This is a genomic window from Streptomyces calvus (assembly GCF_006782915.1).
Taxonomy (GTDB): Bacteria; Actinomycetota; Actinomycetes; order Streptomycetales; family Streptomycetaceae; genus Streptomyces; species Streptomyces calvus.
The window spans coordinates 1-230,686 of the sequence record NZ_VCNP01000040.1; the positions used below are offsets into that span (position 1 = coordinate 1).

Annotated in this window: 197 protein-coding genes and 7 tRNA genes (1 of these 204 cut by a window edge); 95 read left to right on the forward strand and 109 right to left on the reverse strand. The window is 71.4% G+C overall.

Features of this window, described 5'->3' with window-relative positions; genetic code table 11:
* Positions 1-68 precede the first annotated feature (68 nt).
* From FGW31_RS16710 to FGW31_RS16720, 3 genes are all read left to right on the forward strand, one after another.
* Positions 69-509, forward strand: coding sequence for a hypothetical protein (locus FGW31_RS16710; protein WP_142194234.1), 441 nt, complete (start codon positions 69-71; stop codon positions 507-509).
* A 111-nt stretch (positions 510-620) separates the two neighbouring features.
* The gene (locus FGW31_RS16715; RefSeq protein ID WP_233452505.1) at positions 621-1,583 is read left to right on the forward strand and encodes a hypothetical protein; all 963 of its coding nucleotides are present in this window, start codon (positions 621-623) and stop codon (positions 1,581-1,583) included.
* A gap of 127 nt (positions 1,584-1,710) precedes the next feature.
* The gene (locus FGW31_RS16720; protein WP_142194235.1) at positions 1,711-2,712 is read left to right on the forward strand and encodes an endonuclease/exonuclease/phosphatase family protein; all 1,002 of its coding nucleotides are present in this window, start codon (positions 1,711-1,713) and stop codon (positions 2,710-2,712) included.
* Between the two features lie 543 nt (positions 2,713-3,255).
* On the opposite strand, the gene snpA is transcribed toward FGW31_RS16720, so the two are convergent.
* A complete protein-coding gene (snpA, locus tag FGW31_RS16725) occupies positions 3,256-3,933 on the reverse strand; it encodes a snapalysin (RefSeq protein WP_142194236.1) in 678 nt (225 codons plus the stop codon).
* Between the two features lie 210 nt (positions 3,934-4,143).
* Here snpA and FGW31_RS16730 point away from each other — a divergent pair, with 210 nt between their 5' ends.
* Complete coding sequence (locus FGW31_RS16730; protein WP_142194237.1) at positions 4,144-5,085, forward strand: LysR family transcriptional regulator; 942 nt, start codon at positions 4,144-4,146, stop codon at positions 5,083-5,085.
* Between the two features lie 21 nt (positions 5,086-5,106).
* Here the strand turns inward: FGW31_RS16730 and FGW31_RS16735 are convergent, their stop codons facing one another.
* Positions 5,107-7,176 carry a PhoX family protein gene (locus tag FGW31_RS16735; RefSeq protein WP_142194238.1) on the reverse strand — a complete coding sequence of 690 codons (2,070 nt, stop codon included), beginning with the start codon at positions 7,174-7,176 and terminating at the stop codon, positions 5,107-5,109.
* A gap of 278 nt (positions 7,177-7,454) precedes the next feature.
* Between FGW31_RS16735 and FGW31_RS16740 the strand changes: the two genes are divergently transcribed.
* The 3 genes from FGW31_RS16740 (at position 7,455) to FGW31_RS16750 (ending at position 11,763) form a co-directional block, all read left to right on the forward strand.
* Positions 7,455-9,527, forward strand: a complete 2,073-nt coding sequence (locus FGW31_RS16740) for a VWA domain-containing protein (RefSeq protein ID WP_142194239.1) — start codon at positions 7,455-7,457, stop codon at positions 9,525-9,527.
* A gap of 137 nt (positions 9,528-9,664) precedes the next feature.
* Positions 9,665-11,281, forward strand: a complete 1,617-nt coding sequence (metG, locus tag FGW31_RS16745; RefSeq protein WP_142194240.1) for a methionine--tRNA ligase — start codon at positions 9,665-9,667, stop codon at positions 11,279-11,281.
* Between the two features lie 116 nt (positions 11,282-11,397).
* A complete protein-coding gene (locus tag FGW31_RS16750) occupies positions 11,398-11,763 on the forward strand; it encodes a PH domain-containing protein (protein WP_142194241.1) in 366 nt (121 codons plus the stop codon).
* A gap of 123 nt (positions 11,764-11,886) precedes the next feature.
* Here FGW31_RS16750 and FGW31_RS16755 read toward each other — a convergent pair whose 3' ends face one another.
* The gene (locus tag FGW31_RS16755; protein ID WP_142194242.1) at positions 11,887-12,435 is read right to left on the reverse strand and encodes an AAA family ATPase; all 549 of its coding nucleotides are present in this window, start codon (positions 12,433-12,435) and stop codon (positions 11,887-11,889) included.
* A 95-nt stretch (positions 12,436-12,530) separates the two neighbouring features.
* Entirely contained in the window at positions 12,531-14,294 is a 1,764-nt protein-coding gene (gene aspS / locus FGW31_RS16760) for an aspartate--tRNA ligase (RefSeq protein WP_142194243.1), read from the reverse strand.
* Between the two features lie 200 nt (positions 14,295-14,494).
* Between aspS and FGW31_RS16765 the strand changes: the two genes are divergently transcribed.
* On the forward strand, positions 14,495-16,639 hold the full coding sequence (locus FGW31_RS16765; RefSeq protein WP_142194244.1) for a SpoIIE family protein phosphatase: 2,145 nt from the start codon (positions 14,495-14,497) through the stop codon (positions 16,637-16,639).
* A 94-nt stretch (positions 16,640-16,733) separates the two neighbouring features.
* On the opposite strand, the gene FGW31_RS16770 is transcribed toward FGW31_RS16765, so the two are convergent.
* On the reverse strand, positions 16,734-17,717 hold the full coding sequence (locus FGW31_RS16770) for a pirin family protein (RefSeq protein WP_142194245.1): 984 nt from the start codon (positions 17,715-17,717) through the stop codon (positions 16,734-16,736).
* A 322-nt stretch (positions 17,718-18,039) separates the two neighbouring features.
* Positions 18,040-18,504: an SseB family protein gene (locus tag FGW31_RS16775; protein WP_142194246.1), complete on the reverse strand. Its 465-nt coding sequence runs from the start codon at positions 18,502-18,504 to the stop codon at positions 18,040-18,042.
* Positions 18,505-18,667: 163 nt separating this feature from the next.
* Here FGW31_RS16775 and FGW31_RS16780 point away from each other — a divergent pair, with 163 nt between their 5' ends.
* The 4 genes from FGW31_RS16780 to FGW31_RS16795 all read left to right on the forward strand — a co-directional run bounded on the left by FGW31_RS16780 (position 18,668) and on the right by FGW31_RS16795 (position 22,899).
* Positions 18,668-20,494, forward strand: a complete 1,827-nt coding sequence (locus FGW31_RS16780) for an acyl-CoA dehydrogenase (RefSeq protein ID WP_142194247.1) — start codon at positions 18,668-18,670, stop codon at positions 20,492-20,494.
* Between the two features lie 129 nt (positions 20,495-20,623).
* Positions 20,624-21,973, forward strand: coding sequence for a M18 family aminopeptidase (locus FGW31_RS16785; RefSeq protein WP_259396452.1), 1,350 nt, complete (start codon positions 20,624-20,626; stop codon positions 21,971-21,973).
* Positions 21,974-22,053: 80 nt separating this feature from the next.
* Entirely contained in the window at positions 22,054-22,308 is a 255-nt protein-coding gene (locus FGW31_RS16790) for a DUF6458 family protein (RefSeq protein WP_142194248.1), read from the forward strand.
* Positions 22,309-22,521: 213 nt separating this feature from the next.
* The gene (locus tag FGW31_RS16795; RefSeq protein ID WP_142194249.1) at positions 22,522-22,899 is read left to right on the forward strand and encodes an SH3 domain-containing protein; all 378 of its coding nucleotides are present in this window, start codon (positions 22,522-22,524) and stop codon (positions 22,897-22,899) included.
* 77 nt (positions 22,900-22,976) lie between these two features.
* Here the strand turns inward: FGW31_RS16795 and FGW31_RS16800 are convergent, their stop codons facing one another.
* Positions 22,977-23,918, reverse strand: a complete 942-nt coding sequence (locus FGW31_RS16800) for an RICIN domain-containing protein (protein ID WP_142194250.1) — start codon at positions 23,916-23,918, stop codon at positions 22,977-22,979.
* Between the two features lie 134 nt (positions 23,919-24,052).
* On the opposite strand from FGW31_RS16800, the gene FGW31_RS16805 reads away from it, so the two are divergent.
* Positions 24,053-24,550 carry an LURP-one-related/scramblase family protein gene (locus FGW31_RS16805; RefSeq protein ID WP_142194251.1) on the forward strand — a complete coding sequence of 166 codons (498 nt, stop codon included), beginning with the start codon at positions 24,053-24,055 and terminating at the stop codon, positions 24,548-24,550.
* A 330-nt stretch (positions 24,551-24,880) separates the two neighbouring features.
* Here the strand turns inward: FGW31_RS16805 and FGW31_RS16810 are convergent, their stop codons facing one another.
* On the reverse strand, positions 24,881-25,681 hold the full coding sequence (locus FGW31_RS16810; protein ID WP_142194252.1) for a carbon-nitrogen family hydrolase: 801 nt from the start codon (positions 25,679-25,681) through the stop codon (positions 24,881-24,883).
* A gap of 182 nt (positions 25,682-25,863) precedes the next feature.
* Between FGW31_RS16810 and FGW31_RS16815 the strand changes: the two genes are divergently transcribed.
* A complete protein-coding gene (locus tag FGW31_RS16815) occupies positions 25,864-26,688 on the forward strand; it encodes a maleylpyruvate isomerase family mycothiol-dependent enzyme (RefSeq protein ID WP_142194253.1) in 825 nt (274 codons plus the stop codon).
* A gap of 316 nt (positions 26,689-27,004) precedes the next feature.
* Here FGW31_RS16815 and FGW31_RS16820 read toward each other — a convergent pair whose 3' ends face one another.
* Together FGW31_RS16820 and FGW31_RS16825 are read right to left on the reverse strand one after the other, a co-directional pair.
* The gene (locus tag FGW31_RS16820; protein ID WP_142194254.1) at positions 27,005-28,315 is read right to left on the reverse strand and encodes an MFS transporter; all 1,311 of its coding nucleotides are present in this window, start codon (positions 28,313-28,315) and stop codon (positions 27,005-27,007) included.
* The gene (locus tag FGW31_RS16825) at positions 28,312-28,965 is read right to left on the reverse strand and encodes a GntR family transcriptional regulator (RefSeq protein WP_142194255.1); all 654 of its coding nucleotides are present in this window, start codon (positions 28,963-28,965) and stop codon (positions 28,312-28,314) included. The genes FGW31_RS16820 and FGW31_RS16825 overlap by 4 nt, the downstream gene beginning before the upstream one ends.
* Before the next feature lie 230 nt (positions 28,966-29,195).
* On the opposite strand from FGW31_RS16825, the gene FGW31_RS16830 reads away from it, so the two are divergent.
* Positions 29,196-30,095, forward strand: coding sequence for a D-alanyl-D-alanine carboxypeptidase family protein (locus FGW31_RS16830; RefSeq protein ID WP_142194256.1), 900 nt, complete (start codon positions 29,196-29,198; stop codon positions 30,093-30,095).
* Between the two features lie 253 nt (positions 30,096-30,348).
* On the opposite strand, the gene FGW31_RS35960 is transcribed toward FGW31_RS16830, so the two are convergent.
* The 4 genes from FGW31_RS35960 to FGW31_RS16850 form a co-directional block, all read right to left on the reverse strand.
* Entirely contained in the window at positions 30,349-31,764 is a 1,416-nt protein-coding gene (locus tag FGW31_RS35960; RefSeq protein ID WP_142194257.1) for a dihydrolipoamide acetyltransferase family protein, read from the reverse strand.
* A 10-nt stretch (positions 31,765-31,774) separates the two neighbouring features.
* Positions 31,775-32,767 carry an alpha-ketoacid dehydrogenase subunit beta gene (locus FGW31_RS16840; RefSeq protein WP_142194258.1) on the reverse strand — a complete coding sequence of 331 codons (993 nt, stop codon included), beginning with the start codon at positions 32,765-32,767 and terminating at the stop codon, positions 31,775-31,777.
* Position 32,768: 1 nt separating this feature from the next.
* Entirely contained in the window at positions 32,769-33,986 is a 1,218-nt protein-coding gene (gene pdhA / locus FGW31_RS16845) for a pyruvate dehydrogenase (acetyl-transferring) E1 component subunit alpha (RefSeq protein WP_142194259.1), read from the reverse strand.
* A gap of 560 nt (positions 33,987-34,546) precedes the next feature.
* Positions 34,547-36,199, reverse strand: a complete 1,653-nt coding sequence (locus FGW31_RS16850) for a protein kinase domain-containing protein (protein WP_142194260.1) — start codon at positions 36,197-36,199, stop codon at positions 34,547-34,549.
* 358 nt (positions 36,200-36,557) lie between these two features.
* On the opposite strand from FGW31_RS16850, the gene FGW31_RS16855 reads away from it, so the two are divergent.
* Positions 36,558-38,192: a protein kinase domain-containing protein gene (locus tag FGW31_RS16855; protein WP_142194261.1), complete on the forward strand. Its 1,635-nt coding sequence runs from the start codon at positions 36,558-36,560 to the stop codon at positions 38,190-38,192.
* 81 nt (positions 38,193-38,273) lie between these two features.
* Here the strand turns inward: FGW31_RS16855 and FGW31_RS16860 are convergent, their stop codons facing one another.
* Positions 38,274-38,813 carry a bacterial proteasome activator family protein gene (locus FGW31_RS16860; RefSeq protein ID WP_142194262.1) on the reverse strand — a complete coding sequence of 180 codons (540 nt, stop codon included), beginning with the start codon at positions 38,811-38,813 and terminating at the stop codon, positions 38,274-38,276.
* A 223-nt stretch (positions 38,814-39,036) separates the two neighbouring features.
* Here FGW31_RS16860 and FGW31_RS16865 point away from each other — a divergent pair, with 223 nt between their 5' ends.
* Complete coding sequence (locus tag FGW31_RS16865) at positions 39,037-39,705, forward strand: hypothetical protein (protein WP_142194263.1); 669 nt, start codon at positions 39,037-39,039, stop codon at positions 39,703-39,705.
* Between the two features lie 486 nt (positions 39,706-40,191).
* Here FGW31_RS16865 and FGW31_RS16870 read toward each other — a convergent pair whose 3' ends face one another.
* Positions 40,192-41,175 carry an NAD(P)H-quinone oxidoreductase gene (locus FGW31_RS16870; protein WP_142194264.1) on the reverse strand — a complete coding sequence of 328 codons (984 nt, stop codon included), beginning with the start codon at positions 41,173-41,175 and terminating at the stop codon, positions 40,192-40,194.
* Positions 41,176-41,303: 128 nt separating this feature from the next.
* Between FGW31_RS16870 and FGW31_RS16875 the strand changes: the two genes are divergently transcribed.
* Together FGW31_RS16875 and FGW31_RS16880 are read left to right on the forward strand one after the other, a co-directional pair.
* A complete protein-coding gene (locus FGW31_RS16875) occupies positions 41,304-42,332 on the forward strand; it encodes an ATP-binding cassette domain-containing protein (RefSeq protein WP_142194265.1) in 1,029 nt (342 codons plus the stop codon).
* The gene (locus FGW31_RS16880) at positions 42,329-43,177 is read left to right on the forward strand and encodes an ABC transporter permease (protein ID WP_142194266.1); all 849 of its coding nucleotides are present in this window, start codon (positions 42,329-42,331) and stop codon (positions 43,175-43,177) included. Before FGW31_RS16875 ends, FGW31_RS16880 begins: the two co-directional genes overlap by 4 nt.
* 52 nt (positions 43,178-43,229) lie before the next feature.
* Here FGW31_RS16880 and FGW31_RS16885 read toward each other — a convergent pair whose 3' ends face one another.
* From FGW31_RS16885 to pdhA (FGW31_RS16910), 6 genes are all read right to left on the reverse strand, one after another.
* Positions 43,230-44,327: a potassium channel family protein gene (locus FGW31_RS16885; RefSeq protein ID WP_142194267.1), complete on the reverse strand. Its 1,098-nt coding sequence runs from the start codon at positions 44,325-44,327 to the stop codon at positions 43,230-43,232.
* Entirely contained in the window at positions 44,324-45,733 is a 1,410-nt protein-coding gene (locus FGW31_RS16890) for a molybdopterin molybdotransferase MoeA (protein ID WP_142194268.1), read from the reverse strand. The genes FGW31_RS16885 and FGW31_RS16890 overlap by 4 nt, the downstream gene beginning before the upstream one ends.
* Complete coding sequence (locus FGW31_RS16895) at positions 45,730-46,842, reverse strand: NTP transferase domain-containing protein (protein ID WP_142194269.1); 1,113 nt, start codon at positions 46,840-46,842, stop codon at positions 45,730-45,732. The genes FGW31_RS16890 and FGW31_RS16895 overlap by 4 nt, the downstream gene beginning before the upstream one ends.
* A 295-nt stretch (positions 46,843-47,137) precedes the next feature.
* Positions 47,138-48,634, reverse strand: coding sequence for a dihydrolipoamide acetyltransferase family protein (locus FGW31_RS16900; RefSeq protein ID WP_142194270.1), 1,497 nt, complete (start codon positions 48,632-48,634; stop codon positions 47,138-47,140).
* Positions 48,634-49,638, reverse strand: a complete 1,005-nt coding sequence (locus FGW31_RS16905) for an alpha-ketoacid dehydrogenase subunit beta (protein WP_142194271.1) — start codon at positions 49,636-49,638, stop codon at positions 48,634-48,636. Before FGW31_RS16905 ends, FGW31_RS16900 begins: the two co-directional genes overlap by 1 nt.
* Positions 49,635-50,777: a pyruvate dehydrogenase (acetyl-transferring) E1 component subunit alpha gene (pdhA, locus tag FGW31_RS16910; RefSeq protein ID WP_142194272.1), complete on the reverse strand. Its 1,143-nt coding sequence runs from the start codon at positions 50,775-50,777 to the stop codon at positions 49,635-49,637. The genes FGW31_RS16905 and pdhA (FGW31_RS16910) overlap by 4 nt, the downstream gene beginning before the upstream one ends.
* Positions 50,778-50,962: 185 nt before the next feature.
* Between pdhA (FGW31_RS16910) and FGW31_RS16915 the strand changes: the two genes are divergently transcribed.
* Complete coding sequence (locus tag FGW31_RS16915; protein WP_142194435.1) at positions 50,963-51,448, forward strand: Lrp/AsnC family transcriptional regulator; 486 nt, start codon at positions 50,963-50,965, stop codon at positions 51,446-51,448.
* A gap of 89 nt (positions 51,449-51,537) precedes the next feature.
* On the opposite strand, the gene FGW31_RS16920 is transcribed toward FGW31_RS16915, so the two are convergent.
* Together FGW31_RS16920 and FGW31_RS16925 are read right to left on the reverse strand one after the other, a co-directional pair.
* Positions 51,538-52,128, reverse strand: a complete 591-nt coding sequence (locus tag FGW31_RS16920) for a TetR/AcrR family transcriptional regulator (protein WP_142194273.1) — start codon at positions 52,126-52,128, stop codon at positions 51,538-51,540.
* Positions 52,125-53,639: a 3-hydroxyacyl-CoA dehydrogenase gene (locus tag FGW31_RS16925; protein ID WP_142194274.1), complete on the reverse strand. Its 1,515-nt coding sequence runs from the start codon at positions 53,637-53,639 to the stop codon at positions 52,125-52,127. The genes FGW31_RS16920 and FGW31_RS16925 overlap by 4 nt, the downstream gene beginning before the upstream one ends.
* 161 nt (positions 53,640-53,800) lie before the next feature.
* Between FGW31_RS16925 and paaN the strand changes: the two genes are divergently transcribed.
* A complete protein-coding gene (paaN, locus tag FGW31_RS16930) occupies positions 53,801-55,492 on the forward strand; it encodes a phenylacetic acid degradation protein PaaN (protein WP_142194275.1) in 1,692 nt (563 codons plus the stop codon).
* Between the two features lie 41 nt (positions 55,493-55,533).
* Here paaN and FGW31_RS16935 read toward each other — a convergent pair whose 3' ends face one another.
* The 3 genes from FGW31_RS16935 to FGW31_RS16945 all read right to left on the reverse strand — a co-directional run bounded on the left by FGW31_RS16935 (position 55,534) and on the right by FGW31_RS16945 (position 59,035).
* On the reverse strand, positions 55,534-56,388 hold the full coding sequence (locus FGW31_RS16935) for a TrmH family RNA methyltransferase (protein WP_142194276.1): 855 nt from the start codon (positions 56,386-56,388) through the stop codon (positions 55,534-55,536).
* 299 nt (positions 56,389-56,687) lie between these two features.
* Complete coding sequence (locus FGW31_RS16940; RefSeq protein WP_267905344.1) at positions 56,688-57,959, reverse strand: HTTM domain-containing protein; 1,272 nt, start codon at positions 57,957-57,959, stop codon at positions 56,688-56,690.
* The gene (locus FGW31_RS16945; RefSeq protein ID WP_142194277.1) at positions 57,956-59,035 is read right to left on the reverse strand and encodes a DUF5819 family protein; all 1,080 of its coding nucleotides are present in this window, start codon (positions 59,033-59,035) and stop codon (positions 57,956-57,958) included. The genes FGW31_RS16940 and FGW31_RS16945 overlap by 4 nt, the downstream gene beginning before the upstream one ends.
* A gap of 309 nt (positions 59,036-59,344) precedes the next feature.
* Here FGW31_RS16945 and paaA point away from each other — a divergent pair, with 309 nt between their 5' ends.
* The 5 genes from paaA to FGW31_RS16970 are packed head-to-tail and all read left to right on the forward strand — an operon-like array spanning position 59,345 to position 62,973.
* Positions 59,345-60,367 (forward strand): 1,2-phenylacetyl-CoA epoxidase subunit PaaA, encoded by a 1,023-nt coding sequence (paaA, locus tag FGW31_RS16950; protein ID WP_142194278.1) that lies wholly within the window; start codon positions 59,345-59,347, stop codon positions 60,365-60,367.
* Positions 60,364-60,651, forward strand: a complete 288-nt coding sequence (gene paaB / locus FGW31_RS16955) for a 1,2-phenylacetyl-CoA epoxidase subunit PaaB (protein ID WP_031018095.1) — start codon at positions 60,364-60,366, stop codon at positions 60,649-60,651. The genes paaA and paaB overlap by 4 nt, the downstream gene beginning before the upstream one ends.
* Positions 60,648-61,382: a 1,2-phenylacetyl-CoA epoxidase subunit PaaC gene (gene paaC / locus FGW31_RS16960; protein WP_142194279.1), complete on the forward strand. Its 735-nt coding sequence runs from the start codon at positions 60,648-60,650 to the stop codon at positions 61,380-61,382. Before paaB ends, paaC begins: the two co-directional genes overlap by 4 nt.
* A complete protein-coding gene (gene paaD / locus FGW31_RS16965; protein ID WP_142194280.1) occupies positions 61,376-61,915 on the forward strand; it encodes a 1,2-phenylacetyl-CoA epoxidase subunit PaaD in 540 nt (179 codons plus the stop codon). Before paaC ends, paaD begins: the two co-directional genes overlap by 7 nt.
* Positions 61,915-62,973: a 2Fe-2S iron-sulfur cluster-binding protein gene (locus tag FGW31_RS16970; RefSeq protein ID WP_142194281.1), complete on the forward strand. Its 1,059-nt coding sequence runs from the start codon at positions 61,915-61,917 to the stop codon at positions 62,971-62,973. Before paaD ends, FGW31_RS16970 begins: the two co-directional genes overlap by 1 nt.
* Before the next feature lie 277 nt (positions 62,974-63,250).
* On the opposite strand, the gene FGW31_RS16975 is transcribed toward FGW31_RS16970, so the two are convergent.
* The 4 genes from FGW31_RS16975 to FGW31_RS16990 form a co-directional block, all read right to left on the reverse strand.
* A complete protein-coding gene (locus tag FGW31_RS16975; protein WP_142194437.1) occupies positions 63,251-63,580 on the reverse strand; it encodes a rhodanese-like domain-containing protein in 330 nt (109 codons plus the stop codon).
* Positions 63,581-63,633: 53 nt separating this feature from the next.
* Positions 63,634-64,473 (reverse strand): J domain-containing protein, encoded by an 840-nt coding sequence (locus FGW31_RS16980; RefSeq protein WP_182674676.1) that lies wholly within the window; start codon positions 64,471-64,473, stop codon positions 63,634-63,636.
* Between the two features lie 382 nt (positions 64,474-64,855).
* The gene (locus tag FGW31_RS16985) at positions 64,856-66,358 is read right to left on the reverse strand and encodes a DUF2252 domain-containing protein (RefSeq protein ID WP_373303351.1); all 1,503 of its coding nucleotides are present in this window, start codon (positions 66,356-66,358) and stop codon (positions 64,856-64,858) included.
* Positions 66,359-66,603: 245 nt separating this feature from the next.
* Positions 66,604-67,269: a ScbR family autoregulator-binding transcription factor gene (locus tag FGW31_RS16990; protein ID WP_142194282.1), complete on the reverse strand. Its 666-nt coding sequence runs from the start codon at positions 67,267-67,269 to the stop codon at positions 66,604-66,606.
* Positions 67,270-67,512: 243 nt separating this feature from the next.
* Here FGW31_RS16990 and FGW31_RS16995 point away from each other — a divergent pair, with 243 nt between their 5' ends.
* Positions 67,513-68,475 (forward strand): ScbA/BarX family gamma-butyrolactone biosynthesis protein, encoded by a 963-nt coding sequence (locus FGW31_RS16995; RefSeq protein ID WP_233452506.1) that lies wholly within the window; start codon positions 67,513-67,515, stop codon positions 68,473-68,475.
* Positions 68,472-69,401 carry an NAD-dependent epimerase/dehydratase family protein gene (locus FGW31_RS17000; protein WP_142194284.1) on the forward strand — a complete coding sequence of 310 codons (930 nt, stop codon included), beginning with the start codon at positions 68,472-68,474 and terminating at the stop codon, positions 69,399-69,401. Before FGW31_RS16995 ends, FGW31_RS17000 begins: the two co-directional genes overlap by 4 nt.
* A 218-nt stretch (positions 69,402-69,619) precedes the next feature.
* Here FGW31_RS17000 and FGW31_RS17005 read toward each other — a convergent pair.
* Positions 69,620-69,703 (reverse strand) — tRNA-Leu (locus FGW31_RS17005).
* A 521-nt stretch (positions 69,704-70,224) separates the two neighbouring features.
* Here FGW31_RS17005 and FGW31_RS17010 point away from each other — a divergent pair.
* The 6 genes from FGW31_RS17010 (at position 70,225) to pknB (ending at position 78,373) form a co-directional block, all read left to right on the forward strand.
* A complete protein-coding gene (locus FGW31_RS17010) occupies positions 70,225-71,061 on the forward strand; it encodes an FhaA domain-containing protein (protein ID WP_142194285.1) in 837 nt (278 codons plus the stop codon).
* A 10-nt stretch (positions 71,062-71,071) separates the two neighbouring features.
* Positions 71,072-71,581 carry an FHA domain-containing protein FhaB/FipA gene (locus FGW31_RS17015; protein ID WP_142194286.1) on the forward strand — a complete coding sequence of 170 codons (510 nt, stop codon included), beginning with the start codon at positions 71,072-71,074 and terminating at the stop codon, positions 71,579-71,581.
* 93 nt (positions 71,582-71,674) lie between these two features.
* Positions 71,675-73,267, forward strand: a complete 1,593-nt coding sequence (locus tag FGW31_RS17020; RefSeq protein ID WP_182674678.1) for a Stp1/IreP family PP2C-type Ser/Thr phosphatase — start codon at positions 71,675-71,677, stop codon at positions 73,265-73,267.
* A gap of 27 nt (positions 73,268-73,294) precedes the next feature.
* Complete coding sequence (locus FGW31_RS17025) at positions 73,295-74,731, forward strand: FtsW/RodA/SpoVE family cell cycle protein (RefSeq protein ID WP_142194287.1); 1,437 nt, start codon at positions 73,295-73,297, stop codon at positions 74,729-74,731.
* The gene (locus tag FGW31_RS17030) at positions 74,728-76,200 is read left to right on the forward strand and encodes a peptidoglycan D,D-transpeptidase FtsI family protein (RefSeq protein WP_142194288.1); all 1,473 of its coding nucleotides are present in this window, start codon (positions 74,728-74,730) and stop codon (positions 76,198-76,200) included. The genes FGW31_RS17025 and FGW31_RS17030 overlap by 4 nt, the downstream gene beginning before the upstream one ends.
* Positions 76,201-76,369: 169 nt before the next feature.
* Complete coding sequence (pknB, locus tag FGW31_RS17040) at positions 76,370-78,373, forward strand: Stk1 family PASTA domain-containing Ser/Thr kinase (RefSeq protein WP_142194289.1); 2,004 nt, start codon at positions 76,370-76,372, stop codon at positions 78,371-78,373.
* Positions 78,374-78,461: 88 nt separating this feature from the next.
* On the opposite strand, the gene FGW31_RS17045 is transcribed toward pknB, so the two are convergent.
* The 5 genes from FGW31_RS17045 to FGW31_RS17065 form a co-directional block, all read right to left on the reverse strand.
* A complete protein-coding gene (locus tag FGW31_RS17045) occupies positions 78,462-79,217 on the reverse strand; it encodes a class E sortase (RefSeq protein ID WP_161175064.1) in 756 nt (251 codons plus the stop codon).
* A 13-nt stretch (positions 79,218-79,230) separates the two neighbouring features.
* On the reverse strand, positions 79,231-80,394 hold the full coding sequence (locus tag FGW31_RS17050) for a class E sortase (protein ID WP_142194291.1): 1,164 nt from the start codon (positions 80,392-80,394) through the stop codon (positions 79,231-79,233).
* Positions 80,391-81,029 (reverse strand): aminodeoxychorismate/anthranilate synthase component II, encoded by a 639-nt coding sequence (locus FGW31_RS17055; protein ID WP_142194292.1) that lies wholly within the window; start codon positions 81,027-81,029, stop codon positions 80,391-80,393. The genes FGW31_RS17050 and FGW31_RS17055 overlap by 4 nt, the downstream gene beginning before the upstream one ends.
* Complete coding sequence (locus FGW31_RS17060; RefSeq protein ID WP_182674680.1) at positions 81,026-81,187, reverse strand: hypothetical protein; 162 nt, start codon at positions 81,185-81,187, stop codon at positions 81,026-81,028. The genes FGW31_RS17055 and FGW31_RS17060 overlap by 4 nt, the downstream gene beginning before the upstream one ends.
* Positions 81,188-81,426: 239 nt before the next feature.
* On the reverse strand, positions 81,427-82,206 hold the full coding sequence (locus FGW31_RS17065) for a DUF881 domain-containing protein (protein WP_142194294.1): 780 nt from the start codon (positions 82,204-82,206) through the stop codon (positions 81,427-81,429).
* A gap of 141 nt (positions 82,207-82,347) precedes the next feature.
* Here FGW31_RS17065 and crgA point away from each other — a divergent pair, with 141 nt between their 5' ends.
* Complete coding sequence (crgA, locus tag FGW31_RS17070) at positions 82,348-82,602, forward strand: cell division protein CrgA (RefSeq protein ID WP_142194295.1); 255 nt, start codon at positions 82,348-82,350, stop codon at positions 82,600-82,602.
* 280 nt (positions 82,603-82,882) lie between these two features.
* Here crgA and FGW31_RS17075 read toward each other — a convergent pair whose 3' ends face one another.
* Positions 82,883-83,770: a rhomboid family intramembrane serine protease gene (locus tag FGW31_RS17075; RefSeq protein WP_142194296.1), complete on the reverse strand. Its 888-nt coding sequence runs from the start codon at positions 83,768-83,770 to the stop codon at positions 82,883-82,885.
* Positions 83,771-83,873: 103 nt separating this feature from the next.
* Positions 83,874-84,401: a peptidylprolyl isomerase gene (locus FGW31_RS17080; protein WP_142194297.1), complete on the reverse strand. Its 528-nt coding sequence runs from the start codon at positions 84,399-84,401 to the stop codon at positions 83,874-83,876.
* Positions 84,402-84,740: 339 nt separating this feature from the next.
* Between FGW31_RS17080 and FGW31_RS17085 the strand changes: the two genes are divergently transcribed.
* Entirely contained in the window at positions 84,741-85,442 is a 702-nt protein-coding gene (locus FGW31_RS17085) for a DUF5324 family protein (RefSeq protein ID WP_142194298.1), read from the forward strand.
* Positions 85,443-85,570: 128 nt separating this feature from the next.
* Here FGW31_RS17085 and FGW31_RS17090 read toward each other — a convergent pair.
* Positions 85,571-85,643: transfer RNA gene (locus tag FGW31_RS17090), tRNA-Ala, on the reverse strand.
* Between the two features lie 180 nt (positions 85,644-85,823).
* Between FGW31_RS17090 and FGW31_RS17095 the strand changes: the two genes are divergently transcribed.
* Positions 85,824-86,372, forward strand: coding sequence for a helix-turn-helix domain-containing protein (locus FGW31_RS17095; RefSeq protein ID WP_142194299.1), 549 nt, complete (start codon positions 85,824-85,826; stop codon positions 86,370-86,372).
* A gap of 141 nt (positions 86,373-86,513) precedes the next feature.
* On the forward strand, positions 86,514-88,130 hold the full coding sequence (locus FGW31_RS17100) for a serine/threonine-protein kinase (protein ID WP_142194300.1): 1,617 nt from the start codon (positions 86,514-86,516) through the stop codon (positions 88,128-88,130).
* 76 nt (positions 88,131-88,206) lie between these two features.
* Here the strand turns inward: FGW31_RS17100 and FGW31_RS17105 are convergent, their stop codons facing one another.
* Together FGW31_RS17105 and FGW31_RS35270 are read right to left on the reverse strand one after the other, a co-directional pair.
* Positions 88,207-89,592 (reverse strand): hypothetical protein, encoded by a 1,386-nt coding sequence (locus tag FGW31_RS17105; protein WP_142194301.1) that lies wholly within the window; start codon positions 89,590-89,592, stop codon positions 88,207-88,209.
* Between the two features lie 145 nt (positions 89,593-89,737).
* Positions 89,738-89,866, reverse strand: coding sequence for a DLW-39 family protein (locus tag FGW31_RS35270; RefSeq protein WP_003999697.1), 129 nt, complete (start codon positions 89,864-89,866; stop codon positions 89,738-89,740).
* A gap of 340 nt (positions 89,867-90,206) precedes the next feature.
* Between FGW31_RS35270 and FGW31_RS17115 the strand changes: the two genes are divergently transcribed.
* Positions 90,207-90,569 carry a DUF6344 domain-containing protein gene (locus FGW31_RS17115; protein ID WP_142194302.1) on the forward strand — a complete coding sequence of 121 codons (363 nt, stop codon included), beginning with the start codon at positions 90,207-90,209 and terminating at the stop codon, positions 90,567-90,569.
* Positions 90,570-90,991: 422 nt separating this feature from the next.
* On the opposite strand, the gene FGW31_RS17120 is transcribed toward FGW31_RS17115, so the two are convergent.
* From FGW31_RS17120 to dnaA, 9 genes are all read right to left on the reverse strand, one after another.
* Positions 90,992-91,068: transfer RNA gene (locus FGW31_RS17120), tRNA-Ile, on the reverse strand.
* A gap of 121 nt (positions 91,069-91,189) precedes the next feature.
* Positions 91,190-91,936 (reverse strand): DUF3566 domain-containing protein, encoded by a 747-nt coding sequence (locus FGW31_RS17125; RefSeq protein ID WP_142194303.1) that lies wholly within the window; start codon positions 91,934-91,936, stop codon positions 91,190-91,192.
* 18 nt (positions 91,937-91,954) lie between these two features.
* Positions 91,955-94,552 carry a DNA gyrase subunit A gene (gyrA, locus tag FGW31_RS17130; RefSeq protein ID WP_142194304.1) on the reverse strand — a complete coding sequence of 866 codons (2,598 nt, stop codon included), beginning with the start codon at positions 94,550-94,552 and terminating at the stop codon, positions 91,955-91,957.
* 42 nt (positions 94,553-94,594) lie between these two features.
* Entirely contained in the window at positions 94,595-96,655 is a 2,061-nt protein-coding gene (gene gyrB, locus FGW31_RS17135; protein ID WP_182674684.1) for a DNA topoisomerase (ATP-hydrolyzing) subunit B, read from the reverse strand.
* Between the two features lie 432 nt (positions 96,656-97,087).
* A complete protein-coding gene (locus tag FGW31_RS17140) occupies positions 97,088-97,630 on the reverse strand; it encodes a DciA family protein (protein WP_142194306.1) in 543 nt (180 codons plus the stop codon).
* Positions 97,627-98,748, reverse strand: a complete 1,122-nt coding sequence (recF, locus tag FGW31_RS17145; protein ID WP_142194307.1) for a DNA replication/repair protein RecF — start codon at positions 98,746-98,748, stop codon at positions 97,627-97,629. Before recF ends, FGW31_RS17140 begins: the two co-directional genes overlap by 4 nt.
* Positions 98,749-98,821: 73 nt before the next feature.
* Positions 98,822-99,697 (reverse strand): phosphogluconate dehydrogenase (NAD(+)-dependent, decarboxylating), encoded by an 876-nt coding sequence (gene gnd / locus FGW31_RS17150; RefSeq protein WP_142194308.1) that lies wholly within the window; start codon positions 99,695-99,697, stop codon positions 98,822-98,824.
* 142 nt (positions 99,698-99,839) lie between these two features.
* On the reverse strand, positions 99,840-100,970 hold the full coding sequence (dnaN, locus tag FGW31_RS17155; protein WP_030820091.1) for a DNA polymerase III subunit beta: 1,131 nt from the start codon (positions 100,968-100,970) through the stop codon (positions 99,840-99,842).
* Between the two features lie 1,304 nt (positions 100,971-102,274).
* A complete protein-coding gene (gene dnaA / locus FGW31_RS17165; RefSeq protein ID WP_142194309.1) occupies positions 102,275-104,296 on the reverse strand; it encodes a chromosomal replication initiator protein DnaA in 2,022 nt (673 codons plus the stop codon).
* A 375-nt stretch (positions 104,297-104,671) separates the two neighbouring features.
* Here dnaA and rpmH point away from each other — a divergent pair, with 375 nt between their 5' ends.
* The 9 genes from rpmH (at position 104,672) to FGW31_RS17215 (ending at position 111,656) form a co-directional block, all read left to right on the forward strand.
* Positions 104,672-104,809 carry a 50S ribosomal protein L34 gene (gene rpmH / locus FGW31_RS17175; RefSeq protein WP_003956500.1) on the forward strand — a complete coding sequence of 46 codons (138 nt, stop codon included), beginning with the start codon at positions 104,672-104,674 and terminating at the stop codon, positions 104,807-104,809.
* 21 nt (positions 104,810-104,830) lie between these two features.
* Positions 104,831-105,202: a ribonuclease P protein component gene (rnpA, locus tag FGW31_RS17180; RefSeq protein ID WP_142194310.1), complete on the forward strand. Its 372-nt coding sequence runs from the start codon at positions 104,831-104,833 to the stop codon at positions 105,200-105,202.
* Positions 105,199-105,573 carry a membrane protein insertion efficiency factor YidD gene (yidD, locus tag FGW31_RS17185; RefSeq protein WP_142194311.1) on the forward strand — a complete coding sequence of 125 codons (375 nt, stop codon included), beginning with the start codon at positions 105,199-105,201 and terminating at the stop codon, positions 105,571-105,573. The genes rnpA and yidD overlap by 4 nt, the downstream gene beginning before the upstream one ends.
* Positions 105,574-105,576: 3 nt before the next feature.
* Positions 105,577-106,842 carry a membrane protein insertase YidC gene (gene yidC, locus FGW31_RS17190; protein WP_142194312.1) on the forward strand — a complete coding sequence of 422 codons (1,266 nt, stop codon included), beginning with the start codon at positions 105,577-105,579 and terminating at the stop codon, positions 106,840-106,842.
* Between the two features lie 15 nt (positions 106,843-106,857).
* Entirely contained in the window at positions 106,858-107,370 is a 513-nt protein-coding gene (locus FGW31_RS17195; protein WP_142194313.1) for a Jag family protein, read from the forward strand.
* 120 nt (positions 107,371-107,490) lie between these two features.
* The gene (gene rsmG / locus FGW31_RS17200; RefSeq protein WP_142194315.1) at positions 107,491-108,210 is read left to right on the forward strand and encodes a 16S rRNA (guanine(527)-N(7))-methyltransferase RsmG; all 720 of its coding nucleotides are present in this window, start codon (positions 107,491-107,493) and stop codon (positions 108,208-108,210) included.
* Between the two features lie 344 nt (positions 108,211-108,554).
* A complete protein-coding gene (locus FGW31_RS17205; RefSeq protein WP_142194442.1) occupies positions 108,555-109,631 on the forward strand; it encodes a ParA family protein in 1,077 nt (358 codons plus the stop codon).
* Positions 109,628-110,728: a ParB/RepB/Spo0J family partition protein gene (locus FGW31_RS17210; protein ID WP_142194316.1), complete on the forward strand. Its 1,101-nt coding sequence runs from the start codon at positions 109,628-109,630 to the stop codon at positions 110,726-110,728. The genes FGW31_RS17205 and FGW31_RS17210 overlap by 4 nt, the downstream gene beginning before the upstream one ends.
* Before the next feature lie 310 nt (positions 110,729-111,038).
* A complete protein-coding gene (locus FGW31_RS17215) occupies positions 111,039-111,656 on the forward strand; it encodes a GNAT family N-acetyltransferase (protein WP_142194317.1) in 618 nt (205 codons plus the stop codon).
* An 87-nt stretch (positions 111,657-111,743) separates the two neighbouring features.
* Here FGW31_RS17215 and trxA read toward each other — a convergent pair whose 3' ends face one another.
* The 7 genes from trxA to FGW31_RS17250 all read right to left on the reverse strand — a co-directional run bounded on the left by trxA (position 111,744) and on the right by FGW31_RS17250 (position 121,549).
* The gene (gene trxA, locus FGW31_RS17220) at positions 111,744-112,076 is read right to left on the reverse strand and encodes a thioredoxin (RefSeq protein WP_103545205.1); all 333 of its coding nucleotides are present in this window, start codon (positions 112,074-112,076) and stop codon (positions 111,744-111,746) included.
* Between the two features lie 44 nt (positions 112,077-112,120).
* Positions 112,121-113,089, reverse strand: a complete 969-nt coding sequence (gene trxB, locus FGW31_RS17225; RefSeq protein WP_142194318.1) for a thioredoxin-disulfide reductase — start codon at positions 113,087-113,089, stop codon at positions 112,121-112,123.
* A gap of 196 nt (positions 113,090-113,285) precedes the next feature.
* Positions 113,286-114,200 (reverse strand): anti-sigma factor family protein, encoded by a 915-nt coding sequence (locus FGW31_RS17230; RefSeq protein WP_142194319.1) that lies wholly within the window; start codon positions 114,198-114,200, stop codon positions 113,286-113,288.
* On the reverse strand, positions 114,197-114,922 hold the full coding sequence (gene sigM, locus FGW31_RS17235) for an RNA polymerase sigma factor SigM (RefSeq protein WP_142194320.1): 726 nt from the start codon (positions 114,920-114,922) through the stop codon (positions 114,197-114,199). The genes FGW31_RS17230 and sigM overlap by 4 nt, the downstream gene beginning before the upstream one ends.
* A gap of 28 nt (positions 114,923-114,950) precedes the next feature.
* Positions 114,951-116,651, reverse strand: coding sequence for a protein kinase family protein (locus FGW31_RS17240; protein ID WP_142194321.1), 1,701 nt, complete (start codon positions 116,649-116,651; stop codon positions 114,951-114,953).
* A 141-nt stretch (positions 116,652-116,792) separates the two neighbouring features.
* Positions 116,793-119,117 carry a murein biosynthesis integral membrane protein MurJ gene (murJ, locus tag FGW31_RS17245; RefSeq protein ID WP_142194322.1) on the reverse strand — a complete coding sequence of 775 codons (2,325 nt, stop codon included), beginning with the start codon at positions 119,115-119,117 and terminating at the stop codon, positions 116,793-116,795.
* 44 nt (positions 119,118-119,161) lie between these two features.
* Positions 119,162-121,549, reverse strand: coding sequence for a DUF6049 family protein (locus tag FGW31_RS17250; protein ID WP_142194323.1), 2,388 nt, complete (start codon positions 121,547-121,549; stop codon positions 119,162-119,164).
* Positions 121,550-121,747: 198 nt separating this feature from the next.
* Between FGW31_RS17250 and FGW31_RS17255 the strand changes: the two genes are divergently transcribed.
* Positions 121,748-123,214, forward strand: a complete 1,467-nt coding sequence (locus FGW31_RS17255) for a CCA tRNA nucleotidyltransferase (protein WP_182674686.1) — start codon at positions 121,748-121,750, stop codon at positions 123,212-123,214.
* A gap of 110 nt (positions 123,215-123,324) precedes the next feature.
* On the opposite strand, the gene FGW31_RS17260 is transcribed toward FGW31_RS17255, so the two are convergent.
* From FGW31_RS17260 to FGW31_RS17275, 4 genes are all read right to left on the reverse strand, one after another.
* Entirely contained in the window at positions 123,325-123,834 is a 510-nt protein-coding gene (locus FGW31_RS17260) for an LppU/SCO3897 family protein (RefSeq protein WP_142194324.1), read from the reverse strand.
* Between the two features lie 123 nt (positions 123,835-123,957).
* Positions 123,958-125,220, reverse strand: a complete 1,263-nt coding sequence (locus FGW31_RS17265; RefSeq protein WP_142194325.1) for an MFS transporter — start codon at positions 125,218-125,220, stop codon at positions 123,958-123,960.
* Positions 125,221-125,298: 78 nt separating this feature from the next.
* Complete coding sequence (locus FGW31_RS17270) at positions 125,299-126,381, reverse strand: inositol-3-phosphate synthase (RefSeq protein WP_142194326.1); 1,083 nt, start codon at positions 126,379-126,381, stop codon at positions 125,299-125,301.
* A 47-nt stretch (positions 126,382-126,428) separates the two neighbouring features.
* Complete coding sequence (locus FGW31_RS17275; protein ID WP_142194327.1) at positions 126,429-127,112, reverse strand: PadR family transcriptional regulator; 684 nt, start codon at positions 127,110-127,112, stop codon at positions 126,429-126,431.
* Between the two features lie 396 nt (positions 127,113-127,508).
* On the opposite strand from FGW31_RS17275, the gene FGW31_RS17280 reads away from it, so the two are divergent.
* Positions 127,509-130,115, forward strand: a complete 2,607-nt coding sequence (locus FGW31_RS17280; protein WP_233452507.1) for a transglycosylase domain-containing protein — start codon at positions 127,509-127,511, stop codon at positions 130,113-130,115.
* 98 nt (positions 130,116-130,213) lie between these two features.
* Positions 130,214-131,722, forward strand: coding sequence for a glycosyltransferase family 87 protein (locus tag FGW31_RS17285; RefSeq protein WP_142194444.1), 1,509 nt, complete (start codon positions 130,214-130,216; stop codon positions 131,720-131,722).
* Positions 131,723-131,883: 161 nt separating this feature from the next.
* Here FGW31_RS17285 and FGW31_RS17290 read toward each other — a convergent pair whose 3' ends face one another.
* The 3 genes from FGW31_RS17290 to FGW31_RS17300 all read right to left on the reverse strand — a co-directional run bounded on the left by FGW31_RS17290 (position 131,884) and on the right by FGW31_RS17300 (position 134,612).
* Positions 131,884-132,915 carry an alanine racemase gene (locus tag FGW31_RS17290; RefSeq protein ID WP_142194328.1) on the reverse strand — a complete coding sequence of 344 codons (1,032 nt, stop codon included), beginning with the start codon at positions 132,913-132,915 and terminating at the stop codon, positions 131,884-131,886.
* 84 nt (positions 132,916-132,999) lie between these two features.
* Positions 133,000-134,121 (reverse strand): peptidoglycan bridge formation glycyltransferase FemX, encoded by a 1,122-nt coding sequence (gene femX / locus FGW31_RS17295; RefSeq protein ID WP_142194329.1) that lies wholly within the window; start codon positions 134,119-134,121, stop codon positions 133,000-133,002.
* A 176-nt stretch (positions 134,122-134,297) separates the two neighbouring features.
* Entirely contained in the window at positions 134,298-134,612 is a 315-nt protein-coding gene (locus FGW31_RS17300; protein WP_142194330.1) for a hypothetical protein, read from the reverse strand.
* A 314-nt stretch (positions 134,613-134,926) separates the two neighbouring features.
* Between FGW31_RS17300 and rpsF the strand changes: the two genes are divergently transcribed.
* The 4 genes from rpsF to rplI all read left to right on the forward strand — a co-directional run bounded on the left by rpsF (position 134,927) and on the right by rplI (position 136,621).
* Complete coding sequence (gene rpsF / locus FGW31_RS17305; protein ID WP_142194331.1) at positions 134,927-135,217, forward strand: 30S ribosomal protein S6; 291 nt, start codon at positions 134,927-134,929, stop codon at positions 135,215-135,217.
* A gap of 77 nt (positions 135,218-135,294) precedes the next feature.
* Entirely contained in the window at positions 135,295-135,876 is a 582-nt protein-coding gene (locus FGW31_RS17310) for a single-stranded DNA-binding protein (protein ID WP_142194332.1), read from the forward strand.
* A gap of 43 nt (positions 135,877-135,919) precedes the next feature.
* Positions 135,920-136,156 (forward strand): 30S ribosomal protein S18, encoded by a 237-nt coding sequence (rpsR, locus tag FGW31_RS17315; RefSeq protein WP_003949403.1) that lies wholly within the window; start codon positions 135,920-135,922, stop codon positions 136,154-136,156.
* Between the two features lie 18 nt (positions 136,157-136,174).
* Positions 136,175-136,621: a 50S ribosomal protein L9 gene (gene rplI, locus FGW31_RS17320; RefSeq protein ID WP_142194333.1), complete on the forward strand. Its 447-nt coding sequence runs from the start codon at positions 136,175-136,177 to the stop codon at positions 136,619-136,621.
* 82 nt (positions 136,622-136,703) lie between these two features.
* Here the strand turns inward: rplI and FGW31_RS17325 are convergent, their stop codons facing one another.
* Complete coding sequence (locus FGW31_RS17325; protein WP_142194334.1) at positions 136,704-138,041, reverse strand: MATE family efflux transporter; 1,338 nt, start codon at positions 138,039-138,041, stop codon at positions 136,704-136,706.
* A gap of 460 nt (positions 138,042-138,501) precedes the next feature.
* Between FGW31_RS17325 and dnaB the strand changes: the two genes are divergently transcribed.
* Entirely contained in the window at positions 138,502-139,980 is a 1,479-nt protein-coding gene (dnaB, locus tag FGW31_RS17330) for a replicative DNA helicase (RefSeq protein WP_142194335.1), read from the forward strand.
* Here the strand turns inward: dnaB and FGW31_RS17335 are convergent.
* A complete protein-coding gene (locus FGW31_RS17335) occupies positions 139,951-140,508 on the reverse strand; it encodes a GNAT family N-acetyltransferase (protein ID WP_233452512.1) in 558 nt (185 codons plus the stop codon). The two genes, dnaB and FGW31_RS17335, sit on opposite strands and share 30 nt — an antisense overlap.
* A 244-nt stretch (positions 140,509-140,752) precedes the next feature.
* Between FGW31_RS17335 and FGW31_RS17340 the strand changes: the two genes are divergently transcribed.
* Positions 140,753-142,138, forward strand: a complete 1,386-nt coding sequence (locus tag FGW31_RS17340; protein ID WP_142194337.1) for a serine hydrolase domain-containing protein — start codon at positions 140,753-140,755, stop codon at positions 142,136-142,138.
* Positions 142,139-142,200: 62 nt separating this feature from the next.
* Here FGW31_RS17340 and FGW31_RS17345 read toward each other — a convergent pair whose 3' ends face one another.
* Both FGW31_RS17345 and FGW31_RS17350 read right to left on the reverse strand, forming a co-directional pair.
* Positions 142,201-142,653: a GNAT family N-acetyltransferase gene (locus FGW31_RS17345; protein WP_142194338.1), complete on the reverse strand. Its 453-nt coding sequence runs from the start codon at positions 142,651-142,653 to the stop codon at positions 142,201-142,203.
* A gap of 58 nt (positions 142,654-142,711) precedes the next feature.
* Entirely contained in the window at positions 142,712-143,176 is a 465-nt protein-coding gene (locus FGW31_RS17350; RefSeq protein WP_142194339.1) for a MarR family winged helix-turn-helix transcriptional regulator, read from the reverse strand.
* Between the two features lie 141 nt (positions 143,177-143,317).
* On the opposite strand from FGW31_RS17350, the gene FGW31_RS17355 reads away from it, so the two are divergent.
* Complete coding sequence (locus FGW31_RS17355) at positions 143,318-144,526, forward strand: MFS transporter (RefSeq protein WP_142194340.1); 1,209 nt, start codon at positions 143,318-143,320, stop codon at positions 144,524-144,526.
* 113 nt (positions 144,527-144,639) lie between these two features.
* The gene (locus FGW31_RS17360; protein ID WP_142194341.1) at positions 144,640-145,059 is read left to right on the forward strand and encodes a GlcG/HbpS family heme-binding protein; all 420 of its coding nucleotides are present in this window, start codon (positions 144,640-144,642) and stop codon (positions 145,057-145,059) included.
* A gap of 86 nt (positions 145,060-145,145) precedes the next feature.
* Here the strand turns inward: FGW31_RS17360 and FGW31_RS17365 are convergent, their stop codons facing one another.
* From FGW31_RS17365 to FGW31_RS17390, 6 genes are all read right to left on the reverse strand, one after another.
* Positions 145,146-146,012 carry a GNAT family N-acetyltransferase gene (locus FGW31_RS17365; protein WP_142194342.1) on the reverse strand — a complete coding sequence of 289 codons (867 nt, stop codon included), beginning with the start codon at positions 146,010-146,012 and terminating at the stop codon, positions 145,146-145,148.
* A 109-nt stretch (positions 146,013-146,121) separates the two neighbouring features.
* The gene (locus tag FGW31_RS17370; RefSeq protein WP_142194343.1) at positions 146,122-146,604 is read right to left on the reverse strand and encodes an NUDIX domain-containing protein; all 483 of its coding nucleotides are present in this window, start codon (positions 146,602-146,604) and stop codon (positions 146,122-146,124) included.
* Positions 146,605-146,690: 86 nt separating this feature from the next.
* Entirely contained in the window at positions 146,691-147,596 is a 906-nt protein-coding gene (locus tag FGW31_RS17375; RefSeq protein WP_142194344.1) for a LysR family transcriptional regulator, read from the reverse strand.
* 259 nt (positions 147,597-147,855) lie between these two features.
* Positions 147,856-149,025 (reverse strand): cystathionine gamma-lyase, encoded by a 1,170-nt coding sequence (locus tag FGW31_RS17380; protein ID WP_142194345.1) that lies wholly within the window; start codon positions 149,023-149,025, stop codon positions 147,856-147,858.
* On the reverse strand, positions 149,022-149,513 hold the full coding sequence (locus tag FGW31_RS17385) for a low molecular weight protein-tyrosine-phosphatase (protein WP_142194346.1): 492 nt from the start codon (positions 149,511-149,513) through the stop codon (positions 149,022-149,024). The genes FGW31_RS17380 and FGW31_RS17385 overlap by 4 nt, the downstream gene beginning before the upstream one ends.
* A gap of 5 nt (positions 149,514-149,518) precedes the next feature.
* Positions 149,519-149,896 carry a phage holin family protein gene (locus FGW31_RS17390; protein ID WP_142194347.1) on the reverse strand — a complete coding sequence of 126 codons (378 nt, stop codon included), beginning with the start codon at positions 149,894-149,896 and terminating at the stop codon, positions 149,519-149,521.
* A gap of 60 nt (positions 149,897-149,956) precedes the next feature.
* Here FGW31_RS17390 and FGW31_RS17395 point away from each other — a divergent pair, with 60 nt between their 5' ends.
* The 4 genes from FGW31_RS17395 to FGW31_RS17410 all read left to right on the forward strand — a co-directional run bounded on the left by FGW31_RS17395 (position 149,957) and on the right by FGW31_RS17410 (position 152,193).
* On the forward strand, positions 149,957-150,274 hold the full coding sequence (locus tag FGW31_RS17395) for a cupin domain-containing protein (protein WP_142194348.1): 318 nt from the start codon (positions 149,957-149,959) through the stop codon (positions 150,272-150,274).
* 150 nt (positions 150,275-150,424) lie between these two features.
* Positions 150,425-150,637, forward strand: coding sequence for a DUF5326 family protein (locus FGW31_RS17400; protein WP_142194349.1), 213 nt, complete (start codon positions 150,425-150,427; stop codon positions 150,635-150,637).
* A 297-nt stretch (positions 150,638-150,934) separates the two neighbouring features.
* Positions 150,935-151,660: an IclR family transcriptional regulator gene (locus tag FGW31_RS17405; RefSeq protein WP_142194350.1), complete on the forward strand. Its 726-nt coding sequence runs from the start codon at positions 150,935-150,937 to the stop codon at positions 151,658-151,660.
* A 98-nt stretch (positions 151,661-151,758) separates the two neighbouring features.
* On the forward strand, positions 151,759-152,193 hold the full coding sequence (locus tag FGW31_RS17410; RefSeq protein WP_142194351.1) for an SsgA family sporulation/cell division regulator: 435 nt from the start codon (positions 151,759-151,761) through the stop codon (positions 152,191-152,193).
* A 64-nt stretch (positions 152,194-152,257) separates the two neighbouring features.
* Here FGW31_RS17410 and FGW31_RS17415 read toward each other — a convergent pair whose 3' ends face one another.
* On the reverse strand, positions 152,258-153,676 hold the full coding sequence (locus FGW31_RS17415) for a YibE/F family protein (RefSeq protein WP_142194352.1): 1,419 nt from the start codon (positions 153,674-153,676) through the stop codon (positions 152,258-152,260).
* A gap of 254 nt (positions 153,677-153,930) precedes the next feature.
* On the opposite strand from FGW31_RS17415, the gene thiC reads away from it, so the two are divergent.
* Positions 153,931-155,727: a phosphomethylpyrimidine synthase ThiC gene (thiC, locus tag FGW31_RS17420; RefSeq protein WP_142194353.1), complete on the forward strand. Its 1,797-nt coding sequence runs from the start codon at positions 153,931-153,933 to the stop codon at positions 155,725-155,727.
* 154 nt (positions 155,728-155,881) lie between these two features.
* Positions 155,882-157,303: a VWA domain-containing protein gene (locus FGW31_RS17425; RefSeq protein WP_142194354.1), complete on the forward strand. Its 1,422-nt coding sequence runs from the start codon at positions 155,882-155,884 to the stop codon at positions 157,301-157,303.
* A gap of 282 nt (positions 157,304-157,585) precedes the next feature.
* Here the strand turns inward: FGW31_RS17425 and FGW31_RS17430 are convergent, their stop codons facing one another.
* The 3 genes from FGW31_RS17430 to FGW31_RS17440 form a co-directional block, all read right to left on the reverse strand.
* Positions 157,586-158,455 (reverse strand): hypothetical protein, encoded by an 870-nt coding sequence (locus FGW31_RS17430; protein WP_142194355.1) that lies wholly within the window; start codon positions 158,453-158,455, stop codon positions 157,586-157,588.
* Positions 158,456-158,638: 183 nt separating this feature from the next.
* Positions 158,639-159,730, reverse strand: a complete 1,092-nt coding sequence (locus FGW31_RS17435) for a metallophosphoesterase (protein ID WP_142194356.1) — start codon at positions 159,728-159,730, stop codon at positions 158,639-158,641.
* Between the two features lie 341 nt (positions 159,731-160,071).
* Positions 160,072-161,184 carry a LacI family DNA-binding transcriptional regulator gene (locus FGW31_RS17440; protein WP_142194357.1) on the reverse strand — a complete coding sequence of 371 codons (1,113 nt, stop codon included), beginning with the start codon at positions 161,182-161,184 and terminating at the stop codon, positions 160,072-160,074.
* A gap of 438 nt (positions 161,185-161,622) precedes the next feature.
* Between FGW31_RS17440 and hisC the strand changes: the two genes are divergently transcribed.
* From hisC to FGW31_RS17465, 5 genes are all read left to right on the forward strand, one after another.
* Complete coding sequence (gene hisC / locus FGW31_RS17445) at positions 161,623-162,702, forward strand: histidinol-phosphate transaminase (RefSeq protein ID WP_142194358.1); 1,080 nt, start codon at positions 161,623-161,625, stop codon at positions 162,700-162,702.
* 239 nt (positions 162,703-162,941) lie between these two features.
* Positions 162,942-164,447 (forward strand): cytochrome ubiquinol oxidase subunit I, encoded by a 1,506-nt coding sequence (locus FGW31_RS17450; RefSeq protein WP_142194359.1) that lies wholly within the window; start codon positions 162,942-162,944, stop codon positions 164,445-164,447.
* A 20-nt stretch (positions 164,448-164,467) separates the two neighbouring features.
* Entirely contained in the window at positions 164,468-165,472 is a 1,005-nt protein-coding gene (gene cydB, locus FGW31_RS17455; RefSeq protein ID WP_142194360.1) for a cytochrome d ubiquinol oxidase subunit II, read from the forward strand.
* Positions 165,473-165,485: 13 nt separating this feature from the next.
* The gene (gene cydD, locus FGW31_RS17460) at positions 165,486-168,977 is read left to right on the forward strand and encodes a thiol reductant ABC exporter subunit CydD (protein ID WP_142194361.1); all 3,492 of its coding nucleotides are present in this window, start codon (positions 165,486-165,488) and stop codon (positions 168,975-168,977) included.
* Between the two features lie 156 nt (positions 168,978-169,133).
* Positions 169,134-170,189, forward strand: coding sequence for a M23 family metallopeptidase (locus FGW31_RS17465; RefSeq protein WP_142194362.1), 1,056 nt, complete (start codon positions 169,134-169,136; stop codon positions 170,187-170,189).
* A gap of 28 nt (positions 170,190-170,217) precedes the next feature.
* On the opposite strand, the gene FGW31_RS17470 is transcribed toward FGW31_RS17465, so the two are convergent.
* From FGW31_RS17470 to FGW31_RS17490, 5 genes are all read right to left on the reverse strand, one after another.
* Positions 170,218-171,105 carry an HAD hydrolase family protein gene (locus tag FGW31_RS17470; protein WP_161176094.1) on the reverse strand — a complete coding sequence of 296 codons (888 nt, stop codon included), beginning with the start codon at positions 171,103-171,105 and terminating at the stop codon, positions 170,218-170,220.
* A 93-nt stretch (positions 171,106-171,198) separates the two neighbouring features.
* Positions 171,199-172,101 (reverse strand): LLM class flavin-dependent oxidoreductase, encoded by a 903-nt coding sequence (locus FGW31_RS17475; RefSeq protein WP_142194364.1) that lies wholly within the window; start codon positions 172,099-172,101, stop codon positions 171,199-171,201.
* Positions 172,102-172,252: 151 nt separating this feature from the next.
* Positions 172,253-172,711 (reverse strand): hypothetical protein, encoded by a 459-nt coding sequence (locus tag FGW31_RS17480; protein WP_142194365.1) that lies wholly within the window; start codon positions 172,709-172,711, stop codon positions 172,253-172,255.
* 7 nt (positions 172,712-172,718) lie between these two features.
* Complete coding sequence (locus tag FGW31_RS17485) at positions 172,719-173,267, reverse strand: RNA 2'-phosphotransferase (RefSeq protein WP_142194366.1); 549 nt, start codon at positions 173,265-173,267, stop codon at positions 172,719-172,721.
* A 131-nt stretch (positions 173,268-173,398) separates the two neighbouring features.
* The gene (locus FGW31_RS17490; RefSeq protein WP_142194367.1) at positions 173,399-175,156 is read right to left on the reverse strand and encodes an SDR family oxidoreductase; all 1,758 of its coding nucleotides are present in this window, start codon (positions 175,154-175,156) and stop codon (positions 173,399-173,401) included.
* A 223-nt stretch (positions 175,157-175,379) separates the two neighbouring features.
* On the opposite strand from FGW31_RS17490, the gene FGW31_RS17495 reads away from it, so the two are divergent.
* The 5 genes from FGW31_RS17495 to FGW31_RS17515 all read left to right on the forward strand — a co-directional run bounded on the left by FGW31_RS17495 (position 175,380) and on the right by FGW31_RS17515 (position 179,413).
* Complete coding sequence (locus FGW31_RS17495; protein WP_142194446.1) at positions 175,380-176,351, forward strand: ABC transporter ATP-binding protein; 972 nt, start codon at positions 175,380-175,382, stop codon at positions 176,349-176,351.
* Positions 176,341-177,255, forward strand: coding sequence for an ABC-2 transporter permease (locus tag FGW31_RS17500; protein WP_142194368.1), 915 nt, complete (start codon positions 176,341-176,343; stop codon positions 177,253-177,255). The genes FGW31_RS17495 and FGW31_RS17500 overlap by 11 nt, the downstream gene beginning before the upstream one ends.
* 51 nt (positions 177,256-177,306) lie before the next feature.
* Positions 177,307-178,218 carry an ABC transporter ATP-binding protein gene (locus FGW31_RS17505; RefSeq protein ID WP_142194369.1) on the forward strand — a complete coding sequence of 304 codons (912 nt, stop codon included), beginning with the start codon at positions 177,307-177,309 and terminating at the stop codon, positions 178,216-178,218.
* Positions 178,219-178,227: 9 nt separating this feature from the next.
* Complete coding sequence (locus FGW31_RS17510) at positions 178,228-178,947, forward strand: ABC transporter permease subunit (protein WP_142194370.1); 720 nt, start codon at positions 178,228-178,230, stop codon at positions 178,945-178,947.
* A gap of 373 nt (positions 178,948-179,320) precedes the next feature.
* A tRNA-Ala gene (locus tag FGW31_RS17515) sits at positions 179,321-179,413 on the forward strand.
* Between the two features lie 10 nt (positions 179,414-179,423).
* On the opposite strand, the gene FGW31_RS17520 is transcribed toward FGW31_RS17515, so the two are convergent.
* The 9 genes from FGW31_RS17520 to FGW31_RS17560 all read right to left on the reverse strand — a co-directional run bounded on the left by FGW31_RS17520 (position 179,424) and on the right by FGW31_RS17560 (position 189,624).
* A complete protein-coding gene (locus tag FGW31_RS17520; RefSeq protein ID WP_142194371.1) occupies positions 179,424-180,227 on the reverse strand; it encodes an HAD family hydrolase in 804 nt (267 codons plus the stop codon).
* A complete protein-coding gene (gene serS / locus FGW31_RS17525) occupies positions 180,224-181,501 on the reverse strand; it encodes a serine--tRNA ligase (protein ID WP_142194372.1) in 1,278 nt (425 codons plus the stop codon). The genes FGW31_RS17520 and serS overlap by 4 nt, the downstream gene beginning before the upstream one ends.
* A 575-nt stretch (positions 181,502-182,076) precedes the next feature.
* Positions 182,077-183,009 (reverse strand): prephenate dehydratase, encoded by a 933-nt coding sequence (gene pheA / locus FGW31_RS17530; RefSeq protein WP_142194373.1) that lies wholly within the window; start codon positions 183,007-183,009, stop codon positions 182,077-182,079.
* Positions 183,010-183,080: 71 nt separating this feature from the next.
* A complete protein-coding gene (gene efeB / locus FGW31_RS17535) occupies positions 183,081-184,367 on the reverse strand; it encodes an iron uptake transporter deferrochelatase/peroxidase subunit (protein ID WP_142194374.1) in 1,287 nt (428 codons plus the stop codon).
* A 6-nt stretch (positions 184,368-184,373) separates the two neighbouring features.
* Entirely contained in the window at positions 184,374-186,650 is a 2,277-nt protein-coding gene (locus FGW31_RS17540) for a copper resistance CopC/CopD family protein (RefSeq protein ID WP_142194375.1), read from the reverse strand.
* A gap of 13 nt (positions 186,651-186,663) precedes the next feature.
* Positions 186,664-187,122 carry a copper chaperone PCu(A)C gene (locus FGW31_RS17545; protein WP_142194376.1) on the reverse strand — a complete coding sequence of 153 codons (459 nt, stop codon included), beginning with the start codon at positions 187,120-187,122 and terminating at the stop codon, positions 186,664-186,666.
* Positions 187,119-187,772 carry an SCO family protein gene (locus FGW31_RS17550; protein WP_142194377.1) on the reverse strand — a complete coding sequence of 218 codons (654 nt, stop codon included), beginning with the start codon at positions 187,770-187,772 and terminating at the stop codon, positions 187,119-187,121. The genes FGW31_RS17545 and FGW31_RS17550 overlap by 4 nt, the downstream gene beginning before the upstream one ends.
* Before the next feature lie 90 nt (positions 187,773-187,862).
* Positions 187,863-188,624 carry a YcnI family copper-binding membrane protein gene (locus tag FGW31_RS17555; RefSeq protein ID WP_142194378.1) on the reverse strand — a complete coding sequence of 254 codons (762 nt, stop codon included), beginning with the start codon at positions 188,622-188,624 and terminating at the stop codon, positions 187,863-187,865.
* A gap of 196 nt (positions 188,625-188,820) precedes the next feature.
* Entirely contained in the window at positions 188,821-189,624 is an 804-nt protein-coding gene (locus FGW31_RS17560; RefSeq protein ID WP_142194379.1) for a hypothetical protein, read from the reverse strand.
* A 220-nt stretch (positions 189,625-189,844) separates the two neighbouring features.
* On the opposite strand from FGW31_RS17560, the gene FGW31_RS17565 reads away from it, so the two are divergent.
* Positions 189,845-190,306, forward strand: coding sequence for an ATP-binding protein (locus tag FGW31_RS17565; RefSeq protein ID WP_142194380.1), 462 nt, complete (start codon positions 189,845-189,847; stop codon positions 190,304-190,306).
* Between the two features lie 84 nt (positions 190,307-190,390).
* On the opposite strand, the gene FGW31_RS17570 is transcribed toward FGW31_RS17565, so the two are convergent.
* Together FGW31_RS17570 and FGW31_RS17575 are read right to left on the reverse strand one after the other, a co-directional pair.
* Entirely contained in the window at positions 190,391-191,863 is a 1,473-nt protein-coding gene (locus FGW31_RS17570; protein WP_142194381.1) for an aminopeptidase P family protein, read from the reverse strand.
* A gap of 123 nt (positions 191,864-191,986) precedes the next feature.
* The gene (locus FGW31_RS17575) at positions 191,987-193,492 is read right to left on the reverse strand and encodes a PP2C family protein-serine/threonine phosphatase (RefSeq protein WP_142194382.1); all 1,506 of its coding nucleotides are present in this window, start codon (positions 193,490-193,492) and stop codon (positions 191,987-191,989) included.
* A 503-nt stretch (positions 193,493-193,995) separates the two neighbouring features.
* Between FGW31_RS17575 and FGW31_RS17580 the strand changes: the two genes are divergently transcribed.
* On the forward strand, positions 193,996-194,661 hold the full coding sequence (locus FGW31_RS17580; protein ID WP_142194383.1) for a bifunctional DNA primase/polymerase: 666 nt from the start codon (positions 193,996-193,998) through the stop codon (positions 194,659-194,661).
* A 518-nt stretch (positions 194,662-195,179) separates the two neighbouring features.
* Here the strand turns inward: FGW31_RS17580 and FGW31_RS17585 are convergent.
* The 3 genes from FGW31_RS17585 to FGW31_RS17600 all read right to left on the reverse strand — a co-directional run bounded on the left by FGW31_RS17585 (position 195,180) and on the right by FGW31_RS17600 (position 198,067).
* A complete protein-coding gene (locus FGW31_RS17585; protein ID WP_142194384.1) occupies positions 195,180-196,169 on the reverse strand; it encodes a DUF5926 family protein in 990 nt (329 codons plus the stop codon).
* Positions 196,170-196,272: 103 nt separating this feature from the next.
* The gene (locus FGW31_RS17590; RefSeq protein ID WP_202431445.1) at positions 196,273-196,788 is read right to left on the reverse strand and encodes an ATP-binding protein; all 516 of its coding nucleotides are present in this window, start codon (positions 196,786-196,788) and stop codon (positions 196,273-196,275) included.
* A 448-nt stretch (positions 196,789-197,236) separates the two neighbouring features.
* Positions 197,237-198,067, reverse strand: a complete 831-nt coding sequence (locus FGW31_RS17600) for a glycerophosphodiester phosphodiesterase (protein WP_142194386.1) — start codon at positions 198,065-198,067, stop codon at positions 197,237-197,239.
* Between the two features lie 288 nt (positions 198,068-198,355).
* Between FGW31_RS17600 and FGW31_RS17605 the strand changes: the two genes are divergently transcribed.
* Both FGW31_RS17605 and FGW31_RS17610 read left to right on the forward strand, forming a co-directional pair.
* The gene (locus FGW31_RS17605) at positions 198,356-199,930 is read left to right on the forward strand and encodes a S1C family serine protease (protein ID WP_142194387.1); all 1,575 of its coding nucleotides are present in this window, start codon (positions 198,356-198,358) and stop codon (positions 199,928-199,930) included.
* A 65-nt stretch (positions 199,931-199,995) separates the two neighbouring features.
* A tRNA-Ser gene (locus FGW31_RS17610) sits at positions 199,996-200,082 on the forward strand.
* A 380-nt stretch (positions 200,083-200,462) separates the two neighbouring features.
* On the opposite strand, the gene FGW31_RS17615 is transcribed toward FGW31_RS17610, so the two are convergent.
* From FGW31_RS17615 to FGW31_RS17630, 4 genes are all read right to left on the reverse strand, one after another.
* Entirely contained in the window at positions 200,463-200,861 is a 399-nt protein-coding gene (locus tag FGW31_RS17615; protein WP_142194388.1) for a YunG family protein, read from the reverse strand.
* Positions 200,862-200,893: 32 nt separating this feature from the next.
* On the reverse strand, positions 200,894-201,424 hold the full coding sequence (locus FGW31_RS17620; RefSeq protein WP_142194389.1) for a DinB family protein: 531 nt from the start codon (positions 201,422-201,424) through the stop codon (positions 200,894-200,896).
* 30 nt (positions 201,425-201,454) lie between these two features.
* Positions 201,455-201,886: a hypothetical protein gene (locus FGW31_RS17625; protein WP_142194390.1), complete on the reverse strand. Its 432-nt coding sequence runs from the start codon at positions 201,884-201,886 to the stop codon at positions 201,455-201,457.
* Positions 201,887-202,046: 160 nt separating this feature from the next.
* The gene (locus FGW31_RS17630) at positions 202,047-202,913 is read right to left on the reverse strand and encodes a bifunctional DNA primase/polymerase (RefSeq protein WP_142194391.1); all 867 of its coding nucleotides are present in this window, start codon (positions 202,911-202,913) and stop codon (positions 202,047-202,049) included.
* A 389-nt stretch (positions 202,914-203,302) separates the two neighbouring features.
* On the opposite strand from FGW31_RS17630, the gene FGW31_RS17635 reads away from it, so the two are divergent.
* The 3 genes from FGW31_RS17635 to FGW31_RS17645 all read left to right on the forward strand — a co-directional run bounded on the left by FGW31_RS17635 (position 203,303) and on the right by FGW31_RS17645 (position 206,652).
* Positions 203,303-203,620 (forward strand): hypothetical protein, encoded by a 318-nt coding sequence (locus tag FGW31_RS17635; protein WP_142194392.1) that lies wholly within the window; start codon positions 203,303-203,305, stop codon positions 203,618-203,620.
* Between the two features lie 376 nt (positions 203,621-203,996).
* A complete protein-coding gene (locus tag FGW31_RS17640) occupies positions 203,997-204,557 on the forward strand; it encodes a SigE family RNA polymerase sigma factor (RefSeq protein ID WP_142194393.1) in 561 nt (186 codons plus the stop codon).
* Positions 204,558-205,008: 451 nt separating this feature from the next.
* On the forward strand, positions 205,009-206,652 hold the full coding sequence (locus FGW31_RS17645; RefSeq protein ID WP_142194447.1) for a long-chain fatty acid--CoA ligase: 1,644 nt from the start codon (positions 205,009-205,011) through the stop codon (positions 206,650-206,652).
* 285 nt (positions 206,653-206,937) lie between these two features.
* Here the strand turns inward: FGW31_RS17645 and FGW31_RS17650 are convergent, their stop codons facing one another.
* Positions 206,938-208,173: an MFS transporter gene (locus FGW31_RS17650; protein WP_182674692.1), complete on the reverse strand. Its 1,236-nt coding sequence runs from the start codon at positions 208,171-208,173 to the stop codon at positions 206,938-206,940.
* Between the two features lie 139 nt (positions 208,174-208,312).
* Here FGW31_RS17650 and FGW31_RS17655 point away from each other — a divergent pair, with 139 nt between their 5' ends.
* Positions 208,313-208,891 (forward strand): TetR family transcriptional regulator, encoded by a 579-nt coding sequence (locus tag FGW31_RS17655; RefSeq protein WP_142194394.1) that lies wholly within the window; start codon positions 208,313-208,315, stop codon positions 208,889-208,891.
* Positions 208,892-209,071: 180 nt separating this feature from the next.
* Here the strand turns inward: FGW31_RS17655 and FGW31_RS17660 are convergent, their stop codons facing one another.
* Together FGW31_RS17660 and FGW31_RS17665 are read right to left on the reverse strand one after the other, a co-directional pair.
* Positions 209,072-213,898 carry a PAS domain-containing protein gene (locus tag FGW31_RS17660; protein WP_142194395.1) on the reverse strand — a complete coding sequence of 1,609 codons (4,827 nt, stop codon included), beginning with the start codon at positions 213,896-213,898 and terminating at the stop codon, positions 209,072-209,074.
* 273 nt (positions 213,899-214,171) lie between these two features.
* Positions 214,172-214,717 carry an SSI family serine proteinase inhibitor gene (locus FGW31_RS17665; RefSeq protein ID WP_142194396.1) on the reverse strand — a complete coding sequence of 182 codons (546 nt, stop codon included), beginning with the start codon at positions 214,715-214,717 and terminating at the stop codon, positions 214,172-214,174.
* Positions 214,718-214,894: 177 nt separating this feature from the next.
* Here FGW31_RS17665 and FGW31_RS17670 point away from each other — a divergent pair.
* The 11 genes from FGW31_RS17670 (at position 214,895) to FGW31_RS17720 (ending at position 227,233) form a co-directional block, all read left to right on the forward strand.
* A tRNA-Ser gene (locus FGW31_RS17670) sits at positions 214,895-214,985 on the forward strand.
* 307 nt (positions 214,986-215,292) lie between these two features.
* Positions 215,293-215,365, forward strand: a tRNA-Arg gene (locus FGW31_RS17675).
* A gap of 318 nt (positions 215,366-215,683) precedes the next feature.
* On the forward strand, positions 215,684-216,196 hold the full coding sequence (locus FGW31_RS17680; RefSeq protein ID WP_142194397.1) for a hypothetical protein: 513 nt from the start codon (positions 215,684-215,686) through the stop codon (positions 216,194-216,196).
* A gap of 617 nt (positions 216,197-216,813) precedes the next feature.
* The gene (locus FGW31_RS17685) at positions 216,814-217,695 is read left to right on the forward strand and encodes a DUF2797 domain-containing protein (RefSeq protein WP_142194398.1); all 882 of its coding nucleotides are present in this window, start codon (positions 216,814-216,816) and stop codon (positions 217,693-217,695) included.
* Positions 217,696-217,857: 162 nt separating this feature from the next.
* On the forward strand, positions 217,858-218,760 hold the full coding sequence (locus FGW31_RS17690) for an amidohydrolase family protein (RefSeq protein ID WP_233452508.1): 903 nt from the start codon (positions 217,858-217,860) through the stop codon (positions 218,758-218,760).
* 107 nt (positions 218,761-218,867) lie between these two features.
* Positions 218,868-219,608, forward strand: coding sequence for a response regulator transcription factor (locus tag FGW31_RS17695; protein WP_182674694.1), 741 nt, complete (start codon positions 218,868-218,870; stop codon positions 219,606-219,608).
* On the forward strand, positions 219,605-221,155 hold the full coding sequence (locus FGW31_RS17700) for a HAMP domain-containing sensor histidine kinase (RefSeq protein WP_142194400.1): 1,551 nt from the start codon (positions 219,605-219,607) through the stop codon (positions 221,153-221,155). Before FGW31_RS17695 ends, FGW31_RS17700 begins: the two co-directional genes overlap by 4 nt.
* A gap of 14 nt (positions 221,156-221,169) precedes the next feature.
* Entirely contained in the window at positions 221,170-222,447 is a 1,278-nt protein-coding gene (locus FGW31_RS17705; RefSeq protein WP_142194401.1) for a bifunctional glycosyltransferase family 2/GtrA family protein, read from the forward strand.
* Positions 222,444-224,708, forward strand: a complete 2,265-nt coding sequence (locus FGW31_RS17710; RefSeq protein WP_182674696.1) for a glycosyltransferase family 39 protein — start codon at positions 222,444-222,446, stop codon at positions 224,706-224,708. The genes FGW31_RS17705 and FGW31_RS17710 overlap by 4 nt, the downstream gene beginning before the upstream one ends.
* A gap of 124 nt (positions 224,709-224,832) precedes the next feature.
* A complete protein-coding gene (locus FGW31_RS17715; RefSeq protein ID WP_142194402.1) occupies positions 224,833-226,356 on the forward strand; it encodes an MFS transporter in 1,524 nt (507 codons plus the stop codon).
* Between the two features lie 94 nt (positions 226,357-226,450).
* Positions 226,451-227,233, forward strand: coding sequence for a TetR/AcrR family transcriptional regulator (locus FGW31_RS17720; RefSeq protein ID WP_142194403.1), 783 nt, complete (start codon positions 226,451-226,453; stop codon positions 227,231-227,233).
* Between the two features lie 287 nt (positions 227,234-227,520).
* On the opposite strand, the gene FGW31_RS17725 is transcribed toward FGW31_RS17720, so the two are convergent.
* Positions 227,521-227,991 (reverse strand): PPOX class F420-dependent oxidoreductase, encoded by a 471-nt coding sequence (locus tag FGW31_RS17725; protein ID WP_142194404.1) that lies wholly within the window; start codon positions 227,989-227,991, stop codon positions 227,521-227,523.
* Positions 227,992-228,094: 103 nt separating this feature from the next.
* Positions 228,095-228,451: an STAS domain-containing protein gene (locus tag FGW31_RS17730; protein ID WP_373303347.1), complete on the reverse strand. Its 357-nt coding sequence runs from the start codon at positions 228,449-228,451 to the stop codon at positions 228,095-228,097.
* Between the two features lie 173 nt (positions 228,452-228,624).
* Here FGW31_RS17730 and FGW31_RS17735 point away from each other — a divergent pair, with 173 nt between their 5' ends.
* Positions 228,625-229,347: an ANTAR domain-containing protein gene (locus tag FGW31_RS17735; protein WP_167530048.1), complete on the forward strand. Its 723-nt coding sequence runs from the start codon at positions 228,625-228,627 to the stop codon at positions 229,345-229,347.
* 40 nt (positions 229,348-229,387) lie between these two features.
* Here FGW31_RS17735 and FGW31_RS17740 read toward each other — a convergent pair whose 3' ends face one another.
* Together FGW31_RS17740 and FGW31_RS17745 are read right to left on the reverse strand one after the other, a co-directional pair.
* Positions 229,388-230,209, reverse strand: a complete 822-nt coding sequence (locus FGW31_RS17740) for a YceI family protein (protein WP_142194406.1) — start codon at positions 230,207-230,209, stop codon at positions 229,388-229,390.
* Between the two features lie 117 nt (positions 230,210-230,326).
* On the reverse strand, positions 230,327-230,686 hold the 3' end of the coding sequence (locus FGW31_RS17745; RefSeq protein WP_459179163.1) for an MFS transporter. It continues 2,100 nt past the right edge of the window; 360 of the gene's 2,460 nt are visible here — the last part of the coding sequence; the start codon falls outside the window, past its right edge; its stop codon occupies positions 230,327-230,329.

Below are 230,686 nucleotides of genomic sequence, written 5' to 3' on the forward strand. Positions count from 1 at the left end.
GCCGACTTGCCGCCGGGCCGCGACAGGTGTGCGCTGGTAGGCGGGGGCCAGGAGAGAGGAGTGCTCCCATGGCGCATGCGGCCCCCCGGTCCGGGCGCACGGCCGAGCGGGCCGGCCCGGCCGACCTCTTCGGTCCGCGGGCCCACCGGGCGGCGAAACTGGCGGTCCCCGTCCTCGTCGGACTGGTGTTCGGCTACTGGGCGGCGGCCAACCGGCGCGACGCGGGGCCGGTCACCGGCTGGAACCTGCTGTTCGGCTTCCTCACCGCGCTGGTGTTCGCCCTGGTCTTCATGGCGCTGCTCGCCCTGGCCCCGAAGCTGCGGCGCGAGATGCACGCGGTGGCCTGGGCCGCCTTCAGCGGCACCGCGGTCGGTTTCCTGTTCAACCAGGCCGACGGGAGCGTGCTCCGGTCCACGGCCCTGGGGCTGGCCGTCGCGGCGGGCGTCTTCGCCGTGATGTTCTACCGCTTCTACACGCACGAGGACGCGGCGGGCCCCCGCACCGGATGACGCCTCCCGACCGTCCGGGCCGGGCGGTCGTACCGCCCGTTCGGCCCCGCACCGCACCCGTACGCACGCCCAGCGCTGGCGCGCCCGCCGCCCGGCGCCTTGCCTGGAAGCGTGCCCCCGACCGACCTCCCCCGCCGCGCCCGCCTGCGCAACGCCCTGTCAGCGACGCTGGTCGCCCTCGCCTGCCTGCTCGCGCCCTGCGGCGCCCTCGCCGCCTGGGCGGCGTTCGGGCTGGCCGACACCGGGCGGTACGTCAGCACGATGGCGCCGCTGGCCGCCGACCCGGACGTGCGGGACGCGGTCGCCGACACCGTCGGGGACGAGGCCGTACGGGAGCTGGCCCCCGGTGCGGCGCACACCACGGTCGCCCCGTTCGTCCGGGACGCGGTGCGGTCGTTCACCCGGACCGAGGCGTTCCGCACGGCGTGGGAGGCGGGCAACCGGGCCGTCCACGACGCGGTCCTGCGCGCGCTGCGCGACGACGCGGCCGCCCACGGCCCGGTCACCGTCGACCTCGCCCCCGTCGCCGCGCAGGTGCGGCAGCGGCTCACCGCCGACCACGTGCCGTTCGCCGACCGCATCCCCGTCGCGCACACCCGGGTCGCGGTGCTGCCCGCCGACGAGGTGCCCGCGCTCCGGAAGGGCTACCACGTGCTGGACGCCGCCGCGTTCTGGCTGCCGCTCGGGACCGTCGTGCTCGCCGCCGCCGGGATCGCCGTCGCCGCATGCCGCCGCCGCGCGCTGACCGCCACCGGGCTGGGGACGGCGCTGGGCGGCGCGCTGCTCGCCGTCGCGGTCGCCGTCGGACGCCACCTCACCCTCGCCGACCTGTCCGACCGTCTGCACCGCCCGGCGGCGGCAGCCGTCTACGACGCCCTCACCGCCACGCTGCGCACGGCGTCCTGGCTGCTCCTGGCGCTGGGCCTGGCCGTGGCCCTGGCCTCCTGGCTGACCGGCCGCCGCCCGCTCCGCCTCCACCGCACCCCCTCCCCCACGGCCCCCGCGCCCGCCGCGGTCGCCGCGACCCCCGGATCCGGCACCCCCGCACCCGCCCCGCCCGGCACCCGCGCCTGACCCGCACCCCTCCCGACCCGCGGCCCGCGGCCCGCGACCGTCGCAACCCGCCGTCGCCCGGGCTCGTCTTCACCAGCGTGCCCGGGGGAGGATCCGGGCATCACGACGACGAGCGGAGGGCCGCACGGTGGACACCGCCACTGCCGATCCGACGGCCGGCGACGACCGGGCCGGGCGGTCCGGCCGGGGCCGGCGGTCCGGCGTCTGGTGCGCGGCGCTGCTGTTCGCCGGGGTCAGCGCGGTCGTCGGCTGCCGGATCGCCGACACCGACGGCATCACGCCCGTACCGCAGCTGCTGGCCTTCCTGCCCTGGCTGCTGGTGCCCACCGCCGCCGGGCTGCTGTGCACCGTGCTCGCCCGGTGGTGGACCGGCGCCGTGTGGGGCGTGGCCCTGCTCGGCCTGCTGGCCTGGTACATCGAGCCGTACGGCAGGACGGGCGAGCCGGCCGGGCCGCCCGTCGCCGACCTGCGGGTCCTGACCGCCAACGTGGAGTTCGGCCAGGGCACCGGCGCGCTGGTCGACGCCGTCCGCCGCGAGGAACCGGACCTCGTGTTCGTCCAGGAATGCGAGTACAGGTGCGCCGCCACGCTGCGGCGGGAGCTGGCCGGCACCCATCCGCACCGGCAGGCGGTCGAGGGCGGCGGCTCCGCGGGCTCCGTCATCCTCAGCCGCTTCCCGCTCACGGCCCGGGACGCGGTGCCCGGCACCATGGGCATGCCCGGTGCCGTCGCCGACGTCGACGGCCACCCCGTACGGCTCCAGCTCGCCCACCCCATGCCGCCGCTCCCCGACCAGGTGGGCCTGTGGCAGCGGGAACTCGGCCGGCTGCGCGAGGCGGCCGCCGCCGACCGGGACACCCCGACCGTGCTCGCCGGGGACTTCAACGCCTCCCAGGACCACGCCGCCTTCCGCCGCATCCTCGACACCGGGCTGCGCGACGCGGCCCGGCTGGACGGCGCGGACCGGACGCCGACCTGGCCCTCGCGGACCGCCCCGGCGTTCGGCACGCAGATCGACCACGTCCTGGTCAGCGAGGAGTTCGCCGCGCAACGCGCCCGCTTCCTCGACCTGCCCGACACCGACCACCGCGCCCTGGTCGTCGACCTCACCCTGCACGCCGGCGGGTGAGACCGGCACACCCGGACCGGCGACAACAGCCCACCCCGGCAGGCGAGCCGAAACCGGCGTGCGCCGGCCGGACGACGGGCGCGCGGAAGCCGGGACGGCACACGCAACGCCCGGGACGCGACGCATACGTGACGCACGGAAGCCGCGACAGACGTGCGGCAGCCGCTGCACGCCCGACGAACGGCGCCGGAACCGGCGTGCGGCGGCCGACGACGGGCGCGCGGCAGCCGGGACGGCACACGCAACGCCCGGGACGCGACACATACGTGACGCACGGCGGCCGGCACAGGAAGCCGGAAGCCGCGACAGACGTGCGGCAGCCGGTGCACGCCCGACGAACGGCGCCGAGACCGGCGTGCGCCGACCGGACGACAGACGAGCGGCAGCCGGGACGGCACACGCAACGCCCGGGACGCGACACATACGTGACGCACGGCGGCCGGCAGTGCACGGTGGCCGGGACGGGCGGGCGAGGGCCGGGGCAGACGTGCGGGCCGCCACCGGACGGTGGCGGCCCGTTGGGTCGGCGCGTGGGACCGGCGGTCAGCGCCCGGACTTCTCCAGCGCCTTCTCCGCCTTGTCCAGCGCGGCGGCGAAGCCGTTCGCCCACAGCTGGTTCACCCGGGACCGCTCGGTGGCGTTCGGGTAGGCGTTGGTGCAGGACGGGCCGGGGCCGCCACCGGACATCAGCTCGCTGCACGGACCCGAGTAGTTGTCCGGCAGGCCGAGCACGTGGCCGGTCTCGTGCGCGGTCACGCGCGTGGAGTCGTAGGTCTGGTTCTGCTGGTAGTCGAGGAATATGTAGCCGTTGCCGTGCCCGTCGGTGGAGGCGTACGAGCCGCGCGAGTCGTTGCCCTCGTAGTACGCGAAGTCGGCGCCCGAGGTGCCCGACTGGAGTCTGACGTTCGACACCGAGCTGTTCCAGATCTGGGTGCTGCGGGCTATCTGCGTGGCGAACGAGGGCGCCCGGGAGGCGTCGTAGACGACGGTGACGGCGGCCGTGCCGGTCGGGTTCGCGGCGCGCTTCTCGGCCGCCGACTTCAGCACCGCCTCGAAGAAGGCGCGGTTGGCCGCGGCCTCCTCCGCGGAACCGGCGTACGCGGCGACCGGGGCCGCCGCGTCGGGGGCGGTCGCCGCGGAGGCGGGAGCGGTGCCGAGGCCGAGGGCCGTCAGGCCGAGACCGGTGGCGGCGAGCACGGACAGGGGTGTGCGCATGCGCATGGATGACTCCTGGTGGTGGGGGTGAGTCATGTCATCGGTGAGTGTCCGCGCCCGTACGGCGGCTGTGATGATGGCAACCGGCGATAGGACCGGCCTATCGCCCCGCTCCGGCCACCCGCTCCGCACGGGCACCGGACGCCCGACTCGGCCCGAACGGGCGGGATTTGTGTCTCTGGTGAAAGCGGAACTTCCGCTTTACGCTCCCAGTGCATGGAACTGGAGGTCAGGCACCTCAGAGCGCTCTGCGCGATCGCCGACACCGGCAGCCTGCACCGGGCCGCGCGCCAACTCGGAGTGGCGCAGCCCTCGTTGAGCACGCAGCTGCGGCGCATCGAACAGGAGCTGGGCGGCACGCTGTTCGTCCGCGCGCGCACCGGCTGCCGCCCCACCCCCCTGGGCCGGCTGGTGCTCAGCCGCGCCCGGCCGCTGGTGACCGAACTGCGCTCCCTGGTCACCGAGGCCCGCGCCGCCGCGGCCGGCGGCCGGCAGCTGCGCATCGGCTCCACCGCCAGCCGCGCCCTGGCGGGCTGGCTGCGGCGGCTGCGCCGGCACTGCCAGGAGCCCACCCTGCACATGGACGTCTCCGCCAACGCCCTGCTGCGGATGGTCGCCGACGGCCAGCTCGACGTGGCCTTCGTGCACGAGGTCGAGGGCTGCCCGCTGCGCGTCCCCGAGGGCCTGAGCATCCGGGTCCTGGTCGAGCGCGAACCGCAGTTCGTCTCCCTGCCGGCCGACCACCCGGCCGCCGCGCACCCGGTCGTCCACCTGTCCGACCTGGCCGGCGACCGCTGGATGATCGACCCCGCGGTCGACGGCGAATGGGACGCCGTACGGCGGGTCCTGCGCGCCGCCGGCATCAACCCGCGCGTGCTGCACGGCGACTACCACACCGCCGCGTCCCTGGTCGCCATCGGCGAGGTCGTCACCGTCTGCCAGCCGACCTCGCTGCCCCGCCCCGAGACCGCGGTGCGCCGGCTGTACGGCGACCCGCTCGGCGTGCGGCTGCTGCTGGCGGCCCGTACGGACACCGAACTGGAGGGCGTCTATCCGGACCTGGTCGAGGCGTACCGGGAGGTGGTGGGCCAGGCTCCGGCGTACCGGGAGTGGCTGGAAAGCGGAGGGCCGGGACTTCCCGTCCCGGCCCTCCCGTGACACCGCTGCGGAAGCGACGCGTCAGACGCCGATGTCCCGGCCGTCCTCGCGCCACACCGCCACCACGGCCGGCCGGACGTAGGTGCCCGGCCCGTCGGGCCAGGTGCTGGCCGGCTGGTCCACCGTCGCGCCGTCCACCTCGCCCGGGTGCTGCACGGCGACGAGCACCCGCCGGTCCTGGATGATCGGACCGCAGGTCTCCGCGCCGTTCGGCACGGTCAGGAACTGCTTCAGCTCACCGCGCCGGTCGCCGCGCGTGGCGACTCCGAAGAGGCCGTCGTGGGAGCCGAGAGCGGCACCGTCGGTGGAGATCCACAGGTTGCCGTGGGCGTCGAAGGCGACGTTGTCCGGGCAGGAGATCGGGCTGACGGACTCCTTCGGGAAACCGGCGAAGTACGTCGCCGGGTCCTCCGGGTCGCCCGCGACCAGGAACAGCGACCAGGCGAACGTGGTGCTCTCCGGCCGGTTCCAGCGCTCGGTCAGCTCCAGCACGTGGCCGTGCTTGTTGAGGTTGCGCGGGTTGGCCTCGTCGGCGGCGGCGTAACCGGCCTTGCCGCGGTTGGAGTTGTTGGTGAGGGCGACGTAGACCTTGCCGGTGACCGGGTTGGGCTCGATGTCCTCGGGGCGGTCCATCTTGGTGGCGCCCACCTTGTCGCCGGCCAGGCGCGTGAAGACGAACACCTCCTCGGCGGTCATGCCCTCGACGTGCGAGACGGCGCCGTCGGCGGTGGCGGTGGCCAGCGGGATCCACTGGCCGCTGCCGTCGAACTCGCCGTCCTTCGGCAGCTTGCCGGTGCCGTCGATCTCGATGGCCGGGGAGTCACCGGTGAGCTTGGCGACGTACAGCGTGCCCTCGTCGAGCAGCGACAGGTTGTGCTCGCGCGCCGAGCGGCTGTTGCCGTGCCGCATCCGCTTGCTGCTGACGAACTTGTAGAAGTAGTCGAAGCGCTCGTCGTCACCGGAGTACACGACCGGACGCCCGTCGTGCGTCAGCCGCACGGTCGCGGCCTCGTGCTTGAACCGGCCGAGCGCGGTGTGCTTGCGCGGCACCGAGTCGGGGTCGTACGGGTCGAGCTCGACGACGTACCCGAACCGGTGCACCTCGTTCGGCTCCTGGGCGACGTCGAACCGCTTGTCGAAACGCTCCCACTTGCGCTCGGTGGCGCCGGTGCCGATGCCGTACCGCTTGTCGGTGGCGCGGCTGCTGTTCGCGAAGTACTGGTTGAAGTTCTCCTCGCCGTGCAGCGTGGTGCCCCACGGGGTGGTGCCGCCGGAGCAGTTGTTGAGCGTGCCGAGGACCTTGGTGCCGCTCGGGTCGGCGGAGGTCTTCACCAGGTCGGAGCCGGCGACCGGCCCGGTGAGCCGGAACTCGGAGGTGGCGGTCAGGCGCCGGTTGAGCTGGTGCCGCGGGACGGGCGTCAGCCTGCCGCTCCTGCGGTCCTCGTCCACCGCGACCACCGAGAAGCCGTGCGCGGCCCAGGCGATCTCCACCTGCTCACGGGTGGGGTTCTCCGGGTCGTAGTCCCGGAACATCAGGACCTCGTCCGTGTACTCGTGGTTGGCGACCAGCAGCTGGCGGCCGCGCTCGCCGCGCAGCGGCAGCAGCGACAGGAAGTCGCAGTTGTAGCCGAACTGGCCGGCCTGCGCCTCGGCGCTCTGCTTCTCCGGGTCGAAGGCCGGCGCACCGCGCAGGATGGGCTCGCCCCAGCGGATCACGACGTCCTGCCGGTAGCCCTCCGGCACGGTCACGGCGTCGGCGGTGTTCGGCGCAACGGGCGTGAACCGCAGGCCGCGGGCGCCCTGCGGCTTGCGCGAGCCGCCCTTGGCGGCGGGCGCGGCCTGCGCCTCGGGCGCGGCGGCGACACCGGCCGCACCGGCGCCGGCCGCGGCGACGGTCACGACGGCGGCGGCGCGCATCATGGAACGGCGGCTGAGGGCACCGGCGATGACGTCACCGACGTACTCGTTGGAGCTGGTGTTGGGCACCTCGTGGAAGCAGGCGTCACCACACCGGAAACGACAGGTCATGGCGGACCGGCCGCCGGGGTGAGAACCGGACGGCGTTCCGATCAACGGCAGCAGCTTTCGCACGTTTTTCTCTCCTTGGGTGCCCGTGGTGTCAGCGCGACCGTAGGGGCACATATGTGCGGTAGCCGGGCGCCCGGGTGAACGGAGAGTGAACCTGCGGCAGCGTTCGGGAAGTTGCGCATGAGAACGGCGGTACGAGCCTCGCCGACCGGTTCGCCCTCTTGACATCTTCGGTCCCGCAAACCCAACCCTGCCCAAGATCACCTTTGCGGGCCGCTAACCTTACGTGTCCGTCCTGGCCAGGGATTGACGGGCATCAACTCACGCGAAGGGTTGCGCACATGGGCATTCTCACTCTCCTGCGGAACGCGTTCGGACGGTCACGCAAAGCGAGGGGCGCCGAAGCGGAGGGTGCGGCGGAGGCCGCCGGGACGACGCGCACGTCCTCGGCATCCTCCGGCCCGGACACCACGCCGTCGCCCGAACCGGCCGCGAAGCCCGCCACGGACTCGGCACCGGCGACCGCGACGGAGACGTCCGCAGCGGCGTCCACGGAGACGGCGGCAGCGACGTCCGCGGCCCCGAAGGTGCCGGCCCCGTCCAGCGAGCCCACCCCGCCGTCCCGCACGGCCTCCGTGCCGGAGCCCCGCGAGGAGCACGACCTCGTCTCCGCGGCCTTCGACAACGTCACGGTCCCGAGGCCCACCACCCCGTCGGACAAGCCCACAGAGCCGACGGCCGAGGCGCCGGAGCCGACGGCAGTGGAGCCGACCGTCGAGGCCGCGGAGCCGACGGCAGTGGAGCCCGCGAAGCCGGAGACGGCACCGGTGGAGGCGGAGGCCGCGGACGCGGAGCCCGCCCAGACCGAGACCCCGCAGGCGGAGGCCGAGGCAACGGAGCCGGAGGCGGCCCCTGAGGCGGAGGCGAAGCCCGAGGCGGAGGCGGAGGCGGAGGCTAAGGCCGAGCCCGAGGCCGAGGTGAAGCCCGAGCCGGAGACAGCCCCGGAGGCGGAGGCCAAGCCCGAGGCCGAAGCCGAGGCGGAGGCCGAGCCGGAGACCAAGCCCGAGCCGGAGCCGGAGCCGGAGGCTGCCCCCGAGCCCGAGCCCGAGCCCGAACCGCAAGCGACGGCTGCCGTGGAGCCCGAGGCGACGCCCGAAGCCGAGCCGACCCCGGAGCCCGAGCCGAGCCCGGCCCCCGAGGCGGAGACGAAGGCGGAGCCCGAGGCGACTCCCGACACCGAAGCCTCGGTGGAAGAGCCCGAGGCGACTCCCGACACCGAAGCTTCCGTGGAAGAGCCCGCGGCGGAGCCGGAAGCGGAGGCGAAGCCCGAAGCCGACACCACGCCGAAGGCCGAGCCGCAGCCCGCAGCCGCTCCCGAGCCGGAGCCGGAGCCCGAGCCCGCAACCGCTCCGGAGCCCGAGCCCGAGCCGGAATCCAAGCCGGAGCCCGAGGCCGCCGCCGAGGAGCCTGCGGCCACCGCCCAGGAGCCCGAGGCCACCCCCGAGGCACCCGAGCTCACCGCCCAGGAGCCCGAGGCGGCCACCACCGCCGCACCCGAGCCCGAGCCCGCCACCAAGGCCACCGAGGCCCGCGAGGCCGCCGAGGCACCCGAGGCACCCGAGGCACCCGAGGCCGCCGACGGCGAGGCCGCCCCACAGGCGGCACCCGCACCCGACGACGCAACCGGCACGGGTGGTGCGGGTGGGAACGACGCCCCGGCCGAAGGCGAAGCCGAGGCCGACAACGCGACCGAGCCCGAGCGCGACCCCGCCCCCACCGCCGACGTCCCGCCCACCCTCACCACCGCCCACCACGCCGCCACCGCCGCCCTCGCCAAGAACGGCCTCACCGGCACCCGCGCCAAGGTCTACCTCGTACTCGACCGCTCCGCCTCCATGCGCCCGTACTACAAGGACGGCTCCGCGCAGGCCCTCGGCGAGCAGACCCTCGCCCTCGCCGCCGCCCTCGACACGGACGCGACCGTCCACGTCGTCTTCTTCTCCACCGAACTCGACGGCACCGGCGAGCTGACCCTCACCGACCACGAGAACAGGATCGACGAGCTGCACGCCGGCCTCGGCCGCATGGGCCGTACCAGCTACCACGCCGCCGTGGAGGCCGTCCTCGCGCGCCACGCGGACGAGCCGGCCGGCACCCCCGCCCTGGTGGTCTTCCAGACCGACGGCGCCCCCGACGCCAAGACCCCCGCCACCCAGGCGCTGAACGACGCGGCGAAGAACCACCCGGCCGTGTTCTTCTCCTTCGTCGCCTTCGGTGAGCACGACAACAAGGCGTTCGACTACCTCCGCAAGCTGAAGACCGGCAACGCGTCGTTCTTCCACGCGGGCCCCACCCCGCGCGAGCTCACCGACCAGGAGCTGTACGAGGGCATCCTCGCCACCTGGCGGCCCTGACCCCGGGCCCGGCCCGGGCCGGCCCGACCCACCGGGGCGGGCGGTGCGCACGTACGGACGGACCGTCCCGTACGCACGCACCGCCCGCCCCGAAACGCGTGTGAGTCGATCTCCACGGGGCCAGTAGGATTTCGACCATGGCGGCCACTGGATCCGAGAAGCAGGGGGCGAAGGCGTACTACGTCTCGACCCCCATCTACTACGTCAACGACGCTCCTCACCTGGGCCACGCCTACACGACCGTCGCAGGGGACGTGCTCACGCGCTGGCACCGTCAGCGCGGCGAGAAGGTGTGGTACCTCACCGGCACGGACGAGCACGGTCAGAAGATCATGCGCACGGCCGAGGCGAACGGGGTCACCCCGCAGGCCTGGGCCGACAAGCTCGTCACCGAGGCCTGGAAGCCCCTGTGGGAGCACCTCGACATCGCGAACGACGACTTCATCCGCACCACGCAGAAGCGGCACACCGACCGCGTCCAGGAGTTCGTCCAGGATCTCTACGACAAGGGCGAGATCTACAAGGGCGGCTACGAGGGCCCGTACTGCGTCGGCTGCGAGGAGTACAAGCTCCCCGGTGAGCTGCTCGACGGCGAGGGCGAGTACGCGGGCCAGAAGCTGTGCCCGATCCACAAGAAGCCGGTGGAGATCCTCAGCGAGGAGAACTACTTCTTCAAGCTGAGCGAGTACGGCGAGAAGCTGCTCGCCCACTACGAAGCCAACCCGGGCTTCATCCAGCCCGAGTCGGCGCGCAACGAGGTCGTGAACTTCGTCCGCCAGGGCCTGCAGGACCTGTCGATCTCCCGCTCGACGTTCGACTGGGGCGTGCCCGTCCCGTGGGACGACAAGCACGTGATCTACGTGTGGGTCGACGCGCTGCTGAACTACGCCACCGCGGTCGGCTACAACGAGAACCCGGAGAAGTTCGAGGCGACGTTCCCCGCCGACGTCCACCTGGTCGGCAAGGACATCCTCCGCTTCCACGCGATCATCTGGCCGGCCATGCTGATGGCGCAGGGCCTGCCGCTGCCCGGGAAGATCGCCGCGAACGGCTGGCTGATGGTCGGCGGCGAGAAGATGAGCAAGTCCAACCTGACCGGCATCAAGCCGCAGGACCTCACCTCGCACTTCGGTGTGGACGCGTACCGCTGGTACTTCCTGCGGGCCATCGCCTTCGGCCAGGACGGCTCCTTCTCCTGGGAGGACTTCTCCGCCCGCTACACCAGCGAGCTGGCGAACGACTACGGCAACCTCGCCTCCCGCGTGGCGGCGATGGTCGGCAAGTACTTCGGCGGCGAGCTGCCGGCGTCGACGGCCGACGGCGACGCGGAGCGGGCGGTCCACGACGGCCTGGCGAAGGCCGTCGCGGAGGCCGACCGGAAGATCGGCGACGAGCTGGACTTCCAGGGCGGCATCCTGGCCGTGTTCGACTTCGTGAAGCAGGTCAACGGCTACATCACCGAGCAGGAGCCCTGGAAGGTCGCCAAGGACACCTCCGACGAGGGCAAGGCCCGCCTGGCGACGATCCTCTACACGGCCGCGGAGTCCCTGCGCGCGGTCGCGGTCCTGCTGAACCCGGTCATGCCGGAGACCTCGCAGAAGCTGTGGGACTCCCTCGGCGCGGAGGCCTCCCTCGGCGCCCTCGCGGACCAGAAGGTCCAGGAGGCCGGCACCTGGGGCCTGCTGCCCGCCGGCTCGACGGTCACCAAGGGCGCGGTCCTCTTCCCGCGTCTCGAGGAGAAGCCGAGCGCGTAACGCACGTGCTACAGCCGGGCCCGGGAGACGATCCGACCTTCTCCCGGGCCCGGTGTTTTGCGAAGATCACGTGAAGGCGTCCGTCCGGCCGCCGGCACTCACGTGGGGGATCTTCCATGGCACTCTTCGGCAACGCGCACACCGTCGACCCGGTGCAGGCCCAGCAGGACTACGCCCGGCTGCTCGGCCACGGCGAGCAGGTGCACGCCGCGTTCCTGCTGATCCGCGACACCATCCTGTTCACCGACCGCCGCCTCATCCTGGTCGACAAGCAGGGCATCACCGGGAAGAAGACGGAGTACCACTCGATTCCCTACCGCAGCATCACGCACTTCGCGGTCGAGACCGCCGGTCACTTCGACCTGGACGCGGAGCTGAAGATCTGGCTCTCGGGAGCCCAGACCCCCATCCAGAAGACCTTCACCAAGGGCGTCGACATCTACGAAGTCCAGGCCATCCTCACCCAGTTCGTCGCCCGCTGACCCGCACGCGCGAAGGCGTCGCAAAAGCGTCGCACGGGCCGGACGCACCGACCGCGAACGCACCGACCGTGAGCGCACCGGTCGTCGTTCACGGTCACCGCACCGCACACCCGGTGCATCGCGTCATCGCTTCACGAAGGTGGTGACGAACCGGGCGCGTTCGGCGACGGGGGCGAGCGGCAGGTGGGTCAGTTCGTAGCCGTAGGCGGTGTAGGCGGCGACCATCGCCTCGTAGGTGCGCTCGGCCTCGGCGAACGACTGCTTGCGCTCACTGTCCTGTTCGTAGATCTCCGGCCAGGGAGGTGCGATGAGTACGCGCCGGTGGTAACGGAACGTTCGCGCGGCGGTGTGGACGTGGTCCGGGACGGGCAGTCCCTCCAGCCGCAGGTATCCCACGATGTCCGGGATGCCGCGGTCGAAGAAGACCGGCCCCGCCTCTTCGGCCGCCATACGGAAGGAGCGCATCTCCCAGCCGAGCATCAGCTCGGCGAAGCGCGCGCGATCGGCCCACGGCAGCGCGGAGCCGCCGATCGCCGTCTGGTCCTGGATGACACCGCGTCCCGCCTCGACGGACCGCACGAAGCCCATCCCCTGCAACTGGTCGATCAGGGTGCTCTTCCCGGACCCCGGCCCTCCCGTGATGACGACGAACCGCTCCGATCCCGCTGTCACGCGGCCGACCTCCAGAATCTGCACGACTGGTCGTTCTCCGACGGCGAAGGGCCCGGAACCATGATGTCGGTTCCGGGCCCTTCCACGCTGCCGGGTTACTTCGGCTGCGGCTTGCGCACCGTCAGGTGCAGTTCCTTCAGGCGGGCCTCGTCCAGCTCCGTCGGGGCGCCCATCATGAGGTCCTGGGCGTTGCCGTTGAGCGGGAAGGCGATGGTCTCGCGGATGTTGGGCTCGTCGGCGAGGAGCATCACGATGCGGTCGACGCCCGGAGCGATGCCGCCGTGCGGCGGGGCGCCGAAGCGGAACGCGCGGAGCATGCCGGCGAACTTCTCCTCGACCGTCTCCCGGTCGTAGCCCGCGATCTCGAACGCCTTCAGCATGATCTCCGGCTCGTGGTTCCGGATCGCGCCGGAGGACAGCTCGACACCGTTGCAGACGATGTCGTACTGCCAGCCCAGGATGTCCAGCGGGTCCTGGGTCTCCAGGGCCTCCAGACCGCCCTGCGGCATCGAGAACGGGTTGTGCGAGAAGTCGATCGCGCCGGTCTCCTCGTCCTTCTCGTACATCGGGAAGTCGACGATCCAGCAGAAGCGGAAGACGTTCTCCTCGAAGTGGCCGGCGCGCTTGGCGGCCTCGACCCGCACCGCGCCCATGATCTTCGAGACCTCGTCGAACTCGCCCGCGCCGAAGAACACCGCGTGGCCCGGGGCCAGCGAGAGCCGCTTGGTCAGCTCGGCGACGTTCTCCTCGGTGAGGAACTTGGCGATCGGGCCGGACAGCGAGCCGTCCTCGGCCACCCGCACCCACGCCAGGCCCTTCGCGCCCTGCGCGACCGCGAAGTCACCGAGCTGGTCGAAGAACTTGCGGGGCTGGCCGGAGACGTCCGGCACCGGCAGCGCCCGCACGTGCTTGCCGGCGAACGCCTTGAACTCCGAGCCCTCGAAGACGTCGGTGATGTCGACGAGCTCCAGCTTGGCGCGCAGGTCCGGCTTGTCCGAGCCGTACTTCAGCATCGCCTCGCGGAACGGGATGCGCGGGAACGGGGACGTCACGTGACGCCCGTTGCCGAACTCCTCGAACAGCTCGGTCATCAGTTTCTCGATCGGCTGGAAGACGTCCTCCTGCTCGACGAAGCTCATCTCCACGTCGAGCTGGTAGAACTCGCCCGGCGAGCGGTCCGCGCGGGCGTCCTCGTCACGGAAGCAGGGCGCGATCTGGAAGTAGCGGTCAAAGCCGGAGATCATCAGCAGCTGCTTGAACTGCTGCGGCGCCTGAGGGAGGGCGTAGAACTTGCCCGGGTTCAGACGGGAGGGGACGACGAAGTCGCGGGCGCCCTCGGGGGAGGTCGCGGACAGGATCGGCGTCGCCATCTCGTTGAAGCCCAGCGCCGTCATCTTGTGCCGGATCGCCGAGATCACCTGCGTGCGCAGCATGACATTGCGGTGCATGCGCTCACGGCGCAGGTCCAGGAAGCGGTACTCCAGGCGCCGCTCCTCGTTGACCCCGTCCTCCGCGTTGATCGTGAAGGGGAGCGGGGCGGCGGCACCCAGCACCTCGACGGTGCCGACCTCGACCTCGACCTCACCGGTCGGCAGCTCGGGGTTGACGTTCTCGGCGCCGCGCGAGACGACCTTGCCGTCGACGCGGACCACCGTCTCCTTGGAGAGCTTGTCCAGCGCCTCGTACGCCTCGGTGCCCGGGCGGGCCACGAGCTGCGTGATGCCGTAGTGATCGCGCAGATCGATGAAGAGGATGCCGCCCAGGTCGCGCCGATTGTGCAGCCAGCCACTCAGCCGGACGTCGGTGCCGACGTCAGAGGCGCGGAGCTCGCCGCAGGTGTGGGACCTGTACCGATGCATCGTCGTTCATCCAGCCTTCGCGGATCGGGGTCGTTGTTTCACGTGAAACTCCCCCCAAGCCTACCGGCCGCCCCAAGATCGCTTCTCCGTCATTCTCCGTCATTGCGGGTCGGGCACCCGACCCGCGCCCGGCCGGCACCCGGTCGGCACCCGGCCGCCTTCGGTGGCAGTTTTCGACACCATCTTCATAAAGTGGTGCAATGCGCACTGGTGAGCCCCTGCCCGCACTGGGGGACGTCCTCGCGGCCCTCGACACCGGTCTGTGGCACTGGGACACCGCGTCCGGGCTGGTCACGGTCGACGCGATGTCGGCACGGCTGCTCGGACTGCCCCCCGAGCAGGCGACGCTCACCGAGGCCCAGATCCGCTCCCGGCTGCACCCCGTCGACTGGAACGAGATCACCGGAGTGGTCCAGCTCGCCGTCGCCGAGGGCACCCTCGCCGAGGTACGGATCCGGATCATGGACGACCGGAACCGGGTCATGAGGGTGGTGCGCAGCCGTCTCAAGCCCTCCTTCGACGACGTGCGCAAGTCCTACGTCCTCACCGGCACCCTCCAGGAGGTCACGGAGCCGACCCCGGGCACGCCGGCGGGCCGCAGCGCGGTCACCGGTGACTGGCGGCGCTCCCGGGAGGCGTTCCTGCTGGACGCGGGCCGGGCGCTGGCCGAGGCACGGTCGACGCAGGAGGTGCTGCGGGTCACCGCCAACCTGTCGATGCCCGGCTTCTCACCGGACGGACTGGCGGTGTTCGGCGTCGAGGGCGACCGGCTCACGATCATCGGCCACCACGGGCACGAGCCCGGCGCCGACAATCCGTTCACCTACATGCCGATCGACACCGACTACCCGGCCGCCGAGGTGGTGCGCACCGGACGCGCGGTGTACCTGTCCTCACCGGAGGAGTACAAGGAGCGCTACCCCCTCACCTGGCCGCTCGCCCAGCGCTTCGGCCGCCGGTCCTGGGCGTTCCTGCCGCTGACCGCCTCGGGCCGCACCATGGGCGCCTGGCTGGCGGCGTTCGCCTACCCGGTCGCGTTCACTCCCGACGAGCGTTCGGTGCTGACCACCGTGGCGCGGATGCTGGCCCAGGCGCTGTCCCGCGCGGGCACCGCCGAGAGCGAGCGGGCGCTGACCGACGGGCTGCAGCGCTCGATGATGCCGAAGCTCGGGCCGCGCATCCCGGGCATGAGCGTCGCCGCCCGCTATGTGCCCACCGGCGGCGGCCTCCAGGTCGGCGGCGACTGGTACGACGTGATCCCGCTGCCGAACGGACGGTTCGCGCTGGTCATCGGAGACGTCCAGGGGCACGACGTGCGGGCCGCCGGGCTGATGGGCCAGCTGCGGATAGCGCTGCGGGCGTACGCCTCGGAGGGCCACCGCCCCGACGCCGTGCTCTCCCGCGCCTCCCGCTTCCTGCACGGCATAGGCGAGGGCGATCCCGCCGAGGCGCGCTTCGCCACCTGCCTGTACGTGGAGGTCGACCCGCCGAGCGGGGTCCTGGAGATAGCCCGCGCCGGGCACCCCGACCCGGTGATCCGGATGGCCGACGCGACCGTGCTGACCCGTCCGACGGCGGGCGGACTGCCCCTGGGCATCGACCCGGACGCCGACTACCCCACCACCCGGCTGCTGCTGGAGCCCGGCGAGACGATGCTGATCTGCACGGACGGGCTGATCGAGACCGGCGGCCACGACCTGGAGACCGGCTGGCAACGGCTGCGCGGCATCCTGGAGGAGCACAAGGGCAATCAGGAGGAACTGGCCGACGCCCTGGTGCAGGCGGTGCACGGCCCCTCCTCGCACCACACCACCGGCCCGCTGGCCGACCGTCGCGAGGACGACATCGCCGTCCTGCTGCTGTGCCGGCAGGGCGAGGGGTGCGGCTGCGGCGCGGACACGGACACGGTCCGGCCGCCGGTGCGCCGCACGATGCTGACGGTGGCGCAGGCCGAGCCCGAGCGCATCGCGTCGGCCCGGCAGCAACTGCGCGAGCTGCTGCACGACTGGTCCTCGGCGGACCAGGTGGACTCCGCGGTGCTGCTGCTGTCGGAGGTGCTCACCAACGTCCTGGTGCACACCGACGCCGACGCCCTGCTGCTCGCCGAGGTGACCGACGGCGGGGACGGCCGCCGGATGCGCATCGAGGTCACCGACTCCGGCGACGACCTGCCGCACGTGCGCAGGCCGGGCGAGCTGGCGTCCTCCGGGCGCGGCCTGCTCATGGTCGAGCTGCTCTCCCACTCCTGGGGCGTCGCCCCGCGCGGTGAGGGCAAGAGCATCTGGTTCGAGCTGTACGAGCAGGAGTCCGAGGCGCACGGGCGGGCGGACGGCCACCACCACTGACGGCGAGCCCCGCCCCGGTCGTGACCGGGACGGGGCTCGCACGCGGACGGACGGCTTCACCGGCGGCCGTCGGGCCGCCGACGGACCGGCGGACTTACTGTCCGTCCTTCGGTCCTTCCGCGGTCATTCCGTGCACGGCCGGGATCGTGCCCAGGCGGCCCTTCTGGAAGTCCTCGAAGGCCTGCTGGAGCTCTTCCCTGGTGTTCATGACGAACGGCCCGTAGTGCGCCATCGGCTCACGGATCGGCCGGCCGCCGAGCAGGACGACCTCCAGGTCCGGCGTGTGCGCGTCCTGCTTCTCGTCCGCGCGGACGGTCAGCGAGGAGCCCGCGCCGAACACGGCGGTCTGGCCCAGGTGGATCGGCCGCCGCTCGGCGCCGACGCTGCCGCGCCCGGCGAGGACGTACGCCAACGCGTTGAAGTCCTCACGCCAGGGCAGCGTGATCTCGGCGCCCGGGGCGAGCGTCGCGTGGATCATCGTGATCGGCGTGTGCGTGATGCCCGGGCCCTCGTGGCCGTCCAGCTCGCCGGCGATGACGCGGAGCAGCGCGCCGCCGTCGGGGGAGGTGAGCAGCTGGACGCTGCCGCTGCGGATGTCCTGGTAGCGCGGGGCCATCATCTTGTCCTTGGCCGGCAGGTTCACCCACAGCTGGAGCCCGTGGAACAGCCCGCCGGAGACGACCAGGTGCTCCGGCGGCGCCTCGATGTGCAGCAGGCCGGCGCCGGCCGTCATCCACTGGGTGTCGCCGTTGGTGATGGTGCCGCCACCGCCGTTGGAGTCCTGGTGGTCGAAGATCCCGTCGATGATGTACGTGACGGTCTCGAAGCCGCGGTGCGGGTGCCAGGGGGTGCCCTTCGGCTCCCCGGGCGCGTACTCCACCTCGCCCATCTGGTCCATCATGATGAACGGGTCGAGATGGCGGTAGTTGATCCCGGCGAACGCCCGGCGCACCGGGAAGCCCTCACCCTCGAAACCGCCCGGAGCGGTCGTGACGGTGAGCACGGGACGTGCCACGGCGTCGGCGGGCGCGGTCACACGGGGCAGCGTCAACGGGTTCTCGACGGTCACTGCAGGCATGTCGGTACCTCCTCGGTTACGCCCACTTTAGTTGAGCGTTGAACTTCCTGCCACCCCGAACCGAGAAAGCCCGGAGGGAATTCCCTCCGGGCCCGAACGACGAGCGGAACCGCCGAACCATGGCGCGGCCACGACCTCACCGCACACGCGACGCCTCGGCGCCTGCGCAGCGAAGGCGCACAGCCCGACAGGCACACAGGCACACAGGCACACAGACACACAGACACACGGCATACAGGCGCACAGGCGCAGCAGGCACAGCAGGCGCACAGGCGCACAGGCGCAGCAGGCGCAGCAGGCGCAGCAGGCGCAGCAGTGACACCTAGCCGTACATGCGGCGCATCGCGAACTCGACCATCTCCTCCACGGCCTTCGCGTCGAACACCATCCGGTGCTCGCCCTCCATGTCCAGGACGAAGCCGTAGCCGGTCGGCAGCAGGTCGATCACCTCGGCGCCGGTGATCACGAAGTACTTGGACTCCTTGCCCGCGTACCGCCGCAGCTCCTTGAGCGAGGTGAACATCGGGATCACCGGCTGCTGGGTGTTGTGCAGGGCGAGGAATCCGGGGTTGTCGCCGCGCGGGCAGTAGACCTTCGACGTGGCGAAGACCTGCTGGAAGTCCTCGGCCGCCATCTGCCCCGTGGTGAACGCGCGCACCGCGTCGGCGAGCGAGGGCGCGGACGGCTCCGGATACAGCGGCGCCTGCTGCCCGTACCCGCCCGGCATCTGCTGCTGCGGCGGGACGTAACCCTGCTGTGCGCCTGCGTTCTGGTCGTAGCCGTACATGCCGCACAGACTACTGACCCCGCGGGAGGGCTGGGTCACAGATGTCCCGATCGGGGTTGCTTCTTATTACCGGCGGGTAGCATCATCGTAGCTACCAGTCGGTACGTGAATCAGTCGCGAGGAGTCAGTGCCTCGCCGATCCCTCTCAAACGGAGCCGTCGCCATGGGGCACTACAAGTCGAATCTCCGCGACATCGAGTTCAACCTCTTCGAAGTACTCGGGCGCGACAAGCTGTACGGCACGGGCCCGTTCGAGGAGATGGACACCGAGACCGCGAAGAGCATCCTCGACGAGCTGACCCGGCTCGCGGAGAACGAGCTCGCCGAGTCCTTCACCGACGCCGACCGCAACCCGCCGGTCTTCGACCCGGAGACCCACACCGCGCCGGTCCCGGCGTCCTTCAAGAAGAGCTACCAGGCCTTCATGGACTCCGAGTACTGGCGCCTGGGCCTGCCCGAGGCCATCGGCGGCACCACCGCGCCGCCGTCGCTGATCTGGGCGTACGCCGAGCTGATCCTGGGCGCCAACCCGGCCGTGTGGATGTACTCCTCCGGCCCGGCCTTCGCCGGGATCCTCTACGACGAGGGCAACGAGACCCAGAAGAAGATCGCGCAGATCGCCGTCGAGAAGCAGTGGGGCTCGACGATGGTCCTCACCGAGCCGGACGCCGGTTCGGACGTGGGCGCCGGCCGCACCAAGGCCGTGCAGCAGGAGGACGGCTCCTGGCACATCGAGGGCGTGAAGCGGTTCATCACCTCCGGTGAGCACGACATGTCGGAGAACATCCTCCACTACGTGCTCGCCCGCCCCGAGGGCGCCGGTCCCGGCACCAAGGGCCTGTCCCTCTTCCTCGTCCCGAAGTACCTCTTCGACGTCGAGACCGGCGAGCTGGGCGAGCGCAACGGCGTCTACGCCACCAACGTCGAGCACAAGATGGGCCTGAAGGCCTCCAACACCTGCGAGATGACCTTCGGCGACCGGCACCCCGCCAAGGGCTGGCTGATCGGCGACAAGCACGACGGCATCCGCCAGATGTTCCGCATCATCGAGTTCGCCCGCATGATGGTCGGCACGAAGGCGATCTCCACGCTGTCCACGGGCTACCTGAACGCGCTGGAGTACGCCAAGGAGCGCGTCCAGGGCCCCGACCTGGCGAACTTCATGGACAAGACCGCGCCCAAGGTCACCATCACCCACCACCCGGACGTGCGCCGCTCGCTCATGACGCAGAAGGCGTACGCGGAGGGCATGCGCGCCCTGGTCCTCCACACCGCCTCCGTCCAGGACGCGATCGCGGTGAAGGAGGCGAACGGCGAGGACGCCTCCGCCGAGCACGCGCTGAACGACCTGCTCCTGCCGATCGTCAAGGGCTACGGCTCCGAGAAGGGCTACGAGCAGCTCGCCCAGTCGCTGCAGACCTTCGGCGGCTCCGGCTTCCTCCAGGAGTACCCGATCGAGCAGTACATCCGGGACTCCAAGATCGACACCCTGTACGAGGGCACGACCGCGATCCAGGGCCAGGACTTCTTCTTCCGGAAGATCGTCCGCAACCAGGGTGCCGCGCTGAACTCGCTGGCCGAGGACATCAAGAAGTTCCTCGCCCTCGACACCGGCGGCGAGGAGCTGGCCGGCGCCCGCGACCACCTGGCGAAGGCGGCCGTCGAGCTGGAGGCGATCGTCGGCCTGATGCTCACCGACCTCGCGGCCACCGAGCAGGACGTCAAGAACATCTACAAGGTGGGCCTGAACACCACCCGCCTGCTGATGGCCTCCGGTGACGTGATCGTCGGCTACCTGCTCCTGCGGGGCGCCGCGGTCGCCGCCGAGAAGCTCCGGACGGCCTCCGCCAAGGACAAGGCGTTCTACACCGGCAAGATCGCCGCGGCGAAGTTCTTCGCGGCCAACGTCCTGCCCGGCGTCACCCTGGCCCGCAAGGTCGCCGAGGGCGTCGAGCTGGACCTGATGGAGCTCGACGAGGCGGCGTTCTAGCCCCTGCTCCGGTCTCCTTCGCGGGCCTGCCCCGACCTGCGGGGACAGACCGTACGAGACCCGGCCGGACCCCGCGAGGGCCCGCTCCCGCACAGGGATGCGGGCCCTCGCGCTCGTTAAGGTGAACCCATGAGCGAACCCTCCCGCCCGTCTCCCGCCGCCACCCCTGCGCGGAGCGCTGCGCGCGCCTCTTTCCGCTTCGACCGCGGCCACACCGACGACCTGATGTCCTTCCTCGCGGCCAGTCCCACGCCGTACCACGCGGTGGCGAACGCGGCCGAGCGGCTGGAGAAGGCGGGCTTCCGGCAGGTCGCGGAGACGGACGCCTGGGACGGGACGGCCGGCGGGAAGTACGTGCTGCGCGGCGGCGCGATCATCGCCTGGTACGTGCCCGAGGGAGCCGCCGCGCACACCCCGTTCCGGATCGTCGGCGCCCACACCGACTCCCCGAACCTGCGGGTGAAGCCGCGGCCCGACAGCGGTGCGCACGGCTGGCGCCAGGTGGCCGTGGAGATCTACGGCGGCCCGCTGCTCAACTCCTGGCTCGACCGCGACCTCGGCCTGGCCGGCCGGCTGACCCTGCGCGACGGCTCCACCCGCCTGGTCGACGTCGACCGGCCGCTCCTGCGGGTCCCGCAGCTCGCCGTCCACCTGGACCGCACGGTCAACTCCGACGGTCTGAAGCTGGACAAGCAGCGGCACATGCAGCCGGTGTGGGGCCTCGGCGACGACATCCGCGACGGCGACCTCATCGCCTTCCTGGAGGAGACCGCCGGCCTGCCCTCCGGCGAGGTCACCGGCTGGGACCTCATGGTGCACTCCGTCGAGCCGCCCGCCTACCTGGGCCGCGACCGCGAGCTGGTGGCCGGCCCGCGCATGGACAACCTGCTGTCCGTGCACGCCGGCACGGCCGCCCTCGCCGCGGTGGCGGGCCGGGGCGCCGACCTCTCCTGCATCCCCGTCCTCGCCGCCTTCGACCACGAGGAGAACGGCTCCCAGTCCGACACCGGCGCGGACGGCCCGCTGCTCGGCGGCGTCCTGGAGCGCTCGGTGTACGCGCGCGGCGGCACGTACGAGGACCGGGCCCGTGCCTTCGCCGGCACCGTCTGCATCTCCTCCGACACCGGTCACGCCGTCCACCCCAACTACGCGGAGCGGCACGACCCGACGCACCACCCGCGCGTCGACGGCGGCCCGCTCCTCAAGGTCAACGTCAACAACCGCTACGCCACGGACGGTTCGGGACGCTCGGTGTTCGCGGCGGCCTGCGACAAGGCGGACGTGCCCTTCCAGTCGTTCGTCTCCAACAACGCGATGCCGTGCGGCACCACCATCGGCCCCATCACGGCGGCCCGGCACGGCATCCGCACCGTCGACATCGGCGTGGCCATCCTGTCCATGCACAGCGCACGCGAACTGTGCGGCGCCAACGACCCGTACCTGCTGGCCAACGCGCTGCTGGCGTTCCTCGACGAGTAGTCAACCCGCCCACGGCGCATGGGAAACGCCCGTCCGGGTACCCGGAGTCGACCGGAACCACCGGACAGGGAGGCGACACCATGGGCCTCGGCGGATGCATCATCCTCATCGCCGTGGGAGCAATCCTCACGTTCGCGACCGACTGGGACATGCAGGGTGTCAACCTTGACCTGGTCGGCGTCATCTTCATGATCGTCGGCTTGATCGGCGTCGCGACCTTCAGCAGCATCGCCCGGCGTCGGCGGGTCGTCGTACCGCCCGCCACGCCGGTCGTCGACGACACGCGCCCGCACCACCACACGCGCGACGGATACAGCGACGGATACGGGGTCTGACAACCCCGGGACCGCCGCCCCGAGCGCCGGTCCTCCATCCCACCGTGACGGCGTCCACGCAGGTCAGGGCTGTCCCGGACAGGCTTCGGCCGTCCCGGACCGTCCCGGACGGGCGTGGGCGTTGCCGCGCCGTGACGCGCACCGGCAGTGTCTGGTCCGCCCCGGCCGATCCGGCCCCGGGCACCACCTGTCACACGACTCGGGAGAGAACGCATGCGTGCACGTCATGCCCTGATGGTCACCGTCGCCGGTGCGGCACTCGTCGCGGGCGGCCTCGCCGCGCCGGCCGCCCAGGCGGCGGCAAGCGGAACGTCGGCGGTCACCTGCGGCAACGCGTACTGGCCGCACACCAACAAGGACAGCGGTTCCGGCAAGGTCACCAAGTCCGGCAGCGCCGCTGTGCACACCGGCCCGTACGGCGCCTGCACCACCGTCGGATACGTCTCGCAGGACACCACCGTCCAGTACGACTGCTACTCCGTGAACGACTACGGCAACCGGTGGACGTGGATCCGGGACGCCAACGGCAGCAGCCTCGGCTGGATCTACGGCGCCTACCTGGACGACGGCGGGGCCACGGCGCGCTGCTGACGGTCCGTCGGCGGTGAGGGGGAGCGGTCCGGCGGGCGGGGTTGCGCCGGACCGGCTCGGCCGTCCGCCGGCCGGGTTCAGTCGTCCGAGGGGCCGATCAGATAGCGCTGGGCCGGTGCGTCGGTGCACGCCCGTACCACGGCCTCGGTCCCCTCGGCCGGTTCCGCGTCGGCGGCGCCCAGGCACCGGCCCGCGTCGACGCGCAGCACGTACTCGTCCGCGTCCGTGTCCGCCCCGTCCCCGTGCACCCGCTCGACGCGGAACCGGGTGCCCGCGGTGCAGTCGTTGCGCGGCTCCAGCAGGTCGCGGGCCGGGGCGGTGGTGAGGACGACCAGACAGCCCGTGCCGTGCTCGGGGTGGTACCAGCTCACCCGGTACGTCCCGTTCCCGGCCGGCACGAGCCGCGTCACCGGCGGTTCGGCGCCGGCGCACGGGCGGTGCACCGCCACCTCGGAGGGGTAGCGGCCGTCCCGGGTGTGGCCGTCGGTCAGGCACAGTCCGGGCGACAGCACCGGCCGGATGCGCACCGGGCCGTCGGCGCCGACGGGTTCGCCCCGCTGCGCCCGGTCGTCGTCGCCGGGGAAGGACAGGGCCAGGACCGCCGCGGTCGCCACGGCCAGGCCGACGGCCGTCATCCCGGTGACCCGGCGCACGCGTCCCGGCCCGGTGAACCAGCGGGCCGCGAGGGCTCCGGCCGTACGGGGGGCGGCCGGAGCCTCCGGGGCGGCGGTGCGCGGGGCGGCCTCCGCCAGCCGGTCCCGGGCCGCGAGCCACCGCTCCACCTGGTCCTCGCCCTCGCAGGCGCGGACGAACGCGGCCACGAGGTCCGGCCGGGGGAGCGCGTGGCGCGCGAGGGCGTTGGCCAGGGTGCTGCGCGCCAGCACGTCCCCGTGCCGCGCCGCCCGCTGCTCCAGCTCCCGGTACGTCAGCCCGGAGCGCTCCTTGGCCCGCCGCATCAGCGCGACGAACTCCGCGGCGTCACCGGCGTCTTCGGGCCGCAGACCCTTCTGGCTTCCCATGTCCGTCAATGTCCCGGCAGCCGGCCGGGAGCGCAATCCATGATCGCGTCATTCCCGTGCGGTACCGGGCCGGGCTCAGCCCGTCGGCCTACCGGCCGCTTCAGCGGGACGCCCGGCGGGGAAGCCCTGGTCCCATGAGATACCTCGTGCGGGACCGGATCCTCGGGATCGGTGACGACTACTGGATCGAGGACGACCGCGGCAACAAGGTCTTCCTCGTCGACGGCAAGGCCATGCGGCTGCGGGACACCTTCGAGCTGAAGGACGCCGGCGGCCGCGTCCTCGTCGACATCCGCCGCAAGATGTTCGCGGTGCGCGACACCATGGTGATCGAGCGGGACGGCGAGCCGCTGGCGACGATCCGCCGCAAGCGGCTGTCCCTGCTGCGCAACCACTACCGGGTGTCCCTGGCGGACGGCAGCACCGAACTGGACGTCAGCGGCCGCATCCTCGACCGCGAGTTCGCCGTGGAGTACGACGGCGAACTGCTCGCCGTGGTCTCCCGGCGGTGGCTGCACGTCCGGGAGACGTACGGCGTCGACGTCGTCCGGGAGGACGCGGACCCGGCGCTGCTGATCGCGGTGGCCGTGTGCGTGATCCACCTGGCGCAGAAGGAACGGGAGGACGGCTAGCCGTTCCGCCCCTGTCCGGCGGACCGGCGGCCGGGGCGGTCCCGGCGGCCGGGACGGGCCCCGGTGATGGGGGCGAGCCCCGGTGGTGAGGGCGAGCCCCGGTGGTGAGGACGGGCCCCGGTGGGTGGCGGGCCCTGGTAGTGGGGTCAGGCCCCGGTGGCGGGGTCAGGCCCCGGTGGTGAAGTGGCCCCGGTAGCGGGGGCTGGCCCCGGTGATGAGGTCAGGCCCCGGCGATGGGGTCGGGACGGTGATGGGGTCGGGACCCGGTGGTGAAGTGGCCCCGGTAGCGGGGGCTGGCCCCGGTGATGAGGTCAGGCCCCAGTGGCGGGGTCAGGTCCCGGTGGTGGGGCGGTCGAGGCCGAGGACGCGGTCCTTGAGGGCCGGGAAGCGGTCCCGGGTGCCGGCCACCGTCGTCGGGTCGAAGTCGACCGTGAGGACCTGCTCGTCGGGGCCCGCCTCCGCCAGGACCTCGCCCCACGGATCGACCACGATCGAGTGACCGGCCTGGGGAACTCCGGCGTGCGTCCCGGCCGTTCCGCACGCGAGGACGAACGCCTGGTTCTCCACCGCCCGCGCCTGCGCCAGCAGCGTCCAGTGGGACCGGCGGCGCTCCGGCCAGCCCGCCGGGATCACGAGGGTCTCGGCGCCGGCGTCGACCAGCCCGCGGAACAGCTCCGGGAAACGGAGGTCGTAGCAGGTCGCCACCCCGAGGACGGTCCCCGGCAGACGCACCGTCACCAGCGTGTCGCCGGCCCCCATCAGCACGGCCTCGCCCTTGTCGAAGCCGAAGCGGTGGATCTTGCGGTAGACGGCGGCCAGTTCACCGGACGGCGAGAAGACGAGGGAGGTGTTGTAGAGGGTGCCGTCCGGGTCGCGCTCCGGGACGGAGCCCGCGTGCAGCCAGACGCCCGCGTCGCGCGCGGCCGCGGCCATCGCGTCGTGGGTCGGCCCCCGGAGCGGTTCCGCCTCGTCGGCGAAGTCCTCGTAGGCGAACGCGCCCGTGGTCCACAGCTCCGGGAGCACCACGAGATCGGCCCCGGCCTGGTCCCGTACCATCCCGGCCACCCGGCTCCGGCGCGATCCGACCGTTTCGTCCTTGTTCACGGCTACTTGGAGCAAAGAGGCGCGCACACTACCACCGTCCTGGCGTTCGGCCCGCCCACACGGGCCTACGATCGTCACACGAAAGCACTGCCGGGGTGCCTCGCAGCAGCGTAACTTAGCTCTCCGAGACGCCCGCCGAGTGCAGCCACCGCCCACTGGCAATGCCGCCACAACCCGCCCGTGTACCGACCGCCGAGGGGTCCCGTTCCGTGAGTCTGCATCCCACCCTCCAGCCCTACGCCGACGCCTGGTCCCACTCCATCGAGGCGATATCCGAGCTGGTGCAGCGGCTCCCGGAAGGCGACTGGAACCTGCGCACCCCGTGCCCGGGCTGGTCGGTCCGCGACGTGGTCTCGCACGTCATCGGCCTGGACTCGGAGATGTACGGCGACCCGCGCCCCATCCACGCGCTGCCGCGCGACCTGTTCCACGTCACCAACGACCACCAGCGGTACATGGAGATGCAGGTCGACGTGCGCCGCCACCACACGGCGCCGGAGATGACCGCCGAGCTGGAACTCATGATCATCCGCCGTAACCGGCAGCTGCGGAACGAGAACCGCGCGCCGGACACCATGGTGCGCGGCCCGCTCGGCTCGGAACTCACGCTGGAGGAGTCGATGCGCCGGCACGCGTTCGACGTGTGGGCGCACGAACAGGACCTGCGCACGGCCCTCGGCCGCCCCGGCAACCTCGACTCCCCCGGCGCGCACGTCGCCTGCGACGTGCTGCTCGCCGAACTGCCGCGCGTGGTGGCCGAGGACGCGCAGGCGCCGCGCAGCTCGGCCGTGGTCATCGACGTGCACGGGCCGGTGGAGTTCCTGCGCACCGTCCGCGTCGACATCCAGGGCCGCGGCACCCTGGAGACGGCCCCGGCACTCGGCCCCGCCGCCACCCTCGCCATGGACTGGGAGACCTACGTCCGCCTGGCCTGCGGCCGGGTGACCCCGGAGGCCGTGGCGGACCGGGTGAAGGCCGAGGGCGACCCGGATCTGACGGCGGCGATCCTGCGGCACTTCGCGGTGACTCCGTAACGGCGGGCGGGGGGGCGGCCCCCCCCCCTGCCGTCCCCGCCGGCCGTCGTGCCGCCGGGCGGCACGGGTGGGCGACCGGAGGGACCGCTCGCGGAGAGCGCTCGGAGCAACCGGAGCGCCGGAGAGAGCGGAGAGCGCTCGGAGCAACCGGAGCGCCGGAGAGCGCAGAGCGTTCGGAGCAACCGGAGAGAGCGGAGAGCGTTCGGAGCGGCCCGGACTGCCGGAGTAAGCGGAGAGCGAGGCAGGCGCCCGCAGTCGCTCGTCACCGTCACCGTCACCGTCCCGTCCGGCCCCGGTGCCGGCCGCGCCGGGCGTGCTACACGGGCACGTGGACCGACGTCACGCGGCTCGCCACCAACCGCTCCCGCTCGGCGCGCGCCGCCCGCCTCCGCAGCCGCAGGATCTGCGTGACCCCCAGCGCCTGCAGCACGAACACCGCCGAGAAGGCGACGGTGTAGTCGTCGCCCGTCGCGTCCAGCAGCACACCGATGGCGAACAGCGTGGTCATGGAGGCGACGAAGCCGCCCATGTTGGTGATCCCGGACGCCGTGCCCTGCCGCTCCGGCGGGTTGGCGGGCCGCGCGAAGTCGAACCCGATCATCGACGCCGGCCCGCAGGCGCCCAGCACCGTGCACAGCACCACCAGCAGCCACATCGGCGCGGTGTCGGCCGGGTAGGCGAGGGTCGCCGCCCACAGCAGTGCCGTCGCGCCCACCGTCCCGAGCGCCAGCGGCAGCCGCGCCCCGTGGTGCCGGGCGACGATCTGGCCGTAGACCAGCCCGACCGCCATGTTGGACAGCACGACGAGGGTGAGCAGTTCACCGGCGACCGCGCGGGACAGGCCCTGCGCCTCGACCAGGAACGGCAGGCCCCACAGCAGCAGGAACACCATCGCCGGGAACTGGGTGGTGAAGTGCACCCACAGCCCGAGCCTGGTCCCCGGCTCCCGCCAGGAGGCGGCGACCTGCCGGCGCACGTAGGCGGCGCCCTGGTGCGGCACGGGTTCCGGTGCGTGGCCCTCGGGGTGGTCCTTCAGGAACAGCACCAGCAGCACGAACACCACCGCGCCGGCGACCGCGCTGCCCGCGAACGCCGCCGTCCAGCCGATGCCGTGCAGCAGCCGCGCGATGACCAGCGTGGAGACGAGGTTGCCCGCCATGCCGACCAGCCCCGCCATCTGCGCGACCAGCGGCCCGCGCCGGGCCGGGAACCACCGGGTGCCCAGCCGCAGCACGCTGATGAACGTCAGCGCGTCCCCGCAGCCCAGCAGCGCCCGCGAGGCCAGCGCCATGCCGTACGACGGGGAGAACGCGAACCCCAGCTGCCCGGCCGTGAACAGCACGGCGCCGATGCCCAGCACCTTCTTGGTGCCGAGCCGGTCCACCAGCAGCCCGACGGGTATCTGCATGCCCGCGTAGACCAGCAGCTGGAGGATGGAGAACGTGGACAGCGCCGAGGCGTTGACGCCGAAGCGGTCGGCCGCGTCCAGCCCGGCCACGCCCAGCGACGTACGGAAGATGACGGCGACGAAGTACACCGAGACGCCGATGCCCCACACGGCCAGCGCGCGCCGCCCGCCGGGAGGATCACCGGGCAGGCCGGCGGACCCTCCGCGCACGTCGCTCATCGCACCTCACCCCGGGCCAGGTGGGAGAACCAGCTGATGTGCCGGTGGACGACGGCGACGGCCGCCTCCGGGTCGCCGGAGCGCAGCGCCTGGAGGATCTCCTCGTGCTCGGCGAGGGTCTTGGCGAGGCGGTCGGGGTGGGAGTGCATCACGGCGACGCCCATGCGCAACTGGCGGTCGCGGAGCTGGTCGTAGAGACGCGAGAGGATCTCGTTGCCGCCGCTGCGGACGATCTCGGCGTGGAAGCACCGGTCGGAGACGGAGGCCCCGGCGAAGTCACCGGCGGCGGCCTGCTCCTTCTGCCGGGCGAGCAGCTCCTCCAGGCGCTCGATGAGTCCGGGCGGCGCGGGGACGACCTTGCGGGCCGTGTGCTCCTCGACGAGCAGCCGGGTCTCCACGACATCGGCGATCTCCTGCGCGGAGACCGGCAGCACCAGGGCGCCCTTCTTCGGATAGAGCTTGATCAGCCCTTCCACCTCGAGACGCAGCAGCGCCTCACGGACCGGGGTGCGCGAGACGCCGACGGCCTCGGCCAGCTCGCCCTCGGTGAGCAGCGTCCCGCCCTCGTAACGGCGGTCCAGGACGCTCTGCTTGACGTGCGCGTAGACGCGGTCGGCGGCAGGGGGTTGCTTCACGGCGGCCAGACTCATGCCGACAGGATAGATACAACACGTACGCGTGGAAGAATTCGTCCACGATGCGGACTGTGCACGCGGACTCCGGCGTGCGGAAACGCCCCGCGTCCCGCGCACAACCATCCGGGTGCGCCGCGAGTCAGAAAGACGCGGCCCCCTTGTCGGCCGCACCTCGGTTCGTCCGCTCTTCCGCACCTCAACTCATCCACACCATCGGGGCTTTCAACACCATCGGGGTACCTCACTTGAACAACGGCATTCAGGGCATCCGCCTCCGCAGAGCCGTCGGCGTCGCCATGACCACCGGCGCCGTGCTCGCGGCCGGAGCCCTCCACGCGGCGCCCGCGCAGGCCGCCACCGCTCCCACGATCGTCGCCAAGGGCGGCTACGTGATGAACAACGGGAACGGAAAGTCGCTTTACACCAAGGCGGCGGACACGCGTCGCTCCACCGGCTCGACGACGAAGATCATGACCGCGAAGGTCGTGCTGGCCCAGAAGAACCTGAACCTGGACGCCAAGGTCACGATCCAGATGGCGTACAGCGACTACATCGTGAAGCACAACGCCTCGTCGGCGCGGCTGATCGTCGGCGACAAGGTGACCGTGCGCCAGCTGCTGTACGGGCTGATGCTGCCCTCCGGCTGCGACGCGGCGTACGCGCTGGCGGACAAGTTCGGCACCGGCAAGACGCGTTCGGCGCGCGTGAAGTCGTTCATCGGCAAGATGAACGCGGAGGCGAAGAAGCTGGGTCTGAAGAACACCAGCTTCGACTCGTTCGACGGCATCGGGAACGGCAAGAACTACTCCACGCCGCGCGATCTGACGAAGATCGCCGGCAGCGCGATGAAGAACTCGACGTTCCGCTCGATCGTGAAGACGAAGAAGTACACGGCGAAGACCGTCACCAAGACGGGCAGCATCCGCACGATGGCGCCGTGGAACAACACGAACACGCTGCTCAGCAGCTACAGCGGCACGATCGGTGTGAAGACCGGCTCGGGTCCGGAGGCCAAGTACTGCCTGGTGTTCGCCGCGACGAGGAACGGCAAGACGGTCATCGGCACGGTCCTCGCCTCGTCCTCCGCCGCCCAGCGCGAGAAGGACGCCAAGAAGCTCCTGTCCTACGGCTTCGGCAGGATCTGAACCGGCGACCCGGCGACCCGGCAATCCGGCGAGCTGGCAATCCGGCGAGCTGGTGACCGGCGCGGACGCGCCACCGGACGTCCGACGGCGGTGGCCCCCACCCACGGGTGGAGGCCACCGCCGTTCCGGTACCAGGACCCGCCGGCCGGCCCGGACGGTCGGGCCCGGACGGGTCGGGCCCAGATGATCAGGCCCAGGTGATCAGCCCAGGTGATCAGCCCAGGTGATCAGCGCAGGTGATCAGCCCAGGTGATCAGGCCCAGGTGATCAGGCGCTTGGGCTGTTCCAGGATCGCGGCCACGTCGGCCAGGACCTTGGAGCCCAGCTCGCCGTCGACCAGGCGGTGGTCGAAGGAGAGCGCCAGCGTGGTGACCTGACGCGGCTTGACCTTGCCCTTGTGGACCCACGGCTGGGGCTTGATCGCACCGACCGCGAGGATCGCGGACTCGCCCGGGTTGAGGATCGGCGTGCCCGTGTCGACGCCGAAGACGCCGACGTTGGTGATCGTCACCGTGCCGCCCTGCATCGCCGCCGGGGAGGTCTTGCCCTCGCGGGCCGTGGACACCAGTTCACCCAGGGACTCGGCCAGTTGCGGCAGCGTCTTGGCGTGGGCGTCCTTGATGTTCGGGACGATCAGGCCGCGCGGAGTGGCCGCCGCGATGCCCAGGTTGACGTAGTGCTTGACCACGATCTCCTGGGCCGCCTCGTCCCAGGAGGCGTTGATGTCGGGATTGCGCCGGATCGCGACCAGCAGAGCCTTGGCGATCAGCAGGAGCGGGTTCACGCGCAGGCCCGCGAACTCCTTGTCCTGCTTCAGCTCCTCGACCAGCTTCATCGTGCGGGTCACGTCGACCGTCACGAACTCCGTGACGTGCGGCGCCGTGAACGCCGAGCCGACCATCGCCGCCGCCGTGGCCTTGCGCACGCCCTTGACCGGGATCCGCGTCTCGCGGGCGGTGTCGGACGGCGCCGGGGCCGCGACGGGCGCGGGGGCGGTCACGGCGGCCGGGGCCGCCGTCTCCGGGGCGGCCTGCGGCGCCGCCGCCACCGCCGCGTGGACGTCCTCGCGGGTGATGATGCCGTCCGGGCCGGTCGGGGTGACCGAGGCCAGGTCGACGCCGAGGTCCTTCGCCAGCTTGCGCACCGGGGGCTTCGCCAGGGGGCGCGGCGCGCCCGCGGCGGGCGCCGCCGGGGCGTGGCCGTTCAGCTCCTGCTGCACGGCCACCGCCGCCTGCTGGGCCGCGGCGTCGGGCGCCGCCGGCTTGCGCGGGCGGCGGCGCGTCGAGGACGTCGCCACGCCGTAGCCGACCAGGACCGGCTGGCGGGCCGCCGGCCCGGCCGCCGGCTCCTCTGGCACCGGCTCCGGCTCGGCGGCCGGTGCGGGTGCCTCCGTCGCCGGAGCCGCGCCGCCGGAGACGTCCACCGCGATGATGGACGTGCCCACGTCGACCGTGGTGCCCTCCGGGAAGTGCAGCGCGCGGACCACGCCGTCGTAGGGGATGGGCAGTTCGACGGCCGCCTTCGCCGTCTCGACCTCGCAGACCACCTGGCCGTCGGTGACCGTGTCACCGGGCTGCACGTACCACTTGAGGATCTCGGCCTCGGTCAGGCCCTCGCCCACGTCCGGCATCTTGAACTCGCGTACGGACGCGTTCGTCATCGTCGTCACGACCCTCTCCTCAGTACGCCAGCGAGCGGTCGACGGCATCGAGCACCCGGTCCAGGTCCGGGAGGTAGGACTCCTCCAGACGGGCCGGCGGGTACGGCGCGTGGTAGCCGCCGACCCGCAGCACGGGGGCCTCCAGGTGGTAGAAGCAGCGCTCCGTGATCCGCGCGGCGATCTCCGCGCCGGAACCGAAGAACACCGGTGCCTCGTGGACGACGACCAGCCGGCGCGTCCTCTCCACCGACGCCTGGATCGAGTCGAAGTCGATCGGGGAGACCGACCGCAGGTCGAGGACCTCCAGGGAGCGGCCCTCCTCGGCCGCCGCGTCGGCGACCTCCCGGCAGAGCTTCACCATCGGGCCGTACGCGGCGAGCGTCAGGTCCGTGCCCTCGCGCACCACGCGCGCGGTGTGCAGCGGGCCGGGGATCGCCTCGGTGTCGACCTCGCCCTTGTCCCAGTAGCGCCGCTTCGGCTCGAAGAAGATCACCGGGTCGTCGCTCTGGACGGCCTGCTGCATCATCCAGTACGCGTCCGACGCGTTGGACGGGCTGACGATCTTCAGGCCCGCGACGTGCGCGAACAGCGACTCCGGGGACTCGGAGTGGTGCTCCACCGCGCCGATGCCGCCGCCGTAGGGGATGCGCACGACGACCGGGAGCTTGACCTTGCCCAGCGAGCGGGCGTGCATCTTCGCCAGCTGCGTGACGATCTGGTCGTACGCCGGGAAGACGAAGCCGTCGAACTGGATCTCCACCACCGGGCGGTAGCCGCGCAGGGCCAGGCCGATCGCCGTGCCGACGATGCCCGACTCGGCGAGCGGGGTGTCGATGACGCGGCTCTCGCCGAAGTCCTTCTGCAGGCCGTCCGTCACCCGGAACACGCCGCCGAGCTTGCCGACGTCCTCACCCATGACGACGACCTTCGGGTCCGCGTCCAGGGCACGCCGCAGCGACTCGTTGATCGCCTTGGCCAGGGCCATGTTCTTGGATGTCACCGTCTCCGCCATGTCACTTACCCCCGTCCTCGTCCGCGAACGACGCCTGGTAGGCGGCGAACTGCGCCCGCTCCTCGTCCACGAGCGCGTGGCCGTCCGCGTACACGTTCTCGAAGATGGCGAAGTGGTCCGGGTCGGGCATGGCACGGACCGCCTCGCGCACTCGTTTGCCCAACGCCTCGCTCTCGGCCTCCAGTTCCGCGAAGAAACCCTCGTCCGCGTGGTTCGAGGCCTCCAGGTAGCGGCGGAGGCGCAGGATCGGGTCCTTGGCCTCCCAGGCCAGCCGCTCCTCGTCGCCGCGGTACCGGGTCGGGTCGTCGGAGGTGGTGTGCGCGCCCATGCGGTACGTGAACGCCTCGACCAGCGTCGGACCCTCACCGGCGCGGGCCCGCTCCAGGGCCCACTTGGTGACGGCCAGGTTCGCCAGCACGTCGTTGCCGTCCACGCGGACGCCCGGGAAGCCGAAGCCCTGCGCGCGCTGGTACAGCGGCACACGGGACTGCTTCTCGGTCGGCTCGGAGATCGCCCACTGGTTGTTCTGGCAGAAGAACACCACCGGGGCGTTGTAGACCGCGGAGAAGGTGAAGGCCTCGGCCACGTCGCCCTGGCTGGAGGCGCCGTCACCGAAGTACGCGATGACCGCGCTGTCCGCGCCGTCCTTGGTGATGCCCATCGCGTAGCCGGTGGCGTGCAGCGTCTGGGAGCCGATGACGATCGTGTAGAGGTGGAAGTTGTTGCCGTTCGGGTCCCAGCCGCCGTTGTTCACGCCGCGGAACATGCCGAGCAGGTTGGTCGGGTCCACCCCGCGGCACCAGGCGACGCCGTGCTCCCGGTAGGTCGGGAAGACGTAGTCGTCGTCCCGCAGGGCCCGGCCGGAACCGATCTGCGCCGCCTCCTGGCCGAGCAGCGAGGCCCACAGGCCCAGCTCGCCCTGGCGCTGCAGGGAGGTGGCCTCGGCGTCGAAGCGTCGGGTGAGCACCATGTCGCGGTACAGGCCGCGCAGCTCCTCGGCGGTGATGCCGTCGACGTAGGGGTCGAACTCGGCGTTCTTGACGCGCTTGCCCTCGGGCGTCAGCAGCTGGACGAGGGCGGGCTCCGTGCTCTTCCCGGTGTTCTTCCGGGCGGCGGTGGCCTTCTTGGTGGTGCTGGTGGTGCGCTTGGTGCCGGTGGTGCCGGCCTTCGTTCCGGCGCTGCGTCGCGGTGTGCGCGCGGCAGTGCTCTCCACGGTCACGTGTGCTCCTCCGTCGGTCCGGCCCCCGGGGTTGCCGGTAGGCCAGTGCGGCTCACCTGTTGCTCGACCACCGGGCACGGGGTGGGTGCCACTCGGCCGGGAACAGGCGTGACAGGTGCCCCGGCGAGCGCCCTGCAATAGGCACGGTACCCAGTGCTGCACATTTCTGTGAAACCCCTCCTGACCTGCGATTTTGCTTGGATTTCCAAGTAAATCGGGGAAGACGGGTCAAGGCGCTGGTCACAGCCTTGCAGGAGGCCGGAGCAACGGCACGTTATCCCGGCCACCCCGGGCACGGGAAGGGCCGAGTTCCGCGACCGGCACGGAAGAACCGGCGCGGAGCAACCGACACGGAGCACGACGCCGGAGGAACCGGCGAGGAGGAACCGGCGCGGAGGAACCGGCGCGGAGCACGACGACGGAACAACCGGCGCCGAGGAAACCGACACGGAGTACGACGACGGAGGAACCGCCGCAAGAGACCGACGCAAAGGACCGACGCAAGGAACCGGCATGGAGCAACCGGCGCGCAGGAACCGAGGCGGAGGACGGGCGGTGGGTCAGCCGCCCACGTTGCCGACGGTGGTCCCGGTGCCGCCGGCGTCCGTACCGCCCGCGTCCGTGCCACCGGCGTCCGTGCCGCCCGCGTCGGTACCGCCGGCGTCCGTGCCGCCCGCGTCCGTGCCGCCGGCGTCCGTGCCGCCCGCGTCGGTGCCGGGGTCGGTGCCGCCGGTGTTCGTGCCGCCCGTGCCGGTGGGCTGCGAGGCGGTCGGCGGGGCGCTCGGCTCCTCCGACTCCGGCTGGGACGGCGTCTCGGACGGCGTGTACGTCTGGTCCCAGTCGCCGCCGGTGCTCGTGCCCGGTTCCGTGCCGGTGCCGGTGCCCGGGTCGGTCGTCTCCTCGGTCGCCTCGTCGCTCGGCGTCTCGCTGGAGGTCTCGTCCTCGGTGGACTGCGAGGTGGTCGGCGAGGTGGTCGGCTCGTCGCCGCCCCCGCCTCCGCCGCCGTTGTTCAGCGCCAGCGCGACACCCGCCGCGATGGCGATCACGGCGAGCACCGCGAGGACCCACAGCTTGCCGCGCCCGCTGCCCTTGTTGCCGTGGCCCTCGAAGCCACCGTCGTCCCGGCCGCCGTACCCGGAGGGCAGTATCGGCTGCGGGATGGCCGCCGTGCTGGAGGCGTCCGGGTGCGGCATCGCGGTCGTGCCCGCGAAGCCCGCCGCGGGAGTGTGCCGGCCCTCGTGCATGTGGACCGGGCCGGTGTTCCAGGTGCCGGTGTGGCCGCCCTGGTCGTACAGCATCTGCAGCGCGTACTGGACCAGGCCGCGCATCTCCTCGGCGGTCTGGAAACGGTCGTCGGGCTCCTTGGCGAGGGAGCGCATGACCAGGCCGTCCAGCTCCGGCGGGCAGCCGTCCGAGGCCTCCGACGGAGGCGTGGGGATGTCCTGGACGTGCTGGTAGACCACCGACAGCGGCGTCTCACCGGTGAACGGGGGCCGCAGCGCCAGCAGCTCGTACATCAGGCAGCCGGTGGCGTACAGGTCGGAGCGGTGGTCGACGGCCTTGCCGAGCGCCTGCTCCGGGGAGAGGTACTGGGGCGTGCCCATGACCATGCCGGTCTGCGTCATCGTCGTGGACGCGCCGTGCAGCGCGCGGGCGATGCCGAAGTCCATCACCTTCACGGCGCCGTTGTGGGTGATGATCACGTTGGCGGGCTTGATGTCGCGGTGCACGATGCCGTGCTGGTGCGAGTAGGCGAGCGCCTCCAGGACACCGGAGACGATGATCAGCGCCTGCTCGGGGCCCGGCGCCTCGGCGTTCATCAACAGGTCGCGGATGGTGCGGCCCTCGACCAGCTCCATCACGATGTACGGCACGGACTGGCCGCCGACGACGTCCTCGCCGGAGTCGTACACGGCGACGATCGCGTGGTGGTTGAGACCGGCCACCGACTGCGCCTCGCGCGTGAAGCGCGCCTTGGAGACGGGGTCCTCGGCGAGGTCGGAGCGGAGCAGCTTGACGGCGACGGTGCGCCCGAGCCGCACGTCCTCGGCGGCGAACACCTCGGCCATGCCGCCCCGGCCGAGCCGGTGGGTCAGCCGGTACCGGCCGTCGCCGACAAGCCCGCCGTTGCCCCAGTTGTCCGGCGCGTCCGAGTTGCCGCCGCCAGTCGCCTCGGGGTCGGACGGGCCCTGAGCGCGCTGCTGCTGTGCCATCAGTCCTCGCCGTCGTTTCTGCCCGCGGTGCGCGCGGTGTTGTTACGGTCTCCGTCGGCCACGCTACAGCCTTCGCGGGGGCCTCCGGTCCGGGACGGCCTGCCCCGACCGGCACGCGACGGACCGGTCATGAAACCCTCACCCCGTACTGTCGTGCAAATTCCGTGTACCGGTCGTACGACCCCTGTAACGCTTCCGCGACGCTTCTTTCGCGTACGGTCACGGAACGGGCACCGCGCTTGACGTGTCAGTGCCCTGGGGCAGACTTGGCCGGGAATAGCACATTGGATCTACGACGAAGCGGTCGACGGGACAGTCACGGACGGCGGCGCCGGAGAGGCTACGGGGGACGGGGAACATGAGCCAGGACGGCGCACAGGGCCAGTACGCGGGGCGGGCGCTCGCCGGCGGACGGTACCAACTGCGTGACCTGCTCGGCCAGGGCGGCATGGCGTCGGTGCACCTCGCCTACGACAGCGTGCTCGACCGCCAGGTCGCGATCAAGACATTGCACACGGAACTCGGCCGGGAACAGGCCTTCCGTGAGCGCTTCCGCCGCGAGGCCCAGTCCGTGGCGAAGCTCACGCACACCAACATCGTCTCCGTCTTCGACACGGGCGAGGACGACGTGGACGGCATGACGACGCCGTACATCGTCATGGAGTACGTCGAGGGCCGCCCGCTGGGCTCCGTGCTCGACGAGGACGTGCGGCAGCAGGGCGCGATGCCCGCCGACAAGGCGCTGAAGATCACCGCGGACGTGCTGGCGGCGCTGGAGATCAGCCACGAGATGGGGCTGGTCCACCGCGACATCAAGCCGGGCAACGTGATGATGACCAAGCGCGGCGTGGTCAAGGTGATGGACTTCGGCATCGCCCGCGCCATGCAGTCCGGTGTGACGTCGATGACGCAGACCGGCATGGTCGTCGGCACCCCGCAGTACCTCTCGCCCGAGCAGGCCCTCGGCCGCGGCGTCGACGCGCGCTCCGACCTGTACTCGGTCGGCATCATGCTCTTCCAACTGGTCACCGGGCGGCTGCCGTTCGACGCGGACTCGCCACTGGCGATCGCCTACGCGCACGTGCAGGAGGAGCCGCCGACCGCGTCCTCCATCAACCGCGCGCTGCCGCCGGCCGTGGACGCGCTGATCACCCGCGCCCTGAAGAAGAACCCCAACGAGCGTTTCCCCAGCGCCGAGGCCATGCGCGGCGAGTGCCTGCGGGTGGCGCAGTCCTTCCAGCCGGCGCCGCCGAGCATCGTCCCCGGCTCGCAGGCGCAGAGCGGCGCCGGCGTCGGCTCCGCGGTGTTCCCGCCGGTCGACCAGACGAACCCGACGCCCGCGGGCAACGTGCACACGCCCTACCAGCCGACGCCGGCCCCGAACCCGTACGGGACCCCGGCGCCGTCCCCGGCGTACGGCTACCCGCAGCAGGGCGGCTACCAGACGGCCGGCCCGGCGGCGTACTCCCCGCAGGGTCCGGCGACACCGCCGCCGTACAACATCACGCCCCAGCAGTCGGCGTCCGGCGGTTCGGGCGGCGGCCGGAACAAGCCGGTGATCATCGGTTCGGTCGTGGTGTCCCTGCTCGCCGTCGGCGGGCTGGTCACGGCGCTGATGATGAACGGCGGCGAAAAGGAGCCGCAGGGCGGCGGGGGCGGCGCCACGGCGACGGCGTCGCCGACCAAGGCGGCGGGCTACCGCGGTCCCGACACCTCCAAGAAGATCGACGCGGAGGAGTGCGAGGAGCCGCAGGAGTCGTACAACGACCCCGAGAAGATCCGGCTGCCCAACTTCAAGTTCAAGTACATCGGCTCGGTGAAGGAGTGCCTGCAGGCCGCCGGCTGGGGCGACTTCAAGATCATCAAGGTGGACGAGAACACCTACGGCGAGGGCTCCGTGCGCGACCAGTTCCCGCCGGCCGGCACGGACGTCGACCCCGAGAACATGCCGGAGATCACCCTCAAGGTCTCGACGGGCAACCCGCCGTCCTGACCCTCCGGCCGCGACCGAGCGGACGACGAAGGGCCCGGCAGCATCTGCCGGGCCCTTCGCGCCGTTCGGTGGACGGTGGGGCTACAGGTACGGGCCGCCGGAGCGCCCGCCGATGTGCGGGTCCTCCTGGCCGTCGCCGACGCCCGGGGGCAGAGCGCGGCGCATCTGCTCCAGCTGGGCGCGCGCGGCCATCTGCTGGGCGAAGAGCGTGGTCTGGATGCCGTGGAAGAGGCCCTCCAGCCAGCCCACCAACTGGGCCTGCGCGATCCTCAGTTCGGCGTCGCTCGGGGTGGCCTCGTCCGTGAAGGGCAGGGAGAGCCGCTCCAGTTCCTCGACCAGCTCCGGGGCCAGACCGTCCTCCAGTTCCTTCACCGAACTGGCGTGGATCTCCTTCAGCCGGGCCCGGCTGGCCTCGTCGAGAGGAGCCGCCCGCACCTCCTCCAGCAGCTGCTTGATCATGCTGCCGATCCGCATGACCTTCGCCGGCTGTTCGACCTGCTCCGTCACCGGGGTCTCGCGGGAGTCCTCGTCTCCGGTGCCGCCGCTGAGCGCCATACCGTCCTGGCCGACGACCAGGATCTGCGGATTCTCCGGCGACCGTTCGTTCCTCGGCATCTCCATGCGGCCATTGTCGCGCACACCCGCGGCGCACTTCGGCGGTGCCCCCGGAAGAGACGGAGACCGCGGTCCGCACGAGCGGGTCGACCTTACGGCGGTATCCGGCATGCCGGGTTCATACGGGAATGCGAGGCTGTTGGGCGTCCATCCGGCCCATCTTGCCGGCGGTGTGACCGAGCACCGGCCGGCGCGGGAGGTCACGGTCGTGACTTCATGGCTGCGTGTAGTGGGGGCGGCGGTAGTGCTGGGGGCGGGGACGGTGGTGGTGCCGCACGGCCCCGGTGCGGCACCCCTCGGCACGGCCGTGGCCCACGGGGCGGAGGAGACCCGTGTGGTCGCCCGGCCCTCGCCCGACAACGCGGACGAGGACGCGGACGAGGACGAGGACGAGAACGACACCTCGGCCTCGCCGTCACCGTCGGCCTCGCCGTCCCGGACGCCGTCCCGGGCCGGGAGCCGGCCGGGGGAGGGCCGGGAGCGGCCCGGGCGGCGCGAGGCGGCCGACGAGGAGTCGCGCGGCGCCGGCCCCCGTGAGCGGCCGGGACGCGACGAGGCGGCCGACGAGGACGCGGACGGCGGCGGCAGGGACGCCGACGGTGCGACCGAGCCGCCGGACGACGGGACCGGCGCGCCGCGCCCGGAGGGCGACGGGGCCGCGTCCCGGGCGCCCGGCGAGGCCGGCACCGTCCCGCAGGCGCCCGCCTCGCAGGAGGCGGTCCCGGTGCCCGGCACGTCCTCGCGGTCGGCCGTGCCGGACCCGGTCGCGGGCGGCGAGCCCGCCGTCGAGCCCGTGCTGCGCATCCTGCCGCTGGGCAGCGGACTGATGCTGATCGGCCTGGGCCTCGGCCTCGCCTTCGTCGCCCTGCGGATGCGCCAGGGCGGCGGCGTGCCCTAGGCGGGCGGCCGGGCCACGGTGTGCGAGCGGGTGCCCACGGTCCCCGGGCCCGGCTGTCCCGGGGAGCGCCGGTACGGGGGGTGCGAGCGGGTGCGCACGGTCCCGGGCCCGGCTGTCCCGGGAAGCGCCGGTACGCGCGGTGCGGCGGTACGCGCGTCGTCCCCGGGCGCTTCGGCCTCAAGGCGCGCGTGGTGCCCACGGTGTTCACAGTGCGTGGTGCCCACGGTGCGCTCGGTGCGCATGGTGTCGACGGTGACCACAGTCCCCGCAGTCCCCGTGGTGCTCGCGGTGCCCGCGGTGCCCGTGTGTCCGTGTGCCCGCAGCGCCCGCAGCGCCCGCAGCGCCCGCAGCGCGCAGGATTCACGGTGTCGGCGGCCGGTGGGACGCGTCGGCCGGCAAGGCGTCGTCCTGCGCCGCGCTTCGGCCGTCACGGCGCGGCGGCGACGGGTGCCGCGACGTCGCCGGGTCGCCGGGGGCCTGCTCCGCTCAGTTCGGTGTCACCAGCAGCACCTTGCCGATGTGGTCGCTGTCCTCCACCACCCGGTGCGCGGCGGCCGCGTCCTGCATGGGGATCTCGCGGTCGATGACCGGGCGGACGTGGCCGGCGGAGACGAGCGGCCAGACGTGCTCCCGTACCGCCGCGACGATCGCGGCCTTCTCCGTCGTGGGCCGGGCGCGCAGCGTGGTCGCGCTGATGGCGGCGCGCTTGCCGAGGAGCGCGCCGATGTTCAGCTCGCCCTTGACGCCGCCCTGCATGCCGATGATCGCGAGCCGGCCGTTGACGGCGAGGGCCCGGACGTTGCGGTCCAGGTACTTGGCGCCCATGTTGTCGAGGATGACGTCCGCGCCGGCGCCGTCGGTGGCGGCCTTCAGCTCCGCGACGAAGTCCTGCTCGCGGTAGTTGATCAGGATGTCCGCGCCCAGTTCGGCGCAGCGCTCCAGCTTCTCCTCGGTGCCCGCCGTGACGGCGACCTTCGCGCCGACGGCCTTGGCGAGCTGGATCGCCATGGTGCCGATGCCGCTGGAGCCGCCGTGCACCAGGAACGTCTCACCGGGACGCAGGTGGGCGATCATGAAGACGTTCGACCAGACCGTGCAGACGACCTCCGGGAGCGCCGCGGCCTGGTCGACGGTCAGCCCCTCGGGCACCGGCAGCAGCTGCCCGGCCGGGACCGCGACCTTCTCGGCGTAACCGCCGCCGGAGAGCAGCGCGCAGACCTCGTCGCCGACGGCCCAGCCGCCCACCCCGGGGCCGAGCGCGGCGATCCGTCCGGAGCATTCGAGACCGGGATAGGGGGACGCGCCGGGCGGCGGGTTGTAGTGGCCCTGCCGCTGGAGGATGTCGGCCCGGTTCACGGCACCGGCCACCACCTCCACCAGCACCTCGCCCTCGCCGGGCACGGGGTCGGGGACCTCGTCCCACACCAGCGCCTCGGGCCCACCGGGTTCGGGAATCGTGATCGCATGCATGAAGGGGACCGTACCCCCGTGACGCCCGGCGTCCCTTGCCGCCGTCGGAAATGCGTGTGCGGGAGCGATGAGTTTGCGCGACCGTGAAAGTCAGTCCATGCGTAGCCCGAGCACGCGGAAGGACCCACATGAGCACGCAGACGTCCGGCCTGGCGATCGAGACAGCGGGCCTGGTCAAGACCTTCGGTGAGACCCGGGCCGTCGACGGGGTCGATCTGGCCGTGCCGACCGGCACGGTGTACGGCGTCCTGGGCCCGAACGGCGCGGGCAAGACCACCACGGTGAAAATGCTCGCCACCCTGCTGCGTCCCGACGGCGGCGAGGCCCACGTCTTCGGTCACGACATCGTGCGCGAGGCCGACGAGGTGCGCGGCCGGGTGAGCCTCACCGGCCAGTACGCGTCCGTGGACGAGGACCTCACCGGCGCCGAGAACCTGGTCCTCCTGGCCCGGCTCCTCGGCCACCGCAAGCCCGCGGCCCGCACCCGCGCCGCCCAGCTCCTGGAGGCCTTCGGGCTCACGGAGGCCGCGGGGAAGCAGGTCAAGCACTACTCGGGCGGCATGCGGCGCCGCATCGACATCGCCGCGTCCATCCTCAACACGCCCGACCTGCTCTTCCTCGACGAGCCCACCACCGGCCTGGACCCGCGCAGCCGCAACCAGGTGTGGGACATCGTGCGCGCGGTCGTCGCCCAGGGCACGACGGTGCTGCTGACCACGCAGTACCTGGACGAGGCCGACCAGCTGGCGTCCCGGATCGCCGTCATCGACCGCGGCAAGGTGATCGCCGAGGGCACCAAGGGCGAGCTGAAGGCGTCCGTCGGCGCCGGATCCGTGCATCTGCGGCTGCGGGACCCGGAGCAGCGGCCGATCGCCGCCGACCTGCTGCGCCGCGCCCTCGACGCGCAGGTGCAGACGGACCCCGACCCGGTGGCGCTGACCGCCCGCCTCGCCGCGGCCGCCAGCCACGACACCGCCGCCGAGCACGCCGCCCGCGCGCTGAACGAACTCGCGCGCGCCGGCATCACCGTCGACAACTTCTCCCTCGGCCAGCCCAGCCTGGACGAGGTGTTCCTGGCCCTCACCGGCCACGACACGCAGCAGCCCCGGCCCGGCCGGGACGACTCCCACGACCCGAAGGACGAGGTGGCGGCATGAGCACCACGACCCCGACCGAGAGCGGCGGGCTCGCCCCGGTGCGCACCGACTCCCTCGCCGAACTGCTGGTCGCCAAGGAGCGCCCGCCCCGGCCCAGCGCCTGGTCCGCCTCCATGACCTTCGGCTGGCGCGCCGTGTTGAAGATCAAGCACGTGCCCGAGCAGCTGTTCGACGTCACGGCGTTCCCGATCATGATGGTGCTGATGTACACGTACCTGTTCGGCGGGGCGCTGGCCGGCTCGCCGAAGGAGTACATCCAGTTCCTGCTGCCGGGCATCCTGGTGATGTCGGTCGTGATGATCACGATGTACACCGGTGTCTCGGTCAACACGGACATCGAGAAGGGTGTCTTCGACCGGTTCCGCAGCCTGCCGATCTGGCGGCCCTCGACGATGGTCGGCTATCTGCTCGGCGACGCCCTGCGCTACACCATCGCGTCGGTGGTGATGCTGACCGTCGGCATGATCCTCGGCTACCGGGCCGACGGCGGCGTGGCCGGTGTGCTCGCGGGGATCGCGCTGCTGGTGCTGTTCTCGTTCGCCTTCTCGTGGATCTGGACGATGTTCGGGCTGATGCTGCGCACCGAGAAGTCGGTGATGGGCGTCAGCATGATGGTGATCTTCCCGCTCACCTTCCTGTCCAACGTCTTCGTCGACCCGCGCACCATGCCGGGCTGGCTCCAGGCGTTCGTCAACAACAGCCCCGTCACCCATCTGGCGTCCGCGGTGCGCGGGCTGATGGCGGGCGACTGGCCGGCCGGCGAGGTCGCCTGGACGCTGGGCTGGTCCGCCCTGTTCGTGCTGGTCTTCGGCCCGGTCACGATGCGGCTGTACAACCGCAAGTAGCCGTGCCGGGACGAGGCCGTGCGGGGCGGCGGAGGCCCCGCACGGCCTCGACTCAACTCCGGGGCAGGGGGCGGATGTCGGGGGCGACCTGCGTGCCCGGCGTCGCCCGCACGATCGTGATCAGCCGGTCCGTCAGCTCCAGCTTCCCGACGTCCGGATCGTCGTAACCGAGCACCCGGTGCCCGCGTACGACGCTCACCACCAGGTCGGCGGTCTCCCGAGGCGTCTTGCCCACCTCGGCCTTTATGACCGGGCGTTCGATGATGTCCATTCCGGACCCCTGCTGGATGAGGTCCTCCATGACCATGCCGGCCGAAGGGCTGAGCACGGAGAGTCCCAGCAGTCGCCCGGCCGCGCTGGCGCTGGTGATGACCGCGTCGGCACCGGACTGCTTTAGCAGCGGGGCGTTCTCCTCCTCCCGCACCGCGGCCACGATCTTCGCGCCCCGGTTGAGCTGCCGTGCCGTCAGGGCCACCAGGACCGCCGTGTCGTCGCGCTGTGTCGCGATGATGATCTGCCGTGCCCGGTGCAGCTCGGCGCGCTTCAGCACCTCGCTGCGTGTGGCGTCCCCTATGACACCGGCGTACCCGTCCGCGGTGGCCGCGTCGATCGCCTTGGAGCTGGGGTCGACCACCACGACCCGCTCCTTCGACAGCCCGGTCGCGCAGACGGTCTTGATCGCGGACCTGCCCTTGGTCCCAAAACCGACGACGACGGTGTGATCGCGCAACGTGGACCTCCAGCGATTCAGTCGCCACTCTTCCCGGGTGCGTTCGGTGAGGGCCTCGAGGGTGGTGCCGACCAGGATGATCAGAAACAGCACGCGCAGCGGCGTGATGACGAAGATGTTGGTGAGCCGGGCGCCGTCGCTGACCGGCGTGATGTCGCCGTACCCGGTGGTGGAGAGGGTGACGGTCGCGTAGTAGAACGCGTCGAGGAGATCGAGGGAGCCGTCGGAGTTGTCGTTGTAGCCCTCCTTGTCGACGTACACGATGAACGCCGTCACCACCAGTACCACCAGTGCCATCGACAGGCGTTTGGCGACCTGGCGGATCGGATGCTCGACCATCTTCCTCGGGAGTTTCACCCGATGGGTCACCAGGTGTTCGTCCGCCTGGCGAGCGATGGCGTCTTGGCCCGGAAGTTTCACGTGAAACACACCCCGATTCCTCCGGACGCCCAGGGCAGGTCGAGCAGTTCCGCCTCCTGACCGGGCTGTGCACCGCCGGGCGGTACGACCGCCAGCGCATCGGCCGCCGCGATCCCGCGCAGCATCGCCGGGCCGTTGTAGAGCAGCGGCAGCGCCCGGCCGCCCCGTACGGAGACCGGGACCAGCCGGGTGTCGTGCGGATGTCCCTGCACGGCGCCCCGCAGCGGGAGCGTGTACGGCTCCGGGGCGGGGCGGGCCGCGAGGGTGCGCAGCAGGGGCTCGGCGAGCGTGAGGAGGCCGGAGACGGCGGCGAGGGGGTTGCCGGGCAGACCGACGAGGTGCTGGTTCTCCCGGGTGCGGGCGAGCAGCATCGGGTGGCCGGGGCGTACGGCGACGCCGTCGACGAGGAGTTCGGCGCCGATGCGGCGCAGCACGGGGTGCACATGGTCGACCGGTCCGGCCGCGGTGCCGCCCGTGGTGACGACGACATGGGCGTCGGACGCCGTGATCGCCTCGTACAGCGCCTGCTCGTCGTCGCCGACCCGGCGGACGGTGGTGACCTCCGCGCCGAGTGCGCGCAGCCAGGGCGGCAGCAGCGGGCCGAGCGCGTCCCGGATCAGCCCGTCGTGCGGCAGGCCCTCGTTCAGCAGCTCGTCCCCGAGGACGAAGACGTCGGCGCGGGGCCGGGGGACGACGCTGAGCGTGTCGTATCCGGCGGCGGCGGCCATGCCGAGGACGGGCGGGCTCACCGGGGTGCCCACGGGCAGCAACTGGTCGCCGCTGCGGCACTCCTGGCCGCGCGGGCGGATGTCCTGTCCGTGGCTGACGGTGTGCGGCGGCCGGGTGGCGGCGGTGACGTGCAGACGGCCCGAGTCGTCGGTGCGGCCGTGTTCGCTGCGGAGGACGGCGGTGGTGTCCGGGGGGATACGGGCGCCGGTCGCGATGCGCACGGCCTCGCCGTCGGTCAGCGACGGGTGTTCGGCGTGCCCGGCGAGCACACCCTCCTCCCGTACGGTCCAGGGGCCGGGCCCGGAGACCGCCCAGCCGTCCATCGCGGAGGTGTCGAAGGAGGGCAGGTCGGTCAGGGCGGTCAGGGGAGCGGCCAGGGTGAGACCGAGGGCGGAGGCCAGGGGCAGGTCGACCGGGGTCAGGTAACCGGTGCGGCCGGCGGTGCCGTGGCGCGGGGCGCGTGCGGCGAGGGCACGGGCATCGGTCCAGACGGTGGTGTGCGGGTGGCCCTCCGCACCGGGACGGTCGGCCCCCGGGGACCGGTCGTGGGGTGCGGGGGTACGGGCACCGGGGGTGCGGCCGGGAGTGCGGCCGGGGACTTCGTTCACGAGGGCGAGCGCCTCCTCGACGTCGAGGTCGTCGGCGTCCGCGTCGGCCCGGGTGACATGCGCGGTCATCCGGCGTCCGGGCGGGTGTCGGGTGTCGCGTCGGGTGCGACATCACCGGAAGGGGTGTCGGAGGACGCGGTGTCTGTCGACGGGTCGCCGGTGGGCGGCGTGCCGGTGGTCGACCGGTTGTCGGTGGTCGACGGGGTGGCGATGGACGGGTTGGCGGTGGGCGGGGTGGCGGATGCGGTGTCCGCGGGGCGGGCGTCGGGGGAGGTGGTGGTCGGTGCGTCCTCGTCCGCCCAGCGCGCGGCGAGCGCCGCGGCCTTGCGGGCCGCGTCGGCGACGGCCTCCCGGTCACCGCCCGCGCGGGCGGCCGCGTAGCCGACGAGGAACGTGGTCAGCGGCGCGGCGGGCCGGGCCACTCCGTGCGCGGCATCGCGGGCGAGGTCGAGCAGCACGCCGGTGTCGACGTCCAGGTCGATGCCCAGCTCGTCCTTGACTGCGGAGATCCATTCATCCAACACGTGTCCATGCTCCCTGATGCGTGCCCTGGCGGTGGCGATGTCGTCCCAGGTGTCGCAGTCGAAGGACGCCACCGGGTCGGAAAGGCGGGTGAGGTCGAGAGCGGCGGTCAGCCGGCGCAGGGGGAGCCCGGTCAGGCTGCCGTGCCGGTCGGTGAGCGCGGTCAGTTCGCGGCGCAGGGGCGCGGTCCGGTAGGCGGCGACGAGGGGCTGGTCCCGGCCGTCGGAGTCGGTCAGCAGCACTCCGTCGGCCGTGCCGCGGCGCAGCGCCGCCAACAGGGCCTCGACGGTGCGGGGTTCGAGGAAGGGCAGGTCGGCGGAGAGGAGGACGAGGTGGTCGGCGGTGGTCCTGCGGAGCCCGGCGCCGAGCGCGGCCAGCGGTCCGCCGCCCGCAGGCTCTTCCCGGGCCCACACCACCGGCCGTGCGGTGGGCCGGGGAGAGGCGACGACCACCGTGGTCCGGGCACGGGCGCAGGCCGCGAGCACCCGGTCGAGCAGCGCCCGTCCACCCACCCGCACCCCGGGCTTGTCCGCTCCCCCGAGCCGCCGGGCGGCGCCACCGGCGAGCACCACGGCGTCGTACGCGGCGCCGACGCCGTCCGAGGGGTCACCGGCGGAACCACGGGCGGGATCGCCGGGCGGCTGGAACTCGGTCACCCCCCGAGTATGCGTGCCCCCACGATCACAGGGAACGCGGGGGCACGGACACGGTCAGGGAAGGCATCGTCCAGGACGCCGACGAGGACAACGACCAGGGCGGCGAGGACGGACGGTCACTGCAGGCGTGTCGGTACCTCCTCGCACGACGAGGACGACAGGACCACCGAGGGCGACGCCGGACCGGCCACTCACGCGGTCGGCGCCACCGCTCCGCCCTGCGCCTCGTGCCCGGTGCCGACCGCTTCGTCCCGGGCCCCGTGCCCGGCGGCCGTCGGACCGGCGGGCCGGTGTCTCACAGGGTCCGCAGCAGCACCGCCGGCTGCTCCACGCAGTCCGCCACGTACCGCAGGAATCCGCCCGCCGTGCCGCCGTCGCAGACCCGGTGGTCGAAGGTGAGCGAGAGCTGCACGACCTGCCGCACCGCCAGCTCGCCCTCGTGCACCCACGGCTTGGGGACGATGCGGCCGACGCCGAGCATGGCGGCCTCGGGATGGTTGACGATCGGGGTCGAGCCGTCGACGCCGAAGACACCGTAGTTGTTCAACGTGAAGGTGCCGCCGGTGAGTTCCGCGGGCGTCAGCGTGCCGGCCCGGGCCGACTCGGTCAGCCGGGCGAACTCCGCCGTGAGCGATTCCGCGTCCCGCGCGTGCGCGTCCCGGACCACGGGCACGACGAGCCCCCGGTCGGTCTGCGCGGCGAACCCGAGGTGCACGTCGGCGTACTGGACGATCTCCCGCGCCTGTGTGTCCACCGAGGCGTTGAGCTCGGGGAAGCGGGCCAGCGCGGCGGTGCAGATCCGGGCCAGCAGCGCGAGGACGGAGATCTTCGGCCCGCCGGCCGCGTTCATCGCCGCCCGGGCCCGCATCAGTTCCGTCGCGTCGGCGTCCACCCAGCAGGTCGCGTCCGGTATCTCGGAGCGGCTGCGGGACAGCTTGTCGGCGACGGCACCGCGGATGCCCTTGAGGGGGATCCGGGTGACGGCCCGGTCGGCCGGGGCCAGGTCGGTGGCCGGGGCGGCCTGCGTCCGCGGTTCCCCGGCCGTGCCGGTGCCCGTGCGGCCCTGGGCCGCGGCGGCGCGCAGCGCGTACTCCACGTCCGCCCGGAGGATCAGCCCGTCGGGGCCGGATCCGGTCATCTCGCGCAGGTCCAGGCCGTTCTGCCGGGCCAGCCTGCGTACCAGCGGGGAGATCACCGGGACCGGTCCGTCGGCCGCTCCCGCGGTGCGGGACGGGGTGCCGCCGGCTCCGGGCGTACCGGTGCGCTCCGGCTGCTGCGGAGCGTCCGCCGCCCGGGTGTCGCGGGTGTCCCGCGTCTCCACGGTCCTCGGCCGTCCGTTCGCCGACGGAGCCGCGAACGCGGCAGGCGCAGAAGGCCCAGCGGGCGCCGGCTGTGCCGGGCGTATCCGGCGGCGACGGGCCGGCGCCTCGGAGGTGCCGTATCCGACCAGGACATTGCCGGAGCCCTCGGCGGCCGGGCCCTGCCCGCGCGCGGCCTCGCCGTCCGCCGTGCCCGGTCCGGTGGCCGGACGGCCGCCCTCGGCCGTCTCCCCCACCGCCACCGTCAGCAGCGGCGCGCCGACGGGCAGTTCGGTGCCCTCCGCGCCGAAGCGGGCCGTGACCACACCGCCGTAGGGGCAGGGCACCTCCACCATCGCCTTGGCCGTCTCGACCTCGACGACCGGCTGGTCGACGGCGACGACGTCGCCGACCTCGACCAGCCAGCGCACGATCTCCGCCTCGGTGAGTCCCTCACCGAGGTCGGGCAGCTTGAACTCCAGCACCTGTGCCATCAGCTCTCGGCCTCCCACTGCAGACGCCCCACGGCGTCCAGGATCCGGTCCACTCCGGGCAGGTGGTGGCGCTCCAGCATCGGCGGCGGATACGGCAGGTCGAACCCGGCCACACGCAGCACCGGCGCCTCCAGGTGGTGGAAGCAGCGCTCCGTGACCCGGGCCGCGATCTCCCCGCCCGGGCCGCCGAAGCCACCCGACTCGTGGACGACGACCGCGCGTCCCGTCCGCCGCACCGAGGCGCACACCGTCTCGTCGTCGAACGGCACCAGGGAGCGCAGATCGACCACTTCGAGGTCCCAGCCCTCGGCCCGGGCCGCCTCGGCCGCCTCCATGCAGACGGGCAGGGACGGCCCGTACGTGATGAGCGTGGCACTCCGCCCTGAGCGCCTCACCACCGCACGGCCTATGGGTTCAACGGCCGTCGGCTCCTGCGGGTTCCAGGAGTCCTTCGACCAGTACAGCCGCTTGGGCTCCAGGAAGACGACCGGGTCGTCGGAGGCGATGGCGGCGCGCAGCAGGCCGTAGGCGTCCGCGACGGTGGCGGGCGTGACGACGTGGAGCCCCGGAGTCGCCATGTAGTACGCCTCGGAGGAGTCGCTGTGGTGCTCGACGCCGCCGATGCCGCCGCCGTAGGGGACGCGGATCGTGAGGGGCAGCGGCATCTTGCCGCGGGTGCGGTTGCGCATCTTCGCGACGTGCGAGAGCAACTGCTCGAACGCCGGGTAGGCGAACGCGTCGAACTGCATCTCCACGACCGGGCGCAGCCCGTACATGGCCATGCCGACGGCCGTGCCGAGGATCCCGGCCTCGGCCAGCGGCGTGTCCGTGCAGCGGTCCTCGCCGAACTCCTTGGCGAGTCCGTCGGTGACCCGGAAGACACCGCCGAGGGTGCCGACGTCCTCGCCCATGACGTGCACGGACGGGTCGGCGGCCATGGCGTCGCGCAGCGCGCGCGTGAGGGCCTGCGCCATGGTGGCCGGCTTGACGGCGACGGTGGTCATCGCTGCGCCCCTTCCGACTCGGCCTCGGCGGCCAGCTCGGCCCGCAGCTGCTCCCGCTGCTCCAGCAGCTGGGGCGTGGGCTCGGCGTAGACGTGCGCGAAGAGGTCCATGGGGTCGAGCGCGGGGTCCTGGTTCATGTGGGCGCGCAGCGCGGCGGCCATGGTCTCGGCGTCCTGGCGGACGGCTTCGGCGCCGTCCTCGTCGAGCAGTCCGCGTGCGGTGAGCTCCTGCTCCAGCAGCGCGATGGGGTCGTGCCGCTTCCAGGTCTCGACCTCGGCGTCGCCGCGGTAGCGGGTGGCGTCGTCGGCGTTGGTGTGGGCCTCCACGCGGTACGTGATCGCCTCGACCAGGGTCGGGCCGCCGCCGGCGCGGGCGTGCCGCACGGCGTCGGCGAGGACCTCGTGCACGGCGGCGGCGTCGTTGCCGTCGACCAGGCGGCCGGGCATGCCGTAGCCGACGGCCTTGTGGGCCAGCGACGGTGCCGCGGTCTGCTTGGCGAGCGGCACGGAGATCGCGAAGCCGTTGTTCTGGACGAGGAAGACCACCGGGGCCTGCCAGACGGCGGCGAAGTTCAGCGCCTCGTGGAAGTCGCCCTCGCTGGTGCCGCCGTCGCCGACCATGGCGAGCGCGACCACGTCGTCGCCCTTGAGGCGGGCGGCGTGGGCGAGGCCCACGGCGTGCGGCAGCTGGGTGGCCAGCGGCGTGCTCAGGGGCGCGACGCGGTGCTCGTAGGGGTCGTAGCCGGTGTGCCAGTCGCCGCGCAGCAGGGTGAGGGCCTGGACCGGGTCCACACCGCGCGCGACGACCGCGAGGGTGTCGCGGTAGCTCGGGAAGAGCCAGTCGCGCTCCTCGAGGACGAGGGCGGCGGCCACCTCGCAGGCCTCCTGGCCGGTGCTCGAGGGGTAGACCGCCAGACGGCCCTGCTTGGTGAGGGCGGTGGCCTGCGCGTTGTAGCGGCGGCCCTTCACCAGCTCCGCGTACAGCCGGCGCAGCAGCTCCGGGTCGGCCTCGGCGGCCGCCTCGGTGCCCAGGACGCGGTACGGCTCCGCGTCGGGCAGCAGCGGCACGGGGTCGGTACGGGGCTGCCAGGCGGGCGGCGGGGTCGGCCGGTAGGCCCCCCGCTGCTCCATGACCGTCATGACGGCACCTCCTCGTGGGATGTCGGAGGCGCGGCGTCAGTGACACGCCTCACCAACCGATTGTTCGGTCGCCGGCACATTTTGGCTACGGGTGGCGTCAGGCTGTGGACAAACGGTTCTCCACAGCCTGTGATGGATGCAGTACGTCCATGGCGGAGAGGCGGGGGCGGGTGGCATCTGAACAAATGGCCGAGGGCCCGGAGGACAGCGGACCGCTTCCGCCCGCACGCCCCCTGGACGCCATCGACCAGGACATCCTGCGGATGCTCCAGTCGGACGGCCGCGCCTCGATACGCTCCGTCGCCGAACGCGTCCACGTCTCCCGCGCGAACGCCTACGCGCGCATCAACCGGCTCGTCGAGGACGGCGTCATCCGCGGTTTCGGCGCCCGCGTCAACCACGAGCGGGCCGGTCACGGCACATCGGCGTACGTCACCCTGAAGATCGTGCAGAACTCCTGGCGCACGGTCCGCGAGCAGCTCCGACAGCTCCCCGGCGCCTCGCACATCGCCCTGGTGGGCGGCGACTTCGACGTGCTGCTGCTGGTGCACACGCCCGACAACCGGTCACTGCGCGAGCTGGTGCTCACCCGGCTCCAGGCGATCCCCGAGGTGCTCAGCACGCGCACCCTGCTGGTGTTCGAGGAGGAGGACCTGGAACCACAGAGCTGACCGGCCGCACGCGACCGGCAGAGCCGACCGGACCGGACCGCCGGGCCCCGGCCACGGGGCCGAGCGAACGAGCCGGGCCGGTCCCCTCCTCACCCCGTCCTGCGCAGCCCTCCGAAGGCCAGCTGCGCCACCGCGTCGGCCACCTCGCGCTCGTCCATGCCGCGTCCGTCGGGCCGGTACCACTCGACGATCGAGTTGATCATCCCGAAGACCAGCCGGGTCACCAGGCGCACGTCTATGTCCTCGCGCACGTCCCCCTCGGCCGCCGCGTCCTTCAGCAGCGCGGCCACCCGGTGGTCGAACTCGCGCCGCCGCTCCAGCGCCCACCGCTCGGTGTCGGTGTTGCCGCGCACCCGCAGCAGCAGCGTCACGTACGGCAGCTCGGCGATCAGCACCTCGACCATGCGCCGCACCACGTACTCCAGGCGCCCGGCGGCGCGTCCCGCCCGCGCGGGTTCCTCGTCGAGGATGCCGAAGAGGCCGTCCAGCGCCCGGCTCACCGCGCGGCGCAGCAGTTCCTCCTTGCCGGCCACGTGGTGGTAGATCGACGACTTGGAGATGCCCGCGGCCCTGGAGAGGTGCTCCATGGAGGTGCCGTCGTAGCCGCGCTCGTTGAACACCTGGACGGCGACGGACAGCAGCGTCTCCGGGGTGTACGTGTCGCGCCTGGCGGTGGTCATGAGGTGCCCTCCCGCTGGTCCGATGCGTAGGCGTGCCGGTAGAGCGCGAGGGAGGGCGCGTAACGGCCCGACGGCTCGCACTCGTGCAGGTTGTCCAGCAGCGAGCAGGCCCAGCCGCCGCCGAGCCGCCGGCTCCACTCCAGGGGCCCCAGCGGGTAGTTCACACCGAGGCGCATCGCGGTGTCGATGTCGTCCTCGGTGGCCACGCCCTTGGCGACGGCGTCGTGCGCGAGGTCGATGATCCGGGCCACCGTCCGCGCGACGATCATTCCCGGTACGTCCCCGATGACGCTGACCTTCTTGCCGAGGGCCTGGAACAGCCCGGTCGCCTCGGCGACGGTCACCGGGGAGGTGTTCTGGGCGTGGGAGAGGGCCACGCGCGTGGCCTTGCGGTAGTCGAGGGCGAGGTCGAAGTAGACGACGTCGCGGAACTCCACGGAGGTCTGGCCGTCGGCGAGGACCAGTTGGCCGCCGCCGGGCAGGACCAGCCGGGTGCCGTTGTCCTCGTCCTCCTCGCGCACCTCGATGCCCGCCTCGCGGATCATGGCCAGCAGGTCCGAGGCGGGCCCCAGGCCGCCCTCGGCGACGACGTACGCGGGCGGGTCGGCGGGCTCGGCGGTGTGCGGTTCGGGACGCTCGGCGCCGTCGCCGTGGTCGTACCAGCCGTGGCCGGTCTTGCGGCCGAGCCGCCCGGACTCGACCAGGCGGCGCTGGGCGAGCGAGGGGGTGAAGCGCACGTCGTGGAAGAACGCCTGCCACACCGAGTGCGTGACGGACTCGTTGACGTCCTGCCCGATGAGGTCGGTCAGCTCGAAGGCGCCCATGCGGAACCCGCCGGACTCGCACAGGACCGCGTCGATGGTGGCCGGGTCGGCGCCCTGGGACTCGTACACCGCGAAGGCCTCGGCGTAGAAGGGCCGGGCGATGCGGTTGACGATGAAGCCGGGGGTGTCGGCGCAGGCGACCGGCGTCTTGCCCCAGGCGCGCGCCGTCTCGAACGCGCGGGTCGCGTACGTGACGTCGGTGGCGAACCCGGAGACGACCTCGACCAGCGGCAGCAGCGGCGCGGGGTTGAAGAAGTGCAGGCCCACGAAGCGGCCGGGCACGCGCAGGGCGCCGCCGATCGCGGTGACCGACAGGGAGGAGGTGTTGGTGGCGAGCAGGCAGTCGTCGGAGACGATGTCCTCCAGCGCACGGAACAGGTCCTGCTTGACGTCGAGGCGCTCCACGACGGCCTCGACCACCAGGGCGCAGTCGGCGAGGCCGGTCAGCTCGTCGACGGGCCGCAGACGGTCCCGGGCCGCGTCCCGGTCGGCGGCGGTGAGCCGCTCCTTCTCCACCAGCCGGTCGAGTCGGGCGCCGATCGCCTCGGCCGCTTCACGGGCGCGTCCGGGAGCGGCGTCGTACAGCCGGACGGGATGGCCGGCGACCAGCGCGACCTGGGCGATTCCCTGGCCCATGGTGCCGGTGCCGACCACGGCCACGGGACTGCTGAGGTCGAGTGCTGTCATGTGCGCGATCCTCCCGCACGGTGTTTTCCACAGATGCGGCGGACCCCCTTGTCCCGACCGATCGTTCGGTTACTCTAACTCTGACCGCCCGATTCTGACTACGTTTCCGCACAGGTCCATGAGCTCGACGAAGAGTCTCTGAGACGAGGAGTTGGTCCCGCATGGCCGCCGAACTCACGACGCACGAGCTGATCTCCCGGCACCGTCCCACGCTGGACCAGGCGCTGGAAGCGATCCGCACGCGCGCGTACTGGTCCCCGCACCCCGAGCACCCGAAGGCGTACGGCGAGGGCGGCAGTCTGGACATGGCGGCGGGCAAGGCCGCCTTCGACGCGCTGCTCGGCACCCGCCTCGACCTCGGCCAGCCCGGCACGGACGGCTGGGTCGACGGCGAGACCAGTCCGTACGGCATCGAGCTGGGCGTGAGCTACCCGCACGCGGACCTCGACACGCTGCTGCCCGCCATGAAGGCCGGGATGCGTGCCTGGCGGGACGCGGGCGCGGAGGCCCGCGCGGTGGTCTGCCTGGAGATCCTCAAGCGGATCAGCGACCGGACCATGGAGTTCGCCCAGGCGGTGATGCACACCTCCGGGCAGGCCTTCATGATGGCGTTCCAGGCGGGCGGGCCGCACGCGCAGGACCGCGGCCTGGAGGCGGTCGCCTACGCGTACGTGGAGCAGGTCCGCACGCCGGACACCGCGGAGTGGACCAAGCCGCAGGGCAAGCGGGACCCGCTCGCCCTCACCAAGCGGTTCACACCGGTGCCGCGCGGCATCGGCCTGGTCATCGGCTGCAACACCTTCCCGACGTGGAACGGCTATCCGGGCCTGTTCGCCTCGCTCGCCACGGGCAACGCGGTGCTGGTCAAGCCGCACCCGCGGGCGGTGCTGCCGCTCGCGCTCACCGTGCAGGCGGCCCGTCAGGTGCTGACCGAGGCGGGCTTCGACCCGAACCTGGTCGCGCTGGCCGCGGAGCGTCCCGGCGAGGGCATCGCCAAGACGCTCGCCACCCGTCCGGAGATCCGGATCATCGACTACACCGGCTCGACGGAGTTCGGCGACTGGCTGGAGGCCAACGCCCGCCAGGCGCAGGTGTACACCGAGAAGGCCGGCGTCAACACGGTGGTCGTGGAGTCGACCGGCGACTACAAGGGGATGCTGGCCAACCTGGCGTTCTCGCTGTCGCTGTACAGCGGCCAGATGTGCACCACCCCGCAGAACCTGCTCGTCCCGCGCGACGGCATCACCACCGACGAGGGCCCGAAGTCCTTCGACGAGGTCGCCGCCGACCTGGGCGCGGCGGTCGACAAGCTGCTCGGCGACGACGCCCGGGCGAACGCGCTGCTGGGCGCGATCGTCAACCCGGACGTCAAGGCCCGGCTGGAGGCCGCCGCCGGGCTCGGCGAGGTCGCCCTCGCCTCCCGGGAGATCACCCACCCGGAGTTCCCGGGCGCGGTGGTCCGCACGCCGGTGATCGTGAAGCTCGACGGCTCCAAGCCGGACGCCGAGGCCGCCTACATGAGCGAGTGCTTCGGCCCGGTCTCCTTCGCCGTCGCCGTCGACTCGGCCGACCACGCGGCGGACCTGCTGCGGCGCACGGTCCGCGAGAAGGGCGCGATGACGGTCGGCGCGTACACGACCTCCCCGGAGGTCGAGGAGAAGATCCAGGAGGTCTGCCTGGAGGAGGCCGCCCAGCTCTCCCTGAACCTGACCGGCGGGGTCTACGTCAACCAGACGGCCGCCTTCTCCGACTTCCACGGCTCCGGCGGCAACCCGGCGGCCAACGCCGCCCTGTGCGACGGCGCGTTCGTGGCCAACCGCTTCCGGGTGGTCGAGGTGCGCCGGGAGGCGTGAGGCGAAACTCCGGACTCCCGGGACGGGCTCCCGGCGGGCGTTCAGACGGGCGCGCCGCCGGGGGCACCGCCGGTGGCGCTGCTGGGAGAACCGCTGGTGGCGCTCCAGTGGTACAGCGTCATGGCCACGCTGGTCGCGAGGTTGTAGCTGGAGACCTGGGGGCGCATCGGCAGCGCCACGAGGTGGTCGGCCCGCGCCCGCAGTTCGGCGGACAGGCCGCTGCGCTCGGAGCCGAAGGCGAGCAGCGCGTCGTCCGGCAGCTCCAGCGAGCGGATGTCCTCGCCCTCGGGGTCGAGCGCGAAGACCGGACCGGACGGCAGTTCCTCGACCGTCAGCCGTTCCACGGCGGTGGCGAAGTGCAGCCCGGCCCCGCCGCGCACCACGGTGGGGTGCCAGGGATCCAGGGTGCCGGTGGTGACGACGCCGGTCGCGCCGAACCCTGCGGCCAGCCGGATCACCGCCCCCGCGTTGCCGAGGTTGCGCGGGTTGTCCAGGACCACCACGGGCGCGGTGCGCGGGGTGTGCGCCAGCCGGCGGAGGTTGTCCGCGCGGGAAGGTCGTACGGCCAGGGCGGCCACCGCGGTGGGATGCGGCCGCGGCACGAGGGCGGCGTACGTCTTGTGGGGCACCTCGGTCAGCAGCTCCGCCAGCGTGTCCCGTACGTCGCCGGCCAGTTCGTCGGCGAGCGCGAGGACCCCGGCCCGGTCCGCGGTCAGCGCGATCCGCACCCGGGCCCCGAAGCGCACGGCGTGCTTGAGTGCGTGGAAGCCGTCGAGCAGCACGCTGTCACCGGCCTGCCGGTGCCAGGCGGCCGCGACGTCGGACGGTGTGCGGGGACCGGCCGACGCGGAGGGCACGGGGGACACGGGAGGAAGGTCGGAGGCGGGGTCGGTCATGCCGTGCAGCCTACGTGCGCGGCGGCGGCGCCCCTTCCGGTGCGGGAGCCGCATCTCCCGGCTCCTGGGCAGCACCCGGGAAGCCCGTGGCCGCCCGTTTCGCGGTGACGGGTCCGCGACCAACGGATCCTGCGGCACCGGGTCCGCTGCCACCGGGGCAGCCGCCGGGGCTTTTGCCGCCGGATCCGGTGCCACGGGGGCAGCCGCCAGGGCTTTTGCCGCCGGATCCGGTGCCACCGGGGCAGCCGCTGAGTCCTTCGCCGCCGGGTCCGCCTCCCGGCCCGCCGCCGTCGGGTTCTTCACCGTCGGGCCTTCGCCGCCGCGTCCTTCGCCGTCGGGTCCTTCGCCGCCGCGTCCTTCGCCGTCGGGTCCGCGGGCTCCGGGCGGGCGCCCGGGTGGCGTCGGCGTGGGTCGGGTGCCGTTGCCGGGCCGCCGCGCGGGCGCAGGCGGCCGGAGGCGCGCGTCACCAGGCCGCCCAGCCTGCGCAGGAAAGACGTCGGCAGGAAGACCGCGTCGGCCGCGATCATCGCCAGGGAGAAGAACGGCAGCCCGAGCACGACGGCGATCACCGCGTGCTCGAGGATCATGAACGTCAACAGGACGTTCTTGACGCGCCGGTTGAACAGCGTGAACGGGAAGGCGACCTGCACGGCCACCGTCGCGTACGTCACCAGCATGACGACGGTGCCGCTGGCCGACAGCAGGTCCGCCAGGGTCGGCCAGGGGGAGAAGTACTCCAGGTGCAGCGGGTAGTAGACCGCGGTGCCGTCCTGCCAGCGGGAGCCCTGGACCTTGTACCAGCCGGCCGTGGCGTAGATCAGACACGCCTCCGCCATGATCACCAGCAGGGCGCCGTTGTGCACGATGTTGGCGACCGCGTCCAGCAGGATCCGCGGCTGCCACGCGCCCGCGCGGCGCCCGGCCAGCCACCACACGGCCTGCGCGAGCCACACGGTCCACAGCAGCGCGGGTATGAACCAGTCGCCGTCCATCCGGCCGGCCGACGTCACCAGGGCCAGCAGAAGTCCGAGGACACACCACAGCACCGGACCGACCCGGTCCCGCGGCCGTTCCCCGCGCGCGCGGGCCTCGGCGGTGCGGCGCGCCCGCCGCGCGTCCAGCGACCAGACCTGGCCGCACCGGGTGAACACCAGGTAGATCGCCATCAGGTGCAGGACGTTGTCGCCGCCGTCCCCCATGAAGACGCTGCGGTTCTGCAGGCTCAGCACGCCCACCATGAACAGCACCGACATGGTGCGGGTGCGCCAGCCCAGCAGCAGCAGGAGGCTCCACAGCGCGGCGAGCGCGTACACGGCCTCGAACCAGCCCTGCCCGTCCGACCAGAGCAGCGCGGTGAAGGAGCCGTTCGACGCGACCAGTTGCTCGGCGAGGGTCCAGGACCAGGGGCCGTCGGGACCGTACAGCTCCTGGCGGTGGGGGAACTCGCGCAGCAGGAACAGCAGCCAGGTCAGGCTGAAGCCGATGCGGATCACGGCCGACTGGTAGGGGCCGAGCGCGGCATCGGTGACACGGGCCATCGCCCCCGCGAGGGCCTGCGGGAGGCGGTTCACGCGATGCCTCCCCGGGCCTCGTCCTCGGGCAGGGACCACCAGGGGAGCGTGCGGTGGACGGGCGTGGTGGAGATCCGCTCCCCGCTCCACTCCGGCGGCGGCACATTGGCGGTCCGCGAGCGCAGCTGCACGCGCTCGACGACGCCGCCCGGACCGGCCGCGTCCGCCCGGTCGAGGCGCAGCGCCGCGATCCGGCGCACGTACGTCTCGGACAGGGCCCCGCGCAGGCCCACCGGGCGGTTGTCGTTGTCGTGCGTCGAGACGAAGAAGTCCCAGGCGCGGCGCAGTTCGTTCTGCTGGGTGTGGCTGGGCAGCAGGTTGCCGTCGATGGCCCGGCCGTCCTGCGCGGACAGGTCGTACCAGCCGGTGGTCCGCACCTGCCCGTCCGCCGTGCGCACCTGGGCGCGCACCTGGACGGCGATGTTCTGCTGCAGCGGGTTGGGAGCGAACAGCTTCCAGTTCTGCTCGAACTCCGGATAGATCCAGTTCTCGACGGTCTCGCCGTGTTCCTTGCTGACCGTGTTCGACGGAGCGACGTGCAGGAACGTCATCCCGAGGTGCACGCAGACGCCGACCGCGACGGCCACGAGCGCCACCGCGGCGCCGATCCGGTAGCCGAGCGAGAGAGCGGCCACTCCGCTACCGGGTCCGGCCACTCCAGTACTGGGCCCGGGCACTCCGGTACCGGGCCCGGCCACGTCGGTACGGGGCCGGGACAGGTCGGTGGTGACGGGCTCGGGCCCTTCGGTGCGGGGACCGGCCGACGGGACGTGATCGGGTCCGGGGCCGTGGCCGGGGAGCGAGCCCGGGTCGGCGGGCGCGCCCGGACCGGTGCCGGACGGGAGTGCCTCTGGCTCGGCGCCGGATATGCGGGCGTCTCCTTCGGCGCCGGGGACGGCCGGCGGACGCGCCGCGTCCGAACCGTCCGCCGGCCGGCCGGGGCCGCTCGGCGGGGTGCGGGGGCCGGGTCGGCCGTCCGGGGCGTCGACGCGATCCGGCAGGGCGGCGGGCGGATCCGGCCGGTCCCGCCCGGCAGGCCCGTGCCGGGCGTCCGAGCCCTTGTCGTACGCGTCCATTCCGCCCCGTTCCTCGCATCCCGGTCGCTGCCCGCGCCGGGCCGCGGAGACGACTCGCCCGCCCCGCACGACCGCGCAGCGGCGTCGCACGGAACGGTACTCAGCACCGGCCGCCCGGGCACAGTCCCGTCCGGATCCCGTTCCGCGGCCGCCGCACCCGCTCGGCCCGGCACCGTCGTCCACCGGTGCCCACGGCAGGTTATCCACAGCGGTTGACACCTCGCGGCGCCCGTCACACCATGGAACCGCACGAACCGAACGATCGGTCGGGAGCGTGCTCCGGGAACCATCCAGGTCGAGGGGGACCCCATGGCGACAGCAGCCGCCCGCGAAACGGCCGGCAGCCAGGCGTACGACGTACCGGACGGCGCCGGCGACACCACGGACACCACCGGCTATGAACGCGCCTTCGACGCCGCCGTCGCCGCCGACGAGCGGATCGAACCGCGCGACTGGATGCCGGACGCCTACCGGGCCACCCTCGTGCGGCAGATCGCCCAGCACGCGCACTCCGAGATCATCGGCATGCAGCCCGAGGCGAACTGGATCACCCGTGCGCCCTCGCTGCGCCGCAAGGCGATCCTCATGGCCAAGGTGCAGGACGAGGCCGGTCACGGCCTGTACCTCTACAGCGCCGCCGAGACCCTCGGCGTCAGCCGTGACGAGCTGCTCGACAAACTGCACTCCGGCCGCCAGAAGTACTCCTCGATCTTCAACTACCCGACGTTGACCTGGGCCGACGTCGGCGCGATCGGCTGGCTGGTGGACGGCGCCGCGATCACCAACCAGGTCCCCCTGTGCCGGTGCTCCTACGGCCCGTACGCCCGCGCCATGGTCCGCATCTGCAAGGAGGAGTCCTTCCACCAGCGGCAGGGCTACGAGCTGCTGCTCGCCCTCAGCCGGGGCACACCGGAGCAGCACGCGATGGCGCAGGACGCGGTGGACCGCTGGTGGTGGCCGTCGCTGATGATGTTCGGCCCGCCCGACGACGAGTCCCAGCACTCCGCGCAGTCGATGGCCTGGAAGATCAAGCGGCACTCCAACGACGAACTGCGCCAGCGCTTCGTCGACATCTGCGTGCCCCAGGCCGCATCGCTCGGCCTCACCCTCCCCGACCCCGACCTGAAGTGGAACGAGGAGCGCGGGCACTACGACTTCGGTCCGATCGACTGGACGGAGTTCTGGGACGTCCTCAAGGGCAACGGCCCGTGCAACGAACAGCGGCTGACCCGGCGCAGGCAGGCCCACGAGGAGGGCGCCTGGGTCCGGGAGGCGGCAGCGGCCCACGCGGCCAAACACAGCAACGGCGAGACGGGAGCGACCCGAGCATGACCCACACCGACTGGCCCCTGTGGGAGGTCTTCGTGCGCTCGCGCCGCGGACTGTCCCACACCCACGCCGGCAGCCTGCACGCGCCGGACGCGGAGCTCGCCCTGCGCAACGCCCGCGATCTGTACACCCGGCGCGGCGAGGGCGTCTCCATCTGGGTCGTGCCGTCCTCCTCGATCACCGCCTCCTCGCCCGACGAGAAGGACCCGTTCTTCGAACCGGCCGCGGACAAGCCGTACCGGCACCCGACGTTCTACGAGATCCCCGAGGGGGTGCAGCACCTGTGACGACGACACCCGCGAAGGACACCGCCCACACGGCAGCCGCCCTCGCCCTGGGGGACGACGCCCTGGTGCTCTCCCACCGCCTGGGCGAGTGGGCGGGCCACGCACCCGTGCTGGAGGAGGAGGTCGCCCTCGCCAACATCGCGCTGGACCTGCTCGGCCAGGCCCGGGTGCTGCTGTCGATGGCCGGCGACGAGGACGAACTGGCCTATCTGCGCGAGGAACGCGCCTTCCGCAACCTCCAGTTGGTGGAGCAGCCCAACGGCGACTTCGCCCACACCATCGCCCGGCAGCTGTACTTCTCCTCCCACCAGTACCTCCTGTACGGCGAACTGGCCGCCGGTGACGGCCCGTTCGCGCCGCTGGCGGGCAAGGCGGTCAAGGAGATCGCCTACCACCGCGACCACGCCGAGCAGTGGACGCTGCGGCTCGGCGACGGCACGGAGGAGAGCCACACCCGGATGCAGCGCGCCGTGGACGCGCTGTGGCGCTACACCGGCGAGATGTTCCAGCCCGTCGAGGGCCTCGACGTCGACTGGCCCGCCCTGGAGGCGGCCTGGCTGGAGCGCCTCACCGAGGTGCTGGTCCGGGCCACGCTGACCGTGCCCGACGGCCCCCGCACGGGAGCCTGGGCGGCCGGCGCGGGCCGCCAGGGCCTGCACACCGAGCCCTTCGGCCGCGTGCTCGCCGAAATGCAGCACCTGCACCGCAGCCACCCGGGGGCGACATGGTGACCGCCACTCCGCTGGAGGCGGAGCTCCTGGAACTCGCCGGTTCGGTGCCCGACCCCGAACTGCCGGTGCTGACCCTGCGCGAACTCGGAGTGGTGCGCGCGGTGCACGCGCGCGGGACCGGCTCCGTCGAGGTGGAGCTGACGCCGACGTACACCGGCTGCCCGGCCGTCGAGGCGATGAGCCTGGACATAGAGCGCGTGCTGCGCGAGCACGGCGTGCGCGAGGTCACGGTGCGCACGGTGCTCGCACCCGCCTGGTCGACCGACGACATCACGGACGAAGGACGGCGCAAACTCCAGGAGTTCGGCATCGCCCCGCCGCGCGTCGGAGCGGCCTCCGGTCCGGTCCGGGTGGAACTGGGCCCGACACGCACCCGCACCTCCCCGCCGGAGGCCGGCCCCGACCCCGTGCGCTGCCCGCACTGCGGATCCGCCGAGACCCAACTGCTCAGCCGCTTCTCGTCGACCGCGTGCAAGGCGCTGCGCCGCTGCCTGTCCTGCCGTGAACCGTTCGACCACTTCAAGGAGTTGTGATGGCCCGCTTCCACCGGCTCCGGGTGGCCGCGGTCGACCGGCTCACCGACGACTCCGTCGCCCTCACCCTCACCGTCCCCGAGCACCTGCGCGAGGAGTACCGGTACGTCCCCGGCCAGCACCTGGCCCTGCGGCGCAGCGCCGACGGCGAGGAGATACGCCGCACCTACTCCATCTGCTCCCCCGCCCCCGCCGACGGGCCGCCCGACAGCCTCCGGGTCGGTGTGCGGCTGGTCGAGGGCGGCGCCTTCTCCACCTACGCCCTCAAGGAGATCGACCTCGGCGACGAACTGGAGGTGATGACCCCGGCCGGCCGCTTCACCCTCCCGCCCGCGCCGGGCCGGTACGCGGCGATCGTCGGCGGCAGCGGCATCACTCCGGTGCTGTCGATCGTCTCGACGCTCCTCGCCCGAGAGCCCCGGGCCCGGTTCTGTCTGGTCCGCAGCGACCGGACGGCCGCCTCGACGATGTTCCTGGAGGAGGTCGCCGACCTGAAGGACCGCTACCCCGATCGGCTCCAGCTGGTGACGGTGCTCTCCCGGGAGGAGCAGCAGGCGGGACTGCCGTCGGGCCGGCTGGACCAGGAGCGGCTGACCGGGCTGCTGCCGGCGCTGCTGCCCGTGGAGCAGGTGGACGGCTGGTTCCTGTGCGGGCCGTACGGCCTGGTGGAGGGAGCCGAGCGGGCGCTGCGCGGTCTGGGCGTCGCCCGCTCCCGGATCCACGAGGAGATCTTCCACGTGGATGCCGGTGCGGCACCCGCCTCCACGGCATCCGCTCCCGCGCACAGCACGGTCACGGCCCGGCTGGACGGACGCGGCGGCAGCTGGCCCGTCCGGGACGGCGAGTCACTGCTGGAGACGGTGCTGCGCAACCGGCCCGACGCGCCCTACGCCTGCAAGGGTGGAGTGTGCGGCACCTGCCGCGCCTTCCTCGTCTCGGGCGAGGTGCGGATGGACCGCAACTTCGCGCTGGAGGCGGAGGAGACCGAGGCGGGCTATGTCCTCGCCTGTCAGTCGCACCCGGTGACGGAAACGGTGGAGCTGGACTTCGACCGGTAGGCACGGAACCCGGCCGGCCCGGCCCGGCCCTGTCACGGCCAGGCCCGCAAGCCCCATCGGCCCGCACCCACCAATCGGCGCGGATTCGCCCGCCGTCCAACCTGGGGCGGATCCGCCCGCCGTCCGAACTGGGCCCGATCCGCCCACCGCAGTCCCGGACTCGCCCGCCGACCGCTCGCGGTCCTGGGGATCCGCAGCACATCGACCGTCCCGGATCCGCCCGCCGTCCGACCTGGGGCGGATCCACCGCCGCCGACCCGGCCGGGCCCGCCGCTCGCTAGAGGACGTAGCCCTTCTGTCCGTCGTCGGTGACGACGGGGCGGCCGGCCCACTCCCAGGTCTGCATGCCGCCGTCCACGTTCACGGCGTCGATGCCCTGCTGGACCAGGTACATGGTGACCTGGGCCGACCGGCCGCCGGAGCGGCAGATCACATGGATCCGGCCGTCCTGCGGGGCGGCCTCGGTCAGCTCACCGTAGCGGGCCACGAAGTCACTGATGGGGATGTGCAGCGCTCCTTCGGCGTGACCGGCCTGCCACTCGTCGTCCTCACGGACGTCCAGCAGGAAGTCGCCGTCCTTGAGGTCCGTGACCTGGACCGTGGGCACACCAGCTCCAAAACTCATGCCCCCGACGCTACCGGACCGGGCAAGCCCCGGTTTCAGGCCAGCAGTGCCGCCAGTTCCGCCTCGCGCGCCGTCACCTGGGCCCGCAGCCCCTCGGCGATCTCCTCCAGGAGCCGGTCGGGGTCGTCCGGAGCGAGGCGGAGCATGGAGCCGATGGCGCTCTCCTCCAGTTCCCTGGCGACCACCGTGAGCAGTTCCTTGCGCTGGGAGAGCCATTCGAGGCGGGCGTAGAGCTCCTCGCCGGCGCTCGGGAGGCGCTTCAGCTCCGGGCCGGCAGCCCATTCCTCGGCGAGTTCCCGCAGCTCGGCCTCGTTGCCGCGGGCGTAGGCGGCGTTGACGCGGGTGATGAACTCCTCGCGGCGGGCGCGTTCCTTGTCCTCCTGCGCCAGGTCCGGGTGGGCCTTGCGGGCGAGGTCGCGGTAGAGCTTGCGGGCCTCCTCGCTGGGCCGCACCCGCTGCGGGGGCCGGACCGGCTGGTCCGTGAGCATGGCGGTGGCCTCCGGGAAGAGACCGTCCGCGTCCATCCAGCCGTTCATGAGCTCTTCGACGCCGGGGATCGGCATCAGCCGGGCGCGCGCCTCGTCGGCCCGGCGCCGGTCCTCGGGGTCGTCGCTGCGGGCGGCCTTGGCCTCCAGGATCCGGGCGTCCAGTTCCTCGAGGCGGGCGTACATGGGGCCGAGCTTCTGCTCGTGCAGCCGGGAGAAGTTCTCGACCTCCACACGGAAGGTCTCCACGGCGATCTCGAACTCGATCAGCGCCTGCTCGGCCGCGCGTACGGCCTGCTCCAGCCGCTCCTCGGGCCGCGCCGCGCCATCGCCGCCGGGCGTCCGGTCCGCACCGGCGCCGCCACCCTGCTCACCTTCCGAGGTCGTCACCCGGACAGCGTAGGCCACCCGCCCGCGCTCCACCGCCCGCACCGTCGCCGCACCCCGCCACGGGCGAAACACCGGCCCCCGGGGCCTCCGCGCCCGCGCCCCCGAGCCCAGGCCCCGCGCACCCGACCCACCCCGGCCGTCACCCACCACACGCACCCGGAGCCCACCCCGGCCGTCACCGCGCGCCCGCACCCACCCCTCACCGACGCCCGCCGCACGCACCCGAGCCCACCACAGGCAGCGCCCGCCGCACGCACCCCAGCCACCGGCCGTCACCGCGCGCACGCACCCGACTCCACCCCGGCCCGGCACCCGCTACCCCGGGGCTCCGCTTCGCCCCCGTCTCCGCTTCGCCCCCGTCTCCGCTACACCCCCGTCTCCGCTACACCCCCGTCTCCGCCGCGATCCGGCCCGAACGCACCGCGGCCACCAGGTCGGCGTGGTCGGCCTCCGTGCGGTCGGCGTAGGCGACGGCGAACGCGGCGACCGCCGCGTCGAGTTCGTCGTTCTTGCCGCAGTACCCGGCGATCAGCCGGGGATCGGCGCTGTGCGAGTGGGCGCGGGCGAGGAGGGCGCCGGTCATCCGGCCGTAGTCGTCGACCTGGTCGGCGGCCAGCGCCGCCGGGTCGACGCTGCCCTTGCGGTTGCGGAACTGCCGCACCTGGAAGGGACGGCCGTCGACCGTCGTCCAGCCGAGCAGGCTGTCACTCACGACCTGCATCCGCTTCTGGCCGTGGACCACCCGCCTGCCCTCGTGTCCGGCCTCCGGCGCCTCGAACCCGGCCGTCAGCAGGTGCGGCACCAGCGCCGAGGGGCGGGCCTCCTTCACCTGGAGCACCAGCGGCTCGCCCCGGTGGTCGAGGAGCAGCGCGACGTACGAGCGGGTGCCCACGCTGCCGGTGCCGACGACGCGGAACGCCACATCGTGCACCGCGTGCCGGGCCAGCAGCGGGAGCCGGTCGGGAGGGAGCGTGCCGAGGTACTGCTCCAGCGAGGACGCCACCGCGGCGGCCTCCTCGTCCGGTATCCGGCGCAGGACCGGCGGCGCGTCGACGAAGCGCCGCCCGCCGTCCCCGGTCGACTCGGTCGACCTGGCCGCGAACCGGCCGCTGGTGTTGGAGCGGGCCTTCTCGGAGACCCGCTCCAGGGTGCCCAGCAGGTCGTGGGCGTCGGTGTGGGAGACGAGTTCCTCGTCCGCGATGGCGTTCCAGGCGTCCAGCGCCGGCAGCTTGGACAGCAGCCGCATGGTGCGGCGGTAGGCGCCCACCGTGTCGTGGGCCGCCGCCCGGCAGGTGTCCTCGTCCGCGCCGGCCTCCCGTCCGGCGAGCACGAGCGAGGTGGCGAGCCGCTTGAGGTCCCATTCCCAGGGGCCGTGCACCGTCTCGTCGAAGTCGTTCAGGTCGATGACCAGGTCGCCGCGCGCGTCGCCGTAGAGGCCGAAGTTGGCCGCGTGGGCGTCACCGCAGATCTGGGCGCCGATCCGGGTCATGGGCGTACGGGCCAGGTCGTAGGCCATGAGGCCCGCCGATCCGCGCAGGAAGGCGAACGGTGTCGCCGCCATCCGGCCCACCCGGAGCGGGGTCAGTTCGGGCAGCCGGTCCCGGCTGGATTCCTCGACGGCACGCACGGCGTCGGGGCGGACGGCGTCCAGGTCGAGGGTGGCGTGTGCCGCGCGCGGGACGCGCTTGCGCAGGGCCTTGCCCTCGTCCCTCGGGTTGCCGGCGGCGGGCCACTCGGCGAATCCCGGCACCCGCGGCAGCCGCCGGGCCCGGCTCGCGGCACCGTTCGTCCCGCCGGCGCGCGTCCCACCGACACCACCGCCACCGGCACCACCGCCACCGGTCCCGCCGCTCCCAGCGGCGCCACCGCTCCCACCGGCCCGCATGGCCCCCGTGGCCCCGGTGGTCCCGGTCGTCCCGGTCGTCCCGGTCGTCCCGTCAGCGTTCTCGGTCACGGCGACCGCCTCCCCCGTACACATGCGTGCCGTACACGCGTCCATGTCGATCGTGCCGACCGTACAGCCGGTGACCGAACACGCGTCAGGCCCTGTGGACAACTCCCGCCCTGTGGACAGCCGCCCCGCGCGACGACGTCGGGGAAGGCGGACGGCGTCCAGGTCGGGGTCCGCGCCTACCCCGCTTCCGCGACGTCCTCCGCCACCGGCAGCAGCCGTCTCTCGCCGAGTACCCGTTCGGCGCGGTCCGGCGAGATGTCCAGCCGGGCCAGCACCGCCGGCACGGCGACGCCCGGCAGCATGTGGTGGAACAGCAGGACGACCCGGTGCTCCAGGTCCTGCCGCTGGCAGCGCAGCTGGGACAGGAGCTGCACCCCGGAGAAGCTGGCGACGAGCAGTTCCGCCGTCTCCGTGGCGTCCACGTGCGGCAGCAGCTCGCCGCCCGCCTTGGCGTCGGCCAGCGTCCGGGTGGTCTGGTCGATCCACATGCCGAACGCCGGAGTGCGGTCCAGCCCGAGCGCCCCCTGATCCAGGGCCAGTCCGACGCTGGCCCGCACGAGTGGTTCGGTCCGCAGCCGCAGGGCCAGCACGAGCCCGGAGTCGACGAGTTCCTGCAGCCTGCTGGACTGGGGCGGCAGCGAGATCGCCAGCTGCTCCTCGAACACCCCCAGCGCCAGCTCCTCCTTGGAACCGAAGTGGAAGTACAGGGCGCCCTTGGTGACCCCGGCCCGCTCCAGGATCTCCCCGATGGTCGCCGAGGTGTAGCCGCGTTCGTCGAAGACGGCCGCCGCCGCCTCCAGGATGGTCCGCCGGGTGCGGATCGCGCGCTCCTGTCGCGCCATCGGGTGCCTCCTGATCTGGGTGGATCGCTTGGATCTCGTGGTTCGCACCGTGCAGGCACCGTGAAGCGGCAGTGAAGCCACCGTGTGCCTGTCGTGCCGTGCGGGGCGCGTGGGGTCTCTCCGGCGATGTGGATCACCCTTGGAAAAAAACCGTCTCGTCCGTATCTTAGTGCGAACCGACCGGAGCCAGATTGCCGATCCCGGGGGTTCCTCATGCCGCAGCCGGATTCCTTGAGCGCACCCGTGGAGGATCAGACCGGACAGCGGGCCTTACCCGCAAACACCGCCGGCAGGCGCGGCGCGCGCACGCGCGTCACGACGGAACTCGCCCACCGCCCTCGCGTTGAGGACGTCTTCCCGGTCGAGTGGGTGCGGCTCTCCGACGTCCGCTTCCGTGTCACGGCGCACTGGCCCGCCCGGCACAGTTTCTTCGGCCCCGTCGACGACCGCCACCAGGATCCGATGATCGTCGGGGAAACGTTGCGTCAAACCTCGATGGCGCTCGCCCACGCCGAGTTCGGCGTCCCCGCGGACACCCACTTCGTCATGCGGGACCTGGAGATCTCCACCGACCCGGCGCGGCTCCTGCTCGCGGACGCGGCCGAGCCGGTCACCGTGGACGTGGTCTGCTCCGAGGTCCGCCGCCGGGGCCGCGGGCTGAACGGCATGCGGACGACGATGGAGTTCCACCGCGCGGGACGGCTCGTCGCCCGGGGCACCGGAAGCACCGGCTGCACCTCACCGGCCGCCTACCGCCGCCTGCGGGCCCGGCAGCTGTCCGACCGCGGCATCCGCATACCCCCGCCGCCTGCGCCCGTCCCGGCGGAGTCGGTGGGCAGGCACCGCGCGCAGGACGTCGTCCTGTCCGCCACCGACCGGCCCGGCGCCTGGCTGCTGCGCGTGCACACCGGCCACCCGGTGCTGTTCCCCCGGCCCAACGACCACGTGCCCGGCATGGTCCTGTTCGAGGCGGCCCGCCAGGCGGCGACCGCCGCGTCCGGACGGCGCCCCTTCCTGCCCTCGGAGCTGTCCGCCTCCTTCAGCCGCTACGCCGAACTCGACAGCCCCTGCTGGATCGAGACCGAGGTCCTCGACAAGGACGACGACGAGGTGACGGTGCGGGTGACCGGGCACCAGGACGACGAGCCCGTCTTCGCCGCGACCCTCACCTGCGCACCCACCGCCCCGGTGCGGTCCCTGCCGTGACCGTCGACCTCCTGATCACCGGCGCCACCGGCTTCGTCGGCAGCCGGGTCGCGGCGGCGGCCGGGAGCCGCCCCGGTGTCCGCGTCCGCGCGCTGTCCCGCCGTACGCCTGCCGCCCGGCCGGACGCCGGGACGGTGGTGCCCGGTGATCTCCTCGACCCCGCCGGCCTGCGGGGCAGCTGCGCCGGCGTCGACGTCCTGGTCCACTGCGCCTCCCGCGTGGGCGGTGTCCCGGAGTCCGTCGCGGCCGTCAACGACACCGGCACACGGGCCCTGGTGGAGGAGGCGGTGCGCAGCGGGGTGCGCCGGATCGTGTACGTCAGCACTGCCGCCGTCCACGGCCGGGGCCCCTTCCGCGGCGTACGGCCCGGCGAGGCTCCGATCGCGCCCGTCTCGGCCACCAGCCGCACCCGCGCGGCGGCCGAGCGGCACGTCCTGGAGGCGGGCGGTCTGGTGCTGCGCCCGCACCTGGTGTACGGCGAGGGCGACCGCTGGGTGGTTCCCGGGCTGGTGGGGCTGTTGCGGGAGCTGTCCGCGACCGTCACCGGCTGCACGGCGCTCCACTCGATGATCGATGTGGAGACCCTGGGCCGGGCGGTCGTCGCGGCGGCCCTGTCCCCGCATCTGGGGTCCGGCGCCCACTACGTCGGGCATCCCGATCCGGTCCCCGCCTCGGAGCTGCTCGCGGCCGTGTGCGAGCGGGTGGAGCGGCCCGGCGGGGGTGCCGGGGTGGACGTGGCCACCGCCCGTGCCCGTGCCGCCGGGTCTCCGCGCGCGCTGCATCACCTCGGCATGCTCACCGTGGACCACTGGTTCTCGTCCGAGGACTTCTGGAAGGACCTGGACTGCTCTCCGGGCGAGGGCTTCGCCCGCGGCTTCGCCCGCTCGGCGCCCTGGTACCGGTCGCACATCGCGACGGACCACTGACGCACCGGAACTGGAAAGAGACCGCACCGTCGGTTTCACGGGTCGCGGCCGCTCCGAGGAGCCTCTTCACACATCCACGGCCTGTCGGCGAGGGTGAACTCCACCCCACCCGACGGCGAAAAGGATCATGAGATGTTCCTCACACGACATCCTCATGTCGCGCCGCCCCCGGACATGCGAAAGGGCGGCATCCGATGGATGCCGCCCTTTCGACGGTGTGCGCGAGGGGGGAGTTGAACCCCCACGCCCTTGCGGGCACTGGAACCTGAATCCAGCGCGTCTGCCTATTCCGCCACCCGCGCATTGGGTGTTGCCTTCCGGCCCTTGCCCCTTGGGGCCCGGCGCCTTCCGACACCCAGAACATTAGCACGCTGGTCGGGGTGGATTCACATCCCTTCTTTCCCGCCCCCGGCGGCACCCGTCCCGACCGGCGCCGATCCCTCCGGCCCGCCCCGGGCCGGCAACCCGCGGCCGCTTCGGCGGCGACTTCGTAGCGACGGTGACTGATTCACGTATCAACCTCGTACCGGTAGCCCCCGTCTCCCCAGGAGCCGGACGGAGTCCACAGCCGGGTGCGGGACACTGGTCTTCGGCCCCCTCTACGATCCATGGCAGCACGACGCGCACGAGCGCGACCGAAGGAGTTCGAAGGGGAGCGCCGGAGGGAACGTCGTCAGGCGTCGACACCCGTCGACCGGGCGGACAGGGGGAACCAGCCGATCGACCGGCGCGTGGATACGATCAGTAAGCAGTACCAGGTAAGCGGTGCACGGAGGCGTGCACGGGGCAGTACACAGGACGGCGGCTACGGAGGAGGTGCCCCATGGGAGTCCTGAAGAAGTTCGAGCAGCGTCTCGAAGGTCTGGTCAACGGCACCTTCGCCAAGGTGTTCAAGTCCGAGGTGCAGCCCGTGGAGATCGCGGGAGCGCTCCAGCGGGAATGCGACAACAACGCGACCATCTGGAACCGCGACCGGACCGTCGTACCCAATGACTTCATCGTCGAGCTGAGCACCCCCGACTTCGAGCGGCTCAGCCCGTACTCCGGCCAGCTCGGCGACGAGCTCGCCGGCATGGTCCGCGACTACGCCAAGCAGCAGCGGTACACCTTCATGGGCCCCATCAAGGTGCACCTGGAGAAGGCGGACGACCTCGACACCGGCCTCTACCGGGTGCGCAGCCGCACGCTCGCCTCCTCCGCCAGCCAGGCCCCCTCGGCCCCGGGCCCCGCCGGGGCACCGCCCGCCGGCCGTCCCGGCGGATACGGATACCCGCCGGCCGCCCCCGCGGGCGCCCCGCCCATGCCGGCCGCGCCGCCGCCCGGCGGCCGTCCCGGCGGGTACGGCTACCCGCAGCCGTCCGCCGCACCGGCGGGCGGACGCACCCGCTACTGGGTCGAGATCAACGGCACCCGCCACCAGATCTCCCGCGCCACCCTGGTGATGGGCCGCAGCACCGAAGCAGACGTACGGATCGACGACCCCGGCGTCTCCCGCCGGCACTGCGAGATCCGGACCGGTACGCCCTCGACGATCCAGGATCTCGGATCCACCAACGGCATCGTGGTGGACGGGCAGCACACCACCCGCGCTACGCTCCGCGACGGCTCGCGGATCGTCGTGGGCAGCACCACCGTTATCTATAGGCAAGCCGAAGGGTGAAGCGGGGGCAATGTCAGAGCTGACCCTCACGGTCATGCGGCTGGGGTTCCTGGCCGTTCTGTGGCTGTTCGTGATCGTGGCCGTGCAGGTCATCCGGAGTGACCTGTTCGGGACGCGTGTCACACAGCGCGGATCCCGCCGGGACGCCGGCCGGCAGCAGCAGGCCGCCCGGCAGGCGCCACCGCAGCAGCGCCAGCAGACCGGCGGCGGCCGCCGCGGCCGGAACACCCCCACCAAGCTGGTCGTGACCGAAGGAACCCTCACCGGCACCACCGTCGCCCTCCAGGGCCAGACCATCACCCTGGGCCGGGCGCACGACAGCACGATCGTGCTGGACGACGACTACGCCTCCAGCCGCCATGCCAGGATCTACCCGGACCGCGACGGCCAGTGGATCGTCGAGGACCTGGGCTCCACCAACGGCACCTACCTGGACCGGACCCGGCTGACGACCCCCACACCGATTTCGCTGGGCGCACCGATCCGCATCGGCAAGACCGTCATCGAGCTGCGGAAGTAGTGCTACACCAATGAATGAGCGCGAGCGGAGCGAGCACGCAGTGGGGGTCCCCACCCAGGATCCCGGCGCGCTCCCGACCGGAGGGTGGGCAGTGTGGCTCGACACGACCGGCTGTACCCGGAGCCGACAGGCGAGGTGCGCATGAGTCTGTCCCTGCGCTTCGCCGCCGGATCGCACAAGGGCATGATCCGGGAGGGCAACGAGGACTCCGGTTACGCCGGTCCGCGCCTGCTCGCCATCGCCGACGGCATGGGCGGTGCCGCCGCCGGCGAGGTCGCCTCCTCCGAGGCGATCTCCACCATCGTCGCGCTCGACGACGACGTCCCCGGCTCCGACCTGCTCACCTCCCTCGGCTCGGCCGTCCAGCGCGCCAACGACCAGCTGCGCATGATGGTCGAGGAGGACCCCCAGCTCGAAGGCATGGGCACCACCCTGACCGCCCTGCTGTGGACCGGTCAGCGGCTCGGCATGGTGCACGTCGGCGACTCCCGCGCCTACCTCCTGCGCGACGGCGTCCTCACCCAGATCACCCAGGACCACACCTGGGTGCAGCGCCTGGTGGACGAGGGACGGATCACCGAGGAGGAGGCGACCACCCACCCGCAGCGGTCCCTGCTGATGCGGGCCCTCGGCAGCGGCGAGCACGTCGAGCCCGACCTGTCGATCCGCGAGGTGCGGGCCGGCGACCGGTACCTGATCTGCTCCGACGGCCTGTCCGGCGTGGTCTCCCACCAGACCCTCGAGGACGCCCTGGCCAGCTACCAGGGCCCCGAGGAGACGGTGCAGAACCTGATCGAGCTGGCGCTGCGCGGCGGCGGCCCCGACAACATCACCGTGATCGTCGCCGACGTGCTGGACCTGGACACCGGCGACACCCTCGCCGGGCAGCTGTCCGACACCCCGGTCGTGGTGGGCGCCGTCGCCGAGAACCAGCACCAGCTGCACGACAACGGGATCATGCAGACCCCGGCCGGCCGCGCCTCCGGCCTCGGCCGCCGACGCCAGCAGGGCGGCGCCCAGGGCGAGTTCGGTCCGCCCGGCAGCGGCGACATCACCGGCTTCATCCCCACCGACGGCTTCGGCTACTCCGACGAGGACTTCGCCAAGCCCGGCAAGGACCGCAGGTGGCTCAAGAGGTCCGTGTACAGCCTGCTGGCGCTCGCCGTCATCGGCGGCGGCCTGTACGGCGGCTGGCGCTGGACCCAGACGCAGTACTACGTCGGCACCAAGGGCGAGCACGTCGCCCTGTACCGGGGCATCAGCCAGGACCTGGCCTGGGTCTCGCTGTCGAAGGTCGAGAAGGACCACCCCGAGATCGAACTCAAGTACCTGCCGCCCTACCAGCGCAAGCTGGTCGAGGCGACCATCGCCGAAGGCGATCTGTACGGCGCCCGGGAGAAGATCGAGGAACTGGCGGTGCAGGCCTCCGCGTGCAGGAAGCAGGCCGAACGGCGCGCCGCCGAGAGCGAGAGCAACGCGAGGACCGGCGAGGGCGAGGCCGGAGGCACCACCGGAACCACCCCCGCCTCCTTCGCGTCCAAGGTCTCGCCGTCGCCGAACCCGTCCGGCTCGCCGAAGGCCCCGGAGCAGTCCACGCCCCCGTCCACGACCGCACCCACTCCCAGCCCCGGCCCCAGCCTCTCGGAGGAAGAGCAGAAGGTCGTCTCGCTGTGCGGTAAGCAGTAGGCAAGCCGTGAGAGGCCCTGTCACACGATGAGCAGTACTACCAACCCGTCGACGCAGCACACGTCCACGATCGGCGCGATCGGCGCGCCCAGCCGCCGCAACACCGAGCTCGCGCTGCTGGTGTTCGCCGTCGTCATCCCGGTGTTCGCCTACGCCAACGTCGGCCTCGCCCTCGACGGCCAGGTGCCCGCCGGGCTGCTGAGCTACGGCCTGGGCCTCGGCCTGCTGGCGGGCGTCGGGCATCTCGCCGTACGGAAGTTCGCGCCCTACGCGGACCCGCTGCTGCTGCCGCTGGCCACCCTGCTCAACGGGCTCGGGCTGGTCGCCATCTGGCGGCTGGACCAGTCCGAGCTGCTGCAGAGCATCCAGCAGGCCGGCACGGCCGCGCCCCGGCAGCTGATGTACACCGCGATGGGCATCGCCCTGTTCATCGGCGTACTGATCTTCCTCAAGGACCACCGGGTCCTGCAGCGCTACACCTACATCTCCATGGTCGGCGCGCTGTTCCTGCTGCTGCTGCCGCTGGTGCCGGGCCTCGGCAAGAACATCTACGGCGCCAAGATCTGGATCCAGGTCGGCAGCTTCTCCATCCAGCCCGGTGAGTTCGCCAAGATCGTGCTGGCGATCTTCTTCGCCGGCTACCTGATGGTGAAGCGGGACGCGCTCGCGCTGGCCAGCCGCCGCTTCATGGGCCTGTACCTGCCCCGTGGCCGCGACCTCGGCCCCATCCTGGTGGTCTGGATGGTGTCGATCCTCATCCTGGTCTTCGAGACCGACCTCGGCACCTCGCTGCTGTTCTTCGGCATGTTCGTGATCATGCTGTACGTCGCCACCGAGCGGACCAGCTGGATCGTCTTCGGTCTGCTGATGTCCGCGGTCGGCGCCGTCGGCGTGGCCAGCTTCGAACCGCACATCCAGCAGCGTGTCGACGCCTGGCTCGACCCGATGCGCGAGTACACGCTGTCCCGCGAGGGCGTCCTCGGCCACTCCGAGCAGGCCATGCAGGCGCTGTGGGCGTTCGGCTCCGGCGGCACCCTCGGCACCGGCTGGGGCCAGGGCCACTCCGAGCTCATCCGGTTCGCCGCCAACTCCGACTTCATCCTCGCCACCTTCGGCGAGGAGCTGGGCCTGGCCGGCGTCATGGCGCTGCTGCTGCTGTACGCGTTGATCGTGGAGCGCGGCGTGCGCACCGCCCTCGCCGCCCGCGACCCGTTCGGCAAGCTGCTCGCCATCGGCCTGTCCGGCGCCTTCGCGCTGCAGGTCTTCGTCGTCGCCGGCGGTGTCATGGGTCTGATCCCGCTGACCGGTATGACGATGCCGTTCCTGGCGTACGGAGGTTCCTCCGTCATCGCCAACTGGGCGCTGATCGGCATCCTGCTGAGGATCAGCGACACCGCACGGCGCCCGGCCCCCGCACCCGCCGCCAACCCCGACGCCGAGATGACCCAGGTGGTCCGCCCGTGAACAAGCCCCTGCGCCGGATCGCGATCTTCTGTGGCCTGCTCATCCTGACCCTGCTCATCCGGGACAACTGGCTGCAGTACGTCCAGGCCGACGAGCTGCGGACCGACGAGCACAACCGCCGCGTCGCCATCGAGCGGTACGCCTCGCCGCGCGGCGACATCATCGTCGGCGGCGAGCCGATCACCGGGCACACCACCACCAAGGGCGACTTCAAGTACAAGCGCACCTACAAGGACGGCGCCATGTGGGCGCCGGTCACCGGCTTCGTCTCGCAGGCCTTCGGCGCCAACCAGCTGGAGTCCATCGAGGACGGCATCCTCACCGGCAACGACGACCGCCTCTTCTTCCGCAACACCCTCGACATGCTGACGGGGAAGAACAAGGAGGGCGGCAATGTCGTCACCACGCTCAACGCCGCCGCGCAGAAGGCCGCCTACGAGGGCCTGAAGAAGCAGGGCGGCAAGGGTTCCGTCGTGGCGATCGAGCCGTCCACCGGCAAGATCCTCGCGCTGGCCTCCTTCCCGTCGTACGACCCGTCCACGATCGCCGGTGACGGCGCCTCGGACGCCGAGGCGTGGAAGAAGCTCCAGAAGAAGAACAACCCGAACGACCCGATGCTGAACCGGGCGCTGCGCGAGGTCTACCCGCCCGGCTCCACCTTCAAGGTGCTCACCGCGGCGGCCGCGCTGGAGAACGGCCTGTACGAGGACGCGGACCAGAAGACCGAGACGCCGCTGCCGTGGACCATGCCCGGCACCACCACCGAGCTGAAGAACGAGGGCGACCTCCCCTGCAAGGACGCCTCCCTGCGCGAGGCGCTGCGGGTGTCCTGCAACACCGTCTTCGGCAAGATCGGTTCGGACCTCGGCAACGACAAGATGCTGGAGATGGCGAAGAAGTTCGGCTTCACCGAGGAGCAGTTCACGCCGGTGCGCTCCAGCGCCTCCGTGTTCTCCGAGGACATGGCGCCCTCCGAGGTCGCCCTGTCCTCCATCGGCCAGTTCAACACCGCCGCCACTCCGCTGCAGATGGCCATGGTCTCCGCCGCCGTCGCCAACAACGGCACCCTGATGAAGCCGTACATGGTCGACGAGCTCCAGGCGCCGAGCCTCGACACCGTCGAGAAGACGGATCCGGAGGAGATGAGCCGGCCGATGTCGGCGAAGAACGCGCAGATCCTCCAGTCGATGATGGAGACGGTCGTCGAGAAGGGCACCGGAACCAACGCCCGGATCCCGGGCGTCACCGTCGGCGGCAAGACCGGCACCGCGCAGCACGGTGTGGACAACAGCGAGAACCCCTACGCATGGTTCATCTCCTACGCCAAGAACAGCGACGGCAGCTCGCCGGTGGCCGTGGCCGTGGTGATCGAGGACGAGAACGCCGTGCGTGACGACATCTCCGGCGGTGGCCTCGCGGCGCCGATCGCCAAGAGCGTGATGGAGGCCGTCGTCAAGGGCAAGCAGTGACCCCGCTCACGTCTGCTTCACATCGGTGCACGTTGCGGTACCGGTCCTGTATCGGCTGACGTACGTGGCCAGGTCACACACATCGAGCCGGGTACGGTAGGCCCGGACGGCAGCCTCCGGCGGCACGAGTGTGCCGCCCGGGACCGACGGAGAGGGCTGGTAGGTAGCTATGGAAGAGCCGCGTCGCCTCGGCGGCCGGTACGAACTGGGCCAGGTGCTCGGTCGCGGTGGCATGGCGGAGGTCTACCTCGCGCATGACACCCGGCTCGGCCGCACCGTGGCGGTGAAGACGTTGCGCGCCGACCTCGCGCGCGACCCGTCCTTCCAGGCCCGGTTCCGCCGGGAGGCCCAGTCGGCCGCCTCGCTCAACCATCCCGCGATCGTGGCGGTCTACGACACGGGCGAGGACTACATCGACGGGGTCTCCATCCCGTACATCGTCATGGAGTACGTCGACGGCTCCACGCTCCGTGAGCTTCTGCACAGCGGCCGCAAGCTGCTGCCGGAGCGGACGCTGGAGATGACCATCGGCATCCTCCAGGCGCTGGAGTACTCGCACCGGGCCGGCATCGTCCACCGCGACATCAAGCCCGCCAACGTCATGCTGACGCGCAACGGCCAGGTCAAGGTCATGGACTTCGGCATCGCCCGCGCCATGGGCGACGCCGGCATGACGATGACGCAGACCGCGGCCGTCATCGGCACCGCCCAGTACCTCTCGCCCGAGCAGGCCAAGGGCGAGCAGGTCGACGCACGGTCCGACCTGTACTCCACCGGCTGCCTGCTGTACGAGCTGCTGACCGTCCGGCCGCCCTTCGTGGGCGACTCCCCGGTCGCGGTCGCCTACCAGCACGTACGGGAGGAACCGCAGCCGCCGAGCGTCTTCGACCCCGAGATCACGCCCGAGATGGACGCGATCGTGCTGAAGGCGCTGGTCAAGGACCCCGACTACCGGTACCAGTCGGCCGACGAGATGCGCGCCGACATCGAGGCCTGCCTCGACGGCCAGCCCGTGGCCGCGACCGCCGCCCTGGGCGCGGTCGGCTACGGCGGCTACCCGGACGACCAGCCGACGACCGCTCTGCGTTCGGACGCGGGCGCCGGGGCGGCGACCTCGATGCTGCCGCCCATGAACCCCGACGACGGCGGCTACGGCTACGACGAACGCCAGGGCCGTCGGCGCCAGCCGAAGAAGAACAACACCTCGACGATATTGCTGGTCGTGGCGGGTGTCCTGGTCCTCATCGGCGCGATCCTGATCGGCCGGTGGGCCATCAGCGGCAACGGCGTGGGCAACGACGACGTCGCGGCCCCGAACTTCATCGGCGAGACCAAGGCCGACGCGCAGAAACAAGCCGAAAACGTCGATCTGCAGCTCGCCTTCGAAGAGAAACCCTGCGAGAACCAGAGCAAGGGCAACATCTGCTCGCAGAACCCCGCTCCGGGCACCAAGGTCAAGAAGGACTCGACCGTCAACCTGGTGGTCTCGACCGGGGCGCCGAAGGTGGCCGTGCCGAGCGTCGTCGGCGACAGCCTCGAGGAGGCCAAGGCCGAACTCGAGGGCGACAAGTACGAGTTCGTCGTCGAGGTCAAGGAGGAGGTGAACGCCGAGGAACCCGGCACCGTCCTCAAGCAGGACCCCGGTCTCGGCGAAGAGGTGGAGAAGGGCACCACCATCACCCTCACCGTCGCCAAGGCGGAGGCCAAGTCCACCGTCCCGGACGTCATCAACAAGACGTGCGACGAGGCCAAGGCGCAGATGACGGCCAACGAACTCATCGGCAACTGCACCGAGGAGGAGACCGACGACCCGAACCTGGTCGGCAAGGTCATCCGCACCACCCCGGCGGCCAACACGCAGGTCGACAAGAACTCGCAGGTTCAGATCGTCGTCGGCAAGGCCAAGGCGAACGAGACGTTCGCCATGCCGAAGGTCACTCAGATGACCGTCGGCCAGGCCAAGCAGATCCTCGCCCAGGCGGGTCTGCAGCTCGAGAGGGTTCAGGGCGCGGACAACGACAACGCCGTGGTGGTCCAGAGCACTCCGGCGGAGGGCCAACCGGTCAAGAAGGGCGACAAGGTCACCCTGATCGCCATCGGCCAGCAGGGCGGCAACGGCGGAGGCAACAACGGCGGCATCTTCGGCGGCCTCACCGGCGGCGAGGACGACTGACCCGCAGCGGCTCAGCACGACAGGAGCCCCGGCGCCCTCTGCGGAGGGGGCCGGGGCTCCTGTCGTGCGGGACGTCCCGCGTCGGCGTCTAGCGCAGTTCCTTCGGCGGCGTCCGGTCGTCGTCCACCTTCTCGGTGCGGACCAGTTCGCCCCAGACGATGTAGCGGTACGTGCTCGTGTACACCGGCGTGCAGGTGGTCAGCGTGATGTAGTGGCCGGCCTTCTTCTTGCCGGACTCCTTCGGGATCTTCCCGAGGACGTCGACGTTGTACTTCGAGGTCTCGGGAAGGATCGCGTACGTCTTGTAGACGTACCACGTGTCCTTCGTCTCGAAGACGATCGGGTCGCCTTCCTTGATCTTGTGGATGCCGTGGAACTTCGCGCCGTGGCCGTCCCGGTGGGCGGCGAGGGAGAAGTTGCCCTCCTTGCCGGAGGTCGGCAGGGTCGCCTTCACCGGGTCGGTGTAGTAGCCGGCGACGCCGTCGTTGAGGACCTTCATCGACGTGCCCTTCTCGACGAGGATCTCGTCGCCGCTCATCGCGGGCACGTGCAGGAAGCCGATGCCGTTCCTGCTGTCGAAGGACGCGGGACCCTTGCCGTCACCGGACTCCCGCGACCAGGAGTCGCGGACCTTGTCGGCCTGCTTGTCCGCCGCGCGGTCCGCGACGACGTTCGTCCACCACAGCGAGTAGGCGACGAACAGACCGAGCACCAGGCCCGCGGTGATGAGCAGCTCCCCGAAGAAGCCGACGACCATCGCCACCGGGCCGGGGCGGCGGCGCGCCGGCGGCGAGGAGGCGGGCGTGTCGGTGTGTTCTGCGGTGTCGTCGGCGGTCGCTGCCACGTTTCCTCTGCCCTTAACTGACGAGCGCATCCGGCTTGCCCTTGCTGCGCGGCCGTTCCTCGTCCATCTTGCCCCAGACGATCATGCGGTACTTGCTGGTGAACTCCGGTGTGCAGGTGGTCAGCGTGATGTACCGGCCCGGGCCGGTGAAGCCCGAGCCCTTCGGGACCGGGTCCAGGACGCTGATGTTGCTCGGGGAGGTGACCGGCAGGATGGACGCCATCTTGTAGACGTAGTACGTGTCCTGCGTCTCCACGACGATCGGGTCGCCCGGCTCCAGCCGGTTGATGTACCGGAACGGCTCGCCGTGCGTGTTGCGGTGACCCGCCAGCCCGAAGTTCCCCTTCTTCTCGTCGGGCATCGCCGTCTTCAGCGCGCCCTCCGCGTAGTGGCCCACCATGCCCCGGTCGAGGACCCGCTTGCTGTCGATGCCCTCCGCGATCGGCACCACGACGTCCAGCTTGGGGATGTGCAGCAGCGCGAAGCCCTGCCCCGGCTCGAACGCCCCGGGCTTGCGCTCACCGTTCTTCCAGTCGTCCTGGAGGTCGCTGGCCTCCTTGCCGGCCTGCGCGTGCGCCCGCACGTTGGTCCACCACAGCTGGTAGGTGACGAACAGCAGCATCAGCACGCCGGTGGTGATGAACACCTCGCCGATGGCCCGGCTCGCGACGACCGCCGGGCTCGCCTTGCGGGCCCGCGCCTGCCGGCGTGCCTCCACGCGCGAGAGTGGCGCCCGTGAGGCCTCCTCCGCCCCCTCTGTCGCCCCTTCACGGCCCTCTGCCGCCCCAGAGGCCCCGGAGGCCCCGGCGGCCTTGTGGGAGCCCCCACGCCGCCCGTGGCGCTTCCTGGCCGCCTTCCTGCGGGCCGCTCTGCCGGCGCCCGGCACCGGTGCGGGCTGCTCGCGTGCCGTCCGCTCCGGCGGCTCGGGGATGCGCAGCGCCACGGTCTCCTCGTCGACCGGTGGCAGGAAGGCGGTGCTGTCGGAGGCACCGGCGTACGGATCGGGCGCCGAGGCGGTGCCGTCGTACGGGTCGGCCGCCGGCGCCGTGCCGTCGTACCAGCCGTCCCCGTACGCGCCCGGGTCCCCGTACGGCTGACCGCCGTACGAGGTGCCCTGGTCGCCGGCGCCGCCGTAGGCGTCCACGCCGGACTCGCGCTCGGGGCGCAGCGCGGTCACGCCGTGGCCCTGCCCACCACCGGGGCGAGCCCCGCCGACCTCGCCACCGCGGCCTCGTCGCCGCACTCCGCCAGCCAGTTGGCCAGCATCCGGTGCCCGTGCTCGGTCAGCACCGACTCGGGATGGAACTGCACGCCCTCCACCAGGAGTTCACGGTGCCTCAGCCCCATCACGATGCCGTCCGGCGTCCGGGCCGTGACCTCCAGCTCCGGCGGCACCGTGGCCGGCTCGGCGGCCAGCGAGTGGTAGCGGGTCGCCGTGAACGGTGAGGGCAGCCCCGCGAAGACGCCCTTGCCCTCGTGCTCCACCGGCGAGGTCTTGCCGTGCAGCAACTCGGGCGCACGGTCCACGACACCGCCGTACGCCACCTGCATCGACTGCATGCCGAGGCAGACGCCGAAGACCGGCACCCCGGTCGACGCGCAGTGCCGCACCATGTCCACGCAGACACCGGCCTCCTCGGGAGTGCCGGGCCCCGGGGAGAGCAGCACCCCGTCGAAACCGTCCTGGGCGTGCTCGGTCGAGACCTCGTCGTTGCGCAGGACCTCGCACTCGGCGCCCAGCTGGTACAGGTACTGGACCAGGTTGAAGACGAAGCTGTCGTAGTTGTCGACGACGAGAATGCGCGCGCTCACTGGTTGTCCACCGTCACATCATTGAAGGGCAGCAGCGGCTCGGCCCACGGGAAGACGTACTGGAAGAGGATGTAGACCACGGCGATGATCAGCACGAGTGAGATGAGTGCCTTCACCCATGCATTGCCCGGCAGATGCCGCCAGATCCAGCTGTACATGCCGTCCCTTCCGTCGTACCACGGCACCAGACCCACGCCGTACGCCAACAGACTAACGGCGCAACGCCTCCGGTTTCCCGGCCTCCGCGAGGCTCCGTGACGGCCGCGCGGCCGTGGCCGCAGGCTGCGGGCACCCATACGTACGTGGCCTGGGACCGATCGCCTCGACGGCGGGTGGTTGTTCCACGTGAAACACCGCTCCGGCCGCGCGTGCGTGTTCCACGTGAAACAACGACCGGCTACTCGGTGGGCTCGGCGTAGCGGAGATCCACGGTCCCCGAGTAGCCGGGCAGCGTCACCGTTCCGTTGTCCTCGACCTTCCAGCCGAGGCCGTAGACATTGACGTACACCATGTAGTTCTGGATGGCCGGCGAGGCGGAGAGCGCCTTCTTCAGCTTCTCCGGGTCCCCGACCGCAGTGATCTTGTACGGCGGCGAGTAGACGCGGCCCTGGAGGATCAGGGTGTTGCCCACGCAGCGCACGGCACTGGTGGAGATCAGCCGCTGGTCCATGACCTTGATGCCCTCGGCGCCGCCCTGCCACAGCGCGTTCACCACGGCCTGGAGGTCCTGCTGGTGGATGACCAGATAGTCGGGCTGCGGCTCGGGATAGCCGGGCAGCTTGGCGGTGGCGTCCGGCGGGGCGTCGTTGAGGGTGACCGTGATCGCCTCGCCCTTGAGCTTCTGCGTGCCGGCGCGCTCCTCCAGGTCGGCGAGCTTGTCGTCCTCCGCCCCGGTGCCGCCGTCGTCGCCCTCGGCGAAGTTCTCTATCTCCTGGCGCAACGCGCCGTTGGACTCTTCGAGCCGGCCGTTCTTGAGGCTGCGCTCGTGGATCAGGTCGGAGAGCTTCAGCAGCGAGGCGTCCGTACGGATGTCGGTGCCCTTGGCCGTGTCGAAGCTGGTGAAGAAGATCAGTCCCGCGAGCGCGAAGACGGCAGCCGTGAGGATCCGCACGGGCCGGAAACGGCGTCGGCGGGCAGGACTGGATTCCATCCCGGGGAAGTCGGCAGAATTGCTCAACGTACCCTTATCTCCTTCGGCGCCGCGGAAGCACTACGCTAACGGACGCCCGGGGGAGAGCTCAGAGTCCCCTTGTACGCTGCCCCGAGCCCGACCCAGTTCCCTGCGCGGCCACGCAGCGCATCGACAGGAGAGACCCTCGTGCCGAAGTCACGTATCCGCAAGAAGGCCGACTACACGCCGCCGCCGGCGAAGCAGGCGACGGCCCTGAAGCTGACCAACCGTGCCTGGGTCGCGCCGGTGATGCTGGCTCTGTTCCTCATCGGCCTGGCCTGGATCGTCGTCTTCTACGTCACCGACGGCTCGCTGCCCCTCGACGCCCTCGGCAACTGGAACATCGTGGTGGGCTTCGGGTTCATCGCCGCGGGATTCGGCGTCTCCACCCAGTGGAAGTAGCGCTCGCCGCACGGTGAGCACAACTCTGCCCAGGGCTGTCCATCAGCTCTGGGCAGAGTTGTCCCCTGAGTTATCCACAGCCGTTGTCCACATGGGGAAAAGGAAAGACGATCTGTGGATAACCCTTCGAGGGTTGACGCCGGTGTGACAGAAGCACCGGCAACCGAAAGCCTGTTCGCCAACGGCCTGACCTGCGCAAACACGGGCCGGTCACCGAGGGCACAGATGTTCCCGCACACCGTGCACAAGATCCGCCACACGCTGTGGACAACCGCGGTGCTCAGGTGAGCTGTGCCGTCCTCAACAGGGTCAACAGGACGACCGCGGCCAGCACCAGTGCACAGGTCCCGTACTGCACCAGCGTCCGCCGATCGCGCGGGGCGTGGACCATGGCGTACCCGATGACCACACCGGCGACGAGCCCGCCGATGTGGGCCTGCCAGGCGATGTTGCTCCAGCCGAAGGTGAAGATGAGGTTGATCACCAGCAGCGCGATGATCGGCCGCATGTCGTAACGGAGCCGGCGCATCAGTACGGCGGTCGCGCCGAACAGTCCGAAGATGGCACCGGACGCGCCGAGCGAGGCCGTGGTCCCCGAGGCCAGCAGATAGGTCAGCGCGCTGCCCGCCAGGCCGGAGATCAGATAGAGCGCGAGGTAACGAGCCCGGCCCAGCGCCTGCTCCAGTGGTCCGCCGAGCCACCACAGACTGAGCATGTTGAAGGCGATGTGCCAGATCTCCTCGTGCGTGAACATCGAGGTGACCAGGCGGTACCACTCGCCGTCGGCCACTCCCGAGGACGGCAGGAACGGCGCCGGCGGCCACACCCCGATGAGATAGAGATCGCGCAGCAGCGACGGCCGGACCTGGACGGCGAGGAACACCGCGACATTGATCCCGAGCAGGATCTTGGTCAGCAGCCGGGGGTCGGCGGCGACGGTGCCGCCGGCGATCGTGCGCGGCAGGGCGGCCGAGGGCGCGTGCCCCGTGCCCGTGCCGCTGCGCACGCACTCCGGGCACTGGAAACCGACCGAGGCGTCGACCATGCACTCGGGGCAGATCGGGCGCTCGCACCGGGTGCAGCGGACGCCGGTCTCACGGTCCGGGTGGCGATAGCAGACGGGGACGCTCCGGGCGTCCTGCGCGCTGCCGGCGGCCTGGTCGTCCATGGGCACCCCTAGGTCGTGTGGAAAAGCCCCGCCCCGCCCATCCTTACGGATGAGCGGGGCGATTGGTTCCCTTGGAGGGCTTTCGCGCTCCGGGGACGAGGGATCAGCCCTCGCGGATCTCGACGGACTCGATCACCACGTCGTTCACCGGACGGTCGGTGCGCGGGTTGGTCTGCGTGGCGGCGATGGTGTCGACGACCTTCTGGCTGGCGGCGTCGGCGACCTCGCCGAAGATGGTGTGCTTGCGGTTCAGCCACGCCGTCGGAGCGACGGTGATGAAGAACTGCGAGCCGTTGGTGCCCGGGCCGGCGTTGGCCATCGCCAGCAGGTAGGGCTTGTCGAAGCGCAGGTCCGGGTGGAACTCGTCCTCGAACTGGTAGCCGGGACCGCCGGTGCCGTTGCCCAGCGGGTCACCGCCCTGGATCATGAAGCCGCTGATCACCCGGTGGAAGACCGTGCCGTCGTAGAGCTTGTCCGTGGACTTCTTGCCGGTCTGGGGGTGGGTCCACTCCCGCTCGCCCTTGGCGAGCTCGACGAAGTTCTTGACCGTGATGGGCGCCTGGTTCGGGAAGAGCCGGACCTCGATGTCGCCGTGATTGGTCTTCAGGGTGGCGGTGAGCTGCTCAGCCACGATGTGCCTTCCGTTGTCTTTCCGTGACTCCCTGATCCTCGCACGGACGGGGCGCCTAGTCGCCCGGCGCCCGTTCACAGGACGGCAACCGGGCCGTTCCGCTTGCGGAAAAGCAGCCCGCTGGGGCCCGGACGGGGGCGTATGGCGCCGATCCGTGGCATTGTCGACGGCAAGCTCCCGTTACCCGTGGTTCATCCGTTATCACCCTTGATATCGCAATCGATCGACTCCACCCGGCACCCGTATGCCCGACCGCGCATGCCCGACGGTGAGGCGGCAGGCATGATCCGTAAAAGGGTGGAAAGTCGAAATACCGTACGCCACCGAGGAGGAGGAACCGTGACCCGCATCGACAGCGTGCGCGCCGCGACCGGTTCGGCGAAGGACAGCGTGCTGCACGCCGCGGAAGTGGTGGCGCCTTACGCCGACACGGCCAAGGTCAGGGCCGCGCACTACGCACAGGAGGCCCGCGTACGGCTGGCGCCCAAGGTGACGCAGGCCGCCGGACAGGCCCGCGTCCAGTACGGAGCCCATGTGCAGCCGTATCTGGAGCAGGCCCGGACGCATGTGCCGCCGAAGGTCGACAAGGCCGCCCAGCAGGCCGCCGCCCGGACTCGCCAGGCCGCCCGGCAGGCGGCCGACTACTCCCTGCCGAGGATCGAACAGGCGGTGGCCGTCGCCGGTCCCGCGAAGGACGAGGCCGCGGCCCGCAGCGCGGCCGCGCTGGCGGCGCTGCGCGGCCAGGTCTCGGCCCGCCAGATCCAGAAGCTGGTGCGCAAGCAGCAGCGACGGGCGAAGGCCGGCCGCGCCGCGAGGACCGTCCTGATCCTGGGCGCCGTCGCCGGAGGTGCTTTCGCCGTCTGGAAGTGGTGGGACAAGCAGGCCAACCCGGACTGGCTCGTGGAGCCGCCGGCCGCGACGGATGTCTCGGGAGCGACCGAGCTGACGTCGGTGGACGGAACGGACCGGTCGGCCCTCGACCCGGAGGTCGAGGCCAAGGAGGCCGAGGAAGAGGCCGCCCGGCGCGACCAGGCGCCCTGATACGCAGCGATACCAACAGTGCGGTGGGGGCGGGAGACCTGGTCTCCCGCCCCCACCGATCAGCACTGTTTCACGTGAAACAGCGAACCCCTCTCACTGCGTTTCTGCAGGTGAGAGGGGTTTTCTTGTGGAGCCTAGGGGAGTCGAACCCCTGACATCTGCCATGCAAAGACAGCGCTCTACCAACTGAGCTAAGGCCCCGAAGGAAAGCGTCCACCGGGAGATACACATCCGGGTGGGCGCCCGGGACCAGAGTACCGGGTCCCCCCGGGATTTCCGCAAAAGGATTAGGGGTCCCCGTGACCGACCACTCTCCGTAAGATGCTCGGCGTGGTTCGCTACAGCGAACCGCGGTTCATGGGGAAGCGATGGGGAGACGCAATGGACGCCGCACAGCAGGAAGCCACCGCAAGAGCGCGGGAACTGCAGCGGAATTGGTATGGGGAGCCGTTGGGGGCGCTCTTCCGCAGGCTCATAGACGACCTCGGCCTCAACCAGGCTCGTCTCGCGGGGGTACTGGGGCTGTCGGCACCGATGCTGTCCCAGCTGATGAGCGGTCAGCGGGCGAAGATCGGTAATCCCGCGGTGGTGCAGCGGGTGCAGCTGCTGCAGGACCTGGCGGGGCAGGTCGCGGACGGCAGCGTCAGCGCGGCCGAGGCGACCGAGCGCATGGAGGAGATCAAGAAGTCACAGGGCGGCTCGGTCCTCAGCAACACCACCCAGACGACGACCAGTTCGGGGGCGCCGACGGTCAAGCGGGTGGTGCGCGAGATCCAGTCCCTGCTGCGCTCGGTGGCCGCCGCCGGCGACATCATCGAGGCCGCCGACACTCTCGCTCCCACCCATCCCGAGCTGGCGGAGTTCCTGCGGGTCTACGGCGCCGGCCGCACCTCGGACGCGGTCACGCACTACCAGTCCCACCAGAGCTGATCCCCCGCCCGGCGGTCGAAGGGGGTTCGGCCGGCCGGGACGCGCGGGAAACGGGGGGCACGCGAGGGCTCGGGGGAGTCGTATCGCTCGTCGAGGGGGAGGGACAGGGGGACACCGCAGGGGGAGGAGCGACGGACAGTCATGGGTGAGGTCTTCGCCGGCCGGTACGAACTGGTCGATCCGATCGGACGCGGGGGCGTCGGCGCCGTCTGGCGCGCCTGGGACCACCGTCGCCGCCGCTACGTGGCCGCCAAGGTCCTGCTGCAGAGCGACGCCCACTCCCTGCTCCGCTTCGTGCGCGAGCAGGCCCTGCGGATCGATCATCCCCATGTCCTCGCTCCCACCAGCTGGGCCGCCGACGACGACAAGGTCCTGTTCACCATGGACCTGGTCACCGGCGGTTCACTGGTCCACCTGGTCGGCGACTACGGGCCGCTGCCGCCCGTCTTCGTCTGCACCCTGCTCGACCAGCTGCTGGCGGGGCTCGCCGCGGTGCACGCGGAGGACGTCGTCCACCGCGACGTCAAACCCGCCAACGTGCTCCTGGAGGCGACCGGCACGGGCCGGCCGCGGCTGCGCCTGTCCGACTTCGGCATCGCGATGCGACTGGGCGAACCCCGGCTGACCGAGACCAATCTGGTGGTCGGAACGCCCGGCTATCTCGCGCCGGAGCAGATGATGGGGTCCGAACCGGACTTCCCCGCCGACCTGTTCGCCGCGGGACTGGTCGCGCTGTACCTGCTGGAGGGCGCCAAACCGGACGCCAAGGCCCTGATCCAGTACTTCACCGACCACGGCACGCCGGGCGCGCCCCAGGGCATCCCGGAGCCGCTGTGGCAGGTCGTGGCCATGCTTCTCCAGCCGGATCCGCAGGCGAGGTTCCGTACGGCCACGGGGGCGCGCAAGGCGCTGGCCGCGGCCGCGGAACTGCTGCCGGAGCCCGGCCCCGACGACGAGCTGATCGAGATTTTCGACCAACTGGGGCCGCTGCCACCGGGGTTCACGGAGGACGGCCCGTTGAGGAGCGCCTCGGGCGCGCGGCCGGGCGGGAGCGGCACGACGGGCCGCGGCCCCGCGCGGCAGCAGGCCCGGGAGCCGGGCACCGGCGAGGCGGGCCCGCGGACCGGAGGACTGCCCGGCCCTGCCGGGGCGGAGGAGCCTGCCTCCCCGTCCGCCAGGGGCAGGGGCGCCGCGGTCATCCCGGACGGCACGGCAGGGAGCGGCGTACCGGCCGATCCGCGCCAGGGCCCCGTCTCCGCACCGCCACCGACACCGACACCGACACCGACACCGACACCGACACCGACACCGACACCGACAAGCATGTCGGACACCGGAAGCTTCCATCTGCCCCCACCGCAGGCCACCGTCACCTCCGCCCCCGTGCCGCCCGTGCCACCGGCTCCCGCGCACACCCCGCGACCGTCGACTCCGGCCCCGGAACAGGTCCGCTACGGCACCCCGCAGCAGCCACCCGGTGCCACCCCGTACGTCTCCCCTCACGACCCCACGCATCCGCTGCGCTCCCCCGTGCCGCACCCGTCCGCGCGTCCCGACGCCTCCACCGCGGAATACACCGCCCCGGGCCCGCAGAGCCCGCCCCCCGTCGATCCGGTGCCCCGGCGCGCGGCGGGCCCCCGGGGGCATCGCCGTCGCCGCAGCCGCCGCCCGGGTCCGCCGGCCGCAGTGGCCGTCCCGGTCCTGCTGCTGGCCCTGGCCTGCTACGCCGTGGGCTTCTGGGCGCTCGCCCAGATCTGACCACGGGCAGTGGGCGGCCGCCGCCTGTGCCGCCGCCCGTCCGGCCGACGGACCGGTTCCAGCCCGCGGATCCGGTCTACGCGTCGGCCCGCCGTCGTGCGATCAGCGTCCACACGCCGAGCCCGACCAGCAGGGCGCTGCCGGTGCCGATGCCGCCGGCCGCCAGCGCCCGGAAGGCGGTGTCGTCGCCCCCGGCCGCCCCGTCGGCGGCCGCCCCCCTGTCCCCGCCCGTGACGGTGAAGACGTCCGACGGCACGGACTCCCCCGCGTACCCGGGGCCCTCCTGCGCGTCACCGCTCAGCCGCACCCGCAGGGTCAGCGGCACGGGCCCGTCGCCGAAGGTGGTGGCCACCTCCGCCGAGAGGTGCGCGACCAGGTAGTACGAACCGGCGAACCGCATCGCCCCGGTCTGGCGGCCGACGGCGTGCCGATTGACGTACGCGACCGGCGGCAGCGGGGCGAGGCTCTCCGTCTTCTGGCCGCCGTCGTAGCCGACGCCGGCGTCGACGACATGGCCGCGGGCGGGGTTGTAGAGGTCGAGATCCAGCGCGGCCGCGACGTAGCCGCTGCCGCCCGAGGCCGAACTGCCCAGTTCGGCGGTGGCGTGGAGCTGCCGGCCCCAGTCGACGGGAACCTTGTAGAAGAGGGTCTGGCCGGGTCGAATGTCGTCCCGCCACACTCCTTGGCCGATGGGGGTGGCGTGGGCGAACCCCGCTCCGCCCGGGCGTCGTTCGGGCTGCCCGGCGACCGGCCGGGGCGTCGCGGAGTTCCAGTCGCGCGGCGCGCTCGTCGCCCCGGCGCTCTCCACGGGCGGTTCCGACACCGCGGTGAGTTCCATCTCCCAGGGGTCGGGGGAGGAGCCCGGCCCGTCCGGGTCGACGCGTTCGACGGCCACGTAGTACGTGCCGGCCTCCTTGCACAGGGATCTCCTCGGGGAGATCTCCCGCATCGCCGACGCGGCGACCGGGTGCGGGCTGCCGGCGGCGCCGAAGCTGGCCGTGTCGACATCGCAGGAGCGGCCCTCGCCGTCCTCCACGTACACCTTCACGCCGTCGATGACGGAGACGGTGCGGCCGGGCGGGGGGACGGCGGTGGCGGAGGCGTAGACGTTCGTGGCGGCGTCGAGTTCCAGGCGGTAGTAGACCTTGCCGCTCGCCGGCAGTGTGCTCCGGTAGGTGCGGCCGGGGACCAGTTCCGCGGCGTCCGCGGTGCTCGCCGTCCCCTCGATCCTGCGCGCGTCGTCGTCGAAGGCGTAGCCGCCGGGGTCCTGGGGCGCCGACCGGTGGCCGCCGGCGGCAGCGGCCCGGACATCGGCCGTGGCGTGGGCCGCCGGCGGCGCGCCCACCGGACCCAGGACCACCACGGACGCGAGCGCCGCCGCTCCCACGCGTACGGCGTTCGGGAACCGACCGTTCCCGGCCGCCCGGGTGCGCCCCCGCGCCGTACCCCGCCCTGCCCTCACGCGCCACCCCTCGTCGTCGCCCGCACCGTCGCGCCGCCGCTCATCCTGCCCCGCGGACACGGCCCGTCGGCAAGACCCCGCCGGAAACACACAAAACCCCGACCGCGCAGGCGGCCGGGGTCTGTTCAGCGTCGGATGTCGGTACTCACGAACCCGTGGGCACGGAGTCAGTCGCCTCCGTCCACAGATCCTGCTCGGCGCGATCCGCCTGGATCTGGCGGTACACGAGGAGCCCGCCGATGGCGGCCAGTGCGACCAGGAGAAGCTTCTTCACCGCGCGACCTCGTCTTTCCTTGACGTAGGGGACCTCTGCCGCCCGACTATACACACCGGTCGATACCGATCGGTGACCTGTGTCGGCGCCTCCAACTGCCCTTGGCCACCGACCAATAGAAGCGGAGCAGCCCCATCCAACCGGAGGGTGATCACACCTCCACGGACGGTGACTTTCACCCTCCACCTCCCGTTCCTTCTGCTTTTGTACCCTCTTGCGCCCATTCGAGTGGTGTTCATCTGAACATCCACGCGCCACGGGCGCGGATCCACCACTTCGCGGTCCACATACACATCATGAGGAAAGTACGCAAATCGCCCGACCTGAAAGAGAGGGACCCATGGCCAGGAACAAGGTCATGACACTGTGGACCGCCGTCGTCACCGCCTTCCTCGCGCTCTGCACGGCGCTCGGACTCATCACCACGACCGCCTCCGCCGCCGTACCGCAGAGCGAGCCGGTCAGCAACATCGAGAGCCGCCCGACGAGCGTGGCGGAGACGGCGCCGTTCCTCTGGTCCCTCCTCAGCGCCCTGCCGCCCACGATGAAACAGCGCATCCACGCCGAGGCGCACGGCAAGTCCCCCAGTTGCCGCCACCGGATCCTGCCGGATCCCGCGCCCGAACCGGCACCCGAGGGCTGCTCCGACGACACGACGTCTACGACGGAGCCCCAGCAGGCCCAGGCCCCGCTCCGGAACTGATCCGGGACCGCAGCCCCGCCCCGTGCCGTCTCCGGCTTCCAGAAGTTTTCGGCGAACTCGCGTACAGCCCCACGGCACGCGCAGGCCCGGCCCGCTCGCCCAGAGCAGGCCGGGCCTTTCCCATGCCCGCACCACGCCCGACCCGGGCACCACGGCCGGCCGGTACCGCCCCCGGTCATGCCCGACTGCCACCGGCCGAAGAGCCCAAGCACCCAAGGTCCCAGGGCCCAGACCCCAGGCCTCAGACCCCAGGCCTCAGGCCCCAGGCCCCCGGCCCCCGGCCCCCGGCCCCCGGCCCCAGATCACAGGTCGCAGGCCCCAGGTCACAGTCCGAGGATCAAGGTCCAAGAGCCGACAGGCCGGCACTCTCCCGGACGGGAACGCCGAAGACCCCCAACCGAATCGGTTGGGGGTCTTCGTGCTGGTGGGGCTAACAGGATTTGAACCTGTGGCCTCATCCTTATCAGGGATGCGCTCTAACCAACTGAGCTATAGCCCCGCCGCGCTCTGCGGTGTGTGTCCCGCGCGCTGACTCCTGAAGATTAGCGCACGACCGGGGCAGTCCCAAAATCGGTTGTCCGGGGACCGTCAGAGACGGCCTGACAAGCCGTGTGAGCAGCTCACTCGTCCTCGGCCAGCGTCAGCTCCACACCGCCCACGAAACCCGCGGAGAGGTTGTAGATGAACGCGCCGAGCGTCGCCAGGGCCGTCGCCAGGACGACGTCGATGACCGCGATGATCGTCGTGAACATCAGCACGTTGGGCAGCGACAGGAACGACTGCAGGTCGAAGCCGTTCGACTCGTTGGAGCCGGTCGCCTCGGAGATCGTGCCGCCGACGGTCGAGAACACGCCCATGGCGTCCATGACCATCCACAGCACCGCCGCCGCGACGATCGTGCAGATACCGAGCGCGATGGAGAGCAGGAAGCTGACCTTCATCACCGACCAGGGGTCGGCCTTCGCCACCCGCAGGCGTGCCTTGCGCACGCGCGGGACGGTGCGCGCCCCGGTGCGCGGGCGGCGCACCGCGCCGGTCTGGCCGGCCTGCGCGGCTCCTTGCGCCTCGTAGGCCTGCGGCGGGTGGTACGGGCCCGCCTGCTGCTGCGGCTGCCGTTCCCCCGGCAGCGGAGAGGCCGACCTGGCGGCGGAGCCGTGGTCGGGCCCCGCCTGCTGCTGGCCTCGGGTGTCCGCCACAGTTCCCCCCTGGGATCCATGCCTGTCGGACGAGGTCACGTCCTTCACGGGCGCCTTGATCGCTTTCAGATTGGTCGTGTGCGGATCGGACGCCTGCGCGGCGGAGCCACGGCCACCGCCGTCCGATCCCGTACTGGTACCGGCCGGTCCGGCGCCCGTGGCTCCGCTCACGCTGACTCACTCCTCGTGCTACTCGGCCGAGGGCGCCTCACCCTCGTCCGTGCCGGCGGCCGTGACCTCGTCGGCGGTCTCGTCCACGGCCACGTCGCCGTCGACTTCCTCCGCCTCGCGTCCCGCCTCGGCGTTACGGGCGATGCCGACCACGGCATCGCGCTTGCCCAGATTGATCAGTTGGACGCCCATGGTGTCACGGCCGGTTTCCCTGATCTCGTTGACTCGCGTACGAATCACGCCGCCCGACAACGTGATGGCGAGGATCTCGTCGGTCTCCTCGACCACCAGCGCGCCGACGAGGGATCCACGGTCCTCGACGATCTTGGCGGCCTTGATGCCGAGGCCGCCACGCCCCTGGACGCGGTACTCGTCGACGGCGGTCCGCTTCGCGTACCCGCCGTCCGTGGCAGTGAACACGAACGTACCGGGTCGAACAACATTCATCGAGAGCAGCTGGTCTCCCTCACGGAAACTCATGCCCTTGACACCCGAGGTCGCGCGGCCCATGGGACGCAGCGAGTCGTCCGTGGCGGTGAACCTGATCGACTGCGCCTTCTTACTGATCAGCAGCAGATCGTCGTCGGACGAGACGAGTTCGGCTCCGATCAGTTCGTCGTCGGAACCGTCCTCCTGCTCACGCAGGTTGATCGCGATGACACCGCCGGAGCGCGGGGAGTCGTAGTCCTTCAGCGGCGTCTTCTTGACCAGGCCGGCCTTGGTGGCCAGCACCAGGTACGGGGCCGCCTCGTAGTCGCGGATCGCCAGGATCTGCGCGATCGCCTCGTCCGGCTGGAAGGCCAGCAGGTTGGCCACGTGCTGCCCGCGCGCGTCCCGGCCGGCGTCGGGCAGCTCGTACGCCTTCACGCGGTACACGCGGCCCTTGTTGGTGAAGAACAGCAGCCAGTGGTGCGTGGTGGAGACGAAGAAGTGGTCGACGATGTCGTCTTCCTTCAGCTTCGCGCCCCGTACGCCCTTGCCGCCGCGCTTCTGGGCCCGGTAGTCGTCGGTCTTGGTGCGCTTGATGTAACCGCCGCGCGTGACCGTGACGACGATGTCCTCCTCGGCGATCAGGTCCTCGATGGACATGTCGCCCTCGTACGGGATCAGCTTGGTCTTGCGGTCGTCGCCGAACTTCTCGACGAGCGCGGCCAGTTCCTCGCTGACGATGCCGCGCTGGCGGACCGGGGAGGCCAGGATCTCGTTGTACTCGTTGATCTTCGCCTGGAGTTCGTCGTGCTCCTGGACGATCTTCTGGCGCTCCAGGGCGGCCAGTCGGCGCAGCTGCATCTCGAGGATGGCGTTGGCCTGGATGTCGTCGATCTCCAGGAGGTCCATCAGGCCGCCGCGCGCGATCTCCACGGTGTCGCTGCGCCGGATCAGCGCGATGACCTCGTCGATGGCGTCCAGGGCCTTCAGCAGGCCGCGCAGGATGTGCGCGCGCTCCTCGGCCTTGCGCAGCCGGAAGCGCGTACGGCGGACGATGACCTCGATCTGGTGCGTCACCCAGTGGCGGATGAACGCGTCCAGGGACAGCGTGCGCGGCACGCCGTCGACCAGGGCCAGCATGTTGGCGCCGAAGTTGGTCTGCAGGTCGGTGTGCTTGTACAGGTTGTTCAGCACGACCTTGGCGACCGCGTCCCGCTTCAGCACGATGACCAGGCGCTGGCCGGTGCGCGAGGACGTCTCGTCGCGGACGTCGGCGATGCCGCCGATCTTGCCGTCCTTCACCAGGTCGGCGATCTTCTGCGCGAGGTTGTCGGGGTTGGTCTGGTACGGCAGCTCCGTGACCACCAGGCACTGGCGGTTCTGGATCTCCTCGACCTCGACCACCGCGCGCATGGTGATCGAACCGCGACCGGTGCGGTACGCCTCCTCGATGCCCTTGCGGCCGACCACCAGGGCGCCGGTCGGGAAGTCGGGGCCCTTGATGCGCTCGATGAGCGCGTCCAGCAGCTCCTCGTGGGAGGCCTCGGGGTTCTCCAGGTACCACTGGGCACCGGCCGCGACCTCGCGCAGGTTGTGCGGCGGGATGTTGGTCGCCATGCCGACCGCGATGCCGGCCGAGCCGTTGATCAGCAGGTTCGGGAAGCGGGCCGGCAGGACGGTCGGCTCCTGGGAGCGGCCGTCGTAGTTGTCCGTGAAGTCGACGGTCTCCTCGTCGATGTCGCGGACCATCTCCATCGACAGCGGCGCCATCTTGCACTCGGTGTAGCGCATGGCCGCCGCCGGGTCGTTGCCCGGCGAGCCGAAGTTGCCGTTGGAGTCCACCAGCGGCATCCGCATCGACCACGGCTGCGCGAGGCGGACCAGCGCGTCGTAGATCGAGGAGTCGCCGTGCGGGTGGTAGTTGCCCATGACGTCGCCGACGACGCGGGCGCACTTGTAGAAGCCGCGCTCGGGGCGGTAGCCGCCGTCGTACATGGCGTACAGGACGCGGCGGTGGACGGGCTTGAGGCCGTCACGGACGTCCGGCAGCGCACGCGAGACGATGACGGACATCGCGTAGTCGAGGTACGAACGCTGCATCTCCGTCTCGAGCCCGACGGGCTCGACACGCATTCCGGCCGCGTCCGCGTCCTCTACGGGCGTGACGGGAGTGTTCTCGTCGGTCATTGCTGGTGAAGATCCTTCCTGGTGCGGTCAGCTGAGACCGACTCAGATGTCGAGGAAGCGGACGTCCTTGGCGTTGCGCTGGATGAACGCGCGGCGGGCCTCGACGTCCTCGCCCATCAGGACCGAGAACAGGTCGTCGGCCTGGGCGGCGTCGTCCAGGGTGACCTGGCCGAGGACGCGGTGCTCCTGGTCCATCGTGGTGATGCGCAGCTCCTCGGCGTTCATCTCACCGAGGCCCTTGAAGCGCTGGACGGAGTCCTCGCGGATGCGCTTGCCGGCGTTGCGGCCCATCTCGATCAGCGCGTCGCGCTCGCGGTCGGAGTACGCGTACTCGAAGTCGTCCTTGCCCCACTTGATCTTGTAGAGCGGCGGACGGGAGAGGAACACGTGCCCGGCCTCGACCAGCGGCCGCATGAAGCGGAACAGGAACGTCAGGAGCAGGGTGTTGATGTGCTGGCCGTCGACGTCGGCGTCCGCCATCAGGATGATCTTGTGATAGCGGAGCTTCTCGATGTCGAAGTCCTCGTGCACGCCCGTGCCGAACGCGGAGATCATCGCCTGGATTTCCTGGTTCTGCAGGATCCGGTCGATGCGCGCCTTCTCGACATTGAGGATCTTGCCGCGGATCGGGAGGATCGCCTGGTACTGCGGGTTGCGGCCGGACTTGGCCGAGCCGCCGGCGGAGTCACCCTCGACGATGAAGATCTCGCACTTGGTGGGGTCGTTCGACTGGCAGTCGGAGAGCTTGCCCGGCAGAGAGGCGGTCTCCAGCAGGCCCTTGCGGCGGGTGAGGTCGCGCGCCTTGCGGGCCGCCACCCGCGCGGTGGCCGCCGCGATGCCCTTGCGGACGATGTCCGCGGCCTCGTTGGGGTTGCGGTCCAGCCAGTCGTTGAGGTGCTCGTAGACGACCTTCTGCACGAAGGTCTTCACCTCGGTGTTGCCCAGCTTGGTCTTGGTCTGGCCCTCGAACTGCGGCTCGCTCAGCTTGACCGAGATGATCGCGGTCAGCCCCTCGCGGATGTCGTCACCCGTGAGGTTGTCGTCCTTCTCGCGCAGCAGCTTCTTGTCGCGCGCGTACTTGTTGATGAGCGAGGTGAGCGCCGCGCGGAAGCCCTCCTCGTGCGTGCCGCCCTCGTGGGTGTGGATGATGTTGGCGAAGGAGTACACGCCCTCCGTGTAGCCGCCGTTCCACTGCATCGCGACCTCGAGGGACAGGTGCCTGTCCTTGTCCTCGGCCTCCAGGTCGATCACGGTGGGGTGCACCGGGTCGCCCTTGCGGGAGTTGAGGTACTTCACGAAGTCGACGATGCCGCCCTCGTAGTGGTACGAGACGGTCTTGACCTCGTGCTTCTCGTCCTCGCCCGCCTCGTCCGCGCCGGCGGTGGCCTTCGCCGACTCGCGCTCGTCGGTGAGGTTGATCCTCAGGCCCTTGTTGAGGAAGGCCATCTCCTGGAAGCGCCGGGAGAGCGTCTCGAAGGAGTAGTCGGTGGTCTCGAAGATGTCACCGTCGGCCCAGAAGGTGACCGACGTGCCGGTCTCCTCGGTGGCCTCGTGCTTGGCGAGGGGCGCGGTGGGGACACCCAGCTTGTAGTCCTGCGTCCAGCGGTAGCCGTCGGTCTTGACCTCGACGGCGACCCGCGTCGACAGCGCGTTGACCACGGAGACGCCCACGCCGTGCAGACCGCCGGAGACCGCGTAGCCGCCGCCGCCGAACTTGCCGCCCGCGTGCAGCACGGTCAGGACGACCTCGACGGCGGGCTTGCCCTCGGAGGGGACGATGCCCACCGGGATGCCGCGGCCGTTGTCGACGACGCGCACGCCGCCGTCCGCCAGGATCGTGACGTCGATGGTGTCCGCATGGCCGGCCAGCGCCTCGTCGACCGAGTTGTCGACGACCTCCTGCACCAGGTGGTGCAGTCCCCGCTCGCCGGTCGACCCGATGTACATGCCGGGTCGCTTACGGACCGCGTCCAGGCCCTCGAGGACGGTGATGGCGGTGGCGTCGTACGACGTGGCGCCCTCGCCGGTCGAGGTGCTCGCTGCGTCGCCGACGCCGGTGTCGGTGGACGGGATGTTCTCGTTGGGGTTGCCGGAATCGGCCACGAAGCGCCCTTTCTGGCACAGCACGAGCCGGGCTCGTCGGCAGGTTGCCGGAGCGGCTGCGGCATGTTGCGTTGGTAAGCCTTGATCAGCGTTGCTCAGCTTTTCCCGGGCGGTCCCCACGATCGGGGCGGGATTGTCTTCCATTCTACCGGTAGCGCTGACATCGATGGGGGTTTGCGGGCACCTGAGTCCGCATGTGCCGCCCTCAACCGGTCTCGTCCGACTCCCGATATGCGGATGGGGGCTCCAGGAGCCCCACGAGGGCACTCAGCGCTTCCGGCCGTCAACCCTTGGCTACTTAGGAGTCAGCTCCCGGCGCACGCCCGCGCGCAGGGGTACGACGAAACCGCCGACGGGACTCGAAAACACCACGGAGAAGCCGTGATGTGATGTCAGTCACTTGTTGCTGGAGAGGCGGAAAAGGGCCTCCGGTCACCCGTACGTGTCACCGGGACCGGTGCTTCCGGGCGCGCGCAGCGGGCCGAAGCGCCGGGCGGGACCACCGGGGCCGATGACCTTGATCAGCCGCACTCTGCCGTGGCCGAGGTCCTCGTTGAGGCGCGCGACGAGCGTCGGCGCCAGCAGCCGCAGATTGGTCGCCCAGGCCGTGGAGTCGCAGCGCACGACCAGCACCCGCTCGTCCTCGTCGTACCGCTCCGGCTCGCAGTGCTTGGCCACGTCCTCGCCGACGATCTCGGGCCAGCGGCCCATCACGCCGCCCACCGCCGCCGGGGCCTCCCAGCCGCGTTCGGTCAGCAGCCGGTTGATCGCCGCGCCGAGCGCCATCGGGTCGCGCCGGTCGGCGCGCGCGCCGGAGCGCAGGCCCCCGCGCCGGGCCTGTTTGCGCTGCTGCGCCGCGTCACCGCGCGCGCGGGCCGCGTCCTTCGCCGCGCGCAACGCCACGCGCGCGAGATCCACACCGGACGGTTCGGGCGCCTTGCCCGCGCCGTTTCCGGGCGCACCGGCCTCGCTCATACGCGCTCCACCGTCCCCTCGGCCACCGCGAACCGGGCGCCCGCCAGCACATGGGGCACGTCGTCGTCGACGGCCGCGGTCACCAGCACCTGCTCACCGGGCGCGACCAGTTCGGCCAGGCGCTCACGGCGGCGCGCGTCCAGTTCGGCGAAGACGTCGTCGAGCACCAGCACCGGCTCGTTGCCCTCGGCGCGCAGCAGATCGTAGGAGGCAAGGCGCAGCGCCAGCGCGTAGGACCAGGACTCGCCGTGGGAGGCGTAGCCCTTGGCGGGCAGCCGGCCCAGCTTGAGCAGCAGGTCGTCGCGGTGCGGGCCGACCAGGGTGACACCCCGCTCGATCTCCTGCTTGCGGGCCTCGGCGAGCGCCGCCATCAGCTGCTCGAACAGGTCCTCGCGGGTGTGGGCCTCGCCGGGCGCGGACGGCTTGTACTCCAGGGCGACCGGTCCGCCGCCGGGCGCGAGCTGCTCGTACGCCTTGTCGGCCAGCGGCTGGAGCGCGGTGAGCAGGTCGAGGCGCTGGGCGAGGAGTTCGGCGCCGGCACGCGCGAGGTGCTGGTCCCAGACGTCCAGGGTGGACAGGTCCAGGGTGCGTCCGCCGTGCCGGCGGGCCAGGGCGGCGGACTTCAGCAGGGTGTTGCGCTGCTTGAGGACCCGGTCGTAGTCGGAGCGGACGCCGGCCATGCGCGGTGAGCGGGCGGTGATCAGCTCATCCAGGAAGCGGCGCCGCTCACCGGGGTCGCCCTTGACCAGGGCCAGGTCCTCGGGCGCGAACAGCACGGTCCGTACGATGCCCAGCACGTCCCGGGGCCTGACCTGCGAGGACCTGTTGATGCGGGCGCGGTTGGCGCGGCCGGGGTTCAGCTCCAGCTCGATCAGCTGCTGCCGCTCGCCCTGGCGGACCTGGGCCCGGACGATCGCGCGGTCGGCGCCCATGCGGACCAGGGGCGCGTCGGAGGAGACGCGGTGGCTGCCGAGGGTGGCGAGATAGCCGACGGCCTCGACGAGGTTCGTCTTGCCCTGTCCGTTGGGCCCGACGAAGGCCGTCACCCCCGGGTCGAGCGGGACCTCGACCCGGGGGTAGGAGCGGAAGTCGGCCAGCGACAGATGCGTGACGTGCATGCGTGTTTCGCCGACCTCCCCCGGCGTTGCGGGCCGCTCCGCGGCCCTGTGGACGCGTGGCGTGCCCTGTGGATTACTTCTTCTCGACCGCGTGGCCGCCGAACTGGTTCCGCAGCGCCGCGATCATCTTCATCTGCGGCGAGTCCTCCTGGCGGGAGGCGAACCGCGCGAACAGCGAGGCGGTGATCGCCGGCAGCGGGACCGCGTTGTCGATGGCGGCCTCCACAGTCCAGCGTCCCTCACCGGAGTCCTGTGCATAACCCCGGAGCCCGTCCAGGTGCTCGTCCTCGTCGAGGGCGTTCACCGCGAGGTCGAGCAGCCAGGAGCGGATGACGGTGCCCTCCTGCCAGGAGCGGAACACCTCCCGCACGTCGGTCACCGAGTCGACCTTCTCGAGCAGCTCCCAGCCCTCGGCGTAGGCCTGCATCATGGCGTACTCGATGCCGTTGTGGACCATCTTCGCGAAGTGCCCGGCGCCCACCTTGCCCGCGTGCACCGAGCCGAAGTCGCCCTCCGGCTTGAGGGCGTCGAAGATCGGCTGCACCTTGGCGACGTTCTCCTTGTCGCCGCCGTACATCAGCGCGTAGCCGTTCTCCAGGCCCCAGACGCCGCCGGAGACGCCGCAGTCGACGAAGCCGATGCCCTTGGCGGCCAGCTCCTCGGCGTGCTTCTCGTCGTCCGTCCAGCGGGAGTTGCCGCCGTCCACGACGACGTCGCCGGGTTCGAGCAGTTCGGCGAGTTCGTCGATGGTGGTCTGGGTGGGCTCGCCGGCCGGGACCATCACCCAGACCACGCGCGGGCCGCTGAGCTTGCCCACAAGCTCCTGCAGGCTGTGGACATCGGCGAGGTCCGGGTTGCGGTCGTATCCGAAGACGGTGTGGCCCGCGCGGCGGATCCGCTCGCGCATGTTGCCGCCCATCTTGCCGAGGCCGACGAGACCGAGCTCCATCAGTTGTGTTCCTTAGGTATGCGACGTGGCGTGACGGCACTTTCGTACCGGCGTCCGAGCCTAAACCCGGACGCCCGCGCACATCTGTGGGCATACGCGCTCATGCGTACGCCCTCACCTGCGGCTTTGATCGGGCGGGCGGTCAGCCGCTGAGCCGGACCGGCATGATCAGGTACTTGTACGCCTCGTCCGCCTCCGCGTCCACCGCCGGTCGGCCGCTGAGCAGCGCGGGCTTGGTGGACGTGGTGAACGACAGCTGGGCGACCGGGGAGTCGATGGCGCTCAGGCCGTCCAGCAGGAACGTCGGGTTGAAGGCGATCGAGATGTCGTCACCCTCCAGCTGGGCGTCGACCCTTTCCACAGCCTGTGCGTCGTCGCTGGAACCGGCTTCCAGGATGAGCACGCCCTGCTCGAAGCTCAGCCGCACCGGGGTGTTGCGCTCGGCGACCAGGGCGACGCGCTTGACGGCCTCCACGAAGGGGGCGGTCTCGATCACGGCGACGCTGTTGAACTCGGTCGGGAACAGCGTGCGGTACTTCGGGAGGTCGCCCTCCAGCAGGCGCGTGGTGGTGCGGCGGCCGGCGCCCTCGAAACCGATCAGGCCCTCGCCCGCGCCGGAGCCGGACAGCGCCAGGATCACCTGGTCGCCGCTGGTCAGCGCCTTGGCGGTGTCCTGGAGCGTCTTGGCGGGCACCAGGGCGACCGCGGAGACCTCCGGGTTCTCCGGCTTCCACAGGAACTCGCGGACCGCGAAGCGGTAGCGGTCGGTGGAGGCCAGCGTGACCGTGTCGCCCTCGATCTCGATGCGCACACCGGTGAGCACCGGCAGGGTGTCGTCGCGGCCGGCCGCGATGGCGACCTGCTGCACGGCGGAGGCGAAGACCTCGCCGGGGACCGTGCCCGTCGCGTTCGGCATCTGGGGCAGGGCCGGGTACTCCTCCACAGGCAGGGTGTGGAGGGTGAAGCGCGAGGAGCCGCACACCACCGTCGCCCGTACACCGTCTGTGGAAATCTCCACCGGCCGGTTGGGGAGGGCGCGGGAGATGTCGGCGAGCAGGCGGCCGGAGACCAGCACCGTGCCCTCCTCCTCGACCTCCGCCTCCACGGACACCCGCGCCGAGACCTCGTAGTCGAAGCTGGACAGGCTCAGCTGGCCGTCCTCGGCCTTCAGCAGGAGGCCGGCGAGGACAGGGGCCGGCGGACGGGCCGGGAGGCTGCGCGCCGCCCAGGCCACTGCCTCCGCGAGTACGTCGCGTTCCACCCGGATCTTCACTGTTGCCGCCTCCTGCTGTTGCCGGCGCTTCTCGCCCTGCGTGGCTTTCGTCGTCTGACTCGGTGTCGTCGGCCCCTGTGAGGGGAAGGACTCCGGGGACCAGTCTGACGCACCGCACTGACAGTAGGTGCCCCTCGGGGTCAAGTCGTGACGAGTGGCAGTCGGGGCCCGGACAGCGAGTTGTGCACAGGGCCCGCTTCGAAACGAATTCCTCGCTCTCTCTAGTCGGGAGTAGTAGTAGGGCCTGTGGATACCGTGGATAACCTCGTTTTCCCAGCTCAGGGCCCAGATTTTGTCCACGGTGCTTGTGGGCGGAGGCAGTGGACAACCAGGTGTCTCTGTGGAGAACAAAAAGTTCTGCACACCCCGTGCACAGGACGGGGCGAGTTCTCCCCAGCTGCGTCCCCAGCTTTGCGGCTCTTTCCCACAGCCCCCTCCGGCAACGTGATGTGACGCCTTTCACTCGGCCCGGTGAGGGAGCGCGTCGCGTTGCCGAACAGTGGACAGCCATGTGGAGAAGCGGGCGATCACTGGGGACAACCGGCCTCGTCCTGTGGGCAGCCCGTGGACAACTCGGTACACAGCCTGTGGATCACCGCTCTGTCCACAGTCTGTGGAGATCGTTTGTCCACCAATCCACAGCCGGTTGAGCTGGTCTGATGGTCGCTCACCAGGGTGCGCTGTGGACAGGATCGGGACAACTTCACGGTCCCCAGCATGTGGACGGGAAAAAGTCAGCGAATCTGTGGACGGCAGCCGTAACCCCGGGCCGGAATCGAACACCGGGGCGCGGGGCCGCGGCGCCGACGGCGGGCGGATGGTCGTGGGAGAGCGCGGGAGGGCGCTCGTGACGGGCCCGCGAGGATGGGTCGGGGCCGAGATGAGGGGCCGGGGACGGCGGGACGGGGCCTGTGGCGGATGCGGCCGCGGTGGAGGGCCGGTCGGGGCGGCGACTGCGCCGGGCGGTCCGGCACGGCGGCCGCTGCCGGAGACGCCGAGGCCGGGCTGTGGCGGGTGCCTGAAGGCCGGATCAGTTGTGGAGGGTGCCGCGGAGGCCCGGGACGGTTGTGGAGGGCGCCGGAGAAGCCCGGTACGGCTTGAGGCGGGTGCCGGAGAGGCGCGGCGTCGGGGAAGCCGGCACGGGGTGCGGCCGTGCCGCTGCGGCGCACGCACAGGGGCCCACAGCACGACACGCGTGATGACGAGCGGGGCTCAATCGGTACCGGGGCGGCCGACCGGGACATGCACGAGGGGTCTCCGGATCGATCCGGAGACCCCTCGACGCAACGCGGGTCCGAGTGCCCTCAGCCGGCCTTGATCCGGTTGGTGAGCTCGGTGACCTGGTTGTAGATGGAGCGGCGCTCCGCCATCAGATTGCGGATCTTGCGGTCCGCGTGCATCACCGTCGTGTGGTCGCGCCCGCCGAACAGCGCGCCGATCTTCGGCAGCGACAGGTCCGTCAGCTCCCGGCACAGGTACATGGCGATCTGCCGCGCGGTCACCAGCGCGCGTCCGCGCGAGGTGCCGCACAGGTCCTCGACCGTGAGCCCGAAGTAGTCGGCGGTCGCGCCCATGATGGCCGTCGAGGTGATCTCCGGGGCCGAGTCGTCGCCGCCCGGCATCAGATCCTTCAGGACGATCTCGGTCAGCCCGAGGTCGACCGGCTGCCGGTTGAGCGAGGCGAACGCCGTCACCCGGATCAGCGCGCCCTCCAGCTCGCGGATGTTCCGCGAGATCCGGGAGGCGATGAACTCCAGGACCTCCGGCGGGGCGTTGAGCTGCTCCTGCACCGCCTTCTTGCGCAGGATCGCGATACGCGTCTCCAGCTCCGGCGGCTGGACGTCGGTGATCAGGCCCCACTCGAAACGGTTCCGCAGCCGGTCCTCCAGCGTCACCAGCTGCTTCGGCGGCCGGTCGCTGGACAGCACGATCTGCTTGTTGGCGTTGTGGAGCGTGTTGAAGGTGTGGAAGAACTCCTCCTGCGTCGACTCCTTGTCCGCCAGGAACTGGATGTCGTCGACGAGCAGGATGTCCATCTCGCGGTAGCGCTTGCGGAAGCTGTCGCCCTTGCCGTCGCGGATCGAGTTGATGAACTCGTTGGTGAACTCCTCCGAGCTCACGTACCGCACCCGCGTGCCCGGATACAGGCTCCGTGCGTAGTGCCCGATCGCGTGCAGCAGGTGCGTCTTGCCGAGCCCGGACTCCCCGTAGATGAACAGCGGGTTGTACGCCTTCGCCGGTGCCTCGGCGACGGCGACCGCGGCCGCGTGCGCGAAGCGGTTGGACGCGCCGATGACGAACGTGTCGAAGAGGTACTTCGGGTTCAGCCGCGCGGTCGGCTCGCCGGGACCGGTCGCCGGCGCGGGCTGCGCGGCCAGCGGGCCGGGCGCACCCGTGGTCGGCAGGTTCGGGCCCACCGGGCCGCCGCGGTGCACGTGCCCGGAACCGGTCGGCGGATCGGGCAGCTCACGGCGGTGCGGATCGCGCTGGTCGTAGTCACCGCGTGACGTCTCGTAGTCGGAACGCTGCTGGTCGTAGGGCGGCCGGTCCATCGGCTGCGGACGGTAGTCCTGCGCCGGGGAACCGCCGTAGCCGTCCTGCGCGCCGTACGCGTCACCGCCGTACGAGTCCTTGCCGCCGTACGAGTCCGGTGAACCGTAGGTGTCCTGCGAACCGTAGGTGTCCTGCGACGGCGAGGCGTAGGGATCGCGCTCCGGGAAGCCGAGGCGCTGCTGCTGCCAGCCGTACTCGTCCTGCGCCGGCCGCGGCCAGGCGCCGGGCTCGGGGCGCTGGTACTCCGACGGGTAGGCGGGGCGGGCTGTGGGGAGCTGGTCGCCGGCCGGCCCGGAGTGCTGATCGGCACGGCGGCGGCCGTAGCCGTCGTAGCCCTCGTACGGTTCGCGGTCGCGCTCGGCCCGGTCCTGCCGGTCCGGCCGCTCCAGGTGGTCCGGGCGGTCGCCGCGGTCGGGACGGTCCTGGCGGAGGGCCGGAAGCTCCGGCTCCTCGTAACGCGGCTGGGGCCGGGGCGGCGGCGGGGGCGCGGGCTCGCCCGCGGTGTCGTCGACGGTGATCGCGATCCGGATCGGGCGGCCGCACTCGCGGCTCAGGCTCTCGCTGACGACGGGAGCCAGCCGGCCCTCCAGCACACCCTTCGCGAACTCGTTCGGCACCGCGAGCAGCGCGGTGTCGGCGACCAGCGCCAGCGGCTGGCAGCGCCGGATCCAGTGCTCGTCCTTGCCCTCGACCCCCTGGCCGCGGCCCTCACCGAGTAGCTGTTCCAGTACGCGTGGCCACACTGCGGCAAGATCGGCAGGTACGTCAGCCACAGGGCACGCTCTCTCACAGGTCCCTCGATCGTGTGATGCGAAGGACGGGTCGGGATGTAAATCGGGTGGTGGAGGGTCAAGGGAACGAATCGGAGTCCAGTCACGGTAGTCAGGGCGGCCGGTAGGGTTCAAGTTGTTGTCCCCAGCCTGTGGACAAGTGTCTCCCGGCGAGCGCTGGTTTGACCGAATGGCGCAGCCGCGCGTACCGTAACCAGGTCGAGTTGTCGATGGCTGCTGCCGCCTGCCTCCGATGGGCACAGATCGCGCAAGGTGATCGGTCAGCGGTGCACTGGGGCGTAACGCGAGCTACTCGTGGGCGCACGGTGACAGCCAGGACGGCACCCCGCAAACACCGATTTCTTCTGGAGCCCCCGAGTGAGCAAGCGCACCTTCCAGCCGAACAACCGTCGTCGCGCCAAGACCCACGGCTTCCGGCTGCGTATGCGCACCCGTGCCGGCCGCGCGATTCTCGCGTCCCGCCGTAGCAAGGGTCGCGCCCGTCTGTCCGCCTGATCCCGGTCAGGTCATGCCGTCGTGCTGCCCACCGAGAACCGGCTGAGGCGGCGCGAGGACTTCGCGACCGCGGTACGACGAGGACGCCGGGCCGGACGCCAGCACCTCGTCGTCCATCTTCGTAGCGGTGCCACGGACCCGCATGCGCCTGGGGAGAGCGCTCCCCCGTCGCGTGCGGGTTTCGTCGTGAGCAAGGCCGTGGGAGGCGCGGTGGTGCGCAACAAGGTGAAGCGCAGGCTTCGCCATCTGATGCGCGAGCGAGTCGACCGGCTGCCCCCCGGTAGCCTGGTAGTCGTACGAGCGCTGCCCGGAGCGGGCGACGCCGACCATGAACAGCTGGCCCGAGACCTGGACGCCGCACTGCAGCGGCTGCTGGGAGGGGGCGCGCGATGAAGTACCCGCTGCTGGCTCTGATCAAGCTGTACCAGTGGACGATCAGTCCGCTGCTGGGGCCGGTGTGCAAGTACTACCCGTCGTGCTCCCACTACGGCTACACGGCCATCGACCGGCACGGAGCCGTCAAGGGCACAGCACTCACGGCCTGGCGCATCCTGCGGTGCAATCCGTGGTCGCTGGGCGGTGTGGACCATGTCCCGCCGCGCAAGCGTCCGCGGTGGCACGAAATGCTGCGTAACGCCTGGCGTGCACGCAGGGGCGGGACCTCCGCCGCCGAACCGGCCACCGAGGGACGGACCTCCCCCACCAGTCCGACGAGTCCTTCGAGCCCGGCCGCAGAGACCTCGTCCCATGCCCAAGGAGCATGATTAGTGGACACGATTGCCAGCCTCTTCAGCTTCATCACAACACCTGTCTCCTGGGTCATCGTCCAGTTCCACAAGGTGTACGGCGCCCTCTTCGGCCCTGACACCGGGTGGGCCTGGGGCCTGTCCATCGTGTCCCTGGTGATTCTGATCCGTATCTGCCTGATCCCGCTCTTCGTGAAGCAGATCAAGGCGACGCGCGCGATGCAGACGCTCCAGCCGGAGATGAAGAAGATCCAGGAGCGCTACAAGAACGACCGACAGCGTCAGTCCGAAGAGATGATGAAGCTGTACAAGGAGACGGGTACCAACCCGCTCTCCTCGTGCCTTCCCATCCTGGCGCAGTCACCGTTCTTCTTCGCGCTCTACCACGTGCTCAACAGCATCGCGTCGAACGACACCATCGGCGTGATCAACGATCGCCTGCTGGAGAGCGCGCAGAAGGCACACATCTTCGGTGCCCCGCTCGCGGCGAAGTTCACGGACAGCTCGGACAAGGTCGAGGCGCTCAACTCCTCGCTGACCGACGTCCGCGTCGTGACGGCCATCATGATCGTTCTGATGTCGCTGTCGCAGTTCTACACGCAGCGTCAGCTGATGACGAAGAACGTCGACACCACGGTGAAGACGCCCTTCATGCAGCAGCAGAAGATGCTGATGTACATCTTCCCGATCATCTTCGCCGTGTTCGGCATCAACTTCCCGGTCGGTGTCCTCGTCTACTGGCTGACCACCAACGTGTGGACCATGGGCCAGCAGATGTACGTGATCCACAACAACCCGACGCCGGGTTCCAAGGCCCAGGCCTCCTACCTGGAGCGCCTCTCCAAGCACGTCACCCGTCACGGCAAGACCCGCAACCGCCGTGAGCGCGCCATCGTCAAGGCGATCGTCGCCAAGGGCCGGGACCGCAACGAGTACGAGCGCAAGTTCATCAACGGTCTGAACAAGGCCGGCCTCGCGGCCCAGACCGACGGCTCGGTGATCAAGAGCGAGGCCACGGCCGCCGCCCAGGCCGAGGACGGTACGCCGACCACGGGAGCCGCTCCCAAGCGGCAGCAGCCCAAGCGGCAGACCAAGTCCCAGCGCCAGTCCGGCACGGCCAAGGCAGCCGGCGAGCCCACCTCGCTCACCAAGTCCGACGAGCCCGAGGACGCCAAGCCCGCCGCCGGGAAGAAGGGCAACGCCAAGCCTGCCGGCGGTGGCCGCAGCAGGGCCCAGTCCGGACAGCGCAAGGGTCCGCAGCGGCCCAAGTCCCCGTCCAAGAAGTAAGAAGGAGTCCATCCCGTGACGGAAGGCACCACCGCCGCCGCTGCCGAGGGCGCAGACACCCTGACCCGCCTGGAGCAGGAGGGTGAGATCGCGGCGGACTATCTGGAGGGTCTGCTCGACATCGCCGACCTCGACGGCGACATCGACATGGACGTCGAGGCAGACCGCGCCTCCGTCTCGATCATCAGCGACACGGGCAGCCGTGACCTGCAGAAGCTGGTCGGTCGTGACGGTGAGGTGCTCGAGGCACTCCAGGAGCTGACGCGACTGGCCGTGCACCGGGAGACCGGGGACCGCAGCCGCCTCATGCTCGACATCGCCGGGTACCGGGCCAAGAAGCGGACCGAGCTGTCCGAACTGGGCGCGAAGGCCGCCGCCGACGCCAAGAACAGCGGCAAGGCCGTGAGGCTCGACCCCATGACCCCGTTCGAGCGCAAGGTCGTGCACGACGCGGTCAAGGCAGCCGGCCTGCGCAGCGAGTCCGAGGGCGAGGAACCGCAGCGTTTCGTCGTCGTGCTTCCTGCCTGATCGGTTCCACGTTCCACCGGCCCCGTCTGTTGCGCAGACGGGGCCGAACTTTGTCAGCCTGATAGTTCTGGTTCTGGTGTCGGCATCCTCTGCCGGCACGGTACGGAAGGACGGTCCCCCGTGACGGAGGCAGCGGAGCTTCCCCCCGCGCCCGAGCAGGCCCGCGAGGTGTTCGGTGATCGCTTCACGGACGCGGTCCGGTACGCGGAACTGCTCGCCGAGGCCGGCGTGCAGCGTGGCCTGATCGGTCCGCGAGAGGTGCCCCGCCTGTGGGAGCGCCATCTGCTGAACTGCGCGGTGCTCTCGGAGGTCGTGCCGGAGGGGGTGACGGTGTGCGACGTCGGCTCGGGCGCCGGACTGCCGGGCATTCCCCTGGCACTGGTCCGGGACGACCTCAAGATCACACTGCTGGAGCCGCTGCTCCGGCGCACCAACTTCCTCAGTGAGGTCGTGGAGCTACTCGGGCTCGACCATGTGACGGTCGTGCGCGGCCGGGCCGAGGAGGTCATGGGGAAGCTGCCTCCGGTGCATGTGGTGACCGCCCGCGCCGTGGCGCCGCTCGACCGTCTCGCCACCTGGGGCATTCCTCTTCTGCGGCCGTACGGGGAGATGCTCGCGCTCAAGGGCGACACCGCCGAGGAGGAGCTGAAGAACTCCGCCGCGGCGTTGAGCAAGCTGGGTGCCGTGGCGACCTCGATCGTGCATGTGGGCGAGGGCATCGTGGACCCGATGTCCACGGTGGTGCGCGTGGAGGTCGGGGAGAGCCCGGGAGGCGTGCGCTTTGCGGCGAAGCGAGCCAAGGCGGCGCGCACGGGAAGAGCTCGGCGCCGACGCGGGTAGCCGGTGGCCCTGGCGCGACCGTGCGCAGTCGGGGTAAGTGTCGCCCGTCCTGAGAATCAGACGTACTCCACACAAGCTGCCAAACCCCTACATGCCGGAGTGTCGCGGCAGCGCCGCCTCGGCTGCTGTGCATCGTGTTTCACGTGAAACGTCGCTCACTGCTGCACGGCATCATCAGTCGGGGCCGCGCTGCGGCCGAACCCCGTGACCGGAAGCCTCTTGGTGCGCTCGGAGAGGGGACCGTTCCCGACGAGGCACGAGCCCCCTCAGGGGGCACGGAGTTGTCCACAGAGGTGGATTTCTCCACAGAAGGTCAGGCCTCACTGGTTCACGACCCCGAAGGCATGGGAGGCTCTGTTCATTGCGAGCCTGAAGTCGAGGAGAGTGAATCCTTGCGGTCCGACGCCAACATCGCGGGACCGATGACCGATCCGGTCCCCGGTCCCCGTACCGAATCGATGGGGGCGGATGTTTCACGTGAAACACCGCCTCCGATGGACGACACTCCCATCGGTCGTGCTGCCCAACTGGCGGTGGAGGCTCTGGGCCGTGCCGGGGAGGGCCTGCCGCGACCCGAGCAGACCCGTGTCATCGTGGTCGCCAACCAGAAGGGCGGTGTCGGCAAGACGACGACCACCGTCAACCTTGCCGCGTCGCTCGCTCTGCACGGCGCCCGCGTCCTGGTGATCGACCTCGACCCTCAGGGCAACGCGTCCACCGCCCTGGGTATCGACCACCATGCCGAAGTCCCCTCCATCTACGACGTATTGGTGGAGAGCAAGCCGCTCGCGGAAGTGGTCCAGCCGGTCCCCGATGTCGAGGGACTCTTCTGTGCACCCGCCACGATCGATCTCGCCGGTGCGGAGATCGAACTCGTGTCGCTGGTGGCGCGGGAAAGCCGGCTTCAGCGAGCGATCCAGGCCTACGAGCAGCCGCTGGACTACATCCTCATCGACTGCCCGCCCTCGCTCGGCCTGCTGACCGTCAATGCCTTGGTGGCCGGCCAGGAGGTCCTCATCCCGATCCAGTGCGAGTACTACGCGCTGGAAGGCCTGGGACAGTTGCTGCGCAACGTCGACCTGGTGCGGGGCCACCTCAACCCGGCCCTGCACGTATCGACGATCCTGCTCACCATGTACGACGGCCGGACGCGGCTCGCGTCCCAGGTCGCGGACGAGGTGCGCACCCACTTCGGCGACGAGGTGCTGCGGACGAGCATTCCCCGCTCCGTCCGTATCTCGGAGGCGCCGAGCTATGGGCAGACGGTACTGACTTACGATCCTGGATCGAGTGGTGCCCTCTCCTATCTTGAGGCGGCACGAGAGATCGCGCTGAGGGGCGTCGGCGTCAGCTACGACGCATCGCAGGCCCACATCGGCGCACAGCAGAATGATCCGAGCATGGTGGAGGGCGTCCAGTGAGCGATCGACGGAGGGGTCTGGGCCGTGGTCTCGGCGCACTGATCCCTGCTGCCCCGACAGAGAAGACGGTGCCGCCAGCGGCGCTCGGAGGCTCTGCCTCCACGTCTCCCGCGGCGGTTCCGGTACTGCCGACCGACCGCGGGGTGGCCGCTGCGAAGGTCGCCACGCTGCCGGCTGTTTCACGTGAAACGGAAGAGCCCTCGGCGCCGGGTGCCGCAGCGGTGCCGGCGCCACCCATGGGCGCCCACTTCGCCGAGATCCCTCTCGACGCGATCACGCCGAACCCCCGACAGCCCCGTGAGGTCTTCGACGAGGACGCACTGTCCGAGCTCATCACCTCCATCAAGGAGGTCGGTCTCCTCCAGCCGGTCGTCGTACGGCAGGTAGGGCCCGGGCGCTATGAGCTGATCATGGGTGAGCGCCGGTGGCGGGCCTGCCATGAGGCGGGACTCGAGGCCATCCCGGCGATCGTGCGGGCCACGGACGACGAGAAGCTCCTCCTGGACGCACTGCTGGAGAACCTGCACCGGGCTCAGTTGAACCCTCTGGAAGAGGCAGCTGCCTACGACCAGTTGCTGAAGGACTTCAACTGCACGCACGACCAGCTGGCGGACCGCATCGGCCGTTCCCGCCCGCAGGTGTCGAACACCCTGCGTCTGCTGAAGCTCTCGCCGACCGTCCAGCGCAGGGTCGCCGCCGGTGTGTTGTCCGCCGGACACGCCCGTGCGCTGCTGTCCGTCGAGGACTCCGAGGAGCAGGACCGGCTGGCGCACCGGATCGTGGCCGAGGGCCTCTCCGTGCGTGCTGTCGAGGAGATCGTGACCCTGATGGGTTCCCGGCCTCAGAAGGCTCAGCGCTCCAAGGGGCCGCGTGCGGGTGCTCTTGTCTCCCCGGCACTGTCGGATCTGGCGACGCGCCTCTCGGATCGCTTCGAGACCCGGGTGAAGGTGGACCTGGGACAGAAGAAGGGCAAGATCACCGTCGAGTTCGCCTCCATGGAGGACCTTGAGCGCATCCTCGGCACCCTTGCCCCGGGCGAAGGCCCCGTCCTGCAGAAGAGCCTGGTGGACGACGACTCCTCGGAGGACGAGTCCTAGCCGTCGGTTGATCGAAGCCGCTCTGGGCGGACCATGTCCGGTGAGTACCGGAACACGGTCCGCCCTTTGCTTTGCGCCGGTGTCGAGGGAATCGCTTCGTGGATACGATGCGTTCGGATATGGCGAATCCACCCGGCACTACCTTTGAGAGCAAGGCAGGGGCCATGCGAATGACGAGCCGCATCGGATTGCTGAGCGCAGGGCTGGGGGGGGGCGCCGTCAGCGGCTTCGTCGGCAGCCTGCTCAGAGAACGGAGCACTCTGACAGCCGCCCGCGAGGCTGCGGGCGAAGGAAGCGAGGAACAGCCTTCATGGGCCGTCGGCTCGTACCGCTCACGCTGGACAACCTTCAGGACCTCCCCCAGCGCTGCCGTTCGTGCGTCTTCTGGGAGCTCGACCCGGTCAGTGGCGAGGCCGCGGTAAAGGCGGCCACCGCCGCGCTGGAGAAGGAGTCGTGGATCTCAGCTGTTCTCTTGGACTGGGGCTCCTGCGGCAGGGTCGTCTATGTCGACGACGTTCCGGTGGGCTTCGTCCTCTACGCACCGCCTGCCTATGTCCCGCGCTCCATGGCGTTCCCCACGAGCCCGGTGGCGCCGGACGCGGTGCAGCTGATCACCGCGTTCATCCTCCCCGGATACCAGGGACAGGGGCTTGGTCGGGTGATGGTGCAGACGGTGGCGAAGGACCTGCTGCGACGAGGCTTCAAAGCGATCGAAGCCTTCGGTGACGCCCGCTGGAAGGAACCGGCCTGCGTCCTGCCCGCCGACCATCTGCTGGCCGTGGGCTTCAAGACCGTCCGCCAGCACCCCACCTACCCCCGACTCAGGCTGGAGCTGAGGACCACACTCTCCTGGAAGGAAGACGTGGAGATGGCGTTGGACCGGCTACTGGGCGCCGTACAGAAGGAGCCGGCGCTGCGCCCCCTCTGACCCGGGTCATGCGAATGGGCCAGCCCTTGCGGGCTGGCCCATTCGTGTTTCACGTGAAACACGTGCCGCCGGGGAGGCGGTCAGCCGTCACTCGGCGATGAAGTCTTCCAGGTCGCGAACGATCGCGGCCTTCGGCTTGGCGCCGACGATGGTCTTGGCGACCTCGCCACCCTGGTAGACGTTCAGGGTTGGGATGGACATGACGCCGTACTTGGCAGCCGTTCCCGGGTTCTCGTCAATGTTCAGCTTGACGACCTCGATCTTGTCCCCGTACTCGGAGGCGATCGCTTCGAGAGAGGGCGCGATCTGGCGGCACGGGCCGCACCAGGCGGCCCAGAAGTCCACCAGGACGGGCTTGTCGCTCTTGAGGACGTCCTGCTCGAAGGAATCGTCGGTCACGTTCTTCAGGGTGCCGGCCACGGGGGCTCCTTTAACTGGTTGGTGCGTGAGGCGGGTGATGAGGGTCAGACAGCGGTCTTCTCGGGCTCGGCCTGCTCCCCGTCGGCCAGAGCCGCGAGGAAGCGCTCGGAGTCCAGGGCGGCGGAGCAGCCGGTGCCGGCCGCGGTGATCGCCTGCCGGTACGTGTGGTCGACGACATCGCCGGCGGCGAAGACACCGGTGACGTTCGTGCGCGTCGAGGGCGCGTCCACCTTCAGGTAGCCCTCCTCGTCCAGCTCCAGCTGGCCCTTGAAGAGCTCGGTGCGCGGGTCGTGGCCGATCGCGATGAACAGGCCGGTCACCGCCAGGTCCGAGAGCTCACCGGTCTTGACGTTGCGCAGCTTCAGGCCGGAGAGCTTCTGGTCGCCCTGGATTTCGGCGACCTCGCTGTCCCAGACGAACGAGATCTTCGGGTCGGCGAAGGCGCGTTCCTGCATGGCCTTGGAGGCGCGCAGGGTGTCCCGGCGGTGGACGATCGTCACGGACTTGGCGAAGCGCGACAGGAAGGTGGCCTCCTCCATCGCGGTGTCGCCACCGCCGATCACGGCGATGTCCTGGTCCTTGAAGAAGAAGCCGTCACAGGTGGCGCACCACGAGACACCGCGGCCGGACAGGGCGTCCTCGTTCGGCAGGCCGAGCTTGCGGTGCTGCGAGCCGGTGGCGACGATGATGGACTTCGCCTGGTGTACCGTGCCGGCGGTGTCCGTGACGGTCTTGATCTCACCGGTCAGGTCGACGGAGACCACGTCGTCTGGAAGGAGCTCGGCGCCGAAGCGCTCCGCCTGGGCGCGCATGTTGTCCATGAGCTCCGGGCCCATGATGCCGTCCTGGAATCCGGGGAAGTTCTCGACCTCGGTGGTGTTCATCAGCGCGCCGCCTGCGGTGACAGCGCCCTCGAACACCAGGGGCTTCAGCGACGCACGGGCGGTGTAGAGAGCCGCCGTGTAGCCGGCGGGCCCCGAGCCGATGATGATCACGTTACGGACGTCGCTCACGGCTTGATTCCTCGTCTCTGGTCTGCGTCGGTCGACCGGGGGGAGCTTCTTTCAGGACTCTCACCCCACCCAACGGATCCTAAGGGGCGAGCATTCCCGCTGTGCCCGGGCACACGAACAGAGCCCTTGGGGAGCATGGAGAGGCCACACAGCCTACGGGGCACCACTCAGGGACCGTGCGCGAAGCGGTCGGTCTTCAGGAACGGCTGTAGGAGTGCTTCAGCAAGACCTCAGCCGCGGCGTCCGAGGGGTTGTCCACGCAGGTCGCCTCGACGATGTACGCGGTTACGCGGGTGTCGTCCGACACATCGGGAAGGACCACGAGCAGTGCGTCCTTGCCCTGGTACCTGCCCTGCTCGGTGGCGAGCGCGGCGTCATTGCGACCGATGCCCTCACGCACGCACTCCGGCACCGACGGCTGCTTGAGGACCTTGGGGCTCGCGCCGCCGGACTCCGATTCCATCCCGAAGGGGTGGGCGGAGCTGGAGCCCTTCGCCTCCCCTTGGCCCTGTGCGAGGAGATCGGTGACCTGCTTCTCCAGTTTCCCTTCGGAGAAGGTGTCCGAGGCGGATGCCCGGGGCCCCTCTTCGGAACCCGTGTTGTCGTTCAGGGACGACAGCACCACGGATCCGAGCCCCAGCGCGGCGACGGTGAACACCGTCCCCAGAACGGCGACCCGTCGGCGCCCACTGCGCAGGCGGCCCTTGCGCCCCGGTCCGGTCGTCGCGGAGCGGGGACGTCCGGCCGGGCGGTCCGAGGGCATCGATGTTTCACGTGAAACATGTGCCTGATCGTCACCGGACGGACCGGAAGGCGAGACGAGAGGCACCTCGGCGGCGCCCTGGTCCGGCGCCGAGGCATGCAGCAGGGCCTCAGCGGCCAGAGCGGCATCGATGCGGCCGGCCACGTCGGCGGGCATGCGGGGCGGCCCCGGCACCGTGCCGAGCAGCTCGCGGATCTCCTCGAGCGACGCACGGACATCCGCGCAGAGCGCGCACTCGTCCAGGTGCCGACGTACGTCAGCGCTGCGCTCGGGCGGGAGAAGTCCTTCGGTGAGGTCGGAGATCTCCGCGACGTCCGGGTGCTCCGCCCTGTCTGTCGTCGACGTCACGCTCGCCCACCTCCGCCCTTCACTGCAGCCGGGTCATTCGATTCCGCGTCTGGTGGGTCCGTTCGTTGCGGACCCGCTGCGGGTGGGACGGCCGTCCCCGGTTTCCGGTTCCGTGCCTCTCCCCGCTTCCTGCCCTCACCGATGCCCTCCGGCCGTAGATGAGCGAGCAGGGGCAGCAGTCTGGCTCTGCCGCGGGCGCAGCGGCTCTTCACCGTCCCGGTGGGCACATCCAGGATGCGGGCGGCCTCCGCGACCGGGTAGCCCTGCATGTCCACGAGGACCAGTGCCGCCCGCTGATCGGCCGGGAGGGTCCCCATGGCCTCGATGAGCTGCCGGTGCAGATCGTTGCGCTCGGCCGGGGCCGAGGCGGACTCGTGCGGCTCCAGCAGTTGCTCCAGGCGCTCCGTGTCGTCGACCGGGGCGGTCTTCCGGGAGGCGGCCTTACGGGCACGGTCGAGACAGGCGTTCACCGTGATCCGGTGCAGCCACGTCGTGACGGCCGACTGGCCACGGAAGGTATGGGCGGCGCGGTACGCCGAGACGAGGGCGTCCTGCACGGCGTCAGCGGCTTCCTCGCGGTCGCCCAGCGTCCGGAGGGCCACGGCCCAGAGCCGGTCGCGGTGACGCCGTACGAGCTCGCCGAAGGCGTCGTAATCACCTTCGACATGGCGGGTGAGCAGTTCCTGGTCGCTCACTCCGTCATATACGGCGCCTTCCGCCATCGGTTCCCCTCCCTTGAGGCAGACGGCCTCAGCTGGTCACCTTGATGTCTGCGACCCTGCCGCGCCACTTGCCGTCGTCGGCCTGCACCGGCAGTTCGGTCAGCCAGACCAGCAGGTACCGCGAGGTGACCGCCTTCTTCGGCTCGAGGGTGACCGTGCTGCCGGAGCCCTCGGCGACCTTGGTGTAGGCGTCCGGGGTCGTCGGCTGCACCAAGGCGTCGCCCGGGGCGGCGCGGAGCTCGACCGACGTGTTCCCCACGAAGGAGAGGGTGACCTTCCCGACCTGCTGGCTCTTGCCGAGGTCCAGGATGACACCCACGCCCTGCTTCAAACGGCCGAAGTCGGCACTCTCGTAATAGCTCGTCTGCCAGTACGTGCCCGGATCTCCGTCGTAGACCTTGGCCACGTCTTCCGGGTTTTCGGATCCGTCCGAGCCGAGCGGGTCGAAGTCCTGTACACCCGAGATGGCGACGGGCTTGCCGCTCGCCGGCTTCTTCGCGTTCTTGTCGTCGCCGTCCGTCGTCTGGGTCTGGTTGGTGTCGTCCGACGTGCCGCCCTGATCCAGGAGGGCGTCCGCCAGTTGCCAACTGCCCAGTCCCAGTGCGGCGATCAGCAGCGCCGAGACGGCCCACTTCAGCGCCTTGCCTGTACGGCTCTGCAACGGGGGAGGCGGCACCTGGGTCGGCTGGGTGACGCCGGGACGTGGCGCGGGCCGGCCGTAGGTGCCCTGCTGGTACGTGGTGCGCTGGTAGTCCGGCGGAGTGGCGAACGCGGGCTCCGGCGGGCGGATGCGGGGCATCTCGCCGATCGCCTTCACCAGTTCCTCCGGCGTGGTGCACGGGGACTCGTGGCGGGAGGCGGTGGCACCGTCGTTGGCGAGTGCGCGCATCGCCAGTTCGGACAGTCCGCGGTGGACACCGGCCCGCACCTGGTCGGGCGGGATCAGCCCGATGTCCTTCGGCAGGCCGGACAGGCCGTAGGCGTCGCTCTCGTACGGCCAGCGCTGGGTCAGCGCCGCGTACAGCAGGGCGCCGATGGACTCGGTGTCGGTGCGCTGGGGCGTGTCGGAGCTGATGCCGCGCAGGGCCGCGTTCACGGCGAGGCCGCGGATGCGCCACTGACCGGTCGAGGTGCGCAGGACGGCGTTGGGGTTCAGCCGCAGATGAGCGAGGCCCTCACGGTGCGCGGCGGCCATGGCGGCGGCGGTCTGACTCACCATCTGGTAGGCGTCGTACACCTCCAGCGGGCCGGCGGCCAGGAGCGTGGTCAGCTCGGTGGCGTCGGGCAGCCATTCGTGGACCACGTAGACGACGTCGTTCTCCTCGACGGCGTCCAGGACCTGGACGAAGCGCGGGTCGCCCAGCAGCGCGGAGGAGCGGGCCGCGGCCAGGACGGATCGGGCGCGCGAATGATCCGCGGGCAGGATGTGGACGCCGACGGCGCGGCGGAGCTTCTCGTCCACGGCCCGCCAACTGCTGAAGCCGTCCAGACGGGTGACGCACTCCTCCAGGCGGTAGCGCCTGGCGAGCTTGTGGCCGCTGTGCAGTTCGGGCGGCGAGGTCTTCCCGGAGCCGTCGGCCCCGGTGCTCTCCTGTGCCTCGTCCTTGTCCGTGTCCCGCTCCCGGTTGTTGGCCACCCCGTCGGCCGTGGACTGGTCCGCCTGTGCGGTCAGCGACTGCTCGCCGCTGTTGTCTGCCACGTCGACGGCAGCTGTGCTCCGTTCCGCCACCGTCGTTCCCTGCCTCCCCATCCATTGCGCGTCGGCCGGCGTCCGTCGCGCGCCCTCCGACGCCGAAACCAATTGTGCCCACAGTCCGCCGCTATGCACGACACACGGTGGCTGACGATGGTTGTGCGCCTACCCCCTGCCTCAGCGTCCAAGGCGTCCGCGGACCATACCGACCAACGAGTTGACTTCCTCGATCCGCATCCGGCGGGCGGCGACGTAGAAAACGCCGAGCAGAACGGCCCCGCCCGCCAGCAGTGCCGCGAACGATGCCGCGACGCCCTGGCCCAGGGCCTGCACGACTCCGTAGCAGGCCGCGCCGCTGAGCAGCGCGGCCGGGACGGAGGCGATGCACAGTCGCGCGTAGGTGCGCAGGACACGGGCGCCGTCCAGGTCCCCGCCCAGGCGCGACCGCAGTCGGCGCCAGGCGACGCCGACGCCGATCGCGTAGGCCAGGCCGTAGGAGGCGGCCATGCCGACCACGGCCCAGCGGGCCGGCAGCACGAAGAAGCAGACGGCCGAGGCGATCGCGTTGCCCGCGGCCACGATGACCGTGTTGTAGAAGGGGGTTCGGGTGTCCTCGTACGCGTAGAAGGCCCGCAGGACCACGTACTGCACGGAGTAGGGGATCAGACCGAGGCCGAAGGCCATCAGCATGTAGCCCATGTTGGTCGCCGCTCCGGTGCCCGAGGAGCCGAAGATCAGCGTGCACATCGGGACGCCGAGCGCGACGAAGCCGAAGGCGATCGGCACGATCGCGACCGCCGTGGTGCGCAGGCCCTGGGAGATGTCGTCCCGGACGGCGCCGCCGTCGTCCTCGGCCGCCGAGCGGGAGATACGGGGCAGGAGGGCGGCCATGAGGGAAACGGTGATGATGGCCTGGGGCAGGCCCCAGATGAGCTGGGCGTTGGAGTAGGCGCTGAAGCCCGTGCCGGCGATGTCGGTCTCCTTCACCGACGCGGTCGCCAGCTGGGTGACCACCAGTGCGCCCGCCTGGTTGGCGAGGACGAAAAGGATCGTCCACTTGGCGAGCATGGCGGCCTTGCCGAGGCCGTGGCCCTTCCAGTCGAAGCGCAGACGGATGCGGAACCCGGCCTCGCGGAGGTAGGGGATCATCGCGAGGGCCTGGACCACCAGGCCGAGAAGGACGCCCACGCCGAGCAGCCGCTCGCCCTCCGGCGGGATGTTCTGGACGGTCATGCCGGAGTCGGCGGCGGAGCCGTACACCCAGATGAACGTGCCGAGCGTGACGATGATGACGATGTTGTTCAGGACCGGGGTCCACATCATCGCGCCGAAACGGCCGCGCGCGTTGAGGATCTGACCCATCACCACGTGCACGCCCATGAAGAAGATCGAGGGCAGGAAGAAACGCGTGAAGGTCACCGCGACGTCGTTGGCTTCGGGGTCGGTGGCGACCGGGACCGACAGCGCGCGCACCAGGAGCGGGGCGGCGAACCACGCGAGCGCGGTCAACGCCGCCAGCGACACCATCACCAGCGTCAGCAGACGGTTGGCGTACGCCTCGCCGCCGTCCTCGTCGTCCTTCATCGCCCGCACGAGCTGCGGCACGAAGACGGAGTTGAGGCCGCCGCCGACGGTCAGGATGTAGATCATCGTCGGCAGCTGGTAGGCGATCTGGAACGACTCGCCCAGCAGGGCGAGGCCCAGCGCGGAGACGATCATCGCGGAGCGGATGAAGCCCGTGAGGCGCGACACCATCGTGCCCGCGGCCATCACGGCACTGGACTTCAGCAGCCCTCCGGCCCGGCCGCCCTTCTTGGGGGCGGGTGCGGGAGCCGGTTCCGGTGCGGGAGGTTCTGCGGCGGGCGGCGGTGTGGCGCCCGCGTAGTGCCCCGGCGCCGAGGACGGGCCGGGCACCTGCAGCGCCTCGTACGGCTGCCGGCTGCCCTCCTGCTGCGGGCCGGGCTGCCCGGCACGCCCCTGCTCGGGGTATCCGCCGCTGTGCTGCTGGTCCGGGACGGCGCCGCTCTGCTGCTGGTCACGGAAGAGGTGGGCGAAGGCGTCCGGCTCGTGCCGCTGGTCCCCCGCCTGGCCGACCAGATCGTCCACGCCCACGTACTGCGTGGTGCGGGGGTCGTCGCCGTACGGCAGGTACTGCGTCGGACCGTCCGGCTCCGGCGCGGGGGGCGGGGCCCACACCCGCGGATCGGGCGCGTACGGGGACTGGGGCGGCTGCCCGTACAGCTGCTGCTGAGGGGCGTAGGTGCCGGGCGGCGGCGGTGGGGGGTGGGCGGCGCGGTCGTAGAGGGCCTCGGCGACCGGGTCCTGGGCGGAGATGTCCTGGGCCCGGTAGGGATCCTGGTCGTAGGTGTCCTGGAGGTACGGGTCGGTGGGAGGCTGCGGCACCTGGTCGTGCCCGGGCGGCGGACCCTGCTGGGGGTCCGACTCGGGGTAGCCCGAGTTGCCCGCGGCATGGCCGCGGTCACCGTCGTACGGCGCGTTCATGGTTACCCCACCTCATCGTCCCGGGCCCACCGGCCACGACATCCTCAACGGTCCACTCTCTCACCCGTGCCGGACGGGTCGGCGCTTTCCGGTGCGGTGTCCGGTGCCGGGTCACTCGGCTGCTCGGGGGCATCCGCCCGCGAGTCATCCGTGGACTCCTGACGGGGACGTTCCTCGGCTGCGTCCGGGTTCCGCGGGCCGTCGACGTCGTCGCCGCCCGACTCGGCCTCCTGCTCCGCCGCCTCGCGGGCCGCGGCGCGCTTGCGCTGGGTGTACATCCGGAAACCGGCGAGGACGAGGAGCAGCACGCCGCCGCCGATGACCAGCATCACCGTCGCGGTGATCTCGGTGACCTTCACGTCGAACGTGACGGGCTCGCCGTACTTCTGGCCGTCCTGCGTGTACAGCTGGGCGACCACGGTCGCCCGGCCGTTGGCATGGGCGGACGTGGTGAACTTCACGGACTGGCTGTGGCCGCCGGAGACCGTGACGGGCTGCTCCTCGTAGGCGTTCCCGCCGATCTCGAGACGCGTCGGGTTGGTGGAGGAGAGCCGCAGCACCAGGTGCTCGACGCCCTGCACGAGGTTGTTCTGGACCGTCACCGGGATCGTGGCACTGCGGCCGGAGAGCTTCGTCTCCGACTTGTCGATCAGCCGTACCTGGCTGAGGAGGCCGTCAAGGTACGCCTCGACCCCGCTGCGGTAGATGGCTGCCTCGGACTGCCGGCCCCGCCACGACACGGACATCGCCCGGTTCAGGGCCCGCCCGAACGGGGTCACCACCCGGGACTGGTCGGAGAGGATCACCTTGAACTTGTCGAGCTTGGTCTGCGTCCTCGCGATCTGCTCGAACGTCGAGCGCGGGAGTTCCTGCTTGCGCAGCGAGGAGGGGTACGAGGAGGCCGACGGGACCTTGGTGGTGGCGGCCGGGTCCGGCTTGGCCTCGGCGGCCGACGTGAGGTCCTGCGACTCGGACCAGGTCGCGCCCTGCAGGGCCTCGATCGCCTCGGCCATGGTCTGGGCCTGGCTCGCGGTCGGCGTGCGCTGCGGTGCCACCACGACGCTGCGCTGGCGGCTCGTCTGCAGGCCGAGCGTCAGGCTCTGGGCCAGGAACCGCTGCACGGCGAGCGTGGCCGTGGAGGCGCTGGTCATGTCGCCCTGGAAGACCGTGGAGAGCCGGCCGTCGGCGACGACCGCCGTGGTGCCGCCGCCGATGGGACGCGGCGCGGACGGCGTGTAGGACAGGCCGGTCTCTTCGAAGGTGTCGCCGCGGGCGATCACCTTGTCCGCGCCGGCGGAGGTGGCGACCTTCACGATGGAGGGGTCGACGGCCCCGTTGACGGGCCAGGCGAAGTCCGTGGTGGGTTTCACGTGGAGAATCGAGTCCACCGTGCGGGAGGCGACGTCGGTGGCCTCCTTGAGGTGGCTCAGCGAGCCCGTGACGGACGTGCCGGTGTGGGCGAGGGACGCCAGGTCGGGGTCGCCGAACGGCAGCGCCACGACCTCCTTGTCCGCCACCGCCTTCTGCACCTCGGTGAGCCAGCGCTTGGCGACGTCCTGGTGGTCGCCGACGACGGTGTCGTCACCCTCACCGGGAACCTCGTACCGGTCGGTCATCGCCTCGACGGACGCCAGCAGGTCCGGATCGATCACCCAGGTGACGTCGAGGTCCTTGCCCAGCGTGACCATCCGGTCCAGCCGCCCGCCCGGGGCGATCTCCTTGGCGAGCTCGTCGTCGTGGAAGACGGGTGTCTGCTGCTCGTCCGAGCCCGTCTCCGCCGTCATGTGGACCGTGGAGATCAGCGGCCACATGAACGTCGTCCTGGTCTTGGTGTCGGCTTCCTCGGGCTGCCACGGCAGGAACGTCCGCTGCACGCCGAGGGTCTGCTCCCACGGCTGCGTCGACGTCTGCCCGGCGAGGGAGACGGCCAGCTGGTAGACGCCGTCCTGCCCGAGGTCCAGTTCGTCCACCGGAACGGAGAGCGTGAAGGGCTGCGAGACGCCCGGGCTGAGCTGGGAGAACTCCTCGGCGTACTTGTCGCCGGCCTCCTGGCCGAGGGTGCTCTGGAGGTCGTCGCTGTTCTTGGCGACGCTGTCGATCCCCGAGCGGGTGTCCAGGAGCGGTCCGACCCGCAGATCCAGGTGGGCGTCGGTGACGGTCTGCTTGCCCTTGTTGGTCACCGTGCCGGACACGGTCACGGTGTCGCCCTCGGTGGGGGCGCTCGGGGTGAGCGAATTCACGGCGACGGCGACCGAGCCCGCCCCGGAGACGGCCTGCGAGGCGTCCGTCGCGGCGGCGTCCGCGGGGGAGGCGGCGGGCAACTGCATGAGCCCGGCCAGCAGCGGCGCTCCGGCGAGCAGGGCTCCGGTGCGCCGCAGCCAGCGGCGGGCAGGTGAGGCACTCGTCCCCTGGAAGTCTGCCGCCTCGGCCACGCGCTCGCCCGTCCCTCGTCATCGTCAGTGGTCGTCGGAATGTGCGTCCACGCATGGTAACGATGCGCGCTGAGGGGAAGTGCCGCGGACCGGCCCACAAGATCGGAAGGCGCGGTCCTTGTCCCTGTATCGGCGGGGGTGTCCGCGCCGTGTAATCGGTGAGCTTCCGGCCGTTCGGGCCACGTACCCTCTTCTGTTGTGCCGAACGCCAACGAAGAAACCAGTGCCCTGAGCCAGGTGCAGGACCGCGCCGTGAGTGAACTGCTGCGGGTCGCCCCTGTCGCCGATGACCTTGCCCGCCGTTTCCAGGAGGCCGGGTTCTCACTTGCCCTGGTCGGTGGCTCGGTACGCGACGCGCTGCTCGGCCGTCTCGGCAACGACCTGGACTTCACGACCGATGCCCGTCCGCAGGATGTCCTGAAGATCATGCGCCCCTGGGCGGACGCCGTCTGGGACGTCGGGATCGCGTTCGGCACGGTCGGTGCGCAGAAGGACGCCCGCGTCGGGGACGTCGAGCGTAGCTTCCAGATCGAGGTGACCACGTACCGCTCGGAGGCGTACGACCGCACCTCGCGCAAGCCGGAGGTGTCCTACGGCGACTCCATCGGGGAGGATCTGGTCCGCCGTGACTTCACGGTGAACGCGATGGCCGTCGCGCTCCCGGAGAAGCGGTTCATCGATCCGCACGGCGGTCTCCAGGATCTCGCGGCGCGGGTGCTGCGGACACCGGGCACTCCGGAGGAGTCGTTCTCGGACGACCCGCTGCGGATGATGCGGGCCGCCCGCTTCGCCGCCCAGCTCGATTTCGAGGTGGCCCCCGAGGTCGTCACGGCGATGAAGGAGATGGCCGGGCGCATCGAGATCGTCTCCGCCGAGCGGGTGCGGGACGAGCTGAACAAGCTGATCCTCTCCCCGCACCCCCGGAAGGGGCTGTCCCTGCTCGTGGACACCGGGATCGCCGAGTACGTAATCCCGGAACTGCCGGCGCTGCACCTGGAGAGGGACGAGCACCACCGGCACAAGGACGTCTACGAGCACACGTTGATCGTTCTGGAGCAGGCGATGGCCCTGGAGGACGACGGCCCCGATCTCACGCTTCGCCTGGCGGCCCTGCTCCACGACATCGGCAAGCCGCGGACGCGCCGCTTCGAGAAGGACGGCCGTGTCTCGTTCCACCACCACGAAGTGGTCGGGGCGAAGATGACGAAGAAGCGCATGACGGCGCTCAAGTACTCCAACGAGCTGGTGAAGGACGTCTCACGTCTCGTGGAACTGCATCTGCGCTTCCACGGCTACGGCACGGGAGAGTGGACGGACTCCGCCGTCCGTCGCTACGTCCGTGACGCCGGGCCGCTCCTCGGCCGGCTCCACAAGCTGACGCGCTCGGACTGCACCACGCGTAATCGACGCAAGGCCGCGGCGCTCTCGCGTGCGTACGACGGCCTGGAGCACAGGATCGCCCAGTTGCAGGAGCAGGAGGAGCTGGACGCCATCCGTCCGGACCTGGACGGCAACCAGATCATGGAGATCCTCGGCGTCAAGCCGGGACCGGCCGTCGGTCAGGCGTACAAGCACATGCTGGAGCTCCGGCTGGAGAACGGGCCGATGGAGTACGACGCGGCGGTCGCGGCACTCAAGGAGTGGTGGGCCGGGCAGCAGGACTGAGAAGACGAAGCGGGGTCATGTTTCACGTGAAACATGACCCCGCTTCACATGTGCGGAGGGGCGGTGTTTCACGTGAAACACCGCCCCTCCGCATGTGAGGTGCTGTCCTGCTACTTGTAGTCCTTCAGGCAGAGCAGGAAGTCCTTGCCGTCACCGCTCTCGGTGTACGTGTACTGGAAGTCCTTGGCCTCGGCCTCGCACTTGCTCGACGCCAGGGTCTCGGTGAGGAACGAGCCTTCGATCTTGGCCAGCACCTTGTACTGGGCCTTCGCGTTGGAGCACTCCACGACCTCGAGGTCCGGGTTGTTGTCGTCCGTGCTGCCGCGGTGCATGCAGTCACCGACCGAGGCGGTGTTGGCGTCGTCGCGGCTGGAGATGTAACCGCCGATCGCGACGCCGGCGACGATCAGGACGATGACGACGTTCTTGATCAGCTTGAAGCTGACCTTGCGGCCCTGCGGCTGCGGCGGGACGGGAGCGCCCGGCGGGGGGAACCCGGGCTGGCCGGCCTGCTGCGGGAAGCCGCCCTGGGGCGGGTACGGAGCCTGGCCCTGGGGCTGGCCGTAGGGCTGCTGCTGGCCCTGTGCGAACGGGTTGCCCTGGGGCGGCGGAGTGGTCACTTGGGGGTCCCCCTAGAACATAGATGCGTGACGCGAAAGTCGCGTTGATAAGACGCACGTAAGTTACCGGCCTCCACTGACAACTTCGTAGCGCAATAAGCCTCTGTGGCGCTGATGTGACACTTACTGGCGCTCAAAACGTGCCATAGCCGCAGCTACTGCTCCGTAGATAACGGCGATTGTTACGACCAGAGGGATGGACCGGCCGTCCGGCGGCAGCATCAGGGCGGCCACTCCGGCGGCGCCGACGAACGCCACGTTGAACAGGACGTCGTACACGGAGAAGATCCGGCCCCGGAAGCCGTCCTCGACGGCGGACTGGACGATGGTGTCCGTGGCGATCTTCGCGCCCTGGGTGATCAGCCCCAGGACGAATGCACCGGCCAGCAGTGGGCCGGTGGCGAACGGCAGACCGAGCGCGGGCTCCAGCACCGCGGCCGCCAGGGCGCAGACCACGATCCAGCGGCCCGGACCGAGCCGCCCGGCGGCCCAGGGCGTCATCACGGCAGCGGCGAAGAAGCCGGCGCCGGAAGCTCCCAACGCCAGCCCCAGCAGGGCGAGTCCCTCGTCCGTGGTCGAGGTCAACGCGTACCGGCACAGCATCAGCAGCAGGACGAGCATGGCGCCGTAGCAGAACCGCATCAGCGCCATCGCGGTGAGCGCCCAGGTGGCCTCCCGGCGCGGGGGCGAGGCCAGGTGCCGTACCGCCGCTCTCAGGTCGTGAACGGTGCCGGTGAGCGCCGTGGCGAGCCGGGGGTGCACCAACGCACGGTCGGGTCCGAGGAGTTCCTTCGCCATCCGCAGTGACGCCAGGGCCGCGCACAGGTACAGCCCGGCGCCGACGAGCACCACGGCCGCGTCGGAGTCGGAGATGACCAGACGGACGACGAAGGCGACACCACCGCCCGCGGTCGCGGCGAGGGTTCCGGCGGTCGGCGACAGGGAGTTGGCCACGACGAGCCGCTCGGCATCCACCACGCGCGGCAGGGCGGCCGACAGCCCGGCGAGGACGAAGCGGTTGACGCCGGTGACGCAGAGAGCGGCGACGAACAGCAGCCAGTCGGGAACCCGGCCGAGGATCAGCAGGGCGGTCACCGAGGCCATCAGCGCACGCAGCAGATTGCCGTAGAGGAAGACCTGGCGGCGGCGCCAGCGGTCCAGCAGGACGCCGGCGAACGGGCCGACCACGGAGTAGGGGAGCAGCAGAACCGCCATCGCGGAGGCGATCGCCGCGGGCGACGTCTGTTTCTCGGGGGAGAAGACCACGTAGGCGGCGAGCGCGACCTGAAAGACACCGTCGGCGCCCTGGGAGAGCAGCCGGACGGCGAGCAGGCGCCTGAAGCCCTGGAAACGCAGCAGAACGCGCAGGTCACGGACGACGGCCATGGGGCACAGCCTCACATATGAAGAGGGTCTCCGGGCCGTTCGACCCGGAGACCCTCAACTGCCCACAACGGGGAGGTCCTAGCGCTCGACCTCGCCCTTGATGAACTTCTCGACGTTCTCCCGGGCCTCGTCGTCGAAGTACTGCACCGGCGGGGACTTCATGAAGTACGAGGACGCCGAGAGGATCGGGCCGCCGATGCCCCGGTCCTTGGCGATCTTCGCGGCACGCAGGGCGTCGATGATGACACCGGCGGAGTTCGGGGAGTCCCAGACCTCGAGCTTGTACTCCAGGTTCAGCGGGACGTCACCGAAGGCGCGGCCCTCGAGACGGACGTAGGCCCACTTGCGGTCGTCCAGCCAGGCGACGTAGTCGGAGGGACCGATGTGGACGTTCTTCTCGCCGAGCTCCCGGTCGGGGATCTGCGAGGTGACGGCCTGCGTCTTGGAGATCTTCTTGGACTCGAGGCGGTCACGCTCGAGCATGTTCTTGAAGTCCATGTTGCCGCCGACGTTCAACTGCATCGTGCGGTCCAGGACGACACCGCGGTCCTCGAACAGCTTCGCCATGACGCGGTGCGTGATGGTGGCGCCGACCTGGGACTTGATGTCGTCACCGACGATCGGCACGCCGGCCTCGGTGAACTTGTCCGCCCACTCCTTGGTGCCGGCGATGAAGACCGGGAGGGCGTTGACGAAGGCGACCTTGGCGTCGATGGCGCACTGGGCGTAGAACTTCGCCGCGTCCTCGGAGCCGACGGGCAGGTAGCAGACGAGGACGTCGACCTGCTTGTCCTTGAGGACCTGGACGACGTCGACCGGCTCCTCGGCGGACTCCTCGATGGTCTCGCGGTAGTACTTGCCGAGACCGTCGAGGGTGTGGCCGCGCTGGACCGTCACACCGGTGCTGGGGACGTCGCAGATCTTGATGGTGTTGTTCTCGGAGGCGCCGATGGCGTCCGCGAGGTCGAGACCGACCTTCTTGGCGTCCACGTCGAAGGCGGCGACGAACTCGACGTCGCCCACGTGGTAGTCGCCGAACTGGACGTGCATCAGGCCCGGCACCTTGGACGCCGCGTCGGCGTCCTTGTAGTACTCGACTCCCTGTACCAGCGATGCGGCGCAGTTGCCCACACCGACGATGGCTACGCGAACCGAACCCATTCCGGTTGCTCCCTGTGTGTACGAGTGAGGCCGCCCTTCGGCGGGACTCACGTGGCGGTGTCGTCGGGCGTATCCGGCCGGGGTTCGTCCCCGGACCGGGGCAGGCCGCCCGTCGCTCCAGATGTGGTGTCCTGCTGAGCGGACCCTCCGCGGGCGGACCCCTTCAGGTCCCGCCCGGCCCGCTCGCTCTCGATGAGCTCGTTCAGCCAGCGCACTTCGCGCTCCACGGACTCCATCCCGTGGCGCTGGAGCTCAAGCGTGTAGTCGTCGAGGCGCTCCCGGGTCCGGGCCAGGGAGGCGCGCATCTTCTCGAGGCGCTCCTCCAGCCGGCTGCGGCGGCCCTCGAGCACGCGCATGCGTACGTCGCGCGACGTCTGCCCGAAGAAGGCGAAGCGCGCGGCGAAGGTCTCGTCCTCGTACGCGTCCGGTCCCGTCTGGGAGAGCAGCTGCTCGAAGTGCTCCTTACCCTCCGCCGTCAACCGGTAGACGATCTTGGCGCGGCGCCCCGCGAGCGGAGCGGCGAGGGCGTCCTCGGTGGTGTTCCCCGGTTCCTCGATCAACCAGCCGTTTGCGACCAGCGTCTTGAGGCAGGGGTAAAGCGTCCCGTAGCTGAACGCTCGGAACACACCCAGTGACGTGTTGAGCCGCTTGCGCAGCTCGTAGCCGTGCATCGGGGACTCGCGGAGCAGGCCGAGTACGGCGAACTCGAGGATGCCGGAACGCCGGCTCATGGTCGCCTCCTCTCTGCCGCGGTCGTGCCGTGACGGGCTCGTCCCCAGCTCGTCGCCGTCTTTATGCCGAGCTGATGTATCGACTCGATACATCAAGACGATAGATCGGCGTTCCGGGTGCGACAAGAGGGCGGAGGGTGAACGGGATCACATCACCGTTTCATCGAGAGCAAGTTGCCTGATTTGAGGTGAACTTCTGTGCTCGGCGGGTTTTGGCGGTGCGTAGTCTGTGCGCCATGCACACCACCGGGAACCACGTGACGCCTGAGGGCGTCCTTGTCCCCGGTGTAGTACGGGTGAATGCGGATACCGCCGCATCCGTACTTCGGGGGGACCGGAAACCAGCCGCCGTTTCCAGGCGCGCAAGGGTGCGCCTGCCCGAGGAGTAGTCGTTCGATGAGCGAGCACCGTCGCAAACCGCCGCAGCCGCAGGGAGGCGGACGTGCCGCGGCCCGACGCGGCCAGTCCGGCTCGTCCTCCGGCCGCCGCGCGGCTCCGCGAGGCGCCACCGGGTCTCCGTCCCATTCGCCTGGGGCGGGCTCCCGCGGCTCGGGGGGTGAGGAACGCACGTACGGCAGCCGTGCCGAGGCACGGCGCGCGGCACAGAGAGGCGGCGGCCGCAGGGCGGCCGGGCCCGGCCGCGGCCGAGGACGCGCGGCTCCTCCTGGCAAGAAGCGGATCATCGACTATCCGCGCCACGACAAGGACGGGTGGAAGCGCTGGCTGCCGTCCTGGCGGCTCGTGTCCGGGCTGTTCCTGGCGTTCTTCGGCAGCTTGGTCGCCGTGGCCGGCATCGGCTACGCCATGGTGGGCGTGCCCACCGAGGAGAACGCCATGGCGTTGTCCGAGAACAACGTCTACTACTGGGCCGACGGCACGCAGATGGTTGCCACCGGCAGTGGGCAGAACCGGCAGAACGTCACGATCGACCGCATCCCCGAGGCCATGCAGTGGGCGGTGATCTCCGCCGAGAACAAGAGCTTCTACCAGGACTCGGGCATCGACCCCTCGGGCATCGCCCGGGCGCTGGCCAACATGGCACGGGGTGGTGACACACAGGGTGGTTCGACGATCACCCAGCAGTTCGTGAAGAACACCTACCTGAGCCAGGAACAGACGATCGGCCGTAAGTTCAAGGAGATGTTCATCTCGATCAAGGTGGGCACCAAGCTCTCCAAGAAGGATATTCTCCAGGGCTACCTCAACACCTCGTACTACGGCCGGGGCGCCTACGGCATCCAGGCCGCCGCCCAGACCTACTACGGCAGGGACGCGGTCGACCTCACGCCCAGCCAGTGCGCCTTCCTCGCCGCGCTGCTGAAGGGCCCGACGTACTACGACCCCGCGGGCAACCAGAGCCTCGACTCCTCGGCCACGCCCGAGGCGAACCGTGAGCGCTCCGAGGAGCGCTGGGGCTGGATCCTCGAGCAGATGCACAACGACGGGCACCTCTCGAGCGCCGAGTACCAGGAGGCGACCAAGGAGTACCCCATGCCTCAGGGGCGCAAGGCGACCAAGGGCATGACCGGCCAGATCAGCTACCTCGTGGACACGGCCAAGCGGTACGTGCTGAAGAACTCCGACATCACGGAGGCCCAGTTCGACCAGGGCGGCTACCAGATCTACACGACCTTCGAGAAGTCCCAGGTCGAGGCGCTGTCGGCGGCCGTGAAGAAGGTCGAGAAGGAGAAGATCGACCCCGAGAAGCGGGAGCTGGACAAGCACGTCCAGTTCGGTGCCGCGTCGGTGCGGCCCAACGACGGCGCGATCGTCGCCCTCTACGGCGGAGCCGGTTACGAGAAGGGCCACTTCAACAACAACGCCGACACCTCGGGTGTCCCCGTCGGTTCGACGTGGAAGCCGTTCGTGCTGGCCGCCGCGATGGAGCACGGCACGTACAAGACCAACGGCGTGGGCGTCTCGCCGATGAGCAAGTACAACGGTGACGACCACCTGAAGATCCGGAACAACGACGGCTCCTACGTCCTCAAGAAGGACAACACGCCCTTCTACCAGGAGAACGAGAGCGACTACCCCTGGGGCTACATCACCCTGCACAAGGCGATGGAGCAGTCCGTCAACACCCCCTTCGTCCAGCTCGGCATGGACGTGGGGATGAGGAACGTGGCGGACGTCGCCGAGAAGTCCGGCATCCTGAAGGACAGCTTCGCCGGACTGAACGCCTCGTTCGCCCTGGGTACGTCGACCCCCAGCGCGATCCGCATGGCGGACGCCTACGCGACCTTCGCGGCGTCCGGCAAGCAGGCCGACCCGTACTCGGTCACCGCGGTCAAGCACAAGGGGTCGGAGCTGCCCGGCTTCGAGAAGCCGCAGGTGAAGCAGGCGATGCCGGAGAACGTGGCGCACAACGTCACCGAGGTCCTCGAGAACGTGATCAAGAACGGTACCGGTAAGAACGCGCTGGAACTGGGACGTACGGCCGCCGGCAAGACGGGTACCACCGACGAGAACAAGTCGGCGTGGTTCGTCGGCTACACCCAGCAGCTCTCGACCTCGGTCGCGATGTTCCGTGAGGACCCCAAGAGCCACAAGCTGCTCTCCATGAACGGCACCGCGGGTGAGGACTCCATCCACGGTGGTGACGTCCCCACGGAGGTGTGGACCGAGTACATGAAGGTCGCGCTGAAGGGCAAGCCGGACCCCGGCTTCCCCGAGGCAGAGGAGATCGGTGAGATCGCGGACGGGATCGGCGTGCCGTCCCCGAGCCCGAGCATCACGGAGACCGAGGAGGCGACTCCGTCGACCTCTCCGACGCCCACCGAGAGCGAGACCACTCCGACGCCCACCGAGAGCACCACCTGTGAGCCGTTCGACTTCGGCTGTGAGGACGGTGAGGAGACGGGTGGCACCGGTCCCGGTGGCGCGGACACCGGTGGCACGGACGGAGGGGCGAGCAGCTCACCGAATCCGACGGAAAGCGGTGACCCCGGCAACAGCAACGGGAACGGCAACGGAGGGATCTTCGGAGGCCCGGGCGGATAGCCGCCCCGCCGCCCGGCTTGGGTGTTTCACGTGAAACATGGGCCGCCGTACCCACGGGTGCGGCGGCCCTCGGCATGTCTCCGGCCATGTACGGCAGGATGTGCGGCATGGCCACTGGAGAATCGACGCGAGCAAGCGTCCATGAGCCGGAGCCGGTGCGGCCGACCCATGAGGACCGGGTCGCCGCGGCCGGCAGCGAGCTGATCGGCGGCCCGCTCGGGCGGCACGCCCTGCTCGGCGCGTCCTGGTGGACGCCGGTGCGAGTGATCGCCCTCGTGGCGATCGGGATGTTCGCCCTCGGCCTGGTCCAGAAGGCGCCCTGCTACAACGGCGCCTGGTTCTTCGGCGCCAGTTCCCAGTACACGCACGCGTGCTACTCGGACATCCCGCACCTGTACCAGGGACGCGGCTTCGCCGACGGTCTGGTGCCCTATTTCGACCGGCTCTCCGGGGACATGGAGTACCTCGAGTACCCGGTGCTGACCGGCCTGTTCATGGAGACCGCCGCCTGGCTCACTCCCGGCAGCGGCACCATCCAGTACCAGGAGCAGTGGTACTGGATGGTCAACGCGGGGATGCTCATGGTGTGCGCGGCCGTCATCGCCGTCTGCGTGACCCGTACGCACGCCAGGCGGCCCTGGGACGGCCTGCTGGTCGCACTGGCGCCGGCCCTGGCGCTCACCGCGACCATCAACTGGGACCTGCTGGCGGTCGCTCTGACGGCCGCCGCGATGCTGATGTGGTCGCGCGGGCGTCCCCTCGCCTTCGGTGTCCTCCTCGGGCTGGCCACGGCCGCGAAGCTCTATCCCGTGCTGCTGCTCGGACCGCTGCTGGTGCTGTGCTGGCGCGCCGGACGGTGGCGCGCGTACGGCAAGGCCCTGGCCGGCGCGGTCGTCGCCTGGCTCGTCGTGAACGGGCCCGTGATGCTGTTCGCGTTCGACGGCTGGTCGAAGTTCTATAGGTTCAGCCAGGAGCGGGGCGTCGACTTCGGATCGTTCTGGCTGATCCTGGCGCAGAACTCGGACGACCCGCTGAGCACCGACACGGTCAACACGTTCGCCACGCTGCTGATGTTGCTGTGCTGTGCGGGCGTCGCGGCGCTCGTGCTGATGGCGCCGCGCCGGCCGCGCTTCGCCCAGCTCGCGTTCCTGATCGTCGCGGCGTTCATCCTCACCAACAAGGTCTACTCACCGCAGTACGTCCTGTGGCTGGTGCCGTTGGCGGTCCTCGCCCGGCCCAGGTGGCGGGACTTCCTCGTCTGGCAGGCCTGCGAGGTGGCGTACTTCCTGGGCATCTGGATGTATCTCGCCTACACGACCAGCGGGGACGCCCACAAGGGCCTGCCCGCCGACGGTTACCACTGGGCCATTGCCGTGCATCTGCTCGGGACGCTCTACCTGTGCGCCGTGGTCGTGCGCGACATCCTGATGCCGGAGCGGGACCCGGTGCGCCAGTCCGGTGACGACGACCCGTCGGGCGGGGTGCTCGACGGAGCCGACGACGTCTTCGTGCTCGGACCCGCGGCTCGTCCCGCGCGCCACGCGGCCCACTTCGAGGGGCCGCGCGTCGAATGGGGCAGGGCGGGGGTCACCGGCGGTTCTCTCTGAGCGAACGCCACGGCGACCGCCGGGACACGGCGGCTTCGGCGCAGCGGAAGGGCCGTACACGGGTCGCCGTGTACGGCCCTTCCGCTGCGCTGTGGGCGCTGCCGGGTGGAGCGAGCGCCGGTGCGGGAGGAGCGGGGCGTCTCAGCCGCTTCCGACGCCGCTCAGCGGTCGACGAGGCGGTCGAACTGCGTGGTGGTGTGCCGGAGGTGGGCCACCAACTCCTCGCCGACCTTCGGCTCCGGCGCGTCCGAGGGCACGAACAGGATCGACACCTGCATGTGCGGAGGCTCGGCGAACCAGCGCTGCTTGCCGCCCCAGACGAACGGCGAGAGGTTCCTGTTCACCGTGGCGAGGCCGGCCCGGGCGACGCCCTTGGCACGCGGCATGACCCCGTGCAGCGCCTTGGGCGCCTCCAGGCCCACTCCGTGCGACGTTCCGCCCGCCACGACCACCAGATAGCCGTCGGAGGCGGCCTTCTGCTGCCGGTAGCCGAACCGCTCCCCCTTGGCGACGCGTGTGACGTCCAGGACCGCGCCCCGGTACTCGGTGGCCTCGTGGTCCCCCAGCCACAGCCGGGTGCCGATCCGGGCGCGGAAACGGGTCTGCGGGAACTGCTGCTGCAGCCGGGCGAGTTCGTCGGCCTTGAGGTGGCTCACGAACATCGTGTGCAGCGGGAGGCGGGCCGCCCGCAGACGGTCCATCCAGCCGATGACCTCCTCGACGGCGTCCGAGCCGTCGGTGCGGTCCAGCGGCAGGTGGATGGCGAAGCCCTCCAGCCGGACGTTCTCTATCGCGGCGTGCAGCTGGGCAAGGTCCTGCTCGCCGATGCCGTGCCGCTTCATCGAGGACATCACCTCGATGACGACGCGGGCACCGACCAGGCCGTACACGCCGTCGACCGACGACACCGAGCGGATGACCCGGTCGGGCAGCGGCACGGGCTCCTCACCGCGCCGGTACGGCGTCAGCACCAGCAGGTCGCCGCCGAACCAGTCCTTGATCCGGGCGGCCTCGTACGTCGTGCCGACCGCGAGGACGTCCGAGCCCAGCCGTGTGGCCTCCTCGGCCAGCCGCTCGTGGCCGAAGCCGTAGCCGTTGCCCTTGCAGACGGGGACGAGTCCCGGGAACTGCTCCTGCACGTGCTTGTGATGCGCCCGCCAGCGCGCGGTGTCGACGTAGAGCGTGAGCGCCATGGCCGGACCTGGAACCTTTCTCGTGGCTGCGGAGTGTCGGAGGTAAGAGAGCTGACGAAGCCGTCGGAACGACGGAGACCGGGCTCAGCGGCGCGACATGTAGATGTCGAGCGCCTTGTGGAGCAGCTTGTTCAGCGGGAAGTCCCACTCGCCGAGGTACTCGGCCGCCTGGCCGCCGGTGCCCACCTTGAACTGGATCAGACCGAAGAGGTGGTCGGTCTCGTCCAGCGAGTCGGAGATGCCGCGCAGGTCGTAGACGGTGGCGCCGAGCGCGTAGGCGTCGCGCAGCATCCGCCACTGCATCGCGTTCGAGGGCCGCACCTCACGGCCGATGTTGTCGGAGGCGCCGTAGGAGTACCAGACGTGCCCGCCGACGATCAGCATCGTCGCCGCGGACAGGTTCACGCCGTTGTGCCGGGCGAAGTACAGCCGCATGCGGTTGGGGTCCTCGGTGTTGAGGGCCGTCCACATGCGCTGGAAGTACGACAGCGGGCGGGGCCGGAAGTGGTCGCGCACGGCCGTGATCTCGTACAGCCGCTGCCACTCGGCCAGGTCCTCGTAACCGCCCTGGACGACCTCGACGCCGGCCTTCTCGGCCTTCTTGATGTTGCGGCGCCACAGCTGGTTGAAGTTCTTGTGGACCTCTTCCAGGGACCGGTTGGCCAGCGGCACCTGGTAGACGTAGCGGGGCTGGACGTCACCGAAGCCGGCGCCGCCGTCCTCACCCTGCTGCCAGCCCATGCGGCGCAGCTTGTCGGCCACCTCGAAGGCGCGGGGCTCGATGAAGTCGGCCTCCAGGTCGCGCAGGCGCTTGACGTCCTGGTCCTGGATGCCCTTCTTGATGGTCGACGCCTCCCAGCGCCGGATGATCACCGGGGGGCCCATCTTCACGGAGAACGCGCCCTGCTGCTTCAGGTGGGCGAGCATCGGCTCGATCCACTCCTGGAGATTCGGCGCGAACCAGTTGATGACCGGGCCCTCGGGCAGGTAGGCGAGGTAGCGCTTGATCTTGGGCAACTGCCGGTAGAGGACGAGCCCGGCGCCGACCAGCTCACCGGTCCGGTCGTCGAACCAGCCGAGGTTCTCCGAGCGCCATTCCGCCTTGACGTCAGCCCAGGCCGGGACCTGCATGTGACTCGCCGACGGCAGGCTCTGGATGTAGGCCAGATGCTGCTCGCGACTGATGGTCCTCAGGGTCAGGCTCATTCGGGGCGCTCCTCGGGCTGGTGTGTCCCCATGGGTTCAGGGGCTCCGGCTCTCGCGCGAAGCCTACTGCGCCGTGGGGCCGCCCCGGTTGGGCGCACGGGACCTTCGCCCCGGCACGTCGCCCGGCCGGGGCGCTCGACGATGTTCGGAAGGGGGTGCCTGACGGTCGGTCGCGGTCAGTCGAAGAGTCCGCCGAAGAGTCCACCGTGCGCCATGCCCAGGAAGAAGCCGACCGCGGAGGCGCCGAGGCCCAGGATGAGGCCGAAGCGCTCGCGCGTCGTCACCGAGACCCACTGGCCGTACGCGCCGGTGATGATTCCCACCAGGCCGGTCCAGGAGCTCAGCAGATGCAGGTGGTGGAACATCGCCGTGATGAAGGACGTCACGCCCAGCACCAGGGTCACCGCGAGCAGGGTGTCCTGGAGCGGATGGGGCTTGCCGTCCGTGGCGAAGAGTCCTCCGGCGGTGTTGGGTCGCAATGCCTGTGCCATGGGGCACCTCCTGCGAAAGGCGGCGGATCGTAGCGCCATACACACCCGATGTGTACAGATTGACGGCCCCTACGGCCGGATTTCAACCGGAAGCCGCTGTGCGGGTAGTCTGTAGCGTCTGCACCGGTGTCTGTTCCGGACAGAGCCAGGCGGGGACAGGGCCCACGGTCCGTCCCGGTCGGCACTGGAGATCGCCGCCCGGCCTCGATTGTCAGTGGCGGCTGTTTTACTGACAGGCATCGTTGCGCAACGCATCACGACCCTCCTGCCACGGAACGACCGTGGCCGCTGAGTCCAAAGGAGGGGGGTTCCACATGCGTCACTACGAGGTGATGGTCATCCTCGACCCCGACATCGAGGAGCGCGCTGTCTCCCCGCTGATCGAGAACTTCCTTTCTGTCGTCCGTGACGGCGGCGGAAAGGTCGAGAAGGTCGACACCTGGGGCCGTCGTCGTCTCTCGTACGAGATCAAGAAGAAGCCCGAGGGCATCTACTCGGTCATCGACCTGCAGGCCGAGCCTGCGGTCGTCAAGGAGCTCGACCGCCAGATGAACCTGAACGAGTCGGTCCTCCGGACCAAGGTCCTCCGTCCCGAGACCCACTGAGCCTTCCGCTCAGCTGATCTCGGGTTCCGAGTAGCAGCACAAAGCAGCCAGCAGCAAACCCGCCGAGAGGTTCCCCCATGGCAGGCGAGACCGTCATCACGGTCGTCGGCAACCTTGTCGATGACCCCGAGCTGCGCTTCACCCCGTCCGGTGCGGCCGTCGCGAAGTTCCGTGTCGCGTCGACTCCGCGCACCTTCGACCGTCAGACGAACGAGTGGAAGGACGGCGAGAGCCTGTTCCTGACCTGCTCGGTCTGGCGTCAGGCGGCGGAGAACGTCGCCGAGTCGCTCCAGCGAGGCATGCGCGTGATTGTGCAGGGCCGGCTGAAGCAGCGGTCCTACGAGGACCGTGAGGGCGTCAAGCGCACGGTCTACGAGCTGGACGTCGAGGAAGTCGGCGCCAGCCTGCGCAACGCCACGGCCAAGGTCACCAAGACCACCGGCCGCGGTGGCCAGGGCGGCTACGGCGGCGGTGGCGGCCAGGGTGGCGGCGGCTGGGGCGGTGGCCCCGGTGGCGGCCAGCAGGGTGGCGGCGCTCCCGCCGACGACCCCTGGGCGACCGGTGCTCCCGCCGGTGGCCAGCAGCAGGGCGGTGGCGGCGGCTGGGGCGGTGGCTCCGGCGGCAGCGGCGGCGGCTACTCGGACGAGCCCCCCTTCTAGGGCGGGCCGTACCCACACTTCTTGATCACACAGGAGAATCACCATGGCGAAGCCGCCTGTGCGCAAGCCGAAGAAGAAGGTCTGCGCATTCTGCAAGGACAAGGTCACGTACGTGGACTACAAGGACACGAACATGCTGCGGAAGTTCATTTCCGACCGCGGCAAGATCCGTGCCCGCCGCGTGACCGGCAACTGCACGCAGCACCAGCGTGACGTCGCCACGGCCGTCAAGAACAGCCGTGAGATGGCGCTGCTGCCCTACACCTCCACCGCGCGATAAGGGAAGGGTGACCGACTCATGAAGATCATCCTCACCCACGAGGTCACCGGCCTCGGTGCCGCGGGCGACGTCGTCGACGTCAAGGACGGTTACGCTCGCAACTACCTGGTCCCGCGCAAGCTCGCGATCCGCTGGACCAAGGGCGGCGAGAAGGACGTCGAGCAGATCCGTCGTGCTCGCAAGATCCACGAGATCCAGACCATCGAGCAGGCCAACCAGGTGAAGGCCCAGCTCGAGGGCGTCAAGGTCCGCCTGGCCGTCCGCTCCGGCGACGCCGGTCGTCTCTTCGGTTCCGTCACCCCGGCCGACATCGCTTCCGCGATCAAGGCCGCCGGTGGTCCCGAGGTCGACAAGCGCCGCATCGAGCTGGGCGCGCCGATCAAGACGCTGGGCGCCCACGAGACGTCCGTGCGTCTGCACCCCGAGGTTGCCGCCAAGGTCAACATCGAGGTTGTCGCTGCCTGAGCGCAGCACTCGCTGAAGCAGTGAGCATGGGGGCCGCACCCTTCGGGGAGCGGCCCCCATGGCCATGTTTCACGTGAAACGGTCAGCGCGCTGCGCCCGTGACGATCCAGCGCCCCGAACGGGTACGGATCCACAGCGTCAGCATGCGCATCGTCATCATGAGGGTCATCGCGGCCCAGAGCGCGGTGAGCCCGCCGCCGAACGTCGGAACCAGCAGGGCGACGGGAGTGAACACGGCGAGGGTCAGCAGCATCGCCCATGCCAGGTACGGTCCGTCGCCGGCGCCCATCAGTACGCCGTCGAGCACGAAGACGATGCCGCAGATCGGCTGGGACAGGGCCACGATCACCAGGGCAGGCAGTGCCGCGTCCTTGACGGTGGCATCGCTGGTGAACAAGGGCAGGAACACCGGCCGGGCGAGGACGACCAGTACACCGAGGACGACACCGACCGCGATCCCCCACTCGACCATGCGTCGGCATGCCTCGCGGGCGCCCTGGGTGTCACCGGCGCCGAGATAGCGCCCGATGATGGCCTGCCCGGCGATGGCGATGGCGTCCAGCGCGAACGCCAGCAGACTCCACAGGGAGAGGATGATCTGGTGGGCTGCGATGTCGGAGTCGCCGAGACGGGCTGCGACAGCCGTCGCGATCATGAGGATGGCCCGGAGTGAGAGGGTGCGCACCAGCAGCGGAACGCCTGCCTGGGCCGAGGCCCTGATCCCGGCGGCGTCGGGGCGCAGCGACGCCCCGTGCTTGCGTGCCCCGCGCACGACCACCGTCAGATAGACGGCGGCCATGCCGCACTGGGCGATGACGGTGCCCCAGGCGGAGCCGGCGATGCCGAGGTCGGCGCCGTAGACCAGCCCGACATTGAGCACGCCGTTGGCGACGAAGCCGGCGATGGCCACGTAGAGGGGTGTCTTCGTGTCCTGGAGCCCGCGCAGCACTCCGGTCGCGGCGAGCACGATCAGCATGGCCGGTATGCCGAGCGAGGAGATCCTCAGGTAGGTGGTCGCGTAGGGAGCCGCCGTGTCCGAGGCACCGAAGAGGTCGACGAGGGCCGGTGCCGTGGGCAGGACGACGGCCATGACCGAGACGCCGAGGAGGATGGCCAGCCAGATGCCGTCCATGCCCTGGCGGATGGCCGACGAAAGGTCGCCGGCCCCGACGCGCCGGGCGACGGCGGCCGTGGTGGCGTACGCAAGGAAGACGAAGACGCTGACGGCGGTCAGCAGCAGGGCCGAGGCGACGCCGAGGCCGGCGAGTTGGGCGGTGCCGAGATGGCCGACGATGGCGCTGTCGGCCATGACGAAGAGGGGCTCGGCGACGAGTGCGCCGAACGCCGGGACGGCGAGCATGACGATCTCTCGGTCGTGCTTCCGTCGGGCGGCTCGGGGGCGCGCGGGGGCCTGTGTCATGTGCACCAATCTAATCGTCCACAGGTAAGAGATGCAAAGGTTTGTTGCCCCTTACTTAGTGGCTCTGGGTGTGGGCTTGCGTACACCTCATGAAGCGATCTTGATCCGACTGGGGAAGTTTTTCTTCTGCACAGCCGGTGGACGGTAAACATGCAGGTCAGACGGGTGGTCGTACGGAAGTTCCGGGCTTGTTCACAGCACTGTCCACCGGCTCGTGCACAGGTTTCGCGGGGTTCTCCACAGCAATGGGGCGGTCATCCACATGGCCTGTGGATAACCAGATTGGCTGACGGTGCCGACGGGCCTACGGTGGTCCGGCGTCTGCTCCGTCCGCTCCCTTTCAAAATCGCCACATTTCCGGCGCGCGACAAACGGAGTCGGGCCTCTTTATTTGTCAGTGCCGTGCCGTAGAACAGAGGGCACGGCGAGGTCCGCTCGGCGGACGGGAGGAGGTGGCTCGGTGAGCATTTCCGAGCCCTTGGACGACCCGTGGGCCGACAGCGGCCCCAGTGATCGTCTGCCCGCCTCCCGCCGGCGCGAGGACCGGGGCCGGGGCCGCGACGAGCAGCACGACCGGGGCCCGGACAGTGGTGCCTGGGACGGTGGGGGCTCGGCGTTCGAGAGGGTGCCGCCGCAGGACCTCGAGGCCGAGCAGTCCGTTCTGGGCGGCATGCTGCTGTCCAAGGACGCCATCGCCGACGTGGTCGAGATCCTCAAGGGCCACGACTTCTACAAGCCGGCCCACGAGACCATCTACACGGCCATCCTCGACGTCTACGCCAAGGGCGAGCCGGCCGACCCCATCACCATCGCCGCCGAGCTGACCAAGCGCGGCGAGATCAACAAGGTCGGCGGGGCCTCCTACCTGCACAACCTCGTCCAGACGGTGCCCACGGCGGCCAATGCGGCGTACTACGCCGAGATCGTGCACGAGCGCGCGGTGCTGCGCCGGCTGGTCGAGGCGGGCACGCGCATCACGCAGATGGGATACGCGGCCGACGACGACGTCGACGAGATCGTCAACCGCGCGCAGGCCGAGATCTACGCGGTCACCGAGCAGCGCACCAGTGAGGACTACCTGCCGCTCGGCGACATCATGGAGGGCGCCCTCGACGAGATCGAGGCGATCGGGTCGCGCAGCGGCGAGATGACCGGGGTGCCCACGGGGTTCACCGACTTCGACTCGCTCACGAACGGCCTGCACCCGGGGCAGATGATCGTCATCGCCGCGCGTCCCGCGATGGGCAAGTCGACGCTCGCCCTGGACTTCGCGCGGGCCGCGTCCATCAAGAACAACCTGCCCAGCGTCATCTTCTCGCTGGAGATGGGGCGCAACGAGATCGCGATGCGTCTGCTGTCCGCCGAGGCCAGGGTCGCCCTGCACCACATGCGCTCGGGCACGATGACGGACGAGGACTGGACGCGTCTGGCCCGCCGGATGCCGGACGTCTCGGCGGCACCGCTCTACATCGACGACTCCCCGAACCTGTCGATGATGGAGATCCGCGCCAAGTGCCGCCGCCTGAAGCAGCGCAACGATCTCAAGCTGGTCGTCATCGACTACCTCCAGCTGATGCAGTCCGGCGGCTCCAAGCGCGCCGAGAGCCGACAGCAGGAGGTATCGGACATGTCCCGTAACCTCAAGCTGCTCGCCAAGGAACTGGAGATCCCGGTCATCGCGCTCTCCCAGCTCAACCGTGGCCCCGAACAGCGCACCGACAAGAAGCCGATGGTCTCCGACCTGCGTGAGTCCGGCTCCATCGAGCAGGACGCCGACATGGTCATCCTGCTGCACCGCGAGGACGCCTACGAGAAGGAGTCCCCGCGCGCCGGGGAGGCGGACCTGATCGTGGCGAAGCACCGAAACGGCCCCACGGCGACGATCACGGTCGCCTTCCAGGGCCACTACTCACGCTTCGTGGACATGGCCCAGACCTGACCCCGGCGGTTGCGCAGTGCCGGCCCGCCACTCGTCTTCGAGGATGCTGAACACGTCGGAGTCTCGCCAACCGTCCCGGATCAGCGCGGTGTGACGGTGACGTCCTTCTCGTGTCATGCCGAGCTTGCCGAGCACCCGTGCCGACCCGAGGTTCCGAGGGTCACAGGTGGCGTAGATGCGGTGAAGCCCGAGATCCTTGAACCCGCGCGCCAGTAGTTCCGTGCCGATGGCCGTTCCCACGCCCTGTCCCCAGACCTCGGGATGCACCGCATAGGTGATCTCTCCCTGACGTTGTCCTCGGTTCCGGACGTGAAGCTCCCCCATGCCGACCGTGTCGCCATCGACACGCGCTACAAAGGCGAACCGCTGTTGAGGTGTGTGGGACCAGGCCTCGACCGCAGTTGCCACGAACGCGCGCGTCTGCTCTTCGGTGTTCGGTCCCCAGGTCTGGTAGCGGCAGACCTGGGCCAGGGAAGCCCAGGAGTGGACAGCTCGCCAGTCTGCGAGCTCGATCCTGCTCAAGTGCACCGAGGGTCGAGCCACAGACCGATCTTGCCAGACACGGTCACACCGACCTACCGGTGCGGAACAGGCACTTGAAGAACATGACAAACGCTGCGGGATTCCAGCAACGACCGCTTCTGGGGCGGCACATGAAACCGTAGGTCACAAAGCTGACGCTGAATCAGATGGAGAGCCTCCAGGCGGTTGCCGGGATCGGCGGTGGCCGCGGAATCGAGTGCGCCGGCACGGGACGTGCTGGACTGAGGGCATGACGACACCTCAGGAAAAACTGCTGCCGGCGACGCGGCGTGCGTTGCTGCACCGGATCGCCGTCGCCCAGGCCGAAGGACGGGCGCCGTCGCTCGTCGCGGCCGTGGTGCGGGACGGGCGGACCGTGTGGACGGGCGCGCGGACCTGCGTGGAGGGGCATGCCCCGGACGAGGACGTGCAGTACCGGATCGGGTCGATCACGAAGACGTTCACCGCCGTGCTGGTGCTTCGGCTGCGCGACGAGGGGGTCCTCGCGCTCTCCGACCCGTTGGAGAAGCACCTGCCGGGCACCGGGGTCGGCGAGGCGACCGTCGCCGAACTGCTCGCGCACAGCGGCGGGCTGGCCGCCGAAACGCCCGGCCCCTGGTGGGAACGGACCCCGGGATCACTGCGGCCCGAGTTGTCCGACGTGCTGGGCGAGCGGCCCCTGGTGCATCCCGCGGGCCGGCGGTTCCACTACTCGAACCCCGGATACGCGTTGCTCGGCGCCCTGGTCGAGAAGCTCCGGAGCGCTCCGTGGGAGGACGTCCTTCGGCGGGACGTGCTCGAACCTCTGTATCTGCGCCGCACGAGCGTGCGTCCTCAGGCGCCGCATGCGGGTGGCTGGGCGGTGCATCCCTGGGCCGATGTGATGATGCCCGAGCCCCTGGAGGACCTCGGGCGGATGGCGCCGGCCGGACAGCTCTGGTCCACGGCAGGTGATTTGGCGCGCTTCGCCGCCTTCCTGGTGCAGGGGGACGAGCGGGTGCTGAGTGCGGAGTCGTTGCGGGAGATGCGGACGCCCGCGGCGCCGGTGGAGGCGGCGGACGTGGCGAGTGGCTATGCGTACGGCCTGGGTATGGAGCTGCGTCATCAGGACGGCCGTGCTCTGGTCGGGCACACCGGGTCCCTGCCGGGGTTCCTCGCCTGCCTCACGATCGGGCTGAGCGACGACGTGAGTGCCGTGGTGCTGGCCAACTGCACCTCCGGTCCCGCTCCGTTCACGGTCGCCGCCGACCTCGTCCGTATCGTCGCCGAGGCGGAACCGCGTGTACCGGCGCCCTGGCGGCCGCTGCGGGAGGCCGATCCCGCGGTGCTGGAGCTGGTGGGGCAGTGGTACTGGGGAACGTACGCCTTCGCTCTGCGGTTCTCCGCCGACGGGCTCCTCTCGCTGGAGCCACTGTCCGGCAACGGCCGCCGCTCGCGGTTCCGTGCGGCAGGAGAGGGCGTCTGGGTGGGGCTGGAGGGTTATTACGCCGGGGAGTTCCTGAAGCCCGTACGGCGGCCGGACGGGACGGTGAGCCACCTCGACCTGGGCTCGTTCGTGTTCACGCGCCAGCCGTACGACCAGGAGGCGCCGGTGCCGGGCGGAGTGGATCCCGAGGGGTGGCGGGGGATCGGCTGACCTGGGGGAGCCGGAGCTGAGTGGGGCGGTGTTTCACGTGAAACACCGCCCCACTCCCGTTGTCACAGCGCCAGCTTGAAGCCGACGTGGGAGGCGGTGAAGCCGAGCCGCTCGTAGAAACGGTGGGCGTCGGTGCGGGAGTTGTCGGAGGTCAGCTGAACCAGTTGGCAGCCCTCGTGGCGGGAGGTGTCGATCGCCCACTGGATGAGCCGGCTTCCCAGGCCGCTGCCGCGCTCGTCCGCGTGGATGCGGACCCCTTCGATGATCGACCTCGTGGAGCCGCGGCGGGACAGCCCGGGAATGATCGTGAGCTGCAGGGTGCCGACCACGCGGCCTTCGCGGACGGCGACGACGAGGTGCTGGTTGGGGTCGGCGCTGAGCCGCTCCAGCGCGGTCAGATAGGGACTGAGGTCGTCCGGCGACTCGCGCTGCGCACCCAGCGGGTCGTCCGCGAGCATGGCGACGATCGCGGGGATGTCCTCGGCGCGGGCGCCGCGTACTTCAAGATCTCCCATGCCCGCACCCTACGCAGGAGCGAGCGACCCCCGCGACCCTTGACGGCGTGACCACGCGCTACGCGGACACGGGCGCATTCAGCGTCTCCACGGCCCGGACGAGCGGGGCAAGCTCCGGGTTCTTCGCCGCCTCGTCGAGGGCTTCGCGCAGGGCGGTGTCGTTCGTCGGCCGCGCCTGTTCCAGGAGTTCGAGGCCGTCCTCGGTGACGTTGGTGTAGATGCCGCGCCGGTCGGTGGGGCAGAGGTAGCGCTCCAGCAGGCCGCGGTCCTCGAGCCGGGTGACCAGACGGGTGGTGGCGCTCTGACTCAGCACGACGGCATCGGCGACCTGCTTCATCTGCAGATGTCCCCCGTCGCCGTCGTGCTGTCGGCTTAGTACGTCGAGCAGGTAGTACTCCCGCACGCTCAGGTCGTGCCGGGCCTGAAGGGCGCGCTCGATATGGGCCTCGATCCTCCCGTGCAGCAGGGAGAGTGCGCACCAGCCCTGAGCGAGGGCGGTGAGCGCGGGGTCCGTGGCGGTCATGGGCGTTTCCTCCGTCCAGGAGCTGCTGACACCAGGGTAGACCAAGAGCGCAATAGACGGCGCTTGCAAGTATCCCGCGTCTGCAATTATTGTGATGACTCGCAAAGCGCTCCTGCAATCGTCTGGGAAGGTCTCTCCCCCATGCCTCTCGCGCTTCTGGCCCTCGCGATCGGGGCCTTCGGGATCGGAACCACAGAGTTCGTGATCATGGGCTTGCTGCCCGAGGTCGCGGGCGACTTCGGCGTCTCCATCCCCACGGCCGGCTACCTGGTGACCGGCTACGCACTGGGCGTCATGTTCGGCGCCCCGCTGATGACCGTGCTCGGCACCAGGATCTCCCGCAAGCGGATGCTGATGCTGCTGATGGGACTGTTCATCGCCGGCAACCTGCTCTCGGCGCTGGCCCCGTCCTTCGGCGTCATGCTGACCGGCCGCGTGGTCGCCTCCCTGGCCCACGGCGCCTTCTTCGGCATCGGCTCCGTGGTCGCGGCCGACCTGGTCGCTCCGGACAAGCGGGCCGGGGCCATCGCCTCGATGTTCACCGGTCTGACCGTCGCCAACGTCGTCGGCGTTCCGCTGGGCACGCTCGTCGGCCAGTCCGTCGGCTGGCGCGTCACCTTCGGCATCGTGGCCGCCCTGGGCGTCGTCGGCCTGGCCGGCATCGCCAGGCTCGTCCCCGACATGCCCAAGCCCGAAGGCGTACGCCTGCGCCACGAACTGGCCGCGCTCAAGAACGTCCAGGTGCTGCTCGCCATGGCGATGACCGTGCTGGGCTTCGGCGGTGTCTTCGCCGCCATCACCTACATCGCGCCGATGATGACGCATGTCGCCGGGTTCGCCGACGGTTCCGTCACCTGGCTGCTGGTGCTCTTCGGTCTCGGCATGGTCGGCGGCAACATCGTCGGCGGCCGCTATGCGGACCGCGCCCTGATGCCCATGCTCTACGTGTCACTGGGCGCCCTCGCTGTCGTCCTCGCCCTCTTCACCCTGACCGCCCACGACAAGATCGCCGCCGCCGTGACCATCGCCCTCATCGGGGCGCTGGGCTTCGCCACGGTGCCGCCGTTGCAGAAGCGCGTCCTCGACCAGGCGCACGGCGCCCCCACCCTGGCCTCGGCGCTCAACATCGGCGCCTTCAACCTCGGCAACGCGCTGTCCGCCTGGCTCGGCGGCCTCGTGATCGCGGCCGGCTTCGGCTACACCGCCCCGAACTGGGTCGGTGCCGTCCTCGCCGCGGCCGCCCTGCTGCTGGCCTTCGTCTCGGCCGCTCTCGAGCGCCGCTCCGACACGCCCGCCACCGTGGCCGCCGGCTCGGTGCCCGCCGAACCGCGCACCGCCGTCACCCACTGACCCGGGGCACCGGCCGCGGCGGGGCCAGGGCCGTCCCCGCTTCGGCCGATCCTCACAGCACCTTCGACATCGCCGGTAACAGGCATCTCTCATCACCCAAGGAGAACCACCTCATGAGCACCACCGCCGTCGCCCCGCTGACCACCGCGGACGCAGAGGCGCTCGTCACCGCCGCACGCCGGGCCGCCGAAGCGGCCGGTGTCACGGTGAGCATCACCGTCCTCGACGCCGGAGGGCATCTGCTCGCCTTCCGCCGGGACGACCGCGCCGTGCTGATCTCCGGGGAGACCAGCACCCGCAAGGCGTACACCGCTCTCCAGCTCGACGCGCCCACCGCCGACCTCGTGGAGGCCGTGCAGCCCGGCGGCCCCTTCCACACCCTGCCGACCGCACTGGACCGGCCCCTGCTGTTCATCGCGGGAGGCGTGCCGGTCCGCCGGGACGGCCGGCTGATCGGTGCGATCGGTGTCGGCGGCGGCGCACCGGAGCAGGACCACGCCTTCGCCACGACTGCCGTGGAGTCCCTCGTCTGACGACGCCGGAACCCACCGGAAGCGGCCGGACACACCGCGACGCCGGTCCCGAGCCCTCGGGACCGGCGTCGTCGTGTCCGCGCGGGTCAGCCGGCCGCGACCGTCAGCGGCGCGAACCGCCGGGTCCAGTCCCCGGGCAGCTCCGTGATGCCGTAGGTCATGACGGAGTTGAACGCGACGGACGCCAGACCGTGCTCCTTGGCCCAGCCCAGCAGCTCCTCGTGCCGCACGTCGATGTCGGTGCGCAGCGGCCGGTCGGTGCCGACGGCGAGGGAGGCGACGAGCGCCTTCGCCGTGTCGGTGTCCCGCGCGATCAGCGGGCCCACGACATGGGTGTCCATATTGGGCCAGGCGGCCGCGTAGCCGATGAGCCGCCCGCCCTCCTCGGCGACGCGCAACCGGTCGGCGAAGGCGGGCAGCCGGGTGATCATGTGCGTGCGGTCGGCCCCGAACACCTCCTCGTCGAGCCGGAGGAGGGTCGGGAGGTCCTCGGCGGTCGCGGCACGGGTGGCGACCCGCTCCGGGGCGCCCGTGGGCACGAAGTGACCGCGCAGCATCTCGGCCCGGCCGGTGACCTTGAACCCCAGCTCCTCGTAGAGCGGCCGGCCGTAGGAGGTCGCGTGCAGGGTCAGGGGCGTGGTGCCCGCGGCCGAGACGATGTGACGCATCAGGCGGCGCCCCACGCCCCGGCGCGCATGCCGTTCGGCGACCAGGACCATGCCGACGGCCGCCAACGCCGGCCGCTCGTGCAGCCCGTACTCGGTGACGACGCAGGCGGCCACCAGACCGCCGTCGGGGTCGTCGATGCCGTAGCCCTTCCCGGCCGCGAGGAGGAGGCTCCACTTGTGTTCCTCCCGTGGCCACCCCCGGTCCTCGGACAAGTCGGCGCAGGCGGTGAGATCGCGGAGCGTCAGACGGCGGATGGGCAGAGCGGCAAGGGAAGGAGTCGGCACGCAGGTCAGGCTGTCCGACGGGAGGCTTCGGCGTCCACCCGTTTCGGAAGACTCGTGCGACCTTTTGGCCATGCCGCAGGCGGCAGCGGAATCCGCGCCCGGTCGGAAGTCAGCCCAGGTCGGGCGCGTGCATGGCGCGTACGCCCTCGATGTTGCCGTCCAGGTAGTGCCGCAGCGACAGCGGCACCAGGTGGACGGAGGCGATCCCGACGCGGGTGAACGGTACGCGGACGATCTCGTACTCGCCGACGGGTTCGTCGATCTCCGGGCCGTGCCGCAGCGACGGGTCCATGGATTCCAGGCGGCAGACGAAGAAGTGCTGAACCTTCACACCGGTGGCGCCACCGTCGTCACCGATGTGCTCCACGGTGTCGACGAAACAGGGCACCACATCGGTGATCTTGGCGCCGAGCTCCTCGTACACCTCGCGGTGCAGGGCGTCGACGACGGTCGGGTCCTTGGGCTCGACCCCGCCGCCGGGAGTGACCCAGTACGGATCCACACCGGGCTTGGTGCGCTTGATCAGGATCAGGTTCTCACCGTCCAGCAGAACGGCTCGGGCGGTGCGCTTGACCACGGGTCGGACGGTCATGGGGGGAATGTGGCCCGCTTGGTTCCACGTGAAACATCGCGCGGCCCGAACCCTGGCCTTCCGGCGGGAGCGCACACGGCTGCGCCTCAGCTCCAGTCGGCGGCCGCCCGCTCCAGCCACTCATGGGCCCGTGCGATGTGCGGCATCGCCAGCGTGCCGGTGCGCACCACCAGGAAGTACGTGCGCAACGGGGGCACCGGCGGTTCGTGCAGGGCGACCACGTCACCCCGCGCCAGGGCGCCCGTGCACAGATAGCGGGGCAGAACGGCCAGCCCGGCACCCGCGGTCGCGCAGGCCAGCACCGCACGCAGATCGGGAACGACGACGGTACCCGGGGCGACCGGGCGGGAGTCGAAGACGGAGGCCCAGTAGCGGGCGACGAGCGGCAGCGACTCGTGCACCTCGATCACCGGTACGTCTTCCAGGACGGACGGGCCGGAGCGGCGCAGTGCGCCGGGGCCGATCCGCTCGGCCCAGTGCGGGGCGGCGACCAGCACGTGTTCCTCGTCGCAGAGCGCAGTCGCCGAGAGCAGGGCGCCGCGCGGCCGGACCGTGCTGATGGCCAGATCGTGATGCCCGGCGGCCAGTCCTTCCAGGGTCTCCTCGGCGGTGCCGAAGGAGGCGCGCAGCGCGAAGGGCTGGCCGTCCTCACCGGTCAGCTCCGTGAGCGCGGGCAACGCCCGCTCGGCCGTGAACTCGGGAGGCCCGGCCAGGTGCAGGGTCCGTAACGCGGAGTCCTCCTCCAGACCGGACTCGGCGATCTCCACCAGCGCGTCGAGATGCGGCGCCGCCTTGTGGGCGAGCTCGTCGCCAATGGTCGTGGGTGTCACCCCGCGCGCCTGGCGCAGGAACAGGGGCCGCCCCAGCTGCCGTTCCAGCGTCCGTATCTGCGAGGTGACGGCCGGCTGGGAGAGGCCGAGCAGGGCGGCGGCGCGGGTGAAGGAGCCGGCCCGGTGCACGGTCACGAAAGTCCGCAGCAAGGCCAGATCCACGGCACACCCTCCCCAGTCAGCCCCCGCTGCCGGCCCGGACGTGCCCAACTATAAATAAGTCGATAGGTCGCTGTCGCTCCTGTGATTGGACACTGACACTGAGTCAACTAGCCTTCTTGAAGCGGTTCTTCGCGCGGAACCGAGGACGGTCCGAGCCACGAGGGGGGAGGCTCGGACCGTCCGCAAGGGTGCGCCGCCCGACCGGCCCGCCTTCGGCCGCCCGACCGGCCCGCCTTCGGCCGCCCGACCGGGCCGCCGGTCAGACGGCCGACTCGTCCAGGGCGCGCAGCACGTCCGCCACCAGGTCCTCGGGGTCCTCGGCGCCCACGGAGAACCGGATGAAGCCCTCCGGCACCGCGTCACCACCCCAGCGGCCGCGCCGCTCCGCCGTGGACCGCACGCCACCGAAGCTCGTCGCGTCGTCCACCAGCCGCAGCGCGCCGAGGAACCGGTCCGCGCGTTCCCGCGAGGGCAGCGTGAACGACACCACGCACCCGAAGCCCCGCATCTGCTGCGAGGCGATCGTGTGCGAAGGGTCGTCGGACAGCCCCGGATAGCGCAGCCCCGTCACCTCGGACCGTTCCCGCAGGGCCCGGGCCAGCGTCAGCGCGGTGGCGTTCTGCCGGTCGACCCGCAGCTGGAGCGTGGCGATGGAGCGGTGGGCCAGCCAGGCCTCCATGGGCCCGGGGATGGCGCCGACGATCTTGCGCCAGCGGCGGACGGCGGCCATGGCCTCGGCGTCGCGGCCGACGACGTAGCCCAGGAGCACGTCGCCGTGTCCGGTGAGCTGCTTGGTGCCGCTGGCCACCGCGAAGTCGGCGCCGAGCTCCAGCGGGCGCTGGCCGAGCGGTGTCGCGAGGGTGTTGTCGACGGCGACCAGGGCGCCGCGCGCGTGTGCCGCCTCGGCGAGCCGCCGCACGTCGCACACGTCGAGCCCCGGGTTCGAAGGCGTCTCGATCCACAGCAGCTTCGCGCCGTCGAGCACCTCGAGCTGGGCGTCGCCGCCCGTCGGCGCGGTGCGCACCTCGATGCCGTACGTCTCCAGCTGGGCGCGGACCAGGGGCAGTGCCTGGTAGCCGTCGTCCGGCAGGACGACCGCGTCCCCGGCGCGCAGCTGGGAGAAGAGCACCGAGGAGATCGCGGCCATGCCCGAGGCGAACACCAGGGTCTCGACGCCGTCCTGCCCGGGCGCCTCCAGCTCGCCGACGGCCCGCTCCAGCAGCGTCCAGGTCGGGTTCTCGTCCCGCCCGTAGGTGTACGGGCCGGTGGGGTCGCCCGGCAGATGGAAGTGCGCCGCGAACACCGGGCCGGGCAGGGTCGGCTCGTGCTTGACCGGTTCGGGCAGCCCGGCCCGCACCGCGCGGGTGCCGTCACCGGCCCCGTCGGGGAGCGCCGGCCCGTGGCCCGTGTCCGTCGTCGATTCGTTCATGCCGCCTGTCCTTCCACCTGCTCGCGTACCGCGGCGAGCAGCCCGGTGCTCGCCGCCTCCACCATCTCAAGGCACTCGTCGAAGCCGTCGGCGCCCCCGTAGTACGGGTCCGGCACGTCGAGGTCGTCGCCGGCGGCGGGGTCGTACGACCGCAGCAGCCGCACCTTGTCCGCGTCCTGCTCCGTCGGGGCCATGCGGCGCAGTGCCCTGAGGTGGCCGGAGTCGAGCGCGACGACGAGATCGAGGCGGGCGAACCAGGACGGGTCGAACTGCCGGGCCGTGTGTCCCGCCTCGTAGCCGTTCTCCCGCAGCACGGTCTCCGTGCGCGGGTCGGCGCCCTCGCCCTCGTGCCAGCCGCCCGTGCCGGCGCTGTCCACCTCGACCAGGCCGGCGAGTCCGGCCTCCGCCACCCGCGCGCGGAAGACGATCTCGGCCATCGGTGAGCGGCAGATGTTGCCGGTGCAGACGAAGCAGACGCGGTAGGTCATCGCGCTCAGTCCTTGTCGGGCAGGACGACGTTGAGCGCCCACGAGACGACGGAGATGATCAGGCCGCCGAGTACGGCCGTCCAGAAGCCCTCCACGTGGAAGCTGAGGTCGAGCCGGTCGGCGAGCCAGGAGGTGAGCAGCAGCATCAGCGCGTTCACGACCAGGGTGAACAGGCCGAGCGTGAGGACGAGCAGGGGCAGGCTGAGCAGCTTCACGACCGGCTTCACCACGAAGTTCACCAGGCCGAAGAGCAGCGCGACGAGGAGCAGGGTGCCGACCTTCTTGCCCGTGCCGTCACCGGTCAGGGTGATCTTGTCGAGCAGCCACACGGCGACGGCGAGGGCGCCGGCGTTGGCGATCGTCTTGACTAGGAAATTCATCATGTGTCTGATCGTGGCAGACACGATCGGGCTTGAGCAGTGAGGCAGGGGCGGGACAAGACGATGAAGGCATTCCGGCTGGACGAACTGGAGGCGGAACGCGCCGCCAACGACGGGGCGTACCTCCAGTTCCTGCGCGAGCGGAACATGTCGGTCGGCCTCTATGCCCTGAACGCGGGGGAGCAGGACCCGCAGCAGCCACACCACCAGGACGAGGTGTACTTCGTCGTCAGCGGCCGCGCGGCGATCACCGTGGGCATGGAGACGACCCAGGTGGCGCGCGGCAGCGTCGTGTACGTACCGGCCGGCGTGGCGCACAAGTTCCACCACATCAGCGAGGACCTGCGGGTTCTGGTGGTGTTCTCTCCCCCCGAGAGCTGAGCCGAGGCCTCGGGGTTCCCTCAGGGTCCGGATCAGGGGAGGACGGGGGATCGCGGGCCTCCACGGGGCCGTCTGCCGCCCTAGCATCGAGTGCGGGACATCATCGACACGACCCGGCACCCGGCGGGCGGAGAGGTAGGGACGAGGGCGATGCGAGAGATCTTCGCGGGACTGCCGTGGTGGGTGAAGTGGATCGCGGTGCCGGTCATCGCCCTCGTCGTGTTCGGCGGGCTGATAGCGAACGTGGTCGGCTTCGTGATCGGAGTGCTCTTCAAGGTGCTGCTCTTCGTGGCGCTGGTCGGCGGACTGATCTACGTCGTACGGAAGTTCACCTCCAGCTCCTCCTCGCGCAGCGACTGGTGAGGCCGACGGGGACCGGTGGGGCGGTAACAGGAATCACCGGTTCCCTCGGGCGGGGGAAGTTTCTCCCGCGGGCCGTCTGCGTGCGGTGACAGCCCGTTAGAGTCCGGAACTCGACGCGGGGACGGTCCCCGCGAGCGGCGACCCCCACCCGTGCTCCGCACGGGCTGCCCCCTCGCGCTACGGGAGTGACCCTTGGCCACGACTGGCACCGCCTCCGCACCTCTGACCGCGGTCCCTGAACAGCCCCACTCGCCGGCGCCCCCCGAACCCGCCCCCTCCGGGACCCTCATCAGCTCCGTGCAGCGCGCCGTGCGCCTGCTGGAGACGGTCGCCGGGCACGGAGCCGGGGCCCCCGCCAAGCAGCTGGCCCGCGAGACCGGGCTGGCGCTGCCCACCACGTACCACCTGCTGGGCACCCTGGTGCACGAGGGCTATCTGCGGCGGGACAAGGGGCTGTTCTTCCTGGGGGAGGCGGCGGAGCGGCTGAGCAGCAGCGGAGCCCAGCAGAAACGTCGCATCACGGTGGCCGACACCCTCGCCCGCTGGCGGGACGCGATCGGCGGCCCCGTGTACTACGCGGTGTACCGCGACGGCGAGATCGAGCTCGTCTGCGTCGCCGACACCCCCGGCCACCCCGCGGTCGCCGAGTGGGCCGACTTCCGGGAGACCGGCCACGCCCACGCCATCGGGCAGTGCCTGCTCTCCCAGCTCGATGAGGACGCCCGCCGGGACCACCTCCACCGCTATCCCGTGCGGCCGGTCACGCCGTACACCGTGCGCGACGAGCACAGCCTGCTGCGGCGACTGGAACGGCTGCGGCGCATGGAGCCGGTGATCGAACGTCAGGAGTACGTCCTGGGCGCGGTGTGCGCGGCGATCCCGGTCACCATCGGCACCACGGCCGCCACGGTGGCCGTCTCGCTGCCCGCACATCAGGCCGACCGGCTCCTCCCGGCGGCACGGCGGCTGCAGGCGGAGATGAGCCGCCTGGTGGGGTCGCTCACGCTGTCTATCAGTATCTGAAAACTCACTCCTTGTGATCTGCTGTGTACGTTCAGCAAGATTCCATCTAATGTCAGGGTCCATGCCCGGCCAGTCCGCGGCGAATGACGGGGTAGGCGATGCGCGAATCCGTACAGGCAGAGGTCATGATGAGCTTTCTCGTGTCGGAGGAGCTGTCCTTCCGCATCCCGGTGGAGCTGCGCTACGACACCTGTGATCCCTACGCCGTGCGGCTGACCTTCCACTTGCCCGGGGACGCCCCCGTGACCTGGGCGTTCGGCCGTGAGCTGCTGATCGACGGCGTCGGCCGGCCCTGCGGCGAGGGCGACGTCCGTGTCGCGCCGGTCGACCCGGACTCCCTCGGCGAGGTGCTGATCCGGCTTCAGGTCGGCAGTGACCAGGCGCTGTTCCGCTCGTCGACCGCGCCTCTGGTGGCCTTCCTCGACCGCACGGACAAGCTGGTGCCGCTCGGCCAGGAGGGGGCGCTCGCCGACTTCGACGCCCACCTCGACGACGCCCTGGACCGGATCCTGGCGGAGCAGAGCGCCGGCTGAAGCGTTACGCCAGTCGGGTGGTCGTTGGCGGAACGCTTCAGCGCTCCGCCAACGAGCCGCGGCGTCAGTGCTTGCGGCGCCTGCCGCGCCCGCCGCGCCCCGCGGCCGGCCGCACCTCGGGCGCCTGCTCGTGCCCCTCCGTCCGGGACCCGGACGGTGCCCGCGACGCCGGCCGGTCGGCCGAGACCACCAGCGCGGCCAGGGCCGTGGTGACCGGCACCGAGGCCACCAGGCCGATCGAGCCGATCAGGGTGCGCACGATCTCCTCCGCGACGACCTCGCTGTTGGCGACCGTTCCCACGCCGCTCTGCGCGATGGAGAACAGCAACAGCAGTGGCAGCGCGGCACCCGCGTAGGCCAGGACCAGCGTGTTGACCACGGAGGCGATGTGGTCGCGGCCGATGCGGATGCCCGCGCGGTACAGCCCGCGCCAGCCGGTCGACGGATTGGCCTCGTGCAGCTCCCAGACCGCGGACGTCTGGGTGACCGTCACGTCGTCGAGGACACCGAGCGAACCGATGATGACGCCGGCCAGCAGCAGACCGCTCATGTCGATCTCGGGATACAGGCCGTGGATCAGGCCGGTGTTGTCGTCGGTGTCGCCGGTCAGCGCGGCCCAGCCGATGAACAGTGAGCCCAGGACGCCGATCAGCAGCAGCGAGATCAGGGTGCCGAGGACGGCGACCGAGGTGCGTGCCGACAGCCCGTGACAGAGGTACAGCGCGATCAGCATGATCGCGCTCGCTCCCACCACCGCCACGACCAGTGGGTTCGAGCCCTGCAGGATGGCGGGCAGGATGAAGAAGTTGAGCACCAGGAAGCTGATCGAGAGCGCGACCAGTGCCATCACGCCCCGCAGTCGTCCCACGGCCACGACGGCGAGCGCGAAGATGCCGGCCAGCAGAGCCAGGGGCAGGCGCCGGTTCACGTCGGTGACCGAGTACTGCAGGTCCTCGGGCGCCGAGGGCTCGTAGGCGACGATGACCTCCTGGCCCTCGCTCAGCTGCCGGGACTGGTCCGGCTGCACGATCTCGTTGAACGTGCGGCCCTTGTCGTCGCCGGTGTCGACGCGGATCGTCGCCTTCTTGCAGGTGCCGTTCGCCTGCTGCTGGGCGGAGGAGCCCTCGGCGGTGGAGGTGTCACCGGTCGGGACACCGCCGGAGGCGTTCACGGACTGGCAGCTCACCTGAGCCACCTCGGTGACCGTGGCGCGCTGCGTCTCACGGTCGAAGCCGACGCCGGTGCGCTCGTGCCCCGGGGCGCCGCCCGGCCACAGCACCGCGAGGCCGATCAGCACCGCCGCGGCGAACGGGATCAGGACCGCCGCGATGACCCTGCGCAGATGCCGGGACACCGGCGCCGCCGGGCCGTGGCCGTGACCGTGGGAGTGCCCGTGAAGGTGACCGTTTCCGTGGCCGTGTCCGCCGCCGGGTCCGTGCGGCGGTTCGGACGGGGGAAACGGAGGCGGCTGATTCGAGGTCACCGACCGATCATCGCAAGAACAAGGGGGGCCCTCTGTTCACCGCGCCAGAAATGACGCTAGCGTGGAGGCACCTTTTGTACACGCGGGAGCTCGGAGCACCGGGCTGAGAGGGCGCTGACCTCCGTCCCAGCGATGTTTCACATGAAACATCACCGATGACGAGTGATGTTTCACACGGAACGTCGGCAGACGGAAACCGCTGCGTCGACCGCCGAACCTGTTACCGGGTAATGCCGGCGTAGGGAGTAGGTCTCATGACCAACAAGGACGCACGCACGCCTGCCTCCACGCAGAACCCGACGGAGACGTCGGCGAACCAGGAGGCCGGGAAGTCCGTCGGCTGGCACAAGGCGTACGTCGAGGGCACGCGCCCCGACCTGCGGGTGCCGGTCCGTCAGGTGCACCTCACCAACGGGCAGTCGGTCACGCTGTACGACACATCCGGCCCGTACACCGATCCACTCGTCGACACCGACGTCCGCCGGGGGCTGGCCCCGCTGCGGGACAACTGGATCATCTCCCGCGGCGACACGGAGGAGTACGCGGGCCGTCCCGTCCGCCCCGAGGACGACGGCATCAAGCACACCTCTCCGCGCGGCGGTCTGCGCAACCTGGACGCGGTCTTCCCCGGCCGGCCGCGACTGCCGCGCCGAGGCCGCTCCGGCCAGGCGGTCACGCAGCTCGCGTACGCGCGCCGGGGCGAGATCACGCCCGAGATGGAGTTCGTGGCGATCCGGGAGAACGTTTCTCCTGAGGTGGTCCGCGAGGAGATCGCGGCCGGGCGGGCGGTGCTGCCCGCCAACGTCAACCACCCGGAGATCGAGCCCATGATCATCGGCAAGCGGTTCCTGGTGAAGGTCAACGCCAACATCGGCAACTCGGCGGTCACGTCCTCCATCGAGGAGGAGGTGGAGAAGATGACCTGGGCGACCCGCTGGGGCGCCGACACGGTCATGGACCTCTCCACCGGCCGCAACATCCACACCACCCGCGAGTGGGTCCTGCGCAACTCCCCCGTGCCCATCGGCACCGTGCCGCTCTACCAGGCCCTGGAGAAGGTCGACGGCCGGGCCGAGGCGCTGACCTGGGAGATCTACAAGGACACGGTCATCGAACAGGCCGAGCAGGGCGTGGACTACATGACGGTCCACGCCGGCGTGCGCCTGGCGTACGTACCGCTCACCGCCAACCGCAAGACCGGCATCGTCTCCCGCGGCGGCTCGATCATGGCCGCCTGGTGCCTGGCGCACCACAAGGAGTCGTTCCTGTACGAGAACTTCGAGGAGCTCTGCGAGATCCTCGCCGCGTACGACGTCACCTACTCGCTCGGCGACGGCCTGCGGCCGGGCTCCATCGCGGACGCCAACGACGAGGCGCAGTTCGCGGAGCTGCGCACGCTCGGGGAACTCAACCGGATCGCGAAGCGTTTCAACGTTCAGACCATGATCGAGGGCCCGGGACATGTCCCGATGCACAAGATCAAGGAGAACATCGACCTTCAGCAGGAGATCTGCGATGAAGCCCCGTTCTATACGCTCGGCCCGCTGACGACGGACGTCGCGCCCGCGTACGACCACATCACCTCCGGCATCGGTGCCGCAATGATCGCCTGGTGGGGCACGGCGATGCTGTGTTACGTGACGCCCAAGGAGCACCTGGGCCTGCCCAACCGCGACGACGTCAGGACCGGTGTCATCACCTACAAGATCGCCGCCCATGCCGCCGACCTGGCCAAGGGCCATCCCGGTGCGCAGGAGTGGGACGACGCGCTGTCCGACGCCCGCTTCGAGTTCCGGTGGGAGGACCAGTTCAACCTGGCCCTCGACCCGGACACGGCACGGGAGTTCCACGACGAGACCCTGCCGGCGGAACCCGCCAAGACGGCCCACTTCTGCTCGATGTGCGGCCCGAAGTTCTGCTCGATGAAGATCTCGCAGGACATCCGCCGGGAGCACGGCGGCAGTCGGGCGGAGATCGAGGAGGGCATGGCGCAGAAGTCGAAGGAGTTCGCGGCGGCGGGCAACCGCGTGTATCTGCCGATCGCGGACTGACGGGCGAGGGACGGCTGGAGGCCGGACCGGTGAGCGATCGGTGCGCCCCGGTCCGGGCTTCGGCTGGCTGTCCGGTGAGGAGTCCGTCCGGGATGGTGAGGAGTCCGTCCGGGACCCCCTCCCTTTCACCGGGCGGGATGGGCAGACTGGCCCCATGACAGCGAGTGCGATGAGCAAGGGTTCCAATCTCCCCGTCGAGGCCCCCGTGGTGCGCGTCGAGCTCGCCTGGGCTCCCGGGCCCGGGGTGCCCGACATCGACGCCTCGGCGCTGCTGCTCACGACGGCGGGACGCGTGCGGGACGACGGTGACTTCGTCTTCTACAACCAGCCGCGTCACCGGTCCGCCGCCGTCACGCACCTGGGCAAGCGGACCGCGCCCGGTGACGCGTCCGACACGGTGGAGGTGGACCTCCGCTCGGTGGAGCCGGCCGTCGAGCGGATCGCGCTGTGCGCCTCGTCCGACGGCGGAACGTTCGGCCAGGTGCCGGGACTGGTCCTCAGGCTGCTCGACGCCGGAACGGGCGGCGAACTCGCCCGGTTCGAGATGGCCGCCGGCACCGAGACCGCGTTCATCGGCGGCGAGTTGTACCGGCGGCAGGGGAAGTGGAAGTTCCGTGCCGTGGGGCAGGGGGACGCCTCCGGGCTCGCCGGGCTGGCCACCGACTTCGGCATCACCGTGGACGAGCCCGCCCCGGCGGCACCCGCGCCCACGCAAGTTCCGCCCACACCCCCCGTCGCGACTCCGCAGCCCCCCGCCGCTCCACAGCTCTCCACCGCTCCACAGCCCTCCGCGCCCCGCCCCGGTGGCGCCCCGCGGCTCACCAAGGGCGAGGAGCGGCTGCCCGTCGACATGCGCAAGCGGCTCTCCCTGCGCAAGGAGCAGGTGGCGGTCAGTCTGCGCAAGCACGGCGCCGCCGATGTCGTCGCGCGCGTCGTTCTCGTACTGGACGCATCCGGTTCCATGTCGTTCCTGTACTCCAAGGGCGTCGTGGCCGACGTGGTCGAACGAATGGCCGCGGTCGCCGCGCAGTTGGACGACGACGGCGAGATGCAGGCCTGGACGTTCGCCTCGAACCCGGCCCGGCTGCCCGACCTGCGGCTCGGGGAGCTGCCGGAGTGGCTGCGCCTGCACGTACGGGTCGGAGAGCTGGGTCTCTTCCGGCGCGGGCGGAAGAAGGGCCTGGACCCGAGCCAGGTCGACATGCGGGACGTCGGCATCCAGAACGAGGAGCAGAAGGTCATCGCCGAGGTGCGCGCCTTCGTCCGCGGCAACCCGGCGCCCGCTCCGACCCTCGTGCTGTTCTTCTCCGACGGCGGCGTCTACCGCAACAAGGAGATCGAACGCGAGCTGCGCGAGGCGGTGGAGGAGCCGGTCTTCTGGCAGTTCGTGGGGCTGGGCAGGTCGAACTACGGCGTGCTGGAGCGGTTCGACACCCTGCCCGGACGCCGCGTGGACAACGTCGGGTTCTTCGCCGTCGACGACATCAGCACCGTGCCGGACCCGGAGCTGTACGACCGCCTGCTGTCCGAGTTCCCGCAGTGGATCACGGCCGCGCGAGGCGCCGGCATCCTCTGACCCGTACGCACCGAGTCCCCGACCTGCATCCGCACCCGCACCCGGGCATCGGCGCCGACCCTGCCGGTCCGTCCCCGCACCCGGGCACCGGCGCCGACCCCGTCGGTCCGTCCCCGCACCCGGGCACCGGCTCCGTGGGCCCGCACCCGCACGCCCGCACCCGCCTGCCCGTCCCGTCCACCCGGCTCGCGCCCCCGGCGCGGAGGCTTCCCGGAAGCTCTCCGCCCGCAGGGGTGCGCAAGCCGACGGACGGGCCGTCCGGCTGTCCTGCCGGTGCTCCGGTCACTCCGGCCGGTGTTCCGGCCCGCCGAAGTCCGGACTCGAGTAGTCCGGGCTGGAGTAGCTCGGCCGGGTGCCCCGGACCGGGCCGTCGTCGGGACTGGTGAATCCCGGCCGGCCGTACCCGAGGTGCGGGATGCGGCCGGCCGGCGGAGGCGGTGCGGTGTGCTGCAGCGCGCTGCCCGTCGCCGGATCGGTGAGTGCTTCCCGCAGGAACGGCAGGATGCCCCGCTGCAGCAGCGCCTCCCGCCAGGCGTCCCTGGCCAGGATCAGCTCTCCGTCGGGCTCGCCGTACGCGCCGCCGAGCGCCGAGGGCTTGTTGCGCAGCGCGGTGATCAGCAGGCCCGCAGCGGCGACGAGGATGGCGATCGCCGTCACCGCGCCGAACACCCAGCCGGTGGTGACCATGGCCCGGGCGAACGCGGCACCGGGATCGAGCATCCGCAGGGCGTAGCCGACGAGCAGGAAGATCGCGGCCGCGGTTCCGGCCAGGACGGGTGCCAGGACGGCGACGACGGCGACGGCGCCCGCGCCGGTGACCTCGGCCGCCTCCCCCATGGTGGCGGCGAGCCCCATCGCGTTCGTGCCCGGCTCGGCGGAGCCGGAGTCACGGACGGACGGGGTGGACGGCGCCGGTGGACGGCGTCGTTCCTCGCGGACCTTCACATAGTGCTGGTATTCGGTCGCCGCGGCCGCCGTGATGAGCGCGGTGGCGTTGAGCGCCATCGTGCGCAGTTGCTCCGAGTTCAGCGGCCGTCCGGCAGTGGACAGTTCCGTGTGCTGTGGCGCGGAGCGCAGCGCCTCATCGAGAATCCGCTCGTATTCCTGGCGGTCCTCGCTCAGCAGGTGCTGCGGAACGCTGTTCATGTGCATCCCCCGATGCTCCGTAGGGCTTGGGGCTCGGCATGCTGACGAGCCGTCGGGCAGAAACGGAGGGGAGCCTGCTACGGATAAGCCGATGGTAGAGCCGTGACGGCGCGCGGTGACAGGGGATTGACTGAATTTGCCGTCGACGGGACGGTGTCCCGAGGGCCGCGACGGCCGCCCGGTGGACCGTCAGACGTCCAACGGAAGCTTCCTGACCAGGAGTTTCCCGGCCATGGTGACTCCGCCGTCCATCGCGATGGCGAGTCCGTCGGCGTAGACGTGCGGTCCGGAGACCGCCGGTCCGGTGTCGTCCTCGCCGTCCTCGGAGCCGACTTCGCCGAGCAGATACGGAATGGGGCTGTGGCCGTGAACGACCCGGGTGCCGCCGTACGTATCCAGCAGGGAACGCACGGCGTCGGCGCCGCCCTCGTCGCGGAAGGAGAACCGCTTGGTGAACTTGCGGAACAGGTCCCAGACCTCGTCGGCGTCGTTGCGGGTGAGCGTTTCGCGGACGGTGTCGTTGACCTCCTCGATGGAGCGGCCGTAGTCGAGGTAGGCGGTGGTGTCGGAGTGGAGCAGCAGGTGGCCGTCGACCTCCTCGACGGCGTCGAGACGGGCCATCCACTGCAGGTGGTGGTCCTGGAGGCGGTCCATGTCGGTCTTCTGGCCGCCGTTGAGCAGCCAGGCCGCCTGGAAGGTGGCGGTGCCGGCGCCGGAGTTGACGGGGGTGTCGCCGAACCGCTTCGCGCCGAGCAGCAGCAGTTCGTGGTTGCCCATGAGCGCCTTGCAGTAGCCACCGGCCGCGGCGGCCTCGGCGGACAGCCGCATCACGAGGTCGATGACGCCGATGCCGTCCGGGCCGCGGTCGGTGAAGTCGCCGAGGAACCACAGCCGCGCGGTGCCGGCGCACCACTGGCCCGCTGAGTCGATCAGGCCCTGCTCCTGCAGGGCGGCCACCAGTTCGTCGAGGTAGCCGTGGACGTCGCCGACCACGTACAGCGGTCCCTGGCCGTTGACGGGCTGGGGGGCGGGCGCGGACGTGGGGTCGACGGTCACCTGAACAGTGTCGCCCCGATTGATGACGGGGAGGTCCCGCTGGGTCGGGGTGTATCCCTCCGGATACGCCTCCTCGGACGGCGGGGCGACGTCACCCGGGTGGGTGCTCTGGGCGTACGGACCGGTCTCGTGGACGTACGCGGGTACCCGGAAGTCGCGCAGCGTCGCCGTCCGCTCCACCTCGGGTCCCTGACCGGCCCCCTGAGTCATCGACCCCTCCACCATCGCGCCGCATCTGCACCGCGTCGGACTGCCTGGTCGCAGCGGCCCGCGGTGTCGTGGGCCCATCATAGGAATGCGGATCGCGCTGTGTGATGACCCAGGGGTGGTGAATCGGAGCAGGACTCCGGGTCGCCGCGGCTTTCGCCCCGTTTGAGCCGGTGTTCGACCGCCCGATGCCTCCTGGTCACGCGTCCGCCGCCGACGGCCGGCCCGCCCTCCTCCGGACGGCCGGCCCGTTTTTCCCCCGCGGAAGCGGTCGGGGCGGGGCCCTCGGGTCCCCCCTCCGGAAGCGAGGGCACCGCCCCGGGCGGGGTCCGCGTACGGACCCCGCCCGCGACCCGGTGTCACGTGCCGTTCGGCGACCTCGGCGGGCTGACCGTCGTACGGGGCGGACGGCGCTGCGAGGAGGTCCGCACGATCAGCTCGGTCGGTATGACCTGCTCCACCGGGTGGTCGGAGTCGACCCCCTCGATCGCGTCGATGAGCAGCTGGACCACCGCCGTGCCGATGCGGCGGGGCTTCAGCGAGAGCGTGGTGATGGGCGGCTCGGTGTTGGCGTAGACGGTGGACTCGCTGCAGCAGACCAGCAGCAGGTCGTCCGGGACGCGCAGGCCGTAGCGCCGGGCGGCGGCGAGCAGGTCGGTGCCGTTGGGGTCGAACAGGCCGTACACGGCGTCGGGGCGGTCCGGGCGGGCGAGCAGCCGGTCGGCGGCGACGGCGCCCGCGCACGGGTCGTGCGCCGGGTAGGCCTCGTAGACGGGTTCCTGGCCGACGCGCTCGCACCAGCGCAGGTACGCGGTGGTCGACAGGTGGGTGTACGTGTCGGTCGTGGTGCCGGTGAGCAGGCCGATGCGGCGGGCGCCGGCGCCGGCGAGGTGGTCGAGGATGCCGAGGACGGCGGCCTCGTGGTCGTTGTCGACCCAGGCCGTGACCGGCAGCGAGCCCGCCGGGCGGCCGTCGGAGACGACGGGTAACCCCTGGCGGACCAGTTCGCTGACGACCGGGTCCTGGTCGGAGGGGTCGATGACGACCGTGCCGTCGAGGGCGACGTTGGACCACACGTCGTGGCGGGAGGGCGCGGGCAGGATGACGAGGGCGTAGCCGCGGGCGAGCGCGGCGGAGGTGGCGGCGCGCGCCATCTCGGCGAAGTACGCGAACTCGGTGAAGGTGAAAGGTTCATCCCCGTACGTGGTCACGGTCAGGCCGATGAGCCCGGACTTCCCGGTGCGGAGCGTACGGGCGGCGGCCGAGGGGCGGTACCCCAGTCTGTCGGCCACCTCGCGGACGTGGCGCCGGGTGGCGTCCGGGAGCCTGCCCTTGCCGTTGAGGGCGTCGGAGACGGTCGTGATGGAGACTCCGGCGGCGGCGGCCACGTCCCTGATGCCCGCCCGACCCGGCCGGCTGCCTCGTCGTGAGGTTTCCGCGCGGCTCACCTGGTGCTTCCCTGCTGCTGTCATGGCGAGCCGATAGTAGGGCTCATGCGGTGGGGTAGGGCGGCCGCATATGCACGCATCGACAGGCACGTTTCTGCAAGATCATTAAAGGTCAACGCCCTTGGAAATAAAGGGTGTTGGCGGTTCCAATGCCAATACCTGGCGTGTCGGCGCATGCGGGCCTGGCGTGGGTGCGATGTTGCGAAGAGGTCTCAACTCACCTGCACGGGGGACGCGCGCCACGGCGCGAACCACCGGCGCGTAGATATATGTGCGGCGCGCCCCCGGGTCGCACGCCATTCGTACACCTTCGAGGGACGTTGCCCTTGTTGTGCATGTGACCGACGAGGCAGGCCGGAGCGGCCGCCGCCCCTATACGCAGCGGCGTCGAATCCTCATAAGGTGAGCAGTATTGGATGTCGGCGGCGGTCATGGCCGCCGGTCTTCGCGAGGAGGACTGCGGTGAGCGAGACGAGCCCCAAGCTGCGCGCCGAGCTGGAGGGGATCCCCACCTACAAGCCGGGCAAGCCGGCGGCGGCCGGTGGGCAGGTGGCCTACAAGCTGTCCTCGAACGAGAACCCGTACCCGCCGCTGCCCGGCGTGATGGAGACCGTGACGGCCGCGGCCTCGTCCTTCAACCGCTACCCGGACATGGCCTGTACGGCCCTGATGGCCGAGCTGTCCGAGCGGTTCGCCGTGCCCGCCTCCCACCTGGCCACCGGCACCGGTTCGGTCGGCGTCGCCCAGCAGCTGCTGCAGGCCACCTCCGGCCCCGGCGACGAGGTGATCTACGCCTGGCGGTCCTTCGAGGCGTACCCGATCATCACGCAGATCAGCGGTGCCACGTCGGTGCAGGTGCCGCTGACGCCGGGTGACGTGCACGACCTGGACGCGATGGCCGACGCGATCACCGACCGGACCCGGCTGATTTTCGTCTGCAACCCCAACAACCCCACCGGCACCGTCGTGCGCCGGGCCGAACTGGAGCGCTTCCTCGACCGGGTGCCGGGCGATGTCCTGGTGGTCCTGGACGAGGCCTACCGGGAGTTCATCCGGGACGCCGAGGTGCCGGACGGCGTCGAGATCTACCGCGAGCGGCCCAACGTCTGCGTGCTGCGGACCTTCTCCAAGGCGTACGGCCTGGCGGGCCTGCGGGTCGGCTTCGCCATCGCCCACGAGCCGGTGGCCGCGGCGCTGCGCAAGACCGCGGTGCCGTTCGGGGTGAGCCAGATCGCGCAGGAAGCGGCGATCGCCTCGCTGCGCGCCGAGGACGAGCTGATCGGCCGGGTCGGCTCGCTGGTGTGCGAGCGCAACCGCGTGATGGACGGGCTGCGCGCCCAGGGCTGGACGGTGCCGGAGACCCAGGCCAACTTCGTGTGGCTGCGGCTGGGGGAGCGCACGGTGCCGTTCGCGCAGGCATGTGAGCGGGCGGGTGTGGTCATCCGGCCGTTCCCCGGTGAGGGTGTGCGGGTCACGGTCGGGGAGGCCGAGGCGAACGACATCTTCCTGAAGGTGGCGGAGGGCTTCCGCAAGGAGCTCTGACCAGCGCTTGCGTCCAGGCGGCCGACGGGATCACCCGTCGGCCGCCGTCGTGTGCGGCCGCAGGTTGCGGCAAAGGGGTTGACGTCACAGGGGACCCCCCTTCCGGGTCTGAAAAGCAGTAGGTCATAATTGCTTGTGAATGTGAACGCGTTCACAAGCGCATCCCGTTTTCCCGAGTTGTGGGGGATGAACGGGAGCAAAACAGCCGCTGCGACCACGGCGATGTAAGGAGCGACGACGTGGACCTGGCTCTGGCGCCGGAGACCCTGGCGCGATGGCAGTTCGGCATCACCACCGTCTACCACTTCCTCTTCGTTCCCCTGACGATCTCCCTCGCCGCCCTGACCGCCGGGCTGCAGACCGCCTGGGTGCGCACGGAGAAGGAGAAGTACCTCCGGGCGACCAAGTTCTGGGGCAAGCTCTTCCTGATCAACATCGCCATGGGCGTGGTCACCGGCATCGTGCAGGAGTTCCAGTTCGGTATGAACTGGTCCGACTACTCGCGGTTCGTCGGTGACGTCTTCGGCGCGCCGCTCGCCTTCGAGGCGCTGATCGCCTTCTTCTTCGAGTCCACCTTCATCGGTCTGTGGATCTTCGGCTGGGACAAGCTCCCCAAGAAGATCCACCTGGCCTGCATCTGGATGGTCTCCATCGGCACGCTGCTCTCGGCGTACTTCATCCTGGCCGCCAACTCCTGGATGCAGCACCCGGTCGGCTACCGGATCAACGAGGAGAAGGGCCGCGCCGAGCTCACCGACTTCTGGCTGGTGCTCACCCAGAACACCGCGCTCAACCAGGTCTTCCACAGCTTCTCGGCGGCCTTCCTGACCGGCGGCGCCTTCATGGTCGGCATCGCGGCCTTCCACCTGATGCGCAAGAAGCACATTCCGGTGATGCGCACCTCGCTGCGGCTCGGCCTGGTCACCCTGGCGGTCGGCGGCATGTTCACCGCCATCAGTGGCGACACGCTCGGCAAGGTCATGTACGAGCAGCAGCCGATGAAGATGGCCGCCGCCGAGGCCCTGTGGGACGGCGAGAAGCCGGCGCCCTTCTCCGTCTTCGCCTACGGAGACGTCGACCAGGGCCACAACAAGGTCGCCCTGGAGATACCCGGCCTGCTGTCCTTCCTCGCCCACAGCGACTTCGAGTCGTACGTGCCCGGCATCAACGACACCAACGAGAAGCTCCGGGAGCAGTTCGGCCCCGGTGACTACAAGCCCATCGTCCCCGTCGCCTACTGGGGCTTCCGCTGGATGATCGGCTTTGGCATGGCGTCCTTCTCGCTCGGCCTGGTCGGACTGTGGCTCACCCGCAAGAAGTTCCTGCTGCCGGCCGCCTGGCGCACCGGTGAGGACGAGGTGCCGCATTTGGTGCTGCTCAAGCAGCCGCTCGGCGCCCGGCTCACCCGGCTCTACTGGCTCCTCGCCCTGTGGACCATGGCGTTTCCGCTGATCGCCAACTCCTGGGGCTGGATCTTCACCGAGATGGGCCGGCAGCCCTGGGTGGTCTACGGCGTGATGCAGACCCGCGACGCGGTCTCCCCCGGTGTCTCCACCGCCGAGGTCGTCATCTCGATGTCCGTGTTCACCCTGCTCTACGCCGTCCTGGCCGTCATCGAGGTCAAGCTGCTCGCCAAGTACGTCAAGGCCGGCCCGCCCGAGCTCAGCGAGTCCGACCTCAACCCGCCCACGAAGCTCGGCGGCGACGTCCGTGACGCCGACAAGCCGATGGCCTTCTCGTACTAGGCCGAGGGAGCTGCACAGTCATGGAACTGCACGACGTCTGGTTCGTTCTGATCGCCGTCCTGTGGACCGGCTACTTCTTCCTGGAGGGCTTCGACTTCGGGGTCGGCATCCTCACCCGGCTGCTCGCCCGCGACCGCGCCGAGAAGCGGGTGCTGATCAACACCATCGGCCCCGTCTGGGACGGCAACGAGGTGTGGCTGCTCACGGCGGGCGGCGCGACCTTCGCCGCCTTCCCCGAGTGGTACGCCACGCTCTTCTCCGGCTTCTACCTGCCACTGCTGCTCATCCTGGTGTGCCTGATCATCCGTGGTGTCGCCTTCGAGTACCGGGCGAAGCGGCCGGAGGAGAACTGGCAGCGCAACTGGGAGACGGCGATCTTCTGGACCTCGCTCCTGCCGGCGTTCCTGTGGGGTGTGGCCTTCGGCAACATCGTCCGCGGGGTGAAGATCGACGCCGACTTCGAGTACGTGGGCGGCGTCGCGGACCTGTTCAACCCCTACGCCCTGCTCGGCGGCCTGGTCACCCTGACGCTGTTCACCTTCCACGGCACCGTCTTCACGGCGCTCAAGACGGTCGGTGAGATCCGGGAGCGGGCGCGCGGGCTGGCCCTGCGCGTGGGACTCGTCACCGCCGTTCTGGCGTCGGCCTTCCTGCTGTGGACGCAGGCCGACCGCGGTGACGGCACCAGCCTGGTCGCGCTGGTCGTGGCGGTCGCCGCGCTGGTCGCCGCCCTCGGGGCGAACCAGGCAGGACGTGAGGGCTGGTCGTTCGCCCTGTCCGGGGTCACCATCGTGGCCGCCGTGGCGATGCTCTTCCTGACGCTGTTCCCGAACGTCATGCCGTCGACGCTCGACCCGGCCTGGAGCCTGACCGTCACCAACGCCTCCTCCAGCCCCTACACCCTGAAGATCATGACCTGGCTCGCGGTGATCGCCACGCCGGTCGTGCTGCTCTACCAGGGCTGGACGTACTGGGTCTTCCGCAAGCGGATCGGCACCCAGCACATCGCCGATCCCGTGCACTGAGGGTGTGTTTCACGTGAAACCGATCGACCCGCGTCTGCTCCGGTACGCCCGAGCCACCCGGGGCTTCCTGGTGGCGGTTGTCGCCCTGGGGGCCATCGGCGCGGGACTGGTCATCGCGCAGGCCATGCTCATCGCCGAGGTGGTGGTGGGCGCCTTCCAGGACGGCCTGTCCGCCGGTGAACTCGGCACTCCCCTGCTGCTCCTCGCCGTCGTCGCGGCCGGCCGCGGGCTGGTCGGCTGGCTGACCGAGCTGGCAGCGCACCGGGCCGGCGCTGCGGCCAAGTCGGAGCTGCGCGGGCGGCTGCTGGAGCGGGCGACGGTCCTCGGCCCGCAATGGCTGGACGGACAGCGCACCGGATCACTGGTCGCCCTGGCGACCCGCGGTATCGACGCGCTCGACGGCTACTTCTCGCGCTATCTCCCCCAGCTGGGGCTCGCCGTGGTCGTGCCGGTGGCGGTGCTGGCGCGGATCGTCACCGAGGAGTGGGTCTCGGCGGCGATCATCGTCGGCACCCTGCCGCTCATCCCGGTCTTCATGGTGCTGATCGGCTGGGCCACCCTGTCCCGGATGGACCGCCAGTGGCTGCTGCTGTCCCGGCTGTCCGGACACTTCCTGGACGTCGTCGCCGGGCTGCCGACGCTGAAGGTCTTCGGGCGGGCCAAGGCGCAGGCTGAGTCGATCCGGCGGATCACCGCCGATTACCGCCGGGCCACCCTGCGCACGCTGCGGATCGCCTTCATCTCCTCCTTCGCCCTGGAACTGCTGGCCACGCTGTCGGTGGCGCTGGTCGCCGTGACGATCGGCATGCGACTGGTCCACGGCGACCTGGACCTGTACATCGGCCTGGTCATCCTGATCCTGGCGCCCGAGGCGTATCTGCCGCTGCGGCAGGTCGGGGCGCAGTACCACGCGGCGGCCGAGGGCCTGGCGGCGGCCGAGGAGATCTTCTCGGTGCTGGAGACGCCCGTACCGGCGCGGGGCACCGGCGCGGTGCCGTCGGGAGCCCTGTCCTTCGAGGCGGTGACCGTCCGCCACCCCGGGCGGTCCACGGACGCCGTCTCGGACGTGTCCTTCACCGTCGCGCCCGGCGAGACCGTCGCGCTCGTCGGGCCCAGCGGGGCGGGCAAGTCGACCCTGCTCGACGTGCTGCTCGGGTTCGTCCGGCCCACCGGAGGGCGGGTGTGCGTCGGGGGAGCCGATCTCGCCGGTCTCGACCTCGCCGCGTGGCACCGCCGCGTCGCCTGGGTGCCGCAGCGTCCGCATCTGTACGCCACGACGATCGCGGAGAACGTACGGCTGGCCCGGCCCGACGCGGACGACGACGCCGTACGGCGTGCCCTGCGGGACGCCGGGGCGCTGGAGTTCGTGGACGCGCTCCCCGAAGGCGTCGGCACCGTGCTCGGTGAGGACGGAGCGGGACTGTCGGCCGGGCAGCGGCAGCGGCTCGCGCTGGCCCGGGCGTTCCTCGCGGACCGGCCCGTCCTGCTGCTCGACGAGCCGACGGCCGCGCTGGACGGTGCCACCGAGGCCGAGATCGTGTCGGCGGTGCGACGGCTTGCCGCCGGCCGGACCGTGCTGCTCGTGGTGCACCGGCCGGCGCTGCTGGCCGTCGCGGACCGCGTGGTCCGGCTCGCGGAACCGGCCGCCACGGCCCACGGCGAGTCCGCGCGCAGGGAGGCCGCCGCCGAACCGCTCACCGAACCCGGCCCGCCGCCGGCCGCCGGGCCCACCGGGTCCGACGCCGACACGGTCCCCGGCGGTGTGCTCGCCCGGGTCCGCGCCCTGTCCGCCGCCCGGCGCGGCCGGCTCACCCTGGCGCTGCTGCTCGGCACCCTCGCGCTGGGCAGCGCCGTCGGGCTCATGGCGACCTCGGGATGGCTCATCTCCCGGGCCTCGCAGCAGCCGCCCGTGCTGTATCTGATGGTGGCCGTGACGGCGACCCGCGCCTTCGGCATCGGGCGGGCCGTGTTCCGCTACGCTGAGCGGCTCGTGTCGCACGACGCGGTCCTGCGCATGCTGGCGGACACCCGGGTCGCGGTCTACCGGCGGCTGGAGCGGCTGGCGCCCGCCGGGCTGCGCGGCGCGCGCCGGGGCGATCTGCTCTCCCGGCTGGTCTCCGACGTGGACGCACTCCAGGACTACTGGCTGCGCTGGCTGCTGCCGGCCGGTGCGGCCGTCGTGGTCTCCGCCCTGTCCGTGGGCTTCACCGCCTGGCTGCTGCCGGAGGCCGGGGCCGTGCTCGCGGCCGGGCTGCTGGCGGCGGGCGCCGGTGTGCCCCTGCTGACCGGCGCCGTGGCCCGGCGCGCGGAACGCCGGCTGGCACCGGCCCGGGGCGTCCTCGCCACCCGGGCGACCGATCTGCTCACCGGCACCGCCGAACTGACCGTCGCCGGTGCCCTGCCCGCCCGCGCCGCCGAGGCGCGGCGGGCCGACGGCACCCTCACCCGGATCGCCTCGCGCGCGGCCACCGCCACGGCGCTCGGCGACGGGCTCACCGCGCTGCTCTGCGGCCTGACCGTCGCGGCCGCCGCGCTCGTCGGCGTCCAGGCGGTGGCCGACGGCCGGCTGGACGGTGTGGCGCTGGCGGTGGTGATCCTCACGCCGCTGGCCGCGTTCGAGGCCGTCCTCGGGATGCCGCTTGCCGTGCAGTACCGGCAGCGGGTGCGCCGCAGCGCCGAGCGCGTGTACGAGGTGCTGGACGCCCCTGTGCCCGTACGGGAGCCGCAGTCGCCGCGGCCGGCGCCCGTGTCGCCGTTCCCGCTCGCCGTCCGGGGGCTGGCCGCCCGGTACGCCGGGCAGGACCGGGACGCGCTGGCCGGGCTGGACCTGACACTGGAGAAGGGGCGCCGGATCGCGGTGGTCGGACCGTCCGGCTCCGGCAAGACGACCCTCGCTCAGGTGCTGCTGCGCTTCCTGGACCCCGGCGCGGGCTCGTACACGCTGGCCGGTGCGGACGCCCGTGCCCTGGACGGCGACGACGTACGGCGGCTGGTCGGACTGTGCGCCCAGGACGCGCACCTCTTCAACAGTTCGATCCGGGAGAACCTGCTGCTCGCCAGGAAGGACGCGACCGAGGAGGACCTGCGCGACGCGCTCGCCCGGGTCCGGCTGCTGGAGTGGGCCGACACTCTGCCCGACGGCCTCGACACGTTCGTCGGCGAGCACGGGGCGCGGCTGTCCGGCGGGCAGCGGCAGCGGCTGGCGCTGGCCCGGGCACTGCTCGCGGACTTCCCCGTGCTGGTGCTGGACGAGCCCGCCGAACACCTGGACCTGCCGACCGCCGACGCGCTCACCGCCGATCTGCTGGCCGCCACCGAGGGACGCACCACGCTGCTCATCACGCACCGGCTGGCCGGTCTGGACGCGGTGGACGAGGTGATCGTGCTGGACGGGGGACGCGTGGCGCAGCGCGGCAGGTACGCCGAACTGACCGCCGTGGAGGGCCCGTTGCGCTCCATGGCGCGGCGCGAGGAGGCCACGGAACTCCTCGTGACGGCGCGTTAGCCGACCGCTCGTCGAGCGGCCGGCCATGACAGGACGTCAGACAGGACCGCTAATGCTCCCGTTCGGCGGTGCCGCTGGTCCGTCCGTGGCGGATGGTCCCCCATGTGTACGACGTGAACAGGACCGCGCGCGGGGTCGGGGGCCAGGATCGCAGTCATGCGTTTCACCCGCCGCCATCCGCTGCTCGCCGCCCTGCTGCTGTGCGCACTCGCCGTGCTCGCCGCCCGGCCCACCGACGGCGACGGCCACGCCCCCGGCCACGGCTCCGCGTCCGGCGTCAGTGCCGAGGTGGCGCGGCTGTACGAGGAGGCGGCGGAGGCGACCGAACGGTACGAGGCGGCCCGGCGCGAGGCCGGGAAGCAGCGCGCCAGGGCCCAGCGGCTGGAGGCGCGGCTCGACCGCGAGCGGCAGGCGATGGCGGGGCTGCGCAAGGACCTGGGCCGGATCGCCAGCTCCCAGTACCGGGACGGCGGCGGGCTGCCGCTCACGGCGCACATGATCCTGGCCGACGACCCGGAGGAGATGATGCGCGGTCAGCGGGCGGTGTGGCAGGCGGAGGTGGCGCTCGACCAGGCCATCGGCCGCAGTGAGCGGGCCGAGGCGCGGCTCGCCCGGGACGAGGCGAGGGCCGCGGCGGCCTGGAAGCGGCTGGAGCGGCGGAACGCGGAACTCGCCGCCCTGAAGCAGGGCATCGAGCGCAAGCTCGAAACGGCGCGGTGGAAGCTCCAGGGCCAGGCGGACGCCTCGGTCGCGGCCGGTGCCTGCCGCGGCGCGGTCCGGCTCGACCAGCCGCGGACGCGGTACAGCGTCGACTGGGTGGCGCCGGTGGAGACGTACGTGCTGTCGGCCTCGTACGGCAGCGGGGGCGCGCGGTGGGCGAACCGGCACACCGGGCAGGACTTCGCGGTGCCGATCGGCACACCGGTCAGGGCGGTGGGCGCCGGTGAGGTGGTGAAGGTGTCCTGCGGCGGGGCGTTCGGCATCGAGATCGTGCTCCGCCACGCGGGCGGCTACTACACCCAGTACGCCCACCTCGCGGCCGTCGCCGTCGACCAGGGGGAGCGGGTCGAGACCGGGCAGTGGATCGGGCAGTCCGGCACCAGTGGCAACTCCACGGGGCCGCACCTGCACTTCGAGGTGCGGGTGACGCCGGAGATGGGATCGGCGGTGAACCCGGTGTCGTGGCTGGCCGGGCGCGGGGTGTCGCTGTGAGCCGGACGCGGGGTGCCGCGGTGAGTGGCTAGCGCCGTTCCTCGATCAGCTGCTCGATGATCACGGCCACTCCGTCGTCGTTGTTGGCGACCGTGCGGCCCGAGGCGGCGGCGATCACGTCCGGATGGGCGTTGCCCATGGCGTAGGAGCGGCCGGCCCAGGTCAGCATCTCGACGTCGTTCGGCATGTCCCCGAACGCGACGACCTCCTCGTGGGAGATGCCGCGCTCGGCGCAGCACAGGGCGAGCGTGCTGGCCTTGGACACGTCGGGTCCACTGATCTCCAGCAGGGCGCTGGGGCTGGAGCGGGTGACGGTGGCGCGGTCGCCGATGGCGAGCCGGCCCACGGTGAGGAAGGCGTCGGGGTCCAGCTCGGGGTGGTAGGCGAGGATCTTGAGCACCGGCTGGTCGGCGGTGTGGGAGTCCGGGCCCAGCAGGTCCTCGGCCGGGGAGAGGACGTCCGGGATCTCCAGGTGCAGCTTCGGGTAGGCCGGCTCCTGGTTGAAGGCGTAGGTCTGCTCGACGGCGAACACCGTGCCCGGGGCGGCCTCGCGCAGCAGCCGTACGGCGTCCAGCGCGTTCTCCCGGGCCAGCTCGCGCACCTTCACGAAGCGGTGCGTGCCGGGGCCGCCGTGCAGGTCGACGACGGCGGCGCCGTTGCCGCAGATGGCGAGGCCGTGGCCGTGCACGTGGTCGCTGACGACGTCCATCCAGCGGGCCGGGCGGCCGGTGACGAAGAAGACCTCGATGCCCGCCTCCTCGGCGGCGGCCAGCGCGGCGACGGTGCGCGGGGAGACCGACTTGTCGTCGCGCAGCAGCGTGCCGTCGAGGTCGGTGGCGATGAGCCGGGGCGGAGTGGCGGCGGCCGGGGTCTCGTGCTGTCGGGTCGCTGAGGTCACCCGGCCATTGTCCCGCATATGCCCGCACGGTCGTGCGGGACTCCGCACATCTGAGTGGTTACCACCGTCACAGCCCCGTGCGCCGCCGCCCCGGGCGGAGCGGAGGCCCGCTCAGCGCAGCTGGGCCGGTGCCTCCATGGCGATGCGCTCGAAGACCTTCTGGTCAGCGGCGAAGTCCGAGTCGGGGATGGGCCAGTGGATCACGATCTCGGTGAATCCCAGCTCCGCGTGGCGGCCGGCGAAGTCCACGAAGGCGTCCAGGGACTCCAGGGGGCGGCTGCGGTCCGGGGTGAAGCCGGTGAGCAGGATCCGGTCCAGCTCGGTGGCGTCCCGGCCCAGCTCCGCGCAGGCGTCGGCCAGCTTCTCCGCCTGGCGGCGAATGGCCTGAACCGACTGCTCGGGCGTGCCGTCCTCGAACAGTTTCGGGTCGCCCGTGGTCACCCACGCCTGCCCGTACCGGGCCGCGAGCCGCAGACCGCGCGGTCCGGTGGCCGCCACGGCGAACGGCAGCCGGGGCCGCTGCACACAGCCCGGGATGTTCCGCGCCTCGTGCGCGGCGTAGAAGTCGCCCTCGTAGGACACCGTGTCCTCGGAGAGCAGCCGGTCCAGCAGCGGGACGAACTCGGCGAGGCGGTCGGCGCGCTCGCGGGGCGTCCACGGCTCCTGGCCGAGCGCGGTGGCGTCGAAACCGGTGCCGCCCGCGCCGATCCCGAGCGTGAGGCGCCCGCCGGAGATGTCGTCGAGGGAGATGAGCTCCTTGGCGAGCGTGACCGGGTGCCGGAAGTTCGGAGAGGTCACGAGGGTGCCCAGGCGCATCCGGTCGGTGACGGCCGCCGCGGCGGTGAGGGTCGGGACGGCGCCGAACCACGGTCCGTCCCGGAAGCTGCGCCAGGACAGATGGTCGTAGGTGTAGGCGGCATGGAAGCCGAGTTCCTCGGCGCGCACCCACGTCGCACGGCTGCCTTCGTGCCAGCGGCGATAGGGAAGGATCACGGTGCTCAGACGCAGGCTCATGGCCTTGAGCCTAGGCCCTGTCGTCGCGTTCCCGCCTGCCTCACGACGCCCTGCACGCACTCGCCGCGCCGCGTTTCACGTGAAACGGTCACCGCACTCGCTTTCCGTCATCCCCTCCGTGCGCCGAAGGCGCCGTACCCGTGCCTTCGCGTCATCGCACCCGTCCACTCAGCCAGGGAGTGAGGACGACCATCGGGATGAACTCCTTGTACGTGCGGTCCCCCGGCAGCGGCACGACCAGGAAGTAGCCGGGCGGGAAACGCCGGGCCCTGACATGGGCCAGCCCGTCGAACAGGGACCGCAGGAAGGCCGGAACGTCGTCGCGGGGAATGTCGGGACACTCCACGCCCTCGACGTCGATCAGCGCGTCGTCCTCCGGGTAGAGTCGCACACTCACCCGCGGCAGGCCGCCGAACTCCACATGGGCCTCGGGGGGGAGGGAGCCGTCCGGGTCGGTGGTGACGCCGACACCCGCGGCGGTGCGGCGGGAGGTCTGATCGGCGCCGATGTCGTGGGTCACCTCGATCTCGCGTCCGTACGCCTCGGCGAGTGCCCGGAGGGCGGTGACGGCGGCCTCGGTGCTGGGCAGGTGGTCCATCTCACCGATCATGCTGCCTTCAGTGGCTCCGGGGGAAGCGCAAATACCGGCTGGGCACGGCCCGGGTCAGCCACACGCCGTTGGCGCTCCTGTGGAAGACGTGGCCGTCGCGGTGCATGGCGGCGGCGTCCACGGACAGCACGACCGGGCGGCCCCGGCGGGCACCCACACGGGTCGCCGTCTCGCGGTCGGCGGACAGGTGCACGGCGTGCCGGTTCATCGGCCGGAGCCCCTCGGCGCGGATGGCGTCCAGGGTGCGCGCGACCGTCCCGTGGTACAGGTACGGCGGCGGGGTGGCCGGCGGCAGCCCGAGGTCGACCTCCACGCTGTGGCCCTGGCTGGCGCGGATCCGGGTGCCCTCCACGGCGAAGCGCCGCTTGTCGTTGGTGGCGACGACGTGGTCCAGTTCCTCCCGGGTGAAGCGGAAGCCGTGCGCCGAGGCCGCGTCGATCAGTGTGTCGATCTCGACCCAGCCGCCCTCGTCGAGGGTGAGCCCGATCCTCTCCGGCTGATGACGCAGATGCTTGGCGAGGTACTTCGACACCTTCACGGTGCGTCGTTCGTCCATCCCTCCAGACTGCCGGGAGAGACGCGGATCACGCGATCGATTTCCTTCCGGAGGTTTGATCCACAGCCAAGTGCAGTTATCCACAGGGGAATTGGGGTTCCTTGTGGACAACGAGCCGCTCAAGTGCCGTTTCACACAGGCGGTTTGATGCGCGCGATCCTCCGCAGCACGCCCGGCATCCACCGCGACAGCGCGTACGCTCCCCGCGCCTCCGGCGTGACCGGCACCACCGCCTCGTCGCGCACCACCGCCCGCAGCACCGCGGCGGCGACCTTCTCCGGCGGATAGTTGCGCAGCCCGTAGAGGCGGGCGGCCCGCCGCTGCAGGCGCCGTTCCGTCTCGGGGTCCGTCCCGGCGAACCGGGCGGTGGAGGTGATGCCCGTGTTCACGAACCCCGGGCAGACCGCCGTCACGCCGATCCCCTGCCCGGCCAGCTCCGCGCGCAGGCACTCGCTCAGCATCAGCACCGCCGCCTTGGACGTGCTGTACGCGGGCAGCGCCCGGGACGGCTGGAACGCCGCCGCCGAGGCGATGTTGACGATGTGACCGCCCTGACCGCGCTCGGCCATCCGCCGCCCGAAGAGCCGGCAGCCGTGGATCACACCCCACAGGTTGACGTCGAGGACCCGCTTCCACTCCTCGGTGGTGGTGTCGAAGAACGAGCCGCCGAGCCCGATCCCGGCGTTGTTCACCAGGACGTCCACCACGCCGTACGCGTCGGTGACCCGCTCGGCGAGCCGCTCCATGGCCCGCTCGTCGGAGACGTCCGCACCCTCGGCCCAGGCCGCCGCCGCGCCACGGCGCCGGGCCTCCTCCGCGGTGCGGGCCGCGGCCCCGGCGTCCCGGTCCACCGCCAGCACGCGCGCGCCCGCCTCGGCGAACGCCAGCGCGGTCGCCCGCCCGATGCCGCCGCCCGCACCGGTGACCAGGACCAGTTGCCCGCCGAAGCGCTCGGCGTACCGGCCCGGAGCCGCCGCGCCGGACTGCCCGGCCTCCACGGACGTCACGAAGTCGGCGATCCAGGTGGCCAGGTGGTCGGGCCGGGTGCGCGGCACCCAGTGCCCGGCCGGAAGCGTCCGCCGGGTCAGCCGTGGAGCCCACCGCTCCAGTTCGTCGTGGAGCCGCTCCGAGAGGAACACGTCGTCCAGCGGTGTGATGAGCTGCACCGGCACGTGGGCGAAGGCGTCCGCACGCGGGTTGCGCAGCCGGGCCCGCACGTTGTCCCGGTAGAGCCAGGCTCCGTGGGCCGCGTCCGACGGCAGGGACGAGGTCGGGTAGTCGCCGCCGGGCACCTTCGCCAGGCGCCGCAGGATGTGCGGCCAGCTCCGGCCGAGCGGCCCGCGCCAGGCGAGTTCGGGCAGCACCGGGGTGTGCAGCAGGTACGCGTACCAGGACTTGGCGCCCTGGCCGAGCAGCTGGCCGACGCGGCGCGGGGTGGGCCGTTTCAGGCGGCGGTCGATCCAGTGCCCGAAGTGGTCGAGCGAGGGACCGGACATGGAGGTGAAGGAGGCGATCCGTCCCGCGGTGCGCCCGACCGTGACGAACTCCCAGGACTGCACCGAGCCCCAGTCGTGCCCCACCAGGTGCACCGGCCGGTCCGGACTGACCGCGTCCGCGACGGCCAGGAAGTCGTCGGTCAGCTTCTCCAGGGTGAACCCGCCGCGCAGCGGCCGCGGCGCCGTGGACCGCCCGTGGCCCCGGACGTCGTACGCCACCACATGGAAGCGGCCGGCGAGGCGCGGCGCGACCTCGGACCACACCTCCTTGCTGTCGGGATAGCCGTGCACGAGGACGACCGTCGGCCGCTCCGGGTCGCCCATCTCGGCGACGCACAACTCGACACCGCCCGTGCGCACCCGGCGCTCCCGCGCGCCCCTCAGCCCCGTCATGGCCGCGAATCTGACAGGTGCCGCAGGCCTCGTCAATGGCGCCCCGGGTCCGGCGCGGCCGGTGAACGGCTCCCCGGCGCGCCGTGGTGACCCGGCCGGCAGGCCACCGGACACCCCTCAAGGAGGGTCCCCTACGGGCCCGTACGACTCCAGGGGGACGCCAAGACGGCTCTCCGGTCTGACGACCGTCGTGGTACGGGTCACTAGCGTCGGGGACGTGACTGTGATCGCGACCGAAAGCCTGAGCAAGCGGTTCCCCAGGGTGACCGCTCTTGACCGGCTCTCCGTGGACGTCGGGCCCGGTGTGACCGGACTCGTCGGAGCCAATGGAGCCGGCAAGTCCACACTGATCAAGATCCTGCTGGGTCTGTCCCCCGCCACCGAGGGCCGTGCCGAAGTGCTCGGCCTCGACGTCGCCACCGAGGGCGCCGCCATCCGCGAACGCGTCGGCTACATGCCGGAGCACGACTGCCTGCCGCCGGACGTCTCGGCCACCGAGTTCGTCGTCCACATGGCGCGCATGTCCGGCCTGCCGCCCACCGCCGCGCGCGAGCGCACCGCGGACACGCTGCGCCACGTCGGCCTGTACGAGGAGCGCTACCGCCCCATCGGCGGCTACTCGACCGGCATGAAGCAGCGCGTGAAGCTGGCGCAGGCCCTCGTGCACGACCCGCAGCTGGTCTTCCTCGACGAGCCGACCAACGGCCTCGACCCGGTCGGCCGCGACGAGATGCTCGGCCTGATCCGGCGCATCCACACCGACTTCGGCATCTCCGTCCTGGTCACCTCGCACCTGCTGGGCGAACTGGAACGCACCTGCGACCACGTCGTCGTCGTCGACGGCGGCAAGCTGCTGCGGTCCAGCTCCACCACCGACTTCACGCAGACCACCACCCCCCTCGCCATCGAGGTCACCGACACCGACGAGCACCCGGACGGCACCCGCGCGGTGCGCGAGGCGCTGCACGCGCGCGGGGTGAGCGTCGAGGACGGCAGCGGACTGCCGGGCGCCGGACACATCCTGCTGCTCACCGCGCAGGGCGAGCAGACCTACGACCTGGTCCGCGACGTCATCGCCGACCTCGGCCTCGGCCTGGTGCGCATGGAACAGCGCAGGCACCACATCTCCGAGGTCTTCAGGAACGGCGCGGACAGCGGCGAAGAGCGGAAGGAGGCGGTCGGCCATGGCGGCTGAACAGTCCACCCGGACACCGGTCACCGCATCGGGTGACACTCGTATCCACAACATCGGCTACCGCTCCTACGACGGCGCCCGCCTCGGCCGCGCCTACGCCCGGCGGTCGCTGTACTCGCAGTCCCTGCGCGGCTCCTACGGCCTCGGCCGCTCGGTGAAGTCCAAGGTGCTGCCGATGCTGCTGTTCGTGGTGATGTGCGTGCCCGCCGCCATCATGGTGGCCGTCGCCGTCGCGACGAAGGCCAAGGACCTGCCCGTCGACTACACCCGCTACGCGATCGTCATGCAGGCCGTCATCAGCCTGTACGTCGCCTCGCAGGCACCCCAGTCGGTCTCCCGCGACCTGCGCTTCAAGACCGTACCGCTGTACTTCTCGCGGCCCATCGAGACCGCCGACTACGTGCGCGCCAAGTTCGCCGCGCTCGCCTCGGCCCTCTTCATCCTCACCGCCGCGCCCCTGCTGGTGCTCTACGTCGGCGCGCTGCTGGCCAAGCTCGACTTCTCCGACCAGACCAAGGGATTCGCACAGGGACTCGTCTCCGTGGCACTGCTCTCGCTGCTCTTCGCCGGCATCGGCCTGGTCATCGCGTCGGTCACCCCGCGCCGCGGCTTCGGCATCGCGGCCGTCATCGCCGTCCTGACCATCACCTACGGCGCGGTCTCCACGCTCCAGGCGATCGCGGAGGTGCAGAACAGCGGCGACAGCATCGCCTGGATCGGCCTGTTCTCGCCGATCACCCTCATCGACGGCGTGCAGTCCGCCTTCCTGGGCGCGGCCTCCGCCTTCCCCGGCGGGGTGGGCCCGAGCAACGCCGAGGGCATCGTCTACGTCCTGGTCACCCTCGGCCTGATCGCCGCGAGCTACGGCCTCCTGATGCGCCGCTACAAGAAGGTGGGCCTGTGACCACTCCCACCCGTCTCCTGCCATCACCCTTCTAAGGACCGGGCTGCGCCCATGAGCACTCTTTCCATCGACCACGTCTCCCGCTGGTTCGGCAACGTGGTCGCCGTCAACGACATCACCATGACCATCGGCCCCGGCGTCACCGGCCTGCTCGGCCCCAACGGCGCCGGAAAGTCCACCCTCATCAACATGATGGGCGGCTTCCTCGCCCCCTCCACCGGCACCGTCACCCTCGACGGACAGCAGGTCTGGCGCAACGAGGGCATCTACAAACACATCGGCATCGTCCCCGAGCGCGAGGCGATGTACGACTTCCTCACCGGCCGCGAGTTCGTCCTCGCCAACGCCGAACTGCACGGCCTCGGCGCCAAGGCCGCCCAGCAGGCCCTGGCCACGGTCGAGATGGAGTACGCGCAGGACCGCAAGATCGCCACGTACTCCAAGGGCATGCGGCAGCGCGTGAAGATGGCGTCCGCGCTGGTCCACCAGCCGTCGCTGCTCCTGCTGGACGAGCCGTTCAACGGCATGGACCCGCGCCAGCGCATGCAGCTGATGGACCTGCTGCGGCGCATGGGCGACGAGGGCCGCACCGTGCTGTTCTCCTCCCACATCCTCGAAGAGGTCGAGCAGCTCGCCTGGCACATCGAGGTCGTGGTCGCCGGCCGGCACGCGGCCAGCGGCGACTTCCGCAGGATCCGCCGCCTGATGACGGACCGCCCGCACCGCTACCTGGTGCGCTCCAGCGACGACCGCGCGCTCGCCGCCGCGCTCATCGCCGACCCGTCGACCTCCGGCATCGAGGTCGACCACGCCGAGGGCGCGCTGCGCATCCAGGCCGTCGACTTCGGCCGCTTCACGGCCCTGCTGCCGAAGGTCGCACGCGACCACGGCATCCGGCTGCTGACGGTCTCGCCGTCCGACGAGTCCCTCGAGTCCGTCTTCTCGTACCTGGTCGCGGCGTAGGAGGCCCTGATGTACGACCCCACAGTCGCCCGGCTCACCTACCGGGCCCTGCTCGGCCGCCGCCGGGCCCTCATCCTGGGCGCGCTGCCCCTGCTGCTGATCGCGATCTCCCTGGCGGTGCGCGCCCTCAGCGGCGCCGACGACCAGACCGCGGCGGATGTCCTCGGCGGGTTCGCGCTCGCCACCATGGTGCCGATCATCGGCGTCATCGCGGGCACCGGCGCGATCGGTCCCGAGATCGACGACGGCTCGGTGGTGTACCTGCTGTCCAAGCCGATCAAGCGGTCCACCATCATCTCCACCAAGCTGATCGTCGCGATCGCCGTCACCATGGTGTTCTCGGCCGTGCCCACGCTGATCGCGGGTTTCGTCCTCAACGGCAACGGACAGCAGGTCGCCGTCGCCTACACGGTGGCCGCGCTGGTCGCCTCCATCGCGTACGCGGCGCTGTTCCTGCTGTTCGGCACGGTCTCCCGGCACGCGGTGGTGTTCGGCCTGGTCTACGCGCTGGTCTGGGAGGCGCTGTTCGGCTCCCTGGTGCCCGGCGCGCGCACCCTGAGCATCCAGCAGTGGTCGCTGGCGGTGGCGCAGAAGGTCTCCGGAGGCGACCTGGTCACCTCGGACGTCGGCCTGACGACCGCGACGGTCCTGCTGGCCGCGGTCACCGTCCTGGCCACCTGGTACGCGGGCCAGAAGCTGCGCACGCTGACGCTGGCCGGCGAGGAGTGACACGTGCGGGCCCCTGACGGGGACTCCACTTCTGCCCGGGCACACGGCGAAGGGGGGCGGGGCCCGCTCGGCCCGTCGGCCGGCTGGGCGGCGGGCCTGATCTGCCGGGCGGCGTGCCGGATTTATTCGGTGGCGTCCGACTCGCCCACCCGGCACAGTGGTTGAGTCCGCAGCGCCGGGAAGGTCCGGCGCCCAGGTACCGGGAGAGGAGCAGGACGATGTCCATGCACGGCAGTTCGTCCCGCTCCCGTCGGGGCAGCCCGCGGCGGACTCCGGAGTAATCCCTACTGCTCCGTCGAGTCCGCCCCGCACGGGGAGCTGCCCGGGGCGGCCGCTTCGAGCACGCGCGGTGAGGCGCGTGGGCCGCCCACCCGGAGGATTGGCCGAGTGGTAAGGCACCGGCTTGGCTCAAGCCGAGGTCGGGTCCGAGGGGCCCGCGCACGTTCGATCCGTGCATCCTCCGCCAGAACGGGCGGTCAGCCCAGCAACCGCTCCAGTACGACCGCGATCCCGTCCTCCTCGTTGGAGGACGTCACCTCGTCGGCCACCGCCCGCAGCTCCTCGTGGGCGTTGGCCATGGCCACGCCGTGCGCGGCCCAGCCGAACATCGGTATGTCGTTGGGCATGTCGCCGAAGGCGATCGTCCCGGCGGCCTTCACACCCAGTCGGCGCGCCGCCAGCGACAGACCCGTCGCCTTGGACAGGCCGAGCGGCAGCAGCTCGACGATGCCCTCGCCCGCCATGGTGACCGTGACGAAACCGCCCGCGGTGCGGGTGGCCGCCTCGGCCAGCTCGTCCGAGCTCAGCGTCGGGTGCTGGATGTACAGCTTGTTCAGCGGCGCCGTCCACAGGTCCGACGCGTCGGTGAACGGTGTCGCGGGCAGCCCGCCCACGATCTCGTAACCGGGGCCGACCATCACCTCGCCGTCCAGCCCGTCACGGCTCGCCGCCAGGTGCAGCGGACCGACCTCCGCCTCGATCTTGGCCAGCGCCACCCCGGCCAGCTGCCGGTCCAGCGTCACCGAGGTGAGCAGGCGGTGCTCCCCGGCGTCGTACACCTGGGCGCCCTGGCCGCAGACGGCCAGGCCCCGGTAGCCGAGGTCGTCGAGGATCGGGCGGGTCCAGGGCACCGCACGGCCGGTGACGACGATGTGCGCGGCGCCCGCCGCGGTGGCCGCGGCGAGCGCGTCACGGGTGCGCGCGGAGACCGAGTGGTCGTCGCGCAGCAGCGTGCCGTCGAGATCGGTGGCGACGAGCCGGTAGGGGAAGGCCGCGCTCACTTGGCGACCGGTTCCAGGATCTCCCGCCCGCCCAGGTACGGACGCAGCACCTCCGGCACGCGGACCGAGCCGTCGGCCTGCTGGTGGTTCTCCAGGATGGCGACGATCGTGCGCGGCACGGCGCACAGGGTGCCGTTGAGCGTGGCCAGCGGACGCACCTGCTTGCCGTCACGGACGCGGATCGACAGCCGACGCGACTGGAACTCGGTGCAGTCCGAGGTCGAGGTCAGCTCGCGGTACTTGCCCTGGGTGGGGATCCACGCCTCGCAGTCGTACTTGCGAGCGGCGGACGAACCGAGGTCGCCCGAGGCGACGTCGATCACCCGGAACGGCAGCTCCAGCGAGGTCAACCACTGCTTCTCCCACTCCAGCAGCCGCTGGTGCTCCGCCTGCGAGTCCTCCGGCGCGACGTACGAGAACATCTCGACCTTGTCGAACTGGTGGACGCGGAAGATGCCGCGGGTGTCCTTGCCGTGCGAGCCGGCCTCGCGGCGGAAGCACGGCGAGAAGCCCGCGTACCGCAGCGGCAGCCGGTCCGCGTCGATGATCTCGTCCATGTGGTACGCGGCGAGCGCCACCTCGGACGTGCCGACCAGGTACAGGTCGTCCTTGTCCAGGTGGTAGACGTCCTGGGCGGCCTGGCCGAGGAAGCCGGTGCCCGCCATGGACTGGGGCCGCACCAGCGCCGGGGTCAGCATCGGCGTGAAGCCCGCCGCGGTGGCCTGCGCCATCGCGGCGTTCACCAGGGCGAGTTCGAGGAGCGCGCCGACGCCCGTCAGGAAGTAGAAACGCGAACCGGAGACCTTGGCGCCGCGCTCGACGTCGATGGCGCCGAGGAGCTGGCCGAGCTCCAGGTGGTCCTTGGGCACGAAGCCCTCGGCGCCGAAGTCGCGGACGGTCCCGTGCGTCTCCAGCGTGACGAAGTCCTCCTCGCCGCCCACCGGGACGTCGGGGTGAACCAGGTTGGCCAGCCGGAGCAGCAGCTCCTGCGTCTCGGCGGCGGCGGCGTCCCGGTCGGCGTCGGCCGCCTTGACGTCGGCGGCGAGCCGGCCGGCCTTGTCGAGCAGCTCGGCCTTCTCGTCGCCGGCCGCCTTGGGGATGAGCTTGCCGAGCGACTTCTGCTCGGCGCGCAGCTCGTCGAAGCGGACGCCGGACGACCTGCGCCGCTCGTCGGCAGACAGGAGGGCGTCGACGAGGGCGACGTCCTCTCCACGGGCGCGCTGCGAAGCGCGCACTCGGTCGGGGTCCTCACGAAGCAGGCGAAGGTCAATCACGCGGCCAAGGCTACCGGTGCCCGATGACGGGCCACGACTCACTATTCACAGGAGACCCGCCCACGTTCCGTTATGGGCGAATTGCTCCATGTGTTCATCGAAGTCAATAAATGATCCCCTGCCCCTTGAAAGGGTCAGGTCCGGGGCGTCCTGTTGACTGGAATCCCTTGTGCGGAACGGGACTTGGGCTTCGGTTGTCCACAGGTATCCACAGCGCCGGAAAAGTTATCCACAGGGTGTGGGGAAGATCTGTGGACTTCGGAATTGATCACTCCGAAACGCCTGGTCGAAGCCGAGGATTCCCCGTGCAAACCCGCACTATCTCCACTTTTGAGTGGAAAGCGTTCGCTCCAAAGAGTTGACCAAAGGAAAAGAGTGGACGAAGGGTGAGGTGCGGGACGATGAACTCGATCATGCCCCGTAGGCCGATTTGTCGACGGAATGAGGCTTCGGTGTCGACTTGTCCCCAGGTCGAGAAGCGGACCTGTGGATAACTCCTGTGGACAACGAAAATCAGCAGGTAGGACCGGTCACCGCCGCTGTCGGCTGCGTCCGTCCACGCGCCTCCGACCCGCTCAGAAACGGCCGTCCTGGCACCGCGCCACCCAGTCCGCCGCACCCACGAACTCCTCGTCGGACGTCCCGGGAAACAGCGGGCGCACCTCTCCCGGCTGCATGTCCGCACGCGGATACGACCCGAGGAAGCGCACCTGGAGGCAGATCCGTTTCAGCCCCATCAACGCCTCGGCCATCCGGCGGTCCGAGATGTGGCCCTCGGCGTCGATGCAGAAGCAGTAGTTGCCGATGCCGGCCCCGGTCGGCCGTGACTGGAGCAGCATCAGGTTGATGCCCCGGGTGGCGAACTCGCCCAGCAGGTCGCGCAGGCCGCCGGGGTGGTCGTCGCGCTGCCACAGCACGATCGACGTCTTGTCGGCACCAGTGCGAGCCGCGGGCCGTGCGGGACGACCCACCAGCACGAACCGGGTCTGGGCGTTCTCCGCGTCGTGGATGCCCGTCTCCAGGGCCTCCAGTCCGTACCGGGCCGCCGCGAACTCACCGGCGAACGCGGCGTCGTACCGGCCCTCCTGGACCAGGCGCGCGCCGTCCGCGTTGGAGGCGGCCGACTCCCAGACGGCGTCCGGGAGATGCGTCTTCAGCCAGTTGCGCACCTGCGGCTGGGCGGCCGGGTGGGCGGTGACCGTCTTGATGTCCGACAGCTTGGTGCCGGGACGGACGAGCAGCGCGAAGGTGATGGACAGCAGCACCTCGCGGTAGATCATCAACGGCGTGCCCGCGACCAGTTCGTCGAGGGTGGTGGTGATGCCGCCCTCGACCGAGTTCTCGATCGGGACGAAAGCGGCCTCGGCCTCGCCCACGCGCACCGCGTCGAGCGCGGACTGCACGGAGACGTACGGGATCAGCTCACGGGTGGCCGCCTCGGGAAGCGTGCGCAGGGCGACTTCGGTGAAGGTGCCCTCTGGGCCGAGATACGCGTAGCTCGCTGGCATGACCTCACCCTAATGGCCTCGGGCCGGCACCGGCCTCTCCGTGCTCCCGCAGGGGTGACTTGCTGCAGTTCTCACCCCTCCAGCAGCCGCTGCCCCACATACTCCCCTTCCGCCGCACCGCCCGGGACCGCGAACAGGCCGCTCGCCTCGTGGCGGATGAACGGGGTCAGGGCGTCGCCCCGGTCCAGCTTGCGCTGCACCGGCACGAAGCCGCGCAGCGGGTCGGCCTGCCAGCAGATGAACAGCAGACCCGCGTCCGGCACCCCGTCCGCGTCGATGCCGTCGTGGTACGAGAACGGGCGGCGGAGCATCGCCGCGCCGCCGTTCTGGTCGGGCCGGGTGATCCGGGCGTGCGCGTTGATGGGAACGACCAGGTTGCCGCGGGAGTCCGTCTTCTCCAGGTCCATCTCGGAGGTCTCGCTGCCTCCCGACAGCGGTGCCCCGTCGGACTTGCGGCGCCCGATGACGCCCTCCTGCTCCTCGACGGGCAGCTTCTCCCAGTCGTCCAGCAGCATGCGGATCCGCCGGACGACGACGTAGGAACCGTTCGCCATCCAGGCGGGCTCACCCTGCTCCGGAACGAAGATCCGCTGGTCGAAGTCGGAGTCGGCGGGCTTGGGATTGCGGGTGCCGTCGACCTGGCCCATCAGGTTGCGCGCGGTCATCGGGTGGGCCGTCGCGCCCGGTGAGCGGTTGAAGCCGTTCATCTGCCAGCGCACCCTGGCCGCGGAGCCCGCGTCCTTCTGGACGGCGCGCAGGGCGTGGAAGGCCACGAGCGCGTCGTCGGCGCCGATCTGCACCCACAGGTCGCCGTTGCTGCGCGCCTTGTCGAGCCGGTCGGAGGAGAAGTCGGGCAGCGGGTCCAGGGCGGCGGGGCGCTGCTTCTCCAGTCCGGTGCGCCCGAAGAAGCTGTGTCCGAAGCCGAAGGTCAGGGTCAGCGAGGAGGGGCCTGCGTCACGGGCCACACCGGTGTCGCCCTGAGCGCTCGGCTCACCCGCCATCAGTCGGCGGGCCGTGTCCGACCAGCGGCGCAGCAGTGCGGCCGCCTCCTTCCGTCCGGCGCCGGGCGCCAGGTCGAAGGCGATGAGGTGGCCGCGGGCCTGGAGCGGCTGGGTGATGCCGGGCTGATGTTTCACGTGAAACTCCACCCGGCTCTCGCCCACCGACGTCAGCGGAGTGGCCCCGGCGGGCGCCGCGGCGTATCCCACGGCGCCGCCCGCCGCCCCGAGTGCGAGCCCGGTGGCGCCGGCCGTGCCGAGCAGCCGGCGCCGGGAGATGCCACCCGGTGCGGCCGGGCCGGTGGGCCCCGCCTCGGGGCTCTCCGGGGTCCGGAGCTGGGGAGTGGACTGGTCAGCCATGGTGGTTCAGCCGATCTTCGCGTTCTTCGAGACGGTCACCTGGTCGATGTCGGAGGTCCGCACGGTCACCTCGACCTTCCAGTCGCCCGTCATGGGGATCTGCACTCCGCTCGCCGACCAGTGTCCGGTGGTGACGTGGTCGGGGACGACGGGCAGCGGCCCGATGTCCTTGGCGGAGAGGGTGAAGGCGACCTTCACCTCGGGGATGTCGACGGGACGGCCGTCCGGGTCCTCCACATAGAGGTGCAGGTCGTTGTCGCCCACGCGCGCGGGCTCCAGGTCGATCGTGACGACGCCCTCGCCCTTCTCGCCGCCGGTGTCGAACGGCATGTTCAGCGTCACCGCGCCGGTGCTCTGACCCGTGGACACCGAGGACGAGGCGGCGGCCTTGGCCTCCTGCTCGGTGCGCCCCGGCTCGGTCTGCGTGAGCACGGTGGTGACGGCGAGCACGACCACGGCGATGCCCGCCTCGGCGAGCACCGAGCGGCGCAGGCCGAAGCGGTTCGGGTCGGCGTCGCGCAGCCGCTTCTGCCGGGCGGTCTCCATCGCGGCCCGCTGTCGCGCGAGCTGAGCGGCCCGCGCGGGATCCGCCTCGGCGGCGCCCCCGGTCCCGAAGGCCCCGGCCCCGTCGGCTCCGGCGCCCTCGGCCTCGGCAGCCTCATCGGCTCCCGCCGCCTCCTCGCCGTTCGCCCCGGCCTCAGCAGCTGCCCCGGTCGCGGCCTCAGCCGCCGCTCCGGTCCCGGCCTCAGCCGCCGCTCCGGGCGTCGCGGCCCCGGCGTCGTCGGCCTCCGCCTGACGCACACCGGCACCGACACCGACACCGACCCGCTCCGCGTCGCCCGCGCCCGGTTCCGCGTCGCCTCCGCCCTGCTCCGCCTCGCGGTCACTCCGGCCGCCGCTGTCGACACCGCCCTCGCGGTCCCTGTCCCTGTTCCTGTCCCTGTTGCCGGCGCCGTCGCCGTTGCCGTCGTCGGCGCCGTCGGTGCGTCCGGTTCCGTCCGCCTCCGCCAGCCGCGCCGTCCACCGCCGCGACACGGAGGCGATTCCGACCAGCACCGCCACGAGCCCGATCTTGACGAGCAGCAGCTGTCCGTACCGGGTGTCGGTGAACGCCGACCAGGAGCCGAGCTGCCGCCAGCTCTGATACACCCCGGTGACGACCAGGACCACCACACCGGAGAAGGCGAGCCGGGAGAACCGCCGGACGGCGTCCCGGTCGACCGGGGTGTCCGCGGGCGCCCGGTACAGCGCGACGAGCAGGGCGGTGAGCCCGCCCAGCCAGGCGGCGACGGCGAGCAGGTGCAGCACGTCGACGGGCATCGCGATGCCCGGCTGGAGCCCCTGGGAGGCGTGCTCGGACATCGCCCAGCTCGCGGCGAGCCCGGCCGACACCACCGTCCCGCCGATCGCGAGCCCGAAGGTCAGGTCCCGCTTCTCCTCGTCCTCCTCCGCAACGGTCGGCCGGCGCGCAGCGCCGTCGTCGACGGTGGCGCCGGTCGACGGGCGGGCGTAGGCCCCGAACAGCACCGCGATGAACAGCGCGGCCGCCGCGAGCAGCAGCAGCCGCGACACCAGCGCCGCACCCGTCTTGGTCTGGAGCACCTCGCCGAGCAGCGTCAGGTCGAAGACGTCACCGAGCTCTCCGGAGCGGGTGTAGGAGCCGCGCAGGAGCAGCAGGGCGAGCGTGGCGCCGGTGAGCGCCAGCCACCCGGAGACGACCAGCCGCTGCACCGCCCGCACTCCGGCTCCGCGCCGCCAGCAGGCGAGCACGAAGGCGGCACCGCCGGCCATGACGACGAAGCCCGCGTACGACACGTACCGCCCGAGGCCGTACAGCAGGCCGACCGGACCGTCGTCCGCGGTCTGCGTGGAGACCGACACGGTCGTCTCCGAGGGCGCCCCGATGGAGAAGGTGAAGGCACCGGCGACGGGATGGCTGTCGGCCGACACCACCTGGTAGGCCACCGTGTACGTGCCGTCGGGCAGCCCGCCGAGCAGCCGCACGGTGTACGTCGTTCCGCTCGGGTTGGCCGGGTCGCCCTTGTCGACCCGCTTGCCCTTGGGGTCGAGCACCCGCACGGCGTCGTCGCTCAGCGCGATCTGCTCGGAGAAGGTGAGGGAGACCTGGCCGGGGGCCCGGTCGACCACCGCCCCCTGCGCGGGGTCGCTCCCGGTCAGCGCGGCGTGCGCGGAAACGGGAGCGGCCCCGGCGAGGAGCGCGCCGGTGACGGCCAGGAACAGCAGCACCAGGGTCCGCACGCGGGGGGCGATGGTCTGGGTCACGGGGGTGTCTCCCTCAGTGTCCGGTCTTCGGGACGTAGGTGGCCGATTTCACCGGAAGTTCGACCGTGACGGGGTCGGAGTGCGCGAACCGCAGTTCGACGGAGACCGTCTGACCCTGCTTCGGCTTCTGCTTCAGCTGTTCGAACATCAGGTGGTTACCGCCGCTGGCCAGCACCAGACTGCCGTGGGCCGGGATGTCGAGGGCCTCGACCTCCCGCATGGACCCGTCGACGGTCTCGTGCACGGTGACCTGGCCGGCGGCGTCGCTGCTGACCCCGGTCAGCCGGTCGGCGGTGTCGCCGTCGTTGGTGATGGTGAGGAATCCGGCGGCCATGTCGGAGACCGGCTGCGGCATGTACGCGGAGCCGACGGACAGCTCCGCCGCGCCGGAGCCCGAGCCGTCCGAGCCGCCGCACCCGGCCAGGGCCAGTGTCCCGGTGACGGCCAGGGCCGCGGCCGTCAGCCGCCTCACGGGTTCTCCCCCTTGATGATCTTGGGGAGGTCCTTGGTGTAGTCGTCGACGGTGGCGTCCTCGCCGTAGAGGACGTACCCGCCGTCGGTCTTCGGCGAGAAGGCGATGACCTGGGTGCCGTGGTCGGAGACGACCTTGCCCTGGTCGTCCTTGCGCGGCGGGTCGATCGAGATGCCGAGGGTGCGGGCACCGGCCTGGATGGTGTCGAAGTCGCCGGTCAGGCCGACGACCTGGGAGTCGATGCCCTTGAGCCACTTGCCCAGCGCGGCGGCGGTGTCCCGCTCGGGGTCGGTGGTGACGAACACGATCCGCAGCTCGTCCTGCTGGTCCTGGGGCAGCTGCTTCTTGGCCACCGCGATGTTGTTCATCGTCAGCGGGCAGACGTCGGGGCAGTGCGTGTAGCCGAAGTAGATCAGCGTGGGCCGGCCCGCGGTCTCCTCGCGGAGGTCGTACTTCTTGCCGCTGGTGTCGGTGAGGACGAGGTCCGGCTTCTCGAACGGCTTGTCCAGAACGGTGGCCGCCTGCTGGGAGCCGGCCTCCTCGGACACCACGGCGACGGGGTCGCCGCCGTCGCCGTTGCCGCCGCAGGCGGAGAGGGTCAGGGAGGCGACGGCGAGCAGGGCCGCCGCCGCGAAGGTCTTGGTGCGCATGAATGATCCCGAAGGTGAGTGCTCGGCGCGCACCGGGGGCCACGGGGCCGTGGGCGACCCGGTGCGCGCCGTCGAAAAAGGGGTGAGGGCTCAGGCGGTGGTGCGACGGCGCCCGGCGAGCACGCCGTAGGCGACGCCCGCGGCACCGACCACGATGCCGACGACGCCCAGGACGCGGGCGACGGTGTCCGTGCCGCCGGAGTCGCCCTCGTCGGACCCGGCGGTCGGGGCGGACGCGTTCTCGGCCTCGGCGGCGTCCTCGGCGTGCTCGCTGTCCTTCGCGTCGTCCGCGGCTCCGTGGGAGTGGCCGTCCTCGGCGGCCTCGGACAGGGCGAGCACGGGGGCCGGGTTGTCGGGCTCCTCCTGGCCCTCCTGCGGCACCTCGATCCAGCGGACGACCTCCTTGTTGGAGTACGTCTGCAGCGCCTTGAAGACGAGTTCGTCGGCGTCCTCGGGCAGCGAGCCGACGGACACCGGGAACTTCTGGAAGTAGCCGGGCTCGATGCCCTTGCCCTGGGCGGTCCAGGTGACCTTGGAGACTGCCTCGTTGATCTTCTCGCCGTGCATCTCCAGCGGCTTGTCCAGCTTGGACTTGCTGACCTCGATGTCCCAGCCCTCGACCGGCTGCGGCATCACCGACGCCAGCGGGTGGTCCGTGGGGAACGTCACCTCGAGCTTGGTGGTCGAGGCGTTGTCCCGCTCGTTGGGGACCTTGAAGTCGACGACCGCGTAACCGCCCTTGGCGGCCTCACCCTCCGGCTGCACGGTGACGTGCGCGAAGCAGGGGGTGGACACGGCGAGGACGGCGGCACCGGCGACGGCACCGGCGGCGGCGATACGGGAAGCCTTCATGGCAGAAGCACTCCGCTTCGATTGAGGTTTCACTGACGGTGAGGGACACACGGCGCGCGTGCCCGTACGGCCCTCCCGGCGGGCGGGACCCGGCGCACACACGCATCGGACGCACACGCACATGCCGCACGCCGACGACCCTCCCCGCGGGACCCGGGACGGTCCGGGCAGTGGCGGAGCGGAAGGCCGCCGCGTGTCAGGCGGCGAGCGCGAATGCGGAGGTGACGGCCGGCGGACCCCGGCGGACCACCGTGTGCTGGAGTGCGGTGGCGGGCGGCGCGAGCGGTGCGAGCAGCTCGGTGCGCGCCGCGCGGGGTGTCGGCTCCGGTGCTCCCGGGAGCCCGGCGCGCAGGGCACGCACCAGGGCGAGCGCCGCGCGCAGGGACCGTACGAGGGCGCCTTCGGCGACGCCCTGCGCCGACAGCTCGCTCAGCCGCAGCAGGGCCAGGTCGCCCCGGCGCAGCAGCCAGCCCGCGGCCGTGGCCGCGAGGACGTGGCCGAGCAGCATCGGCAGTGAGGGCAGCAGCGCGGCCGGGGAGAGGCCGGCGGTCGCGGCGGTGTCCGCCGCGTGGCTCTCCGCCCCGGCGGGGTGGATCCGCGCCTCGACGAGGAGCCGCTGGGCCCGCTCGGGGCTGAGTCCCGCCGCGGAGGTCCCGCACAGCAGCCGGGCGGCCCGCTCGATCAGCGCGGCGTCGGAGGCGGCGGACGACACGGCGGGCGTGCCGTGCTGTCCGAGCCCGAACAGTGCGTGCAGCGCCGTCTGGCCGAACGCCAGCAGCGCCACGGTCACCGGCAGCGACCGCACGCGTCCGGCCAGCGGCACGGCGACCGCGGCCGCTCCGAGGAATCCCGCCCCGAGCGTCCACAGCGGGACGGCGTCACAGGAGGCGAGGGTGTGGCCCGCCCCGGCCAGCACGACGCAGACCGCGGCGAACACCGCGGCCCGCAGGGTCCGGACTCCGCGTCCGGGGCACACCGTGCGCGGCTGGGGGGCAGTCATGGCGGGGTCATCATCGCACCAGCCCACCGGCGGGCGTACGGCAGGTCCGCAAGATGACGTACGACCGGAAGATCACCTCTGCGGTGGGCCGCCCCACATACACCGATCGGATCCACGACACACCCGCCATATGGGCGGTGTCACGTCAACTCCACGCTTACCGGAGAGGAGTCAGGGCAATACGTAACGGTATGTCGAGCCGCAGCCAGGAGGCTGGAGCATGAGCATCTGGTGGTCACTCCATCTGCGGCGCGATGCCGCCAGCGTGCCGCTCGCCCGGCGCCTGCTGCTCGGCACCATGGAGACCGCGGGCGTCGACCCGGACATCTCCTACGACCTGTCCGTCGCCCTGAGCGAGGCCTGCGCGAACGCGGTGGAGCACGGCGGGGACGCCGCGCGGGACGGCACCTCGGAGGCGTACCGGGTCACCGCCTATCTCGACGGTGAGAAGTGCCGCATCGAGGTCGCCGACGCGGGCCCGGGCTTTCCCGCCGCGGGCGGGGGCCGCTCGCGTCCCGTGCGCCCCGCGCCGTCCGACGCGGAGAGCGGGCGGGGCCTGTGCCTCATCCAGGAGCTCGCCGACCATGTGCACATCGGCAACAAGCCGGGCCGGGGCGGCGCGGTGGTGAGCTTCGACAAGATCCTCAAGTGGCGCGAGGACGCCCCACTCGTCGCCGTGTAGCGGTACAGGCGGGCAGCGGTACCGCCGTGCGGCTCGTCACAGGTGCGGGCCGGGTGCGTGTGCACCCGGCCCGCACCGCGAGCGTCAGCCCTTCAGGGCCGCCATCCACGCCTCGACCTCGTCCGAGCGCCGGGGCAGCCCGGCGGAGAGGTTCCGGTTGCCGTCCTCGGTGACCAGGATGTCGTCCTCGATGCGGACGCCGATGCCCCGGTACTCCTCGGGCACGGTCAGGTCGTCCGCCTGGAAGTACAGGCCCGGCTCGACCGTGAGCACCATGCCGGGCTCCAGCGTGCCGTCGACGTACGTCTCGGTGCGCGCGGCGGCGCAGTCGTGGACGTCCATGCCGAGCATGTGACCGGTGCCGTGCAGCGTCCAGCGGCGCTGCAGGCCCAGCTCCAGCACCCGCTCCACCGGCCCCTCGACCAGGCCCCACTCCACGAGCCGCTCCGTCAGCACGCGCTGTGCGGCGTCGTGGAAGTCCCGGTACTTGGCGCCCGGCTTCACCGCCGCGATGCCGGCCTCCTGGGCGTCGTACACGGCGTCGTAGATCTTCTTCTGCAGGTCGGTGTACCGGCCGCTGATCGGCAGCGTGCGGGTGACGTCGGCCGTGTAGTACGTGTGCGTCTCCACACCGGCGTCGAGGAGCAGCAGGTCGCCGGAGCGGACCGGGCCGTCGTTGCGCACCCAGTGCAGGGTGGTGGCGTGCGGGCCGGCGGCGCAGATGGAGCCGTAGCCGACGTCGTTGCCCTCCACGCGGGCGCGCAGGAAGAACGTTCCCTCGATGTAGCGCTCGCTGGTCGCCTCGGCCTTGTCGAGGACCTTCACGACGTCCTCGAAGCCGCGCACGGTGGAGTCGACGGCCTTCTGCAGCTCGCCGATCTCGAAGTCGTCCTTGACCAGCCGCAGCTCGGAGAGGAAGACCCGCAGCTCCTCGTCGCGCTCGGCGGTGACCTTGTCGGTCAGCGCCGCCTCGATCCCGGCGTCGTAGCCGCGCACGACCCGCACCGGGCCGGTGGCCTCGCGCAGCGCGTCGGGCAGCGTGCGCACGTCGGCGGCGGGGATGCCGTACAGCTTCTCCGCCTCGCCGAGGGAGTGCCGGCGGCCCACCCACAGCTCGCCCTGGCCGTCCAGCCAGAACTCGCCGTTCTCCCGGTCCGAACGCGGCAGGAGGTAGATCGTCGCCTGGTGGCCGTCGGCCGTGGGCTCCAGGACCAGGACGCCGTCCTCGGTCTGGTTGCCGGTGAGGTGGGCGTACTCGACGGACGCGCGGAACGGGTAGTCGGTGTCGTTCGAGCGGGTCTTCAGGTTGCCCGCGGGGACGACCAGCCGCTCGCCCGGGAAGCGGGCGGACAGCGCCGCACGGCGGGCGGCGGTCTCGGCGGCCTGGGGGATCGGCTCCAGGTCGTGCAGCTCGGTGTCGGCCCAGCCGCCCTTCATGTTCTCGGCCAGCTCGTCGGACACGCCCGGGTACAAGCCGTTCTTGCGCTGCTTGACCGGCTCTTCCTCGGCGGTCTCCTGCTCGGCAGTCTCCGGGGTCTCCGGGAGCTGTTCTGCCACGGCGGTCATCCTCCTCGATACGGCACTGGACCTTCCCCATCGTACGGTCGGGCCCGAAACGGGCGAGAGGTACGAGGGCCTGTTACCGAGGGCGTACGGGGGATGACCGGAGCGCTGCGGCGGCTACACGAAGCGCGCCGCGAGCAGCACCACGTCCTCCGCGTGGTCCACCGTGTCCGCGCCGTCCGGGAGCACCGCGCGCAGGACGTGGTCGGCGACGGCACCGGGGTCGTGGCGCAGGGCCCTGGGCACTCCGGCGGCCGCGGCGTGCAGCCGGGCGAAGGCGCGGTCGGTCGGGTCGCCGGTGCGGTGCAGCAGCCCGTCGGTGTAGAGCAGGACCGTCTCGCCCGGTTCGGTCCGGATCTCCACGCTGGGCGCCTCCCAGCAGGCGAGCATGCCGAGAGGAGCGGAGACCGAGGTCTCCACGAACTCGGTGCGGTGCTCGCCGAGCAGCAGAGGCGGGCTGTGCCCGGCGCCGGCGAGCGTGATGCGGCGCAGCGCGGGCTCGCAGTAGGCGAACAGCGCGGTGGCCGACCGGGCGGGTTCGGTGAGCCGCAGCAGCAGCTCCAGGTCGGACAGGACGGCGACCGGGTCCTCGCCCTCCATCACCGCGTACGCGCGCAGGGAGGCCCGCAGCCGCCCCATCGCGGCGACCGCGCTGGGGCCCGATCCGGTGACCGATCCGACGGCGAGACCGAGCGCCGCGTCCGGCAGCGGCAGCGCGTCGTACCAGTCGCCGCCGCCGTGCGCGGAGGTCTGGTGCCGCGCGGCGAGCTGGACGCCGGCGACCCGGGGCAGCCGGGAGGGCAGCAGTTCCTCGGACATCGTGGCCATGGCCGCGCGGGTCCGTTCGAGTTCGAGGAGCCGGGCCAGGTGCTCGGCGGCGTGCCGGGCGTACAGGCCGACGAGGTGGCGCTGCCGCTCGGACGGCTCGGCGGGCTCGTCGTAGAGCCACACCGCGGCGCCCAGGCGTCCGGCGGCCTCGGTGGTGAGGGGGAGGGAGTAGCTGGCGGCGTAGCCGAGGCGGGCGGCGACCTCGCGGTGGCGCGGGTCGAGCCCTTTCTCGGCGAACAGGTCGGGCTCGGCGATGCCGTCGTCGGCGCCGGGCAGTCCGTCGAGGATCCTGCCGTACGGCAGGGCGCTGCGCGGCACGGTCTCCATGTGGCCGAGATCCGCGCGGCCCAGGCCGAGGCCGAGCGTGGTGGCCGGTCCGAGACCGTCGCCGGGTTCGAGGGCGACCAGGCCGCGGCGCGCGCCCACCAGCGCGGCGCCCGCGCGCAGCAGTTCCTGGAGCGCCTCCTCCAGCGTGCTCGCGCGGACCAGGCGTTCGGTCAGCTCGTGCAGCGTGGTGAGGTCGGAGACCCAGCCGGCGAGGCGGTCCTGGAGCAGCGCGCCCGGCGGGTTTGCCGCAGGACCGGGGGAGGTACCCGTCGCGACGGACGCGACAGTGTGTGCCGGGGCGGGAACTGTTGAATCGATTCCGGCCACTTTCGAAGGGTGCGGGGCGTTCATGGCGTCCGGCTTTCCGACCGGTGCGTACTGCTCAAAAGCATCGCAAACCCCCATGTCATTCTGCGTCGCCGGCAGTGTCTCCACATGTACACGTACTCGTAAGGAGATGTCCAGCATTGTCCTGCTGGGATTCCTGGTGTCCGTGAGGCGTGAGGGAACTGGTGGTAGACCTCTTGCCGAAATATGAAGTTGGCTTGAAACTGCCTCAGGGGGAGGCCTGTTGCGGTCGACTGGCCTTGCTCGACGGAGCGTCACAACGGTCGTGATGGGTACGTACTCGGTGAAGTCCAGGGGTGGTTGGAACCGCCCGGGAACCTGGCGACGGACCCGGGCGTCTTAACCACCGACGACCGTGCCCCATCCTCCCGTGGCGGAGGCGGAGAGAACCACGCGCGACGGCAAACGCCAGACTTCGCCACCCCCACGCCACACCCGTACTTCTGATAGACGCAGTATGGGTGGTACGGCCGCGGAGGCAGCCCTTGCTCGGCCCATAGGGGCACCCCCTGCTCGATGCGGGGGTGTGATGCGCCAACAGGTACGCACAGTGAAGTGATCGACACATGACGTGATGTGGACCACGGTGTTGCCAGGCGTGCAACGGAAAGGAACGAGCGCTCATGCGCGAGATCCTCGGAAGGCGACGCAGGCTCCTGTCCCGGCGCGGCGGCGGAGGGCCCGATCTGATCGGCGCGGCCCTGACCTTCGCCACGGAATGGCAGTGGCCCGTACTCCCGGGCGTGGCGGCGGACCCGCGGAGCCGGTCCCGCTGCGGCTGCCCCGACCCCGACTGCACGGTGCCGGGAGCCCACCCGTTCGACCCCGGCCTCCTCGCGGCCACCACCGACGCGCGCATGGTGCGCTGGTGGTGGGGCAACCGGCCGACGGCGCCCATCGTCCTGGCCACGGGCGGCAAGGCCCCCTGCGCGGTGTCGCTGCCTGCGCTGCCGGCCGCCGGCGCGCTGGCCGCGCTCGACCGGCGCGGCATGCGGCTCGGCCCGGTCGTCGCCTCGCCGGACCGCTGGTCGATCCTCGTGCAGCCGTACTCCATGGAGCAGCTCGGCGAGCTGCTGTACGCCAAGGACTTCGTCCCCGGCTCGCTGCGCTTCCACGGTGAGGGCGGCTACCTGGCCCTGCCTCCGTCCGAGACCGCGCAGGGCGGGATCCGCTGGGAGCGCGCACCGCTGCCCGGCTCCGCCTCGCCGTGGGTGCCGGACGTCGAGGCCGTGGTGGACGCCGTGGTCGACGCCCTCACCCGTACGGGTGTGAGCGCCCCCGAGATGTAGCGGGCACCGACACGCGTCGCTGGACGCCGCGCCGGGGAGCTGCCTTCCCGGCGCGGCGTCCGTGCCTTGTCCTGCCCGGGTTCGGATGCGTACGGTCCCGCCCTCGCGGCGGAGGTGCGCACCGCCTGCCGCGATCACCGACGAAGGCGCTGGAAGGCGCGCCGGGCCCACGGGGCGGGGCGGCGGCCGACGTTCTGACCCTGGGTCCGCCGTCCGTGCCGGGCCGTGCTGCCGCCGCGCTCCGGGAGCAACACACCGGTGACGACAAGCAGTTGACCGCCGACTGCGTTGCGTGAACGCCGACCGGTACGGAAAGACCCGGTTGCTGGCGACGGGGGATGCACCAGCAACCGGGCTACGGGAACGGTAACAAGAGATCGGCGGTTTACAAATTCGATCTCGGCTTTTCCGGTCACCGATTTGCCTGTCCGCGGAAGGAGTTGCGGAGGGGGCGGGTGCGTCGGGCGGGGCGGTTCCGCCGGTCGGCCGACCGGCGGGACCACCCGGAGCCCGACGGCTCAGCTGAGCGTGACCTGGCGGTTTGTCAGACCACCGCGTGCGCGGCGCTCGTCGGCGGTCAGCGGCGCGTCGGTGGCCAGCGCGGCGGCGAGCCGCTCGGCGAACTCCGCCGCGGGCTTCTCCACATCCTCGGCGCTCATCCCGCTCGGCAGGTCCCAGACCGGGACGGTGAGCCCGTGAGCACGGAAGGAACCCACCAGACGGGTGCCCTCGACGAGGGAGGAGCGGCCCGCCGCGTGCAGCCGCGCGAGAGCGTCCAGAAGCTGCTCCTCGGGGTGCGGCATGACCCACCGCAGATGGTTCTTCTCCGGTGTCTCGCACCAGTACGCGGCGTCGACGCCCGACAGCTTGACGGTCGGGATCGCCGCGGCGTTGGCCCGCTCCAGGGAGGCGGTGACGTCCGCGGTGGCCTGCTCCGGGTCCGGGATCCAGAACTCGAACCCACTGTGCACGACCGGCTCGAAAGCGCCCTCGGGGTCGAGCAGATCCTGCAGCCGGGGCCCGTCGGCGGGGGCGCGCCGGGACTGCACCGGCGTACCCGGGTCGGCGGTGAGCGCGCGCTGCAGGGTGTCGGCGAGATCGCGGCTGATGTCGCCGGAGGCGGTGTCGTTCTGCAGGCCGAGCAGGACCGAGCCGTCGTCGCGGCGCAGGGCGGGCCAGGCCATCGGCAGCACCGTGGCCAGCGTCACCGACGGGACGCCCTCGGGCAGACCGTCCTTGAGCGTCAGCTCGACGGTGGCGGCCGGCACCAGCTCGCGCAGGGCCACCCAGTCGCACTCACCGGGCAGACCTTCGAAGGGGCGGTGCACCAGTTCCGTCGCGGCGTGCGCGGCGGCACGGCCGTGGCAGGCCTTGTAGCGACGGCCGCTGCCGCACGGGCAGGGTTCGCGGGCGCCGACGACCGGAATCTCCCCATCAGCGCGGGCGGCGCGGGCTCCGTCCGTGTGCTGCGGTCGCTTGGCCTTCGTCTGGGGTCGCTTCTTGGCCATCGTGGGTGTCTCCCGGTTACGGCTCGTCTCGTACGGCGGGAGCCTAGCCGTTCACGCCAGTGGCGACCGGATCCTGTGGACAACGTGCCGCCACCGGCGTCGTTCAGCCGAGGTCGTCGAACACGTCCGCGAAGTCCAGGCCCGCCATGCGGGACACCGAGGGCGCCGTCACCCGGGCGGCGAAGTCCTCCCGCCGGTGCGAACTGACCGCGTCCGGGTCGTATACGTCCTCGTGGACGACGACCCACACCGTGACCTCGCCCGGCACCTCGTCGCGTACGCCCCAGTCGTCGGCCAGCGCGGTGATGATGTTCAGCCCGCGGCCGCCGTGCGCCGTGACCGACGGAGTGGCCGGCGCCGGGCGGGTCGGGCCGCCGCCGTCCGTCACCTCGACCACGAGCCGGCCGCGCGGATCCACCCGCCAGGCCGCCCGCACGTCACCGTCACCGGCCAGGGCATCGCCCAACGGCCGGCCGTGCTTGCACGCGTTGCTCAGCAACTCGGACAGGATCAGTACGGCATCGTCGACCACCGCATCCGGCACGCCGCCCTCGCGCAACTGGGCGCGCATGCGGCGCCTCGCCTCCCCCACGCCCGCAGGGCCATGGGGTACGGCCATGCACGACGACGTGGGCACCTCCTGTGCCACCACCAACGCCACCCCCGAGACCTCCTTCGCCCCACGCCACGGTGTGGATGCCCCATTGGCCTGAACCGGAAACCGGCCAATCCATCAGCGGTGACGCACTCGAAACGATCGAATACGTACCGAACGCGCCGGGGCACTCCCTGTAGCCATGTGGCTGGATTTCTTCGGTGTGGCCGAGTTGTGAGGATGAGGCCGTTGTGTGGTCCGGGTCAAGACGTCTGCACAGGACTTCTGGGGCCACGGGGACCGTGTGGGCATCCGCGGACGCGGACGTCGGGGCGGTGCGGGCGTCGGGACCGGCCTCGTCCGCCCGGAACGGGCCGGGTCCAGCAGCGGCCCGCCCATGGCCACCGCCGGTGCCCGCTCCGGCCGTTCGCTCGGGCGGTCGACGGTTCGCCGCGCGGTCGACGTGCCGCGGTCAGCGGCCGAGCCGGTCGAGGACCGCGCGCGGGCGGTTGGTGATGATGGCGTCCACGCCCAGCTCCAGGCAGAGGTCGACGTCCTCCGGCTCGTTGACCGTCCACACGTGCACCTGGTGGCCGGACTGCTTCAGGCGCTCGATGTGGGCCGGGTGGCCGCGCACGATGCGGATCGAGGGACCCGCGATCCGCACGCCGGCCGGCAGCCGCCCGTCGCGCAGCCGCGGCGTGACGAACTGCGTCAGGTACACGGTCGGCAGGGTCGGCGACGCGGCGCGCACGCGGTGCAGCGACCGCGCGGAGAAGCTCATCACGCGCACCTGGGATTCCTCGGCGGAGGCGGGTGCGTCGAGCCCGAACCGCTTGAGCAGGAGCAGCAGCCGTTCCTCCACCTGCCCCGCCCACCGCGTGGGGTGCTTGGTCTCGATCGCCAGCTCCACCCGGCGCCCCGCGTCGGAGACGAGCTCCAGCAGGCGCTCCAGGGTGAGCACGGAGGTCGCCTCCCGGTCCTCCGGGCGGTGCTCCCAGTCGGGCTCCTCCAGGCGCGGCCCGCCGGAGGAGTCGCGGCTCTTCCAGGAACCGAAGTCCAGGGCGGCCAGATCGGAGAGCTCGAGCGCCGAGACGGCGCCGCGGCCGTTGGACGTACGGTTGACGCGGCGGTCGTGAACGCACACGAGATGACCGTCGGCAGTCAGGCGTACATCACATTCGAGCGCGTCCGCGCCGTCCTCGATCGCTTTGCGGTAGGCGGCGAGGGTGTGCTCGGGGGCGTCCTCGGAGGCTCCGCGGTGCGCGACGACTTGGGGTGTGTGCTGTCGTGCGTGGGTCACCGCGTCATGGTGCCACCGCGCGCGGGTAGACGTGCGCTCGGAGTCGCGTGAACGGTGTCGGCGTCCGGTCGGAGGCATCGCGGTGGCGCGCCTTACGTGAGTAATGCCCTATATAAAGAATGGCCCCGGACCCACAGGAACGGCTTATCGTGCTCTGACGGCCCGTGGGAAAAGCTGTCGTCATACAAAGAGACAGGCGCAGCTGCACCGCGACGGACTCGTGGACAGGCGTGAACGAGCCGGACCGAGTGCGACCGGGACAACAGCCGTGGATCGAGGAGAGAAGCTGTGAGCACCGAGAACGAGGGCACCGCGGTACCCCCTGCCCCGTCCGCACCGCCTCCCCCGGTGGACGCTCCCGCTTCCACTGCTGCGGCGCACCAGGGGAACCAGGGGCACCACGTTCCGGGCTCGGGCCCGGCACCGGCTCCGGCCGAGCCGCAGGGAGCGGGCACGGGCACCTCGATCGCGGGCGTTTCGGGCACGGGCGGCGACACGGGCCACGGTCACGGCGCAGGCCCGCAGGCCCCCCAAGGCGGTTACGCGGCCCCCGGCGCCCACAACGCCGCCCCCTCCCACCCGGACCAGCCCCACCACCCGCCCCACGCCTCCTCCGCCCCCGACGCCTCCTGGCCCCCGCCGCCTCCCTCGTCCACGCCGTCGTACGGTGCGCCGTACGGCGGTGGCGGTGCCGGGCACGGAGCCGACGGCTGGGGCTCCTCGTACCAGCAGCCGGCACCGAAGAAGGGCGGCGGACGCGGCCGTATCGTCGCCGCGGTCCTGGCCGCCGCGCTGGTCGCGGGCGGTCTGGGCGGCGGCCTCGGCTACACGCTGGCCAGGGAGAACGACAGCAGCGGCTCGACCACCGTCTCCGCCTCCACCAGCGGCGGCAACGTCAAGCGCGACCCGGGCACCATCGCCGGCGTGGCCGCCAAGGCGCTGCCCAGCACGGTCACCATCGAGGCCGAGAGCAGCAGCGGCGAGGGCGGCACCGGCACCGGCTTCGTCTTCGACACCCAGGGCCACATCGTCACCAACAACCACGTGGTGGCGGACGCCGTCGACGGCGGCAAGCTCTCGGTGACCTTCCCGAACGGCAAGAAGTACGAGGCCGAGGTGGTCGGCAACGCCCAGGGCTACGACGTGGCCGTCATCAAGCTGGCCAACGCCCCCTCGGACCTGAAGCCGCTCACCCTCGGCAACTCCGACGACGTGGCCGTCGGCGACTCGACCATCGCCATCGGCGCGCCCTTCGGCCTGTCCAACACCGTGACGACCGGCATCATCAGCGCGAAGAACCGTCCGGTGGCCTCCAGCGACGGCACCGGCAGCCAGGCCTCGTACATGAGCGCCCTGCAGACCGACGCGTCCATCAACCCGGGCAACTCCGGCGGCCCGCTGCTGGACGCCCAGGGCAACGTCATCGGCATCAACTCCGCGATCCAGTCGACCAGCAACGGCGGCTTCGGCACGGGTCAGTCCGGCTCGATCGGCCTGGGCTTCGCCATCCCGATCAACCAGGCCAAGTACGTCGCCCAGGAACTGATCAAGACGGGCAAGCCGGTGTACGCCAAGATCGGCGCGTCGGTCTCGCTGGAGGACACCTCGGGCGGCGCGAAGATCACCGATCAGGGCGCGGCCGGCTCCGAGGCCGTCGACCCGGGCGGCCCCGCCGACAAGGCCGGCCTCCGGCCCGGCGACGTCATCACCAAGCTCGACGACCGGGTCATCGACTCCGGCCCGACCCTGATCGGCGAGATCTGGACGCACAAGCCGGGCGACGAGGTCACGATCACCTACGAACGCGACGGCAAGGAACGCACCACGGAACTCACGCTGGGCTCCCGCGTCGGCGACAACTGACCCCCACCCGTCGGCACCGACCCGTTACCCTTGTCCCCGCGCCCGCCGATCACCGGCCGGCGCGGGGAGGCGTGCCCGAGCGGCCGAAGGGAACGGTCTTGAAAACCGTCGTGGCAGCGATGTCACCGTGGGTTCAAATCCCACCGCCTCCGCACAGGTCATAGACATTGCAGGTCAGAGGGGTGTCCCGTTCAGTCGGGGCACCCCTTCTGTGTGCCCCGTGTCTCACCCCGACTCGCCGGTATCCCGCCTCTGACCAGCGCGTGCGGCCAATCTGCGGTCGGCCCGAAGGCGGTCGGCCCGAAGGCGGCCCGGCCCGAAGTACGAGGACTGCGCGGACAGGTCCGTGCGGGAGGAAGCGACAAGCAGCGGCTCACCGAGGATGCGGTGCTCTGCGTACGCACCAGTGCCGGGGACATCGCCCGGCTCGCTCTCGCCGCGCCCGGTTCCGACGGAATCGGCGGCGGTGACCGCACCACGTTCGACGTCGCGATCAGGCGCGCGGGGCTGAGCCTGCTGCCTCGGAGTCGTCTCAGGGCGGTTCGGGGAGGGGGCCGAGGTGGTGAGTGAGGCGGTCGCGGAGGAGGAGGTAGTCGTCCCAGCGGCGGGGCAGGGGGCCGGGTGGGCGTTCGACGGGGCGGGCCGCCGTGATGGTCTGGCCCTGGCGGAACTGTTCGCGGGTCAGGTCGAGTTCGAGGCCGCTGGGGAGGCGGTTCCACCAGTGGTAGCCGCGCGGGGAGCCGGCGAGGTGGACGTCGCCGAGCATGAGGTCGCCGCCGAACAGGTCGTTGACGACCAGGGCGGTGATGTCGCAGTGGCCCCGGGCCGGGTTGTCGGGGTGCCACTCGGGCCGGTCGTCCGGTGAACACGTGTCGGCGGCCCAGGCGGCCCGCAGCGCCTTGTCGAGGTCGAGCAGGTTCCAAGGGGGCATGCGGTCAGCTTCGCAGCCGCCACTGACAACGGTCAGGACGCTGCTCGCAGCATGCGCAACTGCCCGATCTCGGCGGCGTTCTTCATCAGTTCGGCGTTGGCCCAGGCGAGCATGTCGGCGACGGTGCGGTCGGGTGCGTCCGGCCAGGGGAAGGGGGCCGGGGCGTCGAGCTCGGTGTCGGTGACGTCGTCCAGGACCGTGAGCCACTGGGTGCGCAGGTCGTACAGCCAGGCGATGGTCGGGGCGCCTTCGCCGGGCCAGGTGACGGAGGTGCGGTCGCGCGGCGGCCGGCCCTGCGCGTGGTCCAGGGTCACGCCCCACCACCAGCCGATGTGCCAGGTCAGCCAGGCGATGGTGGGGACGGGCACGGGGTCGGGCTCGCTGTCCGCCCAGTCCGGTCGCCAGGCTCCGTCGGGGGACCGGCGCACCGTCCAGCAGAGCGGAGCGGGTTCCCACAGGAAGTCGTCCGGGCCGAGGCGCTCCAGGTGGTACTCGAACAGCGACCAGGTGAGGTCGAACTGCCGGCGGAGCAGTGTGGCGGTGGCGGTGGCAGGGGCGGGCATGCGGGGCCTTGTCGGTGGCTGGCGGTCGGTTCAGAGTTCCTCGTCCGTCGCCAGGTGGTCCCAGGACATGTCCCGCAGGGCGGGTTCCGCGTCGCAGCCCGACGGCACGCGCGGGGTCGGCTGGAACCAGACCACGGTGAGGACGGAGCGGTACAGGGCGCGGTCGTGGGCCGGGTCGAGCGCCGCGGAGCGGAAGCTGCCGACGCAGGACACGGCGGGCAGCACCTCCACCGGGCCGAACGCGCCCGCGTACTGGTCCGGGCGGTCGCGCGGAGGCGTGACCAGGTGCACCGGGGTGCCGGGGAAGGCGTGCCGGGCGGAGCGCAGCAGGCCGTCGATGCGGCGGTCGTTGAGCGGCTTGCACGGGTAGCCCTCGAGCAGCCCGCCGTACGTCGACGACATCCGCAGCTCGGCGAGGTCCACCGGGCGGCCGGAGGTGAGGACGACGCGGGCGAGTGCCATGGTCGGCACTCTAAAACGGTGGTGCATCCGGGGTCTTTCGGTTTTCGTGGGGCGTCGAGGGCGTCGAGGGCGTCGAGGGCGCGGGGACGTTGAGGGCGTCGAGTGCTTCGAGGGCGTCGGGGCTTCGAGGGATGCGGAGTGCTTCGAAGGCTTCGAGGGGTCAGGGGTGGTGGCCCGTCATTCGCGCGGCGGATGTGATCGTCGCGCGGGCCTCTCGTTCGGACAGTCCGGTACTGCGGGCCGCGTCGACCAGGGCGTCCACCAGGGCGGGGCCGATGCCGTCCTCGTACGCGCGGCAGGCCGCCCAGAACAGGCGGGTGTTGCGCTGGCCCTCGTGTGCAGAGAGGACGAACTGGACCAGTCCACGGCCGTGTCCGCCGGCCGACGCGGGCGTCGGGTGGTGCGGCCTGGGCGGGGGCAGGAGCAGGCGGAGGAGAGCGGGAGGGCAGGGCGCCGGGGGCAGGTGGGCGGTACCCGGGGCGGTGTCGTACACGCCGTGTTCGGTACGGGATCCGGGGCCGACGAGGTAGCCGCCGGCGCCCCGGATGTCGATGCCGGGGGCGAGGCGGCCCGCGCTGTTCGGTACGACGACGTCCGGCGGGCCGCTCAGCCACAGGTGGCGGCCCCCGCTCGGCGTCACCACGACCACTGTGGCGGGGATCGTGAACAGGTGCCGCAGGGCGAGTTCGCGCAGGGCGGCGGAGGAGTCCGTGCCGGTCTTGGTGTCCAGGTCGACGCCGATGAGGTGGTGCGGCGGCAGTCCGCAGGCGATGCCGTAGCCGGTGGCGCGTGGTGCGGCGGCGAACAGTTCACGGACGCGGGCCGGGTCGGTGGAGGCGTCATACACGCCGTGGCCGAAACGGCCGCACTCGCCGTGACAGGGGGCGAGGTCGGGGGTGTCGCGGTGCGGGGAGCGCAGGGCCGGGAGCTTCGTCCGGGACAGGGGGATGACGGCCAGTCCGCGTTCGGCGGCTGACAGGGCGTGTGCGAGGGCCAGCGTCGTGGCCTGCCGGTCGGTGGTGGCCATGCGTCTAGTTTCGTACACGTGTTCGAGAAAGGGAAGAGGAGGGGTGGGTGCGGTGGGGTGGCGCGCCGGGACGGGGGCGGGCGGAGGGAGGTTTGCGTGGACGTGCGGGGAACTGCGGGAACGCTTCGTCCCTTGCGGGGCTCGGGGAGGTCGGCTGCGGGCCCGGGTGGGGTGGGATTCAGGGGTGTATCAGGGTTTATTCACCTGTGCTCACGCTTGCGTGCGAATCAGGGCTTCTAGGGGCGTTCGGCCGGGGGTCGGTGGGCAACTCTGATCTTGCGACGTCGCGCACAGCGCCAGGGCGGGGGGACAACTTCCCTGGCAACAGCCGTACTTCACGCACAGACGGTCACAAACCGGTGCGTCCTGGGTTCTGGAGGGAACACAACATGGCAAGCATCCGTACCGCCCGCGTCACCGCCGCGGTCTCCGCGTTGCCGCTCGCGACCGCCCTCTTCTGCGGCGTCGCGACAGCGGACAGTGGCGCCCTCGCGGACGACGGATCGATCGCGACGGCCACCAACAGCGAGGCCGACGCCCTCGGCAGCGGTGTCGGCGGCGACAACTTCGGCAACTCCGCCACCACACAGCAGCAGGCGACCGGCTTCGGCGCGGTGAACGAGAGCAACACCGCCCAGGTCAACGGGCCCGCGGTCGTCAACCAGGGGGACGACAACGTGGCCATCGCGTTCACTCCGCTGTGGTGAGCGTGAGCGTGAGTCCGGTGGCGAGGGGGTGGAGGTGATGGAGTCGGCCGGCCTCTGACGGTGTGGTGTGCTTCGTGGGGTTCAAGGCGTCCGTGCGGTGGTGCTCCGGTGCCACCGCGCAGGCGGTGCTCGGGCGGCCGGGCGGCTGCCGTTCGCGCGGCGAGCAGTACCCGTTCCCCTTGCCGGTCCTGTTGGTTCCTGCTTTCCGTCTCCGGCGCCACCGCGCCCGGCCCTCAGGGGTCGACCCGCAGTTCCCCTCATCTCCTCGTCCACCTTCAGGAGGTGCGGCAGACCCCACCCCTACAACCTGAGGGGGAGTCTTCTTCGGGACCTGCGGCCGATCCGCCGGACAGGGCACCGCTCATAGCGTTGAGCCATGACCACACCCGTCTGCACCAGCGCTTCGAACGCCGCTGCCTCGGCGACGCGGACCCTCCCGTACCCGTCCTTCTCGGCGTACATGAAGGCCCGGCAGCCGGTGCTCCTGCGTACCGCCCGGTCGCTGACCGGGAACCCGAGCGACGCGGAGGACCTGCTGCAGACCGCGCTCGCCAAGACGTACGTCGCCTGGGAGCGCATCGAGGACCACCGTGCGCTGGACGGGTATGTGCGCCGGGCGCTGCTGAACACCCGGACGTCGCAGTGGCGCAAGCGCAAGGTCGACGAGTTCGCCTGCGACGAGCTGCCCGAACCGGAACCGGTGCTTGCCGGCGACGACCCGGCCGAGCAGCAGGCGCTGCGCGACGCGATGTGGCGGGCGATCATGCGGCTGCCCGCGCGGCAGCGGGCGATGGTCGTCCTGCGGTACTACGAGGATCTCAGCGAGGTGCAGACGGCGGAGGTGCTCGGTGTGTCGGTGGGCACGGTGAAGTCCGCCGTGTCGCGGGCGCTCGGCAAGCTGCGCGAGGACGCCGAGCTGGGACTCGTCCGCCACTGACCCCGAGCGGGCTCGGGGGTGCCCGGTTGGACAGACCCCAAGGCGTCCGATTGCGCAGGCCCATCGGATGTCCGTTGGGCTAGGCCCTAGGGGTGTCCGATTGGGCAGGCCCCAGGCGTCTGATCGGCCAGGCCCTCAGGTGTCCGGTTGGACAGGCCCCCCGGGCTGTTGTTTGGCCAGGCAGGCCTCCGGGTGTCCCTTTGGGCAGGCCCCAGGGTGTCCGTTGGACAGGCTCAGAGGGCTGGTCGGGCGGCCCAGGGAGCAGGCCGAAACAGGTTTCGGGCGTCCGTTCGGACAGGTTCCAGGGCGTACCCGGCGCGGAGCATCCCTGGGCGCGGCTGATCGATCATCCGCTCTCCTAGTGACATACCACGCGGTATGTGCGCAGAATCAGCGCAACCCGTACCGACGTGTAGGCGATGTCGCCCAGGAGGACGCCGTGCTGAGCACCATGCAGGACGTACCGCTGCTGATCTCGAGGATCCTCAACCACGGGGCGACGATCCACGGCACCTCACTGGTGACCACCTGGACCGGGGACGGGGAGCCGCACCGCCGCAGCTACGCCGAGATCGGCGCCCGCGCCGCCCAGCTGGCGCACGCCCTGCGCGACGACCTCGGGGTCACCGGGGACGACCGGGTCGCCACCCTGATGTGGAACAACGCCGAGCACGTCGAGGCGTACTTCGCGATCCCCTCCATGGGCGCGGTCCTGCACACGCTGAACCTCCGGCTGCCGGCCGAGCAGCTCGCCTGGATCGTCAACCACGCCGCCGACCGGGTGATCCTCGTCAACGGTTCGCTGATCCCGCTCCTCGCGCCCCTGCTGCCGCACCTCCGGACCGTCGAGCACGTGGTCGTCGTCGGCCCCGGTGACCGTTCCGCGCTGGCGGACGCCACCGCGCGGGTGCACGAGTACGAGGAGCTGATCGCCGGGCAGCCCGTCGCCTACGACTGGCCGGAGCTGGACGAGCGGGCCGCCGCCGCCATGTGCTACACCTCCGGCACCACCGGCGACCCCAAGGGTGTGGTCTACAGCCACCGTTCGATCTACCTGCACTCCATGCAGGTCAACATGGCCCAGTCGATGGGCCTGACCGACCAGGACACCTCGCTCGTCGTGGTGCCGCAGTTCCACGTCAACGCCTGGGGCCTGCCGCACGCCACCTTTATGACCGGCGTCAACCTGCTCATGCCGGACCGTTTCCTGCAGCCCGCGCCGCTCGCCGAGATGATCGAGAGCCAGCGGCCGACGCACGCCGCCGCCGTGCCCACCATCTGGCAGGGTCTGCTCGCCGAGCTGACCGCCAAGCCCCGGGACGTCTCCTCCCTCACCCAGGTCACCATCGGCGGCTCGGCCTGTCCGCCGTCGCTCATGGAGGCGTTCGACGAGCTGGGCATGCGGGTCTGCCACGCCTGGGGCATGACGGAGACGTCCCCGCTCGGCACCGTCGCCCGCCCGCCGGCCAAGGCCGTCGGCACCGAGGAGGAGTTCGCCTACCGCCTCACCCAGGGCCGCTTCCCGGCCGGCGTCGAGGCACGCCTCACCGGCCCCGGCGGCGAGCGCCTGCCCTGGGACGGAGAGTCGGCGGGCGAGCTGGAGGTGCGCGGCCCCTGGATCGCCGGCGCCTACTACAACGGCCCCGACGCCGAACCGCTGCGCCCCGGCGACAAGTTCAGCGAGGACGGCTGGCTGAAGACCGGCGACGTGGGCACCATCAGCGCCGACGGCTTCCTGACCCTGACCGACCGGGCCAAGGACGTCATCAAGTCCGGCGGCGAGTGGATCTCCTCGGTCGAGCTGGAGAACGCGCTGATGTCCCACCCGGACGTCGCCGAGGCGGCCGTGGTGGCCGTCCCGGACGACAAGTGGGGCGAGCGGCCGCTGGCCACGGTCGTCCTCAGGGAGGGCGCCACCGTCGACTTCGCCGCCCTGCGTGCCTTCCTCGCCGACGAGGCGAAGATCGCCAAGTGGCAGCTGCCGGAGCGCTGGACACTGATCGAGTCGGTGCCGAAGACGAGCGTGGGCAAGTTCGACAAGAAGGTGCTGCGCAGGCAGTACGCCGACGGAGCGCTGGACGTCTCCCGGCTCTGACGACGCGGTGAACCGCGAGCGCCCGGGCCGCCTTGACGAGGCGGCCCGGGCGCAGCCCTGCTCGGCGAAATCGCTGGTGGAGGGCTCGTATTCACCGGCCGAGGGACTCGGGTGTCCTGCTCGGCGTATTCACTGGTGGAGGGCTCGGTCGCCCTTACCGGCGTATTCACTGGTGGAGGCTCGGTCGCCCTCACCGGCGTACTCACCGGACCTGGCCGGCGTACTCACCGGTGCAGGGACTCGGTTGCCCTTACCGGCGTATTCACCGGTCGAGGACGGTTGCCCTCACCGGCGTCCGCGTCGCGTCGCCGTCAGCCCCCAGCCCAGCGCGAGCCACACCCCCGCGACCGCTGAGACCCCGCCCCAGCCGAAGTGGGTGAAGGCGGTGCCCGCGAGGGCCGACGCCGTGGCGCCGCCGGCGAAGCCGGAGACGACGTAGGCGGTGTTGGCGGTGGCCGGGCTGGAGGTGGTGGTCAGGGCCAGGGTCTGGTTGGCGACGTGGGAGGCGACCAGGGCCGCGTGGATCGCGACCGCGGCGACGAACAGGGCGCCGATGACGTGCCCGCCCACCCAGAACAGCGGTACCGACACGGCCGCGAGCAGATACGCCCCCCGCACGACCCGCGCGGCGCCGAAACGGTCGACCAGCCCGCCCGCCAGCGGCGCGACCGCGCTCGCCGCCAGCCCGAAGAGGCCGAAGAGGCCGGCGGTGGCGGTGGACAGACCGTAGGCCGGGCCGGTCAGCAGCAGCGCCAGCGACGTCCACAGGGCGCTCCACGCGCCGAACATCCCCGCCTGCCGCACCGAGGCGCGCCACAGGTCGGGCGAGCGGCGCAGCAGTCCGGGCAGCGCGGTGAGACCGCCGAACAGCGAGCCGTCGCGGCTCCGCCGCTCGGACGGCAGGGCCAGGGCCGTGGCGAGGCCCAGGCCGAGCGTGAGCAGCGCCGCGCCCGCGAACACCCACCGCCAGCCGAAGGCCTGCCCGGCGAGCCCGCCGACCACCCGGGCCGCGACGATGCCGGTGAACAGGCCGGCGATCACGGCGGCGACATGGCGGGCGCGGCGCGCGGCGGGGGCGCGTGCGGCAACGAGCGGGACGAGGAGCTGCGGTACGACGGTCGCGGCGGAGGCGACGAACACGGCGGCGGCGAGGGCGCCGGTGCCGGGTGCGAGCGCGCTCGCGACCAGGGCGGCGGCGGTGACCACGGTGAGGAGGGTGACCAGGCGGCGCCGGTTGACGGTGTCGCCGAGCGGGGCGAAGAAGAGCAGGCCGGCGGCGTAGCCGAGCTGGGCGACGGAGGCGATCCAGGCCACGGCGGAGGGCGTGGCGCCGAAGTCCCGGGCGATCAGGGAGAGCAGCGGCGCGGCGAGGTAGATGTTGGCGGCCGTCACCGCGGTGCAGACGGCGATGAGCGCCAGGAACGGACCGGAGCGGTGGGACGCCGTGGCCCCGCCGGGTGTCTGCCCGGCCGATGACCTGCCGTCCTGCCGGACGGTGGGGGTGCTGGGCGCTGAGGACATGAGCTGGGTACCCCTTCGAGGCCCTTTGAGCCTGCTCTAACAACTAACTGGTTGGTTGACTGACAGGGGAACAGTCTGGAATGCCGTCGGATTCCCTGTCAACCAAACAGTTGGTTACTTGCCGCGCTACCCTGTCCCCATGGCAGTCAGGGACCCCGAGGCCACCAAGGCCCGGATCTTCGAGGCAGCGGTCACCGAGTTCGCGCGCCACGGCATCGCCGGCGCCCGCATCGACCGCATCGCGGCCGATGCGAAGGCCAACAAGCAGCTCATCTACGCCTACTTCGGTAACAAGGCGGAGCTGTTCGCGATCGTCCTCGAACGGAAGATGCTGGACCTCGCCGAGTCCGTCCCCGTCGACCCGGACGACATCGAGGGCTGGATCGACCGCCTGATGGACTACCACGCGGCCCATCCCGAACTGCTGCGCCTGCTCTTCTGGGAGGGCCTGGAGTACGGCACCGACGAACTGCCCCACGAGACCGGCCGCCGGGAGCACTACGACCGCAAGGTCGCCCTCCTGGAGGACGGCCAGGCGCGCGGCGTCGTCACCGACGCCATCCCCGCCGGCGACCTGCTGATCCTGCTGACCGCGCTGGCCAACTGGACGGCCGTCGTCCCCCAGATGCGGCGCATCCTGGCCGGCGGTGAGGAAGCGGACCACTCCCGGCTGCGCGCGTCGGTGAAGGAGGCGGCCCGCCGCCTGGTGGCCCGCTGACACCACGACGGGGCCCGTCGGCGATCTCGGTCCGATCGTTCACCGAGCGGGTCCCGGTCCGTCCCTACCGTTGGTACCGGTACGTCCGTTCGGCCGCTCGGATGCGTGTCGACACCGATCCCGCTGCGTCCGTCGACGCCGGTCCCGGTGCGTCTGTTGATGCCGGTCCCGGTGCGTCCGTCAGTTGGTGCCGATCCGCGACAGCAGCTCGACGATCCTCTCCTGCACGTCGGCGCTCGTGGACCGCTCCGCGAGGAACAGCACCGTCTCGCCCGAAGCCAGCCGCGGCAGCTCCGCCTGGTCGACGGCGGCCGTGTAGACGACCAGCGGAGTGCGGGTGAGCTGGCCGTTCGCCCGCAGCCAGTCGATGATCCCGGCGTGCCCGGGTCCGCGCCGGTGCATCTGCATCAGGTCCATCACCACGAGGTTCGGCCGGAACTGCCCCGCCAGCGTCACCGCGTCGGCGTCGCTCGCGGCCCGCGCGACCTGCATCCCGCGCCGCTCCAGCGTCGCGGTCAGCGCCAGCGCGATCTCCGCGTGCTCCTCGATCAACAGCACGCGCGGCGGGTGCTGCTCGCTGTCGCGCGGCGCGAGCGCCTTCAGCAGTACGGCGGGATCGGCGCCGTACGCGGCATCGCGCGAGGCCTGTCCGAGCCCGGCCGTGACCAGCACCGGCACCTCGGCGGCCACGGCCGCCTGCCGCAGCGACTGGAGCGCGGTACGGGTGATCGGCCCGGTCAGCGGGTCGACGAACAGCGCGGCGGGGAAGGCCGCGATCTGCGCGTCCACCTCCTCGCGCGAGTGCACGATCACGGGCCGGTAGCCGCGGTCGCTCAGCGCCTGCTGAGTGGAGACGTCCGGCGCGGGCCACACCAGCAGCCGGCGCGGGTTGTCCAGCGGCTCGGGCGGCAGTTCGTCGTCCATCGGCTGCGGACGCGGCGGGTCGGCCACCTCGACGGCTCCGCCCGGACCGTCCAGCGGTTCGGGACCCTCGGCGGCGTCCGCGTCCGGTGCGCCTATCGCGTACGAGCGTCCGGTGCCCTCGGTCCCCGACGCGAGCCGGGGCTGACCGGTGGGCGTGTGCTGCGGCTGGGGCTGCGTCTGGGCGGGAGCCGGAGCGGGTGCACGGTCCGGCTGCGCGGCCGGTGTCCGGTCGGCGGCGGCCGTGGGCTCGGCGGACGGGTTCCGGGTGCCCTGCTCGTTGCCGGCGTCCGGGTCGGGTCGCGTGCCCAGCTTGCGGCGGCGTCCGGAGCCGCCCGGCTGGTGCGGGGGCGGTGTGGCCGACGGCAGCGGCTGCTGCACCTGGGCGGCCTGCCGCGTGAACGGCACACCCTGTCCCAGCGTCCGCACGCTGATCGACCGGCCCTGCGTGGAGTTCGGGTCCACCGGAGCCGCGGCCTCGGCGGGCAACGGCTGAGCTGCGCGCTGCGCCGACGCCGGTGTGCCGCCGGGCGGCAGCGCGGTGCCGGCGGCAGGAGTCGGCTGCGGCGCGGCAGCGGCCGGCGGCAGGGGCGTACCGGCGCCGGAGGTGTCACCGGCGGCGGGCCACTGCTGCGGAGCCGGGGTGCCCTGCGGCGGAGTGCCCTGGCCGGGCGCGGTCTCGGCGGGCAACGGCTGGGCCCCGGGCCGCGCGACCGCTCCGTCACCGTTCCCCTGCGGGGCGACGGGGCCGCCCGCGGGCGCCACGGGGCCACCCTGCGACGGAACCGAAGCAGCGCCCTGGGGCGGGACAGGAGCACCGTGGGGCGGAACCGGAGCACCCTGCGGTGGCACGGCGGCGCCGTGCGGCGGGACAGGAGCGCCAGCTGCGGGCGGCAGCGGCGAGCTGTGCGGCGGGACCGGGTTGCCCTGCGGCGGAACGGGAGCGCTCTGGGGCGGAACGGGCCCGGCGTGCGGCGGAACCGGAGCCTCCTGCGGCGCCACGGGCGCCCCCTGCGCAGGCACCGCGTCCCACGGCACGGAGGCCCCTGGCGCCGGAACGCCAGGCGCCGGAATCCCAGGTGCAGGAGCCCCAGGCGCCTGAACCCCAGGTGCCTGAACCCCAGGCGCCGGAGCTGCCGGTGCCTGACCGGCCACGGCCTGTGGTGCCTGTGCGGCGTGCACGGTTTGTGGGGCCTGCGCCGTTTGTGGGGCCTGTGTGGCTTGTGGTGTCTGGGCGGTCTGGGCGGTCTGGGTGGTCTGTGTGGCCGGAGTCCGGGCCTCCGCCTGTTCGCCCTCCGCCGGTCGCGCGGCCGCGCGCCTGCGGCGGCCCGTCGGCGCGCTCGTAGGGTGCGGCTGCGGCGGGGTGTGGTCGTCGGCGGGGTCGTGCGTCACGGCGTCATGGCGCCCGGTGTCGACCGGCGCGCCACCGGACGCGACCACACCGCCCTCGCCCGCCTGCGCGCCCTGACCGCCGTGCGCGAGTCCATGCGCCGGTCCGCCCTGCCTGGCTCCCAGCGCCTGCGCACCCTGCGCGCCCTGCGCACCCCGCGGGACCTGTGGGGCCGGCCCGGCCTGCTGCGCCGAGGGCACGGCGGCCTGCCCGTTCTGCCCGGACTGCGCGGCCGGGGTGGCCTGCTGGCCCTGGTCCGCCTCGGCCGGCGGCAGCGCGAACACCGTGCGGGGCGCGGCCTCCTGCGCCGCCGCCCGCTCGTTCGCGGCGGCCAGCGCGCGCCGGCGCCGCCCCGTCGCCTGCGGCTGTCCCGGGCCCTGGGCCGGAACATGCACCTGGACCTCGGCCGACGGCGCCTCGGCCGCCCCGTTCCCACCGGACGGCGCGGGCAGCGCCGGCGGCAGCGCGTGCTGTTCGCCGGACCTGGCCGGCACCGGCCGCCCGGCCGACGCGGGCACTCCCTGCGGCGGTACGGTCCCGCCCAGCCCCGTGTTCGACGCGGCAGCGCCCGCCGCGTGCTCGGCGGCAGTGACGACGGCCCCCTCCGACACCCCGGCACCGGCGAGTTCGACGGAGGAGCCCGGCGCGCCACCGGGTGCCGAGCCCTCGGCGGGCCGGCCGCGGCGCCGCCCGGTCCCGCCGGACACGCCCGCGCCCTCGCCGGACGCCTGTGCCGGAAGCTGTGCCTGTGCGGGCTCCGCGGCGGCCGCGCGGCGCCTGCGCCGCCCGGTGGGAGCGGTGTCCGGGGCGTCGTTCGCGCCCGGCACCTCGCTGTCGAGGAAGGCGTCCACGGAGGACCGCCGTGCCCGCCGCCGCCCGCCGCCGGGAGCCGCCTCGGCGGCCTCGGCCGCCTCGACGGACGCGGCCTCCTCACCCGGAGCACCACCGGGAGCACCACCCGCAGCACCACCGGGAGCACCACTCGGAGCAGCGGCCGGAACACCGGCCGGCAGCGCGGCGGGCGCCACGGCCCCCGCTCCGCCGCCGATCGGCACCTCCAGCACGAACGCGCTGCCGCTCATCCCCGGCACCTCGTGCGTCTGCAGCACACCGCCGTGCGCCCGTACGATCCCGCGCACGATCGGCTCGTGCACCGGGTCGCCGCCGCTGTACGGCCCGCGCACCTCGATGCGTACGACCTCGCCGCGCTGCGCCGCCGCGACCACGACCGTGTTGTCCAGGTAACCGCCCGCCGCCACGGGCGTGTTGCCGGTGGCGTCCACGCCCGCGACGTCCGCGACGAGATGCGCGAGGGCCGTCGCGAGCAGCCGGGGGTCGACCTCGGCCTCGATGGGCGGCGCGTGCACCGCGAACTGCACCCGCCCGGGCCCGATCAGCTCCACGGCGCCGTCGACACCGGCGGCGACGACGGCGTCGAGCATCACCTTCGTCCGCGTGACCTGCTCGGTGCCGACGTCGAGCCGCTGGTAGCCGAGGACGTTGTCGATGAGGGTGGTGATCCGGGCGTAGCCGGCCGACAGATGGTGGAGCACCTGGTTGGCCTCGGGCCACAGCTGTCCGGCGTCGTCGGCGGCCAGCGCCGACAGCTCGCGCCGCAGTTCCTCCAGCGGGCCGCGCAGCGACTGCCCGAGCAGGGTGAGCAGCTGCTCGTGCCGGGCGGCGAGGGCCTCGTAACGGTCCTTCTCCCGCTCGCCGAGCGCGGCGTACCGCTCCTCGTTCGCGGCGAGTTCCTCCTCGTGCCGCTCGCGCAGCTCCTCCAGCTCGGCGACGTGGCTCTGGCGCAGGGCGGTGAGTTCGGAGGCGTGTTCCTCGGCGAGCCGCTCCAGTTCCTCGGCGTGCCGCTGCTCGGCCTCCTCCTTCTCCTGAACCAGCGCGTCGAAGGGGCGCCGGTCGGCGAAGGTCATCACGGCGCCGACGAGCTGGTCGCCGTCGCGCACCGGCGCGGTCGTCAGGTCGACCGGCACCTTGTCGCCGCTCTTGGCGTACAGCACCTGCCCGCGCACCCGGTGCTTGCGTCCGGAGCGCAGGGTGTCGGCCAGCGGCGACTCGCCGTACGGGAAGGGGGAGCCGTCGGCGCGGGAGTGCAGGACGAGCGTGTGCAGTTCGCGCCCGCCGAGTTCACCGGCCCGGTAGCCCAGGATCTGGGCGGCGGCCGGGTTGACGAGGACGATCCGCCCGTCGGTGTCGGTGCCCACGACACCCTCGGAGGCGGCGCGCAGGATCATCTCGGTCTGCCGCTGCGACCGCGCGAGCTCCGCCTCGGTGTCGACGGTGCCGGAGAGGTCACGGACCACGAGCATCAGCAGCTCGTCGCCGGTGTAGCCGTAACTGTCGTACGCCTGCTGGCTGTTCTCCAGATTCGCACTGGTGACCTCGACCGGGAACTCGCTCCCGTCGGTCCGCCGGGCGATCATCCGCGTCGGCTTGGTGCGCGCCCGGGGGTCGATGTGGTCGGGCCGCCGCATGGACCCGGGGATGAGCTTGGAGTCGAACTGCGGCAGCAGGTCCAGCAGACCGCGCCCGACCAGCGCCGTGCCCGGGGTCTCGAAGGCCTCCAGGGCGATGGTGTTGGCGTTGACGACCGTTCCGTTGGCGTTGACCAGCACCAACGCGTCGGGAAGCGCGTCCAGTATGGCTGCGAGGCGAGCAGCGCCTCGGGATGGCCTGCTGCTCACGAGACGCTTCCTCCCTGTTACCGCGACGTGCCGACCGCTCGGGCCATCTTGCCAACCTGCCCGCAACGTGTCACGCGAGGGAGTCTAAGGGCTGGGGTTGCGCCCGCGACGCCGGATGCGACGGACGTCGCACTCGAAAGTGACGGTGATGTGACGCCCGGTAGCCCCGGACCCGTGACTGCCTGCGCCGACGCCGTCCGAACGTTCGCGGGACCTTTACGCCCCCTGTGCCCCGACTCGCCGACGCACGCCCCCGCGCGCCCCCGGCCCGCCTCACGGGCGCCCGACGGAGCGCTGCTCGGGCAGCAGGGGGACGAGCCGGTCCCAGCGGGCGATCGCGCACCCGTTCGCCCGGTCGTACGTCGCGTCGACGGGACGGCCCGCCCAGGTGCCGGTGATCCGGGCGGTGGCGGGGCCGCCGTACTGCATGGTGCAGACGGCGTCGCGCGGCACCGGCGCGAAGGCGTTCTGCCCCCACCGCGTGTTCTCCTCGACGGCCGCGCAGGCCCCGGCCGGGTCGGGATGGCTGCCCCCACTGGGCCGGCAGCGCACCTCGTACGTCCCGTCCGCCCCACCGCCCGCCCCGTGCACGGTGACGACGAGTCGGTCCCCGTGCGGCGCCGGCTCCTGCGCGTACGCCACGGGCGGCGCCGCGGCCGTCGCGGCGAGGGCGGCGACGGAGGCGGCGGCACCGGCGAGCAGCCGCCGCAGCGGCGAGGCATTGTGCCGGGAGGCGGACCGGGCGACGGGACGGAGGGCGGAAGGGGAGGCCGGGGAGGCTGGGGACCGGCGGCTGTCCGAAGAGTTGATCCGCGTCATGACCTGCTCAACGCGCCACCGCACGGGACGTTGCGCCACGACCGCCTGTCTACCGGAAGTGCTTTGCCCTGCGGGCTCCCCGCCTAGTACCGTGGGGGGCGATTGGTGACACCCCACACGGTTGTGTCATCATCGGCACGCACCATCCGCTCGCGCTCGCGCGGGAAGATCGTGCAAGGAGGCGTCGCCTAGTCCGGTCTATGGCGCCGCACTGCTAATGCGGTTTGGGCCTTAAAGCCCATCGAGGGTTCAAATCCCTCCGCCTCCGCCCCATGATCAGGGAGTTCGGCTGATGACAGCTGAACTCCCTGAGTCGTTTCCCGGGCACGATCCCGGACCGGGCGATCCCGCCGCCGCGTGTCGGCCACGCGCCACACCGCGCGAAGCCCGGCCTCCGCGGCCGGTGCTCCTGCGCATCCCGTATCCCCGCATCCCGCCGGATCCGACGTTTCCGCAGGTCACAAGGGGTGGGCCTAACGGATTTCACATGACGGCGGCAGTCATGTAATGTTCTTCCTGTCGCCGCGAGCGGGGCCGAAAAAGCCCGGGGAGCGGCGAGAAAACTGAAGAGACAAGCACTCGTAGCTTAACGGATAGAGCATCTGACTACGGATCAGAAGGTTGCAGGTTCGAATCCTGCCGAGTGCACACAGGTGAGAGGCCCCGGAGAGATCCGGGGCCTCTTGCGTTTCAGCGGCGTACAGCAGCGAAGTACAGCAAGCGGCATCGACTGGCCGGTGCCGCTCCCGCCCATCGCCTGGGATCATCCGGAGGCCGGCGCGACGGGCGCGCAGGGCGAACATGCGGGTCGGGTTCCCCGGCTCGATGGGCGCCGGGTACTTCGAGGAGGACCGGGAGTAAGCCTTGCGCGCTAGGAGGCCGAGGCGCCGCGTCGTCCTGGCGGCGTAACAAGGACCGACCGCTAGCGTGACGATCACCTGCCGGAGGTCGACGCATGCTGGAGCCGTGACCACAACAGCCACCGAGTTACCCGTCCCGGTGTGGGCCGAACGCGTCGCTCATGCCATCCCGCTCGTCGCGCTTCCTGTGTGCATATGGCGCCTGCCGGTCATCGGCCACGGCATGGGCGGCGAGCCTCTGGCACCGACGGCGGGCCATATCGCCTACGTCGTCGCACTCAGCGTCCTCTCCGAGCTCGCCGCGCTGCTCAGCTTCGGTCTGGTCCGGGCGTGGGGGGAGAGGATTCCCGCCTGGGTCCCTCGGCTCGGCGGCAGGCGCATCCCGCCCGCCGCCGCGCTGGTCCCCGCCACGATCGGTGGCCTCCTGCTCACTGCGGCCCTGGGCCTCTGGCTGTACAACGCGCTCGCTATCGGAACGGACGCCTGGCCGTACGCCCCGGGCTGGAACATCCTGGCCATGACAGTCAGCGGTCTGATGAACCTATGGGGCCCGATGCTCCTGCTGCTTGCCTACGCTTACTATCACCGCCGCGTCACCGCCGTCAGGATCAAGACGTGAACACCACGGTGAGCGAACCGGCTGAGGCAGTGCGCGCAGCGCGGGGCAGCGACATCGGCCCGGCAGCCGTCCTCCGGAGGCACCCGGCGCGGTACAGCAGCGAAGTACAGCAACGACAGCGACCCACCTCGTCCGGCAGCGCCCCTCCCGGGCCGTAGTGCGGCCGGTACGACCGTTCGTGACCGATCCACATAGAGCTAAGGATCAGAAGGTTGCAGGTTCGAATCCTGCCGAGTGCACAGCAGACCAGAGGCCCCGTGGAGTGATCCACGGGGCCTCCGGCATTGCGTGGAGTCCGGGGAGGGGCAGGGGGAGGGAGTGGAGACGTTCTGAACGGAAGGACGGTCATCCTGACCGCATGTGCCTGCCTGCGGACGGGTTCGGCGCGGTGCGTGAGCGGTGAAGACGGTTCCTCGTCGACGGCGGTCGGCGGCGCAGGCCGCTCCTCATGTCCTGTTCGTACTCCGTGCACGGTGCAGTCGGTCGGGAACGAGGCGCTCCCGGTGCAGGGCGCACCGTCGCGGGCCGTCGTCCGGGCGGTTCCCACGGCGCCCGGTCGGGAGCTGAACTGCCGGACGGGAGGCCGTTGTCAGTGGTGGCCCCTACTCTCGGCAGGGATGGGACGGATCTGGAGGTGCGCGGGGCTGCGCTGGGCGGCGGACGGACCCGTGCTGGTGTGGGACGGTGGCCGGCGCAGTGCGCTGACCTGGGGGAAACGGGTGGCCTTCGGGGTCGAGGAAGGGGGCAGGCGGACCTGCGTGGGGGCGCGGGGGCATGTGTGTCCGCTCGGTGCGGAGGTGCCGGCGCGGAGCGCGGGGGCGCGCTGCGAGGAGTGTGCCCGGCTGGACCGGGCGCACTCGGTGGCCGCCGACACCGTCGCCGACGATCCTCGGCCCTACCGCGTCTATCTGGCGTGGTTCGGGCCGGGCATGGCCAAGGTGGGGATCACCGCGGTGGAACGAGGCCCGGCGCGGCTGCTGGAGCAGGGGGCGGTCTGCTTCAGCTGGCTGGGCAGCGGGCCGCTGATGGCGGCGCGGCGCACCGAGGAACTGCTGCGCGCCGCGCTGGGCGTGCCCGACCGGGTGCCGTACGCCGACAAGCGGGCCGCGCGGGCGGCGCTCCCGGCGTCCGAGGCCGAACGGGCCGCGCAGCTGGCGGAGCTGCACGCGCGGGCGGTCGCGCTGAGCGGGTGGCCGGAGTCGCTCGACCGTGCGCCGTTCCGTCCCGTCGACCATGTCGCGGCGTTCGGGCTGGCGGGGGCGCCGGCGGCCGTGGGGGAGGTCGGGTCACTGGTCGCCGGGGGTGTGGTGAGCGGGGAACTGGTGGCTGCCGCCGGTCCGGATCTGCATCTGGCGACGGGGACGAAAGGGGTCGTGGTGCTGGACACCCGGCTGCTGACGGGGTGGGGGCTGGTTCCGGCCGGTGCGCGGGAGTTCGCGGTGCCGGTCCGGGCGCTCCGGCTCAAGGAGCGGGCGGAGGCGCAGGACGGGTTGTTCTGAGGAAGGGAGAGGGGAAGGAGGGGGCCGGGGTGCGACAGGGGGTGGACCCGACGGGCCGGGGCGGGTGATCGTGTCGGGATGTGCGCTCCGCCGGACAACCATGGGGACACCCGCACGGGCACCCAAAGGGACACCCAAAGGGACACCCAAAGGGACACCCAGATGGACACCCGTACGGGCATGCGCGGCGAAGCCGTCCGTGTGCGGCGGTTCTGGGAAGGGCTCGGGCTGCCCGGGCTGATCGACGTGCACACGCACTTCATGCCGGAGCGGGTGCTCCGCAAGGTGTGGGCCTACTTCGACGCGCTCGGCCCGCTGACCGGCGGCGTCGAGTGGCCGATCACCTACCGCGCGGAGGAGAGGGAACGGGCGGCACTGCTGCGGGAGTTCGGCGTGCGGGCCTTCACCGCCATGCTCTACCCGCACAAGCCCGGCATGGCGCGCTGGCTGAACGGCTGGGCGGCCGACTTCGCCGGACGCACGCCCGACTGCCTGCACACCTCGACGCTCTTTCCCGAGCCGGGCGTCGTGGAGTACGTCCGGGAGGCGGTCGAGGCGGGGGCCCGGGTGTTCAAGGCGCATGTGCAGGTCGGCGCGTACGACCCGGCCGACGAGCGGTTGGACGGGGCCTGGGGGCTGCTCGCCGAGGCGGGCGTGCCGGTGGTGATCCACTGGGGGTCCGGGCCCGCGCCCGGCAGGCACACCGGCCCCGGGCCGGTCGCCCGGGTACTGGCGCGGCACCCCCGGCTGCGGCTGGTCGTGGCGCACCTGGGGATGCCCGAGTACGAGGACTTCCTGGACCTCGCCGAGCGGTACGAGGAGGTGCGGCTGGACACCACCATGGCGTTCACCGACTTCAGCGAGCGCCTGGCGCCGTTCCCGCGGCGGGCGCTGCCCCGGCTGGCCGGCCTCGGCGACCGGATCCTGCTCGGCTCGGACTTCCCGAACATCCCGTACCCCTACCTCCACCAGCTGCACGCGCTGGAACGGCTCGGGCTCGGGCAGGCGTGGCTGCGGGGCGTGTGCCACGACAACGCGGCGCGGCTCTTCCGGCTCCCCGGGTGAGCGGGGCGCGGGCGGCCCGGCCCGGCTGAGCGCGCCCTCTGCGTTTCTCAGGGAAAACACAGGTTGCCGAAAGAGTGCTCTCACAGGCCCCGGACATCGTGTGCGGTATGACCACGATCTCGCCCCAGGGGCGCACCGAACTGCTCAGGCCGGACGGGAGCCCCGTCCGCGTGCTTGTGGTGGACGACGAGCAGTCGATCACCGAGCTGATGTCCATGGCCCTGCGGTACGAGGGCTGGCAGATCCGCAGCGCGAAGGACGGCCAGGACGCCATCCGGACGGCGCGCGAGTTCCGGCCCGACGCCGTCGTCCTGGACATGATGCTGCCGGACATGGACGGGCTGTCCATCCTCGGCCGGCTGCGCCGCGAACTGCCCGACGTGCCCGTGCTGTTCCTGACCGCCAAGGACGCCGTCGAGGACCGGATCGCCGGACTGACCGCCGGCGGGGACGACTACGTCACCAAGCCGTTCAGCCTGGAGGAGGTCGTCGCGCGGCTGCGCGGGCTGATCCGGCGCTCCGGCGCGGCCGACCGCCGGTCGGAGTCGGTGCTGGTCGTCGGCGACCTCACCCTCGACGAGGACAGCCACGAGGTCACCCGCGGCGGTGACGACATCCACCTCACGGCCACCGAGTTCGAGCTGCTGCGCTTCCTCATGCGCAATCCGCGGCGCGTGCTCAGCAAGGCCCAGATCCTCGACCGGGTGTGGTCGTACGACTTCGGCGGGCAGGCGAACGTCGTCGAGCTGTACATCTCGTACCTGCGCCGGAAGATCGACGCCGGACGGGAGCCGATGATCCACACCCGGCGCGGCGCCGGTTACATGATCAAGCCCGCGGTCTCGTGAGCGGACGGCGGCGACCGCGTCCGAGGACCCTGCGGACACGGCTCGTCGTCGCGTCCGTGGTGCTGATCGCGGTGGTGTGCGCGGTGATCGGCACGGTGACCGCACTCGCGTTGCGGTCCCATCTCTACGAGCAGCTGGACGGGCAGCTGCGCGAGGTGGCCATGCGGGCGGCGGGCGGTCCGGCGGACGGCCGGCCGCTCCCCGGGCGGCCGGACCAGGACAACCCGCTCGACTTCGTCGTCAAGGGCCCGCAGGGCTTCGGCACCATCGGCGCGCTCGTCGAGGACGGCCGGGTGACCCGGGGGATCGTCAGCGAGTCGCGGGAGCGGAACGGCGTCACCACCCCGCAGGCCGCCGCGCTCTCCGCCGCCCAGCTGGCCGCGCTCGCCGCCGTACCGCGCGACGGGCAGCCGCACACCGTGGACGTGCCGGAGCTGGGCACCTACCGGGTGACGTACGAGAGCGGCCGCAACGGTGCGTTCTACACGGCGTTGCCGACCGAGGACACCGACGACACCGTCAGCACGCTCATCCTGGTCGAGGTCAGCGTCACCGGCGCCGGACTGGTCGCCGCCGGGATCGCCGGGTACGTCCTGGTCGGCGTCGCCACCCGCCCCCTGCGCAGGGTCGCCGCCACCGCCACCCGCGTCTCCGAACTTCCGCTGCACAGCGGCGAGGTCAACCTCGAGGAACGCGTCCCGGAGTCCGAGTGCGACCCGCACACCGAGGTCGGCCGGGTCGGTGCCGCCCTGAACCGGATGCTCGACCACATCCACGGGGCGCTGCACGCACGCCAGGAGAGCGAGACCCGGGTCCGGCAGTTCGTCGCGGACGCAAGCCACGAACTGCGCACCCCGCTGGCCTCCATCCGCGGCTACGCCGAACTCACCCGGCGCGGCCGGGAGGACGTCGGCCCCGACACCCGGCACGCGCTGCGGCGGATCGAGTCCGAGGCGGGCCGGATGACGCTGCTTGTCGAGGACCTGCTGCTGCTCGCCCGCCTGGACGCCGGCCGGCCGCTGCGGTTCGAGGAGACCGACCTGGTGCCGCTCGTCGTGGACACCGTCAGCGACGCCCGCGCGGCCGGTCAGGACCACGACTGGCGTCTGGAACTGCCCGACGAGCCCGCCACGGTGCTCGCCGACGCCGCACGCCTCCAGCAGGTCCTCGTCAACCTCCTCGGCAACGCCCGCAACCACACCCCGCCGGGCACCACCGTCACCGCCCGGGTGCGCCGCGCCGGGCCCTGGCTCACCGTGGACGTCGTGGACGACGGGCCGGGCGTCCCGCCCGCGCTGCTGCCGTACGTCTTCGAACGGTTCGCGCGCGGCGACTCGGCCCGCACCCGCGCCACCGGCTCGACCGGTCTGGGCCTCGCCATCGTGCAGGCCGTGGCGAGCGCGCACGGCGGTGCCGTGACCGTCGACAGCGTGCCCGGACGGACCGTGTTCACGCTCCATCTGCCGGCCGCGGCACCGCCGTTGGCGTCGGAGCCGTACTCACAGCCGCGGCACAGCCTCACCACACCGGCACGACAGGGCGCCTGAGCAGAGTCGGTTCCATGCGAACCGATTCCTCTCCCGGCACCCTGCCGGCGCGGGACCACCTCCCGGCCGCCGGAGCCGGCCTCCCGGTCCTGGACGTAGTGATCCCCGTCCACAACGAGGAGAAGGACCTCACGCCCTGTGTGCGCCGGCTGCACGAGCACCTCAGCAGCACCTTCCCCTACGCGTTCCGCATCACGATCGCCGACAACGCGTCCACGGACAGCACTCCGCACGTGGCGGCCCGGCTGGCGGAGCGGATGGCCGAGGTCCGGTCCGTCCGCCTGGACCGGAAGGGACGCGGCCGGGCCCTGCACACCGTCTGGGCGGCCTCGGACGCCCCCGTCCTCGCCTACATGGACGTCGACCTGTCCACCGACCTCAACGCGCTGCTGCCGCTGGTCGCCCCGCTGATCTCCGGCCACTCGGACCTCGCCATCGGCTCCCGGCTGAGCCGCAGTTCACGCGTGGTGCGGGGCGCCAAGCGGGAGTTCATCAGCCGCTCCTACAACCTGATCCTGCGCGGCTCGCTGCAGGCCCGGTTCTCCGACGCGCAGTGCGGGTTCAAGGCGATCCGCCGGGACGTCGCCCAGGTGCTGCTGCCGCTCGTGGAGGACACCGGCTGGTTCTTCGACACCGAACTCCTGGTGCTCGCCGAGCGCGCCGGGCTGCGCATCCACGAGGTGCCCGTCGACTGGATCGACGACCCCGACTCCACCGTGCACATCGTGCGGACGGCGACCGAGGACCTCAAGGGCGTCTGGCGGGTCGGCAGGGCCCTGGCCACCGGTTCGCTGCCGCTGGACCGGCTGGCGAGGCCGTTCGGTGACGACCCGCGCGACCGGGACATCGAGGACGTGCCGCAGGGACTGGCCCGCCAACTGGTCGGCTTCTGCGTCGTCGGCGTCCTGTCCACCCTGTTCTACCTGCTGCTCTACAGCGGCTTCCGGGCCTTCACCGGTTCCCAGACCGCCAACGGGCTCGCCCTGCTGGTCTCGGCGGTCGCCAACACCGCCGCCAACCGGCGGCTCACCTTCGGGGTGCGGGGGCGCGGCGGCGCCGTGCGGCACCAGGCGCAGGGGCTCGTGGTGTTCGGCATCGGACTCGCCCTGACCAGCGGCTCGCTCGCCGCGCTCAACGCGGCGACCGGCGACCCCGCCCACTCCACCGAACTGGCGGTCCTCGTCGCCGCCAACCTCGCGGCCACGGTGCTGCGCTTCCTGCTCTTCCGGGCGTGGGTGTTCCCGGACCGGCCGTCCACTCCTTCCGACCACCATGCGAGGAACCTCCGATGACCACGCAGTACGACCGGACGAGTCCCCCGCCGGACCCGGCCGACTGGGCACCCCCCTCCCCGGACGCCCGCCACCGAGCCGCTCCCTCCTCCGGGACCTCCCACCGAGCCGCTTCCGCCTCCTGCCCTGAGGACCCGCGCCCCGCCGCCCCCGCGCCCGGCGCACCGCGGCCGCCGCTGGCCCGCAGGGCATGGCGCGGCCGGCCCGAGGACCCCCGCTGGGTGCGCCCCGCCTTCCTCGGCCTGCTCCTGGTGACCGGCCTGCTCTACCTCTACGACCTGAGTGCCTCCGGATACGCCAACTCCTTCTACTCGGCGGCCGTGCAGGCGGGCAGCCAGTCCTGGAAGGCGTTCTTCTTCGGCTCGCTGGACGCGGCCAACGCCATCACCGTCGACAAGCCCCCGGCCGCGCTGTGGCCGATGGAACTGTCGGTGCGGATCTTCGGCCTGAACCCGTGGGCGATCCTGGTGCCCGAGGTGCTCATGGGTGTCGCCACGGTCGCCGTGGTGTACGCGGGCGTGCGCCGCCGCTTCGGCCCGGCGGCCGGCCTGATCGCGGGCACGGTGCTGGCGCTGACGCCCGTCGCGGCGCTGATGTTCCGCTTCAACAACCCGGATGCGCTGCTGGCGCTGCTGATGTCCGTCGCCTGCTACCTCGTGGTGCGCGCGGTGGAGGACGGCCGGACCAGGTGGCTCGTGTGGGCCGGGGCCGTGATCGGCTTCGCGTTCCTCGCCAAGACCCTCCAGGCGTTCCTGATCCTGCCGGCCCTGGCGCTGGTGTACGGCGTCTGCGCCCCGGTGCGGCTGCGCCGGCGGCTCGGCCAGCTGGCCCTGGCGACCGCGGCGCTGGTGGTGTCCGGCGGCTGGTGGGTGGCGGTCGTCGAGCTGTGGCCGGCGTCCTCGCGGCCGTACGTCGGCGGGTCGCAGCACAACAGCTTCCTGGAGCTGACCTTCGGCTACAACGGTCTGGGCCGGCTGAACGGCGAGGAGACCGGCAGTGTCGGCGGCGGTGGCGGCGGCATGGGCGGCGGCGGGCAGTGGGGCGAGACCGGCTGGGACCGGATGTTCAACTCCGAGATCGGCGGCCAGATCTCCTGGCTGCTGCCCGCCGCGCTGATCCTGCTCGTCGCGGGCCTGGCCGTGACCCGGAGGGCCGCGCGGACCGACGCCGCCCGCGCCTCGTTCCTGGTGTGGGGCGGCTCGCTGCTGATGACCGCGGCCGTCTTCAGCTGCATGGCCGGCATCTTCCACCAGTACTACACGGTGGCCCTCGCCCCGTACCTCGCGGCCGTGGTCGGCATGGGAGCCGCGGCCCTGTGGGAGAGGCGGCACGGCATCGGCGCCTCGCTCGCGCTCGCGGCCGCCGCCACGGCGACCGCGGCCTGGGGCTACGTGCTGCTCGACCGCACGCCGGACTACCTGCCGTGGCTGAAGTGGCCCGTGCTGGTCGGCGGTCTGGTCGCCGCGCTCGGGCTGGTCTTGGCCGGCCGGGCCGGGCGGCGCGTGGCCCTCGCGGCGGCGGGGCTCGGCCTGGTGGCCGCGCTGGCCGGTCCGACGGCGTACACGCTGAGCACGGTGCAGGAGCCGCACACCGGTTCCATCGTCACCGCCGGTCCGGCCGGGGCGGGCATGGGCGGCGGTCCCGGCGGGGGCGGCGGCTTCCCCGGCGGCGGGAACCAGCAGGGCCGGCAGGGCCAGGCCCCGCCCGGCGGCGGCACGGACGGCTTCCCGGGCGGCGGCCCGACGGGCCGGAACAACCAGAACAACCAGAACAACCAGAACAACCAGGGCGGCCAGGGCGGCCAGAACGGTCGGACACTGCCCGTCGCGCCCGGTGGCAGTGCCGAGTCGGGCACGCCCGGGGGCCGCGCGGGCGGCGGCATGGGCGGGCTGCTCGGCGGTGCGAACGTCGACTCCGAGGCGAAGGCGCTGCTGGCGGCCGACGCCGACGACTACACCTGGGCCGCCGCGGCCGTCGGCGCGCAGAACGCGGCGAGTTACCAACTCGCCACCGGTGAGCCGGTGATGGCGATCGGCGGCTTCAACGGCACCGACCCGTCGCCGACGCTCGGCCGGTTCCAGCAGTACGTGACCGAAGGGAAGATCCACTACTTCGTCGCCGGTGGCGGCATGGGCGGTGGCAGGGGCGGCGACTCCGGCACGTCCGCACAGATCGCCTCCTGGGTGGAGGAGAACTTCACGGAGGTGACGGTCGGGTCGGCCACCTTCTACGACCTCACGCAGCCCACGACCGACGGCTGAGGCGCCGGAACGACCCGGGCAGGAACGGGCGGGGAGGGCGGGGAGTCGCGGGAGCCACCGCCCTCACCGTTGTCCGCCCACGCCGTGTTGTACACCGTATGGGAGCTGTTCTACGGTGTACAACATGACGACGTCCCCACAGGAACAGGCCCCCGACCGGTCCCCGGGTCAGGCGGCCGGGCAGCCCCAGGGCCACGCCCGCCGCTGGCTGATCCTCGGAGTCATCTGCCTCGCGCAGCTCACCGTCCTGCTGGACAACACCGTCCTGAACGTGGCGATCCCCTCCCTCACCCGGGAACTGGACGCCTCCACCGCCGACATCCAGTGGATGATCAACGCCTACTCCCTGGTGCAGTCGGGACTGCTGCTCACCGCGGGCAACGCCGCCGACCGCTACGGCCGCAAGCGGATGCTGATCGTCGGCCTGACCCTGTTCGGCGCGGGCTCGCTGGTGGCCGGACTGGCCGGATCCGCCGGTCAGTTGATCGCCGCGCGGGCCGGTATGGGGATCGGCGGCGCGCTGCTGCTGACCACGACCCTCGCCGTCGTGATGCAGATCTTCACGCACGAGGAGCAGCCCCGGGCGATCGGCATCTGGGCCGCCGTCAACTCGCTGGGCTTCGCGGCCGGTCCGCTGGTCGGCGGGTTCATCCTGAACCACTTCTGGTGGGGCGCGATCTTCCTGGTCAACCTGCCGGTCGTGGTCCTCGCCCTGGTGGCCGTCGCCGCCTACGTCCCCGAGTCCCGCAACCGCCAGGGCGACCGGCCCGACGTCGTCGGCGCCGTGCTCTCCACCATCGGCATGGCCTCCCTGGTCTACGCGATCATCTCCGGCCCCGAGCACGGCTGGGCGTCCGTCCGGGTCCTGGGCACCGCGGCCGGGGCCGCGGCGGTGCTCGCCGCCTTCGCGTACTGGGAGAGCCGGATCCCTCACCCCATGCTCGACCCGCAGTTCTTCCGCATCCGCCGCTTCACGGCCTCGGTCGGCGGTCTCGTGCTGATCACCTTCGGCATGGGCGGCGCGCTGTTCCTGCTCACCCAGTACCTCCAGTTCGTCCTCGGCTACGGTCCGCTGGAAGCCGGCCTGCGCACCGCGCCGATGGCGCTGACCGTCGTCGCCCTCAACTTCACGGGCGTGGCCACCAAGTGGTCGGCGCGGATGGGCACCCCGGTCTCCATCGGCCTCGGCATGGGGCTGATGGCGGCCGGACTGGTGTCGATCGCCACACTCACCGCGCACGGCTACGCCGGCACACTGCTCGGCCTGGTCCTGATCGGGACGGGCACGGCCGTCGGCAGCCCGGTCATGTCGCACGCGATCATGAGTTCCATCCCCCGGGACAAGGCGGGCGTCGGCGCCGGGATCAACGGCACCCTCGCCGAGTTCGGCACCGGCCTCGGGGTGGCCGTGCTGGGCGCGGTGCTGAACGCGCGGTTCGCGGCGCTGGTCCCGGTGGCGGCCGGCTCGCTGCCGGTGGCGCTGGCCGCGGCCGGCTCCGACGGCGAGCGGGCCCGGATCACCGACGCGTACTCCTCGGGACTGGAGACGAGTCTGCTGGTCGGCGCGGTGGCCGTGCTGCTCGGCGGGCTGGTCGCCGGGGCCTTGCTGCACCGGGCGGATCGGGCAGACTCGGGGAAGAAGGCCTGACGGACCGGGCCGCCCGCGGGCAGCGGGCGGTCGGCGCGCCCCGTACCGGGGTGCCTAGCATGAACCGGCGTCGGCGAGTCGAGGAAGGTGCGCCATGGTGAGGGCAGCCCAGCGGTCCGAGCGCGGGCCGCGGCCCAGTGTCTGGCTGGAGGGCGGGGCCCGCCGCGGCGGGCGCGGCGGCGGGCAGCCGTCGGGGCTGGACCGGGAGCGCATCACCGAGGCCACGGTCCGGCTGCTGGACGCCGAGGGCCTGGCCAAGTTCTCCATGCGCCGGCTCGCCGCAGAACTGAACGTGACGGCGATGTCCGTCTACTGGTACGTCGACACCAAGGACGACCTGCTCGAACTCGCGCTGGACGCGGCCTTCGGCGAGCCCGCGCTGCCCGATCCGGACGCCGACGAGGACTGGCGCGACCAGCTGCGCGCGCTGGCCCGGGAGTACCGGGCCCTGCTGGTGCGCCACCCCTGGCTGTCGCCGCTGGCCGGGAAGTACCTCAACATCGGGCCCAACGCGCTGGCGTTCTCCCGGGTGATCCAGCAGGTCATCCGGAAGACGGGACTGCCCGCGCACGGGCTGACCGGGGCCATCTCCGCCGTCTTCCAGTTCGTGTACGGCTACGGCACGATCGAGGGCCACTTCCTCGCCCGTGTCGCCGCGACCGGCATGACCGCCGACGAGTACCACCGCGACGCCATGACCGCGGTGACGCGGTCACCGGACGCCGCCGAGGTCATCGGCGAGTCCACGAGGATCATGGAGGCCCGCGGCGGCGACACGGTCGAGGAGATGATGGAGCGGGACTTCGCCTTCGCCCTGGACCTGCTGGTCGCGGGCATGGAGGCGATGGTCGCCCGCAGCCGGGACAACCGTCCGTAGCCGGCACAGACCCCCGCAGCGAGGACTGACCTGCCCATGCCGGGGCCGGCCCTCCCCCCCCGGTAGGCACTGGCCCGCCCGTGGCCGGCACTGACCGCCCGCCGTCCGACCTGACCGTCCGCAGCGGGGACGACGGTTCGCAGCGGGGCCGACCGCCCGCCGTCCGACCTGACCGCCCGCAGCCGGGACGACCGCCCGCAGCCGGGACGACCGCCCGCAGCCGGGACGACCGTCCGCGGCCGGGACGACTGTCCGCACCCGGAGCCGACCCGACCGGCCGGACCGGGCTACTCCCCCTCGACCAGCCGCGCCGGGAAGCCGCCGGTCGCCACCGGGCCCCAACGCTCCGGCGTGATCCGGATGATGGACTTGCCCTGCTTGAGCATCGCCCGGCGGTACTCGTCCCAGTCGGGGTGCTCCCCGGCGATGTTCCGGTAGTACTCCACCAGCGGCTCCATGGACTCGGGCGAGTCCACGACCTCGGCGGTGCCGTCGACCTGCACCCAGGGACCGTTCCAGTCGTCGCTGAGCACGATCAGGCTGACCCGCGGGTCGCGCTTGGCGTTGCGGGTCTTGGCGCGCTCGGGGTAGGTGGAAACGACGATCCGGCCCGAGTCGTCGACCCCGCAGGTCAGCGGGGAGCCCTGAGGGCCGCCGTCCGCCCGCCGGGTCAGCAGGATCGCGCGGTGCCGGGGCCGTACGAAGTCGAGCAGTTCGTCGAGGGAGACGCGGGTGTTCGTCGCGATGTTCGGTGCCATGGCGTCAGACTAGGGGGTGCCGTTCGGACGGGGCCGACGCCACTCGACGGCGCAGATGTGCGTGCCACGCCCCGCGAAACCGACATGATCCAAACGACAGGGCCTAGGCGGCCATCGCCTCGTCGAGGTTGTCGTACACGGGGACGTCGCGGCGCAGGCCGGTCAGCTCCAGCACCCGGCTGGCCACGCTCTCCGGGCGGGCCACCACGTACACCGAGGTGCCGGGGCGCAGCAGATGCCGTACGTCGTTGATGAGGCGGACACCCTGGGAGTCCATGAACCGGGTCGCGGTGAGGTCGAGGACCACGACCCGCGGCCGGCGGCCCTTGGCGGGGCGGGCCTGGGACATGATCAGCGGCAGCAGCCCGTCCGCGTTGGAGAAGTCGACCTCGGGCGGGAACGGCAGCAGGACCCGCTCGGGCGGGGCGCCCGGTTCGGGGGGTGGGGGGAGGAAGGGCACGGTACTCACCTGACAGACATGCGTCCGGGATTCCGGTAAGGCCACTTCCTGACCCGTCCACCCATTGCACCACGTCGGAGCGGATCGGCGAAAGCGGCTAAAGTTTGTACGTCCTGTGCTCGCAGTCGGGAATGTGCTGCGGAGCTCTCCTGCGCACGGCCTTTCGGCCGTGCATGCCGAAGAGGTTCGTGGTGGTTGCGTCCCGGTTTTCTGATTTGCCCCATTTGCCTGCCGGTGTCGAACTGGCGGAAGCGCTTACCACGGCGGCCCGCCGACTGCACGAGACGTCCAGCCCGGCCGGCACCCTCGACACCGCCGTGCGGCTCGCCGTGGACCTGGTGCCCGGAGCCGACCACGCGGGCATCTCCGTGATGGAGCGGAACAACCGGCGCCGCACGCTCGCCTGGACCGACGAGGTGGTGCGCGCCGCCGAGGACGGCCACCCGCGGGACGACGGCCGGCCGTACTGGGACCGGCTGTGGACCGCTCCGGTGGCCGAGGTGACGGACAGTGAGGGCGACGAGGGCGAGGACACGCTGTCCGGACTGGGGCTGCGGTCCGTGCTGTCGCTGCGGTTGCGCGCCGACCGCCGCCGGCTGACCGTGCTCACCGCCTACTCCCGCAAGCCGCGCGCCTTCGACGAGACGGCGCTGCGGATCGGGCGGCTGTTCACCGCGCACGTCGGCATAGCCCTGGACTCCGCGACCGTGCGCGAGCAGCTCACCCAGGCGATGCACACCCGGGACCTGATCGGCCAGGCCACCGGCATCCTCATGGAGCGCCTGGACATCGACGCGGCCGGCGCCTTCGACAGCCTGGTGCGCGCCTCGCAGCGGGAGAACGTGAAGCTGCGCGACCTCGCCCGCCGCATCGTCGACGCGCACAACAACCCCTGACGGGCCGCGTGCGGCGGGCGGTGCACGCCGTCGCCGGCCGCTACGCGGCGGGCAGCGACTCCCCCTGAACCGCCTGGATGTCCAGCTCCACCCGCAGCGTGGTGCCGATGGCCGCGATGCCCGCCTGGAGGACCTGGTTGTAGTTCATCGCGAAGTCCTCGCGCCGCAGTTCGGCCGTGGCGCGGAAGGCCGCCCGGGTGCCGCCCCAGGGGTCCGCGCCGGTGCCCAGGTAGGCCAGGTCCAGGTCGACGGGGCGGACGACCCCGCGCATGGCCAGCTCACCGTGGACGGTCCAGCGGTCGGGACCGGCCTCGGTCAGCCCGGTGGACCGGTAGGTGATCTCCGGGTACCGCTCCACGTCCAGGAAGTCCGCGGACCGCAGATGGGTGTCGCGCATCCCGTTGCCGGTGTCGATGGACGCCGCCCGGATCACCGCCTCCACCCGGGACTTGGCGATGTCGTCCGGCGCGACCTCCACCGAGGCCGCGAACTCGGTGAACCGCCCGCGCACACTGGAGATGCCCAGGTGCTGGGCGACGGCGGCCACGCTGGAGTGCGCCGGGTCGACGGTCCACGGCCCGGGCGGCGGCAGCTCCGCGCCGCCCTGCCGGGCCAGCGTCACCGTCCCGACCTCGGCCCGCCCGCTCGCGGTGACGACGGCGCTCGCGGCGGCCGGCGCGTACCCGACCGCCGTGATGATCACGGTGTACGCCCCGGGTGCCAGCGCCGTGGTGTCCCGGACGGCGCCCTCGGCGTCCGCCTCGGCGCGCAGCACCTGTGTGCCGGTCGCGTCGGTCACCGTGACGACCGCGTGCGACACGGCCCATCCGTCCCGGGTGCGGATCCTCGCGGTCAGTGGCATCCCGTATCTCCCTGCAAAACCTGAAAAACCTGAAGAAAATGGTCGTGACGCGATCGGCCCGCGGCGGGGCGCGTCTCCACTGCGGGACGCGCCCGGGTGCCGCGGGCCGGGGCCGGGCTACTCGCCCGGGTGGGCGAGCGCGATGTCGTGGTCGTCGACTCCGCCGCCGGTGACCGTCAGCGCGGTGGCCACCGGCGGGTAGCCCGTGGCGATGACGGTGTACTCGCCGCCGTCCAGGTCGGTGAAGGCGTACGCCCCGTCCGCGCCGGTCGTCGCCGTGCCGACGACGTTGCCCGCCGCGTCGACCAGCGTCACCCGGGCGTCGGCCAGCGGCCCGTGCGGTGCGCGGACCACGCCCTGCACCTGGGCGCCGGTCTCCAGCTCGACCTCGACCCGGGTCACCCCGGTGCCGCCGACCTCGACGGGCAGCGCCCGCGGCCGGTACCCGGCGGCGTTCACGGCGACGGTCACCGCGCC

Bases quoted from the DNA above. Each gene is read 5' to 3' on its own strand.
- FGW31_RS16970 (WP_142194281.1), top strand. From the start codon at position 61,915: ATGGCCCGCTTCCACCGGCTCCGGGTGGCCGCGGTCGACCGGCTCACC.
- FGW31_RS17410 (WP_142194351.1), top strand. From the start codon at position 151,759: ATGCGCGAATCCGTACAGGCAGAGGTCATGATGAGCTTTCTCGTGTCG.
- FGW31_RS17440 (WP_142194357.1), bottom strand. From the start codon at position 161,184: ATGACAGCAGCAGGGAAGCACCAGGTGAGCCGCGCGGAAACCTCACGA.
- FGW31_RS17385 (WP_142194346.1), bottom strand. From the start codon at position 149,513: ATGACCTACCGCGTCTGCTTCGTCTGCACCGGCAACATCTGCCGCTCA.
- FGW31_RS17370 (WP_142194343.1), bottom strand. From the start codon at position 146,604: ATGACCGTCCGACCCGTGGTCAAGCGCACCGCCCGAGCCGTTCTGCTG.
- FGW31_RS17640 (WP_142194393.1), top strand. From the start codon at position 203,997: ATGACCACACCCGTCTGCACCAGCGCTTCGAACGCCGCTGCCTCGGCG.
- FGW31_RS16750 (WP_142194241.1), top strand. From the start codon at position 11,398: ATGGCACTCTTCGGCAACGCGCACACCGTCGACCCGGTGCAGGCCCAG.
- FGW31_RS17060 (WP_182674680.1), bottom strand. From the start codon at position 81,187: ATGTACAGCTGGATCTGGCGGCATCTGCCGGGCAATGCATGGGTGAAG.
- FGW31_RS17390 (WP_142194347.1), bottom strand. From the start codon at position 149,896: ATGATGAATTTCCTAGTCAAGACGATCGCCAACGCCGGCGCCCTCGCC.
- FGW31_RS17015 (WP_142194286.1), top strand. From the start codon at position 71,072: ATGTCAGAGCTGACCCTCACGGTCATGCGGCTGGGGTTCCTGGCCGTT.
- FGW31_RS16805 (WP_142194251.1), top strand. From the start codon at position 24,053: ATGAGATACCTCGTGCGGGACCGGATCCTCGGGATCGGTGACGACTAC.
- FGW31_RS17290 (WP_142194328.1), bottom strand. From the start codon at position 132,915: ATGGCGCTCACGCTCTACGTCGACACCGCGCGCTGGCGGGCGCATCAC.
- FGW31_RS17360 (WP_142194341.1), top strand. From the start codon at position 144,640: ATGAGCACCACCGCCGTCGCCCCGCTGACCACCGCGGACGCAGAGGCG.
- gyrA (WP_142194304.1), bottom strand. From the start codon at position 94,552: ATGACCGACGAGAACACTCCCGTCACGCCCGTAGAGGACGCGGACGCG.
- FGW31_RS16710 (WP_142194234.1), top strand. From the start codon at position 69: ATGGCGCATGCGGCCCCCCGGTCCGGGCGCACGGCCGAGCGGGCCGGC.
- FGW31_RS17560 (WP_142194379.1), bottom strand. From the start codon at position 189,624: ATGACTGCCCCCCAGCCGCGCACGGTGTGCCCCGGACGCGGAGTCCGG.
- FGW31_RS17430 (WP_142194355.1), bottom strand. From the start codon at position 158,455: ATGCACATGAACAGCGTTCCGCAGCACCTGCTGAGCGAGGACCGCCAG.
- FGW31_RS17300 (WP_142194330.1), bottom strand. From the start codon at position 134,612: ATGGCACAGGCATTGCGACCCAACACCGCCGGAGGACTCTTCGCCACG.
- FGW31_RS16800 (WP_142194250.1), bottom strand. From the start codon at position 23,918: ATGGGAAGCCAGAAGGGTCTGCGGCCCGAAGACGCCGGTGACGCCGCG.
- FGW31_RS17705 (WP_142194401.1), top strand. From the start codon at position 221,170: ATGCGAACCGATTCCTCTCCCGGCACCCTGCCGGCGCGGGACCACCTC.
- FGW31_RS17635 (WP_142194392.1), top strand. From the start codon at position 203,303: ATGGCAAGCATCCGTACCGCCCGCGTCACCGCCGCGGTCTCCGCGTTG.
- FGW31_RS17095 (WP_142194299.1), top strand. From the start codon at position 85,824: ATGGACGCCGCACAGCAGGAAGCCACCGCAAGAGCGCGGGAACTGCAG.
- gnd (WP_142194308.1), bottom strand. From the start codon at position 99,697: ATGGAGCTCGGTCTCGTCGGCCTCGGCAAGATGGGCGGCAACATGCGC.
- paaA (WP_142194278.1), top strand. From the start codon at position 59,345: ATGGCGACAGCAGCCGCCCGCGAAACGGCCGGCAGCCAGGCGTACGAC.
- FGW31_RS17620 (WP_142194389.1), bottom strand. From the start codon at position 201,424: ATGCCCGCCCCTGCCACCGCCACCGCCACACTGCTCCGCCGGCAGTTC.
- FGW31_RS16985 (WP_373303351.1), bottom strand. From the start codon at position 66,358: ATGCGGGCCGGTGGGAGCGGTGGCGCCGCTGGGAGCGGCGGGACCGGT.
- FGW31_RS17665 (WP_142194396.1), bottom strand. From the start codon at position 214,717: ATGACGCGGATCAACTCTTCGGACAGCCGCCGGTCCCCAGCCTCCCCG.
- FGW31_RS17075 (WP_142194296.1), bottom strand. From the start codon at position 83,770: ATGGACGACCAGGCCGCCGGCAGCGCGCAGGACGCCCGGAGCGTCCCC.
- FGW31_RS17275 (WP_142194327.1), bottom strand. From the start codon at position 127,112: ATGAGCCGGCGTTCCGGCATCCTCGAGTTCGCCGTACTCGGCCTGCTC.
- paaB (WP_031018095.1), top strand. From the start codon at position 60,364: ATGACCCACACCGACTGGCCCCTGTGGGAGGTCTTCGTGCGCTCGCGC.
- snpA (WP_142194236.1), bottom strand. From the start codon at position 3,933: ATGCGCATGCGCACACCCCTGTCCGTGCTCGCCGCCACCGGTCTCGGC.
- FGW31_RS17025 (WP_142194287.1), top strand. From the start codon at position 73,295: ATGAGCAGTACTACCAACCCGTCGACGCAGCACACGTCCACGATCGGC.
- FGW31_RS17655 (WP_142194394.1), top strand. From the start codon at position 208,313: ATGGCAGTCAGGGACCCCGAGGCCACCAAGGCCCGGATCTTCGAGGCA.
- FGW31_RS17575 (WP_142194382.1), bottom strand. From the start codon at position 193,492: ATGCTGGACATCTCCTTACGAGTACGTGTACATGTGGAGACACTGCCG.
- FGW31_RS17590 (WP_202431445.1), bottom strand. From the start codon at position 196,788: ATGGCCGTACCCCATGGCCCTGCGGGCGTGGGGGAGGCGAGGCGCCGC.
- FGW31_RS17340 (WP_142194337.1), top strand. From the start codon at position 140,753: ATGACGACACCTCAGGAAAAACTGCTGCCGGCGACGCGGCGTGCGTTG.
- FGW31_RS16820 (WP_142194254.1), bottom strand. From the start codon at position 28,315: ATGAGCGACGTGCGCGGAGGGTCCGCCGGCCTGCCCGGTGATCCTCCC.
- rpsR (WP_003949403.1), top strand. From the start codon at position 135,920: ATGGCGAAGCCGCCTGTGCGCAAGCCGAAGAAGAAGGTCTGCGCATTC.
- metG (WP_142194240.1), top strand. From the start codon at position 9,665: ATGGCGGCCACTGGATCCGAGAAGCAGGGGGCGAAGGCGTACTACGTC.
- FGW31_RS17710 (WP_182674696.1), top strand. From the start codon at position 222,444: ATGACCACGCAGTACGACCGGACGAGTCCCCCGCCGGACCCGGCCGAC.
- FGW31_RS16905 (WP_142194271.1), bottom strand. From the start codon at position 49,638: ATGACCACCGTCGCCGTCAAGCCGGCCACCATGGCGCAGGCCCTCACG.
- FGW31_RS16740 (WP_142194239.1), top strand. From the start codon at position 7,455: ATGGGCATTCTCACTCTCCTGCGGAACGCGTTCGGACGGTCACGCAAA.
- FGW31_RS17425 (WP_142194354.1), top strand. From the start codon at position 155,882: ATGACAGCGAGTGCGATGAGCAAGGGTTCCAATCTCCCCGTCGAGGCC.
- FGW31_RS16920 (WP_142194273.1), bottom strand. From the start codon at position 52,128: ATGACCACCGCCAGGCGCGACACGTACACCCCGGAGACGCTGCTGTCC.
- FGW31_RS17500 (WP_142194368.1), top strand. From the start codon at position 176,341: ATGGCGGCTGAACAGTCCACCCGGACACCGGTCACCGCATCGGGTGAC.
- FGW31_RS17690 (WP_233452508.1), top strand. From the start codon at position 217,858: ATGGACACCCGTACGGGCATGCGCGGCGAAGCCGTCCGTGTGCGGCGG.
- FGW31_RS16860 (WP_142194262.1), bottom strand. From the start codon at position 38,813: ATGGAGATGCCGAGGAACGAACGGTCGCCGGAGAATCCGCAGATCCTG.
- FGW31_RS17715 (WP_142194402.1), top strand. From the start codon at position 224,833: ATGACGACGTCCCCACAGGAACAGGCCCCCGACCGGTCCCCGGGTCAG.
- FGW31_RS16795 (WP_142194249.1), top strand. From the start codon at position 22,522: ATGCGTGCACGTCATGCCCTGATGGTCACCGTCGCCGGTGCGGCACTC.
- FGW31_RS17490 (WP_142194367.1), bottom strand. From the start codon at position 175,156: ATGACGGGGCTGAGGGGCGCGCGGGAGCGCCGGGTGCGCACGGGCGGT.
- sigM (WP_142194320.1), bottom strand. From the start codon at position 114,922: ATGGCGGAAGGCGCCGTATATGACGGAGTGAGCGACCAGGAACTGCTC.
- yidD (WP_142194311.1), top strand. From the start codon at position 105,199: ATGAAGTACCCGCTGCTGGCTCTGATCAAGCTGTACCAGTGGACGATC.
- FGW31_RS17735 (WP_167530048.1), top strand. From the start codon at position 228,625: ATGCCGAAGAGGTTCGTGGTGGTTGCGTCCCGGTTTTCTGATTTGCCC.
- FGW31_RS17485 (WP_142194366.1), bottom strand. From the start codon at position 173,267: ATGGACGAACGACGCACCGTGAAGGTGTCGAAGTACCTCGCCAAGCAT.
- FGW31_RS17630 (WP_142194391.1), bottom strand. From the start codon at position 202,913: ATGGCCACCACCGACCGGCAGGCCACGACGCTGGCCCTCGCACACGCC.
- rpsF (WP_142194331.1), top strand. From the start codon at position 134,927: ATGCGTCACTACGAGGTGATGGTCATCCTCGACCCCGACATCGAGGAG.
- FGW31_RS17615 (WP_142194388.1), bottom strand. From the start codon at position 200,861: ATGCCCCCTTGGAACCTGCTCGACCTCGACAAGGCGCTGCGGGCCGCC.
- FGW31_RS17695 (WP_182674694.1), top strand. From the start codon at position 218,868: ATGACCACGATCTCGCCCCAGGGGCGCACCGAACTGCTCAGGCCGGAC.
- FGW31_RS17725 (WP_142194404.1), bottom strand. From the start codon at position 227,991: ATGGCACCGAACATCGCGACGAACACCCGCGTCTCCCTCGACGAACTG.
- FGW31_RS16925 (WP_142194274.1), bottom strand. From the start codon at position 53,639: ATGACAGCACTCGACCTCAGCAGTCCCGTGGCCGTGGTCGGCACCGGC.
- FGW31_RS17310 (WP_142194332.1), top strand. From the start codon at position 135,295: ATGGCAGGCGAGACCGTCATCACGGTCGTCGGCAACCTTGTCGATGAC.
- FGW31_RS16870 (WP_142194264.1), bottom strand. From the start codon at position 41,175: ATGCATGCGATCACGATTCCCGAACCCGGTGGGCCCGAGGCGCTGGTG.
- FGW31_RS17270 (WP_142194326.1), bottom strand. From the start codon at position 126,381: ATGGGTTCGGTTCGCGTAGCCATCGTCGGTGTGGGCAACTGCGCCGCA.
- recF (WP_142194307.1), bottom strand. From the start codon at position 98,748: ATGCACGTCACGCATCTGTCGCTGGCCGACTTCCGCTCCTACCCCCGG.
- FGW31_RS17400 (WP_142194349.1), top strand. From the start codon at position 150,425: ATGCGAGAGATCTTCGCGGGACTGCCGTGGTGGGTGAAGTGGATCGCG.
- thiC (WP_142194353.1), top strand. From the start codon at position 153,931: ATGACCAACAAGGACGCACGCACGCCTGCCTCCACGCAGAACCCGACG.
- aspS (WP_142194243.1), bottom strand. From the start codon at position 14,294: ATGCATCGGTACAGGTCCCACACCTGCGGCGAGCTCCGCGCCTCTGAC.
- FGW31_RS16990 (WP_142194282.1), bottom strand. From the start codon at position 67,269: ATGGCGCGACAGGAGCGCGCGATCCGCACCCGGCGGACCATCCTGGAG.
- FGW31_RS17325 (WP_142194334.1), bottom strand. From the start codon at position 138,041: ATGACACAGGCCCCCGCGCGCCCCCGAGCCGCCCGACGGAAGCACGAC.
- FGW31_RS17350 (WP_142194339.1), bottom strand. From the start codon at position 143,176: ATGACCGCCACGGACCCCGCGCTCACCGCCCTCGCTCAGGGCTGGTGC.
- efeB (WP_142194374.1), bottom strand. From the start codon at position 184,367: ATGGCTGACCAGTCCACTCCCCAGCTCCGGACCCCGGAGAGCCCCGAG.
- FGW31_RS17205 (WP_142194442.1), top strand. From the start codon at position 108,555: ATGGGAGGCTCTGTTCATTGCGAGCCTGAAGTCGAGGAGAGTGAATCC.
- FGW31_RS17140 (WP_142194306.1), bottom strand. From the start codon at position 97,630: ATGAGCGAGGCCGGTGCGCCCGGAAACGGCGCGGGCAAGGCGCCCGAA.
- FGW31_RS16855 (WP_142194261.1), top strand. From the start codon at position 36,558: ATGAGCCAGGACGGCGCACAGGGCCAGTACGCGGGGCGGGCGCTCGCC.
- FGW31_RS16915 (WP_142194435.1), top strand. From the start codon at position 50,963: ATGGCCGAGGGCCCGGAGGACAGCGGACCGCTTCCGCCCGCACGCCCC.
- FGW31_RS17345 (WP_142194338.1), bottom strand. From the start codon at position 142,653: ATGGGAGATCTTGAAGTACGCGGCGCCCGCGCCGAGGACATCCCCGCG.
- FGW31_RS16730 (WP_142194237.1), top strand. From the start codon at position 4,144: ATGGAACTGGAGGTCAGGCACCTCAGAGCGCTCTGCGCGATCGCCGAC.
- FGW31_RS16765 (WP_142194244.1), top strand. From the start codon at position 14,495: ATGCGCACTGGTGAGCCCCTGCCCGCACTGGGGGACGTCCTCGCGGCC.
- FGW31_RS17650 (WP_182674692.1), bottom strand. From the start codon at position 208,173: ATGTCCTCAGCGCCCAGCACCCCCACCGTCCGGCAGGACGGCAGGTCA.
- FGW31_RS17475 (WP_142194364.1), bottom strand. From the start codon at position 172,101: ATGAGCCTGCGTCTGAGCACCGTGATCCTTCCCTATCGCCGCTGGCAC.
- FGW31_RS17115 (WP_142194302.1), top strand. From the start codon at position 90,207: ATGGCCAGGAACAAGGTCATGACACTGTGGACCGCCGTCGTCACCGCC.
- FGW31_RS17355 (WP_142194340.1), top strand. From the start codon at position 143,318: ATGCCTCTCGCGCTTCTGGCCCTCGCGATCGGGGCCTTCGGGATCGGA.
- pdhA (WP_142194272.1), bottom strand. From the start codon at position 50,777: ATGACGGTCATGGAGCAGCGGGGGGCCTACCGGCCGACCCCGCCGCCC.
- FGW31_RS17470 (WP_161176094.1), bottom strand. From the start codon at position 171,105: ATGCGGGACAATGGCCGGGTGACCTCAGCGACCCGACAGCACGAGACC.
- FGW31_RS17480 (WP_142194365.1), bottom strand. From the start codon at position 172,711: ATGATCGGTGAGATGGACCACCTGCCCAGCACCGAGGCCGCCGTCACC.
- FGW31_RS16935 (WP_142194276.1), bottom strand. From the start codon at position 56,388: ATGACCGACCCCGCCTCCGACCTTCCTCCCGTGTCCCCCGTGCCCTCC.
- FGW31_RS16875 (WP_142194265.1), top strand. From the start codon at position 41,304: ATGAGCACGCAGACGTCCGGCCTGGCGATCGAGACAGCGGGCCTGGTC.
- FGW31_RS17510 (WP_142194370.1), top strand. From the start codon at position 178,228: ATGTACGACCCCACAGTCGCCCGGCTCACCTACCGGGCCCTGCTCGGC.
- FGW31_RS17380 (WP_142194345.1), bottom strand. From the start codon at position 149,025: ATGAACGAATCGACGACGGACACGGGCCACGGGCCGGCGCTCCCCGAC.
- FGW31_RS16790 (WP_142194248.1), top strand. From the start codon at position 22,054: ATGGGCCTCGGCGGATGCATCATCCTCATCGCCGTGGGAGCAATCCTC.
- FGW31_RS17585 (WP_142194384.1), bottom strand. From the start codon at position 196,169: ATGGCCAAGAAGCGACCCCAGACGAAGGCCAAGCGACCGCAGCACACG.
- FGW31_RS17740 (WP_142194406.1), bottom strand. From the start codon at position 230,209: ATGCCACTGACCGCGAGGATCCGCACCCGGGACGGATGGGCCGTGTCG.
- paaN (WP_142194275.1), top strand. From the start codon at position 53,801: ATGGCCGCCGAACTCACGACGCACGAGCTGATCTCCCGGCACCGTCCC.
- FGW31_RS17100 (WP_142194300.1), top strand. From the start codon at position 86,514: ATGGGTGAGGTCTTCGCCGGCCGGTACGAACTGGTCGATCCGATCGGA.
- FGW31_RS17720 (WP_142194403.1), top strand. From the start codon at position 226,451: ATGGTGAGGGCAGCCCAGCGGTCCGAGCGCGGGCCGCGGCCCAGTGTC.
- FGW31_RS16785 (WP_259396452.1), top strand. From the start codon at position 20,624: ATGAGCGAACCCTCCCGCCCGTCTCCCGCCGCCACCCCTGCGCGGAGC.
- FGW31_RS17565 (WP_142194380.1), top strand. From the start codon at position 189,845: ATGAGCATCTGGTGGTCACTCCATCTGCGGCGCGATGCCGCCAGCGTG.
- FGW31_RS17625 (WP_142194390.1), bottom strand. From the start codon at position 201,886: ATGGCACTCGCCCGCGTCGTCCTCACCTCCGGCCGCCCGGTGGACCTC.
- FGW31_RS17280 (WP_233452507.1), top strand. From the start codon at position 127,509: ATGAGCGAGCACCGTCGCAAACCGCCGCAGCCGCAGGGAGGCGGACGT.
- FGW31_RS16880 (WP_142194266.1), top strand. From the start codon at position 42,329: ATGAGCACCACGACCCCGACCGAGAGCGGCGGGCTCGCCCCGGTGCGC.
- FGW31_RS17265 (WP_142194325.1), bottom strand. From the start codon at position 125,220: ATGGCCGTCGTCCGTGACCTGCGCGTTCTGCTGCGTTTCCAGGGCTTC.
- FGW31_RS16840 (WP_142194258.1), bottom strand. From the start codon at position 32,767: ATGGCGGAGACGGTGACATCCAAGAACATGGCCCTGGCCAAGGCGATC.
- FGW31_RS16890 (WP_142194268.1), bottom strand. From the start codon at position 45,733: ATGACCGCGCATGTCACCCGGGCCGACGCGGACGCCGACGACCTCGAC.
- FGW31_RS16775 (WP_142194246.1), bottom strand. From the start codon at position 18,504: ATGTACGGCTACGACCAGAACGCAGGCGCACAGCAGGGTTACGTCCCG.
- FGW31_RS17435 (WP_142194356.1), bottom strand. From the start codon at position 159,730: ATGGTGGAGGGGTCGATGACTCAGGGGGCCGGTCAGGGACCCGAGGTG.
- FGW31_RS17550 (WP_142194377.1), bottom strand. From the start codon at position 187,772: ATGCGCACCAAGACCTTCGCGGCGGCGGCCCTGCTCGCCGTCGCCTCC.
- FGW31_RS17685 (WP_142194398.1), top strand. From the start codon at position 216,814: ATGGGACGGATCTGGAGGTGCGCGGGGCTGCGCTGGGCGGCGGACGGA.
- FGW31_RS17505 (WP_142194369.1), top strand. From the start codon at position 177,307: ATGAGCACTCTTTCCATCGACCACGTCTCCCGCTGGTTCGGCAACGTG.
- rplI (WP_142194333.1), top strand. From the start codon at position 136,175: ATGAAGATCATCCTCACCCACGAGGTCACCGGCCTCGGTGCCGCGGGC.
- FGW31_RS16780 (WP_142194247.1), top strand. From the start codon at position 18,668: ATGGGGCACTACAAGTCGAATCTCCGCGACATCGAGTTCAACCTCTTC.
- FGW31_RS16770 (WP_142194245.1), bottom strand. From the start codon at position 17,717: ATGCCTGCAGTGACCGTCGAGAACCCGTTGACGCTGCCCCGTGTGACC.
- pknB (WP_142194289.1), top strand. From the start codon at position 76,370: ATGGAAGAGCCGCGTCGCCTCGGCGGCCGGTACGAACTGGGCCAGGTG.
- FGW31_RS17555 (WP_142194378.1), bottom strand. From the start codon at position 188,624: ATGAAGGCTTCCCGTATCGCCGCCGCCGGTGCCGTCGCCGGTGCCGCC.
- cydB (WP_142194360.1), top strand. From the start codon at position 164,468: ATGGAACTGCACGACGTCTGGTTCGTTCTGATCGCCGTCCTGTGGACC.
- FGW31_RS17215 (WP_142194317.1), top strand. From the start codon at position 111,039: ATGGGCCGTCGGCTCGTACCGCTCACGCTGGACAACCTTCAGGACCTC.
- FGW31_RS17395 (WP_142194348.1), top strand. From the start codon at position 149,957: ATGAAGGCATTCCGGCTGGACGAACTGGAGGCGGAACGCGCCGCCAAC.
- paaD (WP_142194280.1), top strand. From the start codon at position 61,376: ATGGTGACCGCCACTCCGCTGGAGGCGGAGCTCCTGGAACTCGCCGGT.
- femX (WP_142194329.1), bottom strand. From the start codon at position 134,121: ATGAGCCTGACCCTGAGGACCATCAGTCGCGAGCAGCATCTGGCCTAC.
- FGW31_RS16900 (WP_142194270.1), bottom strand. From the start codon at position 48,634: ATGGCACAGGTGCTGGAGTTCAAGCTGCCCGACCTCGGTGAGGGACTC.
- FGW31_RS17010 (WP_142194285.1), top strand. From the start codon at position 70,225: ATGGGAGTCCTGAAGAAGTTCGAGCAGCGTCTCGAAGGTCTGGTCAAC.
- murJ (WP_142194322.1), bottom strand. From the start codon at position 119,117: ATGAACGCGCCGTACGACGGTGACCGCGGCCATGCCGCGGGCAACTCG.
- FGW31_RS16945 (WP_142194277.1), bottom strand. From the start codon at position 59,035: ATGGACGCGTACGACAAGGGCTCGGACGCCCGGCACGGGCCTGCCGGG.
- FGW31_RS16825 (WP_142194255.1), bottom strand. From the start codon at position 28,965: ATGAGTCTGGCCGCCGTGAAGCAACCCCCTGCCGCCGACCGCGTCTAC.
- FGW31_RS16850 (WP_142194260.1), bottom strand. From the start codon at position 36,199: ATGGCACAGCAGCAGCGCGCTCAGGGCCCGTCCGACCCCGAGGCGACT.
- FGW31_RS17580 (WP_142194383.1), top strand. From the start codon at position 193,996: ATGCGCGAGATCCTCGGAAGGCGACGCAGGCTCCTGTCCCGGCGCGGC.
- FGW31_RS17645 (WP_142194447.1), top strand. From the start codon at position 205,009: ATGCAGGACGTACCGCTGCTGATCTCGAGGATCCTCAACCACGGGGCG.
- FGW31_RS17285 (WP_142194444.1), top strand. From the start codon at position 130,214: ATGTGCGGCATGGCCACTGGAGAATCGACGCGAGCAAGCGTCCATGAG.
- pheA (WP_142194373.1), bottom strand. From the start codon at position 183,009: ATGCCAGCGAGCTACGCGTATCTCGGCCCAGAGGGCACCTTCACCGAA.
- FGW31_RS17465 (WP_142194362.1), top strand. From the start codon at position 169,134: ATGCGTTTCACCCGCCGCCATCCGCTGCTCGCCGCCCTGCTGCTGTGC.